The 229,165-nt window shown below is 59.0% G+C and carries 235 protein-coding genes, 1 tRNA gene, 1 pseudogene and 1 riboswitch (2 of these 238 only partly in view); of the genes and pseudogenes, 207 read left to right on the forward strand and 30 right to left on the reverse strand.

Annotated elements, in window-relative coordinates; all coding sequences use genetic code 11:
• From metG to KB449_RS10205, 3 genes are all read left to right on the forward strand, one after another.
• Window positions 1-366: the end of a methionine--tRNA ligase gene (gene metG, locus KB449_RS10195; RefSeq protein ID WP_282908275.1), read on the forward strand. Its footprint begins 1,659 nt before the window's first position; the window shows 366 of its 2,025 coding nt (coding positions 1,660-2,025); its start codon lies beyond the left edge, outside the window; it ends in the stop codon at window positions 364-366.
• Window positions 367-481: 115 nt separating this feature from the next.
• Window positions 482-3,085 carry a CHASE3 domain-containing protein gene (locus tag KB449_RS10200; protein ID WP_282908276.1) on the forward strand — a complete coding sequence of 868 codons (2,604 nt, stop codon included), beginning with the start codon at window positions 482-484 and terminating at the stop codon, window positions 3,083-3,085.
• A gap of 50 nt (window positions 3,086-3,135) precedes the next feature.
• Entirely contained in the window at window positions 3,136-3,846 is a 711-nt protein-coding gene (locus tag KB449_RS10205; RefSeq protein ID WP_282908277.1) for a cytochrome c biogenesis CcdA family protein, read from the forward strand.
• 19 nt (window positions 3,847-3,865) lie between these two features.
• On the opposite strand, the gene splB is transcribed toward KB449_RS10205, so the two are convergent.
• Entirely contained in the window at window positions 3,866-4,933 is a 1,068-nt protein-coding gene (gene splB, locus KB449_RS10210) for a spore photoproduct lyase (protein WP_282908278.1), read from the reverse strand.
• A 167-nt stretch (window positions 4,934-5,100) separates the two neighbouring features.
• Between splB and mntR the strand changes: the two genes are divergently transcribed.
• Complete coding sequence (gene mntR / locus KB449_RS10215) at window positions 5,101-5,523, forward strand: transcriptional regulator MntR (RefSeq protein ID WP_217592633.1); 423 nt, start codon at window positions 5,101-5,103, stop codon at window positions 5,521-5,523.
• 131 nt (window positions 5,524-5,654) lie between these two features.
• The gene (locus KB449_RS10220) at window positions 5,655-6,719 is read left to right on the forward strand and encodes a patatin-like phospholipase family protein (RefSeq protein WP_282908279.1); all 1,065 of its coding nucleotides are present in this window, start codon (window positions 5,655-5,657) and stop codon (window positions 6,717-6,719) included.
• A 39-nt stretch (window positions 6,720-6,758) separates the two neighbouring features.
• Here the strand turns inward: KB449_RS10220 and KB449_RS10225 are convergent, their stop codons facing one another.
• Together KB449_RS10225 and KB449_RS10230 are read right to left on the reverse strand one after the other, a co-directional pair.
• The gene (locus tag KB449_RS10225; protein ID WP_282908280.1) at window positions 6,759-7,085 is read right to left on the reverse strand and encodes a hypothetical protein; all 327 of its coding nucleotides are present in this window, start codon (window positions 7,083-7,085) and stop codon (window positions 6,759-6,761) included.
• A 25-nt stretch (window positions 7,086-7,110) separates the two neighbouring features.
• A complete protein-coding gene (locus KB449_RS10230) occupies window positions 7,111-8,070 on the reverse strand; it encodes a DUF1385 domain-containing protein (RefSeq protein ID WP_282908281.1) in 960 nt (319 codons plus the stop codon).
• 163 nt (window positions 8,071-8,233) lie between these two features.
• Here KB449_RS10230 and KB449_RS10235 point away from each other — a divergent pair, with 163 nt between their 5' ends.
• The 37 genes from KB449_RS10235 to KB449_RS10415 all read left to right on the forward strand — a co-directional run bounded on the left by KB449_RS10235 (window position 8,234) and on the right by KB449_RS10415 (window position 42,118).
• Window positions 8,234-8,773 carry a YqhR family membrane protein gene (locus KB449_RS10235; RefSeq protein WP_282908282.1) on the forward strand — a complete coding sequence of 180 codons (540 nt, stop codon included), beginning with the start codon at window positions 8,234-8,236 and terminating at the stop codon, window positions 8,771-8,773.
• A 99-nt stretch (window positions 8,774-8,872) separates the two neighbouring features.
• Window positions 8,873-9,307, forward strand: coding sequence for a type II 3-dehydroquinate dehydratase (aroQ, locus tag KB449_RS10240; protein WP_282908283.1), 435 nt, complete (start codon window positions 8,873-8,875; stop codon window positions 9,305-9,307).
• 47 nt (window positions 9,308-9,354) lie between these two features.
• Entirely contained in the window at window positions 9,355-10,434 is a 1,080-nt protein-coding gene (locus tag KB449_RS10245; protein WP_282908284.1) for a M24 family metallopeptidase, read from the forward strand.
• Between the two features lie 32 nt (window positions 10,435-10,466).
• Window positions 10,467-11,024: an elongation factor P gene (gene efp / locus KB449_RS10250; protein ID WP_277537007.1), complete on the forward strand. Its 558-nt coding sequence runs from the start codon at window positions 10,467-10,469 to the stop codon at window positions 11,022-11,024.
• Between the two features lie 124 nt (window positions 11,025-11,148).
• Window positions 11,149-12,402, forward strand: a complete 1,254-nt coding sequence (locus tag KB449_RS10255; RefSeq protein WP_282908285.1) for an aspartate kinase — start codon at window positions 11,149-11,151, stop codon at window positions 12,400-12,402.
• Window positions 12,403-12,574: 172 nt separating this feature from the next.
• Window positions 12,575-13,057: a hypothetical protein gene (locus tag KB449_RS10260; RefSeq protein WP_282908286.1), complete on the forward strand. Its 483-nt coding sequence runs from the start codon at window positions 12,575-12,577 to the stop codon at window positions 13,055-13,057.
• Window positions 13,058-13,282: 225 nt separating this feature from the next.
• A complete protein-coding gene (locus KB449_RS10265) occupies window positions 13,283-13,546 on the forward strand; it encodes a YqhV family protein (RefSeq protein ID WP_378119216.1) in 264 nt (87 codons plus the stop codon).
• 123 nt (window positions 13,547-13,669) lie between these two features.
• A complete protein-coding gene (gene spoIIIAA, locus KB449_RS10270; RefSeq protein ID WP_282908287.1) occupies window positions 13,670-14,704 on the forward strand; it encodes a stage III sporulation protein AA in 1,035 nt (344 codons plus the stop codon).
• Complete coding sequence (spoIIIAB, locus tag KB449_RS10275; RefSeq protein WP_282908288.1) at window positions 14,697-15,215, forward strand: stage III sporulation protein SpoIIIAB; 519 nt, start codon at window positions 14,697-14,699, stop codon at window positions 15,213-15,215. The genes spoIIIAA and spoIIIAB overlap by 8 nt, the downstream gene beginning before the upstream one ends.
• Before the next feature lie 15 nt (window positions 15,216-15,230).
• Entirely contained in the window at window positions 15,231-15,434 is a 204-nt protein-coding gene (gene spoIIIAC / locus KB449_RS10280; RefSeq protein WP_090113099.1) for a stage III sporulation protein AC, read from the forward strand.
• 10 nt (window positions 15,435-15,444) lie between these two features.
• Window positions 15,445-15,846 (forward strand): stage III sporulation protein AD, encoded by a 402-nt coding sequence (spoIIIAD, locus tag KB449_RS10285; protein ID WP_282908289.1) that lies wholly within the window; start codon window positions 15,445-15,447, stop codon window positions 15,844-15,846.
• Between the two features lie 2 nt (window positions 15,847-15,848).
• On the forward strand, window positions 15,849-17,186 hold the full coding sequence (gene spoIIIAE / locus KB449_RS10290) for a stage III sporulation protein AE (protein WP_282908290.1): 1,338 nt from the start codon (window positions 15,849-15,851) through the stop codon (window positions 17,184-17,186).
• 34 nt (window positions 17,187-17,220) lie between these two features.
• The gene (locus KB449_RS10295; RefSeq protein WP_282908291.1) at window positions 17,221-17,931 is read left to right on the forward strand and encodes a stage III sporulation protein AF; all 711 of its coding nucleotides are present in this window, start codon (window positions 17,221-17,223) and stop codon (window positions 17,929-17,931) included.
• 18 nt (window positions 17,932-17,949) lie between these two features.
• The gene (gene spoIIIAG / locus KB449_RS10300) at window positions 17,950-18,603 is read left to right on the forward strand and encodes a stage III sporulation protein AG (protein WP_282908292.1); all 654 of its coding nucleotides are present in this window, start codon (window positions 17,950-17,952) and stop codon (window positions 18,601-18,603) included.
• A gap of 49 nt (window positions 18,604-18,652) precedes the next feature.
• Complete coding sequence (locus KB449_RS10305) at window positions 18,653-19,459, forward strand: SpoIIIAH-like family protein (protein WP_282908293.1); 807 nt, start codon at window positions 18,653-18,655, stop codon at window positions 19,457-19,459.
• A 253-nt stretch (window positions 19,460-19,712) separates the two neighbouring features.
• The gene (gene accB, locus KB449_RS10310; RefSeq protein WP_282908294.1) at window positions 19,713-20,189 is read left to right on the forward strand and encodes an acetyl-CoA carboxylase biotin carboxyl carrier protein; all 477 of its coding nucleotides are present in this window, start codon (window positions 19,713-19,715) and stop codon (window positions 20,187-20,189) included.
• Between the two features lie 58 nt (window positions 20,190-20,247).
• Window positions 20,248-21,615 carry an acetyl-CoA carboxylase biotin carboxylase subunit gene (gene accC, locus KB449_RS10315; RefSeq protein ID WP_282908295.1) on the forward strand — a complete coding sequence of 456 codons (1,368 nt, stop codon included), beginning with the start codon at window positions 20,248-20,250 and terminating at the stop codon, window positions 21,613-21,615.
• A 147-nt stretch (window positions 21,616-21,762) separates the two neighbouring features.
• Window positions 21,763-22,170: an Asp23/Gls24 family envelope stress response protein gene (locus KB449_RS10320; RefSeq protein ID WP_217592648.1), complete on the forward strand. Its 408-nt coding sequence runs from the start codon at window positions 21,763-21,765 to the stop codon at window positions 22,168-22,170.
• Window positions 22,171-22,326: 156 nt separating this feature from the next.
• Window positions 22,327-22,890: an alkaline shock response membrane anchor protein AmaP gene (amaP, locus tag KB449_RS10325; protein WP_282908296.1), complete on the forward strand. Its 564-nt coding sequence runs from the start codon at window positions 22,327-22,329 to the stop codon at window positions 22,888-22,890.
• A 15-nt stretch (window positions 22,891-22,905) separates the two neighbouring features.
• Window positions 22,906-23,139, forward strand: a complete 234-nt coding sequence (locus KB449_RS10330; protein WP_282908297.1) for a DUF2273 domain-containing protein — start codon at window positions 22,906-22,908, stop codon at window positions 23,137-23,139.
• A gap of 20 nt (window positions 23,140-23,159) precedes the next feature.
• Complete coding sequence (gene nusB / locus KB449_RS10335; RefSeq protein WP_282908298.1) at window positions 23,160-23,663, forward strand: transcription antitermination factor NusB; 504 nt, start codon at window positions 23,160-23,162, stop codon at window positions 23,661-23,663.
• Window positions 23,660-24,517, forward strand: coding sequence for a bifunctional methylenetetrahydrofolate dehydrogenase/methenyltetrahydrofolate cyclohydrolase FolD (gene folD / locus KB449_RS10340; protein ID WP_282908299.1), 858 nt, complete (start codon window positions 23,660-23,662; stop codon window positions 24,515-24,517). Before nusB ends, folD begins: the two co-directional genes overlap by 4 nt.
• Window positions 24,518-24,535: 18 nt before the next feature.
• Window positions 24,536-25,903 carry an exodeoxyribonuclease VII large subunit gene (xseA, locus tag KB449_RS10345; RefSeq protein WP_282908300.1) on the forward strand — a complete coding sequence of 456 codons (1,368 nt, stop codon included), beginning with the start codon at window positions 24,536-24,538 and terminating at the stop codon, window positions 25,901-25,903.
• On the forward strand, window positions 25,893-26,156 hold the full coding sequence (xseB, locus tag KB449_RS10350) for an exodeoxyribonuclease VII small subunit (protein WP_282908301.1): 264 nt from the start codon (window positions 25,893-25,895) through the stop codon (window positions 26,154-26,156). The genes xseA and xseB overlap by 11 nt, the downstream gene beginning before the upstream one ends.
• An 8-nt stretch (window positions 26,157-26,164) precedes the next feature.
• The gene (locus KB449_RS10355) at window positions 26,165-27,073 is read left to right on the forward strand and encodes a polyprenyl synthetase family protein (protein WP_434082497.1); all 909 of its coding nucleotides are present in this window, start codon (window positions 26,165-26,167) and stop codon (window positions 27,071-27,073) included.
• A gap of 368 nt (window positions 27,074-27,441) precedes the next feature.
• Window positions 27,442-29,337, forward strand: a complete 1,896-nt coding sequence (dxs, locus tag KB449_RS10360) for a 1-deoxy-D-xylulose-5-phosphate synthase (RefSeq protein WP_282908302.1) — start codon at window positions 27,442-27,444, stop codon at window positions 29,335-29,337.
• A gap of 4 nt (window positions 29,338-29,341) precedes the next feature.
• Window positions 29,342-30,211: a TlyA family RNA methyltransferase gene (locus tag KB449_RS10365; RefSeq protein WP_282908303.1), complete on the forward strand. Its 870-nt coding sequence runs from the start codon at window positions 29,342-29,344 to the stop codon at window positions 30,209-30,211.
• Window positions 30,212-30,435: 224 nt separating this feature from the next.
• Window positions 30,436-30,906 carry a hypothetical protein gene (locus tag KB449_RS10370; RefSeq protein WP_282908304.1) on the forward strand — a complete coding sequence of 157 codons (471 nt, stop codon included), beginning with the start codon at window positions 30,436-30,438 and terminating at the stop codon, window positions 30,904-30,906.
• Window positions 30,903-31,352, forward strand: a complete 450-nt coding sequence (gene ahrC, locus KB449_RS10375) for a transcriptional regulator AhrC/ArgR (RefSeq protein WP_282908305.1) — start codon at window positions 30,903-30,905, stop codon at window positions 31,350-31,352. The genes KB449_RS10370 and ahrC overlap by 4 nt, the downstream gene beginning before the upstream one ends.
• Before the next feature lie 41 nt (window positions 31,353-31,393).
• Window positions 31,394-33,091 carry a DNA repair protein RecN gene (recN, locus tag KB449_RS10380; protein WP_282908306.1) on the forward strand — a complete coding sequence of 566 codons (1,698 nt, stop codon included), beginning with the start codon at window positions 31,394-31,396 and terminating at the stop codon, window positions 33,089-33,091.
• A 120-nt stretch (window positions 33,092-33,211) separates the two neighbouring features.
• Window positions 33,212-34,540 carry a SpoIVB peptidase gene (gene spoIVB / locus KB449_RS10385; protein ID WP_282908307.1) on the forward strand — a complete coding sequence of 443 codons (1,329 nt, stop codon included), beginning with the start codon at window positions 33,212-33,214 and terminating at the stop codon, window positions 34,538-34,540.
• Window positions 34,541-34,760: 220 nt separating this feature from the next.
• The gene (gene spo0A, locus KB449_RS10390; protein WP_282908308.1) at window positions 34,761-35,585 is read left to right on the forward strand and encodes a sporulation transcription factor Spo0A; all 825 of its coding nucleotides are present in this window, start codon (window positions 34,761-34,763) and stop codon (window positions 35,583-35,585) included.
• A 202-nt stretch (window positions 35,586-35,787) separates the two neighbouring features.
• The gene (locus KB449_RS10395) at window positions 35,788-36,747 is read left to right on the forward strand and encodes an acetylxylan esterase (protein WP_282908309.1); all 960 of its coding nucleotides are present in this window, start codon (window positions 35,788-35,790) and stop codon (window positions 36,745-36,747) included.
• Window positions 36,748-36,824: 77 nt separating this feature from the next.
• Complete coding sequence (locus KB449_RS10400; protein ID WP_282908310.1) at window positions 36,825-38,009, forward strand: peptidylprolyl isomerase; 1,185 nt, start codon at window positions 36,825-36,827, stop codon at window positions 38,007-38,009.
• Window positions 38,010-38,288: 279 nt separating this feature from the next.
• Complete coding sequence (locus KB449_RS10405; RefSeq protein ID WP_282908311.1) at window positions 38,289-40,010, forward strand: ABC transporter ATP-binding protein; 1,722 nt, start codon at window positions 38,289-38,291, stop codon at window positions 40,008-40,010.
• A gap of 36 nt (window positions 40,011-40,046) precedes the next feature.
• Window positions 40,047-41,096: a FecCD family ABC transporter permease gene (locus KB449_RS10410; protein WP_282908312.1), complete on the forward strand. Its 1,050-nt coding sequence runs from the start codon at window positions 40,047-40,049 to the stop codon at window positions 41,094-41,096.
• Window positions 41,096-42,118, forward strand: a complete 1,023-nt coding sequence (locus tag KB449_RS10415; protein WP_282908313.1) for a FecCD family ABC transporter permease — start codon at window positions 41,096-41,098, stop codon at window positions 42,116-42,118. The genes KB449_RS10410 and KB449_RS10415 overlap by 1 nt, the downstream gene beginning before the upstream one ends.
• A 156-nt stretch (window positions 42,119-42,274) precedes the next feature.
• On the opposite strand, the gene yicI is transcribed toward KB449_RS10415, so the two are convergent.
• A complete protein-coding gene (yicI, locus tag KB449_RS10420; RefSeq protein WP_282908314.1) occupies window positions 42,275-44,617 on the reverse strand; it encodes an alpha-xylosidase in 2,343 nt (780 codons plus the stop codon).
• Window positions 44,618-44,745: 128 nt separating this feature from the next.
• Between yicI and KB449_RS10425 the strand changes: the two genes are divergently transcribed.
• The gene (locus tag KB449_RS10425) at window positions 44,746-45,642 is read left to right on the forward strand and encodes an AraC family transcriptional regulator (RefSeq protein ID WP_282908315.1); all 897 of its coding nucleotides are present in this window, start codon (window positions 44,746-44,748) and stop codon (window positions 45,640-45,642) included.
• Between the two features lie 75 nt (window positions 45,643-45,717).
• Here the strand turns inward: KB449_RS10425 and KB449_RS10430 are convergent, their stop codons facing one another.
• Window positions 45,718-46,032, reverse strand: coding sequence for a DUF2627 domain-containing protein (locus tag KB449_RS10430; protein WP_282908316.1), 315 nt, complete (start codon window positions 46,030-46,032; stop codon window positions 45,718-45,720).
• A 697-nt stretch (window positions 46,033-46,729) separates the two neighbouring features.
• Between KB449_RS10430 and lpdA the strand changes: the two genes are divergently transcribed.
• From lpdA to lipB, 5 genes are all read left to right on the forward strand, one after another.
• Entirely contained in the window at window positions 46,730-48,169 is a 1,440-nt protein-coding gene (gene lpdA / locus KB449_RS10435) for a dihydrolipoyl dehydrogenase (RefSeq protein ID WP_282908317.1), read from the forward strand.
• 298 nt (window positions 48,170-48,467) lie between these two features.
• Entirely contained in the window at window positions 48,468-49,496 is a 1,029-nt protein-coding gene (locus KB449_RS10440) for a thiamine pyrophosphate-dependent dehydrogenase E1 component subunit alpha (protein WP_282908318.1), read from the forward strand.
• A 3-nt stretch (window positions 49,497-49,499) separates the two neighbouring features.
• A complete protein-coding gene (locus KB449_RS10445) occupies window positions 49,500-50,486 on the forward strand; it encodes an alpha-ketoacid dehydrogenase subunit beta (RefSeq protein WP_282908319.1) in 987 nt (328 codons plus the stop codon).
• A 55-nt stretch (window positions 50,487-50,541) separates the two neighbouring features.
• Window positions 50,542-51,966 (forward strand): dihydrolipoamide acetyltransferase family protein, encoded by a 1,425-nt coding sequence (locus KB449_RS10450; protein WP_282912784.1) that lies wholly within the window; start codon window positions 50,542-50,544, stop codon window positions 51,964-51,966.
• 154 nt (window positions 51,967-52,120) lie between these two features.
• Entirely contained in the window at window positions 52,121-52,831 is a 711-nt protein-coding gene (lipB, locus tag KB449_RS10455) for a lipoyl(octanoyl) transferase LipB (protein ID WP_282908320.1), read from the forward strand.
• On the opposite strand, the gene prli42 is transcribed toward lipB, so the two are convergent.
• Entirely contained in the window at window positions 52,794-52,892 is a 99-nt protein-coding gene (prli42, locus tag KB449_RS10460; RefSeq protein WP_090113023.1) for a stressosome-associated protein Prli42, read from the reverse strand. The two genes, lipB and prli42, sit on opposite strands and share 38 nt — an antisense overlap.
• A gap of 85 nt (window positions 52,893-52,977) precedes the next feature.
• Between prli42 and KB449_RS10465 the strand changes: the two genes are divergently transcribed.
• A complete protein-coding gene (locus KB449_RS10465; protein WP_282908321.1) occupies window positions 52,978-54,108 on the forward strand; it encodes a M20/M25/M40 family metallo-hydrolase in 1,131 nt (376 codons plus the stop codon).
• A 107-nt stretch (window positions 54,109-54,215) separates the two neighbouring features.
• Here the strand turns inward: KB449_RS10465 and KB449_RS10470 are convergent, their stop codons facing one another.
• Genes KB449_RS10470 through KB449_RS10480 form a run of 3 tightly spaced genes read right to left on the reverse strand, consistent with a single transcriptional unit; the run spans window position 54,216 to window position 57,362 of the window.
• Entirely contained in the window at window positions 54,216-55,175 is a 960-nt protein-coding gene (locus KB449_RS10470) for a serine hydrolase domain-containing protein (RefSeq protein WP_282912785.1), read from the reverse strand.
• Window positions 55,176-55,232: 57 nt separating this feature from the next.
• Window positions 55,233-56,777 carry a DHA2 family efflux MFS transporter permease subunit gene (locus KB449_RS10475; protein ID WP_282908322.1) on the reverse strand — a complete coding sequence of 515 codons (1,545 nt, stop codon included), beginning with the start codon at window positions 56,775-56,777 and terminating at the stop codon, window positions 55,233-55,235.
• A gap of 60 nt (window positions 56,778-56,837) precedes the next feature.
• A complete protein-coding gene (locus tag KB449_RS10480; RefSeq protein WP_282908323.1) occupies window positions 56,838-57,362 on the reverse strand; it encodes a PadR family transcriptional regulator in 525 nt (174 codons plus the stop codon).
• Between the two features lie 201 nt (window positions 57,363-57,563).
• Between KB449_RS10480 and KB449_RS10485 the strand changes: the two genes are divergently transcribed.
• The 5 genes from KB449_RS10485 (at window position 57,564) to KB449_RS10505 (ending at window position 63,477) form a co-directional block, all read left to right on the forward strand.
• Window positions 57,564-58,532: a LacI family DNA-binding transcriptional regulator gene (locus tag KB449_RS10485; RefSeq protein ID WP_282908324.1), complete on the forward strand. Its 969-nt coding sequence runs from the start codon at window positions 57,564-57,566 to the stop codon at window positions 58,530-58,532.
• 174 nt (window positions 58,533-58,706) lie between these two features.
• A complete protein-coding gene (locus KB449_RS10490) occupies window positions 58,707-59,954 on the forward strand; it encodes a sugar ABC transporter substrate-binding protein (RefSeq protein WP_282908325.1) in 1,248 nt (415 codons plus the stop codon).
• Between the two features lie 107 nt (window positions 59,955-60,061).
• Window positions 60,062-60,934 (forward strand): carbohydrate ABC transporter permease, encoded by an 873-nt coding sequence (locus KB449_RS10495; RefSeq protein ID WP_282908326.1) that lies wholly within the window; start codon window positions 60,062-60,064, stop codon window positions 60,932-60,934.
• A complete protein-coding gene (locus KB449_RS10500; protein WP_282908327.1) occupies window positions 60,934-61,770 on the forward strand; it encodes a carbohydrate ABC transporter permease in 837 nt (278 codons plus the stop codon). The genes KB449_RS10495 and KB449_RS10500 overlap by 1 nt, the downstream gene beginning before the upstream one ends.
• Window positions 61,771-61,833: 63 nt before the next feature.
• The gene (locus tag KB449_RS10505; protein WP_282912786.1) at window positions 61,834-63,477 is read left to right on the forward strand and encodes an alpha-glucosidase; all 1,644 of its coding nucleotides are present in this window, start codon (window positions 61,834-61,836) and stop codon (window positions 63,475-63,477) included.
• Window positions 63,478-63,632: 155 nt separating this feature from the next.
• Here the strand turns inward: KB449_RS10505 and KB449_RS10510 are convergent, their stop codons facing one another.
• Genes KB449_RS10510 through KB449_RS10520 form a run of 3 tightly spaced genes read right to left on the reverse strand, consistent with a single transcriptional unit; the run spans window position 63,633 to window position 66,819 of the window.
• Window positions 63,633-64,676 (reverse strand): ABC transporter permease, encoded by a 1,044-nt coding sequence (locus KB449_RS10510; RefSeq protein WP_282908328.1) that lies wholly within the window; start codon window positions 64,674-64,676, stop codon window positions 63,633-63,635.
• Window positions 64,660-65,655 (reverse strand): ABC transporter ATP-binding protein, encoded by a 996-nt coding sequence (locus tag KB449_RS10515; protein WP_282908329.1) that lies wholly within the window; start codon window positions 65,653-65,655, stop codon window positions 64,660-64,662. Before KB449_RS10515 ends, KB449_RS10510 begins: the two co-directional genes overlap by 17 nt.
• 3 nt (window positions 65,656-65,658) lie before the next feature.
• Entirely contained in the window at window positions 65,659-66,819 is a 1,161-nt protein-coding gene (locus tag KB449_RS10520) for a COG1470 family protein (RefSeq protein WP_282908330.1), read from the reverse strand.
• A gap of 209 nt (window positions 66,820-67,028) precedes the next feature.
• On the opposite strand from KB449_RS10520, the gene KB449_RS10525 reads away from it, so the two are divergent.
• Window positions 67,029-67,631 (forward strand): RNA polymerase sigma factor, encoded by a 603-nt coding sequence (locus KB449_RS10525; protein WP_282908331.1) that lies wholly within the window; start codon window positions 67,029-67,031, stop codon window positions 67,629-67,631.
• On the forward strand, window positions 67,624-68,457 hold the full coding sequence (locus tag KB449_RS10530) for an anti-sigma factor (protein WP_282908332.1): 834 nt from the start codon (window positions 67,624-67,626) through the stop codon (window positions 68,455-68,457). The genes KB449_RS10525 and KB449_RS10530 overlap by 8 nt, the downstream gene beginning before the upstream one ends.
• 42 nt (window positions 68,458-68,499) lie before the next feature.
• Here the strand turns inward: KB449_RS10530 and KB449_RS10535 are convergent, their stop codons facing one another.
• Complete coding sequence (locus tag KB449_RS10535; RefSeq protein WP_282908333.1) at window positions 68,500-69,681, reverse strand: MFS transporter; 1,182 nt, start codon at window positions 69,679-69,681, stop codon at window positions 68,500-68,502.
• 106 nt (window positions 69,682-69,787) lie between these two features.
• Here KB449_RS10535 and KB449_RS10540 point away from each other — a divergent pair, with 106 nt between their 5' ends.
• Window positions 69,788-70,732 (forward strand): helix-turn-helix transcriptional regulator, encoded by a 945-nt coding sequence (locus KB449_RS10540; RefSeq protein WP_282908334.1) that lies wholly within the window; start codon window positions 69,788-69,790, stop codon window positions 70,730-70,732.
• A gap of 31 nt (window positions 70,733-70,763) precedes the next feature.
• Here the strand turns inward: KB449_RS10540 and mciZ are convergent, their stop codons facing one another.
• Window positions 70,764-70,937 (reverse strand): Z-ring formation inhibitor MciZ, encoded by a 174-nt coding sequence (mciZ, locus tag KB449_RS10545; RefSeq protein ID WP_282908335.1) that lies wholly within the window; start codon window positions 70,935-70,937, stop codon window positions 70,764-70,766.
• A gap of 132 nt (window positions 70,938-71,069) precedes the next feature.
• Here mciZ and KB449_RS10550 point away from each other — a divergent pair, with 132 nt between their 5' ends.
• The 4 genes from KB449_RS10550 (at window position 71,070) to fur (ending at window position 74,184) form a co-directional block, all read left to right on the forward strand.
• Window positions 71,070-71,654, forward strand: a complete 585-nt coding sequence (locus KB449_RS10550) for an NUDIX hydrolase (protein ID WP_282908336.1) — start codon at window positions 71,070-71,072, stop codon at window positions 71,652-71,654.
• A complete protein-coding gene (locus KB449_RS10555) occupies window positions 71,615-72,877 on the forward strand; it encodes an endonuclease Q family protein (protein ID WP_434082498.1) in 1,263 nt (420 codons plus the stop codon). The genes KB449_RS10550 and KB449_RS10555 overlap by 40 nt, the downstream gene beginning before the upstream one ends.
• 65 nt (window positions 72,878-72,942) lie before the next feature.
• Window positions 72,943-73,563: a stage II sporulation protein M gene (gene spoIIM / locus KB449_RS10560; RefSeq protein ID WP_282908338.1), complete on the forward strand. Its 621-nt coding sequence runs from the start codon at window positions 72,943-72,945 to the stop codon at window positions 73,561-73,563.
• Window positions 73,564-73,695: 132 nt separating this feature from the next.
• Window positions 73,696-74,184, forward strand: coding sequence for a ferric iron uptake transcriptional regulator (gene fur, locus KB449_RS10565; protein ID WP_282908339.1), 489 nt, complete (start codon window positions 73,696-73,698; stop codon window positions 74,182-74,184).
• Between the two features lie 108 nt (window positions 74,185-74,292).
• Here fur and KB449_RS10570 read toward each other — a convergent pair whose 3' ends face one another.
• Window positions 74,293-74,769, reverse strand: coding sequence for a glutathione peroxidase (locus KB449_RS10570; RefSeq protein WP_282908340.1), 477 nt, complete (start codon window positions 74,767-74,769; stop codon window positions 74,293-74,295).
• 181 nt (window positions 74,770-74,950) lie between these two features.
• Between KB449_RS10570 and KB449_RS10575 the strand changes: the two genes are divergently transcribed.
• Both KB449_RS10575 and KB449_RS10580 read left to right on the forward strand, forming a co-directional pair.
• Window positions 74,951-75,412, forward strand: a complete 462-nt coding sequence (locus KB449_RS10575) for a MarR family winged helix-turn-helix transcriptional regulator (RefSeq protein WP_282908341.1) — start codon at window positions 74,951-74,953, stop codon at window positions 75,410-75,412.
• Between the two features lie 3 nt (window positions 75,413-75,415).
• Entirely contained in the window at window positions 75,416-75,880 is a 465-nt protein-coding gene (locus tag KB449_RS10580; protein WP_282908342.1) for a glutathione peroxidase, read from the forward strand.
• Between the two features lie 93 nt (window positions 75,881-75,973).
• Here KB449_RS10580 and KB449_RS10585 read toward each other — a convergent pair whose 3' ends face one another.
• Entirely contained in the window at window positions 75,974-77,200 is a 1,227-nt protein-coding gene (locus KB449_RS10585; RefSeq protein WP_282908343.1) for a S8 family peptidase, read from the reverse strand.
• 166 nt (window positions 77,201-77,366) lie between these two features.
• Here KB449_RS10585 and KB449_RS10590 point away from each other — a divergent pair, with 166 nt between their 5' ends.
• The 34 genes and pseudogenes from KB449_RS10590 to KB449_RS10750 all read left to right on the forward strand — a co-directional run bounded on the left by KB449_RS10590 (window position 77,367) and on the right by KB449_RS10750 (window position 109,202).
• Window positions 77,367-77,600, forward strand: a complete 234-nt coding sequence (locus KB449_RS10590; RefSeq protein WP_282908344.1) for a DUF4227 family protein — start codon at window positions 77,367-77,369, stop codon at window positions 77,598-77,600.
• A 71-nt stretch (window positions 77,601-77,671) separates the two neighbouring features.
• A complete protein-coding gene (gene xerD / locus KB449_RS10595) occupies window positions 77,672-78,592 on the forward strand; it encodes a site-specific tyrosine recombinase XerD (protein WP_282908345.1) in 921 nt (306 codons plus the stop codon).
• Between the two features lie 33 nt (window positions 78,593-78,625).
• Window positions 78,626-79,801 carry a phosphopentomutase gene (locus tag KB449_RS10600; RefSeq protein WP_282908346.1) on the forward strand — a complete coding sequence of 392 codons (1,176 nt, stop codon included), beginning with the start codon at window positions 78,626-78,628 and terminating at the stop codon, window positions 79,799-79,801.
• Between the two features lie 32 nt (window positions 79,802-79,833).
• Window positions 79,834-80,658 carry a purine-nucleoside phosphorylase gene (locus KB449_RS10605; protein ID WP_282908347.1) on the forward strand — a complete coding sequence of 275 codons (825 nt, stop codon included), beginning with the start codon at window positions 79,834-79,836 and terminating at the stop codon, window positions 80,656-80,658.
• Window positions 80,659-80,693: 35 nt separating this feature from the next.
• Window positions 80,694-82,001 carry a pyrimidine-nucleoside phosphorylase gene (locus KB449_RS10610; RefSeq protein WP_282908348.1) on the forward strand — a complete coding sequence of 436 codons (1,308 nt, stop codon included), beginning with the start codon at window positions 80,694-80,696 and terminating at the stop codon, window positions 81,999-82,001.
• A 198-nt stretch (window positions 82,002-82,199) separates the two neighbouring features.
• Window positions 82,200-82,385, forward strand: a pseudogene (locus KB449_RS36465) (transposase); the annotation flags it as partial.
• A 36-nt stretch (window positions 82,386-82,421) separates the two neighbouring features.
• Window positions 82,422-83,090, forward strand: a complete 669-nt coding sequence (locus KB449_RS10615) for a hypothetical protein (protein WP_282908349.1) — start codon at window positions 82,422-82,424, stop codon at window positions 83,088-83,090.
• A gap of 462 nt (window positions 83,091-83,552) precedes the next feature.
• A complete protein-coding gene (locus KB449_RS10620; RefSeq protein WP_434082551.1) occupies window positions 83,553-84,722 on the forward strand; it encodes a D-alanyl-D-alanine carboxypeptidase family protein in 1,170 nt (389 codons plus the stop codon).
• Window positions 84,723-84,887: 165 nt separating this feature from the next.
• Window positions 84,888-85,241 carry an anti-sigma F factor antagonist gene (gene spoIIAA, locus KB449_RS10625; protein ID WP_090112966.1) on the forward strand — a complete coding sequence of 118 codons (354 nt, stop codon included), beginning with the start codon at window positions 84,888-84,890 and terminating at the stop codon, window positions 85,239-85,241.
• Window positions 85,238-85,684: an anti-sigma F factor gene (gene spoIIAB / locus KB449_RS10630; protein WP_282908350.1), complete on the forward strand. Its 447-nt coding sequence runs from the start codon at window positions 85,238-85,240 to the stop codon at window positions 85,682-85,684. Before spoIIAA ends, spoIIAB begins: the two co-directional genes overlap by 4 nt.
• Window positions 85,685-85,706: 22 nt before the next feature.
• Window positions 85,707-86,465, forward strand: a complete 759-nt coding sequence (gene sigF, locus KB449_RS10635; protein WP_090112963.1) for an RNA polymerase sporulation sigma factor SigF — start codon at window positions 85,707-85,709, stop codon at window positions 86,463-86,465.
• Between the two features lie 106 nt (window positions 86,466-86,571).
• On the forward strand, window positions 86,572-87,246 hold the full coding sequence (locus KB449_RS10640; RefSeq protein ID WP_282908351.1) for a stage V sporulation protein AA: 675 nt from the start codon (window positions 86,572-86,574) through the stop codon (window positions 87,244-87,246).
• Window positions 87,239-87,673 carry a stage V sporulation protein AB gene (locus tag KB449_RS10645; protein WP_282908352.1) on the forward strand — a complete coding sequence of 145 codons (435 nt, stop codon included), beginning with the start codon at window positions 87,239-87,241 and terminating at the stop codon, window positions 87,671-87,673. Before KB449_RS10640 ends, KB449_RS10645 begins: the two co-directional genes overlap by 8 nt.
• Window positions 87,674-87,687: 14 nt before the next feature.
• A complete protein-coding gene (locus KB449_RS10650; protein WP_282908353.1) occupies window positions 87,688-89,403 on the forward strand; it encodes a spore germination protein in 1,716 nt (571 codons plus the stop codon).
• A gap of 169 nt (window positions 89,404-89,572) precedes the next feature.
• A complete protein-coding gene (gene lysA, locus KB449_RS10655) occupies window positions 89,573-90,904 on the forward strand; it encodes a diaminopimelate decarboxylase (protein WP_282908354.1) in 1,332 nt (443 codons plus the stop codon).
• Between the two features lie 143 nt (window positions 90,905-91,047).
• Complete coding sequence (locus KB449_RS10660; RefSeq protein WP_282908355.1) at window positions 91,048-91,476, forward strand: peptidylprolyl isomerase; 429 nt, start codon at window positions 91,048-91,050, stop codon at window positions 91,474-91,476.
• Window positions 91,477-91,643: 167 nt separating this feature from the next.
• Window positions 91,644-92,780 (forward strand): acyltransferase family protein, encoded by a 1,137-nt coding sequence (locus tag KB449_RS10665; RefSeq protein ID WP_282912788.1) that lies wholly within the window; start codon window positions 91,644-91,646, stop codon window positions 92,778-92,780.
• Window positions 92,781-92,928: 148 nt separating this feature from the next.
• A riboswitch (FMN riboswitch) is annotated at window positions 92,929-93,112 on the forward strand.
• A gap of 255 nt (window positions 93,113-93,367) precedes the next feature.
• Window positions 93,368-94,474, forward strand: coding sequence for a bifunctional diaminohydroxyphosphoribosylaminopyrimidine deaminase/5-amino-6-(5-phosphoribosylamino)uracil reductase RibD (ribD, locus tag KB449_RS10670; RefSeq protein WP_282908356.1), 1,107 nt, complete (start codon window positions 93,368-93,370; stop codon window positions 94,472-94,474).
• Between the two features lie 3 nt (window positions 94,475-94,477).
• Entirely contained in the window at window positions 94,478-95,155 is a 678-nt protein-coding gene (gene ribE, locus KB449_RS10675; RefSeq protein ID WP_282908357.1) for a riboflavin synthase, read from the forward strand.
• 28 nt (window positions 95,156-95,183) lie between these two features.
• Window positions 95,184-96,470: a bifunctional 3,4-dihydroxy-2-butanone-4-phosphate synthase/GTP cyclohydrolase II gene (locus tag KB449_RS10680; RefSeq protein WP_282908358.1), complete on the forward strand. Its 1,287-nt coding sequence runs from the start codon at window positions 95,184-95,186 to the stop codon at window positions 96,468-96,470.
• 6 nt (window positions 96,471-96,476) lie between these two features.
• The gene (ribH, locus tag KB449_RS10685; RefSeq protein WP_217592710.1) at window positions 96,477-96,947 is read left to right on the forward strand and encodes a 6,7-dimethyl-8-ribityllumazine synthase; all 471 of its coding nucleotides are present in this window, start codon (window positions 96,477-96,479) and stop codon (window positions 96,945-96,947) included.
• 96 nt (window positions 96,948-97,043) lie between these two features.
• Window positions 97,044-97,856: a segregation and condensation protein A gene (locus tag KB449_RS10690; protein ID WP_282908359.1), complete on the forward strand. Its 813-nt coding sequence runs from the start codon at window positions 97,044-97,046 to the stop codon at window positions 97,854-97,856.
• A complete protein-coding gene (scpB, locus tag KB449_RS10695) occupies window positions 97,825-98,577 on the forward strand; it encodes an SMC-Scp complex subunit ScpB (RefSeq protein ID WP_282908360.1) in 753 nt (250 codons plus the stop codon). The genes KB449_RS10690 and scpB overlap by 32 nt, the downstream gene beginning before the upstream one ends.
• Window positions 98,578-98,643: 66 nt before the next feature.
• Entirely contained in the window at window positions 98,644-99,345 is a 702-nt protein-coding gene (locus KB449_RS10700) for a DUF2953 domain-containing protein (RefSeq protein WP_282908361.1), read from the forward strand.
• 155 nt (window positions 99,346-99,500) lie between these two features.
• Window positions 99,501-99,992: a GerW family sporulation protein gene (ytfJ, locus tag KB449_RS10705; RefSeq protein ID WP_282908362.1), complete on the forward strand. Its 492-nt coding sequence runs from the start codon at window positions 99,501-99,503 to the stop codon at window positions 99,990-99,992.
• Window positions 99,993-100,305: 313 nt separating this feature from the next.
• Window positions 100,306-101,313, forward strand: coding sequence for a D-alanyl-D-alanine carboxypeptidase family protein (locus KB449_RS10710; protein ID WP_282912789.1), 1,008 nt, complete (start codon window positions 100,306-100,308; stop codon window positions 101,311-101,313).
• A 26-nt stretch (window positions 101,314-101,339) separates the two neighbouring features.
• On the forward strand, window positions 101,340-101,990 hold the full coding sequence (locus KB449_RS10715) for a nucleoside recognition domain-containing protein (RefSeq protein WP_282908363.1): 651 nt from the start codon (window positions 101,340-101,342) through the stop codon (window positions 101,988-101,990).
• Window positions 101,991-102,026: 36 nt separating this feature from the next.
• Window positions 102,027-102,557, forward strand: a complete 531-nt coding sequence (locus KB449_RS10720; RefSeq protein ID WP_282908364.1) for a spore maturation protein — start codon at window positions 102,027-102,029, stop codon at window positions 102,555-102,557.
• Between the two features lie 80 nt (window positions 102,558-102,637).
• Window positions 102,638-103,378, forward strand: coding sequence for a pseudouridine synthase (locus KB449_RS10725; RefSeq protein WP_282908365.1), 741 nt, complete (start codon window positions 102,638-102,640; stop codon window positions 103,376-103,378).
• A 132-nt stretch (window positions 103,379-103,510) separates the two neighbouring features.
• Window positions 103,511-104,041, forward strand: coding sequence for a redoxin domain-containing protein (locus KB449_RS10730; protein ID WP_282908366.1), 531 nt, complete (start codon window positions 103,511-103,513; stop codon window positions 104,039-104,041).
• A gap of 24 nt (window positions 104,042-104,065) precedes the next feature.
• A complete protein-coding gene (resB, locus tag KB449_RS10735) occupies window positions 104,066-105,745 on the forward strand; it encodes a cytochrome c biogenesis protein ResB (protein ID WP_282908367.1) in 1,680 nt (559 codons plus the stop codon).
• Window positions 105,742-107,001: a cytochrome c biogenesis protein CcsA gene (gene ccsA / locus KB449_RS10740; RefSeq protein WP_282908368.1), complete on the forward strand. Its 1,260-nt coding sequence runs from the start codon at window positions 105,742-105,744 to the stop codon at window positions 106,999-107,001. Before resB ends, ccsA begins: the two co-directional genes overlap by 4 nt.
• Before the next feature lie 50 nt (window positions 107,002-107,051).
• Window positions 107,052-107,768 (forward strand): response regulator transcription factor, encoded by a 717-nt coding sequence (locus KB449_RS10745; protein ID WP_282912790.1) that lies wholly within the window; start codon window positions 107,052-107,054, stop codon window positions 107,766-107,768.
• A gap of 3 nt (window positions 107,769-107,771) precedes the next feature.
• Window positions 107,772-109,202, forward strand: a complete 1,431-nt coding sequence (locus tag KB449_RS10750; protein WP_282908369.1) for a HAMP domain-containing sensor histidine kinase — start codon at window positions 107,772-107,774, stop codon at window positions 109,200-109,202.
• A gap of 88 nt (window positions 109,203-109,290) precedes the next feature.
• Here the strand turns inward: KB449_RS10750 and serA are convergent, their stop codons facing one another.
• Window positions 109,291-110,883: a phosphoglycerate dehydrogenase gene (gene serA, locus KB449_RS10755; protein WP_282908370.1), complete on the reverse strand. Its 1,593-nt coding sequence runs from the start codon at window positions 110,881-110,883 to the stop codon at window positions 109,291-109,293.
• A 182-nt stretch (window positions 110,884-111,065) separates the two neighbouring features.
• Entirely contained in the window at window positions 111,066-111,989 is a 924-nt protein-coding gene (locus KB449_RS10760) for a hypothetical protein (protein ID WP_282908371.1), read from the reverse strand.
• Between the two features lie 95 nt (window positions 111,990-112,084).
• On the opposite strand from KB449_RS10760, the gene KB449_RS10765 reads away from it, so the two are divergent.
• Both KB449_RS10765 and KB449_RS10770 read left to right on the forward strand, forming a co-directional pair.
• Window positions 112,085-112,684: a CPBP family intramembrane glutamic endopeptidase gene (locus KB449_RS10765; RefSeq protein ID WP_282908372.1), complete on the forward strand. Its 600-nt coding sequence runs from the start codon at window positions 112,085-112,087 to the stop codon at window positions 112,682-112,684.
• Complete coding sequence (locus tag KB449_RS10770) at window positions 112,681-112,986, forward strand: hypothetical protein (RefSeq protein ID WP_282908373.1); 306 nt, start codon at window positions 112,681-112,683, stop codon at window positions 112,984-112,986. The genes KB449_RS10765 and KB449_RS10770 overlap by 4 nt, the downstream gene beginning before the upstream one ends.
• Window positions 112,987-113,042: 56 nt before the next feature.
• On the opposite strand, the gene KB449_RS10775 is transcribed toward KB449_RS10770, so the two are convergent.
• Window positions 113,043-113,939 (reverse strand): polysaccharide deacetylase family protein, encoded by an 897-nt coding sequence (locus KB449_RS10775; protein ID WP_282908374.1) that lies wholly within the window; start codon window positions 113,937-113,939, stop codon window positions 113,043-113,045.
• 174 nt (window positions 113,940-114,113) lie between these two features.
• On the opposite strand from KB449_RS10775, the gene KB449_RS10780 reads away from it, so the two are divergent.
• The 65 genes from KB449_RS10780 (at window position 114,114) to KB449_RS11100 (ending at window position 168,123) form a co-directional block, all read left to right on the forward strand.
• A complete protein-coding gene (locus tag KB449_RS10780) occupies window positions 114,114-114,488 on the forward strand; it encodes a hypothetical protein (RefSeq protein ID WP_282908375.1) in 375 nt (124 codons plus the stop codon).
• Between the two features lie 234 nt (window positions 114,489-114,722).
• Window positions 114,723-115,325 carry a genetic competence negative regulator gene (locus tag KB449_RS10785; RefSeq protein WP_282908376.1) on the forward strand — a complete coding sequence of 201 codons (603 nt, stop codon included), beginning with the start codon at window positions 114,723-114,725 and terminating at the stop codon, window positions 115,323-115,325.
• 104 nt (window positions 115,326-115,429) lie between these two features.
• Window positions 115,430-116,119, forward strand: a complete 690-nt coding sequence (gene prsW / locus KB449_RS10790; RefSeq protein ID WP_282908377.1) for a glutamic-type intramembrane protease PrsW — start codon at window positions 115,430-115,432, stop codon at window positions 116,117-116,119.
• Window positions 116,120-116,397: 278 nt separating this feature from the next.
• A complete protein-coding gene (gene ypeB / locus KB449_RS10795) occupies window positions 116,398-117,777 on the forward strand; it encodes a germination protein YpeB (protein ID WP_282908378.1) in 1,380 nt (459 codons plus the stop codon).
• A gap of 173 nt (window positions 117,778-117,950) precedes the next feature.
• Window positions 117,951-118,607: a flagellar brake protein gene (locus KB449_RS10800; protein WP_282908379.1), complete on the forward strand. Its 657-nt coding sequence runs from the start codon at window positions 117,951-117,953 to the stop codon at window positions 118,605-118,607.
• 22 nt (window positions 118,608-118,629) lie between these two features.
• Window positions 118,630-118,824, forward strand: a complete 195-nt coding sequence (locus KB449_RS10805) for a hypothetical protein (protein ID WP_282908380.1) — start codon at window positions 118,630-118,632, stop codon at window positions 118,822-118,824.
• A gap of 211 nt (window positions 118,825-119,035) precedes the next feature.
• Window positions 119,036-119,740, forward strand: coding sequence for a (d)CMP kinase (gene cmk / locus KB449_RS10810; RefSeq protein ID WP_282908381.1), 705 nt, complete (start codon window positions 119,036-119,038; stop codon window positions 119,738-119,740).
• Window positions 119,741-119,743: 3 nt separating this feature from the next.
• Complete coding sequence (locus KB449_RS10815) at window positions 119,744-120,331, forward strand: lysophospholipid acyltransferase family protein (RefSeq protein ID WP_282908382.1); 588 nt, start codon at window positions 119,744-119,746, stop codon at window positions 120,329-120,331.
• A gap of 114 nt (window positions 120,332-120,445) precedes the next feature.
• Window positions 120,446-121,687 carry a 30S ribosomal protein S1 gene (gene rpsA / locus KB449_RS10820; protein ID WP_282908383.1) on the forward strand — a complete coding sequence of 414 codons (1,242 nt, stop codon included), beginning with the start codon at window positions 120,446-120,448 and terminating at the stop codon, window positions 121,685-121,687.
• Between the two features lie 139 nt (window positions 121,688-121,826).
• Window positions 121,827-122,747 carry a YIEGIA family protein gene (locus tag KB449_RS10825; RefSeq protein ID WP_282908384.1) on the forward strand — a complete coding sequence of 307 codons (921 nt, stop codon included), beginning with the start codon at window positions 121,827-121,829 and terminating at the stop codon, window positions 122,745-122,747.
• The gene (locus KB449_RS10830; protein ID WP_282908385.1) at window positions 122,740-122,919 is read left to right on the forward strand and encodes a capping complex subunit for YIEGIA; all 180 of its coding nucleotides are present in this window, start codon (window positions 122,740-122,742) and stop codon (window positions 122,917-122,919) included. Before KB449_RS10825 ends, KB449_RS10830 begins: the two co-directional genes overlap by 8 nt.
• A gap of 106 nt (window positions 122,920-123,025) precedes the next feature.
• Window positions 123,026-124,348: a ribosome biogenesis GTPase Der gene (der, locus tag KB449_RS10835; protein WP_282908386.1), complete on the forward strand. Its 1,323-nt coding sequence runs from the start codon at window positions 123,026-123,028 to the stop codon at window positions 124,346-124,348.
• 12 nt (window positions 124,349-124,360) lie between these two features.
• Window positions 124,361-124,981 (forward strand): glycerol-3-phosphate 1-O-acyltransferase PlsY, encoded by a 621-nt coding sequence (gene plsY, locus KB449_RS10840; protein WP_282908387.1) that lies wholly within the window; start codon window positions 124,361-124,363, stop codon window positions 124,979-124,981.
• Window positions 124,971-126,005: an NAD(P)H-dependent glycerol-3-phosphate dehydrogenase gene (locus tag KB449_RS10845; protein WP_282908388.1), complete on the forward strand. Its 1,035-nt coding sequence runs from the start codon at window positions 124,971-124,973 to the stop codon at window positions 126,003-126,005. Before plsY ends, KB449_RS10845 begins: the two co-directional genes overlap by 11 nt.
• Before the next feature lie 89 nt (window positions 126,006-126,094).
• Window positions 126,095-126,370, forward strand: coding sequence for a stage VI sporulation protein F (locus KB449_RS10850; RefSeq protein ID WP_282908389.1), 276 nt, complete (start codon window positions 126,095-126,097; stop codon window positions 126,368-126,370).
• A 181-nt stretch (window positions 126,371-126,551) separates the two neighbouring features.
• On the forward strand, window positions 126,552-127,172 hold the full coding sequence (locus tag KB449_RS10855) for a nitroreductase family protein (protein ID WP_434082499.1): 621 nt from the start codon (window positions 126,552-126,554) through the stop codon (window positions 127,170-127,172).
• A gap of 196 nt (window positions 127,173-127,368) precedes the next feature.
• Window positions 127,369-127,548 carry a DUF2768 family protein gene (locus KB449_RS10860; protein ID WP_282908390.1) on the forward strand — a complete coding sequence of 60 codons (180 nt, stop codon included), beginning with the start codon at window positions 127,369-127,371 and terminating at the stop codon, window positions 127,546-127,548.
• Between the two features lie 29 nt (window positions 127,549-127,577).
• A complete protein-coding gene (locus KB449_RS10865; protein WP_282908391.1) occupies window positions 127,578-127,871 on the forward strand; it encodes a 2Fe-2S iron-sulfur cluster-binding protein in 294 nt (97 codons plus the stop codon).
• Window positions 127,872-127,884: 13 nt separating this feature from the next.
• Window positions 127,885-128,508 carry a nucleotidyltransferase family protein gene (locus KB449_RS10870; RefSeq protein ID WP_282908392.1) on the forward strand — a complete coding sequence of 208 codons (624 nt, stop codon included), beginning with the start codon at window positions 127,885-127,887 and terminating at the stop codon, window positions 128,506-128,508.
• Entirely contained in the window at window positions 128,498-128,857 is a 360-nt protein-coding gene (locus KB449_RS10875) for a 2Fe-2S iron-sulfur cluster-binding protein (RefSeq protein WP_282908393.1), read from the forward strand. The genes KB449_RS10870 and KB449_RS10875 overlap by 11 nt, the downstream gene beginning before the upstream one ends.
• Before the next feature lie 44 nt (window positions 128,858-128,901).
• Complete coding sequence (locus tag KB449_RS10880; RefSeq protein WP_282908394.1) at window positions 128,902-129,654, forward strand: DUF3939 domain-containing protein; 753 nt, start codon at window positions 128,902-128,904, stop codon at window positions 129,652-129,654.
• A 258-nt stretch (window positions 129,655-129,912) separates the two neighbouring features.
• Window positions 129,913-131,391, forward strand: coding sequence for a stage IV sporulation protein A (gene spoIVA / locus KB449_RS10885; protein ID WP_090112865.1), 1,479 nt, complete (start codon window positions 129,913-129,915; stop codon window positions 131,389-131,391).
• A gap of 275 nt (window positions 131,392-131,666) precedes the next feature.
• On the forward strand, window positions 131,667-132,773 hold the full coding sequence (locus tag KB449_RS10890; RefSeq protein WP_286672374.1) for a sugar ABC transporter substrate-binding protein: 1,107 nt from the start codon (window positions 131,667-131,669) through the stop codon (window positions 132,771-132,773).
• 86 nt (window positions 132,774-132,859) lie between these two features.
• On the forward strand, window positions 132,860-134,377 hold the full coding sequence (locus tag KB449_RS10895; RefSeq protein WP_282908396.1) for a sugar ABC transporter ATP-binding protein: 1,518 nt from the start codon (window positions 132,860-132,862) through the stop codon (window positions 134,375-134,377).
• Window positions 134,374-135,360, forward strand: coding sequence for an ABC transporter permease (locus KB449_RS10900; protein WP_282908397.1), 987 nt, complete (start codon window positions 134,374-134,376; stop codon window positions 135,358-135,360). Before KB449_RS10895 ends, KB449_RS10900 begins: the two co-directional genes overlap by 4 nt.
• Before the next feature lie 113 nt (window positions 135,361-135,473).
• Window positions 135,474-135,746, forward strand: coding sequence for an HU family DNA-binding protein (locus tag KB449_RS10905; RefSeq protein ID WP_090112863.1), 273 nt, complete (start codon window positions 135,474-135,476; stop codon window positions 135,744-135,746).
• A gap of 805 nt (window positions 135,747-136,551) precedes the next feature.
• Window positions 136,552-137,835: a group II intron reverse transcriptase/maturase gene (gene ltrA / locus KB449_RS10910; RefSeq protein ID WP_282907093.1), complete on the forward strand. Its 1,284-nt coding sequence runs from the start codon at window positions 136,552-136,554 to the stop codon at window positions 137,833-137,835.
• A 261-nt stretch (window positions 137,836-138,096) separates the two neighbouring features.
• On the forward strand, window positions 138,097-138,765 hold the full coding sequence (locus tag KB449_RS10915; protein WP_282908398.1) for a hypothetical protein: 669 nt from the start codon (window positions 138,097-138,099) through the stop codon (window positions 138,763-138,765).
• Window positions 138,755-139,279, forward strand: coding sequence for an accessory gene regulator B family protein (locus tag KB449_RS10920; RefSeq protein ID WP_282908399.1), 525 nt, complete (start codon window positions 138,755-138,757; stop codon window positions 139,277-139,279). The genes KB449_RS10915 and KB449_RS10920 overlap by 11 nt, the downstream gene beginning before the upstream one ends.
• Window positions 139,276-139,398 (forward strand): cyclic lactone autoinducer peptide, encoded by a 123-nt coding sequence (locus tag KB449_RS10925; RefSeq protein ID WP_090112858.1) that lies wholly within the window; start codon window positions 139,276-139,278, stop codon window positions 139,396-139,398. Before KB449_RS10920 ends, KB449_RS10925 begins: the two co-directional genes overlap by 4 nt.
• Window positions 139,395-139,775 (forward strand): LytTR family DNA-binding domain-containing protein, encoded by a 381-nt coding sequence (locus KB449_RS10930; protein WP_282908400.1) that lies wholly within the window; start codon window positions 139,395-139,397, stop codon window positions 139,773-139,775. Before KB449_RS10925 ends, KB449_RS10930 begins: the two co-directional genes overlap by 4 nt.
• A 137-nt stretch (window positions 139,776-139,912) precedes the next feature.
• Window positions 139,913-139,989: transfer RNA gene (locus KB449_RS10935), tRNA-Pro, on the forward strand.
• Window positions 139,990-140,108: 119 nt separating this feature from the next.
• On the forward strand, window positions 140,109-140,333 hold the full coding sequence (gene mtrB / locus KB449_RS10940; RefSeq protein ID WP_282908401.1) for a trp RNA-binding attenuation protein MtrB: 225 nt from the start codon (window positions 140,109-140,111) through the stop codon (window positions 140,331-140,333).
• 90 nt (window positions 140,334-140,423) lie between these two features.
• Window positions 140,424-140,942 (forward strand): hypothetical protein, encoded by a 519-nt coding sequence (locus KB449_RS10945; RefSeq protein ID WP_282908402.1) that lies wholly within the window; start codon window positions 140,424-140,426, stop codon window positions 140,940-140,942.
• 100 nt (window positions 140,943-141,042) lie between these two features.
• A complete protein-coding gene (locus KB449_RS10950; protein WP_282908403.1) occupies window positions 141,043-141,921 on the forward strand; it encodes a heptaprenyl diphosphate synthase component 1 in 879 nt (292 codons plus the stop codon).
• A gap of 5 nt (window positions 141,922-141,926) precedes the next feature.
• Window positions 141,927-142,646: a demethylmenaquinone methyltransferase gene (locus KB449_RS10955; protein WP_434082552.1), complete on the forward strand. Its 720-nt coding sequence runs from the start codon at window positions 141,927-141,929 to the stop codon at window positions 142,644-142,646.
• Entirely contained in the window at window positions 142,643-143,518 is an 876-nt protein-coding gene (locus tag KB449_RS10960; protein ID WP_282908405.1) for a UbiA-like polyprenyltransferase, read from the forward strand. The genes KB449_RS10955 and KB449_RS10960 overlap by 4 nt, the downstream gene beginning before the upstream one ends.
• Window positions 143,512-144,135: a UbiX family flavin prenyltransferase gene (locus KB449_RS10965; RefSeq protein ID WP_282908406.1), complete on the forward strand. Its 624-nt coding sequence runs from the start codon at window positions 143,512-143,514 to the stop codon at window positions 144,133-144,135. Before KB449_RS10960 ends, KB449_RS10965 begins: the two co-directional genes overlap by 7 nt.
• Entirely contained in the window at window positions 144,125-145,006 is an 882-nt protein-coding gene (locus KB449_RS10970; RefSeq protein WP_282908407.1) for a menaquinone biosynthetic enzyme MqnA/MqnD family protein, read from the forward strand. The genes KB449_RS10965 and KB449_RS10970 overlap by 11 nt, the downstream gene beginning before the upstream one ends.
• A gap of 15 nt (window positions 145,007-145,021) precedes the next feature.
• Entirely contained in the window at window positions 145,022-145,996 is a 975-nt protein-coding gene (locus KB449_RS10975) for a polyprenyl synthetase family protein (protein WP_282908408.1), read from the forward strand.
• Window positions 145,997-146,096: 100 nt separating this feature from the next.
• Window positions 146,097-146,540, forward strand: coding sequence for a nucleoside-diphosphate kinase (gene ndk / locus KB449_RS10980; RefSeq protein WP_282908409.1), 444 nt, complete (start codon window positions 146,097-146,099; stop codon window positions 146,538-146,540).
• Between the two features lie 39 nt (window positions 146,541-146,579).
• A complete protein-coding gene (locus tag KB449_RS10985) occupies window positions 146,580-147,386 on the forward strand; it encodes a CheR family methyltransferase (protein WP_282908410.1) in 807 nt (268 codons plus the stop codon).
• 53 nt (window positions 147,387-147,439) lie between these two features.
• The gene (locus KB449_RS10990) at window positions 147,440-147,631 is read left to right on the forward strand and encodes a hypothetical protein (protein WP_282908411.1); all 192 of its coding nucleotides are present in this window, start codon (window positions 147,440-147,442) and stop codon (window positions 147,629-147,631) included.
• A gap of 134 nt (window positions 147,632-147,765) precedes the next feature.
• Window positions 147,766-148,941: a chorismate synthase gene (gene aroC / locus KB449_RS10995; RefSeq protein ID WP_282908412.1), complete on the forward strand. Its 1,176-nt coding sequence runs from the start codon at window positions 147,766-147,768 to the stop codon at window positions 148,939-148,941.
• 1 nt (window position 148,942) lies between these two features.
• Window positions 148,943-150,055 (forward strand): 3-dehydroquinate synthase, encoded by a 1,113-nt coding sequence (gene aroB, locus KB449_RS11000; protein WP_282908413.1) that lies wholly within the window; start codon window positions 148,943-148,945, stop codon window positions 150,053-150,055.
• Between the two features lie 5 nt (window positions 150,056-150,060).
• Window positions 150,061-150,432: a chorismate mutase gene (gene aroH / locus KB449_RS11005; protein ID WP_282908414.1), complete on the forward strand. Its 372-nt coding sequence runs from the start codon at window positions 150,061-150,063 to the stop codon at window positions 150,430-150,432.
• A gap of 339 nt (window positions 150,433-150,771) precedes the next feature.
• Window positions 150,772-152,355 (forward strand): anthranilate synthase component I, encoded by a 1,584-nt coding sequence (gene trpE, locus KB449_RS11010; RefSeq protein WP_282908415.1) that lies wholly within the window; start codon window positions 150,772-150,774, stop codon window positions 152,353-152,355.
• Between the two features lie 35 nt (window positions 152,356-152,390).
• Window positions 152,391-153,440 (forward strand): anthranilate phosphoribosyltransferase, encoded by a 1,050-nt coding sequence (gene trpD / locus KB449_RS11015; protein ID WP_282908416.1) that lies wholly within the window; start codon window positions 152,391-152,393, stop codon window positions 153,438-153,440.
• The gene (gene trpC / locus KB449_RS11020; protein ID WP_282908417.1) at window positions 153,430-154,242 is read left to right on the forward strand and encodes an indole-3-glycerol phosphate synthase TrpC; all 813 of its coding nucleotides are present in this window, start codon (window positions 153,430-153,432) and stop codon (window positions 154,240-154,242) included. The genes trpD and trpC overlap by 11 nt, the downstream gene beginning before the upstream one ends.
• Window positions 154,239-154,997, forward strand: coding sequence for a phosphoribosylanthranilate isomerase (locus KB449_RS11025; protein WP_434082500.1), 759 nt, complete (start codon window positions 154,239-154,241; stop codon window positions 154,995-154,997). The genes trpC and KB449_RS11025 overlap by 4 nt, the downstream gene beginning before the upstream one ends.
• On the forward strand, window positions 154,994-156,196 hold the full coding sequence (trpB, locus tag KB449_RS11030; RefSeq protein ID WP_282908418.1) for a tryptophan synthase subunit beta: 1,203 nt from the start codon (window positions 154,994-154,996) through the stop codon (window positions 156,194-156,196). Before KB449_RS11025 ends, trpB begins: the two co-directional genes overlap by 4 nt.
• On the forward strand, window positions 156,193-157,038 hold the full coding sequence (gene trpA / locus KB449_RS11035; RefSeq protein ID WP_282908419.1) for a tryptophan synthase subunit alpha: 846 nt from the start codon (window positions 156,193-156,195) through the stop codon (window positions 157,036-157,038). Before trpB ends, trpA begins: the two co-directional genes overlap by 4 nt.
• 205 nt (window positions 157,039-157,243) lie before the next feature.
• Window positions 157,244-158,341, forward strand: coding sequence for a histidinol-phosphate transaminase (gene hisC, locus KB449_RS11040; RefSeq protein ID WP_282908420.1), 1,098 nt, complete (start codon window positions 157,244-157,246; stop codon window positions 158,339-158,341).
• Between the two features lie 3 nt (window positions 158,342-158,344).
• Window positions 158,345-159,493, forward strand: a complete 1,149-nt coding sequence (locus tag KB449_RS11045; RefSeq protein ID WP_282908421.1) for a prephenate dehydrogenase — start codon at window positions 158,345-158,347, stop codon at window positions 159,491-159,493.
• Between the two features lie 449 nt (window positions 159,494-159,942).
• The gene (locus KB449_RS11050) at window positions 159,943-160,545 is read left to right on the forward strand and encodes an RNA polymerase sigma factor (protein WP_282912793.1); all 603 of its coding nucleotides are present in this window, start codon (window positions 159,943-159,945) and stop codon (window positions 160,543-160,545) included.
• A complete protein-coding gene (locus KB449_RS11055; protein ID WP_282908422.1) occupies window positions 160,542-161,141 on the forward strand; it encodes an anti-sigma factor family protein in 600 nt (199 codons plus the stop codon). The genes KB449_RS11050 and KB449_RS11055 overlap by 4 nt, the downstream gene beginning before the upstream one ends.
• Before the next feature lie 8 nt (window positions 161,142-161,149).
• The gene (locus tag KB449_RS11060; RefSeq protein WP_282908423.1) at window positions 161,150-161,722 is read left to right on the forward strand and encodes a histidine phosphatase family protein; all 573 of its coding nucleotides are present in this window, start codon (window positions 161,150-161,152) and stop codon (window positions 161,720-161,722) included.
• Between the two features lie 255 nt (window positions 161,723-161,977).
• The gene (locus KB449_RS11065; RefSeq protein ID WP_282908424.1) at window positions 161,978-163,234 is read left to right on the forward strand and encodes a hypothetical protein; all 1,257 of its coding nucleotides are present in this window, start codon (window positions 161,978-161,980) and stop codon (window positions 163,232-163,234) included.
• A gap of 137 nt (window positions 163,235-163,371) precedes the next feature.
• Window positions 163,372-163,551, forward strand: a complete 180-nt coding sequence (locus tag KB449_RS11070) for an IDEAL domain-containing protein (protein WP_090112787.1) — start codon at window positions 163,372-163,374, stop codon at window positions 163,549-163,551.
• Window positions 163,552-163,707: 156 nt separating this feature from the next.
• Window positions 163,708-164,130 carry a DUF2487 family protein gene (locus KB449_RS11075; protein WP_282908425.1) on the forward strand — a complete coding sequence of 141 codons (423 nt, stop codon included), beginning with the start codon at window positions 163,708-163,710 and terminating at the stop codon, window positions 164,128-164,130.
• Between the two features lie 243 nt (window positions 164,131-164,373).
• On the forward strand, window positions 164,374-164,907 hold the full coding sequence (locus KB449_RS11080; RefSeq protein ID WP_282908426.1) for a Rieske (2Fe-2S) protein: 534 nt from the start codon (window positions 164,374-164,376) through the stop codon (window positions 164,905-164,907).
• 18 nt (window positions 164,908-164,925) lie between these two features.
• Window positions 164,926-165,597, forward strand: a complete 672-nt coding sequence (gene qcrB, locus KB449_RS11085; RefSeq protein WP_090112781.1) for a menaquinol-cytochrome c reductase cytochrome b subunit — start codon at window positions 164,926-164,928, stop codon at window positions 165,595-165,597.
• A gap of 19 nt (window positions 165,598-165,616) precedes the next feature.
• Entirely contained in the window at window positions 165,617-166,486 is an 870-nt protein-coding gene (locus KB449_RS11090) for a menaquinol-cytochrome c reductase cytochrome b/c subunit (protein ID WP_282908427.1), read from the forward strand.
• Window positions 166,487-166,559: 73 nt separating this feature from the next.
• Window positions 166,560-167,228, forward strand: coding sequence for a DUF1405 domain-containing protein (locus KB449_RS11095; RefSeq protein ID WP_282908428.1), 669 nt, complete (start codon window positions 166,560-166,562; stop codon window positions 167,226-167,228).
• A gap of 40 nt (window positions 167,229-167,268) precedes the next feature.
• The gene (locus KB449_RS11100) at window positions 167,269-168,123 is read left to right on the forward strand and encodes a sporulation protein YpjB (protein ID WP_282908429.1); all 855 of its coding nucleotides are present in this window, start codon (window positions 167,269-167,271) and stop codon (window positions 168,121-168,123) included.
• A 14-nt stretch (window positions 168,124-168,137) separates the two neighbouring features.
• Here KB449_RS11100 and KB449_RS11105 read toward each other — a convergent pair whose 3' ends face one another.
• Window positions 168,138-169,007: a YitT family protein gene (locus KB449_RS11105; RefSeq protein WP_282908430.1), complete on the reverse strand. Its 870-nt coding sequence runs from the start codon at window positions 169,005-169,007 to the stop codon at window positions 168,138-168,140.
• A gap of 88 nt (window positions 169,008-169,095) precedes the next feature.
• On the opposite strand from KB449_RS11105, the gene KB449_RS11110 reads away from it, so the two are divergent.
• The 26 genes from KB449_RS11110 (at window position 169,096) to KB449_RS11235 (ending at window position 194,230) form a co-directional block, all read left to right on the forward strand.
• Window positions 169,096-169,464 carry a nucleotide pyrophosphohydrolase gene (locus tag KB449_RS11110; RefSeq protein ID WP_282908431.1) on the forward strand — a complete coding sequence of 123 codons (369 nt, stop codon included), beginning with the start codon at window positions 169,096-169,098 and terminating at the stop codon, window positions 169,462-169,464.
• Between the two features lie 42 nt (window positions 169,465-169,506).
• Window positions 169,507-170,058, forward strand: a complete 552-nt coding sequence (locus KB449_RS11115; RefSeq protein WP_282908432.1) for a tetratricopeptide repeat protein — start codon at window positions 169,507-169,509, stop codon at window positions 170,056-170,058.
• Window positions 170,059-170,064: 6 nt separating this feature from the next.
• A complete protein-coding gene (gene dapB / locus KB449_RS11120; protein WP_282908433.1) occupies window positions 170,065-170,868 on the forward strand; it encodes a 4-hydroxy-tetrahydrodipicolinate reductase in 804 nt (267 codons plus the stop codon).
• 59 nt (window positions 170,869-170,927) lie between these two features.
• Window positions 170,928-171,350, forward strand: a complete 423-nt coding sequence (locus tag KB449_RS11125) for a methylglyoxal synthase (RefSeq protein ID WP_282908434.1) — start codon at window positions 170,928-170,930, stop codon at window positions 171,348-171,350.
• Window positions 171,347-172,051 (forward strand): bacillithiol biosynthesis deacetylase BshB1, encoded by a 705-nt coding sequence (gene bshB1, locus KB449_RS11130; RefSeq protein WP_282908435.1) that lies wholly within the window; start codon window positions 171,347-171,349, stop codon window positions 172,049-172,051. Before KB449_RS11125 ends, bshB1 begins: the two co-directional genes overlap by 4 nt.
• Before the next feature lie 114 nt (window positions 172,052-172,165).
• Entirely contained in the window at window positions 172,166-173,332 is a 1,167-nt protein-coding gene (bshA, locus tag KB449_RS11135) for an N-acetyl-alpha-D-glucosaminyl L-malate synthase BshA (protein WP_282908436.1), read from the forward strand.
• A 51-nt stretch (window positions 173,333-173,383) separates the two neighbouring features.
• Window positions 173,384-174,709, forward strand: coding sequence for a CCA tRNA nucleotidyltransferase (locus tag KB449_RS11140; RefSeq protein ID WP_282908437.1), 1,326 nt, complete (start codon window positions 173,384-173,386; stop codon window positions 174,707-174,709).
• A 36-nt stretch (window positions 174,710-174,745) separates the two neighbouring features.
• Window positions 174,746-175,753, forward strand: coding sequence for a biotin--[acetyl-CoA-carboxylase] ligase (locus KB449_RS11145; RefSeq protein ID WP_282908438.1), 1,008 nt, complete (start codon window positions 174,746-174,748; stop codon window positions 175,751-175,753).
• A gap of 296 nt (window positions 175,754-176,049) precedes the next feature.
• Window positions 176,050-176,913 (forward strand): 3-methyl-2-oxobutanoate hydroxymethyltransferase, encoded by an 864-nt coding sequence (panB, locus tag KB449_RS11150; protein ID WP_282908439.1) that lies wholly within the window; start codon window positions 176,050-176,052, stop codon window positions 176,911-176,913.
• Window positions 176,914-176,921: 8 nt separating this feature from the next.
• Window positions 176,922-177,818, forward strand: coding sequence for a pantoate--beta-alanine ligase (gene panC, locus KB449_RS11155; RefSeq protein WP_282912794.1), 897 nt, complete (start codon window positions 176,922-176,924; stop codon window positions 177,816-177,818).
• Window positions 177,818-178,201 carry an aspartate 1-decarboxylase gene (panD, locus tag KB449_RS11160; RefSeq protein ID WP_282908440.1) on the forward strand — a complete coding sequence of 128 codons (384 nt, stop codon included), beginning with the start codon at window positions 177,818-177,820 and terminating at the stop codon, window positions 178,199-178,201. Before panC ends, panD begins: the two co-directional genes overlap by 1 nt.
• Window positions 178,202-178,271: 70 nt before the next feature.
• Entirely contained in the window at window positions 178,272-178,934 is a 663-nt protein-coding gene (locus tag KB449_RS11165) for a hypothetical protein (protein ID WP_282908441.1), read from the forward strand.
• A gap of 91 nt (window positions 178,935-179,025) precedes the next feature.
• Window positions 179,026-182,088 carry an ATP-dependent DNA helicase DinG gene (gene dinG, locus KB449_RS11170; protein WP_282908442.1) on the forward strand — a complete coding sequence of 1,021 codons (3,063 nt, stop codon included), beginning with the start codon at window positions 179,026-179,028 and terminating at the stop codon, window positions 182,086-182,088.
• Complete coding sequence (locus KB449_RS11175) at window positions 182,085-182,837, forward strand: redox-sensing transcriptional repressor Rex (RefSeq protein ID WP_434082501.1); 753 nt, start codon at window positions 182,085-182,087, stop codon at window positions 182,835-182,837. The genes dinG and KB449_RS11175 overlap by 4 nt, the downstream gene beginning before the upstream one ends.
• Window positions 182,834-184,138, forward strand: a complete 1,305-nt coding sequence (locus KB449_RS11180) for an amidohydrolase (protein WP_282908443.1) — start codon at window positions 182,834-182,836, stop codon at window positions 184,136-184,138. Before KB449_RS11175 ends, KB449_RS11180 begins: the two co-directional genes overlap by 4 nt.
• Window positions 184,135-184,659, forward strand: coding sequence for a cell wall elongation regulator TseB-like domain-containing protein (locus tag KB449_RS11185; protein ID WP_282908444.1), 525 nt, complete (start codon window positions 184,135-184,137; stop codon window positions 184,657-184,659). Before KB449_RS11180 ends, KB449_RS11185 begins: the two co-directional genes overlap by 4 nt.
• Window positions 184,660-184,901: 242 nt before the next feature.
• A complete protein-coding gene (locus KB449_RS11190) occupies window positions 184,902-185,435 on the forward strand; it encodes a hypothetical protein (RefSeq protein WP_282908445.1) in 534 nt (177 codons plus the stop codon).
• Window positions 185,428-186,927: an AAA family ATPase gene (locus KB449_RS11195; RefSeq protein WP_282908446.1), complete on the forward strand. Its 1,500-nt coding sequence runs from the start codon at window positions 185,428-185,430 to the stop codon at window positions 186,925-186,927. The genes KB449_RS11190 and KB449_RS11195 overlap by 8 nt, the downstream gene beginning before the upstream one ends.
• Window positions 186,928-187,153: 226 nt before the next feature.
• Window positions 187,154-187,678 carry an RNA polymerase sigma factor gene (locus tag KB449_RS11200; protein ID WP_282912795.1) on the forward strand — a complete coding sequence of 175 codons (525 nt, stop codon included), beginning with the start codon at window positions 187,154-187,156 and terminating at the stop codon, window positions 187,676-187,678.
• A complete protein-coding gene (locus KB449_RS11205; RefSeq protein ID WP_282908447.1) occupies window positions 187,665-188,927 on the forward strand; it encodes a hypothetical protein in 1,263 nt (420 codons plus the stop codon). The genes KB449_RS11200 and KB449_RS11205 overlap by 14 nt, the downstream gene beginning before the upstream one ends.
• Before the next feature lie 160 nt (window positions 188,928-189,087).
• Window positions 189,088-190,305, forward strand: coding sequence for a histidinol-phosphate transaminase (hisC, locus tag KB449_RS11210; protein ID WP_282908448.1), 1,218 nt, complete (start codon window positions 189,088-189,090; stop codon window positions 190,303-190,305).
• A gap of 169 nt (window positions 190,306-190,474) precedes the next feature.
• Window positions 190,475-191,347 (forward strand): 3-hydroxyacyl-CoA dehydrogenase family protein, encoded by an 873-nt coding sequence (locus tag KB449_RS11215; RefSeq protein WP_282908449.1) that lies wholly within the window; start codon window positions 190,475-190,477, stop codon window positions 191,345-191,347.
• Entirely contained in the window at window positions 191,344-192,567 is a 1,224-nt protein-coding gene (locus tag KB449_RS11220) for an acetate/propionate family kinase (protein ID WP_282908450.1), read from the forward strand. The genes KB449_RS11215 and KB449_RS11220 overlap by 4 nt, the downstream gene beginning before the upstream one ends.
• Window positions 192,560-193,285, forward strand: coding sequence for a DnaD domain protein (locus KB449_RS11225; RefSeq protein ID WP_282908451.1), 726 nt, complete (start codon window positions 192,560-192,562; stop codon window positions 193,283-193,285). Before KB449_RS11220 ends, KB449_RS11225 begins: the two co-directional genes overlap by 8 nt.
• A 46-nt stretch (window positions 193,286-193,331) precedes the next feature.
• Window positions 193,332-193,715 carry a hypothetical protein gene (locus KB449_RS11230; protein ID WP_282908452.1) on the forward strand — a complete coding sequence of 128 codons (384 nt, stop codon included), beginning with the start codon at window positions 193,332-193,334 and terminating at the stop codon, window positions 193,713-193,715.
• A 122-nt stretch (window positions 193,716-193,837) separates the two neighbouring features.
• Window positions 193,838-194,230 (forward strand): DUF2500 domain-containing protein, encoded by a 393-nt coding sequence (locus KB449_RS11235; RefSeq protein ID WP_282908453.1) that lies wholly within the window; start codon window positions 193,838-193,840, stop codon window positions 194,228-194,230.
• Window positions 194,231-194,307: 77 nt separating this feature from the next.
• Here KB449_RS11235 and mtnB read toward each other — a convergent pair whose 3' ends face one another.
• The 7 genes from mtnB to KB449_RS11270 form a co-directional block, all read right to left on the reverse strand.
• On the reverse strand, window positions 194,308-194,946 hold the full coding sequence (gene mtnB / locus KB449_RS11240; protein WP_282908454.1) for a methylthioribulose 1-phosphate dehydratase: 639 nt from the start codon (window positions 194,944-194,946) through the stop codon (window positions 194,308-194,310).
• Window positions 194,947-194,950: 4 nt separating this feature from the next.
• Window positions 194,951-195,625 (reverse strand): 2-hydroxy-3-keto-5-methylthiopentenyl-1-phosphate phosphatase, encoded by a 675-nt coding sequence (locus KB449_RS11245; protein ID WP_282908455.1) that lies wholly within the window; start codon window positions 195,623-195,625, stop codon window positions 194,951-194,953.
• The gene (locus KB449_RS11250) at window positions 195,622-196,860 is read right to left on the reverse strand and encodes a 2,3-diketo-5-methylthiopentyl-1-phosphate enolase (protein ID WP_282908456.1); all 1,239 of its coding nucleotides are present in this window, start codon (window positions 196,858-196,860) and stop codon (window positions 195,622-195,624) included. Before KB449_RS11250 ends, KB449_RS11245 begins: the two co-directional genes overlap by 4 nt.
• A 122-nt stretch (window positions 196,861-196,982) precedes the next feature.
• A complete protein-coding gene (gene proC / locus KB449_RS11255; protein ID WP_282908457.1) occupies window positions 196,983-197,852 on the reverse strand; it encodes a pyrroline-5-carboxylate reductase in 870 nt (289 codons plus the stop codon).
• 56 nt (window positions 197,853-197,908) lie between these two features.
• A complete protein-coding gene (locus tag KB449_RS11260) occupies window positions 197,909-199,156 on the reverse strand; it encodes a glutamate-5-semialdehyde dehydrogenase (protein ID WP_282908458.1) in 1,248 nt (415 codons plus the stop codon).
• Entirely contained in the window at window positions 199,153-200,271 is a 1,119-nt protein-coding gene (proB, locus tag KB449_RS11265) for a glutamate 5-kinase (protein WP_282908459.1), read from the reverse strand. Before proB ends, KB449_RS11260 begins: the two co-directional genes overlap by 4 nt.
• Before the next feature lie 437 nt (window positions 200,272-200,708).
• Window positions 200,709-201,887, reverse strand: a complete 1,179-nt coding sequence (locus KB449_RS11270) for a pyridoxal phosphate-dependent aminotransferase (RefSeq protein WP_282908460.1) — start codon at window positions 201,885-201,887, stop codon at window positions 200,709-200,711.
• 217 nt (window positions 201,888-202,104) lie between these two features.
• On the opposite strand from KB449_RS11270, the gene KB449_RS11275 reads away from it, so the two are divergent.
• Window positions 202,105-202,908, forward strand: coding sequence for a carbon-nitrogen family hydrolase (locus KB449_RS11275; RefSeq protein ID WP_282908461.1), 804 nt, complete (start codon window positions 202,105-202,107; stop codon window positions 202,906-202,908).
• 29 nt (window positions 202,909-202,937) lie between these two features.
• On the opposite strand, the gene KB449_RS11280 is transcribed toward KB449_RS11275, so the two are convergent.
• A complete protein-coding gene (locus KB449_RS11280; protein WP_282908462.1) occupies window positions 202,938-203,840 on the reverse strand; it encodes a LysR family transcriptional regulator in 903 nt (300 codons plus the stop codon).
• 123 nt (window positions 203,841-203,963) lie between these two features.
• Here KB449_RS11280 and leuC point away from each other — a divergent pair, with 123 nt between their 5' ends.
• The 4 genes from leuC (at window position 203,964) to KB449_RS11300 (ending at window position 210,527) form a co-directional block, all read left to right on the forward strand.
• The gene (leuC, locus tag KB449_RS11285) at window positions 203,964-205,385 is read left to right on the forward strand and encodes a 3-isopropylmalate dehydratase large subunit (protein WP_282908463.1); all 1,422 of its coding nucleotides are present in this window, start codon (window positions 203,964-203,966) and stop codon (window positions 205,383-205,385) included.
• Window positions 205,386-205,403: 18 nt separating this feature from the next.
• On the forward strand, window positions 205,404-206,012 hold the full coding sequence (leuD, locus tag KB449_RS11290) for a 3-isopropylmalate dehydratase small subunit (RefSeq protein WP_282908464.1): 609 nt from the start codon (window positions 205,404-205,406) through the stop codon (window positions 206,010-206,012).
• Between the two features lie 223 nt (window positions 206,013-206,235).
• The gene (locus tag KB449_RS11295) at window positions 206,236-207,774 is read left to right on the forward strand and encodes an N-acetylmuramoyl-L-alanine amidase (RefSeq protein WP_282908465.1); all 1,539 of its coding nucleotides are present in this window, start codon (window positions 206,236-206,238) and stop codon (window positions 207,772-207,774) included.
• A 44-nt stretch (window positions 207,775-207,818) separates the two neighbouring features.
• Window positions 207,819-210,527: an S-layer homology domain-containing protein gene (locus KB449_RS11300; RefSeq protein ID WP_282908466.1), complete on the forward strand. Its 2,709-nt coding sequence runs from the start codon at window positions 207,819-207,821 to the stop codon at window positions 210,525-210,527.
• 292 nt (window positions 210,528-210,819) lie between these two features.
• Here the strand turns inward: KB449_RS11300 and KB449_RS11305 are convergent, their stop codons facing one another.
• The gene (locus KB449_RS11305) at window positions 210,820-211,065 is read right to left on the reverse strand and encodes a hypothetical protein (protein WP_282908467.1); all 246 of its coding nucleotides are present in this window, start codon (window positions 211,063-211,065) and stop codon (window positions 210,820-210,822) included.
• Between the two features lie 157 nt (window positions 211,066-211,222).
• Here KB449_RS11305 and nth point away from each other — a divergent pair, with 157 nt between their 5' ends.
• From nth to gyrA, 10 genes are all read left to right on the forward strand, one after another.
• Window positions 211,223-211,897: an endonuclease III gene (gene nth / locus KB449_RS11310; protein ID WP_282908468.1), complete on the forward strand. Its 675-nt coding sequence runs from the start codon at window positions 211,223-211,225 to the stop codon at window positions 211,895-211,897.
• On the forward strand, window positions 211,894-215,595 hold the full coding sequence (locus tag KB449_RS11315) for a dynamin family protein (RefSeq protein WP_282908469.1): 3,702 nt from the start codon (window positions 211,894-211,896) through the stop codon (window positions 215,593-215,595). The genes nth and KB449_RS11315 overlap by 4 nt, the downstream gene beginning before the upstream one ends.
• A 284-nt stretch (window positions 215,596-215,879) precedes the next feature.
• Window positions 215,880-217,664 (forward strand): ABC transporter ATP-binding protein, encoded by a 1,785-nt coding sequence (locus KB449_RS11320; RefSeq protein WP_282908470.1) that lies wholly within the window; start codon window positions 215,880-215,882, stop codon window positions 217,662-217,664.
• A complete protein-coding gene (locus KB449_RS11325; protein WP_282908471.1) occupies window positions 217,661-219,460 on the forward strand; it encodes an ABC transporter ATP-binding protein in 1,800 nt (599 codons plus the stop codon). The genes KB449_RS11320 and KB449_RS11325 overlap by 4 nt, the downstream gene beginning before the upstream one ends.
• Window positions 219,461-219,637: 177 nt before the next feature.
• Window positions 219,638-220,462: a GDSL-type esterase/lipase family protein gene (locus KB449_RS11330; protein ID WP_282908472.1), complete on the forward strand. Its 825-nt coding sequence runs from the start codon at window positions 219,638-219,640 to the stop codon at window positions 220,460-220,462.
• A gap of 17 nt (window positions 220,463-220,479) precedes the next feature.
• Window positions 220,480-221,523, forward strand: coding sequence for an ABC transporter ATP-binding protein (locus tag KB449_RS11335; protein ID WP_282908473.1), 1,044 nt, complete (start codon window positions 220,480-220,482; stop codon window positions 221,521-221,523).
• The gene (locus KB449_RS11340; protein ID WP_282908474.1) at window positions 221,507-222,493 is read left to right on the forward strand and encodes an ABC transporter permease; all 987 of its coding nucleotides are present in this window, start codon (window positions 221,507-221,509) and stop codon (window positions 222,491-222,493) included. Before KB449_RS11335 ends, KB449_RS11340 begins: the two co-directional genes overlap by 17 nt.
• A gap of 105 nt (window positions 222,494-222,598) precedes the next feature.
• Window positions 222,599-222,931 (forward strand): hypothetical protein, encoded by a 333-nt coding sequence (locus KB449_RS11345; protein WP_282908475.1) that lies wholly within the window; start codon window positions 222,599-222,601, stop codon window positions 222,929-222,931.
• A 181-nt stretch (window positions 222,932-223,112) separates the two neighbouring features.
• Complete coding sequence (gene parE / locus KB449_RS11350) at window positions 223,113-225,086, forward strand: DNA topoisomerase IV subunit B (RefSeq protein WP_282908476.1); 1,974 nt, start codon at window positions 223,113-223,115, stop codon at window positions 225,084-225,086.
• 16 nt (window positions 225,087-225,102) lie between these two features.
• Window positions 225,103-227,580, forward strand: a complete 2,478-nt coding sequence (gene gyrA / locus KB449_RS11355) for a DNA gyrase subunit A (protein WP_282908477.1) — start codon at window positions 225,103-225,105, stop codon at window positions 227,578-227,580.
• A 156-nt stretch (window positions 227,581-227,736) separates the two neighbouring features.
• Here gyrA and KB449_RS11360 read toward each other — a convergent pair whose 3' ends face one another.
• Complete coding sequence (locus KB449_RS11360) at window positions 227,737-227,913, reverse strand: hypothetical protein (RefSeq protein WP_282908478.1); 177 nt, start codon at window positions 227,911-227,913, stop codon at window positions 227,737-227,739.
• Window positions 227,914-228,125: 212 nt separating this feature from the next.
• Between KB449_RS11360 and KB449_RS11365 the strand changes: the two genes are divergently transcribed.
• Both KB449_RS11365 and KB449_RS11370 read left to right on the forward strand, forming a co-directional pair.
• Entirely contained in the window at window positions 228,126-228,593 is a 468-nt protein-coding gene (locus KB449_RS11365; protein WP_350356217.1) for a MarR family winged helix-turn-helix transcriptional regulator, read from the forward strand.
• Window positions 228,594-228,829: 236 nt separating this feature from the next.
• Window positions 228,830-229,165, forward strand: partial view of an SWIM zinc finger family protein gene (locus KB449_RS11370; protein WP_282908479.1) — the 5' portion only. The gene runs 1,107 nt beyond the window's last position; the window shows 336 of its 1,443 coding nt (coding positions 1-336); the start codon lies at window positions 228,830-228,832; its stop codon lies off the right edge, out of view.

Consider the following 229,165-nt stretch of genomic DNA (forward strand, 5'->3'; position numbering starts at 1 on the left):
AGGGAAGGGACCGGGGATCAGAGCGCTAGACCGGACGCGAAGGAAGAAATCGCGATCGACGACTTCGCGAAGATCGAGCTGCGCGTCGCGCAGGTCACGGCCTGCGAGCCGATTCCCAAAGCCGACAAGCTGCTGAAGCTGCAGCTCGACCTCGGCGGCGAGTCGCGCCAGGTCGTCTCGGGCATCGCCCAATACTACAAACCGGAGGAACTCCTCGGCGCCAAGGTGATCTGCGTCGCCAATTTGAAGCCGGTCAAGCTGCGCGGCGAATGGTCCCACGGGATGATTTTGGCGGCGTCGGAGGGCGGCCAGCTGAAGCTGGCTACGGTTCCGGAGGGCATGCCCAACGGGGCGTTGGTCAAATAATGTTCGGTTTTGGAGCCTGCGAAATCCACAATTTCGCAGGTTTTTTAGTTCCATTGGCCTCTAAAGTCAGTTATGATAGTAACTATTATAGTACTGGAACGAGGAGGGCCAAGTCTTGCCTAGCCAAGCAAGTCGCAGGAAAAAAATATCGATTCGCACAAAAATATTATCCGGCAACATCATCGTTATGATCTGTCTGGGCATCGCGATCGGCGCGCTGTCCATGCGAATCTCTTCGTTGCAAGACGAGATCGAATACATCAGCTCGCATGATATTCAAGTGCACGAGACCGTGAACCAGATACAAAAAGACCTTTTGGATATGGAGACGGGCTTGCGCGGCTTCATTATCAGCGGCGACGAATCTTACCTGGAGCCCTACAATTCCGGCAAAGCCCGTTGGCAGACCGATACCAACAAGTTGAAATCGCTGGTTATCGACAATCCCGCCCAAGTGCGCAACACGGAGAGCATCGAATCCGGGCTGGTCGACTGGATGACCAACGCCAGCGAAAATGCGATTGCCTATAAACGGAGCGGAGATACTGAAAAATTGACCCGATTTTTCGCCGAAAAGACGGGCAAGGACCGAACGGACGCGCTCCGCATTCAGCTGCAAAGCTTTAAAGAAACCGAGTTCGGCTTGACCGAAGCGCGCGCCGCCTCGCTGAAGGATCGCAACGAATCGCTGATCGGCCTGCTTTACTTGTTGTGGATCGTCGTAGCCGCGATCTCGGTATCCACGGCATGGATCATCTCGAATACCGTGATCAAGACCATCAGAACGGTCAGTACGACGATTCGTCAGATCGCGCATCAAGGGGAGAGCCTGAAGCAGAGGATCGAAGTGAACACCCGGGACGAGATGATGGAGCTGGGGGATTCGACCAATGCTCTGCTTGACATGCTCGAACGGCAGAACAGGCGCAAGGACCAAGTTGCGCATATCGCCACGCTCCTCCAGGAGCAGAACGATATCGATGCGGTAGGCCGGCAGTTCCTGAGCCAGCTCGTGCAGGTGTTCAACCTCCCTTACGGCGTCGTCTACGTTCGCAGCCAATCCAATCAGCTTGTGAAGACCGCATCCTTCGCCCAATCGTCGGATAACTTCGGGCGCAAGGAGTTCCAGTTAGGCGAAGGACTCGTCGGCCAATGCGCAGCCGAAAATCGGACCATCGTCTTAAGAGACGTTCCGAGCGGCTACGCGGCGATTCAGTCCGGTATCGGCCAGGCGTCGCCGACGGTCGTTGCGCTCGTGCCGATTACGTTCGAGCGGCGCGTCGTCGGCGTCATCGAGATCGGCTCGTTCAGCGGACTCGCCAGAGACGACATCGAACTTCTTGAGCAGCTCGGGGGCATGCTTGGCGTGACGATCCAATCCGTCAAGAGTCGGATGGAGATGGAGCAGCTCTATACGGAGGCCCAAGCGGCGAACGAAGAGCTTCAGGTTCAGTCCGAGGAGCTCAACGCCCAGTCGCTCGAGCTGCTGACGATGAACGACGAGCTCAAGCGCAGCTCCAACTTCAAAAGCGAATTTCTTGCGAACATGTCGCACGAGCTTAGGACGCCGCTCAACAGCATGCTCATTTTGTCCCAGATGCTCGCCGAGAACCGGCAGGGGCATCTGAGCGAAGACGACATCAGTTATGTCAACACCATTTATAGCGCAGGCAACGATCTATTGAACCTCATTAACGATATTCTCGATTTGTCCAAGGTCGAGGCCGGCAAGCTGGACATCGAGATGGGCAACATTATCCTGGCCGACTTGCAGCTTACGGTTTTGAGCAACTTCCAGGAAGTCGCCGCCAAGAAAAAGCTTGACTTCGCCGTCACGATTGCGCCTGACACGCCGGCTTGGCTGGAGACGGACGGATTCCGCCTGCAGCAAATTTTGAAAAATCTGTTATCCAATGCGTTCAAATTCACCGAGGCCGGCAAGGTCGACCTGCTGATCGGCGTGCATGCGAACAATGCGTGGGGCCAGCAGGAAATTGCCTTCACCGTTGCGGATACGGGCAAAGGCATCGCAAACGACAAGCTCGAGCTAATCTTCGAAGCCTTCACTCAGGCCGACAGCGGCACCGCCCGCAAATTCGGAGGAACCGGTCTTGGACTGACGATCTCGTCTTCCCTCGCGAATATGCTTGGCGGCCGGATCGAGGTGCAGAGCGAAGAGGGCAAGGGCAGCGAATTCACCTTGTATTTGCCGGCACAGCGTTCGATCGGCCAATCGGACGAAGCGATGGCGTCTAAGCAGCTTGCGACGTCTTCGTCTTCGCTGGCGGCAGCGGACCCGGTGTCCATTGCCGTATCCGAGATGCCGCTCAGCACGGCGGAGCTGAGGGGACGCCATGTACTGCTGGTCGACGACGATGCCCGCAATCTGTATGCGTTGTCGCATGTGCTCGAGTCGCTCGAGATGACGTTCACGATTGCGCACGACGGTCTCGAAAGTATGGACCGGCTGCGCAACGGAGACACTTACGACTGTATACTGATGGATATCATGATGCCCGACATGGACGGATTCCAGGCGATCCACGAGATCCGCCATACGTTGCAGTTGAGCACGCCGATCATCGCGGTGACAGCCAAAGCAATGAAGGAAGACCGCGACAAATGCCTGGAGGCCGGAGCCAACGCATATATCAGCAAGCCGGTTCAAGTCCAGCAGCTCATCTCGATCATGGTCGCACAGATGAAGGTAGAAGTTTAACGCGTGGGGCCGGTTTACCGGCCCCATTTTCATATCGTAAGGAGGAGCTTATGAGTCAGCTTAATTTGGGAATCGCTTTTGCGGGAGGACTCGCTTCCTTTATTTCTCCGTGCTGCCTGCCTTTATATCCGTCTTATCTGTCATACATAACGGGAATCTCGGTGACTCGCCTTAAGTCCGAGTCCGGCAAGGAAATACGCGCCAAAACGATGACGCATACGTTCTTCTTTATATTGGGTTTCTCGGCCGTATTTTTTACGCTCAGTTATACGGCCAACACGTTTGCTTATACGTTTCGCGAATATCAGGATTTGATCCGTCAGATCTCGGCCATTCTCATCGTGCTCATGGGCTTGTTTTTGCTGGGCGTGTTCCAGCCGCAGCTGCTGCTCAAGGAACGCAAGATGAACGTGAGCTGGCGCCCAGCCGGCTACCTCGGCTCCTTTATATTCGGAATCGGCTTTTCGGCAGGCTGGTCCCCATGCGTGGGGCCGATCCTGACGGCGATTCTGGCTCTGGCCGCCAGCGAGCCCGGCACTTGGGCGGGAATGACCGCCGCTTATTCGCTGGGATTCGGCGTGCCGTTTTTCGTACTGGCATTTTTTATCGGATCGGCAAGATGGATCTTGAAGTATTCCGACAAGCTGATGAAAATCGGCGGCGCGTTGATGATTCTGATGGGTATTCTTCTGTTCACGGACCGGATGACGGCCATAACGATCTGGCTGAATCGGATTACGCCGGACTGGCTTTTATTTTAATCTGCAAAATTTAGTTATATTAGGTGAAATATTCGATTTTAGCGTTCGGGAAAGCTTCGAAGATACGTTCCGTAATAAACATTCGCAGCGCATCGGCTTGCTCGTCGGGATAAACGTATTTGTTTTGGCCCCAGCGGCCCCACTTTTTTTTACGTTTTGCCTCGTCCATCTCAAGCTTGGTTTTCGGATAACGCTTTTGGATAATCGTCTTTGCCGTCTTGGTGAAGCGATGCTGAATCAGCTCGAAGGTCAGGTCGCGTCCCGCCTCCGGAGGAAGCTCGGCTGCCAGACGTTTGAGGAGTTCGGCGTAGCCGTTTTCCCAGCCGTCGAACCAGATGATGGGAGCGATAATGAAGCCGAGCGGATATCCGGCTCTTGCAATCTTGCCGGCCGCTTCGATACGTTCGGCGAATCGCGACGTTGCAGGCTCGAAGCTGCGGATCACATAATCGGCATTGACGCTGAAGCGCACGCGCGTATGGCCGCCATGCGCGATGCCGAGCAGCGAGTCGACGTGGTGGAACTTGGAGACGAACCGCAATCTCCCAAGCGGCTGTTTCGCCATAAAAGCGATGGTCTCCGCCAGCGATCCGGTAATGTGCTCAAGGCCGAGCGGATCCGACGTACAGGCCGCTTCGAACCGGGTGATCTCGGGACTGCGTTCGTCGATGTAGTTTTTTGCCGCCCCAAGAATGTCGTCGATATTGACGTACACGCGAACATAGGGCTTCGCGCCGAGCGTCGTTTGGAGATAACAATAATGGCAATGTCCCATGCATCCCGTGGCCAGCGGGATCGCATACTCGGCGGAAGGTTTGGAAGTATCGAACTTCAGCGTCTTGCGCAGACCGACGACAAGCGTTCTTTTCGCAATTTTATACTGCTCGGTCTCCGTCTCTCCGGGCAAATTCGTAATACGGTTATGCGAAGTGGTCATTTTGTGCGGAATGCCTTCGCGAAGCGCCCAGTCGCGTATGCGAATGCCCATCGGATAATGAAGCGCTTCGGGCTCAAAATAGATGAGCTCAGGAACAAATGGCTTGGTCGCAATAGCTTTGCGAGGTTTTTCAGTCATACCGATACTCATGCGTGCGCTCGCCTCCTTTGAATCCGTAGTATGCTACGGCCGAAGGCCGCAGACACGGGTTAACTTCTGGATCGGATTCCGGCAGGGAATCGGCTGCGGCTTGCCCTTGCCGGTCGAGCGTTGTATGATACAAAGAGTTATTAACCGTCGGGAAAGGGGACAGTTCGGTGCCGACGCCAAGCATGGAAGATTATCTCGAACGCATCTACAGACTGATCGACGAGAAAGGATACGCCCGCGTATCCGACATCGCCGAAGGACTGGAAGTGCACCCCTCGTCCGTGACCAAGATGATTCAGAAGCTGGACAAGGATCAATATTTAATTTACGAGAAGTACCGGGGACTTATCCTCACGAGCAAAGGGAAAAAAATCGGAAAGCGGCTCGTCGACCGGCATCATTTGCTCGAATCGTTCTTGAGCGTGATCGGCGTGCAGCATGAAAATATTTACCGCGACGTAGAAGGAATCGAGCACCATCTGAGTTGGGACTCCATCACCTGCATCGAGACGCTGGTTGAATATTTTAACCGCGACGATGCGCGAAGAGCGGAATTGATGCGCATTCGCGCCGAATTGGATACGGAATGAACCTGAGAGGGCGCGGCGGCGTCCTCTTTTGTTTTGCGCGAAGGAGAAAGGAAGGGGGTTCCCTCGGTCTGCATTTTCGTAACCCCGCATAAGCTTGCTGTAGCGGGCTTATAGCGGACGGAGGCAGGCTCATGCACTTAAAAATGATCAATGCGGTATTCGAAGGCGGCGGAGTCAAAGGAATCTCGCTCGCCGGCGCGGTGAAGGCGGCCGAATTGAACGGCTACGGTTTTAACCAGGTGGCCGGGACCTCGGCGGGAAGCATCGTAGCGGCGCTGATCGCCGCGGGTTACAATGCGTCCGAGATGAAAATGATCATCGACGGTACGCCTTTCTCCGCTTTTTTGAAGAGGGCCCCGATCTTTAATGTCAAGCTGATCGGACCCGCGGCGCGTCTCTTGATGTTCAAGGGGCTGTACAGCGGAGACGCGCTCGAAGAATGGGCCGAAAAACTGCTGGCGGCTCGCGGAATCCGGACGTTCGCGGACTTGCCTCCGGGACGCTTGCGCATCGTCGCATCGGACATCACGAACGGTAAAATACTGGTTTTACCCGATGACATCGCAGATTACGGGGTGGATCCGCGCGATCTGGGCGTGGCGCAGGCGATACGCATGAGCGTCAGCATCCCTTACTTTTTTGATCCCGTCATCGTGCGCAGCGCCCACGCCTATCGTCCGTTCAAGCGCGCCAAGCGACACGGCAAACTTTTGATCGGTCACGGCTCCTATGTCGTTGACGGCGGGCTGCTCAGCAATTTTCCGCTCTGGCTGTTCGAGGAGCCGGAGGCGAAGGGGCCGTTGCTGCCCGTGGTCGGCTTTCAAATGGTGGGAAGACCGAATCCGAAGGGCCATCGGATCAGCGGACCGTTCACGATGTTTTACGCCATGTTCGAAACGATGCTAAGCGCTCACGACGAACGGTACATCGAGAAAAACAACCGCGTCCGTACGATCAAAATTCCTACGCTCGGCGTAAGAACGACGGATTTTCATTTGTCCGAGGCGCAAAGCGAAAGTTTGTATCAATCCGGGCTGCAGGCTGGAAGCGAGTTTTTTCATTTGTTCGACTATCGGACGGGAATGTGCCCGCCGGACCTGCCGACTACGCATCCGCATTCGCAGACCGGAACGGGCTCGCCCAAGATTAAGTTCGGCTATGTCAAGCCGGCCGAGCGGCCAAATAAAAAGGATTGAGGCGGAAGGCCTCAATCCTTTTTATTGTGAATCCGTTCGTTAGTGGTAGGTCGGCGGCTCGTCGTCGCGGCCTTTGCTGCCTTCGATGACGCGGAAGGGCGAGGGGCTGCGCCGCGTTTTGGCCGTGGTATCTCTGGCTTGCTGGCGCTTCTTGCTCTGCGCCGCCGCACGCTGGTAGTCCGAGCGGGCAGAACCGCCGCGGTTCCAGCGGGCCGGCGGAAATTTGTATAAAAGCCAGACGATCGCGATGAGCACAACGGGAACGATAAGCGTCTGTCCGCCGTTCAAGATGCTGGTCGCGATTCCGATGGCGACCAGCGCCAGGAACACGACAAACCAAGTTGGCATTCGATTGCGTTTGCGCATTGGTGTCCCTCCCGTTGAATTAGAATTATACGGGCCGAATCTCGCGGTCGAGCTCTCGCATGCGATTGAACGAAGCGATGGATACGGCTACCTGATCGTCGTTCGGTTCTTTGGTCGTGAGCAGTTGAAGCCAAAGGCCGGGATACCCGAGCACGCGCAGTCCCGGAATATCGCGCGCCGCGTTCGTCCAGCGAAGCACCTCGTACGAGATGCCGATGACGACGGGCAGCAGAGCGATCCGGATCCAGATGCGCTCCCAGATCGTATCCCAGTGGAAGATCGGGAACGAATAGAGAACAACGCCGACGATGACCGTGAAAACAAGGAAGCTGCTCCCGCAGCGGTAATGAAGGCGCGTAAAACGCTGCACGTTTTCGACCGTGAGATCGACGCCCGCTTCATAAGCGCTGATCACCTTGTGCTCGGCGCCGTGGTACTGGAACAGGCGCTTGATCAAAGGCGTCTTGGAGATGAACCAAAGGTAAAAGAGCAATAATGCGATCTTGATGACGCCTTCCAACAGGTTATGCAGGATCATGCTGCTAAATACGCTAGAGAACAGAAACTGTTCGAGCAGCGCGGGCACGGTCGTGAACACCAGCTTGCCGAAGACGAACGACAGGACGCCTACGACCGCCACGCCCAGCACCATGGAAAGGCTCCATTTTTCTTTTTCCTTCGGCTTCTCGGCCGCCTCCGGCTGCGTCTCGTCCTCGGCGTAGGCTTCGGCAGAGAAGTTCAAGTGCTGTGAGCCTTTGGCCGAAGATTCGACGATGCCGACGATGCCCCGGATAAAAGGTATCCGCTTCAGCACCGCGAGCGCCCGGCTCTGCTGCTGCTTGCGGGGAACTTCAAAAAAAGCGATCTCTTGATTCTTGCGCCGCACCGCGGTCACGTGGACATTCCGTCCGGCGAACATGACGCCTTCAATCACGGCTTGTCCTCCGTATATGGAGGTCGGTTGTTCTGCCAAACCATTCACCATCTCTCGCTGAATCCTTGAAGCGCCAGGCTTCGAGTATGTTCCTATTTTACAGGATAAGGGCTTGCAATGCCACATGATCCGGCTGTCCGAAAGACTAATGCGCTTGAAGGAAGCCCATACTATGCCGGACACGCGGAAGTCCCGAAAGGATGGTAGGAATATCATGGAACAATCGCAAAACAAGAGCAAGGGAACAGGCCGTACGAAGCATCCCGCCGTCTATTGCCTGACGCTTGGATTATTTGCCGGCTTGATCTGGGGGCTGCTGCGCTGGCTTACGGTCGCAATGAATTTGACCAAGGTGCCGCAGGCTTTTTTAGCCGACCCGTTCATCAAGCGGGAACGGCTGGATACGGTCGCATGGCATTGCGTCGGTCTGGCGCTGTTTGTCGTCATGTCCATATTGGCCGCTTATTTATACTGGTTGATCCTCGGCAAGCTTAAAGGGCCCTGGCCGGGATTATTATTCGGCGCTGCCTGGTGGGGGCTATTGTTTTTATGGATCGGGCCAATGACGGGCGCCGTGCCGGCATTCAAGGAGATCGGCCTGGGCAGCATCTTTACGGAATGCTCCATTTATTTGCTATGGGGACTTTTCATCGGCTATTCGTTTGCCTTCGAATTCCACAAGGAGTCCGCGCGCGAGCCGAAAAGCCCGAATGGCGATCAGGCCGGCCGCTCCGGCGATCCGCAGCCCGCTTGATCGGCGCTTGCAACGGGGCAGCATATAGCACCGCATCGGGCCGTTATGATACAATGACTGATGAATTTATCGCTGAAAATCAAGGAAGGAGTGCCGGACTTGCCCAGTATCTTGGTTCTGAACGGGCCGAACCTGAATATGCTCGGCGTGAGGGAGCCGGGGGTTTACGGCACCGCCACGCTCGCCGACATCGAGCGAAGCCTGAGGGAGACGGCCGATCGCGAAGGGGCTTCTCTTTCCTTTTACCAATCGAATCATGAGGGCGGATTGCTCGACGAGATGCACGCAGCCTACGGGCGGCACGACGGCATCCTGATCAATCCGGGCGCCTATACGCACACGAGCATCGCGCTTCGCGACGGCATCGCGTCCGTCGGACTTCCCGTCGTCGAGGTGCATTTGTCGAACATACATAAGCGCGAGTCTTTCAGGCACACGTCGATGCTTGCGCCGTTATGCGTGGGCCAGATCGCCGGCTTCGGCGCTTACGGCTACGAGCTCGGCCTGCTCGCGCTTTTGCGGCATCTGCGGTAGTCGGATCGTCCGTAATCCGTAAACGGTAAAGAAGGAGATGCGAGAGAATGAGCGAAGCTAGAATCGCAAAATTAAGAGGCGAGATGGCGTTGCTTGGCGTCGATGCCATTTTGGTGACCAGCGGACATAACCGGCGGTACCTGACGGGATTCACCGGCACAGCTGGCGTCGTGCTGATTACGGCGTCGGACGCAGTACTGCTCACGGACTTCCGCTATACCGAGCAAGCGAGCGCCCAAGCGGAGGGCGTCGAAGTCGCGGAGCATCCGCCGACAGGTTATTACGAACGGGTTGCGGAGCGACTGCGGAGCGCCGGCGCACTGCGCCTGTTATTCGAGGACAACACGGTCAGCTACGCGGCATACGCACAGCTCAAGGACCGGCTGGCGCCTGTAGAGCTTGTGCCCGCGGGCAAGGTGCTCGAGAAGCTTCGGGCAGTGAAGGACGCCGCTGAGCTTGCCGTCATCCGGGAAGCCGCCGACGTAGCGGACAGGACCTTCGCTCATATACTGAGCTTTCTAAAGCCGGGCGCCAAGGAATCCGACATCGCCTTGGAAATGGAGTTCTATATGAGGAAACTGGGCGCCTCGGGCACGTCGTTCGACACGATCGTCGCTTCGGGCGAGCGCTCTGCCATGCCGCACGGGGTGGCGAGCGACCGGATCATCGGCGCAGGCGAATTCGTCACGCTTGATTTTGGCGCATACTACAAAGGCTACTGCTCGGACTTGACCCGCACGGTCGTCGTCGGACCGGCGACGGATCGTCACCGGGAGATTTACGGCATCGTGCTCGAAGCCCAGCTGCACGCGCTCGCGCATCTGAAGCCGGGAATGACCGGCCGTGAAGGCGATGCCTTGACGAGAGATATCATCACGCGGTATGGTTATGGAGATCAATACGGCCATAGCACCGGTCACGGGATCGGGCTCGAGATTCACGAGGAGCCGCGGCTCAGCTATTCGGCGCCGGATACGATTTTACTCCCGGGTCATGTCGTCACGGTCGAACCGGGTATTTACGTACCGGGCTTCGGCGGCGTACGGATCGAAGACGACGTCGTTCTGACGGATGACGGGATTAAAATACTTACGCGTTCCCCGAAGGAACTGATCGTTCTGGAATAGGGAGCCACGTTCCTACAGGAGGGAATTTAGCAGTGATTTCCGTTAACGATTTTAAGACAGGCCTTACCATTGAAGTGGACAACGATCTGTGCACCGTTATCGACTTCCAGCACGTCAAGCCGGGCAAGGGAGCAGCGTTCGTTCGCTCCAAGCTCAAGAACCTGCGCAACGGCAACGTGATCGAGAAAACGTTCCGCGCCGGCGAGAACGTCGTCCGCGCCCATATCGAAAACCGCGCCGTACAGTATCTGTACAACTCCGGCAGCGAGTATACGTTCATGGACAACGAGACTTACGACCAGTTCAACCTTGACAAGAAGCAGCTCGAGTGGGAAGTCAATTTCCTGAAGGAAAACATGACGGTCAACATTACCAGCTACCAGGGCGAGATTCTCGGCATCAACCTGCCGAACAACGTCGACCTTAAGGTCGTCGAGACCGAGCCTGGCATCAAGGGTAATACGGCGACCGGCGCAACCAAGAACGCGAAGCTTGAGACGGGCCTTAACGTTCAAGTGCCGCTCTTTATTAACGAAGGCGACGTGCTGCTCATCAACACCACCGAAGGCAAGTACATCTCCCGCGCTTAAGCTTCGACAAAAATCCTCCTCGTCCTTATTAAGGACTGGAGGATTTTTTTTTCGTTTCTGGGCCGTCGGCCTTATGCTATAATATATTGCTGTATGCACAGTGTAGATGAGGAGTGGAACCGCTTTGTCCTTATTCGTGATGAAATTCGGCGGCAGTTCGGTCGGGACCACGGAGCGGATGCAGCGCGTGGCCCGGCGGATTATCGACAAAAAGCTGCAGGGCCATCGCGTCGTCGTCGTTGTGTCCGCCATGGGCGATACGACCGACGATCTGATCGACAAGTCCAAGGAATTAACCGACAATCCCCCGGCACGGGAGATGGATATGCTGCTCACGACCGGCGAGCAGATCTCGGTCGCGCTGCTCGCGATGACTATTCATAAGCTCGGCCATGAAGCCAGATCGTTTACAGGCTGGCAAGCCGGCATCGTAACTGAATCGGTGCACGGAAAAGCAAGGATATCCGAGATTACGCCGACTCGTCTGCATGCTGCGCTGGACGCAGGCGCGATCGCGATCGTCGCGGGCTTCCAGGGCATGACGGAAGACGGAGAGATCACGACGCTCGGTCGCGGCGGCTCCGATACGACGGCTGTGGCGCTTGCGGCAGCGATCCGAGCCGACGTGTGCGAGATTTATACCGACGTGGACGGCATCTATTCTACCGATCCTCGCGTCGTTGCGAACGCCCGCAAGCTTGACGTCATCTCGTACGACGAGATGCTTGAGCTTGCCCATCTCGGCGCGGCGGTGCTGCACCCTCGCGCGGTCGAATATGCGAAGCACTACAACGTTCATCTTGTGGTGCGTTCGAGCTTTAACCAGAATGAAGGAACGCTCGTGAGGGAGGAAGCGGCAATGGAACAAGGCGTCGTCGTCAGCGGCATCGCTTTTGATAAAAATGTAGCCCGTATCAGCATCGTAGGCGTGGCCGATATCCCTGGCGTATTGGCAAAAATTTTCGGCGCGCTGGCGGACGAGTCGATCGATGTCGACATCATCGTGCAAAGCGGCATTTCAAACGGCAAGGCGGACTTTTCGTTTACCGTATCCTTGGCTGACCGGGCACGTGCGCTCGGCGTCATCGAACGCGTGCGCGAGGAGGTTCCTTACGACGAAGCGACCTTCGAGGAAAACCTTGTCAAGGTATCCATCGTCGGCGCGGGCATGGTGTCGAATCCTGGCGTGGCCGCCAAGATGTTCGACGTTATTTCGAAAACGGGCGTCAGTATCAAAATGGTAAGCACGTCCGAGATCAAATGCTCTTGCGTCATCGCGGCCGAGCCGCTGAACGAAGTCGTGCGCGCGCTTCATACGGCGTACGGACTCGACACGGCGGACGCGGCGTTCGTTGGCGGCCCTCAGGACCGTCGCTGATCTGTCAAGATCTTTTTAGCAATTTAAGTTCGTATTGGATATTTCTAGCGTCTTTGCTAAGCTTGCTTTAGCAAAGGTCCCTGCCTCCTTCCGACCCTATGGAGGTTATACCTGTCGAATTACAAGCTGTATTTGTCGTCGGCGGTATTATCTATCCAAGGAGGAAGCAACAATGAGCGAACAAGTATTGGACGCAATTTTGGTAGAGTTGAAGGGAATGTCGCAACGGTTTGACGGCATCGACAGGCGTCTGGACGGGATGGATCGACGATTCGATGTCATCGACCAGCGTCTGGACGGGATGGATCGACGATTCGATGTCATCGACCAGCGTCTGGACGGGATGGATCGACGATTCGATGCCATCGACCAGCGTCTGGACGGGATGGATCGGCGTTTGGACGGTATGGACAGTCGTTTTGACGGGATCGACAGGCGCTTGGATGGCCTGGAGACGACGCTGAATCAAGTGGCTACCGCCGTCATGGATACGAACGAACGGTTAACGAAGGTGATGGACGTTCAGGAGGAGCACGCGATTGCGCTCGATTCGCTGCAGACCGAACAGTCCAGGCAAGGCAAAGCGATCGAAGCGCTCGCCTTCCGGGTGCTTGAGCACGATACGGAGATCAGAGCGTTGAAGCGAGCGAGATAGCGGCAAGACAGACAGGCCTGTCCGGTAACGGACGGGTCTTTTTTTGTTTTTCTGAAAGTAATAAACGTTACGGTAAAGGCGATCGGGAAAAAGCTTCCTTTCAAGGTTTTGTTTCGATTTCAAATGAATCTCTCATTTTTTGCATAGATAGGCAAGTTGTCCGAGTTCGCCGCATAGCGTATACCACGGACATGAATCGTAGTAGCGAAAGGAGGTGAGAGCGGCTTGGATAAATCCGTATTCAGCATGGCGCTGCTCCGGATTTTGTCCGGGAGCATCGAATTGACTGCCGCGCTGGTCATGCTGAAGCTGAACGACGTCACCAAGGCGCTAAGCGTGAACGCGATGCTGGCGCTTGTCGGACCGCTGATTCTAATCTCTACGACGACGATCGGCCTTGTCGGCATGTCGGACAAGCTTTCTCCCGTCAAGTTGGTCTGGATAGGCGCGGGAGTCGCCTGCCTGCTGATCGGTATTCTCAAAAAATAATCGCGGCGGGACACCCAATCTAGCAAGGGAAAAAGAGATTTCCCAAGCATAAAAGAGAAGTGTCCAAGCATATGAATGGAAGAGCGAAGGACAACTTGCTTGCGCCGAAAAGGGGGAGGACGCTTGTCGCTGCCGTTGCTGGAACTGTTCCCTGCCGGTCTGCGGGGGAGGTTGGAAAGGCTGCCGGAATCGGTGCTGCTGTCGCTTGAAGAAATTCGCGTCAGAGAGGGAAGACCGCTGGAGATCGGCTTTGGAGGCGGCTTCGCATTCATATGCCCGCAAGGGGAGACCACGTCGGACAGCGCCGCAGCCTACCGCCCGACCCGTGATGACTGCAGGGCTTTGCTGGAACGAGTGACCAATCATTCGTTATACGCAGTGGAAGAAGAGCTCAGGCGAGGCTATGTAACCGTCGCGGGCGGCCACCGCATCGGCCTGGCAGGCCGCACGGTGCTCGAGGGCGGACATGTGCGCCACCTGCGGGACGTGGCAAGCTTCAATATCCGGATCGCGAGAGCGCGAGCCGGCTGCGCGGCGAGCCTGCTCCCCGAGCTGCTGGATCCGGTCGCGCGCACCGTCAAGCACACGTTGATCGTCTCCGCGCCTCAGCAGGGCAAGACCACGCTGCTTCGGGATTTGGCCCGATCGATCAGCGCCGGGCAGTGGTATCACCCCCAGGCATTGCGCTGGGGAGGCCGCAAGGTCGGCGTCGTGGACGAGCGCTCGGAGATTGCGGCTTGCGACCGCGGCGTGCCCGCCTTCGACCTCGGTCCGCGAACCGACGTGCTCGATGCCTGTCCAAAGGCCGAGGGACTTATGATGCTCGTGCGCTCCATGTCGCCGGAAGTCGTCGTAGCCGACGAGATCGGCCGTCCGGAGGACGCGTACGCGCTCAAGGAAGCGCTGCATGCGGGCGTACGCGTCGTCGCAACGGCGCATGCGCTCGACCTGCGCGACGTATTCGCCAGACCCGTACTGGCCGAGCTTGCAGCCGAAGGCATGTTCGGCGCCTATGTCCTGCTCTCCCGCTCGGGCGGCACAGTCAGACATCGCGTCGTAGCCGCCGAAGAAGCCGAAGCGGAGGCGCGCAAGTCCGCCGGTTGCCGGTCCGTGCCGGTCATCCGGTCGCCGAACGGAGACGGGGTGCGCCATGCTTAAGCTGGCAGGCGCAGCGCTCATTCTGTTCGCGGGCACGATGATCGGCTTCATGCAGGCTGCAAAGTTCGCGCAGCGGCCCAGGCAGATCCGGCAGCTGCTCCATGCGCTCCAGCGGCTGGAGACGGAGATCGGATACGGCCAGACGCCGCTGCCGGAGGCGCTCGCCCGGATCGCGGCCGCGCTCGCGGCGCCCGTGTCGGCACTGTTTGCGGAGGCGTCCCTCCGGCTTGCCTCGGGAACCGGCGAGACGGTGTCGGAATGTTGGGAGCGGGCCTTCAAGGCAGGCTGGCCGGCCACATCAATGCGCCCGCCCGAGCGGGATACGATGCTCAGGCTCGGAGAGACGCTTGGCGCGAGCGGCGCGGAGGACCAGCTCAAGCACCTGAAGCTGGCGATGCATCAACTGCAGGCCGAAGAACAGGCGGCACGCGAAGACCAGCAGAGATACGAGAAGCTGTGCCGTAGTCTGGGAGTGCTCACGGCCGCCCTGGTCGTCATTCTCATGATGTAGTAGGGGGCCGTATTCATGAATATCGACGTGAGCACGATTTTCCAGATAGCGGGCATCGGAATCATCGTCGCGATGATTCATACCGTGCTCAAGCAAATGAACAAGGAAGACATGGCGCACTGGGTTACGGTAATCGGGTTCGTTGTCGTGCTGTTTATGGTCGTCCGGCTGCTGAACGATCTGTTCCAGGAGATCAAGACGATCTTCCTGTTCCAGTAGGCGGCCGCCTATGGACATCCTGCAGATCGTCGGCATCGGACTGCTGACCGCCATTTTGATTCTCGTCATCCGCGAACAGAAGCCGATGTTCGCATTTCTGCTGGCCACCTTTTTCGGGATCGCCATATTCCTCGCGCTCATCGGCAAGATCGGCGGCGTCGTCTCGATGATCGAGGAATTGGCCGACCGCTCCGGCATCCAGTCCGTTTACCTCAAGACGATGCTCAAGATCATCGGCATCGCCTACATTGCCGAGTTTGGCGCCCAGATCGTCCGCGACGCGGGACTCGACAGCATCGCCTCCAAGATCGAGTTCGCCGGGAAAATGCTGATTCTCGTCATGGCGGTGCCGATCATCAGCATCATCATCGAGACGGTGCTCGGACTGTTGCCGGCGGGGGGAGGGGCTTAAGAATGAGTCGTTCGGGTTTGCTCGAGCGCCGGACCGGCTGGGTCCCGTTCGTCCTGCTCATGTGCGCCATGCTGCTGTCGTTCTGGCCGCGGCCGGCCGCTGCCTCTGCCGCGCAGGACATCCGCCAAGCCGCCGCAGGAGCGCCACGCTTGGACGCCCTCGCAGCGCCGGACGAAGACGTCACATCCGGCACAGACGGCACAGACGGCACAAACGGCATAGGCGGAGCCGATCCCCGTGCGCTGTCCGACGAGCTCGCGGAGTCGCAGACCGAGGATCTTAGCTTGGGACAGATCGAGCAATTCTGGAACAAGCTAAAAAACGACTACGGCGGTTTTTTCCCGGAAGGCGAAGCGCCGACGCTGAGGGAGCTCATGTTTCCGAAGGAAGGCGAGGGCTGGAGCGTCAAGGATGTACTGCTCGCCCTGGCGCGGTTTTTCCTTCACGAGGTGCTGTACAGCGGCAAACTGATCGTCACGATTGTTTTGCTGGCCATTTTCACGATGCTCCTGGAGACGATGCAAAGCGCATTTGAACGCCAGGCCGTCAGCCAGGTTGCCTATGCCATCGCGTACATGGTGCTGCTCATCATCGCCGTGAACAGCTTCAGGACGGGAGCCGGCTACGCGGCGGACGCAATCGCGGGCATGGTGCAGTTCATGCTCGCGATGGTGCCGCTGCTGCTCACCTTGCTCGCGAGCACGGGAGGCGTGACGACAGTAGCCGTCCTGCATCCGGTTATCGTATTTATGGTCCACACGATCGGCACCGTCATTCATCTCGTCGTGTTTCCGCTTTTGTTTTTCTCGGCGGTCCTGCATCTGGCCAGCACGGTATCGGAGCGGTTCAAGGTCACGCAGCTCGCCAACCTGCTCCGAACGGCGGCCGTCGGTCTTCTCGGCGCGATGCTGACCTTGTTTCTCGGCGTGCTGTCCATCCAGGGCGCTACGGGCGCGATCGCGGACGGCGTCGCGCTTCGGACGGCGAAGTTCGTCACGGGAAACTTCGTGCCGGTCGTCGGCCGCATGTTCTCGGACGCGGCGGATACCGTACTGTCGGCTAGTCTCCTGGTGAAAAACGCGGTTGGTCTCGCCGGTGTAGTCATCCTGATTTTTCTGTGTGCCTTCCCGGCGGTCAAGATTCTGACGCTTGCTCTGATCTATCGATTGTCCGCGGCTGTGCTCCAGCCGCTCGGCGACACGCCGATCGTGCAGTGCCTCCAGGTCATCGGCAAAACGCTGGTCTACGTCTTCGCCGCGCTCGCTTCGGTAGGACTGATGTTTTTTCTGGCCGTAACGATCGTACTGACGGCGGGCAATGCATCCATTCTGATGAGATGAGCCGGACGGCGGTAACGGAGAGGGGGCGGCTATCGTGATTGAAGCGCTTGGCGGCTGGCTTCGCCAGGTCGTGGCTGCCGTGCTTCTGGCTGCGCTGATCGACCTGCTGCTTCCGAACCGGACGATGCAGCGGTACGTGCGTCTCGTGGCGGGACTGTTCATCCTGCTGACGCTTGCCGGACCGCTGCTCACCTGGATCCAGGGAGACATCGACGTCAAGCTGGCTGCGGGAATCGAATGGGCGGAGCAGGAGCCTGAAAGCGGCGATAACGGAAGCCAGCTCCAGGCCATCATGGCCGAAGCCAAACGGATCGGAGCCGGAAGAGACGAGCAGGCCGCCAAGCTGGCCGTTTTCGGACTTGAGTCGCAAATTAAGGCCGCCGTGGAGCAGGAAGAGAGCGTCGGAGTCGAGTCGGTGGAGGTGCGGTCCCAGCCGGCTCCGGACGGAACGATCGCCGTGGATTCGGTAAAGGTTCGCCTTGCGACGCAGGAAACGGAAATCACGGCGGAGAGCGGCGAGCCGATCGCGGAGGTGGAGCCCGTCTCTCCGGTCGTCGTCGACATCGCGGTCGGCTCGGACACGGACGACCGTCGGGAGATTGAAGGCGATAGGGCGGTACCAGCGGCCGCGCAGACGGAAGAGAAGGCGGCGGACACCGGACGCGACGGCAGGATTGCGGCGCTCATCGCCGGACGGTTCGGTATCGGGACATCCAAGGTCGAAGTTATCGTGCCGGGCGGATGACAGGAGGGAGCGAGGATTATGGCCAAGTGGCTGCACAAGCTGGAGACTTATATCGGAGGCGGGCCCGGCGGACCCAAGCGGGTGAAGACGTTTCGCTGGCTCATCTTGATCGGGCTTGTCGGCGCCGCTCTCATTTTGGCCTCCTCGTTCATCAAGATGAAGCCCGTGACGCCCCCGAGCGGGGACGGCGCCGTGCAGCCGGGCGACGGAGACAAGCCGGCCCAGCAGGAGACGTTTCTCGGCACGGGAGAAGGCAAGGACGATCCTTTTGCCGAGATCGAGACGCAGCTCGATATCCGGTTGAAGGAAATGCTTGAGAAAATCGCTGGCGTCGGCACGACCGACGTCATGGTGACGGTCGATTCGACGGAGGAGACGGTCGTGCAGCTGAACGAAAAGAAAACGCAGCAAATCACCGACGAAACGGACAAAAACGGAGCCAAACGGCATATTACGGATGTAACGCAGGACGGGCAGGTCGTACTATACGAGGTGTCCGGCGGCAAAGCGCCCATCGTCGTTAAGAAAATCAAGCCTAGGCTAAGAGGCGTGCTGATCGTAGCGAAAGGCGCGGAGAGTCCGACGGTTCGCCGGATGATCTCGGAGGCTGTCGCATCCGGATTGGACGTACCCATCCATCGCGTATCGGTCATGCCGCGAACGGCAGAGTAAAGAAGATCCAGTCAAGTCCATTTCCCATTATGCAGGAGGTCAAAAACAAATGAACAACAAACGGCAAACGATCTGGCTCGTCTCGATGCTCTCCCTCATGGTCATCCTGTCCGCTTACTACCTGTTCACCGAAGATGTCACGCAGCCCGACCGCACGGCGCAGGAGCAGAAGCTCGGCACGGACGCGACTGGCGTGACCGGCTCGGCGCAGGACGACGGCATCGAGATTACGTCCGTCGACGGCGCCGGCGGTCTGAGCGACGATGGCGCGGCAGCGGCAAGCGGCGGCGACAAGTCCGCTTCAGTCGACGGCGGAACGGCGACAGGCAAGGAAGCGGCTGCGTCGCCGGACGCTTTGGCGGCGCCGAGCAAAGAGACGGCCGCATCACCGGGCGCCTCGGCGGGAACCGACAAGGCGACGTCGGCGTCGCCGGATGCGGGGAAGGACGGACAATCCGCGGGATCGCCCGCCGATAAGGAAGTGCTGAAGGGCATGAACAATCTTTCCGCGCGCGAACAGTTCGATCAAATCCAGCTCGAGCGCGAGCAAGCCGCGTCCAAGGCATACGAGGATTTGGATAAGATCGTAGCGGACAGCTCCAAGTCGCAAGAGGAAGCCGCCTCCGCGGTCGAAGAGCAAGGCCGCATCACGGCCACAGAAGAACGCATCGCAAGCCTGCAGGACAAACTCGTGTCCGACTACGAGAACGCGGTCGTCAAGCAAGAGGGCGGCAAGTTCGAGATCATCGTGCAGGCGGACGCGCTCGATTCGAAGCAGGCGGTCAAGATCGTCAAGCTCGCCACCAAAGAGCTGAGCGTTACGCCGGACGCCGTGTCCGTGCAGTTTATCCAGTAATCCGAAATGCGTGCGCCGGGCATACCGGCCAAGAGCCGGCCCGTCGGGCCGGCTCTTTCCATTTCTTTCGATTATGTTATAATGAGTCCGTTATGGGTACGTACAGGCTTTGCTATTCATACGGAAGACATGATCGGGCCGTACACAGGTTCAGTATGAACGGCGGCTTGCTTTAATTGCCCTTTGAACGAGGGCGGCGAGGCCGCTTGGATTTCATACGGCAAATGAGACAGCCAAGGAGCGTAGGGCGAATATGTTCAAACTTAGCGAAATCAAGGAATTAATCAAACTCGTGGATCAAACCTCCGTGCAGGAGCTCGAGATCGAAAACGAAGGCGCGAGGATCTCCATCCGCAAACCCGGACGCACGGAGGTCGTGAACGTGCAGACGGCTGCTTCGGTTCCTCATACATACGTACAGGCGGCCCCGGCTCCCGCAGCCGCAGCGCCTGCCGAAGCGCCGCAGCCAGCCGGCCGCGACCTGTCGGGCCTGCACCAGATCGTGTCGCCGATGGTCGGCACGTTCTATCGCGCGCCGTCTCCGGATGCGCCGTCGTTCGTGAACGAAGGCGACAAGGTCCATGACAAGACGGTCGTCTGCATTCTCGAAGCGATGAAGCTGATGAACCCTCTCGAAGCCGAAGTGAAGGGCGAGATCGTCGAAGTTCTGGCGCAGAACGGCCAGCTCGTCGAATTCGGGCAGCCGCTGTTCCTCGTCAAACCGGAATAACGCGCGCTATTTCCGGCCCCGTTCCCGGCGGCCGGAATTACGAAGGGGGACTTGTGCTTTGAACATCCATAAGATTCTGGTGGCCAACCGCGGCGAGATCGCCGTCCGCATCATCCGCGCTTGCCGCGAGCTGGGCATCTCCACGGTTGCCGTATATTCCGAAGGGGACCGCGAGTCCCTTCACCTGAAGCTTGCGGACGAGGCCTATTGCATCGGACCGATCGCTTCCAAGGACAGCTATCTCAATCTGACGAATATCATGAGCGTCGCCACGCTTACCGAATGCGACGCGATTCACCCGGGCTACGGGTTTCTTTCGGAAAACGCCGATTTCGCGGATATCTGCGAGACGTGCAATATTGTATTCATCGGACCTTCCGCAGAGGCGATCAGCCGGATGGGGGACAAGTCGGTCGCCAAGCAGACGATGAAGGACGCGGACGTACCGGTCATTCCGGGCTCCGACGGGCTCGTCGAAGATATCGACGAAGCCATCCGCGTCGCGCGGGAGATCGGTTATCCGGTCATTATCAAGGCGACCGCCGGCGGCGGCGGACGGGGCATTCGCCTCGCCGACGACGAAGAGATGCTCGTACGCGAGATCTCGACCGCGCAGCAAGAGGCGCAAAAGGCTTTCGGCAATTCCGGCGTGTATCTGGAGAAATATTTGACGGGCATGAAGCATGTCGAAATTCAGATCATTGCGGACAAGCACGGCAACGTCTGCCATCTCGGCGAACGCGATTGCTCCGTGCAGCGCCGCCGCCAGAAGCTCGTCGAGGAAGCGCCTTGCCCGGTCATGACGCCCGAGCTGCGAGAGCGCATGGGCCAGGCCGCCGTGCGAGCGGCGCGCGCCGTCGACTATTCCGGCGCCGGGACGATCGAGTTCCTGCTCGGGCCGGACGGCAACTTCTACTTTATGGAGATGAACACCCGGATCCAGGTCGAGCATCCCGTCACCGAGCTCATCACCGGCATCGATCTGATCAAAGAAATGATCTCTATCGCCGAAGGCCGCCCGCTCAGCTTCACGCAGGAAGAAGTTCGCTTCGACGGCTGGAGCATCGAGTGCCGCATTAATGCCGAGGATCCGGATCGCAATTTCATGCCTTCTCCGGGCCGAATCGGCTTCTACCTGCCGCCGGGCGGTCCCGGCGTGCGCGTAGACAGCGGCGCTTATCCAGGTTACATGATCTCCCCTCATTACGATTCAATGATCGCGAAGCTTATCGTCTGGGGTCCGACGCGCGAGGAAGCAATCGCAAGAGCCCGCAGGGCGCTCGGCGAGTTCATGATCGAAGGCGTCAAGACGACGATTCCTTTCCATTTGAAGCTTCTTAATCATCCGATTTTCAACAAAGGGACGTTCGATATCAAGTTCCTCGAGGAGCATGATGTGGACGCGCCTTACGGCGAAGAAGCCTAAAGCTTTTCGGGCCGCCGAAGACCGGGCGGGCGCGCTGCGCCCTCCTTTCGACTGTGGCGGAGAGGTTTGTCATAATTCTTGGCCTTTGCTATAGTATTATTAATGAAGGCCTGGCCGACGACAAGACGCGAGGAGGTGGACCAGCGAATGGAAGCATTGGTGTCTGATTACGAGAAAACCGATATGGGGACCATCCAGATCGCGCCCGAAGTCATCGAGATCATCGCGGGGCTGGCAACGGTCGAAGTGGAAGGCGTCGCGGGAATGAGCGGCGGCATCTCCTCGGGCATCGCCGAGCTGCTGGGGCGCAAGAATTTGTCCAAAGGCGTCAAGGTTGAAGTAGGTCAAAGAGAAGCGGCGATCGACGTATCGATTATCGTGGAGTACGGCAGGCGGATTACGGAGATCGCTTCGGAGGTTCAACACGGCGTCAAGCGCTCGATCGAGACGATGACCGGTCTGAATGTCGTCGAAGTGAATGTTCATGTCCACGACGTACTGTTCAAGCCTGCGGAAAAGATCGAAGAGGAAGATGCGCAACTGCGCGTGAGATGACGCCAGCATTTTTGGACATGGCAGTCGTCTCTCTTGAATTGCGGGTGACGGCGCCTTGATGGCCTGACCTTACGAGGGAGGGCGCATCGGGCGCTTTTTCGACCATATAGGCTGTTCGGCGTTCAGGATAGGTTCATGACAGGAGGAGTCGGTTACGTGTTCAAAGTATGGGACAGGCTGCTGCTATTCATTTATTCCCTGGCGATCGTCGTCGCCTCGGCTTTTGTCGTCGCGGCAGCGCTCGGCGCTTTTTCGATGGAATGGCTGACCCAAGTCGTCGACCAGACAACCGGCGATTATCGTCCGCTGCAGATCGGCGTAATCGTAGTGGCGGCCGTATTGATTCTGATCAGCCTCCGTTTTCTCGTGCTGTCCGTCGGACGTTTGAACACAACGGCTCCGACGATCAACCAACGGACGGAGCACGGGGATATCCAGATCTCGATCGAGACGGTCGAGAATTTGGCGCTGAAGGCGGCGTCCCGTTCGAAGGGCGTCAAGGATCTTCGCGCGCGCGTACGCGTCGCGGAAGCCGGATTGCATATTACGATTCGCGCTTTCGTGGACGGAGAAGGCTCAATTCCGACGTTGTCGGAGGATATGCAGCGCACGGTGTCCCAGCAGATCGAGGAGACGACCGGCATTCCCGTTTCGGATGTGACCGTGTATATCGCTAACGTAACGCAGGCGCCGACGACGTTCAAAAGCCGCGTGGAATAGGGGGCCTAGCCATCCATGTGGAGAATATGGTGGGAAAATTACGGCGGCCGGACGCTCGGGGTCGCCGCCGGCATGCTTTGCGGCCTTATTTATTTAATCGTGGGATTCTGGGACATGCTGTTTTGCGCGCTGCTCGTCGGCATCGGATTTGCCGTCGGCAAGCATCGGGACGAGCGGCGGGGTCCGCTTTTCCAATGGAGCAGGCTGACGGAATGGCTGACGGACAGATGGCCGGGCGGACGTAGTTAAGACTTAATTCGGGAGGATTCATGAAGCGCAGATTGGCGAGAGAGATTGCGGTACAGAGCCTGTACCAGATGGAAATGAACGGCGTGTCGGCCCAGGAGGCCGTCGATGCCGTCATGGAAGAAGCGAAGGGCGACAACGAAATGGAGACGGAGGTCGCAGAGCTGGCGGCCGTCGACGGCTTTACGCGCGAGCTCGTTTTAGGCGTGAAGGCGAATCAGGATGCGCTTGATGCGCAGTTGGCGGGTTACTTGACCGGCTGGCAGGTCGATCGGCTCTCCCGGGTGGACAGGCAGATATTAAGATTGGCCGCCTACGAGATGAGTCATCGCAAGGACGTGCCTGCCAAGGTCGCGGTGAATGAGGCGATCGAGCTGGCCAAGCACTTCGGCACGGACGAATCCGGCAAGTTCGTCAACGGCGTGCTGGGACGGTTGATCCGTGAGAGCGGTCAAGCGAATGGCAAAGTCGTTGCAGGTGAAGATGCCGGATCGGATTCCGCTGTTGAAGGAGAGGAACAAGCATGAGCGCGCAGATTATTGACGGCAAGCGAATCGCGGGCGAGATCCGCGAAGAGATCAAGCGGGAGGCCGAATCCCTGTCGACCAAGGGCGTGCGGCCCGGTCTAGCCGTGGTGCTGGTCGGCGAAGATCCGGCTTCGCAAGTATACGTACGGAACAAGGCGAAGGCGTGCGAGGAGCTAGGGTTCTACTCCGAGGTGCATCGGCTGTCTGCCGAGACGACGCAGGAGGAGCTGCTGTCGTTGATCGCACGCCTTAATGCACAGGCGGACATTAACGGCATATTGGTGCAGCTGCCGCTGCCGAAGCATATCGAGGAAAAGGCCGTCATCGACGCGATCGCGGTGGAAAAGGATGTCGACGGCTTCCATCCCGTCAGCGTTGGCAACCTGCTGATCGGCGACGATGCGCTGCAGCCTTGTACGCCTTCCGGCGTCATCGAGCTGCTGAAGCGTACGGGCAACGAGCCGGCGGGCAAGCATGCGGTCGTCATCGGACGCAGCAATATCGTGGGCAAGCCGGTGTCGATCCTCCTTTTGCGGGAGCATGCGACCGTCACGATCTGTCATTCCCGCACGCCGGATCTGCCGGCGGTCGTGCGCGGCGCGGATATCGTCGTGGCTGCCGTAGGCGTACCGAAGCTCGTCAAGGGCGATTGGGTGAAGCCGGGCGCCGTCGTCATCGACGTCGGCGTCAATCGTCTGCCTGACGGCAAGCTGTGCGGCGACGTCGATTATGAAGACGTCGCGCCGGTTGCCGGCTGGATCACACCCGTGCCTGGCGGCGTCGGACCGATGACGATCACGATGCTGATGCTCAATACGCTGAAGTCGGCAAAGCGCGCGCACGGCATCGAATAGGACGGGGGCGAGTCCAGCATGGAACAACCGGCCCGCGTTCTCAGCATCAGGGACGTCAACCGCTACATCAAGATGAAGCTCGAAGGGGACCCCAAGCTTCAAGATATATGGCTGCGCGGCGAGATTTCCAATTTCACCCACCACTCCAGCGGCCATATGTACTTCACGCTCAAGGACGAGAGCGGGCGGCTCAAGAGCATCATGTTCGCGTCCCACAATCAGCGATTGCCTTTTCGGCCCAAGGACGGCATGAAGGTTATGGCGCGCGGCGGCGTATCCGTCTACGAGCGGGACGGACAATACCAGTTTTACGTGACGGCCATGCAGCCGGACGGCATCGGCAGCCTCTTTCTCGCTTACGAGCAGCTCAAGAAGAAGCTTCACGGCGAAGGGCTGTTCGATGAGGCGGTTAAACGGCCAATTCCTAAATATCCAAAGTCGATCGGCATCATTACATCCCCGACGGGAGCGGCCGTGCGGGATATCATCATTACGCTGCAGCGCAGGCATCCGACGGTAGCGATCCTGCTGTACCCGGTATCGGTACAAGGCACGGGCGCGGCGCCGTCGATCGTGAAGGCCATCCAGGCGATGAATCGGCTGGCGGAAACGGACGTGCTGATCGTCGGCCGCGGCGGGGGCTCGCTCGAGGAACTGTGGGCGTTTAACGAGGAGGCGGTCGCGCGCGCGATTCGCGCGTCGGCGATCCCTGTCATATCCGCTGTCGGGCACGAGACGGACTTCACGATCGCGGACTTCGCGGCCGATCTCAGGGCGGCCACGCCTACGGCTGCCGCAGAGCTGGCCGTGCCTCATGTCGCGGAGCTGCAGGAGCGGCTCGGGCATCTGGAGCAGCGGATGGCACGCTCGCTCGGCAGCCAGCTCGGTCGCGCCCGGGAGCGTTACCGTCATGCCGCCAGATCGCCGTATTTTACGCAGCCCAGACGTTCTCTGCTCGCATCGGCCGAGCGGCTCGATCGGTTGCGGGACAGGCTGGGCTACAGGGTGGGCGCGCTTGCCGACCGCAACCGGGAAAAGCTCGCGCGCCTGACCGGACGACTGGCCGGCGCAAGTCCGACCGAGCAGGCGGTATACGCGCGCAGGCGCAAGGAGGCCGCGGAGAAGGCGTTGACCGCGGCCATGCGCGGTGTCGTGCGGGATGGCCGGAGCGCATTCGGCTCCGCGATCCGTCAGCTCGATGCGCTCAGCCCGCTCAAGGTCATGGCGCGCGGATACAGTCTGGCTTATGACGAAGAAGAGAAAAAACTGCTGCGCTCCGTGAGGGAGACCAAAGCCGGCGACAGGCTTGTCGTAAGGCTGGCGGACGGCAAGCTGACTTGCAGCGTAGCGGCGGTGCATGGGGAGGCGAATTCGAATGACCAATGAATCGGAGACGGCGCTTTCCTTCGAACAGGCCATGGAAAGGCTTGAAGGCATCGTATCCAAGCTCGAGAGCGGAGACGTGCCGCTTGAAGCGGCGATCGAGCTTTATCAAGAAGGCATGGCTTTGTCGAGGCTGTGCGGGCAGAAGCTGGAACAGGTGGAGCGCCGTATCGAAATGCTGATGGAGGACGGAGACGGCTTGCAGCGCAAACCGTTCGCGCCGCAGCAGGGAGAGGCAAGCGTCAAAGGAGAGTAGTCGAACAAGTGCAGACGGAAGAACTATCGGTCTATCTGGCGTCGCGAAGGGCGTTGATCGAGCAGGCGCTCGAGAATGCGATACCCGGGGATTGGCGCGTGAACGGACGGCTCAAGGAAGCCGCGATGTATTCGCTTGCCGCAGGCGGCAAACGTCTTCGTCCGATTTTCGTGCTGGCTGCGGCAGAGGCCGTTCGGGGCGACGAGCAGGCTGTGAGAATGGCCATGCCGTTCGCGATCGCCGTGGAAATGGTGCATACGTATTCGCTTATCCATGACGATCTTCCCGCGATGGACGATGACGACTACAGGCGGGGCATTCCGACCAATCACAAAGTTTTCGGGGAAGCGACGGCGATATTGGCCGGCGACGGACTGCTGACGCACGCTTTTTATGTCGCTACCGAAGCGTTGTCTCTAGGCGTGCCTGCCGAACGTACGCTTGCCGTCGTCCGCGATCTGGCCAGGATGGCGGGCTTTCCGGGCATGGTCGGCGGGCAGGCCGACGATATGGAAGGCGAGCAGGGAATTACGGCTATCGGACAGCTCGAGCATATTCACCTGCACAAGACGAGCGATCTCATCGCTTTTTCCTTGAGGGCTGGCGGACATGCGGCCGGCGCTAGCGACCGGCAGCTGGACGCGCTCGGACGTTTCGGCACGAACGTCGGATTAGCCTTTCAAATCCAAGACGACATTCTCGATATTACAGGCGATCAGGACAAGCTCGGCAAGCCTGTGGGCAGCGACGAACGGCAGGGCAAGGTGACGTATCCTTATTTGATCGGCCTTGATGAGAGCCGCAGGCGCGTCGCAGAGCTGACGGAGCAGGCGATCCAAGCGGTCAGATCCGCGGGGCTTGCGGACGGCGGGCGATTGGAACAAATCGCCAATCGACTGATCTCGCGCGACAATTAAAAACTAAATCGGCACGATGATACGCGTCATGCGTTCAATGAAGCATCTTCGCAGCAGTCCCTGCTAATCCCGGACCGCTGCGAAGGTGTTTTTTTGTTTGTTTAACGGGACGCAAGCGTGGGTAAGGTTCGTTGATAGGTGTGTTCCGATTGTCGGCGCGCCGTCTTTTTATACATACGGAAGGCCAAATTTGAAGTCGATGACACCGTGCGGATTGCAGATTCGTATGCAAATGGGAGGGATTAGGGGGAGCGGGGGAGTTTTTAAACGGTCATTATGCTATAATACGGTTAGACTAAAATCGACGAATCGTGATACGTTGACTAAATTCAACATAGCAATCGTTTTTGGAAAGCGGGGAATTCCTATTGCTGCTCGACAGCATCCATAGTCCAACCGACCTGAAGCGGCTGTCCATGTCAGAGCTTCCTCAGTTGGCCCAAGAGATCAGACAATTCCTAATTGAAAAGCTGTCCGTGACGGGCGGGCATCTCGCGCCGAATCTTGGCGTCGTCGAACTGACGCTCGCGATGCATTACTTGTACGACAGCCCGACCGACAAATTTTTGTTCGACGTGGGTCATCAGGCTTATGTGCACAAAATGCTGACCGGACGCATGGACCGGTTCGACACGCTTCGGCAGAAGGACGGACTGTGCGGCTTCGTCAAGCGCACGGAGAGCGAGCACGACGTATGGGAGGCCGGCCACAGCAGCACCTCTCTGTCCGGCGCGATGGGTATGGCGCTGGCCCGGGATATGCAGGGCCGCTCCAACAAGGTCATCGCGGTCATCGGCGACGGGGCGCTCACCGGTGGTATGGCGCTCGAGGCGCTTAACCATATCGGCCATGAAAAGCGCAAGCTTACCGTTGTCTTGAACGATAACGAGATGTCCATTGCACCCAACGTGGGGGCGCTTCACAATTATTTGGGCAAGGTTCGCAGCGACAAGACGTACCGCAAAGCCAAGGACGAGTTCGAGTGGCTGCTGCGCAAGGTGCCGGCTATCGGAGGCAAGCTGGCGCGGACCGCCGAGCGGCTCAAAGACAGCCTGAAGTATCTGGTCGTACCCGGCATGTTGTTCGAGGAGTTCGGTCTCAAGTATCTCGGACCGGTCGACGGTCACGATACGGAGAAGCTGATCGAAGCGTTCCGCCAGGCGGACAATTGCGAAGGTCCCGTGCTTGTCCACATCCTCACCGTCAAGGGGAAGGGCTATTCCCCGGCCGAGGCGGATTCACACAAATGGCACGGGATTACCGGCTCCTATAAGATCGAATCCGGCCAGGTGCTCAAGCCCGTCGGCCCGCCGATGTACACCGAGGTATTCGGCAATACGCTGATCGAGCTGGCCGAGAAGGACAGTCGGATCATGGCGATTACGCCCGCGATGCCGGGCGGATCCGGCCTGCTTGGCTTTGCGCAGCGGTTTCCGGGACGGATGATCGATGTCGGGATTGCGGAGCAGCATGCAGCCACGATGTCCGCAGCGCTTGCGATGGAGGGCATGAAGCCGGTTTATGCGGTTTATTCGACCTTCCTGCAGCGTGCCTACGATCAGGTGGTGCACGATATTTGCCGCCACAATGCCAACGTAATCTTCGCCATCGACCGCGCCGGTTTCGTCGGGGGAGACGGCGAGACGCATCAGGGGGTTTACGATATCGCGTACCTCCGCCATATTCCGAATCTCGTCCTGATGATGCCCAAGGACGAGAACGAGCTGCGCCGCATGATGGCGACGGCTGTCGCATACGACGACGGTCCGATCGCGATCCGCTACCCGCGCGAGCAAGGCAGAGGCGTCGCGATGGACGAACAACCGTCGCCCATTCCGATCGGCTCTTGGGAAGTCGTGCGAGACGGAGACTACGCGGCGATTCTCGCGATAGGTCCGATGGTACACGTCGCCGAAGAAGCGGCGGAATTGTTGAAGCGCGAAGGACTCAGCGTGCGCGTCGTCAATGCACGCTTCGTCAAGCCGCTGGACGAGGCCATGCTTGCTCAGCTTGCCAAGGAACATCTGCCGATGCTTGTCCTTGAAGAGGCGGCGGTCGCCGGCGGACTTGGGAGCGCAATCCTCGAGCACTACGCGCAGCAAGGCCTCAAGCCGACCGTGCAGCTTGCCGGCATTCCGGACCGCTTCATCGAGCATGCGACGATCAAGGAGCAGCGCGCCGAAGTCGGCCTGACCGCCGAAGAGACGGCGAAGCAGGTTCGGGCGTTTGCGCTGTTGAAGCGTCAGCGGCAGACGGCGAACTGAGGCGATGACGACCGTTGCCAAAGAACGTCTCGACGTGCTGCTCGTGGAGCAAGGTTTTTTTGACAGCAGGGAAAAGGCCAAATCCGCGATAATGGCCGGTCTTGTCCTCGTCGGTACGGAGCAAGTGGATAAAGCGGGAACGAAAATTCCCCGCGACGCGGCTCTTACCGTTAAAGGCGCCGTCCATCCCTATGTGAGCCGGGGCGGGCTTAAGCTCGAAAAAGCCATTCGCGAATTCGGCATCGATCTGCAGAACGCGGTCATGATGGACATCGGCGCTTCGACCGGCGGGTTCACGGACTGCGCCCTGCAGCATGGCGCTTCGTTCGTCTACGCGATCGATGTCGGCTACAACCAGCTCGATTGGAGACTGCGCCAGGAGCCGCGCGTTTGCGTGATGGAGCGGTGCAATTTCAGGCATATGACGCCTGACCAGCTCACGGGCCCAACGCCCGCATTCGTATCGATCGACGTATCGTTTATATCGTTGAAGCTGATCCTGCCTGCATTGCGCCCGCTGCTTGGACCGGGTGCCGGCACCGTCGCGCTCATCAAGCCTCAATTCGAAGCCGGGCGCGAGCAGGTCGGCAAATCCGGCGTGGTGCGCGATCCCGGCGTTCATCTGAGCGTTCTGCGCGAAGTGCTGTCCGCGGCCCATACGCTTGGTTTTGAGCTGAGGGGTCTAACGTACTCCCCAATAACGGGCGGCGAAGGCAATATCGAGTTCCTCGCGTATTGGCGAATGCCGGTACAAGGATCCGAACAGTCCGTCGGAGAACAGGCCCAAGGCTTGCAGTCCGATCAATGGAGCAGCGACAGCCTGTTGCAAAGTGTCGTCGAAGAGGCCGGGGCTCAATTCAGGCATCGCGCCTAAAGGCAATCTTGAGGATATTTCCAGCCACGTGTCCAGTGAAAATCCGATATCGGCAATCGGTCCCGGCTGCGAGGTCGCCCGGGCACTTACGATTTCCGCGTCCGCCGAAGCACGGCCGGCCGGTAGGCGCGCAAGCGCCCTCCGCACCGGTTTTTTTGCTTGCCCCGATAGAGGAAACCCGGCCTTCCGCCGCGAATGAATGAGGATGCGGAGGAGGCGGGGCCATGGCTCGGTTCGGAGACGGTCTGATATTTGCTGCCGCGGTTGCGGCGATCATATGGTGGTTGTGGCGCAGATTCAGGCATTGGCTGCACGAGCCGCCAAGCTCTCGGCTGCGCAGACTGGCCCGGGACGGTGCGCCAGACGCCGAAGACGAGGGTGCGGCCCTGTTGCTCGAACACGGCTACGAAGCGCTATCCGGCAAGCATCGGATTCCTCTGGGCGTATCGGTCGATGACGGGCCGTACGAGGCGACGCGCTTGTATTTCGACTACGTGGCTGCCAAGGAAGAACGATATTATCTCGTGAAGCTCGAACGGCCGAGACAGCCGATGGACTGGACGGCCAGCGGGATCCGCGAGCGGCTGCTCGCGTATGCGCTTTTGTTTCCCGAATGCGAAGGCATTATCGTCGCCGATCTGCGCGGCAGAACGATTAGAACGGTAAAATTCAGAATCGAGGAGGGCAAAGAATGAAAGGTCAGCGGCAAAGGAAAATCCGCGAGCTCATCGGCTCGAGCGAGATCGAGACGCAGGAAGACCTGGTAGAAGCCCTCCGCGCTCAAAGCTTTAATGTGACGCAAGCGACCGTCTCGCGCGATATTAAGGAGCTGCAGCTCATCAAGGTGCCGCTTGGCGACGGCAGGTATAAATACGCAATGCCGCAGGATCAGCGCTTTAACCCTTCGATGAAGCTGAAAAGAGCGATGATGGACCACTTTATCCATGCCGAGGCAGCCGAGAATCTGGTTGTCGTCAAATGTCTGCCCGGAACGGCCGGCACGATCGCCGCTCTGCTCGACGGCATGGACTGGCCCGAGATCGTCGGTACGATCGGCGGGGACGACACGACATTGCTCATATGCCGTACGAAGGCGCAGGGCGAGGAGATCGTCAACCGTGTTTTGGACATTATTCGTTAGTAGCCAGGCGACCTGTGCCGGCTGGGGAGGATGAGCGTCATATGCTGCAAGAGCTGTCCATTCGCCACTTGGCGGTTATCGAGAATATCCGGGTTTCGTTTAAACGGGGCTTCGAGGTGCTGACAGGCGAAACGGGCGCAGGCAAGTCGATTATCATCGATGCGCTGGGCCTTATCGCCGGAGGACGCGGGTCCGCCGAGATGATCCGTCACGGCTGCGACAAAGCCGAGATCGAGGCGGTATTCGATCTCGATCCCGCTCATCCCGTATGGGGCGTGCTCGACCGGCACGGCGTCAACGCCGATCCGCAGGAGGCGCTGCTGGTGCGCCGGGAGCTGCAGGCGCAAGGCAAATCTTCAGCGCGCGTGAACGGGCAGCACGTTACGCTGACGATGCTGCGCGAGATCGGCGAGAACCTCGTCAACATACACGGACAGCATGAGCATCAGTCTTTGCTGCGCACCGACCGCCATTTGGAATGGCTTGATTCCTTTGCCGGGGACGCGATCGCCTCGCTCAAGTCAGAGTATCAGAACCGGTACAGGGAGTACGCAACGGTCAGCCGCGAGCGCAGGGAGCTCGATGAGCTCACCCGTCAACAAATGCAGATGCTCGACTTGTATCGGTACCAGCTCGAGGAGATCGCCGAAGCGCGTCTGAAGCCCGGAGAAGACGAATCGCTGGCCGAGGAACGGCGCAAGCTCTCGCACGCCGAGAAGCTGGCAGAATCGGCGACGGAGGCCTACGACCTGTTGTACGGCAACAAAGGGCTCAGCGTCTTGTCCAAAGCCATCGCAAAGCTCGAGGACATCGTCAAGGTCGATCCGGCAAAGCTCGGACCGCTTGTCGAGCAGCTGCAGTCGGCCTACTATGCGGCGGAGGACGTCGCTTACCAGCTGCGCGATTATAAAGAAAGCATCGAATTCAATCCCGAGCGATTATCCGAAATCGAGATGCGAATGGACCTTCTTTTCGGGCTTCGCCGCAAGTATGGAGAGAGCGTAGCGGATATCCTACAGTATTATGCCCGAATCCAGGAAGATACGCAGCGCCTCGAAAATCGCGACGAGCTTCTGAAGGAATTAAACGAACGCGAAGTGCGTCTGGAAGCGGAACTGCGTGCGCTGGCCGAACGTCTCGGTGCCATACGCAGGGAGACGGCAGCGTTGCTCGCTGCGGAGATCGAGCAGGAGCTCAAGGGATTGCAAATGGAGCGGGCGGTATTCGAAGTGCGGCTAGTAAGCACGGAGCATTTGAGTCCGACCGGCACCGATGCCGCCGAGTTCCTCCTGTCGACCAATCCAGGCGAGCCGCCGAAGCCGCTTGCCCGCATTGCGTCGGGCGGCGAGATGTCTCGGGTCATGCTGGCATTAAAGGCGATTTTCGCCCGGATCGATCAGATTCCCGTGCTCGTGTTCGACGAAGTCGATACGGGGGTGAGCGGACGCGCCGCTCAATCGGTTGCCGACAAGCTATCAAGGCTTGCATCTTGCTGTCAGGTGTTTTGCATCACGCATTTACCGCAGGTCGCTTGCATGGCAGACGATCAATTCGAGATCGCCAAGCGCGTCACCGACGACGGCCGCACCTCGACGCGGGTCCGGATGCTCAGTGCCGAAGAACGCGTGGAGGAGCTTGCCCGTATGCTGGGCGGCGTGGAAGTGACCGATCGGACTCGCCATCACGCGCAAGAAATGTTAACGCTGGCCGAAGCTCAAAAATCGCGCCAGGACGCGTAAATTCGTGATTCGAGGAAGGTTTTCGGCAACATAAAAGGGGGAGGCCGCGGTTACCTTATAGTTACGTCGCCGGGCAGTGTCACGGTTCGCCGGTGTAGTCTGTAGGGAAGTGGTGAGAACTTGAACGGGAAGACCTCTTGGCGTCGCGTTTTTGGTCTATTCCTAGCGATTATCCTAGGATTTGCCGTCTGTTCCGCGCCGATGCGTCATTATGCCGCATTCCCGAATGAGCTTCGGTTGTTCGAGGGACAAGACAAGCACCTTCATTATGCGATGCCCGTTCACGCGCAGGGCTCGCTGGATTCGACGGTCGCTGAAGTCAACGGCTCGGCAAGTGCGAACGTGCGGATCGATCTTAATCATCCGTTGTCGATTCATTCCAAGCGCAGCGGTCAAACCGAACTCAAGCTTAAGCTATTCGGCCGGATACCGTTCAAGACCGTGAAGCTGCAAGTCGTTCCGGATCTCAAGGTCATTCCCGGCGGCCAGACGATCGGCGTCAAAGTAAAATCAGCAGGCATTATGGTGGTCGGGCATCATCTCGTTCAGACAGGCGGGCAATCCCGCGTATCGCCTGGCGAAGAAGCCAAGCTTCGCATGGGAGATCTGATCGTATCCATCAATGGGGAACCGGTCAATGACGTGAAGCGCGTCGCTCCGTTCGCGAAGCAAGCCGGTACGACCGGGCAACCGCTGAGGCTCCTCGTGCAGCGTGGCAAAGTGCAATTTCGAACGACGCTCACGCCCGTATACGATCAGGAAGACAAAGCTTGGCGCATCGGTCTTTATATCCGCGATTCGGCGGCAGGCGTCGGCACGCTGACTTTTTATGCGCCTGATCAAGGCGTATACGGAGCGCTCGGCCATGTCATCACCGACATGGATACGCAGACGCCGATTACGGTGGGCAGCGGGCAAATTCTTCAATCAAACGTCACTTCCATCGCAAAAAGCGAAAATGGAGATCCGGGCGAAAAGCGGGCGGAGTTCGTACCGGGCAGCAAGACGCTGGGCAATGTGGAGCGCAATACGCCGTTCGGCATCTTCGGTCAAATGGGCGAACTTCCGGGGCATGCCTATCAGGCGGATCCCGTACCGGTCGCATTTGCCGAAGAAGTCAGAGAAGGTCCGGCCGAGATCTGGACGGTCGTCGGCGGCCAGAAGGTCGAGCGCTTCAAGATCGAGATCGTGCACGTATCCAGACAGTCGTCTCCTGCGACCAAAGGAATGGTCATCCGCGTCACCGACCCGGACCTCATCAAGCGCACGGGCGGCATCGTTCAAGGAATGAGCGGCAGCCCGATTCTCCAGAACGGCAAGCTGGTCGGCGCCGTCACGCACGTATTCGTCAACGATCCGGCGTCCGGGTACGGCTGCTACATCGAATGGATGCTTCAAGACGCCGGCATTATGCTGAAGCCGGGCCAAACGAAATCCAAGGCGGTATGACGCCTTGGATTTTCTCGTTAGATTTAACGACATCGCTTTGTCGAAAAAAACCGAAATAGATCGTCAAATGACGTAAATTCTTAATTATATGTTATGTAGATAAAAAAATAAAGAAAAAAATTCCGACAAGAAGGAATTACAAACGCTTTGTCGAATTCGGATAATCAGGGAACGGTGAGCGTTTCTAACATTACTTAAGCTTGTGAGGGAGGATACAACATTGCCGCGGATCGAAGTATTTCTTGCAGATGATAACCGAGAATTCACCAACCTGCTGTCCGAGTACATTGAAGAGCAGGAGGACATGACCGTCATCGGCGTGGCGTACAACGGAGAAGAGGTCATTCGTCAGCTGGAAGAAACCCGGAATATTCCGGATGTGATGATTCTGGATATTATTATGCCTCATCTGGACGGCCTCGGCGTATTGGAAAAGCTGAGGGACATGAACTTGTCCCCCATGCCCAAGATCATCATGCTCACCGCATTCGGCCAAGAGAACATCACCCAACGCGCGGTACAACTGGGCGCCTCCTATTATATTTTGAAGCCGTTCGACATGGACGTGCTTGCCAACCGGATTCGTCAGCTCGCGGGCACGCCGTCGCAGAGCCCGGTATCCGTCTCATCGTCGGTCTCTTCTTCCTTCAGCGGCGGATCGCGCTCGAATATCGTGCCGATCGGCAAACCAAAAAATCTGGACGCTAACATCACGAGCATCATCCACGAGATCGGCGTGCCGGCGCATATCAAAGGTTACCAATACCTGCGCGAAGCCATCACGATGGTATACAATAACATCGAGATTCTGGGCGCGATTACGAAAACGCTGTATCCGGCCATCGCCGAAAAATTCAAGACGACGCCTAGCCGCGTCGAACGCGCCATCCGCCATGCGATCGAAGTCGCCTGGACGCGCGGCAATATCGACAGCATCAGCCACCTTTTCGGCTATACGATCAACATCGCCAAGTCCAAGCCGACGAACTCCGAGTTCATCGCGATGGTGGCGGACAAGCTTCGCATCGAGCACAAGGTTAGCTAGGAAACGGGGCGAAATAAAGCGAATCGAACGTTCGCGCAAGTTTTTCTGATAAGCCGCTCTATCATCGGATGCTTGCAGCCGATGATGGAGCGGCTTTATTTATTGTCGACACCGCTGGTATGCGATGGTAAGATAAGCCTGTTGTGTCCAATTGGTGAACGCGAACGCGAGAAAAAGCAATAGAAACAAGGGGGAAAGCACGATGAATAACGCCATCCAGAGGCGCATCGCCGATCTCGAGCAGTACCGCCCGGCCTTGACCGCCGAGCCCGATCTCGAGTCCTTTTGGACGGACACGCTGACCGCTGTCGAGGCCAAGCCGCTTAATGGCACCCGTCAATTAACCGAGACGCCGCTCGGTGGCATGGAAGCGTACAAGGTGGAATTCGAAGGATTCGACAGCACCCGGATTCACGGCTGGTTCATTTTGCCGAAAAACCGGCCGGCCGACGCCAAGCTTCCTTGCGTCGTTCTCTATCACGGTTATACGGGCAGCAAGGGTTATCCCGAGGATTTTGCGCAGTATGCGATGATGGGCATCGCCGCATTCGCCGTAGACATTCGCGGGCAAGGCGGGGATACAGGGAATCTGCTCCCTCAGCGGCACGGAATGACGCGCGGCTGGCTGACGCAAAACATTTTGGACAAAGACGAATGTTATTATAAAGCGATCTCGATCGATGCGCTGAAGGCGCTGGAGTGGGCGGCGGCGCAGCCGGAAGTCGACACCGGGCGCATCTGCGCGAGCGGCGGCAGCCAGGGCGGCGGTCTCGCGCTGATTGCCGCGGCGTTGTCGGACGTTCCCTCGATCGCCGTCGCGCATATCCCCAACATGTGCCATATGGATTTCGGCATTTTAAACTCTACCAGCTCGCTGACGGAAGCCGCCGATTTTTTAAACCGTTTTCCGGACAAGCTCGATCACGTGCTGCGTACGCTCAGCTACTTCGACATGATGAACCTGGCCCATCGCATCCGCATCCCGCTGCTTGTCTCGGTCGGACTCAAGGATCCTGTCACGATGCCCGAAACGATATTTGCCGCCTACAATCGGATCGAAACGGATAAGCGGATCGAGGTTTACCCGTTCCAGGGACATGCGGTCAGCGGCGACCAGAATCGCAAAGCGCTGGAATTTATCAGATCGCGCTTCAATTTTTAGCTGGATTTAAGGTATCTTGTCCATAATTTGATATAGTGGATGAATGATTCGTTAACATTTGAGGAGGAAGAATAGAAATGAGCGATTTGGAAAAGGACCCGAACAACCCAGCCGGAAGGGATGGGGTATCGGACGAAAATAGGGAGCAAAATCGCGTAGAAGCGATCGAAGAAGCAACAGAATCGGCCGACTTGTACAAAGAAGATATCGCGCCTGAGGCTCATGTTGCGGCGGGGGAACCAGCTGCGAACACGCCGGCGGCTGCATCCAAAGCGTCGGTCGTCGTACCTTGGATCGTCGCCGTCATTGCCGTCATCGCGCTGGCTGTCGTATTGATTCGTCAGAACGATGACGGCAATACCCTCAAGGGCGCAGTCGGAACGTTAAACGGGAAAGACATTACCAAGGCGGACTTCTACACGGTCATGTACGATCAGGTCGGCAAGGACCAGGCGGGTTCCATGCTCGACAACTATATGACGCTCAAGCTGATCGAAGGCGAAGCGGAGAAAGCGGGCCTGACCGAAGCGGCTGCGCAAGAGGCGGTCAACCAGGAAGTCGTCAAGATCAAGGCGCAGTACAACTTCGCGACGGATGCCGACTTCGAAAACGCCTTGTCGTCGAGCAACACGACGCTTGAAGCGTACAAGAAAAATCAGATTTTGCCGCAAGTCGAGCTTCGCGCGATTTTCGAAAAGAAGGTTGCACCGAAGGAAGAGGACCTCAAAGCGTATTACGATAAGAACAAAGCCAACTTCGATACGGCCGAGCAGGTACGCGCCTCGCATATTTTGCTGGCAACCAAAGCGGAGGCAGAAGCTGTCCTGAAGGATCTCAAGGGCGGCGCCGACTTCGCGACGGTCGCCAAGGAGAAGTCCACCGACACCGGCTCCCAAGCGAGCGGCGGCGATCTCGGCTTCTTCGGCAAAGGCGCTATGAACGAGCAGTTCGAGACGGCGGCCTTTAAGCTTAAGAAGGGCGAAATGAGCGGTGTCGTCGAATCTCCGAACGGCTTTCATATCATTCTTTTGACGGACCGCAAGGATGCTGTCACCTCCACCTATGACTCGGTCAAGGACAAGGTCAAGTCCGCTTATCTCGACGAAAAGGTGAACGAAGGCGCATCCGAATGGATCGAGACGGCCAAAAAAGATGCAGGCTACGAAAACCTGCTGACGAAAACAGAAGAACCGGCCGCTTCCGCATCGCCGGAGTCTTCTCCGGCCGCATCCCCGTCGGCTTCCGCTAGCGCAAGCCAATAAAGCGAGGATTGCGTCTACTGTACGCAAGCGCGACAAGTCGAGCGCCGCTTTCTCTTTGGAGAAGGCGGCGTTTTTTATATGACGTTTAACCTTTCTTTTGTCGAAAATGATTGAAATCAATAATGATATTCATTATCATTGAAACATGCGCATTCGGCTCTTGTCTAACCCGGAACGGGCGGGGTATGCTGGTCACATCGCGTTCCGTAAGCAGGAATGCAGACGTACGCGGCGTAGCTAACGTTTTTACGGCTGCCGCCTCATGGGAGGAAAATGGAATTGATTCGCCGATTTATGTCTTATTACAAACCTTATAGAGGCCTGTTTTATCTCGATTTTTGCTGTGCGATATTGGCGGCGCTGCTGGAGCTTGGCTTTCCGCTTGCGCTTAATCAAGTCGTCGACAAACTGCTGCCGGGCAAGGACTGGGAACTTATCCTGTGGGCGTGCGGCGGCTTGCTCGCCGTCTATGTGCTTAACGCTTTCATGCAGTTCGTCGTCACCTACTGGGGACATATGCTGGGAATCAACATTGAGACCGATATGCGACGCAACCTTTTCGCGCACTTGCAGAAGCTATCCTTCAAGTTTTACGACAATACGAAGACCGGCCATCTGATGTCCCGCATGTCCACCGATTTAATGGATATCGGCGAAGTCGCCCACCACGGTCCGGAGGACGTATTCATAGCCGTCATGACGCTGGCCGGGGCGTTCGGCCTCATGCTGTACATCCACCCGGGGATGGCGATCATCACGTTCGCCACCGTGCCCGTGATGATCGTGCTGTCGATTTACTTTAACGGCAAAATGACGGGCGCCATGAACAAAATGTTCGGCAGCATGGGAGATTACAATGCCCGGGTCGAGGACAACATCGGCGGCATCCGCGTCGTGCAGGCGTTCGCCAACGAAGAGCACGAGATGTCGCTGTTCAAGGTCAACAACCAGCTGTTCCGCAAAGCGAAGCTGCTCGGCTACAAGATTCTGGCGCGCAGCTCCACGGCGAGCTATATGCTGATGCGTCTCGTATCGCTGGTCGTCATGGTCGCGGGGGCCTGGTACGTGATTCGGGGCGAGCTTAAGTACGGCGAATTTCTGGCATTTGTATTGCTGACCAACGTGCTGTTCAGGCCGATCGAGAAAATCAATGCGGTCATCGAGCTGTATCCGAGGGGCATCGCCGGATTCAAGCGCTACATCGAGCTTATGGATACCGAGCCCGATGTGTCCGACGCGAACGATGCGATTGAAGTCGGTAAGCTGACGGGCGAAATTCGTTACCGGAACGTATCGTTCGGCTACGAATCGCACACGCAGGCGCTAAGCGGCATCGATCTGTCCATCCGGGCGGGCGAGACGATCGCGTTCGTCGGTCCGTCGGGCGCGGGGAAGACGACACTGTGCAGCTTGCTTCCGCGATTCTACGAGGTGTCCGGCGGCTCGATCACCATCGACGGCATGGACATCCGCCGGATGAAGCTCGCTTCGCTGCGACGGCAGATCGGTGTCGTGCAGCAGGACGTCTTTCTTTTCTCGGGAACGGTACGGGAAAATATCGCTTACGGCAAGCTTGGCGCGACCGAAGAGGAGATTTGGACGGCCGCGCGCAGAGCGAAACTGGAAGATTTCATCCGCGCGCAGCCGTTAGGTCTCGATACGGTCATCGGGGAGCGGGGCGTGAAGCTGTCGGGCGGTCAGAAGCAAAGGCTCGCCATCGCCCGCATGTTCCTGAAGAACCCGCCGATCCTCATTTTGGACGAAGCGACCTCCGCGCTCGATACCGAGACCGAAGCGGCGATCCAGCAATCGTTGGCCGAGCTTTCCGAGGGCCGCACGACACTGGTCATTGCGCACCGTCTCGCCACGATCAAGGATGCCGATCGGATCGTCGTCGTGACAGAGGACGGCATCGCGGAGCAGGGAAGGCACGAAGAACTCGTACGAACTGGCGGTGTTTACAGCCGTCTTCATCAAGCTCAATTCAGCGCAGCACGGTAGACAACAAACGTTAGAGTCGAGGCAGGTATTGAATCTATGGCAACACACTCAAACGGGGAGGGCGCGGAGGCTTCCGCAAAGAAGCTTCGCACCCGGCCTCTGGCCGCGTCCGTCATCTTGCTCGGCGGCTTGGCGCTGCTCGCCTTTTCAATGGCGTTATCCATCTCGATCGGGGCCAAGGATATCGGTTTATCCGTCGTCTGGGAAGCGATCCGGCACTTTAATCCAGATCTGACGGATCATCAGATCATCCGGTCGCTGCGAATGCCTCGCACCCTCGCCTGCGCGCTCACAGGGGCCGCATTCGCGGTCGCGGGCTCCGTCATGCAAGGCATGACGCGCAACCCGCTGGCCGATCCCGGCTTGCTCGGGATTAACGCCGGCGCCGGCTTCATGCTGGCCATCAGCTTCGCTTTTATCCCGCATCTGCTGTTCAACCAATTGATCTGGCTTTCGTTTGCAGGCGCTGCCGGCGCAACGGCGCTGATCTACGGGCTGGGCAGCCTGTCGCGGGGCGGTCTTACGCCGGTCAGACTGGCGCTGGCCGGCTCCGCTATATCGGCGCTGCTGCTTGCGATCAGCGAAGGCATCGCCTTGAAGTATCGGATCGGCCAGAGTCTGGACTTCTGGCTGTTCGGCGGCGCCGCGGGCGTTCGCTGGGCGCAGGTGGACGTGATCCTTTGGTGGATCGGAGGCGGGTTGCTGGTGGCGATGGTGCTCGCTCGCTATATCACGCTGCTGAGCCTCGGCGACGAGACGGCGGCGGGGATCGGCGTGCGTGTCGGCTTAATCAAGTTTGTCGGAGCCATCGTCATCTTGATCCTTGCAGGCGCATCCGTAGCTGTCGTGGGCTTCGTCAGCTTCATTGGTCTGATGGTGCCGCATATTACCCGTTATCTCGTCGGCGTCAGCTACCGCTGGATCATTCCTTGCTCGGCCATTCTGGGGGCGTTGTTGTTCGTGCTCGCCGATCTGGGCGCCAGAATGGTGCGGCCCGGCTCGGAGACGCCTGTCGGCGCGCTTATCGCCATCATCGGCGTACCGTTCCTCCTGTATCTTGCCAGACGCGAAGGGAGGGAGCTGTAATGGCCGCGAAGTCGATTTATGCAGCTTCGGACACCAAACGAAGAGCGAAGGCATGGTCCACCGTCGTCGGCTTGGCGCTGCTCGTCGTCGTCGTATTCGTAATAAGCATGAACACCGGATACATAAGACTCAGCCCGCTTGACGTCGGCAGAACGTTGTTCGGCTTCGGCACGGACAAGCAAGAGCTCATATTGTTCCAATTCCGATTGCCCCGCATCGTCATCTCGGTGCTTGTCGGCGCCGGCTTCGCGCTCGCCGGCTGCATCCTGCAGGGCATCACGCGCAACCCGCTCGCGGATCCCGGCCTCATCGGCGTAAACTCGGGCGCGAGCCTGATGGTCATCCTGTTCGTCGCGCTTCGCCCGTCCATCAGCGCTTCGCCGCCTTACACGCTGCCGTTCCTCGCGTTTTTAGGCGCGGCCGGAGCAGGTGCGGCAGTCTACTTCCTCGCATACAAAAGGTCGGACGGCGTTTCCGTGCTTCGTCTCGTGCTCGTGGGCATCGCAGTGCAGGCGGGCATCAGCGCGGCGATCATCGTTCTGACGCAGCGCCTGAATCCGGAGCAATATCAGTTCGCCGCGACTTGGCTCGCCGGCAGCCTGTGGGGTGCCAATTGGAAGTTCGTGCTGACCTTGCTGCCCTGGATGGCGGTATTCGTCCCGTTCGTCCTATCCAAAGCCAGAACGCTGAATGTGCTCAGCCTTGGGGATCAATTGTCCGTGGGGCTGGGCGCCAGGCTGCAGCGGGAACGGCTGCTGCTGCTTCTGGCGGCGGTGGCGCTCGCGGGCAGCTGCGTCGCCGTCGGAGGCGCGATCAGCTTCATCGGGTTGATCGGGCCGCATCTCGCCAGAAGGCTCGTTGGCTCCAGGCACGAGATCTTGCTGGCCGCCTCGGCGCTGTCCGGCAGCGTGCTCCTGATTGCTGCGGACACGATCAGCCGCATCTCCGACACGCCGACCGGTATTATCGTAGCGATCATCGGTGCGCCGTATTTTATCTATTTGCTGGCGCGGGCCAAATAACGGGCGAGAGGCTTTCGGTCCTCGCGTCTGCGAAATACGAAATGAATGGATCTTTGGTCCGGCGGGTAACGTCATATGCGTTAAAAAACGAAGGAGCCGCCCGATTGTCATTTTCATGACGATCGGGCGACTCCTTCAGTGCGTTCATGCCGAATCTTAAAGCGCGATCGTCATGCGGCGCTCGCCGATTGCGCGGCGAACCTTCATGCCAAGCCCGTCGTTCGCGGACGCCTCGCCGCCGGATACGGCTCTAATCGCTTCGATTCCGCGCAGTTGGATCGACCAGTCTGCGTTATCGGCGGCTTCCCCTGAAGCCGTGACCGTGATCGTGCTGCCGCTGCGCTCCGCAGTGACGGAGAGGCGAACTGCGCCGTCTTCGTCTACGATATCGGCGGAAGCGGACGCGCCGTCGCCGAGCTCAAACAGGTGCAGCGTCACGGCGTCCGCGTAGTCGTAGTCCGGACGGTCTTCGGTCGCGCCGACCGCGATCAGCGAGCCTTCGCGGGCGTATAACGGCAGACTCATGTAGTCGTAAGTCTCGCGATGCCAGGACCCGCCTTCGACGACGTCGCCGGTTAGGAAGTGCGTCCATTTGCCCTTCGGCAAGTAATAAGCCGATTCGCCATCGCTATTGAATATGGGCGATACGAGCAGGGAGTCGCCGAGCATGTATTGGCGATCGAGATAATCGCAAGCCGGGTCTTCGCCGAACTCGAGCAGCATCGCCCGCATCATCGGCAGACCGATCCGACTGGAATCGGCCGCCTGGGCGAACAGGTACGGCATCAGGCTGGCCTTCAGCTTGGTGAAACGGCGAAGCACGTCGACCGCTTCCTCATCGAACAGCCACGGCACCCGGTATGAGGTGCTGCCGTGCAGGCGGCTGTGGCTGGACAGCAATCCGAAGGCAACCCAGCGCTTGTAAAGGTCGGGCGTAGCGCTCTGCTCGAAGCCGCCGATATCGTGGCTCCAGAAGCCGAAGCCGGAGAGACCGAGCGACAGGCCGCCGCGCAGGCTTTCCGCCATCGATTCGAACGTCGCCTCGCAATCGCCGCCCCAGTGTACCGGGAACTGCTGACCGCCGGCCGTCGCGGACCGGGCGAACAGCGCCGCTTCGCCGCGTCCCTTTTTCTCCTCGAGCACGTCGAAAACGACCTTGTTGTACAGCTGCGTGTAATAGTTATGCATTTGCTTCGGGTCCGATCCGTCGAAATAGACGACGTCTTCTGTAGGAATCCGCTCGCCGAAGTCGGTCTTGAAGCTATCGACACCCATGTCGACAAGCGCCCGCAGCTTGTCTCCGTACCAGCGGCAGGCGTCCGGATTCGTAAAGTCCACGATGCCCATGCCATACTGCCACAGGTCGGTCTGCCAGACGCTGCCGTCCTTCCGCTTGAGCAGGTAGCCGTGCGCCATGCCTTCGTCGAACAGCTTGGAGCGCTGGGCGATATACGAGTTGATCCAGACGCAGATCTTGAGCCCCTTCGCCTTCAGCCGATCGAGCATGCCCTTCGGATCCGGGAATACGCGCTCGTCCCATTCGAAGTCGCACCATTGGTATTCCTTCATCCAGAAGCAGTCGAAATGGAAGACGGAGAGCGGAAGATCGCGTTGCGCCATGCCGTCCACGAAGCTGTTCACGGTCTCCTCGTCGTAATTCGTCGTGAACGACGTCGTCAGCCACAGTCCGAACGTCCAGGACGGAGGAAGCGCCGGCTTGCCGGTAAGCGACGTGTAGTTGGCGAGCACGTCCTTCAGCGTTTGCCCGCCGACGATCATATACTCGAGCTGTTCGCCCTGCACGCTGAACTGCGTTTTCGATACTTTTTCCGAAGCGACTTCAAAAGAAACAAGCTCCGGATGGTTGACGAACACGCCGTAGCCGCGGTTCGTGACATAGAACGGCACGTTTTTGTAGGCTTGCTCGGAAGCGGTGCCGCCGTCTTCGTTCCAGATATCGACGCTTTGGCCGTTCTTGACGAAGGCGGAGAAGCGTTCGCCGAGTCCGTAAACGGTCTCTCCGACAGCCAGATCAAGCTGCTCCCGGAAATAATGCACGCCGTCCGCGCCTTTTACGAACCCGGTCTGGCGGAATCCGCTCCCGGTGAGCTTGCGGCCTTTATAAAAATAGGTGATGCGAAGCGGATGCGCTTTCGTTATCGAGACGCTTGTATCGCCGCTTGTCAGCGTAACCCGGTCCGGACCGTTCTCGATCGTTACGGGAGAACCCTCGTTGCCGCTTGTCAGCGGGAATGCGCCTGGCGACAGCCGTTTGCGCCCTTTGTGACGATAAAGATTCACGCGGATGACGTCGGGGATCGGGGAGTCGAATTCAATCGTCGTTAGCGCTTCGTTGAGCGTATTGCCGCGATGCTCGAGATGGCGATGCGGCGCGAACACCGTCAATTTGTTCGGCGCGACGTCGATGCTGTGCACCTCGTAGGGCGTCAGTACTTCAAAGCCTTCGCGGGTCAGCCAATAGCCGTTGCTGAATTTCATGGAATCGGACCTCCTGTTCGAGCGGGTTGGAAAACGCTCTCTTTAAGTAACATAATACCGATTGATTTATCGAATTTCTTGCAATATTATGCTTATTAATAACACGATTATGAGGATGTCGGTATCGTATGGACAATAAATTGTTAAAAGAGGACCGCCGGCACGGTACCCCGGGCTTCCCGGTCGGCTTCTACCAGCAAGCGCGTACGCCCTTGGAGGGCATCCTCGATTTTCATTGGCACGAGGAAATCGAATTTCTAAGGGTTACGTCCGGTCGCGCGATGTTCCAGATCGGATTGTCCGCCTACGAAGTGTCCGCAGGAGAAGCCTTGTTCATACCCGGCGGCCTGCTGCACGGCGGCTACCCGCTTGGCGCGTCCGACTGCGCGTACGAAGCGCTCGTCTTCGATCTCGGCTGGCTGGACGGCGGTCCGGACGACGCGATGTCCGCGCGTTATTTGCGGCCGCTGCAGCGCGGAAGATCGGGACCGCCTCTTCATTGGACGCCCCGGACACCGTGGGGCGAAGCGGCGGTCGCGGCGCTTGCGGCCGTTCAACGGCTCGAGCATGCGGCAGATCCCGCCCGCGAGCTGCGCGTGAAGGCGGGGCTGCTCAATCTGATCGCCGATCTCATCGGCGCGGGGCAATGGCAATCGCGGTCGTCGGCCGACGAGGGCGAGAGTCATGCGGCGGAGCGCCTCAAGCAGGCGTTGACCTATATGGAAACGAACTTCGCGCGCAAGCTCAGCCTGAGGGAGCTGGCGGACGTGGCCGGAATGAGCGAAGGTCACTTCAGCCGCATGTTCAAGGCTTATATGCGCAAGACGCCGGTCGAATACATGAACCGATACAGACTCCGCTATGCGGCCGGCAGGCTGGCAGGATCCGACCTGACGATCTCCGAGGTCGCGCTGGAAGCGGGCTTCGACAACTTCAGCTACTTTATCAAGCTATTCCGCGGCGTCTACGGCTGTACGCCGAGAACCTACCGTAGGGCCGGTTCCGCGGACGAAGGCTTTTCGTAACGCCGAGCGCGGCATGAACCGAACGCAAAAAAAGAAACAGCGCCGTAAAAGGCGCTATTTCTTTTTTGCAATAATTTATTGGCCGCCCGTCTTGCTGCCGTCCCGCGGCGGACGCGGAGGGCGTTTGGCGCGGAAGCGCGGCGACACGTAGTTGTGCTTGCGATCGCGGAAAAAGATCCAGCCGCCGATGAAGCCGACGCCGGCGAGAAACAACACGAAGCCGAGCAAAAAATGCCAAAGATCGAAATGGGGATCGGGCAGGCTAACATTCCCGAACTGCGCGAAATAATCGAACAAGGCGTCCTTCATCAGCAGGAAGCCGTATGCGGCGGCTAAGCCGGGTACGACGAGCAAGAGAATGGCGATCAAGCGCGAGATAACGAGCTTCAACGGTCATGTCCACCTTCCTGTTCTATGTTCCTATGATAGCGATTTATCGAGAATATGTCTATTGTAAATGAGAACGGAAACAACGAATTCGTACAGGATCGTTCGCTTTTAACAAAATTGGCGGGAACTGGGCCGTTGATCCGCTTTACCGATGAATTCGTTGGGCTTATTACTCGGCGTGCCGTAGTCTGCGTCGTTCTTTCGCGACAATGCCCGCAAAAATATATCAAAACTCGCTAAGCTCGCCGCTTTGGACAAGAAAGACGCAAAAGTACATTTAATTTCCTTCATCCGTTCGTTTTCATATATGCATGTTTTTCATCAGGTGCCTCGGGTCGCTAGAAAATACATGTACAAATGCATTTGTTTAATCAGCCGAACATTCGACAAAGCTCCTGCACTTCGAAAGCGCGCTTATTATTCCAACATTCGCCGCTGTCCGGGACAGGAAGGGAAGCAAGGCCTCCGTTGTTTTTCTTATTTTCGATCATCGGTTCATCGACAGGCCCGGCCTTGCGGATTCTTCGACCTCGCTTAGCCGCGTACGCGTCCAAGCGGCTCGGCTTTTTTGTTGAGGCGGGAGGCGCTATAATGGGAGGATCAGCGGGAATCGATCGTCGGCGCGCAGTAATGCGGCGCCAAGCCCTATATACATATCCATGCTGTTTCCAACGCCTAATTTTCCGGAGGTACCTTCATGCCATTCGAAGTCGATGTCGCCATCCTCGGCGGCGGTCCCGGCGGCTATACGGCCGCCGTCCGCGCCGCCCAGGCCGGACGAAGCGTCGCCATTATTGAAAAGGACAAGCTGGGCGGCACCTGCCTGCATCGCGGCTGCATTCCGAGCAAGACGCTGCTCCGCAGCGCCGAAGTCTACGCGACGGTTCGCAGCGCCGCGGCTTACGGCGTCCTTCTGTCCGCGGGCGACGATGTCACCGTGGATTGGAGCGCCGTCATGCGCCGCAAGGAGGACGTCGTCGGCCAGCTCCACAAAGGCGTAGAGGCGCTGATGAAGCAAAATCGCATTCAGGTGATCCGCGGCGCCGGCCGGCTGACCGGTCCGTCGATCTTCTCGCCGCGCGGCGGCGCGATCGCCGTAGCGCTTGAGGACGGAGAGTCGGAGACCGTCGTGCCGCGCCACCTTATTCTGGCGACGGGGTCGCGTCCGCGCAAGCTTGAAGGGCTGCCTTACGACGGCTTGAGCGTCGTGACGAGCGACGAAGCGTTGACATGGCCGTCGCGGCCGGCCAGCGCGATTATCGTCGGCGGCGGCGTCATCGGCGTCGAGTGGGCATCGCTGCTCGTCGACTTCGGCACCGCGGTGACGCTCGTCGAGACGGCCGATCGTCTGCTGCCCGGCGAAGACAAGGATATCTCGGCGGAGCTCGCCCGCCAGCTCGAGAAGCGCGGCGTGAAGCTGCTTCTGGGCGCCAAGCTGGACGCTTCGTCCTGCATTTCGGCAGAGGATGGCGTCTCCGTACGCATCGAGACCGCTGCCGGCAAGGCCGAGACGCTCGAAGCGGAGCGCATGCTTGTCTCCGTAGGACGAATCGGCAACGTCGAGAACCTCGGCTTTGAAAATACGGACGTCAAGGCAAGCGGCGGCTTCGTGACGGTCAATCCGGCGACGCTGCAGACCGGCGAGCCGCACATTTACGCCGTCGGAGACGTCATCGGCGGCGTGCAGCTGGCGCATGCGGCGATGCACGAGGCGGAGATCGCGGTTGCCCACATTCTCGGTCAGCCGATTGTCCGCACGTCCGACCGGGATGTGCCGCGGGCCATCTACAGCCGGCCGGAGGCCGCGGCTATCGGCTGGACCGAGGCGGCGGCGAAGGCGTACGGCATCGAGACGCGCGCCGTGAAGCTGCCGATGCGGATTTTCGGCAAAGCGCTTGTGCAGGGCGAGCCGGAGGGCTTCGCGAAGGCGGTCGTGGACCGCAAGACGGGCGATCTGCTGGGCGTGCATCTGGTCGGTCCTCATGCGACCGACCTGATTGCCGAAGCCTCGCTCGCGAAGCTGCTGGATGCCGTTCCCTGGGAGATCGGGCGCGCCATTCACCCGCATCCGACGCTGTCCGAGGCGATGCAGGAAGTCATGCAGGCCGTATCCGGCTCCGCCTCGCACGGATCATAAAGGAAGAAGCGCCCGGCCGTCGCCGCGGCGCTTCGCTTACGCGGTTTCGCCGGGCATGCAGGCGAGACCGTTTTGCGTTGCGGGAGCGGCATCCCACCGGGCGCTTTGTTTCGCGGACGCGAATTCCTCGCTCTCCAACTTCCGCAGCCGGTGCCAGACTTGATTTCGCTCGCGGTTTCTTTTTCGAACGTGCCGCTGTATAATAGGTTCTAGGTTCAAGTATTAAGACCAGGTTATAACACTAACGACAACTTCTAAAAATCCGAAGTCTAAAACGAAAAGCCGGGAGGGACGCTTCATGACCCAAAAGGGCAGCTTGGATCAACAAGCGCGGCATCAAGCGCTGGGATTGACGAACGAGCGGGCCGTCGCCATGTACGAGACGATGATGCTCGCGCGCAAGTTCGACGAACGCGGCCAGGTGCTGCAGCGCGCCGGGAAGGTGAACTTCCACATATCGGGCATCACGCAGGAGCCGTCGCAGGTGGCGATGGGGTTTGCCATGGATCTCGAAAAAGACTGGTTCCTTCCGTACTACCGCGATTACGGGCTTGTGTTGACGATCGGCATGACCGTCAAAGAATTGATGCTGGCGCTGTTCGGCAAAGGCGAGGATCCCAATAGCGCGGGACGCCAGATGTCCGCGCACTTCGGCTGCCGCCGCCTGCGCATCGCGACGGGCTCGAGCCCCGTGACGACGCAGGTGCCGCACGCGGTCGGCTTCGCGCTCGCTTCGAAGATCCGCGGCGAAAAGTCCGTCGCGATTGTCTCGTTCGGCGAAGGCTCGAGCAACCAGGGCGATTTCCACGAAGGCTGCAACTTCGCGGGCGTGCAGAAGCTGCCCGTCATTTTCGTTTGCGAAAACAACGGCTATGCCATCTCGGTGCCGCTGTCCAAGCAGACGGCCGGCCGCATCAGCGACCGCGCGCTCGGCTACGGCTTCCCCGGCATCCGGGTCGACGGCCACGATCCGCTCGAAGTTTACCGCGTGTTCCGCGAAGCGCACGAGCGCGCGCTTGCGGGCGAAGGGCCGACGCTGATCGAGATCATGACCTACCGCGTCACGCCGCACTCGACTTCCGACAACGACATGGCCTATCGTACGAAGGAAGAGGTCGACGCAAATCGCACCAAGGACGCGCTGCCGGCCTTCCGCGCGTATCTCGAGCAGCTGGGGCTTTGGTCCGAAGCGCAAGAGCAGGCGCTGCAGCAGCGCATCCGCAAAGAGCTTGACGAAGCGACGGCTTATGCCGAGCAGGCCCCGTACCAGTCGGCCGAGGACGCCTTCCGCTACGTGTACGCCGAAGATAACGGGGAGGTGCGCTAACGTATGCCGATAATCGAATATATCGACGCGATCCGCTTGGCCATGAAAGAAGAGATGGAGCGGGACGACAGCGTGTTCGTCCTGGGCGAAGACGTTGGCCTCAAGGGCGGCGTGTTCGGAACGACCAGGGGGCTGCAGCAGCAATTCGGCGAAGACCGGGCGATCGATACGCCGCTCGCGGAATCCGCGATCGCTGGCGTCGCGATCGGCGCCGCGATGGCGGGCATGAAGCCGATCGCCGAGATGCAGTACTCTGACTTCATGTTCCCGGCGGCCAACCAGATCATCAGCGAGGCGGCGAAGATCCGCTATCGCTCGAACAACGACTGGAGCTGCCCCGTCGTCATTCGCGCGCCGATCGGCGGCGGCGTTTTCGGCGGCTTGTACCATTCGCAGTGCACCGAGTCGGTGTTTTTCGGCACGCCGGGCCTCAAGATCGTCGCGCCTGCGACCGCTTACGATGCCAAGGGCCTTCTGATCTCGGCGATTCGCGATCCGGATCCCGTCATTTTCTTCGAAAATAAAAAATGCTACCGTCTCGTGAGCGACGAGGTGCCCGAAGGCGAGTATACGGTGCCGATCGGCAAAGCGAACGTATTGCGCGAAGGCAGCGACATTACGGTCATCAGCTACAGCATGCCGCTTCATTTCGCGATGCAGGCCGCCGAGGAGCTGTCCCGCGAGGAAGGCATCGAAGCGCACATCCTCGATCTGCGCACGATTCAGCCGCTCGACCGCGAGGGCATCCTTGAAGCGGCTGCGCGCACCGGCAAGGTGCTGATCGTCCACGAGGACAACAAGACCGGCGGGATCGGCGGCGAAGTAGCCGCGATCATCGCCGAGGAGATGCTCTATGACCTCGACGCGCCGATCCGCCGTCTGTGCGGCCCAGACGTTCCCGCCATGCCTTATAATCCGGTGGGCGAAAAGAAGTTCATGCTGAACAAGGAAAAACTGAAGGCCGCCATGCTGGAGCTGGCGCGATACTAGAATCGTCACGGGAAGGAGCTGAACGGATTTGAGCAAAAAGATTACGGAAATCATCATGCCGAAGCTGGCCGAATCGCTGGAGACTGCAACCGTCGACCGTTGGTTGAAAAAGCCCGGCGACTATGTAGAGATGTACGAGCCGCTTTGCGAGCTGATCACGGACAAGGTGAGCGCCGAGCTGCCGTCTACGGCCCGCGGCGTACTGGTCAAGGTGCTGGCGGGCGACGGCGAGACGGTGAACGTCGGCAGCGCGATCTGCCTGATCGAGACGGAGGAGGCCGACGCGTATGCGGAAATTCCGGGCGGCGCGCTCGCCGCAGGCCTTCAGCCGACCGAAGACGCGGTCCGCGCAGCCGTGCGCGAGGCCGGCGAGAGGCCGGCGGCGAGCGCATCTGCGCCGGCCGCAGCCGTCGCTGCGGGGCAGGAGATGCGTCAGCGCTACTCGCCAGCCGTGCTGAAGCTGGCTGCCGAGCACGGCATCGACCTTGCCCGCTTGGCGGGCACCGGCATGGGCGGACGCATCACGCGCGCCGACGTGCTGGCTGCCGCGTCGTCAGGCGCGGCTTCCGCTGCACAGCCGCAAGGAGCGTCTGCGGCAACGCCTGCAGCCGCGCCGCAAACGGCGCAGGCGCCAGTCTCGCCAGCTCCCACTGGCGCTGCCGGCTCCGCGAAGCCGATCGAGCCGATGGATCCGCGCGTGCAGGTCCGTTCGGGCGGACTACACTTGTCCGAGTCGCCGCGCATTCCGACGATCGAGATCGAAGGTCATGAAGTGCCGGGCCGCGGCGAATATTTCATCGACGTGACCCCGATCCGCAATACGATCGCGACGCGCATGCGCCAGAGCGTGACCGAGATTCCGCATGCCTGGACGATGATCGAGGTGGACGTGACCAACCTTGTCGTGCTTCGCAGCAAGCTCAAGGACGAATTCAAACGGACGGAAGGCATCAACCTGACGTATATGCCATTCCTCGTCAAAGCCGCCGTAGGCGCGATCAAGGATTACCCGATCATGAATTCGGTATGGGCGACGGACAAGATCATCGTCAAGCGCGACATCAATATGGCGCTGGCGGTCGGGACCGAGGATTCGGTCATCACGCCGGTCATCAAAAACGCCGACCAGAAAAACATCGCCGGCATCGCGCACGAGATCGACGATCTGGCCAACCGCGCGCGTCACGGCAAGCTTAAGCTCGAGCATTTGCAGGGCGGCACGTTCACGGTCAACAACACGGGCTCCTTCGGCTCGATTTTGTCGCAACCGATCATCAACTATCCGCAGGCCGCGATCTTGACGTTCGAATCGATCGTCAAGCGCCCCGTCGTCATCAACGACATGATCGGCGTACGTTCGATGGTCAATCTTTGCCTGTCTCTCGACCACCGTATTCTTGACGGCGTCATTTGCGGCCGGTTCCTGCAGCGGGTCAAAGAAAACCTCGAGAGCTACAGTCTCGACACCAAGCTTTACTAAGAAGTTCGCTTAAGCCTATCGGTTAGGGTCGCCCGCGCGCGTGCAAGGAGCCGCGGGCGGCCCTTTTAACATGATGCTCAAGCAGCCTCCGCATGTTTGCGAGTGCTTTCGGCTTGCGCTACAATAGGGAGGTTAAACGGGAGGCGAGAACGACATGAGCATGCTGGACACGGCCAAGCTGGGCCGTATCGAGTACGGAGAAGCGTGGGATCTTCAAAAGGCGCTGATCCGGGACATCGGCGCGGGGCAGCGCGAGGATACGCTGCTGCTGCTCGAGCATCCGCCGACCTATACGATCGGCACGGATCGCCATCCCGAGCATTTGCTGATGTCGCCGGACGAGCTCGCTTCGCGCGGCATCGCGGTATTCGAGATCGACCGCGGCGGCGACATTACCTATCACGGCCCCGGGCAGCTCGTCGGATATCCGCTGCTCTATTTGGACGCCGAGGGTCTGGATCTGCACAAGTATTTGCGGGATCTCGAAGAGGTATTGATCCGCCTGCTCGCGGAGTTCGGACTCGTCGGCGGCAGGAAGCCGGAATATACCGGGGTCTGGATCGGCGACCGAAAGGTGGCGGCGATCGGCGTCAAGTTCAACCGCGCGCGCGCAAGACGCGGCTTCGTGACGAGCCACGGCTTTGCTTTTAACGTGAAGCGTGGCGTAGAGCAAGAGGGGTTCGGAGGCATCGTTCCTTGCGGCATCCAGGAATACGGGGTCACCTCGCTCGAAGTCGAGACGGGCCTGACGCTCGAGGTCGAGGAGATTGCGGAGCGGGTGCTCCCGCACTTCCGGGACGTATTCGGTTACGGGAGCTTGCGGACCGTTACTGAAGCAGCGATCCGATCGACAGCAGCACGGTAGAGGCCAGCATGGCGATCAGCATGACGTAGACGACGATTTTAAACCAACGCGTGTTGTTCATCGGAACCATCCTTTGCGGCAATATGATTGAATGAGCATCATTCTTATTTTAACCGATTTGACGCACGCTTACGAGGAGGATCCCCATGGTCCAAAAAGAACGGCTGATCGAGGAATTTATGGAACTGGTGCAAATCGACAGCGAGACGAAGCACGAGCAAGCGATCCGCAAGGCGCTCATCGCGAAGTTCGAAGCATTCGGGCTCGAGGTGGAAGAGGACGACGTCGCGGAAAAAATCGGTCACGGCTCGGGCAACCTGTTCGCCTGGCTGCCGGCGACGCCGGGCGCCGAGTCGGTACCCGTGCTCCTGTTCACCTCGCATATGGATACGGTCGCGCCGGGCGTCGGCGTCAAGCCGAGACTGGACGACGACGGTTATATTCGTAGCGACGGCACCACGATTCTCGGCGCCGACGACAAGGCGGGCCTCGCAGCGATCTTCGAAGCGCTGCGCGTACTGAAGGAGACAGGCGCCTCGCATGGCGCCATCCAGTTCGTCATTACGGTCGGCGAAGAGTCCGGCCTGCTCGGATCCCGCGCGATGGACGGCTCGCGCCTCAAGGCGAAGTTCGGCTATGCGCTCGATTCCAACGGCAAGATCGGAGAGATTGCGGCCGCCGCGATTACCAACTCCCGCCAGTACATTACGATTCAAGGCAAGGCGGCGCATGCCGGCGTCAATCCCGAGGACGGCATCAGCGCGATCCAGGTGGCTTCCAAGGCCGTCTCCCGGATGAAGCTCGGACGGATCGACTCGGAGACGAGCGCCAACATCGGCCGTTTCGAAGGCGGCGGCGAAGTAAACGTCGTCGTCGACAAGATCAAGATTTACGCAGAAGTGCGCAGCCGCTCGAATGCGAAGCTCGACGCGCAAGCCGAGCTGATGCGTCAGGCAGTCGCAAGCGCCTGCGAAGAGACCGGAGCGACGTTCGAATTCGTCAGCGAAGTGATCTACCCCGCGTACAGCTACACGGAAGCGGACGAAGTCATTCAGATCGCGAGCGCGGCGATCCGCAGCGTAGGTCTCAGTCCGAGCCTGTTCGCCTCCGGCGGCGGCAGCGATGCCAACATGTTCAACGGCAACGGCGTGCCGACCGTCAACCTGGCCGTCGGCTACGAGGATATCCATACGACGAAGGAACGGATCAAAGCCGACGACATCGTAAAGGTGACGGAGCTCGTCTTGGCGATAATCGAAGAAGCCAAAAACCACTGATGGCCTTGCTTTGGCAAAAAGCGACAAGCCCTTTCGGCCTCGATAAAGAGGCGAAAGGGCTTTTAATGCACGCTGCTGCACGTCCTATGCCGCTGAAAACAGATCGATTAACTGCCGGCAACGATCGGACCGATCAGCTCCGCGAATAGCGTAGGCTGCTTGCGCTTGCGGCTGTCCTGGGTCACGACCGCGACCAGCTCGGCCTCCGGGACGACATAAACGAATTGCCCGCCGAATCCCTGCGCGTAAAAGTAGTCGACGGGTTTCCTGTCACGGCTGCTCGGTAAAGCGTCTTGTCCGCCGTTGACTTTCGTAAAGACGCGGCACCACCAGTGCCAGCCGTACTCGCCTTCGTACGGCGGACTTGCAGGGGCGAAGGGGCGAACGGCTAACGCGGCCAATTCCGCCGGAAACAGCCGCGTATCGTTCCATACCCCTTTTTGCAGCATGAGCTCGCCGAGCTTCAATAGGTCGGCTGGGCGCAGGCGCAGTCCGAAGCCGCCGGTATGGATCTTTTGCGGATCGGTCTCCCATTCGTATGCTTCAATGCCGAGCGCACGGAACAGCGTATCCTCGGCGAATCGTGCGACGCTCTTGCCTGCGGCTTCCGCCAGAATTGCCGATAGCAGCTGAGAGACGCCGGAGTTATAAGTCATCCGCGTTCCCGGCGGATCGGACAGCGGCTGGTCCAGCACGTGCGCGATCCAGTTCGCTTCGCGCGTCATGCGGGGGAAAGAATTCAGCCCGCCGAATTCGTCCCACCGGAAGCCCGCCGTCATCGTCAGCAAATGCTGCAGCGTCATGTCCCGTTTGCGAATATCGGCATCCGCCTTCAGTTGCGGGAAAAAATCGGTTACGGGGGTAACCGCCGGAACAGGCAGCAAGCCCTGGCCGATCGCGATACAGATCAAAGCGGACAATACGCTTTTCGTACAGGAATTGATAATGGCCGGCTCGGACGCGAGGAGCGGATCCCGGTAATGCTCGAACAGCAAGCGGCCTTGGCGTTTGACCAAAAAGCTCCGGGGATTCAGCGACGCGATCGCCGCAGGCAGATGGTTAATCATCGTGTGCAAAAAACATTCACCTCGGCGTTCGACGTAACCTTATTTTACCCGATTCGGTCAACCGAAGCGCGAGGGGGGAGCTTCAAGATCCGACGGATGCTTCAAATCGTTTTTTTTCTCGTGACGCGCGTTTCCCACCGAAAGCGCGACAAGCGCGCCGGCGATCATGACGAACAAAGACAGGATAAAGCCGTGGGAGATAGCGCCCCCGATTTCTCCGCGCATAAAGGTGAGCAAGTCCGCAGGGAGCTGAGAGGCTCCCTTAATGACCGTCTCCGGATTTGCCAGCGTGCCGGATTGGTCCGCGGGGATGCTGAACTTGGAGATGGCCTCTCTAGAACTGTCCTTCAGACTGGCATTGACGAGCACTGCCATCACGGAGGCGCCGATGACGCCGCCGATATTGCGCCAGAAGCCGACGACCGAGGAGGAGATGCCGATATATTTGGGATGCACGGACATCGCGACCGCCGTTTGACCGAGACTCATGAGCGGACCGAGGACGCCCAGACCGAGGAGGATCATAATCGCGATCACCCGCCAATAAGCCATATCGGCGGATAGATTCATGAGAAGGATGGCCGCGACGACGCCGAGCGCCATATTGACGAACAGGACCGTGCGGAAACGAAATCTTGCGGCTAAAAATCCGGAGACGATCGCGCCGGCAATCAACGAAGCCATCATCGGCGTCAGAATGCCGTTGGAATTGGCCTTGCCCAGGACGGCGGTCGCGTACAGCGGGAGATAGGCGATGGCGGAAAACATGATGACGCCCTGGCAGAAGCAGAGCAGGCTGATGCCGAGCACGAGCCGGTTTTTAAAAATGGTCAGCGGAAGCATTGGTTCCTCGGCCTTCAGCTCCACGGCGACGAACAACGCGCCGGCGACCGCGCCGATAAGGAACAATCCAAGGATCTGCCAAGAGCCCCAAGCGTAGCTTTTTCCGCCCAGCTCGAGCGCCATGAGCGCTGAAACGGTGGCGACGACGAGCAAGACCGCGCCCCAATAGTCGATGCGAGGTTTTTTCTCCGCCTTTGATTCGCGCAGCGAGAAAACGAGCACCAGCATCGAGGCGATGCCGATCGGCACGTTCACGTAGAAGCACCAGCGCCAGCTCATATGCTCGGAAATTAATGTTCCGAGCTGCGGCCCCGCCACGGAAGAGAGGCCGAATACGGCGCCCATCACGCCGGACAGCTTCGCCGCCTGCCGCGGATCCGCGAACAGCGTGAAGATGATCGAGAAGGAAATCGGGAACACCGAGCCGGAGCCGACGCCCTGGATGACGCGGAACCAGATCAGCTGGTCGATCGTCTGCGCCATGCCGCACAACGCTGAGCCGAGAAGGAACAGTCCGATGCCGATCAAATAAAATCGCTTGCGTCCGAACATATCGGACAACTTGCCGAATATAAGCATCGTACTGGTCGAAGCGAGCATGTAGGCGGTGAATACCCAGGACACTTTCTCGAAGCCGCCGATGTTTTCAATGACCTTGTTCATGCTGGCGGACACGATCGTATTGTCCAACGTTGCCATCAGCAGGCCGAGCGCCATGGACAATACGATGAGCCCCGTTTTTTTAGAAACCGCAGACATGATTAAAATCCCTCCCGATAAATGTGGCGAGAGCGTGCGCGCACGCAGAGTGGGGCAGGCTTAGGCATCAGAGCCTGTGAGCCGCTTGAACGCCTCGCGCAGCGTTTGGGCTTTGGAGGCATTCAGATCGATGCCGATATCGAGGCACAGCGTTTTCGACGCCGGCATGCCTTGCGCCCAATCCGCCTTCATCCGATCCAGCTGCGCAGCGGCCGTTTCCGCTTTGCGGATCTCGTCGCGAATCCAGTCGGCCAGCGTCTCGTCGTCCGAATATTCGCCGAAAAACATCCGCACAAGAAAGTCGGAACGGTAGCTGTCATTCTCGACGGGGGAATGCAAGTAATGCTCGAACTGCGCCCTGCCTTCCGAGGTGAGCGAGAATACGTTTTTATTCGGACGTCCCTCCTGCACGACGCTTTCCTTGACGATATAACCGAGCGCCTCCATCTTCGCGAGCGTCGGATAGATCGTTCCGAAGCTGGCATCGAAAAAAAACGATAGCGGCATCTCCAGCTTTTGCTTGATCTCATAGCCGGACAGCGGCGCGCGGTGCAGCAAACCTAGAATGACATCCTGGCTGTTCAAGAATTGATCCCCCTCAATTGCATGCGTATTTTCGTTTATCGATCCGGCCTTATTATATCGATACGATATATATCGAGTCAATACATGAAAGGGTAAAATGCAGCCCGGAAAATCGAAGGTAAAATGCTGAAAGTAAATTTTACAAAAAAAAACGTTTGATTTATGATAGGAATTAAAATCGTCCGGAAGGGAAGAACAACAATGATCGGCTTAAAGGAGATCGCCGAGATCGCGAACGTATCCATATCCACCGTGTCGAACGTGCTGAACGGCCGCAAGAACGTCGGCGAGGAGACCAGAGAACGCGTGCTGCGAATCTGCGAGGAGCACGGCTATGCGGTCGGCGGCGGGAAGAAGGCGCGAACCGAAAAAAATCGCACGGTGCTGTTCATCTTCAGCGATTTCGATCGCGACTTTTACTTGAAGATCATCCAGGGAATCAGTGACTGCCTGACGGAAAACGGGTTTAATCTCGTCATTTGCACGAATAAGTCGAGCGGAGAATTCATGCGGGGAAGCTTCGCCGGCGGCGCCATCTGCCTCGACGCCAGCATGTCCGACGAATTCCTGGCCGGCGTCGCGGCCAGGGAAATGCCCGTGGTCCTGATGGACCGGATCATGGAGAACGGGCAGGCGAACGCCAAGAGCGTCGTCGTTGACAATTATCCGGTCATGTGCCAATTGGTCCAGTCGCTGGCGGACCGCGGGATAAAGCGCTTCGGCTACGTAGGCGGTCTCGGCTTCACGCTCGACAACCAGGAGCGGTTCGCCGGCTTTTCAGACACGCTGGCGCGCAATGGCATCGTCTTCGACCAGCGGTATTACTACCACGGCAACTATCGCGAGGACAGCGGCTATCAAGCCGCCAAGCTGATGCTGCTGAGCAACGATCTGCCCGAGGTCGTCGTCTGCGCGAACGACAACATGGCGCTTGGCGCGGTCAAGGCGTTCGAAGAACACGGCGTCAAGGTGCCCGAGGATGTGTCGGTCACCGGGTTCGACGATTCTGCGATGGCGGCGATGGCGGGGCTGACCACGGTCGCGATCCCGAGGTACGAGAGCGGTTATCTGGCAGCCAAAAAATTACTGGAGCTGATGGGCGACGAGGAAGCGTCCGTTGAGCCGTTTAAGCTTAGCGCGACGATTCGCTGGCGGAGGACGGTAAAGTAGTGCTTCACTTATCTACCATGCATTTTACTTGATTTTACTTAATGATTTACTGACTGAAGCAAATAAAACAGTAAATATCACGTTGACAGCGATTTCAAAAGCTTATATATTGGGTATATAGAACGTAAGTTTATTAATTTTTACTCGTTTTCAAACGAGAAGGGGGAGTTTTAAGTGAAATTAGTAAAAAGAACTTCGGTTTTACTTACGACAACGGCGCTTGTCGGTCTGCTGGCCGCGTGCGGTGGCAATTCGAACGATAATCAACAAGCCGGCGCCGAGAAGTTAAAAAAGATTTCCCTTTTCCAATCCAAGGTCGAGATCGCCGAACCGCTCGAGGCGCTGGCCGAGACGTATAAAAAAGAAACGGGCAATGAAGTGGAAGTATGGGGCTCCGCCGGGGACGCCTACATGACGCAGCTGCAAGCCAAGCTCGCGGCCGGCGAAGGACCGACGATTTTCAGCGTGGGTACCGGCGCGGAGGCGAATAAATTCAAGTCGTATTACGCGGATCTCTCGAATGAGGCCTTCGCCAAGAACATCGCGCCGGACATGGCCCTGAAGGACGGAGACAAGATCGTCGGCGTGCCTTACGGCGTCGAGGGCTTCGGACTCGTCTACAACAAGAGCCTTGTCGATCCGAAGGACGTCAAGGATCTCGCTTCGTTCACGAAGACGCTCGAGAAATTCAAGGCCGAAGGCAAAAACGGGCTGAGCCTTTCTCAGGAAGCGTACTTCCTGATCGGACATATCATTAATACGCCGTTCGCCCTGCAGTCCGATCCCCAGGGCTACATTGAAAAGCTGAACAAGGGCGAGGTCAAGATGGCCGATACCAAGGAGTTCCAGGAGTTCGCCAAGTTCATGGAAGCGATCAAGACCAATACGGTCAATCCGATGGAAGTGAAATACGATACGCAAATGGGCGACTTCGCAACGGGCAAGACGGCGATGGTTCACCAGGGCAACTGGAGCTACGGGATGCTGAGCGACTATGGCGACCTGGGCTTCGAAGTCGGCATGATGGCGCTCCCGCTCGCCGGCAACGATAAGATCGCGGTTGGCGTGGCCAGCAACTGGGTCGTCAACAATAAGGCGGACGCCGATCAGATCAAGGCAGCCTCGGCGTTTCTCAACTGGATGTTCACGAGCGAAGCCGGCAAAAAAGCGATCGTGGACGAGTTCAAATTCATCCCGGCGATGACCAATATCGACGCCGCCAACCTGGATCCGCTGTCTCAAACCGTTTTCGAAGCGACGAAGGCGGGCCAGACGATTCCGTGGGCGAACAACTACTTCCCGCAAGGGGTTATCGTCAACGACCTTGCCCCGGCGACGCAGGAGTTCTTCCTCTCCAAGGACATGACGGGCGAGCAGTTCCTGAAAAATCTGGATGCCGCATGGGCGAAGGGCGCCAAGTAAAACGCCCGCCCGAAAGGCCAGCGAAAGCCTAACCCGAATATGGCGTTAGGCTTTCGCTTTACTGGCGGGGGGCGACCCGCTCATCAATCGAATCGAGGTGGTTTCCCTTGTCCAAGAGCAACAAAGGCTGGTTTGCCTTATTTACCGTACCGCTGCTGCTCGTCTTCACGACGGTGGTCATCATCCCTTTTATTATCGGGATTGGTTATTCCTTCGTCTCCTGGGACGGCATTCCCGCCAATCCCAAGGTGTTCGTCGGTTTTGACAATTACGCGACGCTGTTTCGGGACGACCGCTTTTTGACCTCGGCCTGGCATACGATCGAGTTTACCGTGCTCGCGTTAATTCTCGTCAACGTGCTCGGACTCGCTTTTTCGCTGCTCGTGACGATGAAGCTGCGCGTCAGCAACGCGGCGCGGACGATGTTTTTCATGCCGAATCTGATCGGCGGCCTGATTCTGGGTTATATTTGGCAGTTTATTTTCACGGACGTGTTCAAATATTTGGGAGACAAAACGGGCTTCGACTCCGTATTTTTCAATTGGCTCATCCACCCGCATTTCGCTTTGTATGCGATGGTTATCGTCTTCACGTGGCAGATGGCAGGCTACACGATGATCATCTACATTGCCGGCATCCAGGGCATTCCCGACGAGCTCGGCGAAGCGGCTAGAGTGGACGGCGCGAATCTGTGGCAGCGCCTGACGCGAATCGTGTTCCCGCTGCTGATGCCTTCGTTTACGATCTGTTTATTCCTTACGCTGTCCGGCGCGTTTAAAATTTTCGACGTCAACCTGTCCCTTACCAAAGGGGGGCCGAACAACGCCACCGAGCTGTTCGCCATGAATATTTTCAATGAAATATTCGGTTACGGCCACTACGGTCTCGGGCAAGCGAAGGCGATTATCTTTTTCGTGCTCGTGGCCGCCGTCACCCTGACGCAGGTCATCATCACGAAGAAAAAGGAGGTCCAGTACTGATGAACAGAACAAGCCGAACGTCCGTCAGTACGCTGCTCTTTCTTCTGGCGCTGGCCTTCCTGTCGCCGATCTACCTGATGCTGGTCAACTCCTTCAAGGATCGCGCCGAGCTGTACAGGAACGCCTTGGCGCTGCCTTCGTCCTTTAGCTTCCAATATTACGCGAAGGCTATGGACAAGATGAACTTCATGACCGCCTTCGGCAATTCGCTGTTCATCACGATCGTATCAGTCGTCTTCGTCGTCGTCCTCGCCTCAATGACGGCCTGGATGCTCGTGCGGACCGACAATCGCCTCAGCCGGATCATCTTTTTGGTGTTCGTCTCGACGATGCTCATTCCGTTCCAGACTTTGATGATGCCGCTCATGCAAGTCATGGATTGGATTCGCGTCAACCTTCACATTCCGATGCTGAACACGCGCGGCGGCCTCATCTATATGAACATAGGCTTTCATGCGAGCATGGCCGTGTTTTTGTTCCACGGATTCATCAAGTCGGTGCCGGTTGCGCTCGAAGAGGCCGCCACGCTCGACGGCTGCACCAAGTTCGGCGTGTTTTGGCGCATCGTCTTTCCGATGCTGAAGACGATCACGATCACGGTCGCCATTCTGGACGTTATCGCGATGTGGAACGACTATCTGCTGCCGTCGCTTACGCTGTCCGACAAAGGGCTGCGTACCATTCCGCTCTCGACGTTCTACTTTTTCGGCGAATTCACGATTCAATGGAACCTGGCGATGGCCGGCCTCACGCTGACGATCATACCGGTCGTTATCTTCTATATGTTCGCACAGAAGTACATCATCAAAGGCATCGCAGCCGGCGCTGTCAAGTAAGCCTCGCAATGCCGCAACGACAACAGGACAAGACGGATGCTTGGGGGTAGCGCTATGACTGCGATTAAAAAGATATGGTGGAAAGAGGCCGTCGTCTATCAGGTGTACTGGAGAAGCTTCTACGATTCGGACGGCGACGGCTTCGGCGATCTCGAGGGTGTCATTCAAAAGCTCGATCATATCCAGGGGCTCGGCGTCGATATCATCTGGCTGAATCCCGTTTACGAATCGCCGGACCTTGACAACGGCTACGATATATCCGATTACGAGGCGATCATGCCGAAGGCGGGCACGATAGAAACGTGGGATCGGCTGCTTGCCGAGGTGCATCGCCGTGGCATGAAGCTCATTATGGATCTGGTCGTGAACCATACTTCGGATCGGCATCCGTGGTTCGTCGAGTCCCGGTCCTCGCGTGACAATCCGAAGCGGGACTGGTATATATGGCAAGACGCCAAGGACGGCGGTCCGCCGAACAACTGGCGATCGTACTTCGCGCCATCGGCATGGGAGCTGGACGCTGCGACGGACCAGTATTACTTTCATTCGTTTGCCGTAGAGCAGCCGGACCTGAACTGGCGCAACCCCGAGGTGCGGGAGGCGGTCTACGGAATGATGAAGCGATGGCTGGACCGGGGCATCGACGGCTTCCGTCTGGACGCGATCGCGCTGTTGGCCAAGCCAGACGGTTATCCGGACGCCGAGAAGCCCGAGGATATCCGTTATCTGACCAACAACCCCGGACTGCACGATTATCTCCGCGAAATGAACGCCCGCGCATTTGCGGGCTACGATATCGTGACCGTCGGCGAAGCAGCCTATGTGACGCCGGAGGAAGGGCTTAAGTTCGTAGGCGAGGACCGCGGAGAGCTCGACATGCTGTTCCACTTCGAAGTTTGCGACGAGATGCCCGTATGGGACATGCTTCGTTACAAGCGCATTCAGCGGCGCTGGTACGAAGGCTTGTGGGGCAAGGGCTCGAACTCTCAATTTTTGAACAACCATGACCATACGCGCCAGGTGACGCGCTACGGCAACGACGGGACGTATCGCGTGCAGTCTGCCAAGCTGCTCGCGACGATGCTCCATACGCTGCCTGGCATTCCCTATATTTATCAGGGCGAAGAGATCGGGATGACGGGCGTGCGCTTTCCGTCCATCGAGGATTACAACGATATCGCGATGAAAAACCGATATGCGGAGGAGACGGGCATGGGACGCGATCCCGCTACGACGCTCGCGAGCCTGCAGCCCTTAAGCCGGGACAACTCGCGCACGCCGATGCAGTGGGACGATTCGCCGAACGCCGGCTTCACGGCAGGCGACCCGTGGATCAAGATCAACCACAACTATCGGGAGCTAAACGTCGCGCGGGATCTGGCGGATCCCGATTCGATCTATGCGTATTACCGTCGGTTGATCGCGCTTCGCAAGGAAAACGAGGTCATGACGTACGGCGAGTTCGAGGAATGTCCGGAGTGGGCGGAGGATGAGCATTTGTACGTCTATACGCGCACGCTGAACGACGTGAGTTGGCTGATCCTGCTCAACCATGGGGACAATGCGGCAGAGCTGCGGTGGCCGGAGCGGACAAAGGGCAGGAAGCTGCGCTTGTTGCTCGGCAATTACCCGGAGCAGGTAGCCGAAGACGGGGCAGAGGTCACCGTGCTGCGCCCGCACGAAGCGCGCATCTACGCGCTTGCCTAATATAATAGAAGGGACGATGCGGCCGTTATGGCGCATCGTCCCTTTTTTTGCGCCGGTGGGGGCTTATCCCGCTCACTCACTTCCGCACGAATGATGAGCGAAGGGGATAAGCCCTATCCGGCTGCTGCACGTCCCTATACCCCGCTCGGCGCCGGTCAGGATCTCGAACGGATCTCCTGACGCATAAACGCAACGTAGGCGGCCGCGAAGGATACTGTCGTCTCCGCGACGATCGCCACGACCTGCGGCCATACGAGCAGCAGACTCTGCCCGAACGATAGAGGCGCATTGATGGCCAGGTACGCTTGATCCTGGGTAATGAACGGGTTTAACGTCCGCGTATCCGGCAGCATGAGCGTCGAAGCGGCTTCCTGGAACAAATAGGCCGGCGACAGCCTGGAGAGCAGCATCATCCAATCCTGATGGCGAATGACTGCGCTCGCTGCGGCCGTCTCGGCGGGCGAGGTCGCATTGCCCACCAGACTGACGATCATGCCGTAGAATACGAGGAAAAAGATCCACAGCGCGATGCCGCACAGCGCCGAAGTGGCAGCTTGGCGAAACCGGACGGAAAACAGCAGCGACAGGTTCAGCCACAGGCCGACATACACGACGGTGATCAACAGCATGACGACGACGCGCCAAAACTCCTCGGGCGTCGGCGGGTAGCCGATCGTGAACAAGCCCATGCCCATGACCAGGAAGCCGAGCGAGAAGATGACGACCGCGATAAGCAAAAGGCCAGCGGCAAACTTGGCGTTCAGGAAGTCGTCCCTATACAACGGCTGGGACAGCAGACGACTCAGCGTTCCTTTGTTGCGCTCCGTGTTGACGGAGTCGAAGCCGAGCGCGATGCCGATCAGGGGCGCGAGAAAGGACAGGAATGTCAGGAAGCCCGGCAGCGAGCCGTCCGTTTCGGTGAACATTTTCAGAAACAGAAAGCTGGCACTGCCTTCGCCGGACGCGGCGCTCGCCGATTGCCCGTCCTTCAGGGCCGAGACGGACGCATACAGCGAGCCTGCGCAGGCGAGGACGACGATGGCGAGCAGGATGACGAACCGCCAGCTGCGGATATGATCGCCGAATTCCTTGCGCACCATGACCCAGAAGGGGGAAGGGCCTCGGAGCGCGGACGCCGCCGGACGCCGCTCTCCCGCCCCGGCGAGCGCGGGTCTCAGCTTTTCAATGAAGTTGGCCAACGGGATTCCCTCCTTCGAAGTAACGATGATAAATCTCGTCGAGCCCGTAGCGCAGCGGGCGCAAGCCGAGGAGCGAGGCGCCGCTGCCGACGACGGCCGCGGCCAGCTCTGCGGCGATGTCGTCCGTGCCGGTTACGCGTACGGTGACGAAGCCGTCCGACCGGTCCGCCGCGCTTAAGGCGTCCGTCTCTTGCAGGTCGACGGCTGTCACGCGCTCGAGTCCGCGCAGCGCGGATTCGACGCCTTCGGACCAGCCGCCGACGTCCAGCTCGACGGCATAAGACGAGCTGCCGTCGAGCAGCTGCGACAAGGCGGCAAGGTCGCCTGACGCGATGAGCCGGCCGCCGACGAACAAGCCGACACGGTCGCAAATCTGCTGCACCTGGTGTAGATGGTGCGAGGACAGCAGCACGGTCAGTCCCTCGTCGCGGCTGAGCTCCCGAATGAGCGCGAGCAGCTCGCGCACGCCCTCGGGGTCGATCCCGAGCGTCGGCTCGTCAAGAATGACGACTTCGGGCCGCTTGATGAGCACGTCGGCGAGGCCGAGGCGTTGGCGCATGCCTCTGGAGTAAGCGCCCGTTTTTTTGCCGGCCGCGGCGCCGAGCCCTACTTTATCCAGCAGCTCGGTCGCTCTTCGCCTGGCTTCTGCTTCGGGCACCCGATTCAGCATGGCTGTATACATCAGGTTGTCGAGACCGGTCCGATCCTCGTAGAAGCCGATGTCGTCGGGCATATATCCGACTCTGCGCTTCACCTCGATCGGATTGCGCGTGGCATCGATGCCGCATACGGTCGCCTGCCCGCTCGTCGGCTCGGCGAGCCCGAGCATCATGAGAATGGTCGTCGTCTTGCCTGCGCCGTTCGGCCCGAGCAGTCCGAATATCTCCCCTCTGCGAATGGACAGATCCAGCTCGGATACGGCGGTGAATTCGCCGTAACGCTTAGTCAGGCGGCTAAGTTCGATTACCGTTTCGTCCATGGCTTAACGCCTCCCGTACTTGCGGAACAGCCAATAGACGCCGGCCAGCACGACGAGGATGATGAGCACGCCGATCCAGCCCCACAGCACCGAGGTTTTGACCGTCACGCGGATGGCGGCGTCCGCCGATTTCTCGGCTGCCTGCGCGGTCAACCCGACGACATAGTCGCCGGAGAGCGATTTGTCCGAGCTGTGGATCGTGGCCGTGACCGGTACGGATTCGCCCGCTTTAATCGAGGGGATCGTCTTCGGCTCGAATGTGACTTCCCAATCGGTCGGCGCGGTATTCGTGAGGTTGACGTTCGTCAGCTCGGCCGTGCCCGTGTTTTTCACGGCAAGCTCCAGCGTCCGCTTCCCGCCGGCCGTGACGTTCGCGCTGAGCACCTGATTACTCGTCGACAGATCGATGCCGTAGGTGCCGGTAATGACAGCTTCCATCGTCACGCTGGCCGAAGTGCTGCTGTTGGCCGCATGGACGGGAATTTTGTACGTTTGGGCTTCGGCTTTTTCGGACGGCGTCAGCGTCAGCGTAATCGACGAGGTCGCGTTCGGCTCGATATCGACGGCCGTCACGTTGTTGCCTCCGGAGCTGAACCGCGCGTCCCAGCCGGCGGGCGGCTCCGCGGTGAGCGCGTACTGCTGCTTGCTGGCGGTCCGGTTCGCGAGCGTCAGGTTGTAGGTGAACGTGGAGTCGCTGTGGCCTTCCATGTTCGGCTGCTCGGCGCTAAGCTCCGTCTTGTAGGTGCCCTGCTCGGTGACGTTGATCTTGAGCGTCAGGCTGCCGAATGCGCCCGCGTTCAGCTGGAGCGCGTAGCTGCCCTTCGCGACTTCGAACGGCACGAGCACGCTTAACGATGCCGTCTGCGACTCGTGCGGCTTGACAGCGACCTCGGAGATCGGATGGCCGCCTGCGGTCAGATCGGTCTTCCAGTCCTTGGACGGAGGCGTAAAGCTGAGCGTCGCGGTCTGAATGCCGTCGCCGTCGTTGATCAGATCGACATCGTACGCGATCGATTCTCCCGGCGCGGCGGAGAGGCTGACATAAGGCGTGTACAGCTTGGCGGTTCCTGCGGCCGACACGGGCGCGGAGAGCCCGATTAAGCCGAGCGCCATCATCAGTATGGTCGCGCAGCTTGCCCATCTTCCGAATCTTGGTTTGAACATGACGATCAAGACCTCCCGGTAATATATTTTTCACCTGGAGTACGCGGGAAAAAGCGGCCCGGATTTAATATTAGGCCGATTTTTCACATAAAAAAACGCTTAAAGCAAGCTTAAAATCAGATAAAAATCGCGCTTGCACAGTACGCGAACCGACCAAGATCTGCTATGAATATAGTAAAAACGATGACCGACGGAGGGGAACGAGCGACATGAACGGGACTTCGGCGGAGGCTGTCCTGGAGATGGCCGAATGGCTGAAAAAAATGGAAGAGGGCGATCCGCGGGCGTTCGAGAAACTGTACGAACAGGCCGTGCCTCACCTGCTGCCCTTGGCTTGCCAGCTGCTCGCGGACCGGATGGAGGCGGAGGACGTCGTCCATGACGTGCTCCTTGGCGTCATTCGGGATCCCGGCCGCTACGACGCTTCCCGCGGATCCGCGCAAGCCTGGCTCGCGGTACAGGTGAAGAGCAGATGCCTCGATCGGCTTCGCAAGCGCAGCCGGACGGTGCTGCGCGGCGAGACCGAGGACGCGACCGCCATGTCCGCCCCGAGCGCGCAGCCGGAGACGGCGGTGCTGGCGCGCATGGAACGCGAGGCGGTGCGCAGCGCGCTCCGCCAGCTGCCGGGCGTGCAGCGCGAGGCGTTGGCGGCTGCGTATTATACGCCGCGCAGCCATAAGGAGCTGGCCGATGCCTGGCATGTGCCGCTAGGCACGGTCAAATCTCGCGTGCGCTATGGCTTGGGTCATCTGCGCAAGGCGCTCGACCGCATGGGCTGGGGCGCCGGGGCAGGAGGCGGCGGTCATGAGTGAACGCTCGTGCGGCGTTCCGGAGGAGCGCTGGATCGACCTGCTCGCCGGCAGACTGCACGCCCGGGACGCGGAGGCGCTTTTGGCGCATAAGCAGGAATGTCGCGCTTGCGGTGACATATTCGCGCAGTGGGCGGAGCTCATTGAAAGCCATCCCGGCTCTGCGCCTCGGCTTCGGGCAGCTGCGGTTGATTTCACCCGGCAGCCCGGCGATGAATGGGCGTTGTCGGCGGGACGGCGACGCAGCTTGCTGATGCGCGCAGGCGCTTACGCTTTTGCGAGACGCGCAACGCGCGCGATGCTTGCCGCAGCGAGACGGCCGGCGCTTGCTGCGGCTTGCGGACTCGGTGCGAGCGTCGCCGTCGCGCTTGTGCTGCTCTACTCGTTCGCGCGCGACAACGGTCAGAACGCAGGTCGCGAATTAAGCCCGGCAGGCTATGCGCGGCTGCACGAGCCTGATAGCGTAACGATGCTAAGCGAGCCGGATACGGTCAAATACGAAGCCGGGGATCGCCGTTCCGCTGGAAAAGAGGGTGGCCTGATTGCAGGAGCGAAGGAAACGCTGTGGCTGAATATGCGAACGCATGAGCTTTTTTTGCTGATGGAAGGACTTCTGCCCTCTGCTCGTACCGACGTCCAGGCATGGGCCAGCTCCGGCCCCGAGAGCTCGAATCTCGGATTGCTGAGCTTCCATGACAGCCGCGCGCATCTGTACGCAACGAACGTACGCCCGGAGGAATGGGAGTCCGTGCTGCTCACGATCGAGCCTAAAGGCGGCAGCCCGACCCCGACGAAGCCGGAAACCGCATCGATCCGGATTCGCGAATGACCGGAATGAGACTTCGAAAAAGGAACGGTTCGACAGGCGGCGTCATGCTTGATAGGGTCTGTCCGTCTGCGCCTGTCGGCGGCCGAAGACGCCGCTCGCCGCGAAGACGGCAAGCGAGAGCGCGAGACTGGCCGATGCGAACCATCCGAGCGGCATGTATCCGCCGAGCTCGACGTAGAGCAGACCGGCGACCCAAGCTCCGAGCGTGTTCGCGCCGTTCATGGTCGCGTTGGCGAGGCTCGAGATCGTGCCTCGAAGCGCAGGGTCGAGCGAAGTGAGCGCGCCCATCACGATCGGGAAAAGGACGCCGAGCACGGCGAAGATGATAAAGTAACAAAATGTTGCTTGGGGTAGCTGCGGGAATCGGGGAAGCACAGCATACAACACGATGAGCAGCGCCATGCCGGCGTAAACAGTGCCCGCCGCGCCGAATCGGCGGGATGCGGCCGCGCTGACCGTGCTGCCGAGCATATTGCCCAACCCCAGGAACAGCATCGCGATGCCGATCTGCCCGACGGTCAGTCCGAAGCGGTCGGACAGCCACTTGCCTGCGAAGGCGAACGCGGCGCCCCCGCCCAAATGGAGAAGCAGGTAGGCGAGAAAGCCGCCGCGGGCCTTGGCGCTGCGAACCAGAGGTTGATAGCGGCTAAATATCGCAATGCGACCGACCGCGGCCGCAGGCCTGATGTCCGGCAGCTGCCGGTAGGCGAGAACGGCAAGCGCGAGCGACGACGCGCCGATCGTCCAGAACGGTACCGGCCACCCACCGGTCGCAAGCCAGCTGCCGATCGGCACGCCGAACGCCTGGGAGGCGGCAAGCCCGGCATAGGCGACGCCCATCGTTTTGGCGATTCGGGCCGGGGGCATCACGGAGGGAATGGAGGCCCAAACTTGCGGCGCGGTGAATGCGGCACTGATGCCGGCAGCCAGGCGGAACAAGCACATCGTCCAAAAGCTGTCGGCGAAGCCGCAGAGGAAAGTCGACACAGAAAAAGCGAGGAGGCCGCAAGACAGGACGGTTCGCCTGTTCCAGCCGTCCGACAGCGGTCCGGCGATCAGGGCAAAGACGGCGGAGCCAAGCGTGTAGGCGCCTAGCATCCACCCGGCCAACGCGGTCCGGACGCCGAATTCGGCTTGCAGCTCGGGGAGCAGCGGTGAGATGAGGAACGTATCCGTTCCGATCATGAACATGACGAGGAAAAAAAGCAAAACATGCTTGAACATCGATGGATCACTCCCGTGGAAAGGTTGCTTGCGGTTCCCATCGTACGTCATAATGGTGACAACAATTGTCATGAACCCGACAAGCTTTTCAGGGGAGGAATGCCGAATGCCCAAATCCAAGCGGCTGATGGAGCTGATGATGACCGTAAACCGCAAGCGGCGGTTCAAGGTACAGGAGCTGGCCGACGAATTCGGCGTATCGAAGCGCACCATTCTGAGGGATCTGCAGGAGCTGAGCGAGCTTGGCGTGCCGCTCTATTCGGAGGTCGGCCCCCACGGCGGCTACCAGGTCGTGAGGGAACGCGTGCTGCCGCCGATCGCCTTTACCGAAGAAGAGGCGGTGGCGATGTTTTTCGCGGTGCATGCGCTTCGACACTACGCTTCGCTGCCGTTCGAAGCCGAATCGGCGTCGGCGCTGAACAAATTTTACCTTCATATGCCTGGCGACGTCAGAGATCGAATCGACAGCATGAAGCATCGGGTCGACTTTGTTACGCCGGCACGCCGAGGCGATGCGCCGTGCCTCGCCGTGCTGCTCGATGCGGCCGTTCGGCAGCAGGTGCTGTCGATCGTCTATATATCCGGGGAGGAAGGGGAGCACGACAGACGGATTCAACCTGTCTGCATTTACGCTAACAACGGTCTTTGGTACTGTACGGCTTATTGCTTTCTTCGTTCGGGATTCCGCGTCTTTCGCTGCGACCGGATTCGCGAGGCCGCGCCGGATCCGACAGGCACGCCGCCGCGCGATCTGGGAGACTTGGCGCTTAACCGGCGGGAAGCGGCAGAACCGATCGCGCCCGTCCGGCTTCGAGCCGAGCTCAGCCGCGCGGGCGTGCAGCGCTGCGAGGCCGAGCTGTGGCTCGCGCCGATGCTGAACGTGCGGGAGGACGGCAGCGGCTCGATCGATCGGGACGTCCCAGGGAGCGAGCTTCCTTTTTACGCCGACTTCTTTCTGGGTCTGGGCCGAGAGGCGAGCGTCCAAGGGCCGGAGGCGCTTCGGGAAGCGATCCGCTGCAAGCTATCGGATTTGCTCGAGCGGTACAAATAACGGGTCCTCCGACGAAGGACGCCTTGCTCCATCATCGGTTTCTCAGGCCATCGAGACGAGATGCATGGAGCGTCATCTCCGGCAGCAAATCCTTCAGGCGGGCGTTCCCGCCTTTTTGCCGTTGCAGGGCGCGCAGCGCGCTTTTGATTTCCCAGGCTTTGCCCGTCCACCGGATCCGATCCGGCTCAGCGTAACGCTTTAGCATAAGATCGCCCCCATCGAAATTCGCTGCCGGCGAAACGTGCCTTTCTTGCAATCGGCCGGACAAGCCTATATGGTTGATCTATGCGCCGGCAAGCCGGCAGATGACATCAAAATACGAGCAGGGGGTTAATAAATGAGTACCGAACGATCAAATACGAAGAACGACAAGCACCCTTTTTACGAAGAAACCGTGTCCACGGATAAAAAGTTCGAAGGGAAAATCATTTCATTGCAGGTGGATACCGTTCGCCTGCCGGGAGGGGGGACGGCTACGCGGGAGATCGTAAAGCATCCGGGCGCCGTAGCTGTCATCGCGGTGCACGAAGGCAAGCTGCTGGTCGTGGATCAATTTCGCAAGCCGCTAGAGCGCATGCAGGTGGAGATTCCGGCGGGCAAGCTGGATGCCGGCGAGGAACCGGAACAAGCGGCTATCCGCGAGCTTGAGGAAGAAACGGGATTTAAGGCGCGCAGCATCCGTTTCGTGCGGACGTTCGCAACCTCGCCCGGTTTTGCGGATGAGCTGATCCATCTGTACTTCACGGACGACCTTGAAGCCGGTGAGCTTAACCCGGACGATGACGAATTTTTAAACGGCGAGGCGCTGTCGCCCGAGCAGGCGGACGAATATATCGCCAGCGGCCGCATCTGCGACGCGAAAACGCTGCTCGCCGTGCTCGTATGGCGGCATTGGCGGCAGACCGGAGAATTCGGGGCGTGAGCGGACTTCGTCCGTGCTTCGCCGATATGCACGTGCACATCGGCAGCAGCGGGGACGGCAGGGCGGTGAAAATCAGCGCGAGCCGCAACCTGACCTTCCAGGCGATCGCCGAGGAAGCGTCCGAGCGCAAGGGGATCGGGCTGCTTGGCGTAATCGACTGCCATTCGCCTGCGGTGCAGGACGATATAGACCGCCTGCTGGAGACGGGCGAGATGACGGAGGTCTCCGGCGGCGGCATCCGCTACCGGGAGACGGTTATCGTGCCGGGCGCGGAAATCGAAGTCCGCGAGCCCGGCTGGGGCGGCGGCCCCTATCATTTGCTCGCTTATTTGCCGTCGCTGGCCGCCATGAAGGCATGGACGGCGTGGATGTCGCCGCGAATGAAAAACGTGACGTTAAGCTCGCAGCGGATCCGCGCGACGGGCCGCGAGCTTCAGCGGGAGCTGCTCGATCGGGGAGGCCTGCTCGCGCCCGCTCACGTATTCACGCCGCATCGCGGCTTGCTCGGCTGCTCGGCGGACCGTCTGTCCGACCGGCTAGATCCGGACGGCATCGCGGCGATCGAGCTCGGCCTCAGCGCGGACAGCGCGATGGCGGGCCGGCTGTCGCAGCTGGACAGATACCCGGTGCTGACGAACTCTGATGCGCATTCGACGGGGATGATCGGGCGCGAATGCAATGAGCTGCTGATCGCCGAGCCGTCCTTCGCCGAATTCGCCGCCGCGCTCAGGGGACAAGACGGCAGGCAGATTACCGCGAACCTGGGCCTGCATCCGAAGCTGGGCAAGTACCATGCCAGCTATTGTCCTTCCTGCCGCTCGCCGCTGCCGGCCGGCGCTGCCGACGAAGTTTGCCCTTCCTGCGGCAGTCCGCGTCTTGTGACAGGCGTCGACGTGCGAATCGCCAGGCTTGCGGACAGGGAATCGCCGGTCCAGCCGGCGGGCAGGCCGCCCTACAGGCATCAGGTTCCGCTCGGCTTCTTCCCGGGCGTTGGACCCAAGATGAGAGAGCGGCTGCTTCGGGAGGTCGGTACGGAGATGGACATTCTTCACCGGATTGACGGGGAGCGGATCGCGGCTGTGGCAGGTGAACGTATTGCCGAGGCTATCCTCGACGCGCGCGCAGGCCGATTGCAGTTGACCGCCGGAAGCGGCGGGACATACGGCCGCATCGGCGGACGGTCAGGTGCGCAAAACGGAGCGCGAACCGACGATCGCGAATAACAGGAGCGCGAGCGGCATACGTATAGGCGTTGATACAAGCTTATGCGGCGGGAGGCGAGCGACCGATGAAGCGCGGCGCGATGGAAATGCCGTTACGCGGCAAGCTGAACCTGTATTTGTTCGTCGGCGTGCTGATCGCCGTCGGGGCGGTGTTCGGGGCGCTCGTCGTGAACGCGCTGTCGCTCGAACAGCAGCAGAATCTGTCGGACGAGCTTGGCGCATATCTTGGCGGGACGTCGGCTGGAGCCGCAGCCCCGCTTGACGTTTTTAGGGACCGGCTGTTTTTTCATCTGAAATGGCTGGGTCTGATCTGGCTCCTCGGCATCTCGGTCGTCGGCAGCCCGTTCGTGCTCGCGCTGGATTTTTTAAAAGGGGTCCTGATCGGCTTCGCGGTCGGCTTGACCGTACGCCATCTGGCCTGGAAAGGCGTGGCCGTGTCGCTTGCCGTCGTGGCGCCGCAAAACCTGGTTGTCGTCCCCGCGCTAGCGATTGCCAGCGTGTCAGCGGTCCGGTTTGCCTATTATGTTGGACGCGAGCGTCTGTTTCTCGGCAGAGGAAGGCTGCTGCCGCCCCTTGCTTCGCACACAGGCACATCCGCCGCGCTTTTTCTCGTGCTCGGGATTGCAGCGATGTGGGAGGCGTTTGTCGTACCGCACATTTTATCCGGCCTGTCCGGCTGGCTGTGATATCGAGGCGACCGAGATTGCGACCGCGAATTTTGCAGGATCGCGACGCTTGACGGCGAAGCGGGTTTGACTTCCCCGAGAAGCTCCCCCTATAATGAAATCAAGTGTGTTTTGGGGCGGAGGGGGAAGGACATGGAGGCCCGTATTGACAAAGTGAAGCAGCAGCTGCAATCGCAGGGCTACAAGCTGACCCCGCAGCGGGAGGCGACGGTCCGGGTACTTTTGGAGAACGAAGAGGACCACCTGAGCGCCGAGGACGTATTTATGCTCGTGAAGGACAAGGCGCCGGAGATCGGTCTCGCCACGGTATACCGGACGCTTGAACTGCTCAGCGAGATGCATATCGTCGAGAAAATGAACTTTGGCGACGGCGTCGCGCGCTACGATCTGCGCACCGATTCGAACAAGCACCATCATCATCATTTGATATGCGTGCAGTGCGGGACGATGACCGAGATCATGGAGGATTGGCTGACGCCGCTCGAGGAGCGGCTGGAGCGCGAATACGGCTTCAATGTTCTTGACCATCGCCTGGACTTCCAGGGCATCTGCGCCAAGTGCCAAGCGAAGAACGAAGCTGCGGCGAAGAGCGCCGAGGAAGCGGCTGCCTCAGGCGTTTGACGAATAGCTTTTACAACGAAATTGCCATTAAGCGCTAAGCCCCGGCATGGTTCATGCCGGGGTTTGGCGCTTAATGGCGTGTATTGATAATGGCGTGTATGACGTGTATTAGAGGAGGTCTTTGATTCTGCCTTCGATTTTTTCGGGCGTATCGGTCGGCGCATAGCGTTTGATGACCTTGCCGTCCCGGCCGATGAGGAATTTGGTGAAGTTCCATTTGATCTTTCTTGTTCCAAGCAAACCGGGCGCTTCACGGGTCAGATGCTTGAATAGCGGATGAGCGTCCTTGCCTTTGACATCGATTTTCGCATACAGCGGGAAGTTCACGCCATGGTTCAGCTCGCATGCCTCCGCAATCGCCTCGCCCTCAAGCGGTTCTTGGTTCGCAAATTGATTGCTCGGGAAGCCGAGTACGGCAAAACCTTCATCCTTATACTTGTCGTACAGCTTCTGCAGCCCCTTGAACTGAGGCGCGAAGCCGCACTTGGTCGCCGTGTTCACGATCAGCAGCACTTGACCTTTGTAATCGGACAGCGGGCGTACGGTGCCCCGGGCGTCGGAGACTTCGATATCGTAAAGCGACATGATGATTCCTCCCTTTTAATCTCGTCAAATTAAATTGTATGCAATTAAAATAAAAAGTCAAGCGATTGACACCGGGATGCGTAAAATATAATATTGGATTTGATTCGATTGCAGGCAATTTAATTGTGCGTGCTGCAGCGTTGTGTCGTGACATGAGATCGTAGAAAGGAGAGGAGGTTCCATGTCTTCCGAAGAAGCGTTGAAGCTGGAAAATCAAACTTGCTTTGCCGTCTACGCCTGCGCCAAAGAGATCACGAGGCTGTATCAGCCCGTGCTCAGGGAGCTGGGCTTGACCTATACGCAGTATATCGCCATGCTGGCGCTTTGGGAGCGGGACTCCGTCAGCGTCAAGGAGCTCGGCGAGCGCTTGTACCTGGATTCGGGCACGCTGACGCCTCTGCTCAAGAAGCTAGAAGCGCAAGGCCTTCTTACCCGCTCGCGAGACGCGGGCGACGAGCGCCAGCTGTTGATCCGTCTATCGGCAGCGGGGAAGGCACTTAAAGAAAAAGCGCTGGAAGTGCCGGAAAAGGTATTTTGCCAGTCCGGCGTGAACGTGGAAATGCTGCTCAAAATCCGCAGTCAAATGGGCGAGCTGATGACGGCGCTTCAGCCTGTCGCGGCAGCCGATACGAGAGGGGAATAAACCATGTCCGTATACGAATTTAAAGCGCCGTCCATTCGAGGCGAGCAAGTCGATCTGTCCGAATACCAAGGCAAGGTGCTCGTCATCGCCAATACCGCCAGCAAATGCGGCCTTACGCCGCAATACGAAGGGCTGCAGGCGCTTTACGAGAAATACGGCGACCAAGGCCTGGTCGTGCTCGGGTTCCCTTGCAACCAGTTCGCGGAGCAAGAGCCCGGCACGGAAGCGGAAGTCGAGAGCTTCTGCAAGATCAATTACGGCGTGACGTTCCCGCTGTTCGCCAAGTCTGACGTGAACGGGGACGAAGCGCTCCCGCTGTTCAAATATTTGAAGGGCGAGACCGGCGGTGCCGATATCGCCTGGAACTTCACGAAGTTCGTTATCGACCGGGAAGGCCGCGTCGCCAAGCGTTTCGAGCCGAAGGAAACGCCCGAGACGATGGCCGGGGAGATCGAGTCGCTGCTCTAAGCGCGTTTGCGAATAGGAGAAAACGTGTTGAATTCCCCAAGCCGCTAAGGGCTCGGGGAATTTTTATTCTCGCTGTTTCCCGCGATTTTTATGCTATTCCCGCTTATTGTCGCGCTCGCTTTTTGCGGACCGCTGCGTACTGCCCTTGCGGGAATGGCGGCAGCGCCGGGGGCGGAGGGCCGCGGCGGCCGGCGCGACTTGCAGCAAGCCGGCGCCCACCGCCCGGCGACCGCCCGGCAGCGGCTTGGCGGCTGAGACGAGCTTGCGCGCGATGCATGAGGCGGAAGCGCCCGGCGCAAGAGAGCGGAGCAGCGCCGCTCCGCCTGCGGCGTGCGGCGACGACATCGAGGTGCCGCTCATGCGCACATAGCCGCGTCCCGGGGCGGTGGACAGGATGTTTACGCCCGGCGCGGACAGTGCGATCCCTCTTCCGCGGCTCGAAAACGAAGCGACGCGGTTGCGCCTTGTCGTGGCGGCGATACCAAGCACGCCGGGATATCTTGCAGGCGCGTCAATACGCTTGTTGTTCGGGCCGTCGTTGCCGACGGATGCAGTCATCACGATGCCCTTGCGCCTTGCCCGAGCGACGGCTTCTCGAAGAATCCGGCTTTCTCCCGGCAGGCCGAAGCTCATATTAATCACGTCCATGCGATTTTTGACGCACCAGTCGATGCCCTCGGCGATATCGGAGACAAAGCCGAAGCCGAATTCGTCGAGCGCCTTGACGGCGAATAGCCGGACCTTGGGCGCAGCGCCGAAAATACGTTTTTTGCCTGTGGCCGCGGCGATTCCCGCGACGTGCGTGCCGTGTCCGTTGTCGTCCTTGAAGGAACCGCCGTTAATCGTATTAACGCCTCCAGCTACGGACAAGTCGGGATTCGGTCCAACGCCGGTATCGACGACGGCTAGTTTCGCGCACCTGCCAAGCGTCCGCTTCCACACCGGGGGCGCTTGGATGCGCGCAATGTTCCACGGAATTTTAAGTGGATCGATTCGGCAATTGCCCTTGGCACGCTTGTCGCGGCTCGACAGGGATATGACGGGCGTGCCGTGCGCCTTCACGAGACGGTCCTTTTCGATATAGGCAACGCTTGGATGTTTTTTCAGAGCCGTCCAGTCGACGTTGCTCGGCGCCTCGCAGCCGATCAGACGGCTGCGCCGTGCGGCTTTCACAGGACTGATGCCTGCGGCTTTAAGATGCCGCAGACAAAGGTCGTAGCCTTTCTTGTTTTTGAGCACGATGACATTTCTCGTCTTTCGCCCAGCCGATTTGCGGCCCGCTTTAAACTGCCGGGCGAGCTTACGGATCGTCTCCTTCATGACACGTTCGCCCCCGTACGGCTGTTTGCCGTTAATCGTTTGCGAGCAGTTTACGGGCGTGAGCTCCTATTGGTGCGGCGACCAGGTCATTAGCCCGGCATGATCGTCCCGCATCGTACATACGGTGATTGTAGACGAGGACGAGCAAGCAGAAGGAGGACTGCATATGGATCGATCGATCGGAAAATGGTGGGATCGTCTGCAATTTACGCTTTTGTTTTTGTCGTTGACGGTAGCCGCCCATTACGCATACGGCTGGTTGCAGACCGCCTTGTCGCCGCTGGATCCGTACCGCGTACCCGAAGGACGGGCCGAAAAAGTGTTCGGCGCCGACGGCTCGGATAACGGTCCTTCGTCTCAGGCGGACAGACTCCGGTTGTTTTACTGGCTCGGAGAATAGCGTCCGGGCAGGATTCGCGGCGGCGGACGTGGAATTAAGCGGTATAGGCAAACGAGGAAGGAAACTGCCCCATGAACCAGGACATCAATCCGTTTCTGTCTTACTTGAAGGCGACGAGACATCTGGCCGCCAACTCGCTGGACGGATACCGTCGCGATCTTGAGGATCTTGCACGCGAGCTGCAGGCGCATCACGATATCGTTCGGACGGCGAACGTCAAGCCCTTTCACTTGTCCGCATATTTGAACCGGCTGAAAGAGCAGGGGAGAACGAACGCCACGATCTCCCGTAGGATTGTCTCCTTCAAGGCATTTTTTGAATACGCGCTCGAATCCGGCTTGACGGCGGCCAACCCCGCAGTGCGGCTGGCTGCGCCAAAAGCAGAGCGGAGATCCCCGCGTGCGCTTTCCTTATCCGACGTTGAACGGCTGCTTGAAGCGCCGGACCTGAGCGACGAGGCGGGCGTCCGGGACCGCGCGATGCTCGAAACACTGTATGCGACGGGAATGCGTGTGACCGAACTTACGAACCTGAACGTCGCGGACGTACGCACCGATCTGCGTCTCTTGGCCTGCCGCGGAACGGGCGGAAGGGAACGAATGATCCCGATCAGTTCCATGTGCCGCGATTGGATGATAAAATACATGCAGGAAGCCCGACCAAGGCTGCTGCGCGACGGCGCGGTCGAGAATGCCTTATTCGTCAGCCACCTGGGCAGTCGAATGACCAGGCAAGGCTTCTGGAAGCTGATCAAGAAGCATGCGGCCTCGGCCGGCGTCAGCACCGAAGTGACTCCGCATACGCTCAGGCACTCCTTTGCCTATCATCTCGTCGACAATGGCGCCGACTTGCGTTCGGTCCAGGAGATGCTCGGGCATGCGGATTTGACGGCAACCCAGGTGTATCAGCCTTCCAGCAAGGCTAAGCTTAGAGACGTGTACGACAGTTTTCACCCCCGCACCCGCGGCGGGCAGGAAGACGAGGGAAATTGAACGAACATCGGAGTACGAGGGAGGACATCAAGCATGCCGTTTAAAAGGATAGCCGTCATCGTGCTCGACAGCGTCGGCATCGGCGAGCTTCCCGACGCAGCCGACTACGGCGACGCGGGCGCGCACACCTTGGGGCATATCGCGGAGGGGCCGACCGGATTATCGCTCCCGAATCTAAGACGTCTAGGCCTCGGCAATATCGCTCCGCTGAGCGACTGGCAGCCGCAGGATACCCCAAGTGCCTACTTTGGCAAAATGGCGGAGGTGTCGGTCGGCAAGGATACGATGACCGGACATTGGGAGTTGATGGGGCTGAAAATCCAGAAGCCTTTTCGGACGTTCCCGAACGGATTTCCTAGAGGGCTGATCGAGGCCTTCGAGAAGGAAACCGGACGCAGCGTCATCGGCAACAAGCCTGCTTCGGGCACGGAGATTTTGGACGAGCTTGGCGCGGAGCAAATGCGCAGCGGTTCCTGGATCGTTTACACGTCGGCGGACAGCGTGTTTCAAATCGCGGCGCACGAGGAGATCATCCCGCTCGAGGAGCTCTACGAAGCCTGCCGTATTGCCCGCAGGCTGACCAACAAGGACGAATATTCCGTTGGCCGCGTCATCGCCAGACCTTTTATCGGCAAGCCGGGCAGCTTCCAGCGCACGTCCAACAGACATGACTATGCCGTGAAGCCACCGGAGCCGACCGTGTTAAATGCGCTCAAGAAAGCGGGCAAAGAAGTGATCGCGGTCGGCAAAATTAACGATATTTTTTGCGGGGAAGGCATCACGAAGGCGATTCCGACAAAAAGCAACCGAGACGGCATCGAGACGACGATTCGCCAATTGGAAAGTTCTTTCGAAGGTTTGCTGTTCACGAACCTCGTCGATTTCGATTCCCTCTACGGACATCGGCGCGACGTAGCCGGCTATGCCCGTGCGCTCGAAGCGTTCGACGAAGCGCTGCCCGCGCTGCTGGAGCAACTAGGGCCCGATGACCTGATTGTCATTACTGCCGATCATGGCAACGATCCGGTTCATCCTGGAACCGACCACACTCGGGAATATGTACCGATTCTCGCGTACGGACGCTCGCTGCGGCGGCCCGGCAATCTGGGCACGCTGGCCACCTACGCCGATCTTGCGGCGACGATCTCCGACAATTTCGGCGTTTCGAAGACAGCGCACGGCACCAGCTTTCTGGACAAGCTGATTTAACCTTTTAATTCAAGTCTAAGGAGCGGATTCCCTTGGTCTATCCAACCATCAACATCATTGAAGAAGCTGCGGCCTATATTTCCGAGCGCACGAATTTGCGTCCGGAAGTCGGTCTTATTCTCGGATCCGGGCTCGGTGTCATCGGCGACGATATGGAGCAGGCCGTGACGATTCCGTACGCCGATATTCCGCATTTCCCCATTTCGACGGTCGAAGGACACGCAGGCGAGCTCATCGTCGGGCGGCTGCAAGGGCGTCCTGTAGCGTTGATGCGCGGGCGCTTCCATATGTACGAGGGTTACGAGCCTGAGCGCACGGCATTGCCGGTACGCGTAATGAAGATGCTGGGCATCAAGACGCTGTTCGTGACAAACGCGGCTGGCGGGGTGAATTTGGACTACGAGCCGGGAAATCTGATGCTCATTTCCGATCACCTGAATCTGACGGGACGCAACCCGCTGGTCGGTCCGAACGACAACGCGCTCGGCGTCCGTTTTCCCGATATGTCCGATGCCTATACGCGCAGACTGCGTCAAATCGCCAAAGAGACGGCTGCCGAACTGGGAATACCCGTGCGTGAAGGCGTGTATGCCGGCCTGCTCGGACCGAATTACGAGACCCCGTCCGAGATACGGATGCTCAGGGTCATCGGAGCCGATGCCGTCGGCATGTCGACCGTTTCCGAGGTTCTGGTCGCCCGTCACTCGGGGCTCGAGGTAATCGGCATCTCCTGTATCAGCAATATGGCAGCCGGCATTCTCGATCAGCCGTTGTCCCACGAAGAAGTCATGGAGACGACGGAGCGCGTCAAGCAGCAATTTATCCGGCTCGTACTGGCTTTGCTTCCAAAGCTATAACCGAAGGCAACCCTGTTAAGGAGGACGCTGCGACCATGAGAGCCGTAGACATCATACGCAAAAAACGGTTTGGCGGCGAACTGACCGAGCAAGAGATCGGCTTTTTGATCAAGGGCCTTGTAGACGGCGCGATACCCGATTATCAAATCTCCGCTTGGGCCATGGCGGTATGCTATATGGGGATGACGGATAAAGAAACCGCCGCGTTGACACTTGCGATGGCAAACTCGGGAGATACCGTGGATCTGTCGTCGATCGCCGGCGTCAAAGTGGACAAGCACAGTACGGGTGGCGTGGGCGACAAGACGACTTTGATCGTAGCCCCTCTTGTCGCGGCTTGCGGCGTTCCTGTCGCAAAAATGAGCGGCAGAGGTCTCGGGCATACGGGCGGTACGATCGATAAGCTCGAATCGATCCCGGGTTTCCGAACGGAACTCAGCCGCGACGACTTTTTCGCGCAGGTGGAAGACATTGGCGTCGCCGTCATCGGACAAAGCGGCAACATCGCTCCCGCAGACAAGAAGCTGTACGCGCTTCGCGACGTTACTGCTACGGTCGAGTCTATCCCGCTTATCGCCAGCTCGGTCATGAGCAAAAAAATCGCAGCCGGCGCGGATGCGATATTGCTGGACGTCAAAACGGGCGATGGCGCGTTCATGAAAACGCCTGAAGATGCCGCAAAGCTTGCCGCCGCCATGGTCGCCATCGGCAATCAGGTCGGACGGCAAACCGTAGCGGTCATCAGCGACATGGACCAGCCGCTCGGCCGCACGATCGGCAACGCGCTTGAAGTTCGCGAGGCGATCGAGGTGCTGCGGGGCGAAGGTCCCGAAGACCTGCGTGAAGTCTCGCTCGTGTTAGCCAGCCACATGCTTGTCCTGGGCGGAATTGCAGGCGACACCGACGCAGCGCGCCGAATGCTGGAAACGGCCATCTCTTCCGGCGAAGCGCTGCGCAAGTTCGCTGCCTTTGTAACGGCGCAAGGCGGAGATCCCGCCGTCACCGAGGATTTATCGAGACTGCCCCAAGCGCCGCTACGTGTGCCCGTATCATCCGCTGAGGCAGGCTATGTGCTGGGCATTGAAGCCGAAGCGATCGGCCTGGCGGCCATGACGCTGGGCGCTGGTCGCGCGACCAAAGACGACGAGATCGATTACGCCGTCGGGATCGAACTCGCGGCCAAGCCGGGCGACTTCGTTCGCGAGGGGGACCTGCTAGCGACGCTCTACGTGCGCGCTGACGACATGCGGGCTGAGAGCGCCGTTCAATCCGTTCGAGCCGCCTACAGGCTTGGCGTGGAGCAAGGCGAGCCTAGGCCGTTGCTTCATGGGATCGTACAATGACGCTCCGTGTTCGCTAGCTCGAGAATACCTCTTCCGTTGGAAGGGGTATTTTTTATGGAAATAAATGGTTCGTCCATAGGGGGGATAGCGTCTCAAAATGCGTTTCAGGGCTTATTCCACTCGCTCAGCAAAGCTCTTTGGAAGCGGTTGACAGACACAATGCAAGTGATGTAAAATGGGAACATAAGTTCCCGTTTTATGCGAGGTGCTGATGTGCTAGTGACCATTTTTCCAGACGGCCCGTGGGAGTCGTGGACCGAAGAACAGTGTATGGAAGCCCTTCGCCAAGCGCGTTGGCCGAATGGATTTCGCTGTCCGATTTGTCGCTATCCGCACTGTTCCGTGATCAGAACCCGAAGGTATCCTTTATATGCTTGTTCCTCATGCCGTCATCAAACCTCGGTGACAGCCGGAACCGTCATGCACGGGACGCGCACGCCGTTGCGTCTTTGGTTCCGAGCCATGCAGTGGCTTGGAGAGGAAACGACTTCGGTCGAGCTGGCCGAGATTTTAGGCGTGACATACAAGACCGCCTGGTTGATCGGACACAAGCTGCGGGACGCATTGTCTCCAGAGGCCGATGAGCAAAAGTTGCGCGGATCTGTCGCGGTAACGGGCGGCATATATGGATGGCGTTGTTTCTCAAGCCTCGTCAATGAACCGACGGATCAACCCATTGTGATCGGAGCCGAGATAGACGGAGAGGACATTTTAGCCGTCAAGATGGTTCAAATGGATCTGCGTTTGGCAGGTCAATCGCGGTTGTTGACGCGGTATGTTTACGATGTTTTTTCAGAGCATCATGTAGAAGCCGATTTTAAAACGGTGAAAACTTTCGCCTACCGCGGGATGAAGAGCCATAAGCCATTATCTGCGGTCTTAATGCATGCCATGCGTTGGTTCGATCACACTCTCCAAGGTTTAGGGCCGAAGCACCTTCAGGCTTATTTAATTCACCAATCGTTTGTTTACAATTTCTCTGGCAGTAGACTGCTGATGATGAATCACCTATTGCTTGCATGCAGTTCGATAAAATGCGTTACATATCGTGAATTGACGCGACGAAAGCGTCTACACAGAGCGGCGTAGAGGCGATAACCTGTCGTGCCCAAATAAGTAAATTGCTGCTGGTTATTACTGAAGCATATCTTCGTTAGGAAATAATATGGCGATTAGAATGGCTCAAATTTGTCAACTATGCGTTCTTACTGAGCGAAGGGGATAAGCCCGGAAACGTAGCTTGTTGAGCGAAAGGGATGAGCCATAGCCCATAACGAGGATGAGCGAAGGGGATAAGCCCGGAAACGCGAAATAAGAGGTTATATAGTACAGGGCCCACCAATTAATACCATATTATCCGCTTTTGGTTGCTCTCCGCCTTCCCTAACGACCTTCAGAGAATCGCCCCACAACTTGGAATATGATGCAGATGCTGCGGGCACACTAGTTCTCAAGACGAATCCAGGACGGCAACTTGGCCGGCCGGCAGGAGGGACATCATTCTTGAGCCACCAGCAACATAAACATCACAGACGTCCTTGGGGACGTGCGTTGACGCTTAGCATCGCGGCTTCGCTGCTGCTTCCCGCATCGGCTTGGGCGAAGGAAAGCGCCGCACAGCGATCCGGCGGACCGCAGACGGATCTTGCAGCGAACGCACGTTCAGCCGTGTTGATGGACGCGGACAGCGGTACCGTCGTCTACGAGAAAAACAGCCACTCTGCGCTGCCTCCGGCGAGCATCACTAAAATTATGACGATGCTGCTTGTCATGGAGGCGATCGACGACGATCGTATCAAGTTGACGGACCAGGTGTCGACCAGCGAATACGCGGCGTCGATGGGCGGTTCGCAAATTTTTCTTGAGCCGGGCGAGCAAATGACGGTCAACGATATGCTGAAGGGCGTAGCGATGGCCTCCGGCAACGATGCTTCGGTGGCGCTGGCCGAGAAACTGGCCGGGAGCGAAGAAGAGTTTGTGAAAATGATGAACAAACGCGCGGAAGAGCTCGGCATGAAGGAAACGCGGTTCGCGAATTGCAACGGTCTGCCGGCAGCGGGCCATGTATCTTCCGCACACGATATCGCGGTGATGTCGAGAGAGCTGCTGAAGCATCCCGAGATTACCAAGTACACGGGCGCTTACCAGGACTACCTTCGTAAAGACAAGGAAAAGCCGTTTTGGCTCGTCAATACGAACAAGCTCGTGCGTTTTTATCCGGGGGCGGACGGTTTGAAAACCGGGTTTACGAGCGAAGCGAAGTTCTGCTTGTCGGCCACGGCGAAGCGGGACAATCTCCGGATGATCGTCGTCGTGATGGGAGAGCCCAACACGAAGACGCGCAACGCGGAGGTTTCGAAGCTGCTGGATTATGCTTTTTCGCAATATTCGAACGTTCAGATCTATAAGGCCGGCGATCCGATCGGCAAGCTAAAGATCGAAAAAGGCGAATCTGCCGAACTGCCGCTGACGGCCAAGCATTCGTACAGCGTGCTCGTGCGAAAGGGCGAGGGCGGCAAAGAAATCCGGCACGAGCTGGCGCTTCAGGATAAGGTTACGGCGCCTGTTACCGCTGGCCAGCAGGTCGGCAAGCTGATCGTGTACCGTGGTAACGAAGTGATCGCGGAGTTCCCGATCGAAGCGCCGCAGCATGTGGACAAGGCTGGATATTGGACGCTGCTCAAGCGTTCTACGGGCAAGCTGTTTTTAGGCGAGAAATGAGCTTACGCAAGGCGGCGGGACGAAAAATCGTCTCCGCTGCTTTGCGTATTTTGTCGTCTTTTTGCAGGCTTCTTCTAGTTTTGTCGGAGAGCAGGAATGAGGAAGCGGCTCGTAGAAAGATATGCATCTACCATAAACTTGAAGGCGCATGAGAGGAGAATCGAAATGAGTTTGCAGGTGGAACTGGAGCAGCAGCGCAATGTGCTCATCGTTCGCTTGAGAGGGGAATTGGACCATCATACGGCGGATATCGTTCGCTTCAAGATGGAGGATGCGATACTGCGCGGCAGGTGCGACCATGTAGTGCTCAGTCTGAGAGACCTGCAATTCATGGACAGCTCGGGACTCGGCGTCGTCCTTGGGCGCTACAAGCTTGTGAAAGGGCGTGGCGGCCGGATGGTCGTCTGCGATGCGCACGACAACGTCAAACGGCTGTTCGAGCTGTCAGGCTTATTCAAGATTCTATCGTTCTATGACAATGAACGCTCGGCGCTGGCCGGTCTGGAGGTCGTATCATGAGTATCGACAACCATATGAAACTCTCCTTTGCCGCAAGATCGGAAAACGAAGCTTTTGCGCGGGTTGCAGTCGCCGCCTTCGTGTCGCAGCTTGATCCTACGATGGATCAGATCAACGATATTAAAACGGTCGTATCCGAGGCGGTCACCAACTCGATTATCCACGGCTATGACAACGATCCTGCCGGAATCGTCCATCTTGAGGTAGAGATCGCCGGCGATACGATCTCGATTCTGATCAGAGACGAAGGCAGAGGCATTGAAGATCTCGATATCGCGCGTCAGCCGTTGTTCACCTCTAGGCCTGAGCTGGAACGCTCGGGCATGGGCTTCACGATCATGGAAAACTTCATGGATGAATTCGAGGCGACAAGCGCGCCTCGCCAAGGGACGAGCCTCAAAATGAAGAAGCGCATCGAGTCTAAAAAAGCATTGTTCAACTAATACCGCGGCAGGGGTTGGGGGCATGGATATCGAATGGAAACGATCTTCGCCGCCGGGTTATCTTGAAGATGCGGAGGTCAAAAGGCTCATTGCGCTAAGTCAATCGGGCGATTCTTCAGCTCGCGACACGTTGGTGTCGAGCAATATCAGACTCGTCTGGTCCGTTGTACAGCGCTTTGCAGGCCGCGGGTACGACCCGGACGATTTATTCCAGATCGGATGCATTGGGCTGCTGAAGTCGGTGGATAAGTTCGATCTCTCCTACGAGGTCAAGTTTTCTACTTATGCGGTGCCGATGATTATCGGCGAGATCCAGCGTTTCTTGCGGGATGACGGTACGCTGAAGGTCAGCCGATCGCTCAAGGAAATGGCGGGAAAGGTGCGGAAAACGAAGGACGAGCTGTCCAAGGTGCTCGGAAGACAGCCGACCATCGGCGAGGTCGCCGAACGCCTTGGCGTTACGCCCGAAGAAATCGTGTTTGCGCAAGAGGCGAACAAGCCGCCAACTTCGATTCACGAGACCGTCTTTGAAAACGACGGAGATCCCATAACGCTGATGGACCAAATTTCCGACGACGCGCAAGAGAAGTGGTTTGACAAGCTTGCCTTGACACAGGCCATTCAAGCGTTGTCGGAACGAGAGCGACTGATCGTGTACTTGCGATATTTCCGCGATCAGACGCAGTCCGAGGTCGCCGGCCGGCTTGGCATTTCACAAGTACAGGTCAGCCGGCTCGAGAAAAAAATATTGCAAAGCATCAAAGAACAAATTGCGCAATAAACGAGCGATTTAAAAATGCGTAAATGAAATTTCAAGCCAGGACCGTGTGCCCGTATTTTCGGGCGGCACGGTCTTTTTGCATGGGATGCGGATGGGATGCCTGGCGTTGCTTCATACTACATGGAAACGATCGCTGGAGGTGCGGCGGTTGAAGGCTGGTATCGTATATTTGCGCTTGCGAAGGCGAGTCGACGTGAAGCCCGGCGCGCTTATCAAGCTGGGAGACATCGCGTCTATCGAGACCGATATCCGTTACGAAGATCGGATTCGGGATTTGATCGTCTGGAAAATGCGCCCTGAAGACGGCAATTTGCTGATGATCGACATGCTTCAGATTGTGCGCTTGATTCGTCGCTTCGATCCCGACCTGACGGTCGAAACGTTCGGGGAACCCCATGTATTGCTTGAAACGACGCCGGAGGGCAAGGTCAAGCCGAGATATTCGCTGCTTGTCGGCGCTTGGCTGCTCCTGTTTTTCGGGTCGGGCATGGCCATTATGAACTTTCATGCGGACGTGGACATGCCGGTCGTCCAGCGGCGTATTATCGAGCTGCTGACGGGCCATCCCGACCGTCACGCATTGTTGTTCGAAGTTCCGTATTCGCTCGGCGTCGGGCTTGGCATGCTCATTTTTTTCAACCGCGTCTTCCGTAAACGGCTGAACGATGAACCGAATCCGCTGGAGGTCGAGATGTTCATGTATCAGGAAAACGTGAATCACTACGTCATCACGGAGGAGTACGCCAAAGCCAGGGAGCGGGAGGCGGGGCCGGATGCGTGAGCTTGTCGGCGAAGCGCTCGTCGCGATCGTAGGACTGTCGGGCGGATTTGCGGTGGGAAGCGCATTTGTAGCGCTGCTCATCGTGCTGGATCTCGTGCCAAGACTTGTGCAGCTGACCCGAGCGTACAGACGTTCGGCAGTATTTGAATCCGCGCTGCTCGCAGGGGTAATCGGCTTTAATTGCGCCGACCAGTTTGATTGGCGGTTGTCGCTTGGGGAAGGATGGCTGCTCGTTCCGGCTATTTTTCAGGGCGTATTCGTCGGCATGCTGGCCGCCGCGCTGACTGAGGTGCTGAATGTCATCCCGATCGTCGCCAAGCGGCTGAGGCTCGGGCCCTATTTGTTTGCGCTGCTGATCGCGATGGTGCTCGGGAAAGTGGCGGGTTCGCTGGCGGATTGGCTGTTGTTCCAACCGATGCATGAATGACAGGAGGGGCTAGCATGGATATGACGGAACACGGAAGCATGGAGCTGAATAAGGAAGCAGGCCCTCGCTTGAATACCGAGCCGAAAGAAGAGGACATTCCGCCGATTCGGCCGTTGATACCGAACGATCCGGATCGCAGAAAACGCACGGGCAAGGATAAGTTTGTCAGGCAAGACGAAGAGCATACCGAGAAGCGAAACGAGAAGCGAACCGAGAAGCATAACGAGAGAAATAACGAGCAGCAAAAGCGGCAGACCGACGACGAAAGAAAACCGGAGGATATCATGCCGGCCGAGATGGACGATTGGCTGGAAAAGGTCAAACAGACGCTCGGCATGGCGGCTTCCTTTGACGTGCAAGTCAGGGAAATGACGTTCAGCGGACGCCGTACGGGGCTTTTGTTTTTAAGCAGCTTCGCGAAAGATACCGCGCTTACGGAAGTATTAAAACGGCTCTCTTACCTGACTCCCGACAGTGTCGGCCATGACGCGCTGGAAAGCTTCTTGAAATACTACATGCCGTCGATTCAAATCCGCGAAGTCGACTCGTTTACCGCAATGGTGAACGACGTGCTCGTGGGGAATGCTGCGTTTTATGTGGACGGCGAGCCGCGGGTGCTGCTGATGGACGTCAGGCAGTATCCGGGACGGCAGCCGGAGCAGCCCGAGCTCGAAAAGGTGGTTCGCGGCAGTAAAGACGGCTTTACCGAAAGCTTGCTGACGAATGTGGGATTGATTCGTCGCAGGCTGCGCGATCCGAAGCTGCGTTTTGAGATTACGAAGGTCGGCGAGCGCACGCAAACGGACGTCGCAATCGTATATATCGACGATGTGGCGGACACCAAGCTCGTCGAATCGGTTCGGGACAAGATCAAATCGGTCAAAATCGACGGCATACCGCTTGCGGACAAGCAGCTCGAGGAGGTTACGGTCAAAACGGGCTGGAACCCTTTTCCGCTCGTGCGTTATTCCGAACGTCCCGACGTAGTCGCCTCTCATCTGCTCGACGGAAGCGTGACCGTGCTCGTCGATACTTCGCCAAGCGTCATGATGCTCCCGACCACCTACTTCGACTTGATCCAGCATGCGGAAGAGAACCGGCAAAGTCCGTTCATCGGAACGTATTTGCGCTGGATCCGGTTTTTCGGCTTGCTGGCTTCCATGTTCCTCATGCCCCTCTGGTACATGTACGCAGAGTCCCCGGAGCTTCGCCCTTCATGGCTATGGTTTCTCGGCGCGGATAAAACGGGCGATCTGCCGCTCGTCTTGCAGTTCCTGCTTGTCGAGATCGGCGTCGACCTTATGCGTCTGGCCGCTGTCCATACCCCGACGCCGCTCGTGACCGCCATGTCGCTGGTGTCGGCTATTTTAATCGGAGATATCGCCGTCAAAACGGGGCTATTTATCAACGAGGTCATTTTATATATGGCGGTGGCCGCGATCGGAACCTTTGCGACGCCAAGCTATGAACTCGGTCTCGCCAACCGGATCGTCCGGCTGGTGCTGCTTGTCGCCGTCTTTATGTTCCAGCTGCCCGGGTTCACCGCCTGCGCCACGCTCATGCTCATCGCGCTGGTCATGATCCGCTCGTACAATACGCCGTATATGTGGCCGTTCATCCCTTTTAACGGTCCGGCGATGCTTAACGTGCTGCTGCGCAGGCCGCTGCCGAAAAGCAGGATGCGGCCCTCGATCTACAGGCCGAAGCAGAGCGATAAGCAACCTGTATAAAGCGTCCGGCCGTCCCTTGCGCGAAGGAATGCAAAAGTTGCGCCAAATCCTCCATTTCCCCAAATCGCATACTGGGATATACTCAGATTATCGCGTATAGCGTCGCCTGTTGCGACCGGTCCATCCGTACGCCGCGATCGAATTCCAGTCCGAAAAGGGGAAATCATACATGTACTTTCACGGTACCAGCCGAATCAACGACAAGGGACATCTCGAGATCGGAGGCGTCGACACGCTTGATCTCGCAGCGAACTTCGGTACGCCGCTTTACGTCGTAGACGAGGCGCTCGTACGCCAGCGCGCCCGCGAGTACGTAGAAGCCTTTAAGGCGACGGGCCTCAAGTTCCAAGTCGCTTACGCATCCAAGGCTTTCTGCGTCATGGCGATGTGCCGCGTCGCCGAAGAAGAGGGCATGAGCCTAGACGTCGTTTCGGACGGCGAGCTGTATACGGCGCTGCAGGCCGGATTCCCGCCGGAGCGCATTCACTTCCACGGCAACAACAAGACGCCGGACGAGATCGAGATGGCGCTGAATGCCGGCATCGGCTGCTTTGTCGTCGACAACTTCATCGAGCTCGCGCTGCTTAACGCCATTGCCGCAGAGCGCGGCCAAAAGGTCAACATCCTGCTGCGCGTGACGCCGGGCGTCGAGGCGCATACGCACGACTACATTTCCACCGGCCAGCAAGATTCCAAGTTCGGCTTTGACATCGGCAACGGCACCGCGCTGCGCGCCGTCGAAGAGGCGCTCGGCCAGCCGCAGCTGAACCTGCTCGGCGTGCATTCGCATATCGGTTCGCAAATCTTTGAGGTCGAAGGCTTCCGCATGGCGGTCGAAAAGGTTGCGGCGTTCTCCCTCGAGGTGCGCGCCAAGCTGGACAAGACGTTTTCCGTTATCAACCTGGGCGGCGGCTTCGGCATCCGATACGTCGAAGGCGATACGCCGCTGCCGGTCGCGACCTATGTCGAGGCGATCACCGGCGCCATCATCTCTTCGTTCACGGCAGCCGACTATCCGCTGCCCGAGATCTGGATCGAGCCTGGCCGCAGCATCGTCGGCGACGCCGGCACGACGCTGTACACGGTCGGCACAAGCAAGGATATTCCGGGCGTCCGCAAGTACATTGCCGTCGACGGCGGCATGACGGACAATCCGCGTCCTGCGCTGTACGAATCCAAGTATGAAGCGGTGCTTGCGAACCGCCCCGAAGAAGAGGCAACCGAGCTCGTATCGGTCGCGGGCAAGTGCTGCGAGAGCGGCGATATGCTGATCTGGGACCTGAAGCTGCCTGCCGTGCAGTCCGGCGACCTGCTCGCGGTGTTCTGTACCGGCGCATACAACTATGCGATGGCAAGCAACTACAACCGGATTCGCCGTCCTGCGGTCGTATTCGTGAAGGATGGACAAGCCGATTTGGTCGTTGCGCGCGAATCGTTCGAGGATATCGCCCGGAACGACCTGCTTCCCGAGCGTCTCCAAAAGCAAACGGTGCGCGGATAAAGAAGCGAAGCTTTCGTATCGGCATCGAGAGCTTGTATAGGTCCGGAGGGCCGTCGCTTGCGGCGGCCTTTTTCCTTTTTTCTCAAAATGTAGTATGATGGGACAAGTCAAAAACAGCAAATAAGAAGGAGCGTTGATTTTTCATGTCCAAGCAAGCCACGATCAAACTGGCCAACGGCAACGAGGTCGTCATCGAACTGTTCGACAAGGACGCCCCGAATACGGTTGCCAACTTCGAGAAGCTGGCCAATACGGGCTTCTATAATAACCTGAGCTTCCACCGCGTCATCCCGGGCTTCGTCGCTCAAGGCGGCTGCCCGAACGGCAATGGCACCGGCGGTCCCGGCTATGAGATCGACTGCGAAATCAACCCGAACAAGCACGAGCGTGGCGCGCTCGCGATGGCTCACCGCGGCAAGAATACGGGCGGCAGCCAGTTCTACATCGTTTACTCGCCGCAGCCTCACCTGGACGGCGTTCACACCGTCTTCGGCAAGGTTGTCTCCGGCATGGAGCATGTCGACGCGCTGCACGGCGGCGACAAGTTCGAATCCATCTCGGTTACCGAGTAATCTTTTATTCATAGGTAGGCCGGCCCGCTCTCTGAGCGGGTCTTTTAGCGTGCGAATCGTTTTTGAAATGGATTTTCATGTTGATGATTGACAAATGATTCCTATGTGATACAAAATGTATCTAAAAGCTTTAGGAGTGTTCGGTCATCGACAAGCGTATACCGCAGCTGGATTCAATTCGGGGGTTGGCGTCTCTTTCGGTATTCTTTAGCCATATTTGGCCGCTCTTTACCGGACCTTTCGTTTCGTACTTGTACGTTAATACGCCTGTACGCATGGCCGTAAACGGGCATGGGGCGGTCATGCTCTTCTTTGTTCTGAGCGGCTTTGTGTTGTCTTTGCCTTTTATCGGCGGACAAAAAGCGAGCTATAAAAATTTCGTAATCAAGCGGTTCTTCCGGATCTATATTCCGTATCTGACGGCAATTGCCGTTGCGATGATCGCATTTCGTACAACGGAGCCCATCCAGGGCTTAGGCGGTTGGATCTCGGAATTATCGACGGGTAAATTCAACCTGAAAAGTATTGTCGAGCATTTGCTGCTGCTGGGCAATTTCGATACGAAGCGTTATAACACCGTAATCTGGACCTTGGTGCAGGAAATGAGAATATCGCTCGTTTTCCCCATTCTTGCTTTTGTGGTCGTAAGGGCGCGGTGGCCGTTCAGTCTCTTCATTTGTTTATTGCTGTCCTCAATAACGGCATTGAATCAGCTGTTCGAATGGGAACCGGCGTACGGATTTAAAAATAGCTTCTCGCACACTTTTCATTATTGCGCCATTTTTATCGTTGGCGGGCTGATTGCCAAGCACCGGATGGCTTTTGTTGCGGCGTACAGCCGGATGCCCAGGATGGCAAAATACGCAGCGTTAGCTTTTGCAATGGCCATGTATACGTACGGCATTAAAATGCAGGGGGCGGCCATCAGGCTGAAGCTGCCGTTTCTCGGCGAAATTGCGCAAGACTATACCATCGTGGCCGGCATCGTTATCTTTTTGATGATCGCGCTCGGCTCGAAAAAAATGATTGCCTTCCTGTCTTTGAAAATAATGAAGTTCTTCGGGGACATTTCATACAGCTTGTATTTGTGGCATATCATCGTTCTTGTCGGTTTTATCCACTTGCTTCAAGGCGTTCTGCCCCTCGCCCTTATCGTTCCGCTTGTTTTTTGCGTCACGATAACGGTCGCTTGGCTGTCGTATCGCTGTGTCGAACTGCCGGCTATTCGGATGGGGAAGAAGTTTACGAGGGGCCGGTCTATGGCGAAGCGGCGTCAGGAAATTCAGCCTGAGTTCAAAATGTGAAATGAAACTGCAGGGATGAAAATCCTTGCTTTTTTTCATTTATGATGCTAACATGCCTATAAATCGTTCATTCCGATTCTGGCAGTCGGATATAGGCTGTCCGGCGGACAACCGGTGAAGACACCGCGGAATACGAACGATTTTTGATGCTTACCTTCGGGGCGGGGTGCAATTCCCCACCGGCGGTGATCGGCATCCTTGCGGCAGGCTCGCGAGGACAGCCGTCAGTCCGTGACCCGCGTGAGTGCCTTTCATTCCGATGATGGCGCAAGGCGGTTGACCCGGTGAGAATCCGGGACCGACAGTGACAGTCTGGATGGGAGAAGGAAGCGCAGCACGGCCGAACGTGTAAATGAGGGCAGAAAGTGCGGTTACGAATATTGCGAGCATCATGAGGCGTCGATTGTGTTTGTGCTACATTTCACAATTGATGGATGATAATTCGCCGTTCGAACCGGACGACTTCTTCATACATGCAGCAGGTCTGTTTCATGCTGTGCGTCTAATCGACCCGGGGGATGGCACTCCGGGTTTTTTGCGTTATCAGGCAAGTTGCCAATCCAGCTATGGAAAAGGAGTGACGAGGCATGGAGCTGCTGAACGACGCGTTCTATATGCGCCTCGCGCTTCAAGCGGCGGCCGGGGCGGCCGGCCAGACGGGGATTAACCCGATGGTCGGCTGCGTCGTCGTCAAGGAAGGACGCATCGTCGGGCTGGGCGCGCATCTGAAGCGCGGCGAGGCGCATGCCGAGGTACATGCGCTTCAGATGGCGGGCGCCGAAGCGTTCGGCGCGACAGCGTATGTCACGCTCGAGCCCTGCAGCCATTACGGTCGCACGCCGCCTTGCTGCGATCGCTTGATTGCGGAAGGGGTCGGCCGCGTCGTTGTGGCGACCGAGGATCCCAACCCGCTCGTCGCAGGCAGCGGCATCGCGAAGCTTCGCGCGAGCGGCATTGCGGTCGAAGTCGGACTCTTGGGCGATGAGGCGCGATTGCTGAACGAAGCGTTTAATCACTTCATCGTCACGGGCATGCCCTTTGTGACGGTGAAGACCGCCCTCACGCTGGACGGAAGGATCGCAACGCGCACAGGGCACAGCCGCTGGATTACCGGCCCTTCTTCCCGCGAAGCCGTCCACACGCTTCGGCATCGACATCAAGCGATTATGGTCGGCGCCGGCACCGTGCTGGCGGACGATCCGGAGCTCACGACGCGGCTCGCGGTGCCTGGACTGCACCCGGTTCGGGTCGTCGTCGATTCCCGTCTTCGCACTCCGTTGGACGCGCGGGTGCTGAGCGCCGTCGCCCCGACCGTCGTCCTGACGACGGACGAAGCGGATGAGGGCGCCGCAAGCCGGCTCGCCGAGGCGGGCGCAGAGGTCGTTCGCTGCGGACCGGGGCCGCGCGTGGACCTTAAGGTCGGGCTCAAGGCGCTCGGCGAACGCGGCATCGGCTCGGTGCTGGCGGAGGGGGGCGGCATGCTGAACGGCTCGCTGCTCGAAGCGGGCCTCGTGGGCAAGATGATGCTGTTCTATGCGCCCAAGATCGTCGGCGACGGGGCGCCTTCGGGCTTCGCGTTCAGCGGTCCGGAACGGATGGGAGACGCGGCGAACGTCAAGATCGCGTCTATCGAACGCTACGGGGAAGACTGGTGCGTGACCGGCTACCCGGAGCGGCGAGGAGAAGGAGGTTAGCGGATGTTCACGGGACTCATTGAAGAGGTCGGCAAGCTGCAGCGGATCGAGAGCCGCGGCGAAGCGCTGCTGCTGACGGTATCCGCGCGCAAGGTGCTGGAGGATGTGAAACTGGGGGACAGCATCGCCGTCAACGGCGTTTGCCTGACGGTCGTCTCCTTCAACGGCGGCAGCTTCAGCGCAGACGTCATGCCGGAGACGTACAGACATACGAATCTCAAGCAGCTAAAGCCGGGCGAAGCCGTCAACTTGGAGCGCGCGATGCTCGCCGGCGGCCGCTTCGGCGGACACATCGTACAAGGACATGTGGACGGTACGGCCTTGATCGTCTCCCGCACGCCCGAAGCGAATGCCGTCGTGTTCAGGCTTCGGCCCGAGCAGTCCCATCTGCTGCGGCTTGTCGTGCCGCAGGGCTCGATTACGCTCGACGGCATCAGCTTGACCGTCATCGACGCGGACCTGACATCCGGAACGCTGGCGGTGTCGATCATCCCGCACACGCTGGCGGAGACGGCGCTCGTGCACAAGCAGCCGGGCGCCTCGGTTAACGTAGAAAACGACATTTTGGGCAAATATATCGATCATCTGCTGCATGAGAGACACGGGGGCCTGGCGGCCGCGCCGGCGGCTGCGACTGCATCCGGACTTACGGAGGCGAAGCTGAGAGAATTCGGCTTCTGACCTGGAAGGTACAAGGGGGAAATGAGCCATGGAAAATGGGACTTTCGATACGATCGAATCGGCGCTCGAAGATCTGAAGCGCGGCAAGATGGTTCTCGTCGTCGACGACGAAGATAGGGAAAACGAAGGCGACCTGATCGCGCTCGCCGAAATGGCGACGCCTGAAGTGATCAATTTCATGATCACCAAAGCGCGCGGGCTCGTCTGCGCGCCGATCACCCAAGAGCGGGCCGAGCAGCTTGAGCTTCCGCCGATGGTCAGCCACAACACGGATTATCACGGCACGGCGTTTACGGTATCCGTCGACCATATCTCTACGACGACGGGGATCTCCGCTTATGAGCGGGCCATGACCGTAAAAGGCCTGATCGATCCGGATGCAAAGCCGGGCGATTTCCGCAAGCCGGGGCATATATTCCCGCTCATCGCCAAAAAAGGCGGGGTGCTGCGTCGGTCCGGCCATACGGAAGCGGCGATCGATCTCGCGATTCTATGCGATTCTGCCCCGGCAGCCGTCATCTGCGAAGTCATCAAGGAAGACGGGACGATGGCCCGGCTGCCCGATTTGCAGCTGTTCGCCCAGGAGCACGACCTGAAGCTGATCTCGATTCAAGAGTTGATCCGCTATCGCAACGATAAGGAAAAGCTCGTGAAGCGGGAAGTCGCAGTCCGCATGCCGACCGACTTCGGCGATTTTGAAATGGTCGCCTACTCCAACGAGGTGGACAACAAGGAGCATGTCGCTCTTGTCAAAGGCGTCATAGACGACAGCGAGCCCGTTCTGCTGCGGGTGCACTCGGAATGCCTGACCGGCGATATCTTCCATTCGCATCGCTGCGATTGCGGTCCGCAGCTCGAAGCTGCCATGCGTCAGATCGCCCAAGAAGGCCGCGGCATTCTCCTCTACATGCGTCAGGAAGGGCGCGGCATCGGCTTGCTTAACAAACTTCGCGCCTATCAGCTGCAAGAAGAGGGTTTGGACACGGTCGAGGCGAATATTAAATTGGGATTCGCGCCGGACCTTCGCGATTATGGCATCGGCGCGCAGATCCTCAAAGATCTGGGCGTACGTCGAATCCGCCTTCTGACGAACAATCCGCGCAAGGTCCGCGGCCTTGAAGGCTACGGCCTCGAGATCGTGGAGCGCGTGCCGATTCAGATGAACGAAAACGAGGAAAACAAATCTTACCTCCGGACGAAGCGTTCCAAACTCGGACACCTGCTTTCTTTCGCGGAGGACCAAGAGCAGCCGCTCGCAACGCTGCAGACGATCGAACAAAACGAACAGACCGGCCTTGCGCCGAAGAGAGGATGAAACAAAATGGCATTTGTATATGAAGGCAATCTCATCTCCCAAGGGTTAAAATACGGCGTCGTCGTGGGGCGCTTCAACGAGTTCATCTCCTCCAAGCTGCTGAGCGGCGCACTCGACGCATTCAAGCGCCACGGCGCCGAGGATCACGAAGTGGAGGTTGCCTGGGTGCCGGGCGCGTTCGAGATTCCGTTGATCGCGCAGAAGATGGCGGAGAGCGGCAAGTACGACGCGGTCATCACGCTTGGCGCGGTCATCCGCGGCTCCACGCCGCATTTCGATTATGTCTGCAACGAAGCCGCCAAGGGCGTGGCGGCGGTCGGACTCAAGACCGGGGTGCCGACCGTGTTCGGGGTTCTGACCGTCGACAGCATCGAGCAGGCGATCGAGCGGGCGGGCACGAAGGCCGGCAACAAGGGCTGGGAAGCCGCTGCGACTGCGATCGAGATGGCTAACCTGACGCGTGCGCTGCAAGGTTGACCGAACCGGCCTACGGCCGGAAGCTTGATGAAGGCGGCGGGCGTTTGCGCCGCCTTCGACGCTGTCCGGGGGCGCTTGAACGCTGAGGAAGGGTGATTGATCATCGGCACGACCGTCTTATACAAACTGGAAACGTTCGAAGGCCCGCTCGATCTGCTACTCCACTTGATCGACAAGGCGGAGATCGCCATCGAGGACATCTCAATCAGCGATATTACCGACCAATATATGTCCTATCTGGAGGCGATGACGGAGCTCGAGCTGGACGTGACGAGCGAGTTTCTCGTCATGGCCGCCACGCTGCTGTCGATGAAGAGCAGGCAGCTGCTGCCCAAGCCGCCGATCACGGACGAGCCGTGGCTTACGGAAGCGGACGACTTCGGAGAGGATCCGCGAGAAGAGCTTATCCGCAAGCTGATCGAATACCGAAAATTCAAGGCGATCGCCGGCCAGCTTCGCGAGCACGAGCTGGAACGCAGCCTTGTGTTCACGCGCGAGCCTTACGACCTGTCGCCGTTCGAGCCTAGCGTAAAGCGCAATCCCGTCGAAGGGCTTCATGTCGACGACCTCGTTCGGGCTTTCCGCAAGGCGCTGAGACGAGCGGCGGGAAGAAACAGGATCTCCGCCATTCAGCGCGACGAGATCTCCGTCAAGGATCGGATCCGCGATATCATGTCTGTGCTCAAGACGCGCGGCGCCGCCGGAGAGGCGAAGGTGATGTTTTCCCAGCTCATCGGCGATTCGCCGGTGCGGGAGGAGATCGTCGCCACCTTTCTCGCCGTGCTGGAGCTCATGAAGCGGCGCTGGGTCAGCTGCCATCAGAGCGGGCTGTTCGACGAGATCGTGCTGACGTGGACGGGAAGGGAGGCCGACGACGATGGATTATTCGACCTTGAAATCGGTACTTGAAGGGCTGCTCTTCGTAGCTGGAGAAGACGGGTTGACGAAAAAGACGATCGCGGAAATCGTCGAGGTGGACGGCGATGTCGTCACCGACATCGTAAAGGATCTTCAAAAGGATCTCACACGGCGCAAGCGGGGCATTCGCATCGCGGAGATCGCAGGAACGTATCGGCTTACGACTGCGCCGGAGCACGCGGCCTATTTCGAAAAGCTCGCTTATTCTCCGGCGCGGACGCCGCTCTCGCAAGCTGCGCTCGAAACGCTGTCCATCGTCGCGTACCGGCAGCCCATCACCCGCGTAGAGATCGAAGAGATCCGCGGCGTCAAGGCCGAGCGGCCCCTCCAGACGCTGGTCGCGAAGGACTTGATCGAGGAGGTCGGCCGTGCCGAGCAGATCGGCCGTCCGATCCTGTACGGGACGACCAAAGCTTTTCTCGACTATTTCGGCTTGTCGGGCATCGAGGACCTGCCAGATCCCGTCGTCGCCGCAGATGCCGACGAAGACATGGAGGAGCGCACCCGGATGCTGTTCGAACGAATCGAGGGCAGACAGCTGTCGCTCGACGATCTGGATCGCGCGCTGCTCGAGGGACTGCCCGCCGAAGAGGATGACGAGGACGAAGAACGGCTTTCCGCAACCGAGTCGATCGGAGCGGATCGGGACGAGGAAGAAAGGGAAACGCGAGCCCCGGCCGCGCCGCCGAAATCGGACGATTGGGAATTCTAATCTGAATATGCGCATGAACCCATGTGACCAGGCCATACTATCCCCATGCGAAAGGCGGGGGAGCGTATGGTTTTTTGGTATTGGGCCGCAGCGGCATGCCTCCTGGCTGCCGTCGTCGCCGCGTGTCTATCCGATGTCCGTCTCCGGATCCGATATTCCCGCAGCGGCAAGCTCGACCAGCTCATCGTAATCGTGCACGCACTGTACGGACTGTACCGTTTCCATGTAGAAATTCCGACGATCCGGCTCTCCAAGACAGGCCTCTCCTATCATATGAAAGAACAGACGGAAGCGACCGCCGCAGGTGGGACATCTTCGAGCTCCAGGCGCATGCTCATCAACATGCGCAGCCTCAGGCGCCTGAAGGTCGCAGTCAGGGAAATGCTGGTATCGGTACGGGAATTAAAAGGCTGGCTGTTTGAAGGATTGCGCAAGATCGAATGTACCCGCTATCGGATGGATATACGAATCGGAACGGGCGACGCCGCGTCAACGGCCGTAGCGACAGGGCTTTGCTGGGCGATCATGGGGATCGCGACCGGTGCGCTGGACCGATTCGTAAAGCTTAATACGCATCCGCACGGCAAAGTGGAGCCAGTTTACGCCGGAATCGAACTGTCTGTCGTATGGGAAGCGGATTTCCGTATTCGCGCCGGCACCGCGCTCGCTCACGGACTAAAGGTGCTGCCGCGTTTGCGATACGGTTCCGCGCTCCGAAAAGCGTTCAAGGATTGGCGCTCGGTGCCTGGTCAGGCAACCAGGTCCTAACATTCGGCCAAACCTCCTGCGGGTATGCGAGCCAACAGGCTTTGCGGCTTCGCGGGTTACATATTCCGCGGGTACGACGGTTACCCTATAGCTGGCGGAAGGCTTCATTTATTCGAGTGCCGCGCAAGCATACAGCATAGGAGGCGAGCGAGAGCATGTCCGAACATCCGATTCAAGGCTTAATGCAGACGGCGATGGAAAACATTAAGGAAATGGTCGACGTCAACACGATCGTCGGCGAGCCCGTTCAAACGCCGGACGGGAGTGTCATCCTGCCGATCAGCAAAGTAGGCTTCGGATTCGCGGCCGGCGGATCCGAATTCCAGGGCGGGGAGGAGCAGATCAATCGCAAGCAAGGCCAAAACCAGCAAGACAGCGGCCATAACGCCAGCGTGCAAATGCCGTTCGGCGGCGGCAGCGGCGGCGGCGTATCGATCAGCCCGATCGCGTTCCTCGTCGTTGGCGCCCAAGGCGTGAAGGTCGTACCGCTCGACAATCAGACGCATTTGTTCGAACGGCTGATCGACGCGGCGCCGACCTGGGTCGACAAGCTGCAGCGCATGTTCCGCGGCGATAAAGACTCGATGATCGAGGACCGACGGACCGCCGCTTCGCTGCCGACGGATCCCGACTTGAACTCGCACTGAGCCTCTGCGCTCGCGCGAGCGGCGAAAAACGAGCGCAAGGCTTGCCCGATTCGGGTGTTCGCCTTGCGCTTGTTCATGTCTAGACGCGGACGGGCGACGGCCGCATAAGCGCGGACATGCCCGCATACAATGGATAGACGGTTGGCAGACAAGCAATTTCTCAGGGAGGAAACCGTTCATGCAAGCTCGAAAGAAATGCCGTCTTCGCCCGCACATCCTTGGGATCGCCGCGATCGGGGCGGCTGCGCTGTCGCTTTTTGTTTCACCTGACGTTTCTTTGGCTTTCGATTTGATGTCCGGCAAAGTTTCGAATATGCCTGCATCGACTTCGATAGCCGTGCAGACATCGCCCGCAAAGCCTTCCACCCACGCGAAGGCCGCTGCGCTCATCGACGTCGCCAGCGGCAGGCTGCTCTACAGCAGCCACGGCGACGAGCCGATGCTGATCGCGAGCACGACCAAGATCATGACGGCGATCATCGCGATCGAACAGCGCGATCTGAACAGCATTGTAACGGTTAGCAGCCGTGCCGCGGGCAAGGAAGGCTCTTCGATCTATTTGAAGGCCGGAGAGAAAATGAAGCTGAAGGACATGCTGTTCGGGCTGATGCTGCGCTCCGGCAACGATGCCGCCACGGCGATTGCCGAGCACGTCGGCGGTTCCCATGACGGCTTCGTCTATTTAATGAATGTCAAAGCCGAAGAAATCGGCATGACGCACAGCCATTTCGCCAATCCGAGCGGTCTTGACCAAAAAGGCCACTACGCCAGCGCGAACGATATGGCGAAGCTGGCGGCCTATGCGCTGCATAATCCGACTTTTCGGGAGATTGTCGGCACCAAGGTCAAAACCGCGCCGAATCCCGGCGAGGAATGGGATTACAAGTGGGTCAACAAAAATAAAATGCTCCATCTTTACGAGGGCGCCGACGGCGTCAAGACAGGGTACACGAAGCAGGCGTTGCGGACGCTCGTCAGCTCGGCGACAAGAGAGGGCAGGCAGCTGGCCGCCGTGACGCTGAACGACGGAAACGACTGGGTCGATCACGCGAAGCTGCTCGATTACGGATTTGCCGCGTATCGGACAGAGCAGGTGATCGCCAAAGGCGCTGCGGTGGAAGGTTATCCGTTCGTTGCCGCCTCCACGCTTTGCTATCCGTTCGCCGACGGCGAGCGGAGCGCGGTCGCAATCCGTCTTGAATTGTACGGCCCCGAGACGACGGATTACAAGCTAGGGTATAGAGGCAAACTTTCTTTTCGGTTGAAGGACGAGCCCATCGGCGCGGTTCAGCTGCTGCCTCAGCCGCCTGCATCCGACTGATATTCGATCATATAGGAGGCGGCCTCATGGTCAACTGGATCTGGCTTGGCATGATCGCGTTGAGCGTAATTGTAGGCGCTGCTAACGGGCGCGTCCAGCAGGTGACCGAGGCCGCGTTTACGGGCGCTCAAACGGGCGTCACCGTTTGCTTCGGCTTGATCAGCATTCTCGTGTTTTGGATGGGTCTTATGAAAATCGCCGAAGCGTCCGGCATCGTAAGGCGCCTATCGCTGCTGATGGCGCCTGTCGTCCGCTGGCTGTTCCCGGACGTGCCGAAGGACCATCCGGCGCTCGGCTATATTCTCTCCAACATGAGCGCAAACCTGCTCGGGCTCGGCAATGCCGCGACGCCGATGGGGATCCGCGCCATGCAGGAGCTTCAGAAGCTTAACCCGAATCCTGCTGTCGCGACGCCGGCCATGTGCACGCTACTCGCGCTCAATACCGCGAGCATCACGATCGTACCGACGACGCTGATCGCCATTCGAATGAACTTCGGCTCGGCGCATCCCGCCGATATTATCGGACCGACGCTGCTTGCGACAGCTATATCGACCGGTGCAGCCATCGCGGCGGATCGCTGGTACCGTCGTAGGCAACCAGGTTCGCCGCCGGTGCAGCCGCCGTCTCCTTCGTCTTCGGGACGGCAGGCCGCCGGGCCGCCGGCATCGTTCTAGGACACGCCTATTAAAAGGGAGAAAGGAGCGTTCGCCATGGTTGCCGCCTTGCACGCGCTCTCCGCTTGGGCGATCCCCATGTTTATCGTCCTGATCCCGTTGGTCGCCGCATTTCGCAAAGTCCCGGTCTACGAGACGTTCGTCGACGGAGCCAAGGACGGCTTTCAGACGGCGATCGGCATCATTCCCCATCTCGTCGGCATGATGACCGCCATCGCCATGTTCCGCGCATCCGGCGCGATGGACATGCTGATCGGCTGGATCGCCCCGCTGTTCAGCGCGCTCGGCATCCCCGCCGAGGTGCTCCCGCTCGGTCTGCTTCGCCCGATCACGGGCGCAGGCTCGCTCGCTTTTGCAACCGACCTCATCAAAACCTACGGACCCGACTCGCTGATCGGACGGATCGCCTCGGTCGTCCAGGGCAGCACCGACACGACGCTGTACGTCGTGACGGTTTACTTCGGCGCTGTCGGCATTCGCAATGCGCGTTACGCGCTCAAGGTCGGTCTCTTTTCCGACGCGGTCGGGTTTTTTGCGGCCATCTTCGCTTGCTGGCTGCTTTTTTAGCGCGCCCCTCTTCAGGATTCCCCGCCCAAGTTGTGCAAAACCCGCCATCGGAGTATGATGGGGGGTGAGGTGAACCATCAGTGGAGGAACGATTGCAGAAAATACTCGCGAATGCAGGCGTCGCTTCGAGGCGCAAGTGCGAGGAACTCATCGCGGCCGGCAAGGTGACGGTCAACGGCGAGGTGGTCAAGGAGCTCGGCGTGAAGGCCGATCCCGCCAAAGACGCCATCGCGGTGAACGGCAAGAAAATCAAATCCGAGAGCAAGCTTTATTTGTTGTTCAATAAGCCCAAGGGCGTAATCACGAGCATGCATGACGAAAAGGGCCGCACGGTCGTCACGGACTTTCTGAAGGGCGTTAAGGAACGCGTCTATCCTGTCGGCCGGCTTGATTACGACACCGAGGGGCTGCTGCTACTCACGAACGACGGCGAGCTCGCCAATCTGCTCACCCACCCGCGCCACCACGTGGCGAAGACTTATTTGGCGACGGTAGAGCGGGTACCGCACGGCGATGCGCTTGACAAGCTCCAGAAAGGGATCAAGCTTGATGACGGTATGACGGCGCCCGCAGAGATCGAGTACCACGACGTCGATCCCGAGGGCAAGCAGGCCACCATCTCGATCACGATCCGCGAGGGACGCAACCGTCAGGTCAGGCGGATGTTCGAAGCGATCCATCACCCGGTCATTCGGCTGAAGCGCGTCTCGTTCGGCGGACTCACGCTGGACAACCTGCAGCGCGGCAAATACCGCAAGCTGTCCGACGCCGAGGTCCAATCGCTGCGCGACGCGGCCAAGCAAGCGGAGCGGGGCGAATAAGACGGCTGCGCCGGCGCAAGACACAAGCCTATCGCGGCGTGTCACACAATGTTCAAAACCGGAGCTCCGGGCGCTTGCCTGCGAATCCGGTATTTTCGCTATAATGGAAGAAAAGACGCCGGTGGTGACAAAGTGAAGCGTTATCGCAAACCGATCCAATACATCATACTGGCCGTCGTGCTGCTTGTCGGGGGATACGCGATCGGCCAGTCCTTTTTGACGCCCAATAAAGCGCTTAAACCCGGAAGCGAGGCGCCGGCATTCGATTTGCTCGGACTTGACGGTAAGACGCACAGTCTCGAATCGTACCGCGGCAAGCCGCTGGTGGTCAACTTCTGGGGGACGTTCTGCCCGCCATGCCGCAACGAGATGCCCGCGCTTCAGGCGCAGTACGATAAATGGAAGGACCAGGGTGTCCAGCTGGTCGGCATCAATCTGAGCGAGGACCGCGTAAGCGTCGGCAGCTTCCTCCGATCCTACGATATTCATTTTCCCGTGCTGCTCGACAAAAACAAAAAAACGGAACGCAAATACGGCCTGAAGGAATATCCGACGACCTTCTTCATCACGGCCGACGGCAAGATTCAAGACATCGTAATCGGCGGCCCGATGAGCGAGGAAACGATCGAATCCCGCATCGCGCTGCTGCTCGGCAAGGATTAGGGCTCTGACAGGAGGCAGCAAGCGTTGATACACAATACCAAGTGCGAGTGCGGTCACCAGAATCCGACCGGTACCGTGCTCTGCGAATCCTGCGGCAAGCCGCTGGTGGACGACCTTCCGCTCGATTCCCCGCTGGAGATGCGATACGACGGTGCGGCCAGACGATCGCAGAAGCAAAATCCGGCGGTCATTGACCGCGTCTGGAACTTTTTTTCGTCGGTCAAGATCGCGATCTGGCTCATCATTCTGACGCTGGTCGGCGCCGCGCTCGGCACGATTTACCCGCAAGAGAGCACCTTTATCAACCTGGACGATCCGGCGGCTTTCTACAAAGAAACCTATGGCACGTGGGGAGCGGTGTATCAGGCGCTGGGCTTCTCCCGCACGTACCAGTCGTGGTGGTTCATCGGGCTGCTCGTCATGATCGGCACGTCGCTTGTCATTTGCAGCCTGGACCGCGTGCTCCCGCTATACAAAGCGCTGTCCAAGCAGCAGGTCCGCAAGCATCTGACGTTTCTGACCCGCCAGCAGACCGTGCTGGAGACGGAAATCGCGGGCGATGCGAATAAGTGGGTTGCGGACTTCGCCGCCCAGCTGAAGCGCAAGCGCTACCGCGTATGGACGGACGGCACCGCGCTGCTCGCCGAGAAAAACCGGTTCAGCCGATGGGGACCGTACATTAACCACATCGGACTTATCCTGTTTCTGCTGGCGGTGCTCGGACGCAGCGTACCCGCCTGGCACATGGACCAGTACGTGAGCATCGACGAGCATCAGGTCAAGCAGATTCCAGGGACGAACTACTACGTCGGCAACGACAAGTTCACCGTCGATTATTACAAGGACGAGGAGCTGCCGGACAAGCTAAAGGGCACGCTTCGCGCCAAGCTGTACCAGACGCAAGCGACGCTGTATGCATGCACGCAGTATTGCAGCGACGACCCGCTGCACGACCCGGTGCTCGAGAAGGTCGAATCTCACGACATCGAAGTGAATTCGCCGCTCGAATATAAGGGACTTAAGCTGTATCAGTACAACTTCGAGCAGAAAATTCGGCTTATCGAGGTTAAGCCGATGCTTCTGGATGCCAAGACAGGCGATTCGTACGGGCCGTTCGATCTTAAAATGAGCGATCCTGCAGAAAAGTCCGAGGCAGGCCCTTACACGCTGACGTTGAACGATGTCTATCCCGATTTCGGTCTCGATGAAGAAGGCCGGCCGATGACCAAGTCCCGGGACTTCAACAACCCGGCGTTCGTCTACCGGATCACGGGACCCGATCTGGACGAGAAGGGCGAACTTTACATCTACTTCCCGATGCCGAGCGCAGCCGACAAAGGCGTGCAGCAGCAGATTAACGACAGCTTCGAAAAGCTCGGGAGCAATACGGGACGCTTCAACTTTGAAGTCGGCAAAATGGAAAACGTGACGTTTTCGCAGTACACGACTTTCCTTAACGTTCGGGTCGACAGGGCGATGCCTTACGTATGGGTAGGCGCCGCGATCTCAATGATCGGCCTCGTGATGGGCTTCTATTGGCATCACCGGCGCATCTGGCTGCGCATTGACGGCAGCAAGCTTACGCTGGGCGCGCACACGAACAAAAATACGTACGGCATTCGCAACGAAACGGCTTCGGCGCTCGCCAAGTGCGGCATCGCCGTCGATCCGAAGGCGCTCGATAACAGGAGGAATTCACGTTGAACTGGCTAGATATCAGCAGCACCGCATTCCAGGCCGCCTTTTACCTATACTGCGCATCGTTCATTTGCTACGCGATCGCGGTGGCCGGCAAGCGCTGGAGCAACCGGAAGCCCGAGCTTCACAATCGCAGATGGGGCCGCTTCGGCTTTATTCTGGCAGTTGCCGGTTGGGCGTGCCATTTGACGTTCTTCTTCACACGCTGGAAGGGCGGCGGCCATATCCCGACAAGCAATATGTACGAGTTTATGACGTTTCTGGCGATGGCGATCGTTTTCGCCTTCATCATTGTACACCTGATCTACCGGAACAACTTGCTCGGCGCGTTCGCCATCCCGCTCGTCATCATCATCATTGCGTACGCTGCCGTGTTCCCGTCCGAGGTGCAGCCGCTTATCCCGGCGCTCAACAACTACTGGCTCAAGATACACGTCACGACGGCCGCTACGGGCGAGGCATTTTTCGCGGTCGGCTTTGCCGCGGCCCTCGTGCAGCTGCTGCGGGTCATCGATTTCTCTCGCAAAGACAAAGCCGGCCGCCGCGAGCAAAAGTGGGTCGAGTTCGTCCTGTTTTTCATGGTCGTCATCATCGGGTTCCTCGTGTCCGTGTTCGCCTTCCGCGGCGGCGGCTATGAAGCCAAGTTCCAGCAAGAGAAAGTGAGCATCGATCAGCAGGGCGTTCAGCAGAGCGTCACGCAGACGGTCGTATACGGCCTGCCGCCGATCGTGGCGCCATATAACAGCGATAAGCTGTCCATGCAGCCGTATCTTGGCATCAAGGATCCGCTGTTCGAAGCGCCATCCTGGATGAACGGCGTCAATGCGGGCCGCAAGCTGAACACCGTTATCTGGTCGCTGCTGTCCGGCGCGATTCTGTATGGTTTGCTGCGGTTGATCGCGCGCAAGCCGATCGCGGCCGTCATCCATCCGCATCTGACCGATATCGATCCGGAGGACCTCGACGAGATCAGCTACCGGGCCATCGCGATCGGATTTCCCATATTCACGCTAGGTGCCCTTATCTTCGCGATGATATGGGCGCAGATCGCCTGGTCGAGATTCTGGGGCTGGGATCCCAAGGAAGTGTGGGCGCTCATTACCTGGCTGTTCTACAGCGCCTATCTCCACCTGCGGCTGTCAAGAGGCTGGCAGGGGACCCGCTCCGCATGGCTTGCGGTCATCGGCTTCCTCGTGGTTCTGTTCACGCTGATCGGCGTCAATCTCGTTATCGCCGGGCTCCATTCCTACGCAGGCGTTTAACCGTTATAATTAGACAAGCGGATTTTTAGAGCAGAAAGGGGCCGAACCCTATAATGAGCGCCGGTAATCGCATATTGGTGGTAGACGACGAGGAGCGTATCCGTCGACTGCTGCGCATGTATTTGGAAAAGGAAGGCTATGTCATCGAGGAAGCCGAAGACGGGGAGACCGCGCTCAAGCTGGCGCTGCAGGAGGAGTACGATCTGATCGTGCTCGACCTGATGCTGCCCGGCATCGACGGTATGGAGGTATGCTCGCGCCTGCGTCAATCCAAGGCGACCCCCGTTATTATGCTGACGGCGAAGGGCGAGGAAGTGAACCGCGTCCAAGGCTTCGAAGCTGGCGCGGACGACTACGTCGTCAAGCCGTTCAGCCCGCGCGAAGTGATCTTCCGGATCAAGGCGATCTTGCGCAGATCGTCGGCGACCGCATTCCTGTCCAAGGAGCTCAATACGAGCAACAATATCGTATTCCCGCATCTGGTCATCGAGCACGATGCGCACCGCGTCACCGCCGGCGGCCAGGAAGTGAACCTTACGCCCAAGGAGTACGAGCTGCTGCATTATTTGGCAAGCTCCCCGGACAAGGTTTTTTCCCGCGAGGATTTGCTGAAGGACGTATGGAATTACGACTTCTTCGGAGATCTGCGTACAGTCGATACGCATGTCAAGCGGCTGCGCGAAAAGCTGAATCGCGTCTCGACCGAAGCCGCCGCGATGATCACGACCGTATGGGGCGTCGGCTACAAGCTCGAGGTCGCCAAGTAAGCCATGGCGATCTGGAGAACCGTAGTCGGCAAGCTGTGGTTGACGATCATCCTGCTGGTCGCCGTGGTCATCTCTACGGTCGGCTTGTTCCTACTGAAGATCGTCGACGTGACGGTCAGCGCGGACTCGCTTGCCGAGATCAAGCATCTATTCATTTATTCGGGCGCCGTAGGCTTCTTGCTTACGACGTTCTTCGCGTTTTTCCTGCTCACGAAAATCACGCAGCCGCTGCGGGAGATGAAGCAGGCTGCGAACCGGGTGGCGCAGGGCGAATATTCGACCCGTCTCGTCGTCCGTTCCTGGGACGAGATCGGAGAGCTGGCCAACAGCTTTAATCAGATGGCTTCCGAGCTGAACACGCTCATTCGCGACATCCAGCATGAGCGCGACCAGCTCGACGGCGTGCTGCGCAGCATGAGCGATGCCGTCCTGCTTTTTGACGCGAACGGGAGGGTCAAGCTGACCAATCCGGAGGGACAGCATCTGCTCGAGGTATGGCGCGGCCTGAAGTGGGAGGACGAGGGCGAGGCGGACGAGCGGGAGACCGTGCCGGATCCGCTCCGCGACATTTATAATACGCTGATCTCCAAGGGCACGACGCATACGGGCAAAATTCATGTGCAAAGCGGCGTTTGGTCGGTTGTCATGACGCCCGTCGCCTCGGGCGAGGGCAGCGCGGGCGGCGGCGCCGTCGCGGTGCTTCGCGACGTGACAGAGGAATTCAGAGTAGACAAGATGCGCAAGGACTTCGTCGCCAACGTGTCGCACGAGATTCGCACGCCAGTCGCGATGGTGCAGGGCTATAGCGAGGCGCTGCTGGACGATATCGCCCAGTCGCCGGAGGAACGGCACGAGCTGGTGCAGGTCATCCACGACGAGTCGCTGCGCATGGGGCGGCTCGTGAAGGATCTGCTCGATCTTGCCCGTCTTGAAGCCGGTTATCTGGACATGACGATGCAGGAAGTCGACGTGAACGCGCTGCTGCAACGCGTCCATCGCAAATTTTCTGCGCTCGCGAAGGAGCGGGGTATCGAGCTGATCCGTTCGGGCGAGGACAGCGGTCTGCTGCTGCGGCGCGCCGATCCCGATCGTCTGGAGCAGGTGCTTACCAACCTGCTCGACAATGCGCTGCGCCACACGGCCTCGGGCGCGTCCATCACCCTTGGCGCATGCATGAAGAATGGCGACAAGGGCGCCAGCCAGATCGAGATTGTCGTCAAAGACGAGGGAGAGGGCATTCCGACGGAGGATTTGCCTTACATTTTCGAGCGGTTCTACAAAGCGGACAAGGCGCGCAAACGCGACTCCAAGGTCGGTACCGGTCTTGGCCTTGCAATTGTACGCAACCTGGTCGAAGCGCACGAAGGGACCATTCGCGTATCCAGCGCGATTGGGGAAGGTACGGAGTTCAAGCTGCTGCTTCCGGCCGGATAACACGCACCAGCATGGGATGCGCAACGATCCATTTCAAAAAGAAAGACCGCCAGGCGATATTGCCCTGGCGGTCTTTCTTTTAAGGTCCTTATACGAGCTGAATTTCCTTTGCCGAGTTCAGATCCGGCAGCTCCTCAAGCTGCGACAGCACATCCTTCGGAACGGCTTTGTCGACGCCGAGCACCATGATGGCGGCTCCGCCTACGATCTTGCGTCCCACCTGCATCGTCGCGATATTGACGCCGTTCGTGCCGAGCAGAGTGCCGACGCGACCGATAATACCCGGCTTGTCGTGGTGAGAGATCAGAACCAGGTGGCCCTGCGACTCGACGTCGACCGGATACTTGTCGATTTGCGTGATGCGAGGTCCGAAGCCGTTAAGCAGCGCGCCAGCAGCCGAGCGTTCCTCGCGCCCCGTCTTGAGCGTGACCGTCACCAGGTTGGTGAAACCCTTGGCTGCCTGGGACTTCGTCGTGACAATGTTCACTTCGCGCATCTTGGCGAGGTGCATCGCGTTGACTGCGTTCACCTGGTCGGAGCCGAGGTGGTGCGCGAGCACCCCTTGAACGACCTGACGCGTCAAAGGCTGCGTGTCTACATCGGCCAGCTCGCCGGCGTAGGAGACACTGATCTCTTTGACCGGTCCGTCGGTGATTTGGGCTGCGAAGCTGCCGAGCTTGCGAGCGAGCGTAAAGTACGGCTCAAGCTTAGCGAGCAGGTCGCCGGGTACAGGGGGCATGTTGACGGCGTTCTTGTACGGCTCGTTTCTTAAAATATGCAGCAGCTGCTCGGAAACGTCGATCGCCACATTCTCCTGCGCTTCGACCGTAGAAGCGCCAAGATGGGGGGTAACGATTACCTTGGGGTGATTCAGGAAAGGGTGGTCGGCTGCTGGCGGCTCTTCCTCGAACACGTCAAAGGCTGCGCCGGCGACGCGTCCTGCGTCGATGGCTTCGATCAGCGCCTGCTCGTCGATAATTCCCCCGCGCGCGCAGTTAACGATGCGTACGCCGGGTTTGATGACTTCGAATTGCGCTCTGCCGATCATATGACGGGTCTCGGGCGTCAGCGGCGTATGGACGGTGATGAAGTCGGCTCCGCGCACGACGTCGTCGACGGTGGCAAGCGTCACGCCCAGCTTGTCCGCGCGTTCTTCGGTAAGGAACGGATCGTAGCCGAGCACCTTCATGCCGAACGCCTTGGCGCGAGCTGCAACTTCGCTGCCGATCCGGCCCATGCCGAGCACGCCCAGCGTTTTGTTGCGAAGCTCGACGCCGACGAACGATTTGCGGTCCCATACGCCGCCGATCGTCTTTGCGTAAGCTTGCGGGATGTGGCGAGCGAGCGCCATCATCATCGCGAACGTATGCTCGCAAGTCGTGATCGTGTTGCCGTCCGGCGCATTGATGACGACGATGCCGCGCTTCGTAGCGGCATCCAGGTCGATATTGTCGACGCCTACGCCGGCGCGTCCGATGACCTTGAGCGACTTGCCGGCAGTCATGATCCGCTCGGTGACGCGCGTCTGGCTGCGCACGAGCAGCGCGTCATACTCGCCGATGATGGCGACCAATTCGTCTTCGGAGAGACCGGTTTTCTTATCGATGGAAATGTCGCTTGCCTCGACGAGGAGCGAGATGCCGAGATCGCTGATCGGATCCGATACCAACACTTTAAACATAGTAATCCCCCTGTACTACGAAGTGATGAATATATAGAAAACACCCTAAAACCCCCGTTGCCCTACCGGACCAACAGCGTTTTGAGGGTGATCTCGTAAAAGCGGCGATTCTTATTGTAAAGCAACGCGACTTGAAAATGCAATGGAAAATGTGGAACAATCGGGGCGCATTCGACGTAATATTACGTGTCCGACGAGAAAAAGGGCAGCAGCGGCAATAGCTCTTTGGAGTAATATCTCGTCTTGAGGGACAAATAGTCCCCGCCGCGAATCGCGTCCGTGCTATTCAGCATGTCGACGATCGAACGAATCGTCTTTTGCTTCATCTTGGCCGCTTGGCCCGAATTGATGAAATAGTCGATTCTTGCGGTCAGATCTTGCGGCAAGTAATCGTATTCCGTACGATTCAGGAACATGTACTGCGCGGCAATCGTATTTTTGACCAGAAGCGGCAGCTTGGACCATTCTGCATTCGTCAGGACATTGGGGAGCGCATAGGCATCAGGCAAGGATAGATTCACCGTGGCTCCCCACTTGAGCATCGAGTCGTAATATTGGCTTTGCGCGAGCAAGCCGAGCCTTACCGCCTCGGTGAAGTAGGCATTTTTGGAGACGCGCGCCAGCGCTTCGGCCGCCGAACCTTCGTTGGCATGCGCAGCGAGCTGTCCGAAGCTGCTTTCGTAAAGCTTCAGACTTTTCAAATAGTTGTTCTGCGCATTCATGAGGCTCGGCGTAAGGCTGGACACGGTCGTCACTTTGGACTCGTTGTACTTGCTCGCCGCCAGCTTGGAAAGCTCCTTCAGCGAGGAGGCGCGATCGGCCGTGTCGTCGGACAGCCAGCGCGTGCGGGCCGACGACCATTCGGCCATCCATTCCCGATGGGACTGAAATACGTTATGATAGAAGGATACGAGATCCTGCTGGGAATACGCATTGGGAGATTCGACCGGTTTGGACGCCTGTGCGCCGGCCGGCTTGGCATAGAGCGCTTGCGTTCGATCCGTGCCGACTTTGACTCCGCTAAAAAAGGCGGCGATCGCAACGATCAGAAAAAACAAGAAGCCGAGCGCAAAAACCAGATCTGTTCTTGAGAGACGTTTTTCCATGTAATACTCCTCGTGTAGATCGACATGATTAGCTTTTAGTATAAGGAAATGATTAGCATACGTACATAACAAAAATTTACATCAGACGAGGTAACATGCCTAAATTCGACATTAAAAACGTTAAACTCAGAAAAGTGACCGTAGATGAGCTCAGCGACAAAATGCTGCTTATCAACTTGTACGCCACGCAGGCGCTTACTTTCATTATCGGATTGGCATGGGTGTTTTTTCAGGGGCAGAATATTTTGGAAATATTCCGAATTCAGGGGAGTGTTGCTTTTCTTTACTGGGCCGCTGGCCTGGCTGCGCTTGTCGTCGCGTTCGACATCGGCATATCCCGTTGGATTCCTGATGAAGCCAAGGACGACGGCGGCGTCAACGAGCGGATCTTCAGGAATCGTCCGTTGTGGCATATCGTCTTGCTGTGCGCGGTCGTCAGCATATGCGAGGAATTGTTGTTCCGCGGCGCGATTCAGCATTCGTTCGGACCTTATTGGACGAGCATTATATTTGCGGCGATACACGTCAGGTACCTGCGTCACTGGATTCCGACGGGCATGGTGTTCGCCATCAGTTACGGCCTCGGCTTGCTGCTTACGCATACAGGGACGATATGGGCGCCTGTTTTCACCCATTTTCTAGTCGATCTGACGATGGGGATTATTATTAAGTACAGGAGGGAAGAGGGGGAATGAACGAGGAGCGTCTTCCGACAGCATGGGATAAATACGTAGAGGCCAAGCGACATGCGCTGTCGCCGGACGAAAAGGAAGCCGCAGATCACGAACCGACAACGATTGAGCAGCTGGAGCGCGCGATCGCGGAAACGGCGGCCGCATCAGGTCTCCCGGAGACCGGCATGCCGCCGAGAGCGGTGGTGCATCCGTCCGCCCGCAAGAGTTACAGCAAATGGTTTTATCGCTTTCTGCTTCTCTTATTTTCGGCGCTTGTCGGCTTTCTGCTCTGGTGGGGCTACGAACATTATTCTACCGTTTAAAAAAACGACGCTTTCCGTTTCGCAGCGCGAAATCGGAGGCGTCGTTTCTTTTTAGCCTAAAAGCCGGTCTCGATCGTCGAAGGATCGACAAAAGAATATCCTTTGCTTTCGAGCGTCGTCAGGAGCTGATCCAAAGCGGCCGCCGTCCAGGACAGCTCGTGCATCAGGATATTGCTGCCTGCATGAAGCTGGTCCGTCACGTTGTCGATAATCGCTTTTGTCTTGTCCTTGGTCTTCGTTCCGGACATCGTCCAATCCAGGGAGCCGTTGGACCAGGTCATGAACAAAAGGCCGTTATCGGCAGCGATTTTGTGAACGTCATCGTTGGCGGACGCGTTGGGCGGCCGAAAAAAAACGGGGCGCTTGCCGATCGTCGCCTCTACGATATCCTGAACTTTACCGATCTGGGCCTTGATCGATTCCGCGCTTTCCTTACCGAGCTGGATATGCTCGTACGAGTGATTGCCGACCGTTTGGCCCCTTTGGTCGATTTCCTGGAGCAGCTCGGGGTGCGCCTTCACGCGATAGCCATTGACGAAAAAGATCGCTTTGGCATGATGCTTGTCCAGCGTATCCAGGATGGGTTTAAGCGTTTTTTCATCCTTCGGCCCGTCGTCGAACGTCAGCAGAACGACTTTGTCGCTGTTTGCCGTCTTGTCGATCGGCACGATGTCGTAATTTTTGTTCATCTTGTAAGTCTTCGCGTCGATAGGCGGCGTCGAAGACGCGCTTGGCGACGGAGATGGCGATTCAGAAGGCGCGGGTGACGGCGATTCGGACGGCGTGCTCGTCGCTGTCGGGGCGGCCGAGGTGGCTGCTGCGGCAGGGGAAGATGCCGAAGAAACCGTCGGAACGACGGTAGGAGAAGCGTTCTCGTCCCCGTTGCCGCCGCATGCAGCGAGCGCAAGGGCTAGCGCGCCGACAGCGGACCAGCCTGCAGCATTTTTCAGCATTTACATGACATCCTTTCGACTGAGCTAGCATCTAACGATTGTACCATACCCGTCGTCCGAGTCGTCCAATCTTCTTCCTGAATTTAAGCGGCATGAAGCGGCATGCGGAGGCCAAACTAAGCGTGGAACCTCAACAGGCTTGCCAGAATTTAAAATTGAACAGGAGGCGATAGCATGAAGATGGCTACATTCGTCATGGGTGGTATCGTTGGCGCTGCCTTGACCGTCGCGATTCGCCGCAGTCCGAAGTGGTCCGTTGCTGCTGGCATGCTCGGCCGGGAGCTTAAAAACCGTTCCTTCGGCATGAAGGATGGCGCAATCGGTAAATTGTTCGACATGCGTTCCGGATCGACCTCGGCGCACGCCGATCGCAGAAGCGCATCGGCGAGCGAAGGAAGCAAGAGGAATGCTTCCTATGCGCCTGACACGGATGCGTCCGACACGGGCAAAAGCGGTCTTGGCGAACTCGCAAGCATCGTATCCAAAGACCGCGGCGTCCGGGAGGACGTGAACGAGATTCTTGCGGAAAACGGACAGCATCGGATCTGATGCGGCCGGCGGCGTCGCTGCGTAGCCCCCAAGGGAGACGCCGGACGCCGTTTTTTTTATTTTTCATCCAATAAAGGCGATTCCCCGTTCATTCTCTACTTAAATTTGTGGGTTTTGGCTAGTGCATTTCAAGGGTAGAAGTGATAACATATGTTAAAGCACAAAATACACACGTATTGCCTGTTGCGTCATACGCTGTTATCACCCATCGTGTGCAGAAGGGAGGATCCTGTCATGAGGATGGAGCGGCTTAGCCAAGACAAGATTAGGATTTTCCTTACCTTTGACGACCTGTCGGAACGCGGGATCCAGAAGGAAGACATGTGGCGGGAAATTCCGAAGGTTCACGAGCTCTTCAGCGAAATGATGGATCAGGCTTACAGCGAGCTTGGTTTCGACGCTTCCGGACCACTGGCGGTCGAAGTATTCGCGATGCCTGCGCAGGGCATGGTCGTCATCGTCACGAGGGGCAAGATGGAGAGGGATTCCGAAGCGGGCGCCGAGGAAGAACTCGACGAAGAAGTGTACGAAATGGAAGTCACGCTTGAACAGAGCGAAGCCATCATATATCGGTTCCGTGACATCGAGGACGCCATTGGCGCGGCCAAGATGCTGAAGTCCCAGATCACGGACGAGGGCCGAATGTACAAATATCAGAACCACTGGATATTGTGTTTCGATCCGTCCTCCGGCGAGAATGCGAACGACAACGCGCTGATAGCGATTCTTGCGGAGTACGGCGACGCGACTTCCGTCACGCCTGCCGTGCTTGAGGAATACGGACAATTGATAATCCCGGCCCATGCCGTGCAAGTGCTGACGGAGCATTTCGCCTGAGTCGGCGCTCCTTGACGGACATGCTGCATAAAAACGGCGAACGTTTTTAAAGCAGCTGTCCTTTTTTGCGCTTATCATAGAAGAAGGAAGGGAGGGGATTCGCCTTGCCGATCATCTCCATGCTCGCTGCGGCTATCGCGCCGGGCCTCGCCTTGCTCGCCTATTTTTACTGGAAGGATCGGTACGATACCGAGCCGCTGTCGATGGTGTCCAAGATGTTTGTGACCGGCGCGCTGATCGTGCTGCCGATCATGATCGTACAGCGCGGACTCATGATCTGGCTCGGCGAATCGCCCTTCGCGTTTTCTTTTGTCATTTCCGCCGGCGTCGAAGAATTTTTCAAATGGTTCGTGCTCTATCACATCGTTTTTAACCATACCGAGTTCGACGAGCCTTACGACGGCATCGTTTACGCGACGGCAGTGTCGCTTGGGTTCGCAACGATCGAGAACGTGATGTACGCATTCGCCGAGCCTTCGACTTTCGGCTCTCTGCTCGTACGTGCGCTGCTGCCGGTATCCGGACATGCCTTGTTCGGCGTAGTAATGGGGTACTTTATGGGCAAAGCGAAGTTCTCCAAGGGCAAACAAGCCCGCTTGTTCCAGGCGATGGCGTTCGTGCTGCCGATTGCGTGGCACGGCATATACGATTTTCTGATGCAATCCCTGCCTAGAACGTGGATGTGGATCATCGTTCCGTTCATGCTCTTGCTCTGGTTTCGAAGCATCCGCTACGTCCAAAGCGCCAACGATGTCTCTCCATTCCGTCTTGTGCATCGCGAGGAAGGCGGTTAAAGCTCCCGGATTGTGGCGATAATGTTTTTAACAGTTGCGGGAGCGAGGGAGTCTTTTGGATAGCGTACGGGTCAAGGTCACGATCAGATGCAAGTCCTGCGGGGAAAAGTTTATTTTGCGGGGCAAGCGGGAACGCGGAAAAGTAGATACCGGGTTCAGGCAGTGCGTCTGCGGCAACGCGGATCGATTCGAAATTGAAGAAGCAAATGCATAAAGCCGGCTCCTCATACCCACACTAACGGCAATCCGTAGTCTGGGAATGAAAGGGGCCGTTTTTCATGTACAAACGATTAAGCGCAGTGATGTTTCCGCTTTGCGCGCTGCTGCTCGCGGGTGCTGTCTTTTGGGGATACCAGGAGCATCAGGAGAAAAACGCCGTGCTGATCAAGGCGGAAAACCAGTACCAACGCGCTTTCCACGACTTGACGAACCATATGGGCAGCCTTCAGGAGCAGCTCGGCAAGACGCTTGCGGTCAATAGCGCTTCCTATCGCATGCAGCGCAAAGGACTGGTGAACGTATGGCGGCTCACGAGCCAGGCGCAAAACGAAGTGAATCAGCTTCCGCTTACGCTTCTGCCGTTTAATCAAACGGAAAACTTTTTGACGCGTATTTCCGATTTTGCGTACCGGACGTCCGTGCGCGATCTCACGAAGGAGCCTTTGTCCGACAAGGAAACGCAAACGATGCAATCCTTGTATGCGAAAGCGGCCGACATCAACAAAGAGCTGGGCAAGGTTCAGGATGCCGTTCTTTCCGATCACTTAAGGTGGATGGATGTCGAAGTCGCCATTGCAAGCGCCGACCAGACAGTGGACAATTCGATTATTGACGGCTTTAAGACGGTCGACAAAAAGGTTTCGTCCTATCCGGAAAACGATTGGGGGCCATCATCGGCTTCCCAGCATCTTCAGCGCGCGCACGGCAACGCTTCCGGTCCTAGAATTTCACCGGAGGAGGCTCGGCGCAAAGCGCGTGAATTCCTCGGCGTTTCCGCGATGTCAACCGGCCGCGACATCATGATCGCCGAAAACGGCGCGAAAACCGACCATCCGACTTATACGGCAACGATAAACGCTGCAAACCATGCGTCCAAGGGGGACGGGAAGCCGCAGATCGTAATGGATTTTACTGCGAACGGCGGCAAGCTGCTTTGGTTCATGAATCCACGCGTCGTCAAGACCCGCAGCTTGAGCGTCGGCGCAGCCAAGCAGAAAGCCATCGAATTCCTGAAGGCCAAGGGTTATGACTCGATGACGCCGGTGACCTACGACGAATACGACCACGTTGCCGTATTCACGTTTGTAGCCGAGAAAAATGACGTGCTCGTATATCCGGACAAAGTAACGGTGAGGATCGCGCTCGACAACGGCGAGGCCGTCGGCCTTCAAGCGGCTGACCACGTCTATCATGAAGCCGGCCTTGCCGTCGGCAGGGCGAACGTCGACGAGGTGAAAGCCAAGTCGGTGCTTCATCCGAAGCTTCAAGTAACGGGGCATCATCTGGCCGTTATCGAGAACGACGAGGATAAAGAAGTGCTATGCCACGAGTATACCGGCAAGATCAACGGTGCGCAGTATCGCATTTACATTAATGCCGATACGGGCATCGAAGAGAAGGTCGAGCAAATTCCGGATTCGGCAAGAGCGATTTTGTAGCTTTTTCGCTTGAAACCGCCGGACTGAAAACCGGTTCGGCGGATTTCAATATTTTGACCACTTGCCATCTGCCGCAGGACAAGCGATCGTGCTATAATGCATAGGATAATACGAACTAGAAGACAATGTTCGCGTCATTCCGACATTATACAGCAGTCGCATGGAGGTGCAGCGTGCTTCCCAAGATAGGTCAAATGCTCTACATTCAGCCCCATGCGGCGACGAACGACGGCGGGGCGCCAAGCATGCTTCGGTCCCGCGTCACAGACGCCGACGATCGTTTTTTGTACGTGGACATCCCCATCGACGAACAGACGCGGAGGCTTCATCGAACCGAACCCGGAGACGAGCTTAAGCTTACATATTTTACGTCGGAAGGCGTCAAGCACCAGTTCGCCGCCCGCGTTCATTCGATACGAAGGGACAGCATCAGTCAGCTCGTCATTCCTAAGCCTGATCCGGATCAAATATCAAGAGAACAGCGCAGAAGCTTTTTACGCGTCGAGGCGCAGCTGGAGATTGCCGTCCGTCTCGGCGAGAAGATGCGTTTCACGGCGCTGACGGACGATGTCGGCGGCGGCGGCGTCTCGTTCAGATGCGACCGCAAGTGGCCGATTACGCCGAATATGAAGGCGAACTGCTGGCTCCTGCTGAACTATAAATCCGGCACGGTCTCGCATGCGCAATTCGAGGGCGAGATCGTACGGATCGTGCCGGTCGAGCCGCATCACAATTTGGTCATGATGCGGTTTCAGGACATCCAGGATACCGATCAGCAAAAAATCATTCGTTATTGCTTCGAGAAGCAGCTAGAACGAAGGAAGGACTAGACGAAGGAGGGGCATAAGCGGCATGGACGGCGAAGGAAATCGTCGGCGAGCGGACCGCGAGCGGACGGCGGAACGCGTCGACGGGTATCTGCGAGCGGCGGCATTGGCCGGCGCGATCTTGCTCATTTTGGCGCAGCTGCTGCTGCGCGTACCTGCGTTCAGGACGTTGATCGTTCCCGGCGAGCGCGCCGATGGAATCCGCTACGAAGCCGGATAGACACTTGTCTATTCGGCTTGCTTTTTTGCATCTGAATATTTGCTGTGGTATAATTTGTTCATTCGTGCGCAGGCGTCGGCCGGCTGGTTTTATGCTCATGCAGGCGTTGCCGAGCAGCTTCGTCTCCGCCTTGCCGCAGGCCGATGGACCTCCTGTCTTATCGACCGGATGCATCAATGTTTGTGCGCTCTAGGAGGCTTGTTGCTACTTCATGAATGAACGTTATCCGCACCGCATCAACATTGCGATCGACGGACCGGCCGGAGCGGGCAAGAGCACGGTCGCAAGGCTGGTCGCCAGCGAGCTTCATTACGTATACGTGGACACGGGCGCTATGTACCGTGCCGTCACCTTTGTCGCACAGTCTCGCGGGCTTCAACTGAATGACAGCGATAGTCTGGCGTCGCTGGCGTCGGGTCTGGACATCTCGTTACTTCCCGGCGAAGGGGGGCAGATCGTATTGGCTGACGGCAAGGACGTCACCGGTCTGATCCGCTCGCGCGAGGTTACCGCGGCCGTCTCGCTGGTATCCGCGAACGCCGCCGTGCGGTCGCGCATGTCCGAGCTGCAGCGCCGGATGGCTGCCGCCAAGGGCGTCGTCATGGACGGCCGCGACATCGGCACGCATGTGCTGCCCGATGCGGAGCTCAAGGTCTTCTTGACCGCGTCGCCGCGAGAGCGCGCGAGCCGCAGGTTTTTGGAGCTCGGGGATAAGCCGGCCGTCACCCTCGATCAGCTCGAAGGCGAGATCGCTTTGCGCGACAGAATGGACAGCGAGCGCGAGATCGCGCCGTTGCGCCAGGCCGCCGACGCCCTCCTGATCGATTCGACGGGGCGCTCGATCGCCGAGATCGTGGACGAGATCGTATCGCTAGGCCGTACGGCCGCGCAAGCGATCGCTGCAAGGGAGAATTGACCGATGCTTTACCGATTCGCGAGATTGCTGCTCAGAGTCCTGTTCAAGCTGCTTTACCGTTTTGAGGCTGTCGGCGCCGGGCGAATTCCCGCCCAGGGCGGCGTGATCCTCGCCAGCAACCATACGAGCCTGCTCGATCCGATCGCGCTAGGGATCGGCGTCGACCGCAAGGTTCACTATATGGCCAAGGCGGAGTTGTTCAAGGTTCCCGGATTCGGCGCATTGATTGCGAACCTGGGCGCTTTTCCGGTTAAGCGCGGCGGCGTCAGCAAAGAGGCGATCCGCACGGCGATCGGCATCTTGCGCGAAGGCAAAGTGATGGGCATTTTCCCGGAGGGAACGCGCAAGGACGTCGGTCTCATGGGCAAGCGCGGTGCGATGAGCATGGCGTTCCGTGCCGGCTCGGCCGTCGTGCCGGTGGCTCTGGTCGGCAGCTATCGTCCATTTACGAAGATGAAGGCCGTATACGGCGCGCCGCTCGATATGCAGGCGCTTGCAGGCGACGGTTCGCCGGAGGCGCAAGAAGCCGCTACCGAACTGCTGATGTCCAGGATCAAAGAAATGCTGAATACGGGCAGGCCCGCGCAATAATTTAATTCTTCCGGCGCATACTACGGTCATTCGTCCTAATTTTATACTTAAGTGATTTAAACCCCGCGTTGCGGGTTTAAATAAAGTTGTGGTAGAACTGAGGAGGTTATTTCCATGTCTGAAGAAATCAATGTCCAGGAATCCGCCGCGCAGGAGCCTGTCGCTGCCGACAATGCCGCAGAGACGGTAACGCAAGACGAGCTGGAGAACGTCGTATCGCTGAAAAAGGGCGATACCGTGAAGGGAACCATCGTTAAAATCGAAGACAACCAAGCTTATGTAAGCCTTGGATATAAATACGACGGTGTCATCCCGCTTCGCGAGCTCTCCAACGTCAACCTGGAGAATGCTTCCGACGCCGTACAGATCGGCCAGGAAGTCGAAGCGAAGGTCGTCAGCATCAACGACGAGAAGGCTAGCCTTGTCCTCTCCAAGCGTCAGATCGACGGCGCGAAGGCATGGGATGATCTCCAGAGCAAATTCGACAACGGCGAAGCGTTCGAAGTTACGGTAGCTGACGTCGTCAAGGGCGGCCTGGTCGCCGACGTTGGCGTGCGCGGCTTTATTCCCGCTTCCATGGTCGCGCGCACGTTTGTCGAAGACTTCTCCGACTACAAGGGTCGTACCCTTCGCGTCAAGGTCAAAGAAATCGACCGTGAAAACAATAAAGTGATCCTGTCGGCCAAAGAAGTGCTCGAAGCCGAATACGAAGCGCAAAAGCAATCGGTTATGGAATCCTTGCAGCCGGGCCAAGTGCTCGAAGGCACGGTTCAGCGCCTTACGCCGTTTGGCGCATTCGTCGACATCGGCGGCGTAGACGGACTGGTCCACGTTTCCGAGATCGCTTGGAACCATGTGGCGCATCCGGCCGACGTCGTTTCCGAAGGCCAAAAGGTCAACGTGAAGGTGCTGAGCGTCGACACATCGATCGGCAAGATCAAGCTGAGCATCAAAGCCGCCCAACCGGGTCCTTGGGAATCGGTTAACGGCAAATTCAACAGCGGCGATGTCGTGACCGGCGTCGTGAAGCGTCTCGTGAGCTTCGGCGCATTCGTCGAGATCGCGCCCGGCGTCGAAGGCCTTGTGCACATCTCCCAGATCGCGCACCGCCACGTCGCTACGCCGCACGAAGTATTGAAGGAAGGCCAGGAAGTGCAAGCGAAGATTTTGGACTTCAACCCGGCCGAGAAGCGCGTATCGCTCTCCATCAAGGAGACCGAAGAAGCGCCCGCTCAACCTGAACGTGCGCCGCGCGAACCGCGAGGCAGACGCGAAGAGTCGAACATTCCCGCTCCTGAGAGCATGAGCTTCACGCTTGCCGAGAAGTTCGGCGACAAGCTGAGCAAGTTTAAGTAAGCTACATCCATAGCTATGACGGGCGCTGCAGAAGCCTTTCTGCAGCGCTTTTTTTGCGTCTTGCAAATTGTTTTTTTGACGACGTCCTTGCTGCGCATACTAAGGAATGGAAAGGAATCCGGCAAGAGGGGGACAAGGTATGATAACGGCAAAGTGGCTAGCCGGACATCATGAATTGATCGGCGTGACGCTCGGCACGTTATTCGGTTTTTTGGCACGGGTAGTCATGCTGCGCAGCGACTACAGGCAGTATCCCGCTTATCCGCACGGCAAAATCATTCATCTGGCGCTCGGGCTGATCGCAGGCGCGCTGGGCGCCGTGGCCGTCCCGGCGCTGATGAGCAAGGATTATACGGCGATCACGTTTTTGTCGCTCGCAGCGCAGCAGTTCAGGGAAGTGCGCAATATGGAGAGGGGGACGTTGACCGCAATCGATCACCAGGAGCTCGTCCCGCGCGGCGCGACCTATATTGAAGGCATTGCCGTCGTTTTCGAAGGGCGAAACTATTTGTCGATAGCGACGGCTTTGATTGTCAGCTTTGCGGCAACGATAATCGGGTGGATCTGGGGCGTGCTGCTCGGTATCGTATGTATCGCGATCGTCCTGCGGTTTATGAAGGGAAAGACGATTAAGGACATCGCGGAAGTGGCGTTCGCGCCTGTTAAAGCGGAAAACGCAAGCGTAACGGTTGGACCGGTCTATATGATGAATGTCGGGCTCGAATCGAATCTCGACATCATCCGCAAACAAGCGATCGGCTTCATCCTGACGCCGGTTAGCGATGATGCGAAAGTAACGCTTTCCAACCTGGGTCTTCGGCAGGCAATTTTGCACGATCTGTCGACAAGACTCGGCGTATATCGGGATGACGGAGAACCGGCGCTATTGCCGATCGCGAAGCTCGATCTGGCGACGGGGGCGCTCGGCGTGCTGCTGCTGCCGCGGGAACACGGGATGGAGAAGGCGCTCAAAGCGATGCAAGACGTTCCCCTTCTTGAATCGGCCGTCCGCAGACCGACGAAGGCCAACAAAACGAAAGGAGAGCCAGCTCATGGCTAAAATAGTCATGTTTCTGACGACCGATTCGACCAATGTATCGGAAGGCTCGTCCGCTCTGATCGCGAAGTCGGAGGAGGAACTGCAAAACTTGACGAATCTAATGGAAAAAATACTGGACTGCGCCGCTCATAAACTCAAAGACGGATTGTATATGCTCGTCGATCGGCATTAACGATGCGCAGGCGAGCGGGGAACTTTAGGAACCGTTAGCCAAGGCGGGGTATTTTTGTTATGATACTCTTTGTATGATTCAGAGGAATCCCTTAAGGAGTGAAAGCATGGCAAGACCTGTCATTGCCATCGTAGGACGTCCCAACGTAGGGAAGTCGACGATTTTTAATCGCATAATCGGTGACCGCCTGGCCATCGTCGAAGATAAGCCGGGCATTACGCGCGACCGTATTTACGGCACCGGCGAATGGAGCGGCCGCAGCTTTAGCGTGATCGATACCGGCGGTATCGAGATCGACGGCGAAGACGGCATGCTTCGCCTTGTCCGAATGCAAGCGGAGCTCGCCATCGAAGAAGCGGACCTCATCGTTTTCATGGCCGACGCCAAGTCAGGCGTCACGAACGCCGACGAAGAAGTCGCCCAGATCTTGTTCCGCTCGGGCAAACCGGTCGTCGTCGCCGTGAACAAGGTGGACAATCTTCAGCGCATGGACGATATTTACGAATTTTACAGCCTGGGTTTCGGCGATCCCATCGCGCTCTCGGGCTCGCACGGCATCGGCATCGGAGACCTGCTCGAGGCCTGCATAGAGCGTCTGCCGGTCGGCGAAGATCAGGAGTACGACGACGATGTAATCAAGGTGGCCTTGATCGGGCGTCCGAATGTCGGGAAGTCCTCGCTCGTCAATGCCATACTGGGCGAAGAGCGCGTCATCGTCAGCGAGATCGCGGGTACGACGCGCGATGCCATCGATACGCCCTTCGTTAAGGACGATCAACGATACGTGCTGATCGACACCGCGGGCATGCGCAAGCGGGGCAAGGTGTACGAGACGACCGAGAAGTACAGTGTCATGCGGTCGATGAAGGCCATCGAGCGCGCGGACGTCGTGCTTGTCGTCATTAACGGCGAAGAAGGCATCATCGAGCAGGACAAGCATATTGCCGGATACGCGCACGAGATGGGCAAGGCGTCCGTATTCGTCGTCAACAAGTGGGACATCGTCGAGAAGGACGACAAGACGATGCAGCACTTCACCAATTCGATCCGCGACCACTTCCTGTTCATGTCGTATGCGCCGATCGTGTTTCTGTCCGCGCTCACGAAGTCCAGGCTGCACCGTCTGCTGCCCGTTATCGATCGCGTCGCCGAGCAGCATGCGATGCGCGTGCCGACGCATCTGCTCAACGATGTCGTCGCGGACGCAGTGGCGATAACGCCGCCCCCGACGGATAAAGGCCGCAGGCTGCGCGTCAATTATGCAACGCAGGTATCCGTCAAGCCGCCGACGATACTTATTTTCGTGAACGATCCCGAATTGATGCACTTCTCGTACGAGCGTTATTTGGAAAACAAGATTCGGGCCGCGTTCGATTTCGAGGGAACGCCGCTGCGCCTCTTTACGCGCCGCAAGTCCGATCAGGAATAGGAGAGAACCGTTTTGCTGCCAGCCGTCATCGCCGTAGTCGTCAGTTATTTGCTCGGCTCCGTTTCCTTCAGCATCCTTTTTGCCCGTTGGCTCCGCAAGATCGATATTCGCCAGCATGGAAGCGGCAATGCCGGCGCGACAAATACGCTTCGCGTGCTCGGCAAGGGACCGGCGATCGCCGTCTTCCTGCTCGACATCGCCAAAGGCCTCGCTGCCGTCGCCCTCGGTCAAGCGATCGCCGGGGAGCAAGGCTCCTGGCTTGCGGTCGCTTGCGGTCTGGCTTCGATCGCCGGGCACAATTGGCCGCTTTATTTCCGCTTCAAGGGCGGGAAGGGCATTGCGACAACCGTCGGCGCACTCATTTACATGGCGCCGCTGCCTGTCGTCGCCGCGGGCATCGTAGCTATTGTCCTAATCGTTATTACGCGTTATGTTTCGCTCGGATCGATGGTGTTCGCCTCGCTGGTGCCTATTGTTCTCGGCTTGGCCGGCGAGATCGGCCCGGTTTTTTGGGGAGCGCTCGTACTGGCGCTGCTGGCGATTGTCCGGCATCGCAAAAATATCGTCAAGCTGATGAACGGTACCGAGAACAAAATCGGCGCCAAGAAGAAGGAGGATTCGCATGGCATCTAGCCAAGTTACGGTCCTGGTAGCCGGCAGCTGGGGCACGGCGCTGGCTTGCGTGCTCGCGGACAACGGTCACGAGGTAACAGTATGGACGCGCGGTGCCGCCCAAGCGGAAGAGATCAACGAATCTCATACGAATCGCAAATATTTGGAGGATACGGAGCTGCCCCAATCGCTTCGTGCGACGACGGATATGGCCGAGGCGCTCCGCGATGCGGACGCCGTCGTGTTCGTGGCGCCGTCTTCGGCCATGCGAGAGGTTGCGCAAGCGGCCGCGGCACATCTCAAGCCGGAATCGCTCATCGTTCATGCGACCAAAGGCTTTGAGACGGGCAGTTTAAAACGAATGTCCCAAGTGCTCTCCGAAGAGTTGAAACGCCCTGAAGGCTCCATCGTCGTCCTATCCGGACCAAGCCATGCCGAAGAAGTCGTGCTGCGGCTGCCCACGACTGTCGTCGTGGCTGCCAGCGAGCTTAAGCAAGCGGAAGCTGCTCAGGATTTGTTTATTAACGATGCCTACTTCCGCGTCTATACGAATCCCGATTACATCGGCGCAGAGACGGCCGGCGCCATCAAAAACATTATCGGTCTCGGCGCAGGGCTTTCTGACGGTCTTGGCTTCGGAATCAACGCCAAGTCCGCGCTTGTGACGCGCGGGCTTGCCGAGATCGGACGTCTGGGATCCGCGATGGGCGCGCATATGCTCACTTTTGCCGGCCTCGCTGGCGTCGGAGACTTGATCGCCACTTGTACGAGCAGACACAGCCGCAACTATCGCGCCGGGGAGCTGCTCGCGCAGGGGCTTGGTTATGAAGAGGTTCAAGAACGAATCGGGATGGTCGTCGAAGGCGTGCGTACGACGCTGGCAGCCTCGAAGCTCGCCGTTCAGTACGGTGTCGAGATGCCGATCACGGCGCAGCTTCATGCCGTTCTGTTCGAAGGCAAGCCGCCGCTGCAAGCGGTAGAAGCGCTCATGGGAAGAGTGCGCACGCATGAGATCGAGGAGACCGTTCTTTTTAACCGTACATAGCGATAGCCGCCTCAGTCTTCAAACCCGCCCACACCGCCGCACCTCGTGCCTCATAGGATACAAGGCATGATTTGCGGAGGAGGGGAAGCATGGACAAGAAGATCTCCAAGGATGTTATTAATTCGGTAAGCAAAAAGACGGGGAAGCCCGTATCGGAAGCGTCGCTCAAAAAAATCGCGCAAAAGGTGTCCCCGGACATCATGCAAAGCGAAGCGCAACTCCGCCAGCTGATCAAGCAGGTATCGAGCACAGCGGGCGTGCCCGTGTCGGAGGAGACGATCAAGGAGATCGTCGGCGCAGTCAAAAAGAGCGGTTTTAACATCGGCAATCTTGAAGGACTTATGAAAATGATGCTTAAAAAATAAAGGCCGCTGCCGCAAAAGCCTCCTTCCCTTGTCGGGGAGCGGGGCTTTTTTGCATATCAGGCGCAGTCGACCGTCCATGAATAAACGTTGGTCAAGCATGCCATTCATTGATTTACGGGCAATTGGGCAACCTGAAGCGGTAATCGTCCAACTCGAATACAGAAAGGGGAGACATGCTGCCATGACGATGGATGCGATCGTCCGCGATCACTTTCTGAGTGCCGTCAGACACCGCCGCAGCTTTTACGGCATCAGCGACGAAGCCATCGTTCCGGACGAACGGATCGAAGAGATCATCAAGGAAGCGGTCAAGTATACGCCGTCTTCGTTTAACTCTCAAAGCGCCAGAATCGTACTGCTGCTCAAGCAGGAACACAAGAAATTTTGGAACATAACGACAGAGACGCTTCGCAAAGTCGTCGCCGATCCCGAGCAATTCAAAGCGACGCAAGAGAAGATGAGCGCTTTCGCTGCAGGGTACGGCACGGTGCTGTTTTTTGAGGACCAGACCGTTATCGAAAGCCTGCAGCAGCAGTTCGCGTCCTACAAGGACAACTTCCCGAAGTGGTCGGCGCATTCCTCCGGCATGCATCAGTTTGTCATCTGGACGGCGCTCGAGACCGAGGGCTTCGGCGCATCCCTGCAGCATTACAATCCGCTCGTCGACGAAGAGGTCAAACGGACCTGGAGGTTGCCCGACAGCTGGTCCTTGATCGCTCAAATGCCGTTCGGCAAACCGATCGCGCAGCCGGGGGAGAAGACGTTCAAACCGCTGGAAGAAAGAATCAAGATTTTTAAATAAAGAACGGGTCGGCCGCCGATGCGCCATGCAACGGCGGTTTTCGTCATTTTTGCCCGCGAATGACGAATGTGATTGAAGAATGTGGTATAATATGTTCCGTTTTATAGGATTGATTTTCCGATCGTCGGTGCTTTGACGTGCGACGGTCATTGCCATACATAAGGCTGCGGTTTGAGGAAGGGACTGTTATTTAGCAATGGATCCGATGATGAAAATGTGGGTGTCGTTCGTCGGCATCGGACTGATGGTTCTGTCGGCGGTGCTGATCATGCTCGCCAGGGCGAAGACCAAGGGCGCGCTGCGCTTCGGGCTTTCCTTCGTCGCCTTCGTTATGCTGCTTGTCGGTATGGCATGCGGACTTATATCGATTATTTGACAACTAGAACCGGGCCGGAGGATTTGAATATGCTTACGCTTAAAGGTAGAACGATCGAAGCGCGCACGGAACCGCGAATCGGCGCTACGCTGCTGGAGCTCGCGCTCGGCGCCGGCGTCGATTGGCAGTTCAATTGCTCGAGGGGCACATGCGCGCGCTGCCGCTGCCTCGTCACGGAAGGCGGCGAGCTTCTCGAGGCGTCTACAGACGCCGAATGGGACCGGCTTGGACCGGACGAGCTGGATGCGGGTTATCGCCTCGGCTGTCAGGCGCGCGTCGAGACGGCGGGCACGATCGCGGCCGTCAACCGGACGTACTTCTAAGGAGCTGAAGGACATGCCTATAGAAGGCAACGGCGAAGACATCCTGCGCGCGCTGACCGCGATCGCGGGGCTGACCGTGGACTGCAAGGCGCGTTGGTTGGTCGGGGGCAGCGCCGGACTTGCGCTTCGCGGGGCGCGGCTGGCTTCGGCGCCGAGAGACCTGGATATTTATGCGGACGCTGACGCCGCGACGGCTCTTCATAAGCGGCTTGCCGAATGGGCGACCGACATTCAGGCATGGGACGAAACGGGGCGCTACCGTTCGTTGTTGTCTCATTACCGGTATGGCGGCGTTACGATCGAGCTTGTAGGGAACTTCGAGATTCATATTCCCGGTTCCCGGTATCTGACTGAGGTCGACGCCTTTTTATATGCGCACGGCGACGACTGGTTTCCACAGGATCGCACGCCTTCCATTCGTCTTATGCCGCTGGGGCACGAGCTCATTTTTAATGTGCTGCGCGAGCGGGAAGACCGCGCGCTCGAGGCGGCCCGGCTTATCCGGGCCGATCCGCAGGCGCATTTGCGCACCCTTGAGCTTCTCGCCGCACGTCAATCGCTGTCCGAGGGCATCAAAAGCGAGCTTCGGCGACTGACAGCTGCGGCACCGGAGGAGGGAGCGGACGATGGGCGATAAAGGCGGCTGCGAGGTCGAATTCGGGCCGGAGGGGCAGACTGTGAACGTAAGAGCCGGCACGACGCTGCTCGAAGCGGCCAGGCGGGCCAAGGCGCCCGTACGCACGCGGTGCGGGGGCGTCGCCGGCTGCTTGATGTGCAAGGTCGATGTGCCGCTTGCCCACAGGGAAGCGCTCTCTCCCCCGACGGAGGCGGAGCGTCGCAAGCTTGGACCGCTGCTCGAGCAGGGCGTAAGGCTGTCTTGCCAGTCCCGGATCCGGCGTTCCCTTCGGGTCGAGGTTCCGGAAGATCCGCTAAAGGCGGCCGTCCGCCGGCAGCTTGAGCGACAGCAATCGGACGATTTATGGTAAACGACAAGCCGGAATTGACGGCTTTATACAGGGGGCTTTTGGATTTGAAAAGATCGCTATGGATGAAAAAAGGCCGGTTGGCGGCCAAGCGCGCAGCCATGCTCGTATGTGCGCTTGCGCTGCTGCCGCTGGCAGGCTGCTTGTATCCGGACGAGTACACGCCATCAAACCAGGTGTCGGCCAAAGAAGCGGTGAGCGCCGTTCAGGCTGCCGTCGACAGCTACCGCAAGGACACGGGACTATTGCCGATCGAGAACGCATCCGAGGGGACCCCGCTATACGAGAAATTCCGTCTCGATTTCGCCAAGCTGAAGCGGATGGGGTATGTGACCGATATTCCCAAGGAAGCGTTCGAAAGCGGCGGCTCCGGCCAATTTCTCATCATCGACGAAGAAAGCGATCCTAAGGTGAAGCTGCTCGATCTTGCGGTCTATCAGGCGATCGGCACGGTACAGTCCAAGGTGAACGCTTACGTTCTGAAGCATAAAGGGAAGCAGCCGGTTGCGGACGAGATCTACCCCGACTTCCGCAGGGTCGATTACAAGGCGCTCGGCATCGACGATCCTGCTATTCGCAGCATGTACACCGGACGGGTGCTAGAGCTCATGATCGATCCCGGCAGCTCGGTTTACGCGGATTACGGCATCGATATCGTTAAGGCGCTGGAAAAATCGGAAGCGAAGCCCGGCGAAGGGAGCGACCTGCGGGCGCTGCTGGCGGACGAATCGTTTTACGTGCCGGTCAAATCGCCGGTTTATCGTTTAGTCCAAGGAGAGCCGCGGGCATTTCTCAAATAAGACCAAGCCCTTTCCCTACCAAGCCGAACCGTTCCGTCACCGGAACGGTTTTTTTTGTTGCTTCTTCGGACATAGGCATCCATTTTCCGTCATAGGATCATTTGGATGAGCGAACGGCGCGCGGGGGCTTCAAAAAATATGAACCGTCGTCATATTCGCCGGCATGGCACATACAATGATACTAGTCCAAGTTCATGTACGAGTCCGTCGCGCTGGCGGAACCGCAGGCTTCGCGATTACGAAGGGGAGGGAATCTCAGTGGAAAAAGTGGATATTTTCAAAGATATCGCCGAACGTACGGGCGGCGACATCTACCTCGGGGTCGTCGGCGCCGTCCGGACAGGCAAATCGACCTTTATCAAGCGATTCGTGGAAACGGTCGTGCTGCCGAACATCGCACATGAAGCCGATCGCGTCAGGGCGGTCGACGAGCTGCCGCAAAGCGCGGCGGGCCGTACGATCATGACGACGGAGCCCAAGTTCGTACCGAACAACGCCGTTCAGATCAAGGTCGGCGAAGGCCTCGAGGTCAATGTGCGGCTAGTCGATTGCGTCGGCTACGCGGTCGAGGGCGCCAAAGGCTACGAGGACGAAAACGGTCCTCGCATGATTACGACGCCCTGGTTCGAGGAAGCGATTCCGTTCCAGGAAGCGGCGGAAATCGGCACGCGGAAGGTGATCCAGGAGCATTCGACCCTGGGCGTCGTCGTGACGACCGACGGTACGATCGCGGAAATTCCGCGCAGCTCCTATGTCGAGGCGGAGGAACGCGTCATTGCGGAGCTTAAGGAGGTCGGCAAGCCGTTCGTGCTGATCGTCAACTCGACGAGGCCGAAAAGCGAAGAAGCGCTGGCGCTTCGCGCAGAGCTTGCCGCCAAATACGATATTCCGGCGATCACGCTGAGCGTGGCGTCGATGGGCGAGGATGAAGTGCTGGGCGTGCTCCGCGAGGTGCTCTACGAGTTCCCCGTTCACGAAGTCAACGTCAACCTGCCGAGCTGGGTCATGGTTCTGCAGGAGCAGCACTGGCTGCGGTCGAGCTACGAAAATTCGGTCCGCGACACCGTCCGCGACATTCGACGTCTGCGCGACGTGGACCGCGTCGTTTCGCAGTTCCTCGAATACGACTTCGTCGACCGCGCCGGTCTCAGCGGTCTCAACATGGGCCAGGGCGTCGCCGAGATCGACTTGTACGCGCCGGACGAATTGTACGACCGCATTCTGCAGGAGGTCGTCGGCACGGAGATCCGGGGCAAAGACCATTTGCTGCAGTTGATGCAGGAGTTCTCCCACGCTAAGCGGGAGTACGATCGCTTCGCCGAGGCGCTCGAGATGGTGAAGACGACCGGCTACGGCATCGCGGCGCCGACGCTCGCGGAGATGCAGCTCGACGAGCCGGAGCTCATCCGGCAGGGCTCGCGCTTCGGCGTCCGGCTCAAGGCGACCGCGCCTTCGATCCATCTGATCCGCGTCGACGTCGAATCGGAGTTCGCGCCGATCATCGGTACGGAAAAGCAGAGCGAGGAGCTCGTCCGCTACCTGATGCAGGACTTCGAGAAGGATCCGATCAAGATCTGGGATTCCGACATTTTCGGTCGCTCGCTGCACTCCATCGTACGGGAAGGCATCCAGGGCAAGATTGCGATGATGCCCGACAACGCCCGCTACAAGCTGCAGGAAACGCTGGGCCGCATCATCAACGAAGGCTCGGGCGGACTCATCGCCATTATCCTATAAATGACCAAAGACCGCGCGCCGGATAAGGCGTGCGGTTTTATTTGCGTTACGGAGCCGAAGGAGGGCGACAGGTTTTTATTTTATTCTTGTTATATCGACATCGTTCGCCTAAAATAGATTCTTGTGTATGCCCGCTGAAAGTTTTATAAACACAAAAACCAATTGACATACTTGGAAATAATGATTATATTATTTTTACAGAATGATTTAATAGATTAGGGAGGCCATTTCTAGTGAAAAAGCAATTTCGTTTTGGGACCTGGCTCGCGCTGACCATGGCGCTTGTTCTGCTCCTGGCCGCTTGCGGCAACAAAAATAATAACAATGGCGCATCCAGCGGCTCGGCATCGGCATCGCCGTCCGCTTCGGCTTCCGAGCCTGCATCGCCTTCCGCGTCCGACGCCGGCGGAGACGCAGAAGCGCTTAAGGGCAAGAAGATCGCGCTCATCATGCGCTTGAACACGGGAACGTTCTCCGCGCAGTACGTCGACGGCGTTAAGAAGCAAGTCGAGAAATTCGGCGGACAGTTGACCGTCATTCCTTCCGACAACAAGCTGGACGTTATGGCGACCAACCTTGACGCAGCCGTCACCCAGAAGTACGACGGCATCCTGCTCGACCACGGGGACGCCGGCGCATTGACGGCAGGCGTCGACAAGGCGATTGCAGCCGGCATCCCTGTCGTGGCGTTCGACTCCGGTCTGACCAATGCAGGCGTCACGAGCATCGCGCAGAACGACCAGAAGATGGCCGAGCAAACCCTCGAAGCGCTCTCCAAGGATTCGGGCGGCAAAGGCACCATCGTTAAAATCTGGGTCGCAGGCTTCCCGCCGATGGAGTCCCGCCAGATTGCCTACAAGGCATTTTTGGACGCCAACCCGGACATCAAGGAACTTGCCGCATTCGGCACCGCTGACGGCGCTCAGCTCGACGCGCAGACGCGGACCGAAGCGATCCTCAAGCAATATCCGGAAAAGGGCAGCATCACCGCCATCTGGGCGGCTTGGGACGAGTTCGCCAAGGGCGCAGCCAACGCAGTCAAGCAAGCTGGTCGCGACGAGATCAAGATTTACGGCATCGACCTGAGCGACGAAGACCTCGCGCTGATTCAAGATCCGACGAGCCCGTGGGTGGCTTCCGCGGCCGTCGATCCGGCATCGATCGGTCAAGTCCAAGTCCGTTACCTGTACCAAAAGCTGCATGGCGACGAAACGCCTCCGACGGTTCAGCTCGACTCCGTGTACGTGAGCCGCGACGCGCTGCCGACGGATAAGAAAGTAACGACCGCCGATCTATCCCAATACGTGGACGGATGGGGCGCGAGCGACACCGGCAACACGGATTACCTCAAGGCGCTTGAGCAATCCGTCGGCGCCAAGTAAAATAAGGTAGGCACGAGGACGGCGCGGGATTCTGACCGCGCCGTCCTGTATTGCGATCGGAAGCAAATGCGAAAGGAGGGGCGGCTATGAACGTCTTCGGCGAGCTTGCGATGACGAACATCACGAAGTCGTTCGCCGGCGTCAGCGCGCTCGGCGGCGTAGATTTTACGCTGCGCCCGGGAGAAGTGCACGCCCTGCTCGGCGCGAACGGCGCCGGCAAAAGCACGCTGATGAAAATATTGTCCGGCGCTTATGCCGCGGACGGCGGCACGATCCAGATCGGAGATCGGAAGCTGTCGATCGCTTCGCCGGCCGACGCCAAGGCGGAAGGCATTCACTGCGTTTACCAGGAAGTCGATACGTCGCTCGTGCCTCACCTCACCGTGGCGGAAAATATGATGCTCGACCGCATCGCGACAGGCAAGGGCTCCATCTGGATGAACTGGTCCGCCCTCAGCCGGGAGGCGGAAGCGGTGCTCGAACGGATCGGCTCGCGAATCCCGGTCAAGCGCAGGGCGGACGAGCTTACGCTGGCGGAGAAGCAGATCGTGCTGATCGCCAGGCTCCTCGTGCAGGAGGCCAAATTCGTTATACTTGACGAGCCTACGGCGCCGCTTAGCCTAGAAGAGGCGGACCGGCTCTTCGGCATTATGGACGAGCTGAAAAAACAGGGCATCGGCATCGTTTTTATCTCGCATCGGCTGCCCGAAGTCAAACAGGTCAGCGACCGGATCACCGTCATGCGCGACGGCAAGGTCGTGCTGACCGAGCCGGCAACCAAGGTTGAGACCGGAGATATTGTCAGGGCGATGCTCGGCCGCAGCTTCGAGGAGGAATATCCGAAGTCGACGGTTCCGATCGGAGAGACTTTATTCGAGGTCGAGGACATCGCGGCGGGACACCGAGTCAGGGGAGTGAGCTTAAGCGTCAGGCGAGGCGAGATCGTAGCGGTCGTCGGCCTCGTAGGCGCGGGCAAGACGGAGCTCTCGCGGCTGCTGTTCGGCGCGGACGCCGCCGATCGAGGCCGGGTTAAAATTGCCGGCAAGACGGTAAAGTCAGCGTCGCCGGCGGACGCCGTCCGAGCGGGCATAGCTCTCGTGCCGGAAGAGCGTCGCAAGGAGGGCATCCTGGTCGGCTCGTCGGTCCTTCACAACCTGAGCTTGCCGATTTTGAAGCAGCTCAGCGGCGCTCTTGGCTTTCTCTCCCGTCTTTCGGAGCGGCGGCATGCGGAAGGCATGATCGGGCAGCTGGGCATCCGCACGGCCTCGAGCGGCCAGCTCGTCGGCTATTTAAGCGGGGGCAATCAGCAGAAGGTCGCGATCGGCAAATGGATGGCGACCGATGCCGAAGTGTTTATGTTCGACGAGCCGACCAAAGGCGTGGACGTCGGCGCGAAGCGCGACATCTTCCGCATCATCGGGGAGCTGGCCGCTGCGGGCAAGGGCGTTCTTTATCTGACCTGCGAATTCGCCGAGGCGCTGGGGCTCGCGGACCGAATTCTCGTGATGTGCGACGGCGCGATCGTCAAGCATTTCGACCGTGACGGCGTCACGATGGAAGAGCTTCTTTATTACGCGAGCGCAGGCAAGGAGGATCTGGCGTGAACAACCGGCTGTTGCAATTTTCGTACAAATACGGCGCTCTTATTTTCATCGGGCTCGTCATCTTGTTTTTTTCGCTGCGCAACGAATACTTTTTCACGTATTCGAATCTTGTGGACATTTTGCGCTCGATCTCGATTCTTACTTTCGTGGCGATCGGCGTGACGATTTCGCTAACGGTGGACGGCTTCGACTTGTCCGTCGGCTCGACCGTATCGTTGACGACGGTCGCAACCGCCACGATGATGATCTGGTACGAACTGCCGCTGGCGGTCGTGCTGATCGTGCCCCTGCTCATCGGAGCCGTCGTAGGCCTGCTTAACGCCTTTCTGATCGTCAAGGTCCGGATTCCCGACCTGTTGGCTACCTTGGCGGTCATGTACATCGTCAGCGGCATTCACAAGACGTATACGAAGGGTTATTCGATTTACAACAACATGCAGTTCCAGGACGGCACCAAGGCGCCTGGCGTCATGAACCCCGACTTTCTTTGGATCGGCCAAGGCAAGCTGTTCGGCGTTCCCTTCCCGGTCATTTTAATGATTCTGGCGGTTATCGGCGCGCATGTGTTTCTTAAATACACGCGCTTCGGCCGACAGACGACGATGACCGGCGGCAACGAGGAGGCTGCGCGTCTGTCCGGCGTCCGGGTTCGCCGCGTCCGCGCATGGGCTTACGTCGCTTCGGGCGTCTTCGCGGCCATCGGCGGCATATTGTACACCGCACGCGTCGGATCCGGACAGATCGACGCCGGAGCGCCGATGCTAATGGATGCCGTCGCGGCCGTGTTCGTCGGCTATTCCGTTTTCGGAGCGGGCCGTCCGAATATCATCGGGACTTTCGTAGGGGCCGTCCTGACGGGCATTTTGATTAACGGTCTGACGATGCTGCACGTTCAATACTACACCACGGATATCATCAAAGGGGCCGTTCTCGTTCTCGCGCTGACCGTCACTTTCGTGCATTTAAGCCGCCGCAAGGCGTAAATAAAGGGTTTGCGCGGCTTTACGCTTGCGGCGCCGCCGTTTTCATGTGTATAATTTTCGTTGAAACGGATAAACAGATACTACGCCAGTTGTCCGTATGGGAGGTGAATGCATTGAACAAGACCGAACTGATCGCGAAGGTTTCCGAGCTTGCCGACCTTTCCAAGAAGGACGCGACATCCGCGGTGGACGCCGTATTCGACGTCATCTCCGAGGCGCTCCAATCCGGCGATAAGGTACAGCTCGTCGGCTTCGGCAATTTCGAAGTCCGCGAACGCTCCGCCCGCAAGGGACGGAACCCGCAGACCGGCGACGAGATCGAGATTCCGGCAGGCAAGATCCCCGCGTTCAAGCCGGGGAAGGCGCTCAAGGACGGAATTAAATAATAAGACCTAAGCGTTGGCGCGAGCGATACATATCTTATGCCGCGTACGCTGCGCAAGGGAAGCCATCTTTGCCCCGTTTGACGGGCGAAGATGGCTTTTTGTGCGCTTGGCAGCGCAACCGACTAACGGGTGAAAGTCCCGCGTACGCCGCGAGGTGGCGGAAGTACATAGCAGAGGCGTAGTGCCGGGGCCCGCAAGGGACGGTGCGGAGGATGCCAAGGCAAAACCCGGAACAGGCGGCATACACCAAGTTGGCTGACGGAGCCGGATAACCCTGCAAAAGAAGGGTAGTCCTATACCATCCATAGGCTCCGTAAGTTAAGAGGACTGGATTCGGGGGAAAGCCGGTTGACGTGACCCAAGGAGAGCCCATCGTCTCCGCGCAGAAAGTTTTTTTTTTTTTTGTAGCGGTATCAGAGTTCAAGATCGTGAGGATCAAGAAGGAAGGTACGGACGGTGGGCAGTCAGAAGAAGGGATAGTAGCGAGAAAGCCTGCCGGAAAGGCCGCAAAGGTAGGTGAATCGGCGTCAGGTCGCCGATGCGTGCCCCGACTCAAAAGGCGGGGACACGTGTGAAGCCCGGAACCGTGAAAGAAGCGTGAATGAGGGAAACCATGCGCCAGGCAGGAGCCGGGGAGCTAAGATGTGCGTAGATCCGGGGAATGAACAAAAGGAGAAGCCGTCTGGGGCGAGTACCGACCGGGACACGGAGATTGCCGCAAGGCTACGAGCCGAGGAACGGGAAGGGAAGGAGAACGAGCATGGAGGGACCAAGGCAAGACAAACACGCACACGTAGGAGCTGAAGTGCCAAGCAAACGCAAATGGTACAGCCTCATCGACAAGATTTGGGCGAAGCCAAACCTGGAGGAAGCGTTCCGGGAGGTCAAGCGAAACCGCGGAGCGGCAGGGATCGATCGCGTGACCGTAAAGGCATACGAATCGAAGCTGGAGCCTAATCTAGAGGGGCTTCAGCTGGCGCTGCGAAACAAGACTTACCGGTCTAAGCCGGTAAAACGCGTGTATATCCCGAAAGCTGACGGGACGCAAAGACCGCTGGGCATTCCTACCGTGGAAGACCGAGTCGTGCAAGCGGCGGCAAGGCGTATCATAGAACCCCTATTCGAAGCGCAGTTCAAGGACTGCAGCTATGGATTCCGGCCGGGAAGAAGCGCGCATATGGCGCTGGCCAACATCCGCAAGGATCTGGAAGCAGGCTACCGGTACGTGATCGACGCCGACCTGAAGTCATACTTTGACACCATCCCGCATGAGAAGCTCATTGAAAAGGTGAGAGAGACCATCGTGGACGGCAGTGTACTGCGGTTGCTGGAGAGCTTCCTGAAGGCCGGGATCATGGAAGGCGGCAGCTTCCACCTGAACGAGACGGGGACGCCGCAGGGCGGGGTGATTAGTCCGCTTTTAGCGAACATCTATCTGCATCCGCTGGACGAAGCGATGACGGCGCGCGGACACCGAATGACGCGATATGCAGACGACTTCGTCATCTGTTGCAAAACGGCAAAAGGCGCTGAGCGTGTACTGAATTCGGTCGTGGGACTGCTGGAACGCGAGATGGGACTTATCATACACCCGGAGAAAACGAAAATCGTAAACAGCTACAAGGAAACATTCGTATTCCTGGGTCATGCGTTCAAGCCGGGAAAACGGATGGTGCCGTCGGAAAAAGCGATGAAGCGATTCAAAGAACGGGTGAAGGAGATCACGCGAAGAAACCAGACGGTGAAGGTCGAGCAGATCGTGAAGAAGCGACTAAACCCATACTTGCGGGGATGGGGGAACTACTTTGGGACGGGAGATGTGTTGAGCCGATTCCGAGGACTGGATGCCTGGATTCGAAGACGAATACGGGCCGTGCAACTAAGGAGTTGGAAGAAAATTCGCAAACTCCACCGGGAAATGAGGAGACGGGGATGGGACAATAAAGATATGCCCGGACTCCGAATGACGGCCTGGCGGAGCTCGCATTCCACCTATGCCCAATACGCAATGCCAAACGAATGGTTTGCCGAAATCGGACTATGCAGTTTGCTTGAGCGAAGCCAAGAACTGCGTCCCCAACGGGGATAAGCACGGAGGAGCCGGATGCGTCGACCCGCATGTCCGGATCTGTGAGAGGCCCATGCAATTGCGCATGGGCCTACTCGATTATTCGTTCGCGCTCCTCGCGAAGCGGCTTCATATTTTGCGATAAAGCGATTTACACGCATCGACACGAATGTTAGTATTTTATCAGACTAGGTATTCCGGTGGATTTTGTAAAATAATTTCTTCCAGCAGTGGATGATTTTATCGTTTTATAGTATTTTAGATAAAAGGGGCTCAAAGCCAATGCATTATGTACCATTCATAGTAGGAGCCGCCATCGAATGTTTCGGCGTCTTTCTGGTCATGTTTTCCCTTTTCCGATTCCGGCTCAACAGGAGGGCCTTCATCACCGTATCGATCGTTGCGTTCATGATGAGTCAGGTTTCCTACTTTACGAGATTGAATCCGGAGACCGTGAACCTTTCGACTTATATACAATTTTTTCTGTATGTCATCATTTTGTGGATTTTGTTTCGGGTCCCGATTTTCTATTCTATCATCATGAATTTTGCAGGCCTTTCTTTGCTAATCGTCGTTCAGGGCGTTACCATCCTCGCTTTGGGACAATACAACTCGATTTCCGTCGAGACGATCAAGGACGACGAAGCGATCAGCGTATCGGCACAGCTGCTTACATTTATACTCATGTTCGTCGTTGCGAGAATCATCAAGCGGTTTAACTGGGGTTTCGATTTCGTGCCGACCTCCCGGAGACACGATTTGGAGTTCAAAGGGACCAACGCGACATTGATTGCCGTCATCATCTCGGCGATCGTCGCATTTATGGTACTGGCTTACGTATTCAGAAACGAATTCAAAGATTATGTCGTGTATGCGAGTCTTGTATTCATTTTGACATTGCCGCCGTTTCTCTATATCGCGTTAAGGAAGGACAATGAGGATGCTGCGTAAATACTCCGAAGGCCTTAACTTCAGGATGACGGAAGCCGGCGTTCAAGCGCCATCCGCCGACGTCATCGAATACGCGCTCAAGATTATCGTCAACACGGTGCTTATCGCGACGGTTACGATTCTGCTCGGCATCGTAACCGGCGAGCCTGCGGCTACATTGGCCGTCATCGTTTCCTTTGCGATCCTTCGTCTCGCGACAGGCGGGTATCACCTGCACTCGAATGTCGGCTGCATCGTCGGCTCTACGATCGTGTTGACATTAATTCCGCACATCCATCTTACGAACGCTTGGTCGCTCGGACTTACCCTTTTCGCTTTCGCCATGGTCGCGATTTTCGCGCCTTCCAACTTCGACAAATACGCTTGGATCAAGCCTAGACATTATCCGATTCTCAAGGTCATCGGGCTTGCGATCGTCGCTTCGAATCTATGGATCCGATCCGACCTGCTCGCATTGACCTTTGCGGTTCAGACGCTCCTGCTGCCATTTAAGGAAGGAGGTGAAGAAAAATGAAAAAACGCGCATACAGTGTCGTAGGTTCCCTGCTCGTAGCTGTCGCTTCTTTGTTCGCATTCACGGGCTGCTACGTATTCCTGAACAAACCTACAATGCCGAAGGAGCTCCGCAGATGAGCAAATTGATTCCGGTTTCCATTCGCCGCGGCAAAGAGGTTGAAGTGATCGAGATTCCGCTTGAAGATGTGCTGTTCCAGTTCATCGAGAACGGAATTATCAAGTTTCAGACATCTTATGGCGTCTTCAGCCATCTTAGCTCCCTTGAAGAGTTCGACCGCTATTTGTCCGGCGAAGGCTTCCGAAAAGTCGAACGCGGCTATTTGGTGCAGACGGAAAAAATCCAGCGTTACGACGGCGATCTCGGGCGCGTGTTTTTCGAAGGCGGCATCAGTGCGCCGGTATCCAGGGCCCATCACAAGGACTTGGTCGCCTTCCTGCGGGAAGGCTCCGAAGCGCCTGCTTACAAACTGAATCTCAAGCCTTCCAAAGCTTAAGATTAATGGCCGGCGGCACGCGATTTAGCCGCCGGCTGTCCGAGCTTGGCAGCCGCAAAAATATTCATAGATCGATGGCGACAAGCTTGCAAGCGTAACGTAGAGCGTGATATAATCACATACGTTCGCTATTATTCCGGGACGTAGCACAGTCTGGTAGCGCGCACCCTTGGGGTGGGTGAGGTCGTGGGTTCGAATCCCGCCGTTCCGACCATTACATACGTGAACATGACTGCTTCCCGCGGCTTTGACCCGGGAAGCCGTTTTTATTGATAGGGACGCGAATGATGCGTTGCAGGAAGTCGCCAGGCATACGACAAGGAGGCAGTCGATATGGACTTACCGATTCAAGCGGATTACATCGTCATCAAGGCCAAAGAGAGCGGCGTGAACGTGATCGGATTGACGCGCGGACAGGATACCCGCTTCCATCACACGGAGAAGCTGGACAAAGGCGAAGTGCTGATCGCCCAATTCACCGATCATACGTCCGCCATTAAGATCCGAGGCAAAGCCACGGTGCTGACGAAGTACGGAACTGTCGAGACGGACAACTAAAAGCATGTCTCGGAGAGCAGGCATAGCCTGCCCTTTTTGTTTATACAATGAAAGGAGCGAAGGCCGGGAGCGGACAAGGGAGGGATAGCGATGCGTCACTGGTGGAGCGGAATCGCGCTGCTTGCGGCGGGCGTGTGCGTCATCGTGCTGCTTAGTTTGATCCAGCCGGCGCGTACGGAGCATCCCCGATCGGACGCGGGAGGCTTGTTCGCCCCGATTCGCAGCGAGCGGCTTGTGGATGAAGGCGTCGTAGACCTCATCGATCCTCTGCCGCTTGCGAATGCGCTGAGCCGCGTCAGATGGGAACCCGGCATCCTAAGCGTGGATCTGGCGGTCGCGCCGGGCGCAGGAGGCACTGAAGCGCTGCTGGGGGACATATACGAATTGTCCAGGGCGTCGTTCGAACGCGTGAATAATGTCAGACAGCTGCTGGTCCGAATCTATATGCCGGAGGACGGACGCAGCGTGCTGCTCGCTTCCGCAGACGTCAGAGCCTCGGATTGGGCGGCATTGAATGAATCCGTGCAATTCGAAGGGGCGCAGACTTCCCGATTTCACTTGAACTGGACGGCAGCAGGCCGGGCTTGGCTCGCAAATTTAGCATTTTAATGAACGTTGGCGCGTCTCATGCGGCACGCAAACGGTTATGTTATAATTAATAAATTGAAAAAGCGACGACACCCGCGTTTTGCAATTCCGGAGGCTGAACATGACACGTAAACCGATCGCGCAATTGGCCCGCAAATATACTGAATACGATATGATCGCTAGGCATACGGACCTGCCCGCGTTCCCCGAAGGGCGTGTCCGTCTGCTTCAAGCCGTGCTGGCGGACCTACAGGATTTGGGCGGGCAGGCGGAGCTATATCCGCTCGCGACCTCCCTGGTCCAGTTGGGGCTCGACACGCACGACCTGGTCGAAAACGAAGTGAGCGGCGCCAAAACGCCAACGAAGCAAATGCGGGCCCGACAAATGAAGGTGCTGGCGGGCGACTATTTTAGCGGCCGTTTTTATCATTTACTGTCACAGGCCGGACAGATCGAGACGGTCAAACGGCTGAGCGAAGCGGTATGCGAAGTGAATCGGATCAAGATGTCCTTGTACGGCAAAATGAAGCAGATGCGCATGAACGCCGAAGAATACGTCAGCTACGGTTCAGCGATCCGGGGCGGTCTTTTTATGTCTTTCGGGCATTTGATGAGCGGGATGTACGCCAAGCTGTGGCCCGAGCTCGTCGAACGCTTTTCAAGATGCGAGTTGCTGCTTCAGGAGCTGCTCCGTCTTCAGCGTCCGGACGAGCTGAGCGGGAGCTGGGGCGTTTGGCATGTGATGGGCGAAGGCAGCGCGGAGGATCGAAGAGCGCTTGAAGAGCGGGCTGACGATCATGGCTTGCTGCGGCAGCTCATGGACAAGTACGGCGTTGCGGACAAACTCGTCGCGTTGCTCAGGCAGTCTGCCGGTCAGCTTCAAGCGATGCTGCCCAAGCTTCCGTCAGACAAGCTCGCTGCGGAGCTGGCAAGTTTAATCGAGCCGTTTCTTAACGGACCGACGTGGGTGCCGGCCGCGGCAATCAAGGAGTTGGGATGACCAGAATGGATGCGAAGTCCAAGCAGAATCACGTTCATTCCGTCTTCGAGAGCATTGCGCCGAAGTACGATATGATGAACGACATTATCAGCTTCCGCCGCCACAAGGCGTGGCGGAAGTTCACCATGCGCAAGATGAACGTTAAAAGAGGCGAGACATCGCTCGATCTATGCTGCGGTACATGCGATTGGACCATCGCGTTAGCCGAAGCGAGCGGCACGGGAAGGACCGTGGGGCTCGATTTTAGCGCCGGCATGCTGGCTGTCGGCCGGGAAAAGGTCAAGCAAAAGGGATTGGACAAGCAGATCGAGCTCGTGCAAGGCAATGCGATGGAGCTTCCGTTCGCCGACGGTACCTTCGATTACGTCACGATCGGCTTCGGTCTGCGCAACGTGCCCGACTACGCCAAGGTGCTCTCCGAGATGCATCGCGTCGTCAAGCCCGGCGGGCAGGTCGTTTGTCTGGAGATGTCCAAACCGGGCTGGCAGCCGTTCAAAGCGATTTATTATTTTTATTTCAAGAAGCTGATGCCCCTGCTCGGCAAGCTCGTGGCGCGCAAGTACGACCAGTATCGCTGGCTGCCCGAGTCGTTGGCCGATTTTCCCGACCTGCCGAGGCTTGCCGAGATGTTCCGGGAAGCGGGCTTGCAGGAAGTGCGCGCGTATCCGCTGGCCGGCGGCGTCGCGGCGTTGCATATGGGGAAGAAAGGGAATGAACGGGCATGATTCGGAAGTTGAAGATTTTTCTTGAAATGATAAAGTTCGAACATACGATTTTTGCCCTGCCGTTCGCTTATGTCGGAACGATCCTCGGATCCGTCACCGTCAACCGCGAGCTGCCCTCCTGGGCGCAATGCGGCTGGATTCTGCTTGCGATGATCGGCGCGCGGACGGCCGCAATGAGCTTGAACCGCATCATCGACAAGGCCATCGACGCTCGCAACCCGCGAACGGCCGGAAGAGCGATTCCGGCGGGCCTCCTGAAGTCCTCCGAAGCGGTGCTGTTCGTCGTCATATCGTTCGCGCTCCTGTTTTGGGCGGCTTCGCAGCTGAACCCGCTGGCGCTCAAGCTGATGCCGATTGCTGTATTCATGACGGTCATCTATTCCTACACCAAACGTTTTACCTGGGCTTGCCATCTTGTACTGGGACTTACGCTCGGGCTCGCTCCGCTGGGCGGGTGGGTCGCCGTTACCGGTACGATCACCTGGCCGGCGGTCGTGCTGTTCGCCGCAGTCGCGTTATGGTCGACCGGCTTCGATATCATATACGCCTGTCAGGATGTCGACTTTGACCGCAAGGAAGGCTTATATTCGTACCCGGCGCGCTTCGGCATCGCCACGGCGTTAACGACCGCAAGAGTCATGCACGTCGTCACGCTCGCCGGCTTTATTTTGCTGCTCGCGATGACCGACCTTAGCTGGTGGTATCTGGCCGGCACGATCGTGGCGGCCGTGCTGCTCTATTATGAGCACCAGCTTGTGAAGCCGAACGATTTGAGCAAGCTGAACGCCGCCTTCTTTACGATGAACGGCGTGCTTAGCACCGTATTGTTTGTCTTTACGTTCATTGATCTCGTATTGGTGCGCGCATGGTAAGGCAGGCGGAGCGTCCTCGTCGTTGGGCGGTCGGCATTACCGGAGCGAGCGGCGCGGTATATGGCATCAGCTTGTGCAGGGAGCTGCTCAAGGCCGGCATCGACGTACATCTGGTGATCTCCGAAGCGGGATGGCGCGTGCTCAAAGAGGAGCTCGGCTGGAATGCGACGAGGCGCGCCGATGCCGTATCGGAAGCCTTCGGCGGCATCGAGGGCGGCGAGCTGGTCTACTACCCGCCTGGCGACATCGGCGCCGCGATCGCAAGCGGCTCCTTCAGATGCGAAGGGATGGTCGTGGTCCCATGCTCGATGGGGACGCTCTCGGCCATCGCCCACGGCAGCTCGGACAATCTGATGACGCGGGCGGCAGACGTCGCGATGAAGGAGGGGCGTCCGCTGCTGCTGGTACCGCGGGAGACGCCACTGAACGCCGTGCATTTGGAAAACATGCTGAAGCTCGCGCGGATCGGCGTGCGCATTATTCCGGCGATGCCCGCATTTTACCAGGGGCCGCAGTCGCTGGAAGACGTCGTCAGGTTCATGACCGGCAAGATTATGGACGTCATGGGTCTGGATCATCATTTATACAGCAGATGGGGCGAGAGCAATGAATCATGACCGGACGGAGCCGATCCGGATCGGCAGAATCGACTATACGAACGTATGGCCGGTATTCCATCATTTCGAACCGGAGCTGCTCCGGTGCGCGCCTCGGCTGGTGCGCGCGATGCCTGCAGAGCTTAACCGGCGGCTGCGCGAAGGCGCGATCGACATGGCGGCCATCTCCTCGTTCGCTTACGGACTTAACAGCGAAGACTACGTGCTGCTTCCGAATCTGTCGGTAAGCGCCAGAGGTCCCGTACAGTCGATTCTGCTGTTCCTGAAGTCGCCGCTCGAGACCGTACTGGACGGCGGCCGGATCGCCATGACGACCACGTCGGCCACCTCGGTGAATTTGCTGAAAATTTTAATGGAAAAGTTTCATGGCGGTCAACCGGTCTACGAATCGGCCGAGCCGGACCTCGACTCGATGTTGACGCATGCGGATGCGGCGCTGTTGATCGGCGACCATGCCATCCGAGCTTCCTGGCACCATCACGGCTATGAAGTCATCGATTTGTCGGAAAGCTGGTACCGGTTTACGGGCATGTGGATGACCTTCGCCGTCTGGGCGGTCAGACGGGAGGCCGCCGCCGCGATGTCTGCGGACATCGCAGAAATCTACGAAGCGCTGGTCGATTCCAAGCGACGCTCATACGGCGACATGCGGCCGGTGATCGATCATGCGCTGCGCACCGTCGGCGGGACCGAGGCCTATTGGAAAGGCTATTTTGAAGGCTTGAACCATGATTTCGGTTCAGGACAGCGCGAAGGCTTGTCCTTGTTCTTCAAATATGCGCGCGAGCTCGGTTATCTGGAAAAGGATGTCGCGATCGAGGAATGGAGCTTGGCCGGACCGGTCGCGACGCCAGCGGCCCCACCACAATGAACCGAAGGTGACTATATGAAGTTGATGCAGCTTTACACTTCACTCAAATCCGATCTGCAGGCGATCGAGGACGCATTGGCGGGCAGCGTCGCCAGCGACCTGCCGCTCCTGAACGAATCGGCGCTTCACCTGCTCAAGGCGGGCGGCAAGCGCCTGCGTCCGGTGTTTGTGCTGCTGTCGGGCAAGTTTGGCCAATATTCGCTCGACCAGCTCAAGCGCGTCGCCGTGCCGCTCGAGCTCATCCATATGGCATCGCTTGTGCACGACGACGTGATCGACGACGCCGACACCCGTCGCGGACAGCCGACGGTCAAGGCCAAGTGGGATAACCGTATCGCGATGTTCACAGGCGATTATTTGCACGGCAAGTCGCTCGTCATCGCGACGGAGCTTGCGCATCCGCGCATTCATCAGATCCTGTCCGGGGCGATCGTACAGATGTGCATCGGAGAAATGGAGCAGATTCGCGATTTTTTCAATACGGAGCAGAGCGTCCGCAACTACTTGCTGCGCATCCGCCGCAAGACGGCGCTGCTCATCGCCATCAGCTGCCAGTTGGGCGCGATGGCGGCAGGCGCGCCCAAAAAACAATGCGACATTTTGTACCGGTACGGCTACAACGTCGGCATGCTTTTTCAGATCACGGACGACCTGCTCGATTTGTGCGGCACGGAAAAGGCGATCGGCAAGCCGCCGGGCAGCGACCTGAGACAGGGCAATATTACGCTGCCCGTGCTTTACGCTTTGCAGGAGCCGGCGCTTAGGGACAAGCTGCTTGGCGAGATCGCCCGCATTCAGGCGGCGGGCGGGACGGCGGACTCCAGCGCCGCGGTCAAGCTCGTACGGGGCAGCACGGGCATCCGGCAGGCCGAGACGCTCGCCGAGCGTTATATGGCAAAGGCGCTCAAGCTGCTTGAAGGCTTGCCCTCCATTCCAGCGCGCAAAAATTTGGCCGATATTGCGAGATTTGTTGCGCAAAGAAGCTATTAATGGACATGATTGTGGTAAAATGATGGAAATGCCTGTGGTAAAATGATGGAAATGCCGCGGATGCGCCGGACAGGCCTTTCGTAATATAGGAGGTTGAATGATGGAACGCACGTATCTCATGGTAAAGCCTGACGGCGTCGAACGAGGGCTGATCGGAGAGATCGTCGGACGCTTCGAGCGCAAGGGACTGAAGCTGATCGCCGCCAAGCTGATGCAGGTAACGCCCGAACTGGCCGAACGGCATTATGCGGAACATAAGGGCAAAGTCTTTTACGACCGTCTCATCACGTTCATTACTTCCGGTCCCGTATTCGCCATGGTATGGGAGGGCGACGAGGCTGTTGCCGCCGCTCGGCAACTGATTGGCAAGACGAGCGGTATCGAGGCGGCGCCCGGCACGATTCGCGGAGATTACGCGATACATACGAATTACAATTTGATTCACGGCTCGGACTCCCACGACAACGCGCTTCGCGAGATCGGCATCTTTTTTGCCGAGGACGAGCTTCTGGACTACGAAAAAGTCATTCAAGTTTGGATCTGAGCACGCAGCAAGCGTTACGAACCGACGGGGAGCATGGGCATGAGCGAAAATTCAGCGCGGGCTATGACGGAGGACGAGGATTTCGCCAATTTTATCGCGAACGTCCGCAAGGCGACATCGATCGACCTTTCGCAATACAAAGAAACGCAGATGCGCAGACGGCTGACGACGCTGCGCGTCAAAAACGGTTTTTCCGATTTTTCGTCCTACTTTAAAGCGATTATGGACGAGCCGCGCCTCCGCAACGAATTTTTGGACCGCATGACGATCAACGTTTCCGAGTTCTGGCGCAATCCGAACCGGTGGAGCATGCTGATGGAGCGATTCTTGCCCGACATGATCAAGCGGAACCCTAGACTTAAAGTTTGGAGCGCCGCTTGCTCGACGGGCGAAGAGCCTTATACGATCGCGATGATTCTCGATCGGTTAGGCGCTCTCGGACAAGCGACGCTGCTTGCGACCGACATCGACGATGGCGTGCTCGCCAAAGCCAAAAACGGCGTTTATCCCGAGCGTTCGATCCGCGAGGTGCCGAAGGACATGGCGGAAGCTTATCTTAAAGGAGGCGGCGACGCCTTTCAGGTGGACGACCGGCTTAAGCATGCCGTTCGGTTTCAGAAGCAGAACTTGTTGTTCGATTCGTTCCAGGACGGCTTCGACTTGATCGTCTGCCGCAATGTCATGATTTATTTCACCGAAGAGGCGAAGCAGCAGTTGTACGAAAAGTTCGCCAAGGCGCTTAAGCCCGGCGGCATCCTTTTCGTCGGCAGTACCGAGCAGATTTTCTCGCCCGGACAGTACGGGCTGGAGACGGCCGATACTTTTTTCTATCGCCGCATCGTATGAAGCTGGCTCCGCTGCGCGATACTAGGAGCAACTTTGAGGCAGCGGAGGGTGTCATGGACAAGCGCAAAGCGATCGAAGCTTATCGGAGCGGACTCGTGACGGCGCAGGAATGTGCGCAAATACTGGGGCTCGAGCATCCGTCGCTCCTCGGTCTGGTGCCGGAAGCGGTACAGGTTCGTCTTGCTTCGAAGGACAAAGTCCGCTCAGGAGAAGGCGGGCGAGGTATGGCCGGCTCTCGCGACTGAAGCGCGGCGAAGGCGCCGCGCCGATTATTCGGTCCGTCCGTATGGGCGGGCTCTTTTCTTGTCAAAAGCTTTAACGCTGTACTATAATAAACAAAAGTATTCGAGGTTGCCGCAAGACTCAGGGAGGAACTCACTTGACACTACGCTACTTAACCGCGGGCGAGACGCACGGCCCGCAGCTTACCGCAATTATCGAAGGTTTGCCGAGCAACCTGGAGCTGGATTTTGAGGCGCTCAACTTCCAGCTTCAGCGCAGACAGAAGGGACACGGCCGCGGCCGTCGTATGCAGATCGAACAGGATACGGCGCAGATCGTAGGCGGCGTACGCCATGGCCGTACGACCGGCGCGCCGGTTGCCCTTATCGTCGCCAACAACGACTGGAAGCACTGGACTTCGGTCATGAACGTCGAGCCGATCGAAGGCGGAGACGAAGCCAAGCGGCGCGTACATCGTCCGCGTCCGGGCCATGCCGATCTGAACGGGGGCATCAAGTACGAACAGAAGGATCTTCGCAACATATTGGAGCGCTCGAGCGCGCGCGAGACCGCTGCGAGAGTGGCCGTAGGCGCCGTCGCCAGACAGCTGCTCGCCGAATTCGGCATTCGCGTCGCCGGACACGTCGTCTCGATCGGCGGGATCAAGGCGCCTCCGCTGCCGGCGGATATCGGCGTGGACGAGCTTGTCGAGCGTACCGAAGCGTCTTCCGTGCGCGTTATCGATGCCGAGACGGAGCAGCGGATGATCGAGCTGATCGACAAGACCAAGGCCGACGGCGACTCCATCGGCGGCGTCGTCGAATGCATCGTGACGGGCCTCCCGATCGGTCTCGGCAGCCATGTGCAATGGGACCGCAAGCTCGACGGCCGCATCGCCCAAGCGGTCGTATCGATCAATGCCTTCAAAGGCGTCGAGATCGGCATCGGCTTCGAGGCCGCCGATCGGCCCGGATCGCAAGTTCATGACGAGATTTTGTACACCGAAGAGAAGGGCTATCACCGGGCGAGCAATCGTCTCGGCGGCTTCGAGGGCGGCATGACGAACGGCGAGCCGATTGTCGTGCGGGGGGTCATGAAGCCGATTCCTACGCTGTACAAGCCGCTGAAGAGCGTCGACATCGACACCCGCGAGCCTTTTACCGCGCAGGTCGAGCGGTCGGATGCCTGCGCCGTACCGGCCGCGAGCGTCGTGATGGAGAATGTGGTCGTCTGGGAAGTCGCCAAGGCGTTTCTTGAAAAGTTCGGCGGGGACTCGATGGAAGAGATCCGTGCGAATTACGAGAATTATATGAAGCAGACGAGGGCCTATTAAAATGGCTGCCACAGGAGAAATCCGGGAACTTACGGTCGAGCTTGGCGAGCGTTCGTATCCGATTTACATCGGCCGGGGTCTTCACACAAATTCCGGCGAATACTTCAAGCGACTGGGTCTGCCGGCCGGTTCGCCGCTGCTGCTCGTCACCGATGCTTCCGTCCATGGCTTGTACGCGGACACGATCAAGGATTCGCTGCAAAACGCAGGTTACCGAGTGAGCTTGTCCGTCGTGCCGTCTGGCGAGTCTTCCAAGTCGCTTGCGCAGCTTGACGCGCTCGTCGCCGATGCGCTCACGGGCGGCCTCGACCGTAAATCGACGGTCATCGCGCTTGGCGGCGGCGTCGTAGGCGACCTGGCCGGCTTCCTTGCGGCGGTCTACATGCGCGGCGTCCGCTTCGTGCAGATGCCGACGACGATACTGGCGCACGACAGCAGCGTCGGCGGCAAGACGGCGGTCAACCACAGCCTCGCCAAAAACATCATCGGCGCCTTCCACCAGCCCGAGGCGGTGCTGTACGATCTGGACGCGCTAGTCAGCCTGCCTCTGCGAGAGGTGCGTTCGGGCCTGTCCGAGGTGATCAAGCACGGCTTGATCTGGGACGCCGTATTCGTCGATTGGTGCGAGGAAAACGCGGAGCGGCTGCTTGCGCTTGACCCCGATGCGCTCGGCTACGCGCTGTACGAAGGCTGCAAGGTCAAGTCGATCGTCGTCTCCAGGGATGAGCGGGAGAACGATCTGCGCGCCATACTCAATCTCGGCCATACGATCGGGCATGCGCTCGAGGCGGCGGCCGGGTACGGGGAGCTGCTGCACGGCGAAGCGATCGCGATCGGAATGGTCGGCTCGGCCAGGCTCGCCGCGCGGTTCGGCTACGGCGACGAGATCGCGAGCCGCACGGAAGCGATTTTCCGTAAATTCGGCTTGCCCGTTCGCATTCCGGCGCATCTCGATACGGACGAGATTATGAAGGCGATGCAGCACGACAAGAAGTTCAGCGAAGGCAGCATGGTGTTCGTCGTGCCGACCTCGATCGGCAGCGTCGAGATCAGGCGCGACGTGAGCGCGGCATGGGTAAGAGAGATCGTCGAAGGGTTGACAGAGGAGGCTTGAAGCGCATGAGCATGAGAGGCATAAGAGGCGCCATTACGGTGGACGCCAATGAAGCGACGCCTATATTGGAAGCGACGATCGAGCTGCTTGACGCGATCGTAGAAGAAAACGGGACGCGTCCCGAGGATATCTGCAGCGTGTTCATCACAGTCACGCCGGATTTGGACGCGACATTCCCCGCGAGCGCGATTCGCAGAATGGCCGGCTGGGAACTCGTGCCGCTGATGTGCTCCGTGGAGATTCCCGTCAAAGGCGGACTCGAGCGCTGCATTCGGCTGATGGTGCACGTGAATACGGACGCGACGCAGGCCGAGATTCGCCACGTCTATCTCGGCGAAGCGGTCAAGCTTCGGCCGGATCTGTCGTCCGCCCGTTGACGCCCGACCTCCGGCGATGCTATAGTAGACACATTACTTGGCGCAGAACCGTCGGCCGGAGGGACGATGACTTACGCGCGGGTGAGACGAGCAGAGAGAAGATGAGCGGAGCGGTCGATTGCGTTTCCATGCGGAGCGCGAAGTCGGCATAGGCGGCAAGCGGACCAGGTCGTTGGACCGGCTGTTGCATGTCTACATATCCCTTATCTATGATGTCACCTCTGCAATCGCAGAGGTGATTTTTGCGTTTTCGAGGCTCGTGCTTCAATCGTCGGCATCAGATCCGGCGAATCGGCGGGCCCGCACCGGTTGTGGGCCCGGAGAGGGGAGATAAATAAGATGGAACAGCAGCGCGGGAAAGAGCTTCAGGAGGTCATTCGGCTGTCCGCCGCCTACAATGTGATTCCCGTCGTCAGAAGGTTGATGGCGGATACGGAGACGCCGATTCGCGTCTTCCAGCAGCTCGGCCAGGGGGGCCGCGCCTTTTTGCTCGAGAGCGTGGAGGGCGGTATCAAGTGGGCGAGGTATTCGTTTATCGGCACGGATCCATTCATGGTGCTGCGGCTGAAAAAAAGCAAGGTGACGATCGAGCAGGGAGGACGCGAGGAAACTTTCGAGACGACGGATCCGCTGAAGCTCCTGCGCGAGCGACTCCGGGGCTATCGCAGTCCCGCGCTGCCCGAGCTTCCGCCGTTTACGGGCGGCGCGATCGGATTTTTCGGATACGACCTGCTGCAATACTACGAGCGTCGGCTGCCCCCGCATCGCGAGGACGATCTGGGCATGGACGACATGCACTTCATGTTCTGCGACCGCATCGTCGTTTTCGACCACTTCAAGCAGCAAGTACTCGTTATCGGCAACGTGCATGTGACGGACGGCGCAACAGAAGAAGAGATCGAACGCGAATACGATAAGGTTGCCGCAAGCATGGACGATACGATCTCGCGCATGCGTCAGCCGTTGCCGCCATCGGCTCCTGCGGTAGGTACGCCGCCCGTCGATCCCCATCTCGGGGACGTCCGTTCGAACCTGACCAAAGCGCAGTTCATCGCCAACGTGAACGAGGCCAAGGAATATATCAGGGCAGGCGACATTTTCCAGGTCGTCCTCTCTCAGCGTTTTCACATCGAGACCGAGGTCGATCCGCTTCAAGTATACCGGATGCTGCGGACGATGAACCCGTCGCCGTACATGTACATGCTGAAGCTTGGCGACGAAGTGATCGTGGGCGCCTCGCCCGAACTGCTCGTCAAGGTCGACGGCGACCGCGTCGAGACCCGGCCGATCGCAGGCACGCGCCCGCGCGGTCGCACGCCGGAGGAGGACGCAGCGCTCGCCAAGGAGCTGCTTGCGGACGAGAAGGAACGCGCGGAGCATGTGATGCTGGTCGATTTGGGCCGCAACGACCTGGGGCGCGTTTCCGAATTCGGTTCGGTGCGCTGCGACTCGTATATGGAAATCGAGCGGTACTCGCATGTCATGCACATCGTGTCCAACGTGACGGGCAAGCTCGCGCCGGACAAAACGTTTTTCGACGCGTTTTTATCCTGCCTGCCGGCAGGCACCGTGTCCGGGGCGCCGAAGCTGCGGGCGATGGAGATCATCTCCGAGCTCGAGCGGGAAGCGCGCGGCGCGTATGCGGGTGCGATCGGCTACTTCGGCTTCTCCGGCAACATGGATACGTGCATTACGATCCGCACGATCGTGTTCAAGGGCGGCAAGGCATACGTGCAAGCCGGCGCCGGCATCGTTTGGGATTCCGTACCCGAGAGCGAATACGAGGAGACGGTCAACAAAGCCAAAGGCTGCCTGAAGGCGATCCGCGCCGCGGAAGCGATGTTCCCTCCTGCGGCCAAGCCGAAGCAAGGCAGACTGATCGTCATGGCGGGCGACCGCAGCACGAATCTGGACTACGATTGATCGGCACCATACTTGAAGCTCGGGAGGGTCTGACAATGACGGTAATTGATGCGAATATTACGATGCCGCAAGCGATGTCGAAGCTGATGGCCGGTCACGATCTGCTTAAGGAAGAAGCGCACGGCGTCATGAGCCTTATCATGCGGGGCGAAGCGACCCCCGCCCAGATCGGCGCGGCGATGGTCGCGCTTCGGCTCAAGGGCGAGTCCATAGAAGAAATTACCGGCTTCGCGGAGGCGCTGCGCGACTATGGTAGTAAAGTAGCGACCCCTCACGAGGATCTGCTGGATACTTGCGGCACGGGCGGCTCGGGCATTCATAAATTCAACATTTCCACCTCGTCGGCGATCGTCGCCGCGGCGGCGGGCGCGCGAGTCGCGAAGCACGGCAACCGCGCGATGAGCGGCAAAGCAGGCAGCGCGGACGTGCTCGAGGCGCTAGGGGTGAATATTCAGCTCTCGGCCGAGCAAGCCGCGGCGTGCCTTCGCGATACGGGCATTACGTTCATGTTCGCTCAGCTGTACCACCCGGCGCTGAAGCATGCTGCCGGCCCCCGCCGGGAGATCGGCGTCCGCACGATCTTCAATATGCTCGGGCCGCTCGCGAATCCGGCCGGCGCGGATCGTCAGCTGATGGGCTTGTACGACAGAACCAAGACCGACGTGGTCGCTGCCGTTCTCGGCCGGCTCGGGCTAAAGCGCGCGATGGTCGTCGGCAGCCACGACGGACTCGACGAGATCAGCTTGTCGGCGCCGACGCAAGTGTCGGAGCTGAAGGACGGCGTCGTCACGACTTACGACATAACGCCGGAAGACCTGGGACTTGCGACGCTGCCGCTCGGAGAACTGATCGGCGGGGACGCGACCGAGAACGCCGACATCGTGCGCCGCATTCTGGCCGGCGAGCGCGGCGCCTATCGCGACGTCGTTCTGGCCAATGCCGGCGCCTGCATTTATGTAGCCGGACGGGCGGACAGCCTCGCGGCCGGCGTCAAGCGCGCCGCGGAGACGATCGACTCGGGCGAAGCAGCCGCAAAGCTGGCGGAGTGGATCAAGCGGACGGAGGAACTCGGACATGTTTCTTGATCGAATCGTAGCGACGAAAAAAGAAGAAGCGGAGGCGCTGAAGGCGTCCATGAATTTGGGCGCCGCCGAGCGCGAGATCGCGAGCCTTCCCGCTTGCCTGGGCTTCGAGGCGGCGCTACGGGAAGGTCGTCGGCAGCGGCTGGTCGGCTTGATCGCGGAAGTGAAGAAGGCGAGCCCGTCCAAAGGGCTGATCCGGCCGGATTTTCATCCGGTCCAGCTCGCCAAAGCCTATGAAGCGGCCGGCACGGATTGCATCTCGGTACTGACGGACGTTCAATATTTTCAAGGCAGCAACGATTATTTGCGCGGCGTCCGCGAGGGCGTGAACGTCCCGCTGCTGCGCAAGGACTTTACGATCGACGAACGTCAAATTTACGAAGCGCGCCTCATCGGCGCCGACGCGATCCTGCTCATCGCGGCCATTTTGGACAAGCGACAGCTGGACGCCTACCATCGGCTGGCGCGGGACATCGGGCTGGACGTGCTTGTCGAGGTTCACAACCGTCCCGAGCTTGAGACGGTGCTCGAAGTGGGACTGGCTACGCTCATCGGCGTTAACAACCGCAACCTGCATACGTTCGAAACCGATCTGTCGGTTACGCAGCAGCTCATCGCGCTTATGCCGCAGGGCGTCACCGCCGTCAGCGAGAGCGCGATCGCCTCGCCGGAAGATATCGCTTTTGTCGGCAAGGCAGGCGCGCAAGCGGTGCTCGTCGGCGAGCACTTCATGCGGCAGCCGGACGTTGGCGCCGCCATCGAAGGCCTGCTCGGTCCCATCGTTAAGACGGGAGCGGCAGGATGAGCGGCGCCGGCGAGACGGAACGGTCCGCACATCGAACGGCTCCGTCGAATGCGAGACCGGCGGTGAAAATCTGCGGCATCATGCAAGCCGAGACGCTGCAATCGATGGACGGCCTGCCCGTCGATTACATCGGCTTCATCTTCGCGCCGAAAAGCCGGCGCTATGTGACGCCGGAGCTTGCGGGCGAGCTGATCCGCGCATCGCGCGAATCCAGGATGGCCGGAGGCCGGCCGCCGCTTGCGGTCGGCGTGTTCGTCGACCCGTCGCTGGAGACCCTCGAAGCCGCGCTAGCCGCCGCGCCGCTCGATGTCGTGCAGCTGCACGGCAAAGGGGAGACGCCGGAATTTTGCCGCGAGGTCGGCCGTCGCTTTAATGTAGAAGTATGGCGCGCACTGTCAGCGGACGGCGAAGACGAAGCGTCCGGCGCATTTGGGGCCGAAGGCGGGACGACAGAACGCGGACCCGCGCGGCTGGCGGTATACGCCGGGACCGTATCCGCCGTATTGATCGATACGGCCGGCGGCGGCACGGGAAGGGCTTTTCCGTGGGAGGTTATTCCGGCCTACGAACGGGCAGCGCAAGCTGCAGGCATTCGTTTATTCGTTGCAGGCGGCCTGGATCCCGATAACGTAGAACAATTGCTGTCGGCCTACAGGCCGGACGGCGTAGATATTTCAAGCGGCGTCGAGACGAACGGCGTCAAGGACACGACTAAAATCGCGGCATTCGCGGAAAGGGTGAAGCAGCAATCATGACGACGACACAAGTGCCGGATACTTACGGCAGATTCGGCAGCTTTGGAGGGCGATACGTCCCGGAGACGCTGATGAACGCACTGTACGAGCTGGAGGAAGCTTACAACCGTTACAAGGACGACCCCGACTTTTTGGCGGAAGTCCGATATTTGCTCAAGCAGTATTCGGGACGCCCGACGCCGCTGTATTATGCGGAGCGCCTTACCGAGCATCTCGGTGGCGCGAAGATTTACCTGAAGCGCGAGGATCTGAACCACACCGGCGCCCACAAGATCAACAATACGATCGGGCAGGCGGTGCTGGCGAAGCGGATGGGGAAAAAGAAGATTATCGCGGAGACTGGCGCAGGCCAGCATGGCGTCGCTTCCGCGACGGTCGCCGCGCTGCTCGGCCTCGAATGCAAGGTGTTCATGGGCGAGGAGGACACGAAGCGCCAGGCGCTGAACGTTTTCCGGATGAAGCTGCTCGGCGCCGAGGTCGTGCCCGTTACTTCGGGCACCCGCACGCTGAAGGATGCCTGCAACGAGACGCTGCGCTATTGGGTCAGCCATGTCGACGACACCTATTATATTCTCGGATCGGTCACGGGGCCGCATCCTTACCCGATGATGGTCCGGGATTTCCAGCGCGTCATCGGCCTCGAGACGAAGGATCAGATTCTCGAGTCCGAGGGCAGATTGCCCGACGTCATCGTTGCGGCTGTCGGTGGCGGCAGCAATGCGATGGGCATCTTCCATCCGTTCGTGGAGGATACGTCCGTGCGCCTGATCGGCGTCGAGGCTGCCGGACGCGGCGTCGATACGGATAAGCATGCGGCGACGATGACCAAGGGCACGCCCGGCGTGTTCCAAGGATCGATGAGCTATGTGCTCCAGGACGAAGGCGGGCAGGTCCAAGAGGCGCATTCGATCTCCGCGGGGCTCGACTACCCGGGCATCGGGCCGGAGCATGCGTACCTGAAGGATATCAAACGCGCCGAATACGTGCCGATCACGGATGCGGAGGCGCTCGACGCGCTCCAGCTGCTGTCCCGCAAGGAAGGCATCATCCCGGCGCTCGAATCGGCGCATGCCGTGGCGCATACGCTGAAGCTGGCGCCGACGCTGCCTAAGGACCAGATCATCGTCATCAATCTGTCCGGACGCGGGGATAAAGACGTCGAGTCGATCATCGGATATTTGGGAGGGGATCTGCCATGAGCACGACCACGGCGAACGCTATCGATACCGTATTCGCGGAGCTGGCAGCAAAGGGAGAAACGGCGCTCATTCCGTTTCTGACGATGGGCGATCCCGATCTCGAAACTTCGGTCAAGCTGATCGTCGCCGCAGAAGCGGCGGGCGCCCATATGATCGAGCTCGGTGTGCCCTATTCCGACCCGCTGGCCGACGGACCCGTTATCCAGCGCGCCTCCGAGCGGGCGCTCCGCCATCGGATCTCGCTGACCGACTGCATCGGCGTCGCCTCCAAGGCGCGCGCGGCGGGCGTACGGATGCCGTTCATTCTGTTTACGTACTTCAACCCGGCTCTTCAGCTCGGACTCGAGCGTTTTTTCGCCCTGCTCCAGGAGCACGGCTTTAGCGGCGTCATCATCCCCGACCTGCCGCTCGAAGAGGACGCAGAGGTGCGTGGCATTGCGGAACGGACTGGCGTCCACCTCATCCCGCTCGTCGCGCCGACATCCGATGCGCGCGTCGAACGGATCGCTTCCAAGGCGAAGGGATTCGTATACTGCGTATCATCGCTCGGCGTAACGGGCGTGCGGTCCGATTTCCATGCGGACATCGACCGTTTTCTGGCGACGGTCCGCCGCGCGTCCGGCGTGCCGATCTGCGTCGGCTTCGGCATCTCCTCGCGCGAGCAGGCGGAGCGGTTCGCAGGCGTCGCCGACGGCGTCATCGTCGGGAGCGCGATCGTGCGTCAGGTCGAAGCCTCGCTGCCGCCGGAAGCGCTCGGCGATGCCGGCCTGACGAAGGCGGGACTTGCCGAGGTTCAGGCGTTCATCGCCGATTTGAAGCCGCGCAAGGCAGGAGAAGTCTAGCCGGGCGGCGAGCGGCCGCTAGTTCTCGTCAGGCGGCTGCGGGCGAGCCGATTTTCCGATCGGACGGAGAGGCGCGCTTGCTTGTTTGAAAGCTTTGCATCTGTACAGCGACATAGAGATATGTCACAATAGAGGCATGTTGTTCTAGGGACGGAGCGGACAATCGCTCCGTCCTTTATGATGAAGCCAGGGAGGAAACCATCCTATGCAGCCCAAACCGAATATCGTCGATTTGCCCGTCTACCAGCCAGGCAAGCCGATCGAAGAAGTAAAGCGGGAGCTTGGCCTCGACGAGGTCATCAAGCTGGCTTCCAACGAAAATCCGTTCGGTAGCTCTCCCAAGGCGGCCGACGCGATTCGACGCGAGATTGAGCAAATCAGCATTTATCCGGACGGCGCGGCCGTCGAGCTGACGAACGCAATCGCCAAGCGCACGGGCGTGGGTGCCGACCAGATTATTTTCGGCGCCGGCTCCGACGAGATTATATTGATGATCGCGCGCGCATACCTGCAGCCGGGCGACGAGACGGTGATGGCCGTCGAGACGTTTCCGCAGTACAAGCATAATGTTACGATCGAAAACGGCGTCAGCATCGAAGTGCCGCTCGCGGACGGCAAGCACGATCTGCCGGCGATGCTGGATAAAATTAACGAAAAGACCAAAATCGTTTGGGTTTGCAATCCGAACAACCCGACGGGCACGATCGTCAGCGACGAAGAACTGACGGCGTTCCTCGATCAAGTGCCCGACCGCGTCCTCGTCGTATTGGACGAGGCCTATTGCGAATACGTGGAGGATCCGTCCTATTCGGACGGCCTGGCGCTGCTGAAGCGCTACCCGAACCTGATTCTGCTGCGCACTTTCTCGAAAATTTACGGCCTTGCCTCGCTGCGCATCGGCTACGGCATCGGGGCGCCGGGTTTGATCCGCTCGATCAACCAGGTGCGCGAGCCGTTCAATACGTCGAGATTCGGCCAGGCGGCAGCGCTCGCCTCGCTTAACGACGACGAATTCCTCGAGCGGTGCCGCACGGCAAACCGCGAAGGACTGGCGTTTCTGCGCGGCGAGTTCGACAGACTGGGGCTCGACTACTTCCCTGCACACGGCAACTTCATCATGGTCGACGTGAAGCGTCCTTCCCTGGAAGTTTTCGATGCCCTGCTTCGCAAGGGCGTTATCATCCGTGCGGGCCAGCGCGGTTACCCGACTCGCATTCGCATCACGGTCGGCAGCGCGGAGCAGAACGCAAAGGTCGCGGAAGCGCTTGAAGCCGTTCTGCAGGAAATCGGGGTGCAAGCGTAGGGTATGATCGAAGGCAAAGCCGTTCACGAAACGTTGCATACGACTCCAAACGGAACAGCTCCGCTGCGGATCGCCATCTTCGGCGTCGGGCTGATCGGCGGCTCGCTGGCGCTGTGCTGGAAGGGCAAGCCGGGGCTCACTATCGTCGGTCATTCGGTGAACGCGGCGTCGGTCGACAAATATTTGGCGCTGGGCGTCGTGGACGAGGCGACGACTTCGATCGAAGTGGCGGCGGCCGGCGCCGACGTCATCGTGCTGTGCGTCCCGGTCGGCATGCTGGACGACTATCTGAAGCGACTGTCCGAGCTGCCGCTGAAGCCCGGCTGCATCATCACGGACGTCGGCAGCACGAAAGCGTCCGTCGTAAGCTGCGCGGAGCGGCTTAAGCTAAGCGGCGCCGTCTTCATCGGCGGTCATCCGATGGCCGGTTCGGAGCGCTCCGGCGTCGAAGCCGCCACGCCGGACTTGTACGAGAATGCGTTCTATGTGCTGACGCCCTCGCCTGGCACGCCGCCCGAGGCGATCGAGCGGCTCGAGGAGCTGCTCCGCTGGACGCGGGCCAATATCGTCAAGATCGAAGCGGGCCTTCACGACGACATCGTAGGCGCGATCAGCCATCTGCCTCATATTATCGCGGTCGCGCTGGTCAATCAGATTGCGGGCTACAATGAATCGAACGACTTGTACCGGCGTCTGGCCGCGGGTGGATTTCGCGATATCACGCGAATCGCATCCAGCGATCCGTACATATGGCGCGATATTTTGCTCGGCAACCGAGACGTGCTGCTCAAGCTGCTGGCCGATTGGCGTGGCGAGATCGCTTCGTTCGAACGGCTGCTCGAGGAGCGGGAAGGCGCCGGCATCGTCGAGCGGTTCGGCAGCGCAGGCCGGTTCCGCGACAATCTGCCCGAGCGTCGCAAGGGCATGATCACTTCGCTGCACGAATGCTATGTCGACGTGCCGGATCAGCCGGGCATCGTGGGCCGGATCGCGACGGAGCTCGGGCAGGCTCGCATCAATCTCAGCAATTTGCACATCATCGAGAGCAGGGAGGACGTGCCAGGCGTGCTGCGCTTGTCCTTCCGCCACGGCGACGATCTCGAGCGCGCTGTCGAGCTTCTCCGGTCCCTTCAGTACTCGGTCTATTTTTAACGTTGAAATCCGCAGGGTCAAACGACCCTGCATTTTTTATTTATAAAAAATGAAAACGCTTATTGACAATATGAAAACGGATACATATAATAAAAGTACAGTATGGTTTCTCTCCACTCCTATCCTAATCCTGAATGCTTCGTGCATTCGGCACCGCCCCTCGTGGCGGTGTTTTTTTTGCCGTTTAAACGGTATAAAAAACGAGAATTGGACATGTTATTCATTTCGTTTGACGCCAATTCGCCGCTTACAAGCGTAATATTGAGAAATTTTTAAGGCTAATTTAATTCTTTACCTAGACGTACTATGATACAATGACGATATCTTATGTAAAAAACTGGGGAAGCCGTGATTCTTTTGGCTGCAATCGCAACTTTATGTCCGAGCGCCGGTATAATGTTATGCCAGGCCGAAGACGTCCCCCGGAAGGTGGAGGTCGCGTTAAAATGATGACCGATTCTCAACTGATTCGGGAAATCAAGGAAGGCAACGCGGAATTGTATTCCGAGTTGATGGCCAAATATCAGAAGAAGATTTTATCTTTTATTTATCATATGCTGCGCGGCGCCAAGCTCGAGATGCTGGCAGAGGACCTGTGCTCGGAGACCTTTTACAAGGCCTACCGGAGCCTGCATTCCTTCCGCGAGGTAGACGCTTCGTTTTCCACCTGGCTTTATACGATTTCCCGCAATACTGTGCTGAGCGAGCTGCGCAAGCAAAAGGCGGCCCATCTGTCGCTTGACGATACGACTTATGTGCCGCTCGCGCCTTATGAAGCGGCGCCTGAGCAGACGCTGCTCCGCAACGAAAAAGTCGCGCTGGTGCGGGAGGCGATCAACAACCTGCCCGAGAAGCAGCGTTCCGCGCTCGTGCTAAGAGAGTACGAAGGGCTAGATTACCAGGAGATCGCGGGCATCCTTGGACAGACGGTAAGCGCGGTCAAGTCGCTATTGTTCCGCGCCAGAGCCAGTGTGAAGATTCAATTGGAAAAGTACTTTCACGAGCCGGAGCCGGCCCTGATGAAGGTTTACGAGGAGTTGAAGTCAAGATGACCCTGACGTGCGGACACGTTCAGCAGCAGATGGAATCGTACTGGGATCTCGAGGAGGGCGATCCGCAGCGGCGGGAGATCGATGCGCATGTGGCGGGCTGCCCGTCTTGCGCAGCCGAATTCCATTGGTGGGAGGAGAGCACGGCGCTTATTCGGGAGGTTGCGCTCGAAGAGTCCTATTCGGTGCCTTCACAGTCCGCCCAGGCGGTCAACGTCAGCGTGATGAGCCGAATTTATGCGGAGGACGGTTGGCTGCTGCCGCCGGCGCGCAGAGCCTACTCCTTTACCGGTCCGTTCCGCCGAAGGGTCGTCACGATCGTCGCGTGTCTGCTGGCGCTTTGCTGCAGCGGCATCCTGCTCACGCTCTATGACCGCATGCACGCAGGCCGTACGCAATCGGCGGGCATTATGGAAGCTGCGGGTACGGGCGAAATGCGGGGCGCGCTCCAGATCGACATGCCCGTTTCCCGCATGAGCGATCCGTTTGTGCTGAATTCGTCGCCTGCGATGCCCGGCTATTGGATTATGCTGTCGGTACTCGGCGTACTGGCGGCCTTTCTTATCGTAAACTGGTATTCGAGGTTAAAAAAAGGATGAGCGGCAAAATGAAACTCGGCTTGGTTCGGCATGGCGTCACTTCCTGGAATATAGCCGGCCGGATTCAGGGCGCGACGGATATCCCGCTTAGCGCGGAGGGCGAACGGCAAGCCCTTCTGCTGGCGGACAGGCTTCGTAGGGAGCCTGCGACGTGGGACGGCATCGTATGCAGCGACCTGATGCGCGCCAGACGCACGGGCGAACTGATCGCGGAGCGATTGGAACTGCCGCTCGTAAGCGACGTCCTCCTGCGCGAACGCAGCTTCGGAGAAGCGGAGGGCACGACGGAGGACGAGCGCGTAGCGCGTTGGGGCGCGGATTGGCGCGGACGGGTTCCCGGCCAGGAGTCCGATGCGCAAGTGAGGACCAGAGGCTTGGCTTTCGTAGAGGCGTTCACTGCGAGGCATCCCGGCGAGAGCTGGCTTGTCGTGACGCACGGCAGCTTTTTGGCTCAACTGCTTCAGGCGCTTGACAGCGGCGTGGACGACAGCCGGATCGCGAACCTGTCGTTGACGATCGTGGAGCGCGAGGACGCCGGTTGGGTGCCTACGCTCCATAATTGCACGGCGCACCTGAGATGACGTGATCTGGATTCGCGTATTGCTTATGGCCGCCTTTTTCAGCCTTTTTCATGCTAGTTTCGGAGGGAAGACTTTGAAGGACTGCATTTGAAGGACTGTTATCGGCGCGACACGCGAATGGCACGATGCATAATCCCGAACCGACCCGCTTACGCCGGTCGGTTTTTTTGCGCGCGCCGCCTGCGCGGCGGTTACGTTTAAATGCGCGGCATCGCGACGATACTGCTCCTATCAGCGGTTTTAGGAGGGATTCCGATGAATCTGGCGGACATGCTCAGCTATGCGGACATCGCGCAGTTGTCCGGCATCGCGGAAGTCTATCAATGCGAGTGCAGCAGCCATTCCAAAAACGAGCTGATCCAATCGATCCTGAGCGCCGTGCAACGGCGCGATGTGCTGGCTCGGCGCGTCGAAGAAATGAGTATCGGCGATCTTCGGTTTCTAAACTCCCTACTTTTCGAGAAGCGGGAAGCTTACAGTCTGGAGGACTTGACCGCAAGAGCCGCGCTTGCGGCAGACGCCGCACCTTCTCATGCAGGCGGACAGCAGCCGACGGCGCAGACGGCCATGGCCAAACCCAGCGCCGCCGGCGAGAACGGCAGCTCAAAAAAAGCGTCGGCAGGCACACGAAAAAAAGCCAAAAAGCCGGAGGAGCCGAAGAGTCCCGCTGACGAAAGAAGAAGCGCGATCGCCAGGTTCAAGCGCTATGGCTGGCTGTTCGGAGGCATTACACAGCAGACGCGGTATTTGTACCATGTTCCGGAGGACGTGAAAAAAAAGCTGTGCGGCGCCATTGAAGATCAATTTCGACTAACAGTCGAACTTCGCGACGAACCGCAAGCCTATCGCGACGAGCGAGGCATGATGGCCGGGGACCTCGTCCGGATGCTCAAGTATGTCAGAGATTACGATACGCCGCTGACAACCGAAGGCTACCTTTACAAGAGGCAGCTGCAGCAGCTGCTCGACACGTTCTCGGTGATGGAGCAGGCGCCCGCCAAGACGGCTTTCCGCTTCGGATACGGGCGGCGGTTCAAGGAATATCCGGAACGGTTTTCGCTGCTCTACGACTATGCCTACTATTCCGGCTTGCTCCTTGAAGAAGAAAGCGAACTGCGGCTCTCGGAGCGGGGAAGGGAGATGGCAGACGGCAGTGCCGCATGCGATCCCGCGGATTTGTATCGGTTCTGGCTGCGTCTTTACAAGCTTCCGGTGCCGAATCTGCAGGCGCTGGCCCAGTGGGTCATGCGGCTGTCGAGGCATTCTTGGGTAACCGTCTCGTCGCTTGAAACAACGCTGCTTCCGCTCGTGAAGCCTTACTATTACGACTCGGAAAAAAGCGTATTCGAACAACGCACGCTGGCGATGATGCTTCATCTGGGTTTGCTAAGGCTCGGGGAATCGGCAATGGGAGAGGCGGTCGTCACGATGACGCCGCAAGGCGTCGTGCTCGTGGCGGGGAGCGAGGTCGGATTCGAGGATGCGCTGCCCTGGTCGTACGGCGCCATTTGAAAGAGAACCGGCGCTTGCCGGCATCCTTATCGACATATGGATCCAAACAATAAAATTGACGTTGCGGCAGAGACCGCTAAATACGCGCGGGGCATACATAGAAGAAGGATGCCTTGCGAAGATCAGGAGGGCAACCCATGGACATTAGAATCGCATACGAGACGATGCTCGGCCTCGCGGCCGAAATGACGCTTGACGAGGCGCTGCGTAAATACCGCAAGGAGCAGTTGTACGGCGAGATCGACCACGCGCTCGAAGAAGGAGATTCCGAATCGTTCCTGCGGTTGACCGAAGAGCTCAAAGCCATTCTTCATTAGGACAGCCGCCGGCTAATCAGGCAGGCTCGCTCCCGCGACGGGACGAGTCTGTTTTTGCTGGACGGGGGCCAGGACAAAAAATGGCTTGCATGCGCGCCCAAATCGGTTAGGATAGAGGAAGCATGCGGAAGGAAGCAAGGAAGGAAGGTAGTAGCGATGAGATTCAGCGAGTTCGACGAAAACAATTGGAGCGACCTGCAGCCGTATCTGGACACCGCGGTGATTCCCGTGACGGGACTGCAAGGCGGGGAGCGGCCTCCGGACGCGGCCGAGCTCGTCGGCGCGGCGGGAGATTGGCTTGCGCCGATCGAATCGGCTTTCAAGGGCAGGACGGTCACCTATCCGGCCCACCATTATGTCGGCCCGGGCGATGAAGCGCCGCTCGACGCAGTTTGTGCCCGGCTCAAGTCCGGCGGCTTTAAATTCGTGATCGTCGTGTCGGGCAAGTCCGGCTGGGACAAGACGGGCGTGCCGTCGGCGGACCTTTTCGCCTGCCCGACGGAAGAAGTGAGCGAGCCTGATGCAGAAACGCTGCGACGAAGCGTGTCGGAAATGTGGAAGCGGGCGGCGCAGGCTTGAACCGGTCCGGAACCGCGGGCTGAATAGGATCGATGGAACGGGGCATAACAAATGCATGTTCAGCCTCGGTTAAATGTGACAAAATGACAACATTTTAGTTCGTGCAATTCCGAGATGTGTCCAAATCGGGAACTGGAATTCTTGACGCTCTTTGACACGTGGGATATTATAGGTATGTCCTTGTGAACAAAAGGTGAAAGTCCGTATCGGACGCGATTTTGGTGGGCAAAGGGGGTAGAAAAAATGGACCACAATCAGCAGCACGAAACCTCGCATAAGCCGATCAAGCGCAATGAAATGACAAGACGTCAATTTCTATCTTATACGCTCGGCGGAGCTACTGCATTCATGGCGGGCGGCGCGATCATCCCGATGCTGCGCTTCGCTGTAGACCCGCTTTTGCAGAAGAAGGCTGAGACCGCTTTCGTCAAGGCGATCGAGGAGAAAGACGTGACCAAGGAGCCGAAGAGCATCGACTTCAAGGTTCACCAGGTCGACGGGTGGTACGAGAGCGACCCGAAGCTCCAAGCTTTCGTAGCGAAGGGCGACGACGGCAAGATTTTCGCGCTGTCCCCGGTGTGCAAGCACTTGGGCTGCACGATCAGCTGGAGCGGCGAAGAAGCGCCGGATCTGTATCACTGCCCTTGCCACGGTGCAAGATATACAAAAGACGGCAAAAATCTCAAGGTGGCGCCGAAGCCGCTTGACGAATACCAAGTCAAGGTAGAGAACGGCTGGGTATATCTCGGACCGCTTGAATCGAACACACGGGTATAGAAGGAGGGCGTCTCGTCCATGTTTAAAGGCATGTATAACTGGATTGACGAACGTCTCGATGTTACGCCGATGTGGAGAGATATCGCGGACCACGAGGTGCCTGAGCATGTTAACCCGGCTCACCATTTCTCCGCGTTCGTATATTGCTTCGGCGGACTGACGTTCTTTATTACCGTCATCCAGATCCTTTCGGGGATGTTTCTTACGATGTACTACGTGCCGGATATCATCAACGCGTATTACAGCGTCGACTATCTGCAGCACCAGGTCGCCTTCGGCGTTATCGTCCGGGGCATGCACCACTGGGGCGCAAGCCTCGTTATCGTTATGATGTTCCTACATACGCTTCGGGTCTTCTTTACCGGCTCCTACAAGGCGCCGCGCGAGATGAACTGGGTCGTTGGGATGCTCATTTTCTTCGTCATGCTGGGACTGGGCTTCACCGGTTACCTGCTTCCGTGGGACAACAAAGCATACTTTGCAACCAAGGTAGGCATGGAGATTGCGGGTTCGGTCCCGTGGATCGGCGGATATATCAAGGAGTTGCTGGCCGGCGGCACGATCGTCGGCGCGCAGACGCTGACTCGATTCTTCGCGATTCACGTGTTCTTCCTGCCCGGCGTGCTGCTCACGCTGCTTGCCGCACACTTCTTCATGATTCGCAAACAGGGCATTTCCGGGCCGCTGTAAGAGAGAGGAGTGGCAAGCATTGGCACATGGTAAAGGCAATTCTAACGAGAAGATCGTATACGTAGGCGACTCGCGCATTCGCAAGCCGCACCCGGACAAGCCGGCTCCGCCGGACTACACGGCGTTTCCCGGCAAGTCCGAAGCGTTTATCCCGAACTTCCTGCTGAAGGAATGGATGGCGGGCGTCGTCGTGCTCGTAGGCTTCCTGACGCTGACGATCGCGGAGCCCGCTCCGCTCGGCTATCCGGCGAACCCGCTTAACGGCGCGTTCATTCCGATGCCGGACTGGTACTTCCTTTTCATTTATCAGCTGCTGAAGTATCCGTACACGTCCGAGAACTACATCGTGCTCGGCACGATTGGACTTCCGGCGATCTTGTTCGGCGCGCTATTCCTCGCTCCGTTCCTCGATACGGGCAAGGAGCGCAGATTCTATCGCCGTCCGATCGCAAGCTCGCTCATGTTCGTGACGTTGATCGCCAGCGTATACCTGACTTGGGTATCGTGGCATCACTACACCAAGGAGCTTGAAGCGAACGGCACCATCCCCGAGCATATCGAGCGGGAGATGAAATCCGAAGAGCAGATCGCCGAGGGTAAAGGCCGTTACATCTACGGCAAGGAAAAGGTGCCTGCGTTGGTCGCGCCTGAGGACGAAGCGTTCTCCGTCACGATGAAGGCGCAGTGTATCGCTTGCCACGGCACCGAGCTGCAAGGTCAAGTCGGTCCGATGCTGGCGGGAATCGGCGACACGCTGAATCACGATCAGATCAAAGAGATCGTCACCAACGGTAAAGACGGGATGCCTGCCTTCAAGGGTACGCTTTCCGACGAAGAGATCGACAAGGTCGCGACTTGGCTGGCGAAGCAGAAGGCCGCAACCGAATAAGACTTGCGATCAAAGGGCCTGACCGGCATGGTCAGGCCCTTTTCCAGATTTTTGAGATGGCCGAGGTGCTTGAATGGATCTGAATGTATTGCTGTCGCGCCGCTTTTTGACGCAAAATTGGGTAATGACGCTGCTCATGGTCTTTTATGTGTTCGGTACGATATACGGCTATTACTGGTACAAAAACCAGCTGGTAGACACGATGCAGACGCATCCTGCCTGGCAGCTGCCCTTCGTGCCGGACAGTCCGACGGCTTCGGCGTTCTTTACGATTGCGGCGTTATGGCTCTGGCTGTCGCCTTTAGGCACGGGGGCAAGCAAGCTGACGTCAGGCGTGCGGGGCGTCATCGAGGCACTCGCAGTCGTCACTTCTATTAAATACGGAATCTGGGCGACAATCATCATTTTCGCGAGTGCAGCCTATGGCAGCCCGATCGTTTGGCAGGACTGGATGCTCATCGTCTCGCATATGTCCATGGCGGTATGCGCTGTCGTTTACGGCCGTTTTTTCCTGTACGGGACCGTTGCGCTCGGCATCGCAGCCGCGTGGACGCTGCTCAACGATACCGTCGATTACAGCTTCGGTGTGTATCCGAGCCTGCCGCAGTCCCTCGACGACCGGCTGCTTGGCGTGGCGATATTCACCTTTGCACTGACGATCTTCAGTATCGGCATAGCAGCCGTCGTATCGTTTGCCAATCAACGCGTCAGACGAACTGCCTCGGTCCGGGGCGAGGTCTAAAGATGGACATCCCTTCATAGTTTTTAGAGGAGGGATGTCCATGTCGATGAACGGTGTACGCATACGCATACGCATACGCATGTCGCGCCGCGCACTCGCGGCAGCCTTATTGATTTTATGGCTTGAGGCCTTGCTCGGCGGACAGGCCGCTGCTGCAGACGGCGAGAAGCTCCTGCGAGATCCGGTCGACCGTTTCCGCTTGGCGGCGGAGAGCCTTTACAGATCCGTGAGCGACGGCGATCCGCTTGTCGTGCTGCGCAATGTTACGCAGGCGGAAGAAGCGCTGCTCTCGGTCCCTTCCAAAAGCTTGCCTGCGCCCGAGGCAACTGCTGCGCTAGCTGCCGCCATGGAACGGATGCGGCGAGCTGTATCCGCGCTGTCTCCGGACGCGGAAGAGGTGTACGGGGCATCTGCATCGCTGAGACTGGCTGCGGACGCGGTATCTCCGAACGGGCAGGGGTTATGGCTGGATTATCGCAGATTGATGCGCGAAGATACGGAAGCGCTTCGTACGGCCATCACAAGCGCCGGGGACAGGCCGAGTCCCGAAGCGAAGGAGCGGCTGACTTCCTTAAGCGGCCATTACGGACTGATAAGGACGGCGGTCGTCGCGACCGGAAGAGGGGAGCAGGCGGAACGCGCGGATGCCGTCATTCGCTATGCGGAACGGATCCTTTCCGCGGACGCGCCGGATCCGTCTCTGGCGGCCGAGCTCGCGCCCCGGATCGGGGCTGCGATCGAGGGACTGTACCCGCCGGCTGCGGAGGCGCCGACTTCGGGCTCTCTTGCCGCTGCGCCGCCTGCCGGATTTTTCTCGGCGATCGGCGCTTTTATCCTCACGGTGCTGACTTATTCGGGATGGCGCAAGTACCGGGGAGAGCGGCGCAATAAATAAGCGCGGCAATATGCTTATTCTTCTCTAAAGCCTTCGCCAAGCACGTCGTGGACGTCGGCGATCACGATAAAAGCCTGTCTGTCGTGCTGACGGACAAGGCTTTTTAATTTGCGCACCTCAAACCGGCTGACCACGCAGTAAACGGCCATCCTGCTCTCGCCCGAATACGCGCCGACCGCGTTCATGAGGGTGACGCCGCGCTCGAGTTCGCTCGTAATTTGTTTGGCCAGTTTCTCGGGCTCCCGGCACAATATCGTGAAGGCCTTGGCTGCATAAGCGCCTTCCTGTACGAAATCGATGACGCGCGAGGAGATAAAAACGCTCACGAGTGTATAAAGGACTTTTTCCTTTGGAATAAAAATGAGCGAGGTGCCGAGGATAACGACATCCATGAGCAAGATGAATTGGCCCATGCTGACCCCGCCGCGGCGGTTGGCGATGCGCGCGACGATATCCACGCCGCCCGTCGTCCCGCCGGCGTAGAAGACGAGTCCCAGCCCGGCGCCCAGCGTCACCCCGGCATAGAGCACGACAAGAATGAAGTCCTGCTGCGTCGTAAAGGGCGTAAGCCATCCATGATCGACCATCGTCTGCCAGAGCCATAAAAATACGGATAAAGACACCGTTCCGCCGAAGGTGTAAACCATGGCCCGGAAGCCGAGCTTCCGCCAGCCGAGCCAGAACAGAGGCAGATTGAGTACGAGCGTCGTGATCGAAGCCGGCAGGCCCGCCGCATAGAGCAGAAGGATGCCTACGCCCGTCACGCCGCCCTCCATCAGCCGGTTCGGCACGATAAAATATACGATTCCGAATCCGTAAAGGGCGGTGCCGAGCAGCAAAATGCTCCATGTTCGTACCGAAGCCCATAGCTTTTGCCGAGTCATGCGCAAAACCTCCATGCTGAAATTCATTTGATTTTTGCGGACCTCTTAAGCTAACATAAGAAGAAACCGATGGAAAGGACCGTCACAAGTGGCTGAATCCCAAATCGCGGACCTTGTTCTCGCCGAACGGCACCTGTCTGACATACAGCGAGACGTCGACGCCTATATTTCGCAATTCAAGGAAGGTTATTTCTCTCCGCTCGCGATGCTGGCCAGATTAACCGAAGAAGCGGGCGAGCTGGCGCGCGAAGTCAATCACAAATACGGCGAGAAGCCGAAGAAGGCGGACGAAGCCGACAATTCCATCGAGATGGAGCTTGGCGACGTTCTGTTCATCGTCCTGTGCTTCGCCAACCGGGAAGGGATCGACCTCACCCGGGCCATCGAGCGCGTCTTGCACAAGTTCGGTACGCGCGATGCGGACAGATGGACGAAGAAGCACACGGATACCCCGTAGATACATATGCTGTATCATCCCCAATCGAGGAGGATGGTACATGTGAAGGACGGGGAAACTTGCTTGCGCCGCGCCTACGAAGCCATCCTGGCCTCGGACTTCGAAGCCGCGGTCGATTGGTTCCGCCATGCGGTCGAGGCGGAGCCGGACAATGCTTCCTACTATTATAAAGGCTCCATCAGCCTCGCGCGAAGCGGGAAGCTCGACCTTGCGCTCGACTATGCGCGCAATGCCGTGCGCCTTGCTCCGCGGGAAGCCGACTACCGGCTGCATCTTCGGCTGGTCGAAGGGCGGCAGCTCGCAAGACAGGCCAAGGCGCTGCTGGTGAAGCCGCAGCCCGAGCCGGATACGGCGATCGAGCTGCTGCAGGAGGCGGTCGAGCTCGATCCGCTCGATGCGGGCGCGTATTTGCTGCTCGGCATCGCTTGCCGGCTCGCGGGCGAATACGACCGGGCGATCGAAGCGCTGAGCGCCGCCAAGGAGATGAATCCGATGATGCTTGAAGCGGGCAGGCTGCTCCGGGAGGCGAAGATGGAGCGCGCGAGGCGCTGGCGGCTCATTTATACTCATTATACTAGAAGAAGGAACAGGTGATCGCGGATGTCGCAGCAAATCAAAGTCGCCGTAGCCGGCGCAGCGGGAAGAATGGGACGCGAAGTGGTCAAAATGGTGCTGGAGGATCCGTCGCTCACGCTTGTGGCCGCAATCGGCCGATCCGCATCCGGCGAGGATGCGGGTCGGCTCGTCGGTCTGCCCGAAGCGGGCGTCGCGATGACAGACGATCTGGAGCGGGCGCTTCGGGACAGCCGTCCGGACGTGCTCGTCGACTTCACGAACCCCAAGTCCGCCATGCCCAATACGATGACGGCGGTCAAGCTTGGCGTCAGGCCCGTCGTTGGCACGACAGGGTTCACGCAGGAGCAGATGGACGAGATCGACCGGGCGTGCCGCGAACGCGGAATCGGCTGCCTGATCGCGCCGAACTTCTCGATCGGCGCCCTGCTCATGATGAAGTTCGCCGCCGAAGCGGCCAAGTATATGCCTCATGTCGAGATTATCGAGTACCACGGCGACCAGAAACTGGACGCGCCGTCCGGCACCTCGATCAAGACCGCGGAGCGAATCGAGGAGACGCGGCGCGAGCTGCGTCAAGGAAACCCTAACGAGGAAGAAGTAATCGAGGGGGCGCGCGGCGGTTATTTCGGGGGCTTCCGGATACATAGCGTGCGGCTTCCGGGGGTTTTCGCCCAGCAGGAAGTCATCTTCGGCGGGCACGGCCAGACGCTCAAGATTCGGCACGACAGCTACGACCGTGCGGGCTACATGCCGGGCGTAGCCACGGCCGTCAAGAAGATCGTCGACGTGACCGGGCTCGTTTACGGCTTCGAGCATCTGCTCGACTGAATCAACCTTTTTAACCAATATAAATATCCCGCTCCCGGGAGAGGAGACGCGGTTCAACGATGCTGAATATCGCACTGATTGCGCACGATCGCAAAAAAGAAGAGATGGTGAACTTCGCGATCGCCTACGAGCAAGTGTTCAAGCCTCACAAGCTTTATGCGACCGGCACGACCGGTTCGCGCATCATGGAAAATACGTCGCTGCAGGTGCACCGCTTCGCATCGGGACCGCTAGGCGGCGACCAGCAGATCGGCGCGATGGTTGCGACCAACGAAATGGATTTCATTATTTTTCTTAGAGATCCGCTCATGGCCCAGCCGCACGAACCGGATATCATCGCGCTCCTTCGTCTGTCCGATGTGCAAGGTATTCCCGTCGCGACCAATGTCGCAACGGCGGAACTGCTGGTGAAATGCCTCGAGCGCGGCGATTTCGCGTGGCGCGAGCTCGTGCACAAGTACAAGCCCGGTATCGACGAATGAGCGACGCTGTGCAGCTTGACCTGCTCGTATTCGCTGCACATCCGGACGACGCCGAGATCGGCATGGGCGGCACGATCGCCAAGGCTTCGCGCGAGGGGCGCCGCGTCGGCATGTACGACTTAACCTTTGCCGAAATGTCGTCCAACGGCGACCCGAAGACGCGCCAGCGGGAAGCGGCCAAGGCGAGCGAATTATTAGGCTTGGCGGTACGCGGCAATCTCGGTCTGCCCGACCGGGGACTGAAGGCAGGCTCCGAACAGGTGGACAAGCTGGTCGAAGTCATTCGCAGGCATCGTCCGCGCATCGTATTCGCGCCTTATTACGAAGACCGGCATCCCGACCATACGGCATGCAGCCGGCTCGCCGAGGAAGCGGTATTTAATGCCAAGCTGCGCCGCTACCGTCCCGAATGGGAAGCCTGGTCGCCGGACGCTTTTTGCTACTACTTCATTAACGATATGCATACGCCCCAGCTGGTCGTCGATATTACGGAATACCAGTCGATCAAGATGGACGCGCTGTCGGCTTACCGGTCCCAGTTCGCCCCGATGGAGGAGACGCCGGACTGGGTGCCGACGCCGCTCACCGCCGGCTATCTGGACAACGTTGCCGCGCGCGACCGCCTGTTCGGGGCGCCTCACCGCGTCGCCTATGCCGAAGGCTTTATTGCCAAAGGCTCGCTGAAGCTGGATGGATTCTAACACCGGACTTCCGGTAATTTACATTGCATCGCCGGCGGTACCCTTGCATGGTCTCCTGCCTGGATTCCCTGCATGTCAGACCGCCGCTCACGCTCGGGAAGAAGGGATTCGCAAATGTTCAGACCGCTTAAGATCGGCATTACTTGCTATCCTTCGCTGGGCGGCTCGGGCGTCGTGGCTACCGAGCTCGGCAAGCTGCTTGCCGAGAAGGGACACGAGATTCATTTCATCACGCAGAGCATGCCTTTTCGGCTTGGCAAGTTTCAGCGCAATATTTATTATCACGAGGTAGAAGTATCGGATTATTACGTATTCCGATACCCCCCGTACGATTTGTCGCTAGCGAGCAAAATGCATCAGGTCTCTAAGCTGCAGGAGCTCGATCTGCTGCATGTCCACTATGCAGTGCCGCATGCGATTTGCGCGCTGCTGGCCAAGCAGATGTCCGGCGGCAAGCTCAAGATCGTCACGACGCTGCACGGTACGGACATTACGGTGCTGGCGCAGGACGAAACGCTCAAGGACATCATCAGGCTCGGCATCGGGGCGAGCGATGCGGTAACCGCTGTCAGTCAGGATCTGATCCGCGAGACGCAGGAACTGCTCGATATCCGGACGCCGATCGAGTTGACCTACAATTTCGTGGACAAACGCGTGTATTACCCGCGCGAAGTGTCGGACATGCGCAAGGATTTTGCGGAGCCGCACGAAAAAGTGTTGATGCACATCTCCAACTTCCGGCCCGTCAAGCGGACGTCCGACGTTGTAGACATTTTCGCGAAGGTTCATGCGGAACTGCCCGCCAAGCTGTTGCTAGTGGGCGAAGGTCCGGATCTGCCGAAGATTCAGTCCAAGATCCGTTCGATGGGTCTCGAGCATCGCGTGCACTATTTGGGCAAGCAAGACGATGTGGCCGAGGTGCTGTCGCTGGCCGATCTCGTGCTCCTGCCTTCGGAAAAGGAGAGCTTCGGACTCGTAGCCCTCGAGGCGATGGCCTGCGGCGTGCCGACGATCGGTTCCACCGCCGGCGGCATTCCGGAGCTGGTCGTCAGCGGGGAGACGGGTTTTCTCGCTCCGATCGGCCACACATCCGAAATGGCCGCCCACGCCGTGCGTCTGCTCTCGGACGAAGTTCTTTACGCGCAGTTCAGGGAAGCCTGCCTGATGCGCTCGCGCACGCAATTTTGCAACGATCTGATTACCGCCCAATATGAAAAAATTTATTACAACGTGCTTGGCATTTCGGCTCCGATCACAGAACCGGCCTGCGAACCCCGCTGACCGGTGACGGAGGCTCGCCGGATTCCGGCCGTTCAGGAGGCGATGGCCGTGATGAGCTACGAAGGCCCGCAATGGGAAGCGGGCCTTGAAGTGCTGCAAGCCTTGAGCCGATCGGGCAGCGAGGCCTACTTCGTCGGCGGCTGCGTCCGCGACGCCCTGCTCGGGATCGAAGCCAGCGACATCGATATCGCGACGTCGGCCGATCCCGGCGAAGTGCTGCGATTGTTTCCGGATGCGCTGCCTACGGGCCTGAAGCACGGCACCGTGACGGTTCGCCGTTCGGGCTTTTTTTTTGAAGTGACGACGTTTCGCCAGGAAGCCGGCTACAGCGACGGGAGACGGCCCGACGACGTCATTTTTGTGCGGGACGTCAGGGAGGATCTGGCGCGACGCGATTTTACCATCAATGCGATGGCGGCCGGTTCCGACGGCGCGATCGTCGATCCGTTCGGCGGCATGGCGGATCTGCGCGCGCGCATCATGCGCGCAGTCGGAGAGCCGGCGCAGCGGTTCGGCGAGGATGCGCTGCGGATCGTCCGCTGCGTGCGCTTCGCGGCCCGGTACGGCCTCACAGTCGACGAGCGGACCTGGGCGGGCGTGCTGGCCTGCCGGGACAAGCTTCCGCTTGTCGCGATGGAGCGCATCGGCGCGGAGCTCGACAAGATGATGGCCGGCGGCGATCCGGGCCGCGCATTCGCGCTGCTGCTGGCGGCTTCGCTGCCCGAGCGGTTCAAGCGGCCGCTGCCGGCAGCCTGGCTGGCGCGCCTGCGAGAGATCGTAGGAAATGACAGGGAGTGCGCGGAGCCCACTCGGGCGGATACGCGGGCAGCAAGTGCCGAACGGCCGGGGCTCGCTCGTTATATGCCCTCGAGCGCCGATGCCGATCTGCGCTGGGCGGCGTTATTCCTCGCCGGCGAGGCCTCGCCTGAAGCGGCTGAGGATACGATGAAGCGGCTTCACTTTGCGGGCAAAAGAATCAGGCGGATCATCGACATCGTCCGCTTGCACTTAAGCTTGCCGGCGCGATTCGATCCTGCGAATTGGCATCGGAGCTGGGCGATCGGCGTGCTCGATCGGGGGACCGAGGCCGCCGTGGACTGGCATGCGCTGTTCGAGGCCGAACGCGTCCGGGCGGCATTCGGCGTGCCCGGCGAGCTGCATTCTGCCGTGCCCTTATGGACTGCGGCGCTGCCCGCGGTCAGGGTAGCCGACCTTGCGCTGCGGGGGGACGAGCTGGCGGCCGCAGCGGGCAGGGCGCCGGGGCCCTGGATCGCCGTCGCGCTTCGGGAGCTGCTCGAGCAAGTCGCCTTGGGCGAGCTTAACAACGATGCGGATGCGCTGCGGACAGCATTCTTAAATAAGCATCGAGAGGGTTAAACGGGTCGACGCGCCCGGATAGAGAGGTGTGCATTCATGGAACAATCGCAGCTGTTGACGCTGCTTGAAGACAAACGGGGCGCGTTCGTGTCCGGCGAAGAGATCAGCCGGCTGCTTGGCGTCAGCAGAACCGCCGTCTGGAAGCAAATCCGCAGACTCGAAGCGGCAGGTTTCGAGATCGAAGCCGTGCCCCGCAAAGGCTATCGGTTGACCGGCAGGCCTTCCCGATTGAACGCGACCGAGCTTCAGAGCAGGCTAGAAACGTTTGCCTTCGGCAGGCACTTGCATATCCGCGAAGTCGTCACATCTACGCAGGACGTGCTGCGCGAGCTCGCCGAGGAGGGCGCGCCCGAGGGGACGCTTGTCATCGCCGAGCGTCAGGACAACGGACGGGGACGCATGGGCCGCTCCTGGGTGTCGCCGCCCGGTCGCGGCGTGTCGATGAGCCTGCTGCTGCGGCCGGACGTACCGTTGCAGCTGGCGCCCCAACTGACGCTGCTCGCGGCAGTGGCGCTGTGCCGGAGCCTGAGCCGCGAGACCGGCCTGCCGATCGGGATCAAGTGGCCCAACGACTTGCTCGTGGATGGCCGCAAGATCAGCGGCATATTGCTCGAATCCGCCACCGAGGACGAGCGCCTGCGATACGTGGCGGTCGGTCTCGGCATCGCGGTCAATCTGGATGCCGAAGATTACCCGGAGGAGCTGCTCGCGCGCGCAGCGTCCCTGAAGATGGCGGCGGGACGCGCCTTTGACCGCGCAACGCTAATCGCTTCCGTGCTGCTCGAATTCGAACAGCTGTATGCCGTCTATAAGCATCAAGGCTTCGAGCCGATCCGCATTCTTTGGGAAACCTACTCGGTGACGCTGAATCGCACCTTCTCTTTGAACGCCGGAAAAGGATTTTTCGACGGCGTTCCAAGAGGGCTGGACGAGAACGGGGGATTGCGCGTCGAGCTGCCGGACGGCCGCGTCCGCACGATCTATTCGGCGGAGATCGGCGATGCGGCGCCGCTGCGTGACCCCAAGGAGCAAGATAGCCGCTAGCGGCGCGACATCGGGGAATCGGACCGTTTACGACAAGTATCCGGTCTGCTATAATATAGCTCTCGGGCGGTATCATGACGAACCGCACTGAGACACATACTAACCAATGACGAGCTATGCCGAAAAGAACCGAATAACCGTGATGATTCGCGGCGGATTCTGCTCTGAGCCCAAGGGACCGAGACAGAAGGACGTGAAGCGTTCCTGCTGATAGGACACCTTCTTTGCTCATGGGCAAACGAAGGTTTTTTTGCGCGCTCGGATGGCTGGCCGCCCACAGAAGGGAGCCCTAAGATATGAGTCAACCGTTAACGCCGCCAAAAATGAAATCGATGAAAGCCCAGGGTTCGCCGATCGCCATGGTCACCGCTTACGATTATCCGTCCGCCAGGCTGGCCGAGGAAGCCGGCGTGGACGTCCTTCTCGTCGGAGACTCGCTCGGCAACGTCGTGCTCGGCTACGAAACGACCGTGCCGGTCACGCTCGAGGATATGATCTATCATACGAGAGCCGTCGTTCGGGGCGCTCCGCGGACGATGATCGTGACGGACATGCCGTTCGCCACCTACCGCGGGAGCAAGGAGCAGACCCTGCGCAACGCCGCGCGCCTGATGCAGGAGGGCGGCGCTCACGCGGTGAAGCTCGAAGGCGGAGCCGAGCTCGGAGACGAGATCGCGCTTCTTGTATCCGCCGGGATTCCCGTAATCGGCCATCTTGGACTGACGCCCCAGTCGGTGCTGCAGATCGGCGGCTACAAAGTGCAGGGCCGCGACGAAGCCGAGGCCGCGCGGCTGCTCGCCGACGCGAAGGCGCTAGAGCAAGCCGGCGCCGTAGCCGTCGTGCTTGAGCTGGTCGTCGAGCCTGCGGCGGCCGCCGTGTCGCGCGCGCTGTCGATCCCGACGATCGGCATCGGCGCCGGACGGGGCTGCGACGGTCAGGTGCTGGTCTACCATGACCTGATCCGGTACGGCTCCGGCATTCGCGACAAACGATTCGTGAAGCCGTATGCGGATGTCGGCGAGACGATCCGATCCGCCGTGTCGCAGTACGTAAGCGAAGTGAAAAACGGAAGATTTCCGGAAGAAAGCCACGCGTTCCAGACACAGGCACAGCCGCAAGAAAAGCCAACGACCAAATTGTACGGAGGCGATCCTAAGTGACGGCTACGATGACATCTGCTCCTGCGGTCATTCGCACGATTGCGGAGATTCGCGCTGCGCTACGCGCCTACCGGGCGGAGGCCGGCGCAACCGCATCCGTCGGCTTCGTGCCGACGATGGGATTTTTGCATGACGGCCACGCCAGCCTGATCGGCAGATCGGCTCGGGAAAACGGACTGACGGTGCTCAGCATCTTCGTTAATCCGCTTCAATTCGGCCCGAACGAAGACTTCGAACGCTACCCGCGCGACGAAGCCAGGGACTTGGACGTCGCCGCCCGCGCCGGCGCAAATATCGTCTTTATGCCGAGCGTCGCCGAGATGTACCCGACGCCGGCGGCCACGCAGATTACCGTCTCGGGCGTTACGGAGCGCCTGTGCGGCGCGAGCCGTCCAGGACACTTCGACGGCGTAGGCATCGTCGTGACCAAGCTGCTGAACGTCGTTCAGCCCGACCGCGCGTACTTTGGCCTGAAGGACGCTCAGCAGGTCGCCGTCGTCGAACGCATGGTCGCCGATCTCAATCAGCCGGTCGAGATTGTGCCGTGCCCGATCGTACGGGAAGCGGACGGACTCGCCATGAGCTCGCGCAACGTGTATTTGTCGGCCGACGAACGGCGCGAAGCGCTGGCGATCTCCCGGACGCTCGCCCAGGTGCCCGCCTGGATCGGATCGGGCATGAGCGCAGCGCAATTGACGGCGGCCGTGCGGGAAGGCATCTCAGCTTCGCCTCTGGCCGATATCGACTACGTCGAGGTATTGACTTACCCCGGCCTGCAGCCGCCCGCTTCGGACGCTGCGCTGGCGGGCTCCCGCGAACGAATCATCGTCGCGGCTGCGGTCCGCTTCGGACGCACGCGCCTCATCGACAACATTCTGATTTCTTTTCCGGAGGCGCATATCTGATGATGAGACAAATGATGAAGTCCAAACTCCATAGAGCGACGGTGACCGAAGCGAATTTGAATTATGTCGGCAGCATCACGATCGACGAGGATCTGCTGGAGCTGGTAGACATTTTGCCGGACGAAAAAGTGCAGATCGTGAACAACAACAACGGCGCCCGCTTTGAGACGTACACGATTCCGGGTCCGCGCGGCTCTGGCGTTATCTGCCTGAACGGCGCCGCGGCGCGGCTCGTACAGCCGGGAGACAAGGTAATCATTATCGCTTATGGTTATATGGAAAACGAAGAAGCGAAGCGGCACAAGCCGAAGGTCGCCATACTGGACGAAGCCAACCGCGTCGTTCAAATGATGGCGCAGGAGCCTCATTCGACCGTCGTCTGAAGCGTATGAAAGGCCTCCGGCAAACGCAGAATGAGCATTACAAATCGTCTGCGACTGGGGGCCTTATTCCGTGATTCAACCCTTTTTTTCCGCCATGAACGACGTGCTGGACCGGATGATCGAACGCTATCCGAATTCGACGCCGGACGAAAAGTTGGCGCTTGAAGAGCAATGGAACGTGTTAAAATCGATGAGTGATGATATCATTGAGTCATGGCTTGCGCTTGAGGAAAAGATGGGCGATTACAGGCGGCGGCGTCAAGCGGTCGATATCGACGGCCTGAACGCCGAGTCCGCCGTCCTTGCGGCGCCGACAGAATGGCCCGTTCCGTTCGTGAAGGGGCAGGGATATTTTAAGCTGCGCATGTTCCGCGAATGCGCCAGCCAGTTCGAACAGCTGCTTGACCAGTATGCGGAATGGTCGCTTGCCCGCTTGTATCTGGCGATGAGCCGGATGCATCTCGGCGAGTTCGCGGAAGCGCACCGCCACTTTCAATTCGTAGCCGGAACGGCCGACGAGCCCAAGCTCCAGGCGATCGCTTTCAACGCGATGGGCTGCGTTCAGGCGGTTCAAGCGAATATGGCGCAGGCGCAGCATTTTTTTCGCAAGGCGCTGGAGCTCGATCCCGGTTTCGCCGACGCGAAGCACAACCTGGACGCCTGTGTCGGCGATGCCGGCAGCGTTCAGCTCTCCTTCGGCAGCGCAGAGCTGACGGCGCTCGCGCCCGGCTGAGCCGCTCCAGGCAGCGTGACCGCAGAGGGCTTGCCCGAAGTTCCATGCCCGAAGGCGCGACGAAGGCGAAGTGCAGGAAAGGAAGTCATTCATGAAATTTGCGGTACTCGACTTCGAGACGACGGGAACGTCGTCCCAGCAAGATGAAATCATACAAATCGGCATCGCGGTCGTGGACGACACGGGCGCGCTGTCTTCCGTATATCAATCGCTCGTGAAGCCGTCGCGTCCGATTCCCGCTTTTATTACGACCTTGACGGGAATCGGCGATGCCGATGTCGCTGACGCACCGGCGATCGAGGACGCGGTGGCCGAGATGGTGCCGCTGCTTCAAGATGCCGTCCTCGTCGCTCACAACGCCGGCTTCGACGCCGCGTTTTTGCAGGCCGCTCTAGACAAGAGCGGTTATTTGCCGTTTTCGGGTCGCGTACTGGACACCGTAGACTTGGCAAGGCTGGTCTTTCCGTTTTTGCCGTCGTACCGGCTGACGGCGATTACGCATGGCCTTGGCATCGCGCACGACAGGCCACACCAGGCGGATAGCGACGCGCTGGCGACGGCCGAGGTGCTTGCGGCATGCATCGGACGGCTCAGAGCGCTGCCTACGCTCACGCTCGAGCGGCTGTGCGAGCTGACCGACGGCGAGCGAAGCGACCTCGGCTGGCTGCTCGCATCGCTGCGAGCGGAACGGGATACGACCTGGTTCGAAGAACCCGAAGGCTATCAGTACTATCGCCAGTTCGCCATGCGCATCGCCGACTGGACGGACGACGACGAAGGGCGCGAAGCCCAGCGGCTCCAGGCGGAGCGCGAGCTGTCGGACATGCCGTTCGAGACGTATCTGGACTCCGTCGCCGATCGCATGAAGGAGCTGTTCCCGGGCTACGAGCCGAGGGAAGGACAACGCATCATGTACGACGAGGTGCACCAGGCGCTGGCGGAAGATGCCCATCTGCTCGTCGAAGCGGGCACGGGAACGGGCAAGTCGCTCGGCTACTTGCTGCCCTCCCTTTATTATGGATTAAAAGAAAATAAAAAAATCGTCGTGACGACGCATACGATTCAGCTGCAGGAGCAGTTGCGCCAGCGCGATCTTCCGCTGCTGCAGGACGTGCTGCCCGTACCGTTCAAGGCAGCGGTGTTCAAAGGGCGAAGCAACTATATGTGCCTGCGCAAGTTCGAGCAGCAGATGCAGACGCCCGCTTTTGCGTTGTCGAGGGAGGAAGCCGTCGCGCGTGGCCAGCTCGCCGTCTGGCTGTCGGAGACCGAGCGGGGCGAAGCCGAGGAGCTTAATCTCGGGAGCCGCTCCAAGGAAGAGTGGAATGCCGTAGCAAGCGATGCGGACTCTTGCCTGAACAGACAGTGTCCCTGGTTCCGCAAATGCTTTTACCACCGCGCCCGTCAGGACGCCCTCAAGGCGGATCTTGTCATTACGAACCACGCGATGGTATTCACGGACATGCGCGCGGAGCACCGGCTGCTTCCCGCTTACGACAGGCTGATCGTCGACGAGGCCCATCATATGGAAGAGGTAGCGAGCAACCATCTCGGACGCCGGATCGGCTACGGCGCGCTGCCTGCCGCGCTCGCAAGGCTAGCGAAGGACGCAAGGACAGGCCAACTGCCGAACCTGATCTCACAGCTGACTGGCACGGCCGAGAGCGCGAGCGGCACGTGGGCGGAGAAGCTGGAGGAGCTGCTGCCGCGCGTGCAGGAGCTTCGGGAATCTTGGGAACAATGGACGGACAGGCTTTACGCGCTGCTTGCCTCAGGCGCCGCTGCCGACGAGACGGGTGGGCTTAGCTACCGGCTGAAGTCGGATGCGCTGCCGAGGGACTGGGATTCGATCCGCGTTGACGGGGATAATGTCGTGCTGCGGCTCTCGGATCTCGTGCGTCCGCTGGAGAAGCTGCTCGCGGAGATCCGCGACCGCAGCGAGGAGCTTGCCCTGCAGAGCCTGCTGACCGACATGAACGGCACGGTCAAGGAGCTGTCTTCCGTCCGCGGCGATCTGCAGTCGTTCGTCTCGATGGCGGAGGCGGAGTGCGTCTATTGGATCGAGGGACACAGCCAGTACAAGAACCGTTCGTTATGGATGTACATCGTGCCCGCAGACGTGAGCGGCCTGCTGAAGGAAGGCTTGTTTGGTCAAAAGGAAAGCATCGTGCTCACGTCCGCAACGCTGACGGTAGACAAGTCGTTCCAGTACGTCAAGGAGCAGCTCGGCCTTGACGAGGCGGAGCAGCAGGGAAGACTGCGTACCGCTCAGCTCCCTTCGCCGTTTAACTACCGACAGCAGGCGCTGCTGCTCATCCCCCGCGACTTTCCGTCAATCAAGGGAAGAGACGGCGAAGCCGCGTTCTTACAGGCGCTGACGACATCGATCGCCGAGGTGGCGACCGAAACCCGCGGCCGTATGCTTGTGCTGTTCACCTCGCACAAGATGCTGAAGACCGTTTACGAGCCGCTCAAGTCCGCGCTCGCGCCGGCCGATATTCAAGTGCTCGGTCAGGGAATGGACGGCAGCAGCCGAAGCCGGCTGACGAGCCAGTTCATGGAGCAGCCGCGCTCGGTGCTGCTCGGCACGAGCAGCTTCTGGGAGGGCGTCGACCTTCCGGGGGATGCCCTGACTTGTCTCGCGATCGTCCGGCTGCCGTTCCAGCCGCCGAACCATCCGGTGACGGAGGCCAAGAGCGAGCGTCTGACGGCGCAGCGCAAAAATCCGTTCATGAAGCTGTCGCTGCCGCAGGCGGTCATCAAGTTCAAGCAGGGCTTCGGCAGACTCGTGCGAACTGCCTCGGACAAGGGGATCGTCATCTTGTACGATACGCGCGTCATCGATACGAGCTACGGCAAATATTTTTTGTACTCGCTGCCCGGACCCAAAATGGAGCATCTGCCGCTCGCTGGCCTGGTGCCGCGCGTGAGAGAATGGCTGCAGCCGGCGAATGCAGCCGCGACCGCCGAAGCTGCGGCCGACGCAGAAGCCGGCTCCGATACCGGCTCCAATATCCGCTCCGATACTGGCTCCGATACCGGCTCCGATACCGGCGAGCAGGAGGACAAGACTCGGGAGAAGACCAAGCCCAAACGAACCAGAACGAAGAAACCGAAGCAGGAAAGCGATGCGACGGAAGGAGAAGTCACCAGTTGAAGCAAATCAAAATATCTGAAGCGGTCGTCCGGCGCCTTCCGATTTACCTGCGTTATCTGAATGAACTCAGCATCAGCGACGTCCAGACGGTGTCCTCGCAGGATCTCGGAGACAAGCTCGATCTCAATCCTGCCCAGATCCGCAAGGATCTTGCCTACTTCGGCGAGTTCGGGCGTAAGGGCGTCGGCTACAATGTCGGATACTTGATCGAGAAGATCCGTCATATTCTCAATCTCGACCGTCCGATCCATGTGGCGCTCGTGGGCGCCGGCAACCTTGGCCGGGCCCTTTGCAACTACAATATGTACCTGAAGGACAATATGAAGATCGTATCGGTGTTCGACGACGATCCGGCCAAAAAGGGCGTGGCGATCGGCCATTTGACCGTTAACCCGATTCAGATGCTTCCGCACGAAGTAAAGGACAAGGACATCTCGATCGGAATCATCACCGTGCCGGCGAGCGAAGCGCAGAAGGTCGCGGACCGCTTCGTCGAAGCGGGGATCCGGGCGATCCTGAACTTTGCGCCGACGGTGCTGAAAATACCGGCAGGCATCCGCATTCACCACGCTGATTTTACGAGCGACCTGCTAAGCCTGGCTTATTATATGGATCACGATCTGGATTCGGACGGGGCGAAGGAGCGCGGCTTATCCGAAGACGCAGTAGAAGTAGAAGTAGAAGTAGAAGTAGAAGTAGAAGTAGAAGTAGAAGTAGAAGTAGTAGAAGGAGAAGGAGCGGGAAAATGAAACGTTGGCTAATCGAGAACGGCATTTTTGCGGAGCTGTCCGCGGAGCGGCAAATTTTCGAGGGGTGGCTATTCGTTGAGGGCGGTTATATCACCGCCTCCGGCGAAGGCGACGCCCCGGCGGAGCTTCGCGATCAGGCGGAGGAGGTCGTGAACGGCAAAGGACTGCTGTTCCTGCCCGGTCTGATCAATACGCACGGACATGCGGCGATGTCGCTGCTGCGCGGACTGGCGGACGATCTCGTGCTGCAGGATTGGCTTGAGAATCATATGTGGCCGATGGAAGCGAAATTTACGGGCGAGGACGTCTATTGGGGCACATCCCTTGCCGCCGCCGAAATGATACTGAGCGGAACGACGACCTTCGTCGATATGTACGATCATATGGACAAAGTCGCCGAGGTGGCGGTCCAGGCGGGTCTGCGGGCTACGCTTACTCGCGGCGTTATCGGACTTTGTCCGCCGGACGTCCAGACGGCGAAGCTAAACGATGCCGTGCAGTTCGCGAAGGACTGGCAGGGCGCGGCAGACGGCCGCATCCAAGTGATGATGTCGCCGCATTCGCCGTATACTTGCCCGCCCGACTATATCGAACGCATCGTGGCCGCGGCACATGAGCTCGATCTGCCGCTGCATACGCACATGTCCGAGACCGCTGCCGAAGTAGCGCTCAACGTCAAGCAATACGGCGCGCGTCCGGTCGAGCATCTGGACAAGCTCGGGCTCTTTTCCCGTCCGTCGCTCGTTGCCCACGCCGTTCATCTGAACGACGACGAGATCGCGCTGCTCGCGGAGCGCCGCGTCGCCGTCTCGCATAATCCGGTCAGCAATCTGAAGCTGGCCAGCGGCGTAGCGAGAGTGCCGGATTTGCTAACCGCCGGCGTGACCGTCTCGCTGGGAACGGATAGTGCGGCCAGCAACAACAATCTCGACCTGTTCGAAGAGATTCGGCTTGCGGCGCTGCTCCATAAGGGCGTAACGGGCGATCCGACGGCGGTTCCCGCTGTAGAGGCGCTGCGCATGGGCACGCTGTACGGGGCCCGTTCGATCGGTCTCGGCGACGTGACCGGCAGCCTGCGTCCGGGCTTTAAGGCCGACATCACCGCCGTTTCGATCGACAAACCGCATTTTATGCCGCGCACCGATTATATTTCCCATCTCGTCTATTCGGCCAGCGGCGCGGACGTTGCCCATGTGTGGGTGGACGGCAAGCGCATCTTGCGCGATCGCGAGCTGCTGACGCTTGACGTCGAACGGATTCGCTTCGAAGCGCAGCGCTGCTTCGAGAGGCTGCGGGGATGACGCCGAGCCGCATCGCGGAGCGGAGACGGCAGTCGCCTTGGACAGGTTGGCGGCTGAGCTTGATCGTCCTTGGCTTTCTCGTCTTCGTTGCGGTCGTATTCGTCGTCTATATCCGGAGCGCGGATGCCGAATACCGGGTCGAGGAACGCGCTGCGATCGCCAAGGCCAAGCAGGAAGCGGGGCTTAAGAAGATCGACAGCGTCTCCAAGCATGTATGGGACGATTCGGTCTGGGTCGTCGAGGGCAAGGACGCCTCGAATACGGCCTGGTTCGTATGGGAGCGTCAGGACGGTTCGGTCAAGGAGAAGGTTGCCGACGGCTTGAGCGAAGACGGCATCAGGGACCGCTTTAAAGCGGATCGTCCCGGCAAAAAAATCGTGCGTCTGCTGCCGGGCTGGTTTTCGGAACAACCAGCTTGGGAGATTCGTTATATCGACAATCCCGATTCCAAGCGGCAAGCGATCGTCTTTTATTCCTTCAAGGATGGAACCGCGCTTAAAACGTACAATTTGGTCTCATAAAATAAAAAAAGCTTTAAGTAGATCGCTTTAAAATTCGAATATTTACGGCCTGCGCTCCTTATGGCGCGGGTCTTTTTTTTTGTGCGACCTATCTTTTACCCCGTTCGCAAATATTTGACACAACTTTTTAAGCGTTGATATATATTTAGTCTATCAATATATGATATACTATCTGATGTATTGTTGAAGCAGAGGGCGTAATGACAACATTTTATATCAGACTAAAGGAGGCCAATGCCTAAATGAAATTGCGAATCCTTCCTATAGCGACGACGGCCGTGGTATCGGTGGCGCTGTTGTTCGGCGGATGGTTTGCTTATCGTCATTATGGCGTGGAGCAGCCGCTAGACCGTGCTGCGGCGAAAGTGCCAGGCGTCGAATCGGCCAGCTCGAACATGAATGCGGACAACGTTACGATCAAGGTGAAGCTTAGCGATTCCGCGGATTTGGCGGATGTATATAGAACGGTCAAGGAAGAAGGCGCACGTGCGATCGGCTCGAAGAGCTTGAAGCTGATCGCGGAGAATTCGGACAATGAAGCGCTCGAGAAAATCTGGCGTTCGGCATTGTTCGACGTCGCGCAGGCGATGGACCGCAAGGAATATACCGCTATCCGCGATGCGATGGCCAAGCTGCAGGAACAAACGCCGGGGCTCACCGCTTCGACCGAGATCGACGAGGAAAACGTGTATATCAGCCTTCGGCTTTCCGGCAGCGCCAAGTTCGTGATTCTGCCTCGCCAGGGCGAGCAATTGGAGGTGTGGCCGAATGCGTAATTGGAGATCCTACGGCAAAGAGATCGCGATCGGCTTCGTGCCGGTATTCATCGTCTTTATGATCTTCATCGGCGTGCCCGCGCTCCCGCTGCTGCTCGGCGCTGGGCTTGTTACAGGCCTGCTGTTCATGGCCAAGTCGCGCAGCGGCATGGCGTTCGGCGGCGCCGTGCGCAAGGGGCCGTCGCGTCCGCCGGCCTACTTGACCTTCGAGGATATCGGCGGGCAGGAACAGGCCAAGCGCGAACTCGTTGAAGCGCTCGACTTTCTCGTCCAGCGCGAGCGCATCGCCAAGCTCGGCATCCGTCCGCTGAAGGGCATCCTGCTCACGGGCCCTCCCGGAACGGGCAAGACGCTGCTCGCCAAGGCCGCGGCCAAGCATACTAACTCGGCGTTCGTGGCGGCGTCCGGCAGCGAATTCGTCGAAATGTACGTCGGCGTCGGCGCCGGCCGCATTCGCGACATCTTCCGCCAGGCGCGCACGTTGGCTGCCAAACAGAAGCGCGACAGCGCGATTATTTTCATCGACGAGATCGACGCGATCGGCGGCAAGCGCGACGGCAGTCAGAACAAAGAATACGACCAGACGCTGAACCAGCTGTTGACCGAGATGGACGGCATTCAGGGAGACGAGTCGGTTCGCGTGCTGATCATCGCGGCCACGAACCGCAAGGAGCTGCTCGACAACGCCCTCACGCGTCCCGGACGCTTCGACCGGCACATCCAGGTCGACATGCCGGACCGGCACGGACGCGAGCACATTCTTCGCCTGCATGCGAGAAACAAGCCGCTGGCCGAAGAGGTTTCTTTGGACAAGGTTGCCGAGGAGACGTTCGGCTTCTCCGGCGCGCAGCTTGAGAGCGTCATGAACGAAGCCGCGATCTACGCCATGCGCGAGGAGAGCGAAGTGCTCAGACCTGCGCATCTGGCGCAGGCGATCGATAAGGTCATGATGGGAGAACGAATGGATCGCGAGACGACGAGCGAGGAGCGGGAGCGCGTGGCGCTTCACGAGCTCGGCCATGCGATCGTCGCCGAGCGCGTGCGGCCGGGCAGCGTCGCGCAAGTGTCGCTTACGCCGCGGGGCCAAGCGCTCGGTTATGTGCGCCATCATCCGCGCAAGGATAGCTATCTGTATACGAAGACCTACCTCGAGGCGCAGATTCAGATCGCGCTCGGCGGCGCCGTCGCGGAAGAGCTGCATTACGGCGGCCGGAGCACCGGCTCGCGCGGTGACTTCGATCAGGCGACCAATATCGTCAAGACGCTGATCGAGTCTGGCATGACGGAGCTCGGCATCATTCATCCCGAGGCGCTGACCGCAGAGCAATGGTCCAAGGAAAACGGACGGATCCTGGACGCCTTGACGGACAGCACCAGAAAGCTGCTGTCGAGTCATATGGAGACGTTCGCGAATTTGCTCGCCATTTTGATTCGCGAAGAGACGCTGTCGGGCGACGAGCTCCGCGCGCATCTGAGCGCTGCGGCTGCCTGACCGGCTGCAACGAGGCTGTCCCGCTTAGCCGAGCAAGGCTGCGGGGCGGCTTTTTTTCATTCTTCTTCCTGCCAACGGGCGCCTGATTCGGTCGGGGGCGACAGGAAATGACCGATCCAAATAATTGTGGTAACATAATATTTTGAACCGGAAGTCATTTGTCTTCGTCCAATAATGAGGTGGTTGTTTGCAGAACTCTGACGCCAATTTCGAATACTTAAAATATATGAGCGATTCCGACGACAAAAAAACGGTGCTCCACGAGCTCATGACCGCTTACGGCAAAGAGGTGTGGAATTTCGCCTACAGCCTGACGCGCAAATGGGACGTGGCGGACGATATTACGCAGGACGTCTTCGTCAAGGTGTTCAAGAACCTGGACACGTTCCGCAGCGACTCGTCCATTCGCACCTGGCTCCTGACGATCACGCGCAATACGGTGATCGACCATCAGCGCTCCGCCTTTATCCGGCGCGTGTCGCTGACGGACTGGAGCCTGGACACCGGACAGCGGCGCTCCGTCGAGGACGACGTCATCGAACAGTACGCGGTGAACGACCTGTGGAAGCAAGTGCTCAAGCTGCCGGTCAAGTCGCGCGAGGTGCTGATCCTGTACGCGCACCATCAGCTGTCGCTGAAGGAGATCGCAGATGTGCTGGGCGTGACCGAAGGGACCGTCAAGTCGCGGATGTTTCACGCTCGTCGCAAAATCGCGAAAATGAAGGAGCGCAACGGCCATGGAACCGAATGACAAAGACCTCAAACAGCAGCTATCGCGGGGCCCGCTCATCAAACACGGTTTTGACGCGCGGCTCGTCGCCCGCATCGAAGAAGCGATCGAACGACCCGAGGGGCGCCGGCATCCGCTGCTTCGGTTCGGCTGGCACGGCGCGGGACTCGCGGCGATGGCCACGCTGCTTCTGTTCGCTGGCTTGTGGCATTGGTCGTTCGGCTCCGGCGGACCGGGAGGCACGATCAACCTGCAGGGAGCCGGACAGACCGCCGGCACGGAAGCCCCGTTGTTCGCCGATGCCAATGCAGAGCTCCATTCCGCGCTGCTGCTCGGCCTTCGCGCGGATCCGAAGAGCGAGGACGGCAGCGTCGCCAGCAGCTATCGCACGCTCTTTATCGCGCCGACGGACGGGCAATTCGAGCTGGAGGCGCAGGGAGACGGCATCGTGATGCCTTACGGCCAAAACTTCTGGAAGATTGAGTCCGTAGCTTCTGAAGCGGACAGCGCGGCTGCCGCTCAGAAGCTGATCGCCTATCCCGTGACGGGCAAGGATGCCGGCAAGACCGACCTGACGGCGCTCCGCGAATCGTCCGCGTCGCCACTGGCCGAACGGCTGCTGTTCGTCGGCAACAAATACGTATCGGTGGAGCAGAATCCTTCGGATGCCCCCAATCGTGTCTATCGGTGGGTGAAGGACATGGACCAATTGGTTGCAAGCGCGCAGCGCACGACTTTCGAGCCGGCATCGGAGCCGCATATCTCGCTGGAAGAAGCGATGGAAACCGCGGAGGCCACGGAGACGCCGGTCGCCCAGAAGGATGCAGCGCCTTCCCGCAATACGGAGCAATGGTCGATCATCCGCCGTACGGGCAGCTGGGTGGCGGCGGCGGCGGACACGGCCGGGCAGCCGTACGCCCCTCTCGCGAACAAGACGCTGACGGAGCTGTCGACGCCGCTGCCCGATTCGATTAACAAATTCGACACCCTTTATCCGACCTGGTCCCAGGTTCTCCAGATCGAACCGGGCGCCAAGGACGCGTATTCCTCGCCCAATGAGGACATGCTGGTCATCGTACTCGACGATGAGCTTGTCGTTTACCCTTACCATATGCTGGGCGGCGATCAAGATCCGCTCCGCATTCCGCTTCAATCCAACGAGTCGCTGATCATGGCCCAATGGGCGAAGGAAGACAAATACTTGGAAAGCTGGAAAAAACAGCTCGCTACAGTGCTTGTTGACGATGCGGACGCTCGCAGCGTGAAGTGACAGAATAAAGGCATAAGGAACACATTTCCAAGAAATACGATTTTGAAACAGCTGCAATTCGTTTGACGGCGAATTGCAGTTTTATTTTACATTAACGCTTTACTAAGTTAATGCGTTAATGTAATATACAATCATTAAATGCTCAGGAGATGATCGATGTATGAATCCATTTAACCATTCTAAAAGGGATAACGTTCCGGCAGATACTGTGCAGGATAGGCGGGGGCCGTCTCCACGCTCGGCGCTCGCGGGCATGCAGCCGTATGTACCCGGACGGTCGATCTCCGATATTAAGGCCGAATACGGACTTGAACGGGTCGTCAAACTGGCATCCAACGAGAATCCGCTCGGCCCGTCTCCGCTCGCGATGCAGGCCGTACGCGGGCTGCTGTCCGATATGCACCGCTATCCCGACGATCGTGCCGGGCAGCTGAGAAGCAAGCTGGCGGCGAAGCTGTCTCTGCCCGCGTCCGGGATCATCGTCGCGAACGGCGCGGACGAGCTTATCACGCTCATTTGCGAAGCTTATCTCGAGCCGGGCGATCGAATCGTAACGTATGCGCCGACGTTCAGCGAATACGCTTTTGGCGGGCGGTTGATGAACGCGGATACGATCGCGGTGCCGCTAGTCGATTCGTTCGCGCTGCGAGCCGAAGACCTGCTGTCCGAAGCGGACGCGCGCACGAAGCTGGTCTTCGTTTGTTCGCCCAACAATCCGACCGGCACTTACATGCCAAAGACGGAGCTTGAGCATTTGCGATCCCGTCTTCCGGACGGCTGCCTGCTCGTGCTGGATGCCGCTTACTCGCACTTTGCGGATGCCGCGGATTATACCGACGGATTCGAGCTGCTGCGCAGCGGGGCCCGGCTTGTCGTCTTGCAGACCTTTTCAAAAGCCTATGGACTTGCGGGCATACGGGCGGGATTCGCCGCGGGTCCGGCTGACGTCATCGCCCACTTGCTCGCCGTCAAGGAGCCTTTCAACGTCAACGCGCTCGCCCAGGCTGCCGCGGCGGCCGCGTTGGACGACGAGGCGCACCTTGAAGCGACGCTGCGGACAAATGCAGAAGGCCGCATTCGCCTGCGCAACGGTCTGGGCAGCCTCGGCATTCGCTCCGTACCGTCGCAGTCTAATTTCGTGCTCGCGAACTTCGCCGACGGAGCGGCACATGTATACGGCGAATTGCTGAGACGTGGCATTATCGTCCGTAGCGGGGCCGGATGGGGGCTGCCCGACTGTCTGCGCATCTCGGTAGGTACGGCGGAGGAAATCGACCTGCTTCTCGCCAGTCTGTCGGACATTTTGCAAGTCGCACCTGTAACGCCCTGTGAATCGGATGCGCGCCGACAGGCAGACCCGTCGAAGCGACAAGTTTAATCGAACCGCCAAGTATTCGAATCGGCAGTTGTCACATTCCCGCCGCAAAACCGTCGCAAACCATTCCCGGATTCCGCAAGCCACGTCGGTTTATGTCGGGGAGCGGGTATGTTAATATGGGAAAGTCAGGTTGGATGCAGAACGTGCAATCGGGGAAGGAGAACGGCGGATGTTTCGGACGATCGGCGTTGTAGGAGCGGGGACGATGGGCCAGAGCATCGCGGAGATGCTGGCCGGCAAAGGGCTGGACGTGCATATGACCGACAGCTCCGGCGCGCGCCTGAAGCAGGCGCAGCTCGCGCTCGAGAAAAACCTCGACCGTCAGATCGAGCGCTGGGCCATTACGCAAGCGGAGAAAAAACTCATATTGAACCGGATTCATGCCGAACCGTCGCTTGAACATCTGGCGCAATGCGATTTGATTATCGAGACGATCAGCGAAGATCTGGAAAGCAAAAAGTCGGTTTTCCAGCAGCTGGACGATATCATACCCGAGGGTCGCGTGCTGGCGAGCAATACGTCGACGCTCAGTCTCACCGAGCTGGCCAGCGTGACCAAGCATCCCGAGCGGGTGATCGGCATGCACTTCGTCTATCCCGCATTCCGGATCGACGTCGTGGAGATCGTACGGGGCTTGCAGACGTCGGACGAGACATTCGAGCGGACGAAGGAATTCATCGAGCGGGATTTGAACAAAAAAGGCGTCATGGTGTTCGAATCGCCCGGCTTCGTCACGACGCGGCTGATCTGCCTGCTTATCAACGAGTCGCTGAGCGTGCTTCAGGAAGGCGTGGCCTCGGCGGAGGATATCGACGCGGCGATGCGCATCGGCTACCAGTTTCACTACGGACCGCTCGAGATGGCGGACCGGTTCGGTCTGGACTCCGTGTGGGCGGCGCTCGACCGGATGTTCAGGGACTACGGCGAGCTCAAATACAGACCTTCGATTCTGCTCAAGAAGAAGGTCCGCGCCGGCCAGCTCGGCGTGAAGGCCGGACAAGGCTTCTTCCAGTATACGAAGGACGGTGAGCGCAAGTCATGAACGTACTCGTCATTAACGCGGGGAGCTCCTCGCTGAAGTACCAGCTGTACGACATGAAGACGGAGAACGTGCTCGCCAAAGGCCGCGTGGAACGGATCGGCATGGAATCGTCGATCTTGACGCACGAGGTCGAGGGGCAGCCGGAAGTGCGCGAGGTCAGCGAGATTCTCGAGCATACGACGGCTGTGCGCAAGGTGTTGGATATGCTGACGCACCGCCGCTTCGGCGTGCTGCGCAATATCGACGAGGTGCAAGCCGTCGGCCACCGTATCGTCCATGGGGGCGAGACGTTCAGCGAATCGGTGCTGATCGACGCGGACGTGAAGCTGGAGGTTCGCAAGCTGTTCGACCTGGCGCCGCTTCACAATCCTGCGCATATGATGGGCATCCTCGCCGTCGAGGCGAACTTGCCGGACGTTCCGCAGGCGGTCGTATTCGATACGGCTTTTCATCAGACGATGCCCAAGACCTCGTATTTGTACGCCATTCCGATGGTGCTCTACCGCAAGCACCAGATCCGGCGCTACGGATTCCACGGGACTTCGCACGATTATGTAAGCAAGAGGGCTTCCGAGTACTTGGAGAAGCCGCTCGAGAAGCTGAAGATCGTCAGCTGCCATATCGGAAACGGCGCGAGCTGTACGGCCATACTGGGCGGCAAGTCGTTCGACACGAGCATGGGCATGACGCCCCTTGAGGGGCTTATGATGGGCACGCGCAGCGGCGATCTCGACCCCGCGATCGTACCGTACGCGATGAACAAGGAGGAGCTGACGCTGTCGGAGGTCAACTCGATGCTGAACAAGCATAGCGGACTGATCGCGATCTCCGGCATCAGCAGCGATATGCGCGAGGTCGTGCAGGCGATGAACGAAGGCAGCGAGCCCGCTAAGACCGCGTTCGAGATGTATGTTTACCGCATTCGCAAATACGTGGGCGCCTATGCGGCCGCGATGAACGGCATCGACGTGCTCCTGTTCACGGCAGGTGTCGGCGAAAACTCGGACGTGCTGCGCAAGGCGGTCTGCGAGGGGCTGACGTTCCTCGGCATCGAGCTCGACGAAGCGCGCAACGGCGTCCGCTCCGGGGATCCGCGGCGAATTTCCACGGAGAATTCCAGGGTGGAGGTGCTTGTCGTGCCGACGAACGAAGAGCTTCTCATCGCGAGGGACACCTACAGGCTCGTCATGACGGCCAAGGAGGCGGCATTCGATGAATGACGCCGGCGGCATGGCGGCAAGTCTGGCCGAAGCCTATTTGGATGGCGCGGCCAGCATTCCCTACGCGCTTTTGCGCGTCTACCGGATGCTTGGACTGACCGACACGGATTGCATGCTGCTGATCCAGGTGATCGCCTTCAGACAGCTGGAGCAAAACGATTTTCCGACGATGGAGCAGCTGCAGCAGCGGCTCGGGGCGACGGGCGACGTTATCGGAGAGTCGCTGCAGAAGCTCATCCGTCGCGGCTTGATCGCCATCGACGAGATGAGCGACCCCGTATCGGGCATCAGGGCCGAGCGTTACAACTTGGCCGGCCTGTTTCAGGCGGTCGCGCAGCTCCTCGTATCGGGCGAGGCTCCTGTCCGGGCTGCGGTCGCGCAAGGGGCGTCCGACGCGCAGCTCGCCGCAGTCTCGGCAGCCGGGGCCCGCTCCGCTCTGGAGGACGGTCCAAATGCCGAATCGGTCAGCCTATTCGCCGTATTCGAACGGGAGTTCGGACGTCCGATCTCGCCGATGGAAGCGGAGACGATCGCCGGCTGGCTCGACCAGGACAAGTACGCGGAGGAATTGATTTTGTTCGCGCTCAAGGAATCGGTGTTCGCGGGCAAGCTTTCGTTTCGATACATGGATAGAATATTGCTTGAATGGAGCCGCAATCGGGTCCGGAGCGTAGAGGACGCCAGGGCGCACGCCCAGCGCTTCCGTACCGGACGCTGACCGAGGGGCCGGCTGCCGATCAGATGACAAGAAGGAGTATGCGACGATGGAAAAGCCGCTTTATCAAAAACTGTATTACAAGACGGGGAGAGCGCTCGTATATGGAGCGCCGGAAGGCTTCGACCTCGGCGTCGACGTCGAGACGGAGGCGGAGGGCAGATTCGATTTCGTGCTCGTGTTCGTCAAAAACACCGAAGACGTGCTGAAAACGCTGCCGAAAATCATTCCGCTGCTGCAGCCGGACGCCGTTTGCTGGATCTCTTATCCTAAGCAATCCGCCAAGGTTCAGACCGATCTGAATCGCGATCTCCTGTGGCGTATCATGGAGACCCGTACCGATTACCGCGTCGTTAGCAACGTGGCCATCGATGCCGTATGGTCCGCGCTTCGCTTCCGCCATATCAGCAAGGTGAAGTCGACCAAGCCTTAAAAACCGCGTTTACGAAGCGCCCGTACGATTCCGTTTTTTTCAGTTAAGTTTTCGGACCGAGCCGCGTACATATAGGTATAAGCGGCTAGGCCGGCGACAGGAACTGAGAGGAGCGGATCGATTTGGACATTTTGGGCGAACTGCAGGTCATTCTTCCGGTTCTGTTCTGCGTGGTACTCGGCATCATCGCGATCTTCGGCGTCCGTAGCATCGGAGAGTGGAGCCACAACAACAAGCAGCCGCTGTTGTCCGTCGTCTCCCGCGTCGTCTCCAAGCGCTCGCTCGTCCATTATCGCCATCATCACGACGACGGCATTTCCCATCACCAGTCGGATACTTATTATTATGCGACGTTCGAGCTCGCGGACGGCGAGCGCATCGAATTCAAGCTGAGCGGCGGCGAGTACGGACTGCTGGCCGAGCAGGATGCCGGCATGCTCACGTACCAGGGCACGCGTTTTTACGGCTTCGAACGGGAAAAAGACAGGGGCTTGCGCCTCGTCGGCAGGTCGTGAGCCGCTTCATACCATAGAAAAAGCCCGCGCTTCCGTATCGGAAGGCGGGCTCTTTGCGCGTGTGCGAAAAGTCGGGATCAGCGCTTCAGCAGCGCCATCCGATACACGTATTCGAACAGAAACTCGAACGCTTCCAGGTGCTTGCGCGCCTCGAACGCGTCGCGGCCCCAGGCATAAATGCCGTGCTTGCGCAGCAGAATGCCGGGGATCCGTTTATCCAGGCGTTCCTTGACCTCCGGCACGATGCGCGGAATGTCGGCAAAGTTGGAAACGATCGGCACGTCGATAACGGCTTCCTCATCCCAGATGTTAAACGCTTTGATCAGTTCGACGCCTTCGACAGGGACGGCGCGCCGCTCCCAGAACAGCTCGGAGACGATGCTGTTAAATACGGAGTGAATGTGGAAAATGGCGCCGCAGCCCGTCTGGCGGTAGATCTCGCAATGAATCAGCGTTTCCGCGGAAGGCTTGAGCCGCGTAGCCTCGATCGGCGCGCCCGACTGATCGACGAGCAAAAAGTCCTCCGGCGTCGACGCAGCCTTGTCCTTGCCGCTCGCCGTGACCGCGAATGCGAAGCTTTCCGGCTCGAAGCCGCCTACCCGCATCGACAGATTGCCGCTCGTCCCGGGGAACCAGCCCCGGGCGGCGAAGTCCGATTTGACCGCGTCCAGTTCGCGGTATACCCGCTGCTTGTCTTCAAGTAAAATGTCGCTCATCGAATTACCAATCTCCTTCATCCAAATGTCTGACGACGTCGTGGAACGTCTCGAACGGTATATGCGGAAGTCCCAGCTCGGCGCAGCGCTCGGTCAGGTGGGAGCGGGAGAACACAAGATCGACCAGCTTCGCTCCCGCAAAATCCGTTACGCTGTCTCCGATGAGAATTCGCGTATACCTTTCCTTCGGGAAGCGGCGGATGACCGTTGTTTTGCACATGCCGCAATCGTTGTCGCACGCGTCGTCGCAGGCATGCGGCCACAAAATCTCGATGCGCTCGCCCTCGAAGCTGCTGCCGTTGCAATAAATATGATCGAGCGGAATGTCGAACGGCGCCAGCATCGGGTAGACGAAAAAGTCGATGCCGCCGCTCGTCACGTAAAACTCGACGCCGTTGTATTTGCACCAGTCGAGCAGCGATTGAAAGCCGGGACGGATGCCGGCCGTGGACAGGATGTAATCCGTGATCTCCTGCCTCTGGGCGGAGGGGATCAAGGCGAACATCTCGCCGACGCCCTGGCGCACGGACTTCCGCAGCGCGACGATGTCATCGACGATCGGCCGCCAGCCGGGCGGATCGAACTGCTTCATGACGGCGACGATGTTGTCGCTGAGCGTGATGGTGCCGTCGAAGTCGCAGAACAGGACGGGCGGCTTGTTAAAGGTTCGCTTGCTCAAGGGCGGCGCACCCCCCAGCGCTCGACCGCGAGCTTCAAAGGCTCGCGGTCGCCGCCGGCAGACGCATAGGCTTCAAGGTCCTCTCCGGCGAGCACGGCGTCGATCGCCTGGCGGAAGGCTTGTCCGCCGGCGGCCGCACCCAGCGGGTGGCCATGGACGCCGCCGCCGGCGTTGACGACGACGTCGCGTCCGAAATCGTGCACGATCAGCGGCACGAGGCCGGGGTGGATGCCCGCGGACGGCACCGGCAGGACGGCCTTCTGGGGCAGCTCGGCGTTCACGAGCGCGTCCTGGACCGCCAGGTTCTCGGCCTTCGGCATAACGACGGAGCCGTAAGGCGAAGGGAAGAGGGACAGGTCCGCACCGGCGATCCGGATGAGCGTGCCTAGCAGGACGGAGGCCGAGATTCCGTGATGCGGCGACGGGTAGTAAGCGCCGGCCATCGCCGGATGCGCCGCGATCGGAACGCTGATCGCAGGATCGGCGGCCAGCTCGGCCAGCGCGTCGAAGCCATAGGCCAGCACGTTGAACAGCAGGCCGTTGACGCCGGCATCGATGGCGCGCAGCGCGTTTTCGCGCAGCTTGGACGTCGGTCCCGTCAGATTGGCGAAGTAAATCAGCTTCTGTCCGGTGATGTTTTCCGCTTCGCGGGCGGCGGACATGCAGGCTTCGACGCGGCGCTCGAGCGGCGTTAGCGGATTTTCGAACAGAATCTCGTCGTCCTTGATCAGATCGACGCCGCCGAGCGCCTGCTGTAAAAATTGCTCGCGCAGGCCATTCAGGTCATAGCCGATGACGGATTTGAAAATGCTCATGAGCAGCGGGCGATCCTGAACGCCCAGATAATCCCGCACGCCGGCCAGTCCAAGCTTGGGACCCGGGAAGGCGGACAGAAATTCGGCGGACGGCTTCAGGCCGGTCAGCTTGATGCGGCCGTCCATCGACAGCTTGCCGAACACGGTCACGAGCAGCGCGGGAATGTCCCTGCTGAAGTTGACGTCGGGATACTCGACCGTAATGTCGGCGTAGCGCTCGCCAGGTGCGGCGCCCTCGGGTTCATGGGCTTCGACGGAGACGACGCGTCCGAGATGCTTTTCCATTTTTTGCTTGGCGACTTCGGGCAGCTCGGTCCAGCTTCCGACCGTCAGGCCGACGGCGATGCCTTCGGCTTTTTTGGCGAAATCCGCCTTGTCGTCGAATAGGCGATAGGTAGCCTGGCTTTTGTTGGCGCTCATCTTGCAGTACCTTCTTTCTGTTAAAAATCGCTGTAAAATCCGCTTTTAAAATCCGCTGTCAAAAATGGAATCGCAATCGCGTGTCTCGTGCAGATTGCGAATACGTTATAGGGGGAGGGCGTTTAGCCTCGCAGCGCCTCTTCGGCAATCGCGCTGCCCAGCTCTCCGGCGCGCTCCGCGCAGCGGTCCATCGCAGCCGAGAACGCTTCGTCGACGCCAAGCCGCTGCAGCGTCTCAATGGCCGCTTGGGTCGTGCCGTTTGGCGAAGTGACTTTGCGGCGCAGCTCGGATGGCTGCTCGCCGGTCAGCCGAACCATATCCGCCGCGCCGCGAACCGTCTGCACGGTCAGCTCACGCGCCGCTTCGGGCGTCAGCCCCTGCGCGACGCCGGCGGCGATCATCGCCTCCATCACGAAGTAGATGTAGGCGGGGCCGCTGCCCGAGACGGCCGTGACCGCCTCAAGCAGGCGCTCTTCGACGACCTGCGCGATGCCGACCGCACCGAACATGTCGAGGGCCAGGCGCTGCGTATCGTCGGCCAAGCCTTCGGAGAAGGCGATGCCGGTCGCGCCGAGGCCGATGCTGCTCGATGTATTGGGCATCGTGCGAACGACGGGCTGGCTTGCGCCCGTCAGCTTGCGGATCGTCTCGATCGACAATCCTGCGATGAGGGAGACAATCAATTGCTCCGCGCGTAGCGTTGGCGCGAGCGCCCTCAGCGCGGCAGCGGCATCCTTCGGCTTCATCGCCAGCACGATAACGTCCGAGGTAAGCAGCGCGTCTTGTCTTGCAGCCTCGCTGTCCGCGGTCAGGACGCCGTAGCGTCCGCGCAGTTCTGCGAGCCGATCGGCGTTCGAACGGTTGAAAACCGTGATGTTGCCGGCCGGCGCAGTGCCCGTGTCCACGAGTCCGCGGATGATGGCTTCCGCCATCGAGCCTGCGCCGTAAAAACAAATTTTAGAATGAGCAAGTTTGTCTTGCGTTGCAGTCATCGACTTTCGACCCCCGTTTTTTATTTAACGTCTTTAATAATTAATGGAACAAAAGATTATCCTCGCGTTTGTCCGTTGCCCCGAATGCGATATTTTGTCGAGGTCAGGGCAGGCAAGCCCATAGGTCCGCGCGCGTGAAGCTTCTGGGTGCTGATGCCGATCTCGGCGCCGAAGCCGAACTCGAAGCCGTCCGTAAACCGGGTCGAAGCATTGTGATAGACGGCGGCGGCATCGACCTCCTGCAGGAAGCGGTCGGCATTCGCCTGGAGTTCGGTCACGATGCATTCGGAATGCTTCGTACCGAAGCGTGCGATGTGCGCCAGCGCCTCGTCGAGATCGCCGACGACGCGTACGTTCAATATATAGTCGTTGTATTCGGTCGCGTAATCTTCGTCCGTCGCTTCGCTTGCCCATCCGACGCGGGCTCTTGCGGCGGCATCGGCACGCAGCTCGACGCTTGCCTGGCGGAAGCGCTCGGCGAGGCGCTCGAGATGCTTGCCTGCGAAGTCCGCGTGAATGAGCAGCGTCTCCATCGAATTGCAGACGGAAGGACGTTGTACCTTGGCGTTCAGCGCGATCGCCTCGGCCATGTCATAGTCGGCCGTCGCGTCGACATAAGTGTGACAGATGCCGGCGCCGGTCTCGATAACGGGCACGGTGGCGTTTTCTACGACGTTGCGGATGAGCGCGGCGCCGCCGCGAGGGATGATGACATCAAGCAAGCCGTTGAGCTTCAGCATCTCGTTGGCCGAAGCCCGGCTCGCATCCTCGACGAGCTGCAGCGCGTCCTCGGGGATGGCGCTCTTGCGCAGCGCGCCGCGAAGGGCCGCGACGATGCGCTTGTTCGACTCGATCGCCGCGGATCCGCCGCGAAGCACGACCGCGTTGCCGGTCTTCAGGCACAGGCCGGCAGCATCCACTGTCACGTTCGGCCGCGCTTCGTAAATGATGCCCACGACGCCGATCGGTACGCGCAGCTGCTCGATCTTAAGACCGTTGGGACGCTCGAACTCGGCGATCTTCTCGCCGACCGGATCGGGCAGGGCGATGACCTCGCGCAGACCCTGCGCGATCGCATCGATCCGTTTGTAATCGAGCCGCAGCCGGTCGAGAAGGGATTCCGAGGTGCCGGCTGCGCGGCCGCGCTCGATATCGACGCCGTTGCCGGCGATGATATCGTCCCGGCTCGCGACGAGCGCGTCCGCCATCAGGGCGAGCGCCTCGTTCTTTTGAGCCGTCGTCAAATTGTTCAGGGCAGCCGTCGCCGTACCGGCTGCGATCGCTTTGTTTCTCGCTTCGCTCATGATCCCTTCGCCTCCTTGGGTACGTAAGTCGTGACCCATTCGTCTCTGTGTATGATCTCGATGCGCCCGACTTCTACGCGTCGCGCGGCTTCTTCGCTCGACAGCCCGGCCACCGCGGTGACCTGCCAGGCGTCGTAGTTCGATACGCCTCGTCCAAGCGTCCGTCCGCCGCTTACGACCTCAACCACGTCTCCGGGGTGGAACTCGCCCTCGACATGGGTGACGCCCGCGGGCAGCAGGCTGCGTCCGCCGTTCAGGAGCGCCGCTTCGGCGCCGGGGTCGACGAAGACGCGTCCCTGGGGCACCGACAAAAAGCCGATCCACTGCTTCTTCGCAGGCAGGGAGTGGAGGGAGGCCGCGAAGTAGGTGCCCTTGCCTTGGCCTTCGACCGCAGCCAGCAGATCGCCGGGCTCGGTCGAGCGTCCGACGAACGTCGGCACGCCGCCGCCCATGGCGATGCGCGCCGCCTCGATCTTGGACCGCATGCCGCCCGTGCCGACCGACGAGCCGGCGCCGCCAGCGATCCGGTACAGGTCCTCGGAGATGACCTCTACGCGGTCGATGCGGACGGCCGAGGCGTCCTTGCGCGGATCCGCCGTAAACAACCCTTCGATGTCGGTTAAAATATACAGGCCTGTCGCCTTGACGAGGTTCGCGACGAGCGCAGACAAGGAATCGTTCTCCCCGAATTTGATCTCGTCGACGGCCACCGTGTCGTTTTCGTTAATGATCGGCACGACGCCCTGCCGCAGCAGCTCCTCGATCGTCCGCTGCGCATTTTGCGCGCGCAGACGCTGGCTGAAGTCCGGCCGCGTGAGCAGGATCTGCGCGGCTGCGATGCCGTATGCCGCGAACGCCTCCTGATAGGCTTGCATGAGCAGCGCCTGGCCGACTGCGGCTGCCGCCTGCTTTTCGTGCACGAGCTTGGGCCTCGTCTCGTATCCGACCGCCCGGAAGCCGGCCGCGATCGCGCCCGAGCTGACGAGCAAGGTCTGCACGCCCTGACGGTGCAGTGCGGCGATCTCGGCGGCGAAGTAGGCGAAGCTGTCCCGGTTAAGACCGCCGGACTCGCCTGCGAGCGAGCTGCTGCCGATTTTGACGACGATGCGACGCATCCTTACCGCTTCCTTTCCGTGGCAATATCTCTTTGAGCAAAATCCGACATCTGAGCTTAAGGCGCGAAAACGCAAGCAAAAAGGCTCCCGTCCTGTTCAAAGGACGAGAGCCTGCTCCCGCGGTACCACCTTCGTTGACGTTCCCCGCCGCGAGGGCGCAAAACGTCCGCTTGAACGCCCGGTAACAGCGGGCCCTGTCCGGCTCTTCGCCGGCCGCTCGGGGATGGGGGAAGGAGGGCGACCGCGCAAATTCTCCCAGCCAACGGAATTTGCTCTCTGTTCGGCGCGAATTTCCTTCGTTTCCCGTCATAGCGTTTAAATGAGGACGGAGGCAACGTCCTTGCTGGCGCTGCCGGTTGGTTTAAGAATAGCACGGCCCCAACCCCTTGTAAAGGAAGCGAACGTCCGCTAGACGTCGGCTTGGCTGAAACGTCGGCTCAACCGAACAATCCGAGCCGCCCGATGCGGGCGGCGGCTTCGCGAAGCCTTTCCTCGGGCGCGAGCAGGCCGAGTCGAACGTAGCCTTCGCCGTGCGTGCCGAAGCCGATCCCCGGCGCGACCACGATGTCCGCTTCTTCAAGCAGCAGGTTGGCGAAGGACGAGGAATCGTGCCCTTTCGGCACCGGCAGCCAGCAGAAAAACGAGCCGTCCGGCTTCGGCGCATGCCAGCCGTGCGAAGCCAAGGCGTCGTAAAGCGCGTCGCGCCGTCTTTCGTAGACGGCGACCAGATCCGCAACCGCCTGCTGCGGACCGGTAAGCGCGAGCGCGGCCGCTTCCTGAATGCCGCCGAACAGGCTGCAATAATAGTGGTCCTGAATCAGGTTGAGCAGCTCGATGATCTTGCTGTTGCCAAGCGCAAAGCCGACGCGCCAGCCGGCCATGTTGTACGTTTTGGACAACGTATAAAACTCGATGCCGACATCTTTGGCGCCGGGCGTCTCGAGAAAGCTAACGGGACGGCAGCCGTCGAAGCCGATCGCGCCGTAAGCGAAGTCGCTCGCCACGACGACGCCGTGCTTCTCGGCGAAGCGTACGGTGTCCGCGTAGAATTCAGGCGTCGCGACGGCAGAGGTCGGATTGTTCGGATAATTGAGGAACATCAGCTTCGCCCGCGCCAGATCATCGGCCGGAATCGCCTCGTAGTCGGGCAGGAAGCCGTTCTGCGCAAGCAGCGGCATCTGGCTCATTCTCCCGCCGGCAAGCGCCACGCCGGACCAGTAATCGGGATAGCCGGGATCGGGCACGAGACATACGTCGCCTGGATTGAGCAGGCACTGGCTGATCTCCACGAGGCCGGTCTTGCCGCCGAACAGAACCGCGACCTCGGTCGCGGGATCGAGCTCGACGCCGTAGTCTTCTTTATATCGCTTCGCTACGGCTTCCTTAAGAAAGGGAAAGCCGCGGAACGGCGGATATTTGTGGTAGAGCGGGTTTTCGGCCGCCTCCTTCAGTCTGTCGACGATATGCGATGGGGTGGGCAGATCGGGATTGCCCTGGCCGAGGTTGATGACGTCGCGCCCGGTCGCGGCGCGGGCGTTGGCTCTGCCGACAAGCGCCGCGAAAAATTGCTCCGGCAATCCGGACATGCGGTCCGCAGGTTGAATGGAGATGGACATGAGACAGCTTCACGCTCCGTTGCTTTCATAAAGTGCTTTTCATAAGATCATAAAGTTGACTATACAATCTACGTAGACAATAGCACAAGGAACTGACTAGGACAATCGGAAAAGAGGGATATATCGATTGTTGTCCGGTTGAAGGGAATCGGTTACGATGAGGCTACTTGCAGGTCCGCACGAATAGGGGCCTTTCATAGCAAAGGGGCGAAGGGAAATGAATAATAGAATGAAGCTGGCTCTTATCCAAATGGACATACATGCCGGGCACCCGGACGATAATTTCGAGCGAATGGCGCCGCTGCTGGAGCGGGCTGTAAACGAGGGAGACAAGCCCGACGTCATCGTCGTGCCCGAAATGTGGAACACCGGCTACGATCTCGCGCGCATTCGCGAGATCGCTGATCCCGAAGGGGCGCGCACCATCGAATTCGTATCTTCGTTCAGCCGCAAGCACGGCGTCAACGTCGTGGCGGGCTCCGTCGCGGCCAGCCGCGCCGCGCTCGGCGGCGGGGTGACCAACACGGCATACGCATTCGACCGCGCGGGCGGCCGGATCGCCGAGTATGCCAAGATCCATCTGTTTAAGCTGATGGACGAGCATCTTCATCTCGAAGCAGGCGAACGGCCGGGACGGTTCGAGCTCGAAGGCGTGCCGGCCGGCGCGATGATCTGCTACGATATCCGCTTTCCGGAGCTTGCGCGCAAGCTCGCGCTGGACGGCGCGAAGGTGCTGTTCGTGCCGGCGGAATGGCCGCATCCGCGCCTGCACCACTGGCGGACGCTGCTTCAGGCCCGAGCCATCGAAAATCAGATGTACGTCGTCGCCTGCAATCGCTGCGGCGCCAGCGGAGATACGCAATTTTTCGGCCATTCGATGGTCGTCGATCCGTGGGGGGAGATCGTCGCCGAAGCGGGCGAGGAAGAGACGATCCTGCGCGCGGAGATCGATCTGGCGCTGACGGACGAGGTTCGCGGGAGGATCCCCGTATTTGCGGACCGCAGGCCGACGCTGTATTAAGCTGTATTAAATGGAGGCTTCCGTGCGACTCAGTTTGATTCGAGCTTGCGCATCGTATCCCGAAACGTCGAAATGAACGCCTCGGCCGCATTGGACAAATATCTGCCCTTGCGGTAGGCGATGACCAGGGTGCGCGTCGGCCGTCCCTTCAGCGGCAAGTAAACCGGCTGCAGGCCGTCGTGCTCCCTGCGGGTGATCATCTGGGGAACGAAGGCGATGCCCATGCCGGCCGCAACCAATGACTGCACCGTCTCGATATTGGTGCTCTCGACGGAGACGCGCGGATCGAAGCCTGCTTTGCGGCAGAGGCCGACCGCGATCGCACGGAAGCCCTGCCCTTTTTTCAGCATGACGAACGCTTCGTCCTTGAGAGCGCCGACGTCCGCTTCGGCCGCTCCTGCCGCCGCCAATGGGTGGTCGCGGGGCACCGCAAGGCAAATCTCCTCCTCGAGGATCGGGTCGTAGGCAAGGGCCGGCTCGATCAAAGGCAGCGTGAGCAGGCTGACGTCCGTGCCGCCGCTTGCGGTCAGCTGCTCAAGCGTCGCGGACGCTTCCTCGACGAGGGCGATCTCGATGTCGGGGTAGGCCGCGCGGAACGCGGGCAGCACGTGCGGCAAAATATGCGAACCCGTTATCGGCAGGGTGCCGACCACGATCCGTCCTTTGCGAAGGTCGGCAATATCCTCCATTTCGCGCCGCAGCTGCTCGGTCATGTCGACGATCCGCTGCGCCTTTTCGACGAATACCGTTCCGGCGTGAGTCAGCTCGACGCTGTTGGTCGTACGCTTGAACAGCAGCACGCCCAGCTCCTTCTCGAGCTTGGACAGCTGCTGGCTAAGCGACGGCTGCGCAATATGAAGCTTCTCGGCGGCGCGCGAGAAATTCCGCTCGGCGGCGATCTGGATGACATAATGAAGCAATCTGAATTCCATGGAAGATTCTCCTTATATGATTGAACTATCAACTTTATAGATATTATATCTTGGAACAATGATAGAACCAATGTTATTATAGAATCATTCTAGACGAGGATATCTACACGGGGTGAATGTAAAATGAGCAAACAAACGATGTTCGAGAAAATTTGGAACAATCACGTGATTCATTCGGAAGCGGGCAAGCCTAGCATTTTGTATATCGACCTGCACCTCGTTCACGAGGTTACGTCCCCGCAGGCGTTCGAAGGCCTGCGCATGACCGGCCGCAAGGTTCGCCGTCCCGACCTGACGTTCGCGACGATGGACCACAACGTACCGACCAAGGATCGCTTCAACATTTCCGATCCGATCTCCAAGCAGCAGATCGATACGCTCACGACCAACGCGGCCGAGTTCGGCGTCAAGCTGTACGACCTCAACACGATCGACCAGGGCGTCGTTCACGTTATGGGTCCCGAGCTCGGTCTGACGCATCCGGGCAAGACGATCGTGTGCGGCGACAGCCACACCTCGACGCACGGCGCGTTCGGCGCGCTGGCGTTCGGCATCGGCACGAGCGAGGTCGAGCACGTGCTCGCGACGCAGTGTCTGCAGCAATCGAAGGCCAAGACGATGAAGGTCAACTTCATCGGCAAGCGTCCGGCCGGCATCACGGCAAAGGACCTCATTCTCGGTCTGATCGCCAAGTACGGCACCGACTTCGCGACCGGCTACGTCATCGAGTACACAGGCGAAGCGATCACGGGGCTGACGATGGAAGAGCGCATGACCGTCTGCAACATGTCCATCGAAGGCGGCGCGCGCGCCGGCCTGATCGCGCCGGACGAGACGACGTTTAACTACCTGCGCGGACGCGAATACGCGCCGCAGGGCGACGACTTCGACCGCGCCGTCGAGCAGTGGAAGGCACTTGCGACGGACGAAGGCGCCGAGTACGACGCCGAAGTCGACCTTGACGTGGCATCGCTCGTGCCGCAAGTAACCTGGGGTACGAGCCCTGGTATGGGCACCGGCATCACGTCGATCGTGCCTTATCCGGAGCAGCTGCCGACCGAGAACGAACGCAAAGCCGCCGAAAAGGCGCTCGAATATATGGACCTGGCGCCGGGAACCCCGATGTCCGAGATTCCGATCGATTATGTGTTCATCGGCTCTTGCACCAACGGCCGGATCGAGGATCTTCGCGCAGCGGCGTCGGTAGCCAAGGGCCACAGCGTGAGCCCGAACGTCACCGCGATCGTCGTCCCGGGCTCGGGACGCGTCAAGATCCAGGCGGAAAAAGAAGGCCTGGACAAGATTTTCACCGCCGCCGGATTCGAATGGCGCGAAGCGGGCTGCTCGATGTGCCTTGCGATGAACCCAGACGTCCTGCAGCCCGGCCAGCGCTGCGCTTCGACGTCCAACCGCAACTTCGAGGGCCGTCAGGGCCGCGGCGGACGCACGCACCTCGTATCGCCGGAGATGGCTGCAGCGGCAGCGATCAAGGGCAAGTTCACCGACGTCCGCAACTGGGAATTCAAGTCCGAAGTGACGGCTTAAGAGGGGAGACATACGCAAATGCAACCATTTACCAAATCCACGGGTCTCGTCGCGCCTGTCGACCGCGTGAACGTCGATACCGACGCCATTATCCCTAAGCAATTCCTGAAGCGCATCGAGCGCAGCGGGTTCGGCCAGTTCCTGTTCTTCGAATGGAGATTCGACGAGCAAGGCGCCGTCATCCCGGAGTTCAACCTGAACAAGCCGCGCTACCAAGGCTCCACGGTCTTGCTGTCGCGCGCCAACTTCGGCTGCGGCTCCTCCCGCGAGCACGCGCCTTGGGCGATTCTCGACTACGGCTTCAACGTCATCATTGCGCCGTCCTACGCGGACATTTTCTATAACAACTGCTTCAAAAACAGCATCCTGCCGATTAAGCTGAGCGAGGAGCAGGTCGACGACCTGTTCAAGCGGACCGAGGCGAACGAGGGCTACAAGCTGACCGTCGACCTGGAGAACAAGGTCATCACCGACGATCAAGGGCTGCGCATTCCGTTCGAACTCGACGAGCACCGTCGCCAATTCCTGCTTCAGGGACTGGACGATATCGGCCTCACGCTGCAGCATGCGGACGAGATCGCAGCATACGAGTCCAAGAACGAAAAGAGACTGGCGAACGTATTTTAATTACTGATTTCTAACGCTATATGGGTCTTCTTTCCCGGGTCGACACTTTTCGGGAAAGAAGGCCTTTTTTTCCGCTTTAACTCGCAACTTTTGACATTGCCCGGCGTCTAAATTAGGGTGGACAAGCCAAAAAGCGCCCCTTCCGATAAAAAGGTCTGCGTAGGACTTTTTTAACGGAAGCGCCGCTTTTGGAACGGCCCAATCATTGACACCGAGGTGAAGCATGAGGTACTGGATTTCCCTGCTGTTTGTCGTATCGATGCTGTTAACGGCCGCAGGTCTCGCTTCCGCGGCGACCGTCACGCCACAGTTGATTTTGGATGGCGTCGCCTTAACGCCGAAGGAGCCGCCTGCTCTGATCGACAGCCGCGTCATGCTGCCGGTTCGCACCGTTACGGAGAGCTTGGGCTATACCGTCAAGTTCGACAATGCGACCAAAACATTAACGGTTTCGAACGGAAATTCGGTCATCGTCATGACCGTCGGCAGCAAGAAGGCGACCATTAACGGCATCGAGAGCGAGCTCGAGGCGGCGCCGATCATCAAGCAGACGACGCCGGCCACCGCTACCACGATGGTTCCGCTCATTTTCGTGAAGGACAACTTCGGCGCGGATATCGTTTGGGATAACAAGACAAAGTCCGCGTTCATCTACACGTCGAAGCCCGGCTCCGGTGGATCGTCCGGCGGGACGAGCGAGGGCGGCGGAAACGGCGACAGCGCTTCCGGCGGTGGCATGATCGGAGTCGTCGACGAAGATCCGCCCGCGACGGACGGTTCTACCGATGCTGGAAACGGCACGACGGTCACCGACCCCTATACGAGTCTGGCGTATATTCACGGCATCCGTTTCGAGAACGAGACCGTCATCCTCAGCTACGAGGGAACGGTTCAACCGGTCGTCACGTCGCTGACGGGTCCGGACCGCATTGTCGTTGACGTGCCCAAGTCCGACTTCGCTTCGGACTTCGCGCAGAATCTCGTCGTGAACGGTACGACGGCGAAGAGCGGCGCGTATCCGATAGCCAGCCACCCCGTGCTTACGCAGGTTCGCTATTCGCTGTTCCAGACCAATCCCAATGCCCTGCGTTTCGTGCTGGATCTGAGCAGCGCTTACGGCTACGAGGTCCAGAACGACACGTCGGCCGGAGAGCTCAGAATCAAGCTTAGCGCCGACGCGGTGCCGCCCGTGACGCCGCCGCCAACCGACACGCCTCAAAACAAGGTGTACACGGTCGTGCTGGACGCCGGACACGGCGGCTCGGACTCCGGCGCGATCGGCGTCAGCGGCAAGTACGAGAAAAACTTTAACCTGGCCATCATTCTGAAAGTGCAGGCGCTGCTCGCGACCGATCCACGAATCAAGATCGTGATGACGCGTTCGGGGGACACGTTCCCGTCGCTTAGCGACCGATACAATCTGGCCAACTCGATCAAAGCGGATCTGTTCCTGTCGGTCCACGCGAACAGCAATACTAAAAATACAGTAAGCGGCACAGAGGTTTACTATACGCGTGCGGACAGCCTCGCCTTCGCCAACGTCGTGAAGCAGTATGCGACGCCGGCGACGGGCTTGACGGATCGCGGCGTCATCCAGAAGAGTCTTGCCGTCACGCGAGAGACCAAGATGCCTGCCGTGCTTTTCGAAGCCGGATACTTGTCGAACGCGACGGAAGAAAAGAAGCTGTTCACCGAGGACTTCCAGAACCGCACGGCGGCCGGCCTTGCCGCCGCGGTCAAAGCTTATCTTAAATTAGCGTGACGGCCGGCGAGTCCGGTCTGCCGCAAGATCGGGGAGATTACAAAATGTCGTTCAAACCACGCAATCTGCTATTATCCATTCTCCTTCTGGCGCTGCTTTGGTCCGGGGCTGCGGCCGTAGGGCCGGCGCCGACCGCCTCCGCGGCCTCCAAGACGCCGTTCACCGACGTTGTGGCCGGCCATTGGGCGGAAAAGCATATCGCCAAGCTTGCGCTCCAGGGATTGATCGCTGGCAAGGGCGCTAATCTGTTCGCGCCGAACGACAGCGTCAAGCGACAGGACGCTGTCATCATCGCGATTCGTTTCCTCGGGTTAGAGCAAAAGGCGCTTGATTCCGGCGTCGCCGCTTTCCCGAGCACTTTTAACGTCAGCGCCTACGCCAACCTTTACGTCAGCTTTGCGCTGAAGGAAGGTCTGCTTAGCCGTAACGAGGAGTTCGCGCTCGCCGAAGCCGAGCCCAAGCTCAAGTGGGGCGAAGCGCCGGCCACGCGCGAGTGGATCGCGCGCCTGCTCGTCCGTACGATCGGCAAGACGGCGTCCACGGGCACGACCGCCTTCGCGGACAACGCCTCGATCGACAAGGATCTGGTCGGCTTCGTCAAGGCCGCCGTGGACCTGAATCTTGTGAAGGGGCTGAGCGGCAATACTTTCGCGCCCAAGGGCGTCGTGACCCGCGCGACGGCGGCGACGCTGTTCAGCCGCGCGGAAACGGCGAAGCAGGTCGCCTATCCGAAGCAAACGACCGGCATGCTGCTCGGCGCCGACGCGACTGCCGTCACCGTCCTGCAAGCGAACGGCACCGCAACCGCTTATTCCCTCGGGACAGGCACGCTGTATTCGCGTCTTGACAGCGAAGCGCTGACGGCGCAGGATGCGCTCAAGTTATACGGCACAGTCAATGTCATCGCAGCCGCGGACGGCTCTGCGGCTTACGTAGAGCAGGCGAGCGACACCCCGCAGGTCAAGACGGTGCAGGGCAAACTTGTTGTCGTCAGCGCATCCAAGTCTACGATCACGCTGCTGAGCGGAGAAGACGTGCAGTCGTATTCGTACGATGCGGCCAGGCTGCCGTCCGTGACGGACGCCGAGAACAACAAGGCGGCGCTGGCGGATCTGCCTGAAAACGCGGATCTCACGCTTACGATCGATACGTATACGCAATCCGGCAAAGTCATCGCGGTCAAAACCGGACAGTCGGCGGTCGCCAAGACCGGCGCGGGAACGGTGCTCGGCGTAGATACGGCCAATCGCAAGCTTGAGGTCAAGGACAACACGACTTCGATCGCCGAGACGCGGGCGCTCGACGCCAATGCGGTGCTGCGCACGGTCAGCGGCGTGCCGGCGGCCATCGGCGATATCAAGGTCGGCGATACGGTGTCATATGAAATAAAAGGCGGACTCTACACGAAGGTGACGGTCACCAAGAGCGCCGTTGCAGCCAACGCGACGGGCACGCTGTTCAAGATCGATACGTCCGCGCAGACGATCCAATACCGGATCGCCGGGGCGAGCGACATCATCGGCAAAGAGTACGTCGCCGGCGTCACGGTCAAAATCTCGGGACTGAGCGGCGCTACGCTCGCAGATCTGTATCCGGGCGATGCCGTCACGCTGACATTAAACGCGGAAGGCAAGGTTACGGCTGTCGAAGCGACGGGCCGGAGCGTTCAGCTCCAGAACGGGCTGATCGTATCTTCCTATGATTTCGATGCAAAGGTTCTTATCCTTAAGGATGCCGCAGGAAGCGTCAAGACCTTCACGCTCGGATCGGGCGTACGCTTCGACCTGAACGGTACGACAATTACGGCGGACGCGGGCACGAGCATGCTTTACAAAGGCCGCAAGGTCGATATCGGCTACTCGGGCAGTAACATCGTATCCATTTCGTTCGTCGCCCAATACAAGGGAACGGTATCGGTCAACAACACGACAACGAAGACGCTGCAGATCTTGCTGGATAACAACTCGACCGTGACGGTACCTTACACTTCGCCGACTGTCGAGATTTACGGCCAGACGAACCGCACCTATGCGGATATCAAGGCAGGCGACAAGATCGTCGCGCTGCTCGACGGCGGGCAAAACTATGCGGTCGGGCTGCAGGTCGTGAAGACCGTTCAGTTCGAAGTCACTTCCGTCGACACGGCAACAGCCAAGTTTAAGGCCAAGGCTTCCGACGGCTCGGTCGCCGAGTGGACGGTCGGCACCGGCTTCTCGCTGCAGGACGCGAGCGGCAATGCCGTACAGCTGTCGGGCCTTGGCGCAGGGACGCTGCTTAACGTAACGCTGCAGGGCGCGACGCCGACGCTGGCGAAGATCGTGCCATCGACGTTCGGACGCGTCGTTGCGATCGATACGGCCGCAGGCACGATCGACCTTCGCACCGGCACCGGCGCCGCGGTGAAGCAGACGGTCGGCGCGACGCCGCTTGTCGTGCGGGGCGGCGTCTCCTCCAATTCGCTGTCGGCGATCCAACTCGACGACCGCGTCGAGCTGCGCAAGGACGAGAACGACCGCACCATCCTGAACGTCGTGACCCCGGTCAGCAAGACTTACTGGCGCACGGACAAGACGACGAACACGTTTTATTACCAGAAGGAATCGCTGAGCGACGACAATTACTCGGTTGCGCTGTCTCCGCAAGTATTCATCCATCAAGGCGATACGCTGATCACGACCGACAGCCTGAACTTCGGCGATCCGATTAACGTATACGTGCTGCGCGGCAAGGCGATCGAGATCGTGAAGCCCTGACGCTCGACTTTCACGCGTAATATCCGCTTGACCAGACGACGGCTCCGCTTATCGGCGGGGCCGTTATTCTTGTTTTCGCAAGTTTGCTTTTCGTGTTTTCGCAAGTTTGATTGATGGCCGATGAAGTCCGCGGGATCGGTCCGGTCGATGAACTTAAGAAAGGATCGGAATAAAGGATCGGAATAAAGGCGTCGTTCTGTTTCCGTACTCGGCGACGAAGGTAGTTGGAGAGGTAGCGCGAAACGGCGCAAGGGAGCTATCCGGATGTGCGACAGGGGGAGAAAACCTGCATTTATACATGTATTTTCTGCCCTTCGGCAGCAGTTGATGAAATAACTGCAAATACGCAGGTAAATTCAAGGCAAATGCCGGAAAGCAGCCTGACGGAGGAAAATACCTGCATTTTCGCATCTTTTTTGTCCGATGGGGGCGATAATTTCAATAAAAGATGTATTTTTGCAGGCTTTGGCGGCGAGTGGACGACGCGGGCGAAGATCGGCGAATCTACAAAAAATGGCTGTTTAATTAAGCTGTCCACAAGCGCTCACCACTCCTCAAATTTCAAATGCGCCAAATTTACAGGGACCATCAGGTGCCATTCCCGGGCCGTTTTTCTTGTCGAATCGCCGAACTTCCGCTACACTGAAAGTTAATGCTTAAACAGGGAAACAAGGCATGGGAGATGGAAGCAAGCGATGAACAAAACGAAGATGCGATATATTTTGGACGAGATCGCCAAAATGTTCCCGGACGCGCACTGCGAGCTGAACCACCGCAACCCGTTCGAGCTGACGATCGCCGTGCTGCTGTCGGCGCAGTGCACGGACGAGACGGTGAATCGCGTCACCGCCACGCTGTTCGAGAAATATACTAAGCCGCAGGATTACTTGAACGTTCCGCTCGAAGAGCTGGAAAACGATATTCGGCGCATCGGCTTGTTCCGCAACAAGGCGGCCAACATCCAGAAGCTGAGCCGAATTTTGATCGACAAATACGACGGCGAAGTGCCAGCCAGCCACGAGGGGCTGACAGAGCTGCCGGGCGTCGGAAGGAAGACGGCCAACGTGGTCATGTCCAACGCCTTCGACGTGCCCGCCATTGCGGTCGATACGCATGTGGAGCGGGTGTCCAAGCGGCTCTCCGTCGCGAAGCCGGACGACTCGGTGCTCGAGGTGGAGAAGAAATTGATGAAGCTCGTGCCGCGGGAGGAATGGACGCTCACGCATCACCGTCTCATCTTTTTCGGGCGCTATCATTGCAAGGCGCAGAGTCCGAAATGCGAGATATGCCCGCTGCTGGACATTTGTCCGGAGGGCAAGCGAAGAATGAAGCCGATGGCGGCTGGCAAGCGGGGAGGAGCAGTATCATGACGGCGGGGAAAATGGAAACCGTGACGGAAAGGCCCGTCGCGGCGGATGGCAGCTTGAAAGGGTACAGCGAAGCGCTGCAAAGGATGGCACAAGCCGCCTTAGAAGCCGGAGACGCCTCGACCAGCGGCAAGCTGACGGAACTTGCGGGGAAGCTGTCGCTGGACATCGCCACGCTGGCTTTCTGCGGACACTTCTCCGCAGGCAAATCGACGCTCGTGAACGCCCTGTGCGGCGCGCAGCTGCTCCCGTCGTCGCCGATTCCGACGAGCGCCAACGTCGTCACGATCGCTAACGGCGAACCGGCGGTCAAGGTCGAGTTCGTCGGCAAGGACGGCTCGGTCAAGGAGATCCCTGGCGTATCCGTCGAACGTCTCGGCGATCTTGCCGTAGACGGGGAAGGCGTGTCGTCGATCGACGTCCGCTATCCGATCCCGCTGCTCGGACAATCGCTGGCGCTCGTCGATACGCCCGGAGTCGACTCCACGGACGGCGCGCATCGCGCAGCTACGGAGTCCGCGCTGCATCTGGCCGACGTCGTTTTTTACGTGACGGACTACAACCACGTATTGTCGGACGTGAACTTCCGCTTTCTCCGCATGCTGCATCAATGGGGGAAGCCGACATATTTGATCGTGAACCAGATCGACAAGCACCGCGAGAGCGAAGTGCGCTTCGAAGCGTTCCGTGAGGGACTCGCCAGCGCGCTGGAGGCATGGCGGATCGAATTGGCGGGCCTTTTGTTCCTGTCGATGCGGCGGCCCGATCACCCGCTCTCGCAGATGAGCGAGCTGCTTCGCGTTATCGAGGCGCTGAAGGGCGAAAAAGAGAAGCTGCTCCTCCATAGCGCGGACCGCTCGGCGGTGCATCTGGCCGGCGAATTCAAGGAAGGGATCTTGCAGCGTCAGGCGCAGCTGCGGGAAACGCTGCTCGCGCAGGCGGGCGGAGAGAGCGGGCTTGCCGAGCTTGTGCAGCGGCGCGGCGCGCTGGCCGCGGAGCTGGAAGCGGCGAAGACGGCGGGCGAGCGGCAGCTGGACGGGTTGAAGCGCGAGCTCGACCAGCTGCTCGGGAACGCCGGGCTCACGCCGGCGGAGACGCGCGAAAAAGCGCGTGCCGTGCTGGAGAGCCGGCAGGCGGGCTTTAAGGTCGGCTGGCTCGGCAGCGGCGCCAAGACCGAAGCGGAGCGGGAGCGCAGGCTTCAGGAGCTCGCCTTGGATTTCTCGGCGCAGGCTGAGGCGAACCTGCATGTTCATGTGCGAGCGATGCTGCGCCGCGAAGCGAGAAGCGCCGGAATCGGCGATCCGGCATGGGAAGCGTCGCTGGAGGCGACCTTTCCTGCGCCGGACGCCTCGTGGATGGCGTCTCTCGTCAAGCCGGGTGCGGGAGCCGGCGGCGACGCGACGCTTCAGTACGCGTCCGAGCTGAGCGCGGAATGGAAAAGAAAGGTGCGGAAAACGTCGCTTGAGCGCTTCGAGGACATCGTCGCCAGTCGACAGCCGGAGCGAGAAGCGGCGGCTGCAGAGCTCGCAGGTGCGGTGAACGAGCTGGATGAAAGGCAACAGGCCGCCGACGGTCTGCGGGCGCTCGATGCGGAGGCGGACGCAGCCGAACGCAAGCTGGTCGAAATGCTGCCGATCGAAGGCGTGGCCGATCTGGCGGAGCTGAAGCTGCCGGCGCCGGCGACCCTCGGGGAGCAAATAGGGTCGCAGCCGGTGCCAATGGACGCCGCGCCGTCGCTGAATCTGTCGATGGCCGGCGGCGAAGCAGCTGCGGAAGAGGCGGCGGAAGCGGGAGAGAGCGCCTCGTACGGCGCCTCCGCAGGCGCCGCAGCGATTCTTGAGCGCGGGGCCGCGATGCTCGCGCCATTCCCCGAGCTCGCGCGGCAGCGCGACGCGCTGTCGGCCAAGGCCGCGCAGCTGCGGGACAGCCGCTTCACGATCGCATTGTTCGGCGCCTTCAGCGCCGGCAAGTCGTCTTTCGCCAATGCGCTCGTCGGACAGCCGGCGCTGCCCGTATCGCCCAATCCGACGACGGCGACGATCAACCGGATCGTGGCGCCTGCTGAAGACGCGCCTCACGGCACGGCCCGCATCTATATGAAGGAAGCGGACGATATGCGGAGCGACCTGGCGCATTCGCTCTCGCGCCTCGGCGTCCGTGAGCGCGACATCGAGGCCGCGTCTGGCCCCGCGGAGCTGTTTGCCCTGGCGTCGCGCATGTCGCCCGACGACATCCATCCGCGCGGTCGGCCGCATCTGGCCTTTTTGCGGGCCGCCGCACGCGGCTGGGAGCGCTACGGGCCGCTGCTCGGCACTTCGTTTACGGCGGAAGGCGCAGATTACCGCCGCTACGTGGCGGACGAGGAGGCATCCTGCTTCGTCGCCTCGGCCGACCTGCACGTCGACTCGCCGCTGACCCGCAGCGGAGCTGTGCTGGTAGACACGCCCGGGGCGGACTCGATCAACGCGCGGCATACGGGCGTCGCCTTCGAGTATATCAAAAACGCGGATGCCGTCCTGTTCGTCACGTATTACAATCACGCCTTTACCGAAGCGGACCGGAGCTTCCTGCACCAGCTCGGCAGCGTCAAGGACGCCTTCGAGCTCGACAAGATGTTTTTCGTGCTGAACGCCGCGGATCTCGCCACCTCGGCGGAGGAGCTGGCCGGCGTCGCCGCGCACGTCGAGTCGCAGCTGCTGAAGCACGGCATTCGGCAGCCCCGCATCTATCCCGTCTCAAGCCTCCTCGGCCTCGAAGCCAAGCTGGCGGGCGACGCGGCCGGACGCCGGAATTCAGGTCTTGCCGACTTCGAGGCCGCATTCAGGCGCTTTGCCGACGAGGAGCTGGGCAGCCTGGCGCTCGCATCGGCGCGCAAGCAGCTGGATCGCATCGGCGCCCGCATCGACGGGCTGCTCGGCACCGCGAGCGAGGATGCGGCGAGCCGTCAGGCTTCCGCCGCCGTCATGCTGCAGGCCGCAGAGACGCTGCGGGAAGCCTGGACGGCGGGAACGCCGGGCGCGGCGATCCAGCCGCTCGTCGAGGAACTGGGCGAGCAGCTGTATCATTTGCGCCGCAGAGTACAGTACCGTTTTGGCGAGCACTTCATGACGGCCTTCCATCCGTCCGTGCTTCAGGACGACGGCCGCGACCTGCGCAAGCTGATCGTATCTTGCTGGCTGGACTTGAAGCGTGGCGTGGGCGAGGACCTGCAGCAGGAGCTGCGGTCCGCCAGCCTGCGCATGGAGACCGCACTCGGCCGTGTCATCGGCCGGCAGGTGGAGGACGGGATCGCCAGGGCCGGCCTCGGCAGCTTCGAGACCGAGGCGCCTGCCGCGCCGTCGCTCGCTCTTCCTGTGCCGGAGCCCTTCGGTGCCGGCCCGGATTGGGAAACGCGCAAGCTTTGGCAGGCGTTCCGCAGTCCGAAGCACTTTTTCGAGCGCGAGGGCAGCGCAGCGCTCAGAAACGAGTCCGAGGCCGCATTGTTCCAGGCAGCCGACGCCTGGATCGCCGGCATTCGGGAAGCCTGGACAGCCAGGCTTGCGGCCGCCTTCGAAGAGGAGCTCCAAGCCGTCGCGTTCCGGCTTTCGGCGGAGCTGACCGCTTACGCCGACGGCGTAAGGCACGCGCTTGAGACACCGGGGCTCGAGGACGCGCTCAGGCGCCTGCAAAGCGAATGGCAAACGCTAAAATCAGGCGTTTAAGCCGATTTTTTAACCGTTCCGTATCGTCGCATATCGGCCCTTCTCGCATCGTCACGCGATGCTAGAGGGGCTTTTGCTTGTTTTTCCTCCCGATTGCCTCATTTTGCTAATACATATACGGGTGTAAGGGCTTAAATAGGATGATTTAAGAGATATCGGTCTCATTTCCATGCTTAATCGCTCTCCTACTTACTCAGCGTTTCTCCTTGCGGCATACGGCGTTTGAACGGTTGTGACAATCCTGTTACACTTCCGTGGGGATGCTCACAGGGGAGGACTGTCGCTTGGATATTTTCAAAGGCCTCAAGCAATTTTTCTGGCCGGACAAAGGTTTTTTGACGGGCTCGGTGCTCGGACTCGCCATCGCTACGGCGATCGGTCTCGTGTATCCGCTGCTCCTCAGGGCGCTGATCGACGACGTGATCGCGCCCAAGAAATTCGACGGCATTATGGAGCTCGCACTGCTTGCGGTCTCGCTTATCGTCGTCAAGGCAGCTTTTCAGTACGTGCACGGCTTTTGCGGCGGACGTCTCGGCAACAAGCTCGCCTACCGCATGCGCAACGCCAGCTACGACAAGCTTCAGAAATTATCGTTTTCGTTTTACGACCAAGCGCGGACAGGGGACCTGATGTCACGTCTGACGGCCGACATCGAAGGCATCCGAAACTTTATCGGCTTCGGCTTCGCCCAACTGCTGAACACGTTGTTCCTGGTCTTGTTCGGCTTCGGCATGATGTTCTACGTCGACTGGACGATGGGCCTCATGACGCTTGCGATCATCCCGATTATCGGCTACTTCGCCATCCGCTTCGAGCTGCAGATCCATCCGATTTTTCGTTCGATCCGGATCGCGATCAGCCGTTTGACGACCAGCGTCCAGGAGAACATTATGGGCGTTCGCACCGTCAAGTCGTACGACAGCGCGAGCCACGAGTACGGCAAATTCGACGAAGGCAACAGCCAGTACAAAGAAAACAATCTTTCGCTCGCCGGGGTATGGGCTACATACTTCCCGATCATCGAATTCGTCGCCAGCTTCAGCATCGCCCTGCTTCTGCTCGTCGGCGGCTGGCGCGTCATCCATCATCATATGACCCTCGGCGACCTTGTATCCTTGAACGGCATGCTCGGCATGATCGTCGCGCCGCTGTGGACGCTCGGCTTTCAAATCAACAACTATACGCAATCGAAGGCGGCGGGCGAACGATTGCTCGAACTCCTCAACCGGCATGTGGACGTGCAGCCGCCGGCGCATCCGATCCGGACCCAACCTGAAGGAATCGGACTCATTCGCTATCGCGACGTGGACTTCCGCTATCCGAACCATGAGCATCAGCCGTCCGCGCTGACAGGCTTCAATCTGACCGCCGGACCCGGCTCGGTCATCGGCCTTCTGGGCGGCACGGGCTCGGGCAAGTCTACCGTCGTACAGCTGCTGCTTCGCGCATACGACGTGACGAGCGGCGCGATCACGCTTGACGATACCGACATCCGCCAGCTCGATTTGGACGAATTGCGGAGCAGGACCGCAATCGTGTTCCAGGAATCGTTCCTTTTCTCGACGACGATCCGGGAAAATATCAGCTACGGCAGCGCCGACGCAACGCAGGAGCAGATCGAGCAAGCCGCGAGACTGGCCGACGCGCACGGCTTTATCATGGAGCTCCCCGGCGGCTACGATACCATCGTCGGAGAACGCGGCATGGGGCTGTCCGGCGGACAGAAGCAGCGGATCGCGCTTGCCCGCGCTTTCCTGATCCGTCCGCAGGTGCTGATTCTCGACGATTCCACGAGCGCGCTCGACATGGAGACGGAGCATCGCATCCAGCTGGCGCTGCGGCAGGTGATGGCGGGACGCACCGTGTTCATCATCGCCCACCGCATTTCCTCGCTTCGGCACGCCGACGAGATTCTCGTTTTGGATAAGGGGCATGTCGTTCAGCGCGGCAGACACGAGGAGCTGGTACGGCTGCCGGGACTGTATCGGGAGACGTACCGCACGCAATATGCGGACCGGCCGGACGAACTCGGCGAAGACGCCGCAGGCGGCAGGAGGGTGAGCGGATGAGCAGGCAGTTTCAATACCAGGACGACGTCCTGATCGAAAAGTCTTTCAACTGGAAGCAGATGGCCCGGCTGTTCGACTATTTGAAGCCTTACAAGCGTTCGGTAACGCGGGTCGTATTCGTCATGATGGTGTTCGGCATGCTGACACGGCTCGCGGTTCCGTATCTGATCAGTCTGGCGATCGACAAGGTCATCGATCCGGACGGAGGCAGCGGGAGCATGGGGTACCTGTCGATCGTGTTCGGCGTCATGGTCGCCATGTACGGCCTGCGCTGGTGGGCGCAGAACTATACGATCCGGCATACGAACGATATCGGGCAAAACGTCATATTCGACCTGCGCTCGGCGCTGTTCAAGCATGTGCAGACGTTGTCCTTCCGCTTTTTCGACAAACGGCCTGCGGGCTCCGTACTCGTGCGGATCACCAACGACGTCAACGCGCTGCAGGATCTGCTGTCCAACGGCGTCGTCAACTCGGCGATCGATATCGCCCAGCTCGCGGGCATCGTCGTCATCCTGCTCGTGCTGCAGCCGAAGCTGGCGCTGGCGGTCATGATCACCGTACCGCTGCTCATTATCGTGTCCTCCTCGCTGCGCAAGCGCACGCGGATGGCCTGGCAGACCGTGCGCATCAAGCAGTCCCGCATCAACTCGCATCTGAACGAGGCGATCCAGGGCATGCGGGTGACGCAGGCGTTCGCGCAGGAGAAGGAGAACATGCGCTTCTTCGATAACCTGAACGGCAGCAGCATCCGCTCTTGGAACACCGCTTCCTCGCTCAATCAGCTGTTCGGGCCCGTCATCGAGGTCACCTCGGCGATCGGCACGCTCATCCTGCTGCTGTACGGCACGCACCTGATCAAGCAGGACGAATTGACCGTCGGGGTGCTCGTCGCTTTTATCACCTACGTCAGCAACTTCTGGGAGCCGATCAACCGGCTCGGACAAATGTACTCCCAGCTGCTCATCTCGATGTCTTCGGCAGAGCGGATATTCGAATACATGGACGAGAAGCCGATCGTGGCCGAGAAGGAAGACGCGAAGCCGATGCCGGATGTCCGCGGACGCGTGCAGTTCGACCATGTCGTTTTCGGCTACGATCCGGACCGTCTGGCGCTGAAGGACGTCAGCTTCGACATCAAGCCCGGCATGACGGTCGCGCTCGTCGGCCATACCGGCTCGGGCAAGAGCACGATCGTAAATCTGCTCTGCCGCTTCTACGACGTGACCTCGGGGAGCGTGCTCATCGACGGCATGGACGTGCGCGACGCGACGCTTAATAGTCTGCGCCGGCAGATCGGGATCGTCATGCAGGATACGTTCATCTTTTCCGGAACGATTCGAGACAATATCCGTTACGGCCGGCCGGACGCCACCAATGCAGAGGTCGAGGCGGCCGCGCGGTCGGTGCGCGCGCACGACTTTATCGTCAAGCTTCCGGACGGCTACGATACGCAGGTACAGGAGCGCGGAACCGCGCTGTCGATGGGACAGCGCCAGCTGCTGTCCTTCGCCCGCGCGCTCCTGGCCGATCCTCGCATCCTCATCATGGACGAGGCGACCGCCAGCATCGACACCGAGACAGAGGTCCGCATTCAGGAGGCGCTCGGCACGCTGCTCGAGCACCGCACCTCGTTTATCGTCGCCCACCGGCTGTCCACGATTCGCCATGCGGATCTTATCCTCGTGCTCGACCACGGCGTCATCGTCGATCGGGGCAATCACGACGAGCTCATGCGCAGACCGGGACATTATCGCAACCTGATTGAAGCGCAGTACCGGTTTTTATCGGCTTAATCGTTATGGGGCAGCGCTCCCGTCCGGGAATCGGGCGGGAGCTTTTCGGCTTTTCGATTGGATTTGAAAAAGCGGATCCGATTCGGTAAATTGAGGGAAACGGAATACGCCGCTCTAAACCGCTGCTCAGAAAGCCGCGGATAGGCTGGAGCGATGCGGTCAGGAGGAGGGGGAGGCTTGAGAAGGAGAAAAGATCGGCTATGGCCGGTATTGGGTACGGTATGCCTGCTGTGCACGGCGCTGCTGCTGCTCGGATTCGGCTGGGCGCTCAAGGATACGTGGGCGCCGGCGAAGGGACTGACGCTGCCTGCGCCGACGCAAGCTGCCCCGCAGACGGGCGGCGAATGGACGAGCCTGCCGGAGATCAAGGCAATCGCCATCGGCGATTCGCTCACGCGAGGCGTAGGCGACGTCGCTGGCAAAGGCTATGTCGAGGACAGTCTCTCGCAGCTCTCCAAGTCTCTCGGCAAGCCGGTCAGATTAAACGGCAATCTCGCGGTCAGCGGCCTCGAAGCCGCCGGACTGGACGAATTGCTGGACGGCAAAGCGATGCAGGATGCGGTGGCGGATGCGGATCTTGTCCTGCTCACGATCGGCGGCAATGATTTGTTCCGTTCTTCGCAGCAAACGGGCGGGTCGATCGCGGAGGGCGGCGGCATCGATCCCGAGCTGGCGAAGCAGCGGCTGCCGAAAACCGAGGAGCGGCTCAAGGCCGTATTTACGAAGCTCCGCGCATTGAATCCGTCCGTTCGAATCGTCTATGTCGCGCTATACAATCCGTTTTACGAGCTTGCGCAGCTGCGGGCGCCGATCGCGTCCATCCTTGCGGATTGGAACGGCTATGCCGTCAGAACAGCCGGGGACGACGGCAACATCGTCGTCGTTCCGACGGCCGATATGTTCCAGGAGCAGTCGGCGCGCTATTTGTCCTCGGATCACTTCCACCCGAACGGAGCGGGCTACGCCCGCATTGCGGTTCGCGTGGCGCAGGCGCTTAATTGATAAAGGGGGCAGCAGGGATGCGGACGGATGTAAAAGCGGAAGACAAAAGCGCCGATGTCTCGGCTTCGTCGGGGACGGCGAACGCCGATCGCGCCAGGCATGGGACGCCCGTGCTCTCGGTCGAAGGGCTATCGAAGACGATTAAGGGTCGCAAGATCATCGACAATATGACCTTCGACGTCCGCGCCGGGGAAATCTACGGCTTCCTGGGTCCCAACGGCTCGGGCAAGACGACGACGATCCGCATGCTGGTCGATCTGATCAAGCCGACCACGGGCCGGGTGCTCGTCTGCGGCGAGGACGTGAACAAGCATCCGGAAAGGGCGCTGCGTCATGTCGGGTGCATTGTCGAGAATCCGGAGATGTACGGCTATATGACCGGCTGGGAAAATCTCGATTTGTTCGCGCGCATGCAGGAAGGCATCGGCGACGCGCGCATCGAAGAGGTGGCGCGAATCGTACGGCTGGACGCGCGCATCCACGACAAGGTCAAGACGTATTCGCTCGGCATGCGGCAGCGGCTCGGCATCGCGCAGGCGCTGCTCGGCGCGCCCAAGCTGCTCATTCTGGACGAGCCGACCAACGGGCTCGATCCCAAGGGCATCAAGGAGCTGCGCGCCTTTATCGCCGAGCTGGCCGCGCAAGGGATGAGCGTGTTCGTGTCCAGCCACCTGCTGAGCGAGATCCAGCTCCTGTGCGACCGCGTCGCCATCATCGACGGCGGACGCGTGATCGCGGTCGGCGACGTGCACGAGATGATCGCCCAGGCGGAGGCGCACACGCTGTGGCTGTTCGAGGATCCCGAAGCGGGACGCCGGCTGTTGGCGGCCGATCCGCGCGTCGACGTCGCGGACCTGGACCGCGCGCTGCTGGACGAGTCCGTCCTGCTCGCGCTGCCCGGCGCCGTGCCGACGCGGGTGCGCCAGGAAGATATTCCGGACGTCGTCGCCCGCTGCGCGTCGGCCGGCGTCGGCGTGCTCGCTGTGCAGCGCGTCGTGCCGACGCTCGAGTCATTATTTCTCTCGCTGACGGGGGGCGAACGCGATGCGGCGGGATCTTGAACTGATCCGCAACGAAACGGTCAAAGTGTGGAAGAAAAAGCGGTTTGTCGTCATCGTTCTTATTTTGCTCGCGCTCGTACCGGTATTCGTGTACGCGCAAATGAAAATCGCGCAGAGCGGCCAGGGCAAATATACGGACTGGCGGGCGGAGCTGCGTCAGCGCATCGCCGACAACAACAACGCGCTCACGAGCGACCGGATTCCCGAGGAATGGAAAAAGTGGCGGGTCGCGCTCGTGCAGCAGCTGCAATATTATCTCGACCGGGACGTTAATCCGAACACGCCGAACGCGGTGCGTTTCACCAACACGTTTTTGCAAAACGCCGTCGGCTTGTTTATCCCCCTCATGGTGCTGGCCATAGCATCGGATATCGTTTCCTCCGAACGCTCGGGCGGGACGATCAAGATGCTGTTGACCCGGCCCGTACGCCGGTGGCGCATTCTGGCGTCCAAGCTGGTCACGCTTACGATGTATGTCTCGCTGATTCTCGTGACGACGGCCGTCGTCAGCTATCTAGTGTCGGGTCTCGTCTTCGGTTACGGCGGCTGGCGCGAACCCGTGTTCGTCGGCTTCAGGTTGCAAGGCTCGAACATGGATACGACGGGCGTTCATGCGATAACGCAGGGGGCTTATATGCTCATGCAGCTCGGACTCGTATGGTTTTCCGCCATGACGGTGGCGGTGATCGCCTTCATGGTATCGGTGCTTGTCCGCAGCACGGCCGCGAGCCTCGTTACGATGATGGCCGCGGTCATCTCCGGCTCGATCCTCGCGAACATGGCCTCGTCATGGCACAGCGCCAAATATTTGTTTAACGTCAACCTCGACCTGTCCGTTTATTTGCAGGGCTCGCCGCCGCCGATCGAAGGCATGACGCTCGGATTCTCTCTTATCGTGCTGGGCGTCTGGTCGCTGGCCGCGATCGCTGTATCGTTTGCCGTGTTCACGAAACAGGACATTTTGGCTTAACGTATGGATGGAGATTCCATTTGTCAACGGCAATTGGAAGTTTTAAACGTGGGTTCGACACCGTTCTCGTCCATGCTATAATTAAAACCAGGACGGTGAGACACGATGAACGACGAGTTGTTAAGGCAGATTGCGGAGACGCTTGGAGACGTAGTGGGACGGTTGGATCGGATGGAAAGCAAACAGGACCATTTTGAGCAGAAAATGGACCGGTTCGAGCAAAAGATGGACCAGTTCGAGCAAAGGATGGACCGGTTCGACCTGCGATTGGCACGCGTAGAGCAGAAGGTTGACCGGATCGAGACCAAGCTTGACGCTACCTTCGAGCAAGTCGCAAAAAACACCGAGCACGCGGTTGCATTTAACGATCTTGCCTCCACGGTAGCGGATCATACGACCGATATTCGGCTGCTCAAAAAAATCGTCGTTGCCAGCTAGCGCGAGTCCGGTTACACTCTTAACGACAGAATACATGACCGTTTCTGCATACGCAGGCGGTTATTTTTGTTTGCGGGGCATCATTACTTTACGGACGCCTTGTGCATTTTCTGCCTTTTAGCTTAAAATGAACGGAAGGCGCGTCCTTGACGGACGCTAGAAGCAGCAAGGGGGATCATTCGTGACCGAACAAACAGACCTGTATGCGGAGAGCGCGGCGCAGGCGGGTACGACATACGGAGCGGACGACATACAGGTGCTTGAAGGGCTGACCGCCGTCCGCAAGCGGCCCGGCATGTACATCGGCAGCACCACCTCTTCGGGCTTGCACCATCTCGTCTGGGAGATCGTGGACAACGCAGTCGACGAGCATCTGGCCAAGCATTGCTCGCGGATCGACGTGACCATCCATGGCGACAACTCCGTCACCGTGCAGGACAACGGGCGCGGCATTCCGACCGGACTTCACAAGACCGGCGTGCCGACGCCACAGGTCGTCTTTACGATTTTACATGCCGGCGGCAAGTTCGGCGGCGGCGGCTACAAGAAGTCGGGCGGCCTGCACGGCGTCGGCGCCTCCGTCACGAACGCCTTGTCGCAGTGGCTCGAGGTCGAGATCTATCGCGAAGGCAAGACGCACCGTATGCGTTTCGAGACCTGGGTCGACAAAGACGGCAGGGAGCATGTCGGCGAGCCAGTAACGGGTCTCGAGGTGCTAGGCAATACGAACAAGAACGGCACGAAGGTGACGTTTAAGCCGGATCCCAAGGTCTTTCACGGTAATGTCTCGATCAATTACGATACGCTGTCCGAGCGCCTGCAGGAGATCGCGTTCCTGAATTCCGGCCTGAAGGTGACGGTCAAGGACCAGCGCTCCGGCAAGGAAGACGTATTCCACTACGAGGGCGGCGCCAAGCAGTTCGTCCAGTTTCTGAACGAGGAAAAGACGGTGCTGCACGATGTCGTCCACTTCACCGCGGAGCGCGACGATATCGAGGTCGAGGTGGCGCTGCAATACAACGACGGCTACACCGAGACGATCGCTTCGTTCGTCAACGCCATCCCGACGCGGGGCGGCGGCACGCATGAGACGGGCTTCAAGACGGCGTATACGCGCGTCATGAACGAATACGCCCGCAAGATCGGCCAGCTCAAGGAAAAGGAAAAGAATCTCGAGGGCAGCGATCTGCGCGAAGGCATGATGGCCGTCATCAACATCAAGATGTCGGACGTCGAATTCGTCGGACAGACCAAGGACCAGCTCGGCAGCGCCTCGGCGCGCAGCGCGGTCGACGCCGTCGTGGCGGAGAAGATGGCCGTGTTCCTCGAGGAGAATCCGCAGGTCGGCCAGCAGCTCGTCCGCAAGTCGGTGCAGGCTTCCAAGGCTCGCGAAGCGGCCCGGAAGGCGCGCGAGGAGATTCGCAGCGGCAAGAAGCGGAGCGAGAGCGCCAGTCTCGGAGGCAAGCTGTCGCCGGCGCAGTCCAAGGACTACACGCGCAATGAGCTGTTTATCGTCGAGGGCGACTCCGCCGGCGGCTCGGCCAAGCAGGGACGGGATTCCAAGTACCAGGCGATCCTGCCGCTCAAGGGCAAGCCGATGAACCCGGAGAAGGCCAAGCTGATCGACATCCTGAAGAACGAGGAATACAAGGCGATCATTGCGGCGACTGGCGCCGGCGTCGGCCCCGAATTCGACGTCGAGGAATGCAACTATTCCAAGATCATCATCATGACCGACGCCGATACGGACGGCGCGCACATTCAAGTGCTGCTCCTGACGTTTTTCTACCGGTACATGAAGCCGCTGATCGACGCCGGCAAGGTATTCATCGCCCAGCCGCCGCTCTACAAGCTCACGCGCAAATCCGGCAAGCTTGAGACCGTGCGTTATGCCTGGACCGACGAACAGCTGCAGAACTATCTCAAGGAAATCGGCAAAGGCGCCGAACTGCAGCGGTATAAGGGACTCGGAGAGATGAACCCCGAGCAGCTGTGGGAGACGACGATGAATCCCGAATCGCGCACGCTGCTGCAGGTACAGATCGAGGACGCCGCGAAGGCGGAACGCCGCGTGTCAACGCTGATGGGCGACAAGGTCGATCCGCGCAAGCGCTGGATCATCGACAACGTCGACTTCACGGAATACGAGGAATAAGAACGGAGAGACTTTTATGAGCTTGCTCGAGAACTTCTTGCCGGCGTTTCTGGAGGAGGTCGTTGGCGACCGCTTCGGACGCTATTCCAAATATATTATTCAGGACCGGGCGATTCCCGACGTCCGCGACGGCCTGAAGCCGGTCCAGCGCCGAATATTGTACGCCATGTTCGATTCCGGCAACACGCCTGACAAACCGTACCGCAAATCGGCGAAAACGGTCGGCGACGTCATGGGCAACTATCATCCGCACGGCGACTCGTCGATTTACGACGGCATGGTGCGCATGGCGCAGCCGTGGAAGATGGGGCATACGCTCGTCGACGGTCACGGCAACTGGGGATCCATGGACGACGATCCGCCGGCGGCCATGCGATATACCGAAGCGCGTCTGTCGGCGATCGCAATGGAGCTGCTCCGGGACATCGACAAGCGCACAGTCCTGTTCAAGGACAACTTCGACAACACGACCAAGGAACCGGTCGTGCTGCCGGCGCGCTATCCGAACCTGCTCGTCAACGGCGTCAGCGGCATCTCCTCCGGCTTCGCCACCGAGATTCCGCCGCACAACCTGCGCGAGGTCATCGACGCTTGTACGGCACTTATCGACAATCCCGACATGACGGTGGCCGATCTGATGAAAATCATGCGCGGACCGGACTTCCCGACCGGGGGCCGGATCATGGGCGAGGACGGCATCCGCGAAGCGTACGAGACCGGCAAAGGTCGCATTTACGTACGGTCCAAGACGGCGATCGAGGATATGCGCGGCGGCAAGCAGCAGATCGTCGTGACCGAGATTCCTTACCAGGTCGTCAAGTCCAAGCTCGTCAACAGCATCGATCAGCTTCGGCTCGAAAAGAAGGTCGAAGGCATCGCCGAGGTTCGCGACGAGAGCGGACGAGCCGGCATGCGCATCGTGATCGAACTGAAGAAGGACGCGGACGCCGAGGGCATTCTCGCCTATTTGCTCAAAAAAACCGACCTGCAGGTCGCCTACAATTTCAACATGGTCGCCATCGTCAACAAGGCGCCGCGCCAGCTCGGCGTCAAGGCGATGCTGGACGCTTATGTCGCGCACCAGCGCGAGGTCGTCACGCACCGGACGCAGTACGATCTCGAAAAGGCGGAAGACCGCGCCCACGTGCTCGAAGGACTCGTCAAGGCATTGAACCTGCTCGACGCCGTCATCGAGACGATCAAGGCATCCAAAAACCGCCAGGACGCGCAAAACAATCTGGTCGCGAAATTCGAGTTTTCCGAACGTCAGGCCGATGCGATTTTGACGCTGCAATTATACCGGCTGACGAATCTGGAGATCAACTCGCTCCAGAAGGAACACGCCGAAACGATGAAAAAAATCAATCAGCTGCGCGGCATTTTGAACAATCCAAAGAAGCTGATGGGCGTCATCAAGGACGAGCTCGGCGAGATTCGCGGCAAGTTCGGCATCGATCGGCGTTCCGTCATTCAGGGCGAGGTCGAAGAGCTCAAGGTCAATCTCGAAGTGACCGTGCCTGCCGAGGAAGTGCTGGTAACTTTGTCGCGCCACGGCTATGTGAAGCGCACGAGCATGCTGTCGTTTACGCGATCCGGCGGCGATCTTGGCAGCACCGGACTTCGGGAGGGCGACCAGCTGCGCTGGAGCCTGCAGCTCAATACGCTGGATTCGCTGCTGCTGTTCACGCAGAAGGGGATGTACTACCAGTTGCCCGTGCATCAGATCTCCGAGTTCAAGTGGAAGGAAAATGGGACGGCGATCGTCAACCTGATCGGCCTGCCTAAGGAAGACCGGATTATGGCCGTCATTCCTGTCAAGGCCGGCGAATGGAAGGCGCTGGCCGAACAGGGCGAGCAAGGGCCGGCGCTCGTATTCGTGACCAAGCGCGGCCAGGTCAAGCGTACATTGATGGCCGAATATGCGACCAACCGGAGCGCGGCGATCGCGGCCGTGAAGGTCGCGGACGGAGACGAGGTCCGCTCGGCTTTCCGCAGCGATACGCCGCAGGAGATCTTGCTTGTTACGGAGCAAGGGCTCAGCATTCGTATCCAGGAATCCGACGTGAGCCTGCAGGGCCGCGTAGCGGGCGGGGTTCGGGGCATCCAGCTGCGCGAGGGCGACGCCGTCACCGACGGCCTGCACGTATCGGGCGACGAAGGCGAGATTCTCGTCATTTCCGACTACGGCTACGCCAAGCGCTCGCTGCTCCTCGACTATCCGCCGCAAGGCCGCGGCGGCAAGGGGATCCAGACGTTCGAGATCAAAGAAGGCAAGCGCGTACGTCCGAACGGCACCCGACTCGTCGCCGCGTATTACGTCAAGGACGATGTCGGTATCGTGACAGTGACGGCCGGCGGCGCATACGGCGAGTTCCGGTCCGACAGCACGCCGCTCGAGGACCGCAGAGGCACCGGCCGAACGATAGGCGCGATCGAGCGGACCGATCCGCTGTCCGAGACGTTCCTCAAGCCGCTGCCGCCGCAGACGCATTGATCTGATGGCCGGCAGATAGCCGCATGGTGAGGCGAGATAGCCGGAAAAACCGTGTAACCGTGGCAGAAAGCAGCTGCGAGAGGCGAGATAGCCGGAAAAACACAGTAGAAACAGCCCCGGCCGCATCGCGACCGGGGCTGTATCCGTCCGCATGCCTCAATCGTACGGACCGTCCTGCGGATCGTAACGGTCGATCCACTTCAGCATCATTTCCAACACGACCCACAGAGGGACCGGCTCCGTCAGCCGGCTCAGCCACCCCGGATCATCTATAATACCGGCTTCGCGCGCCATGATGCCGATCATCCTTATGCGTTCGTCCTCTACAGCCATGAAGACCTCTCCTTCTTTTCAACCGCACGCATGGCGGCCGCTACCGCCAGCTGTCAGCATTATATGTCATAGGCTGTCGTCCCGTACCACACCTTGCGGATTTATGACGTAAATCATTAATGCGCTTAATCTATCTTTCGACATCGGGTTTGAATATAATTAAAGAAGTAGAGCGTATCGGCTTCATTCCGAAGAGGAGAGGTGATCCAGAGGTGGAACCGGCTGCAGAGTTCGTGAAGAGCTGGATGAAGCTTTCGAAGGATTGGCAATCGCAGATGGAAGCGGAAATGTCCCCGCAGTTGACCGGAGGGCAGCTTCAAGTGTTGGAGCTGCTGCAGGCGAATGAGCCGATGAAGCCCTCCGAGCTGCTGCCGCATCTGGAGACGACGCCGGCGGCGGTCACGACGCTGCTCGACCGCATGGAGCGCAACGGCCTCGTCAAGCGTACGCGCGACGAGAACGATCGCCGCATCGTGTGGATCAGCACGACCGACTTCGGCCATACCGAGCGCGAACGCGGGCTGCGCATCCGCAGCGATATCGTGAACCGCTCGCTCGACCGTCTGTCCGCCCATAACCGCCAGCTGCTCGTGTATCTGATCGGCAAGGTGTCGGGCACGAGAGACAAGAAGCTCGCCGCATCCGGCGAAGCGGCACCCGCCATTCAGGCGACGTCCTGAAGGCAAAGAAGTCCGGGCTTCATGGATCCAACCGAGAATGCTGCAACCTCCAAGCCGAGCAATCGGCTATTTTTTTTGCGCAGCGTTCTTATGATCTGCTAGACTTGAACGAACGTGCCCTGATTATTTTTCCAATTAAAAGGGTAATAGAAGTAGTTAAAGCGTGAGTCAGCCATGTTTTGCATATAGCATAATAGTGAAAAGAACGGCCATCAATCCGAATTGCGAGGTCAACCATGCCCACGATCACGGAAGCTTACGTCGACAGCTTGGCGCCGAACGCCGGCGCAATTAAAAACGGCCGGGACCTGGTCAAGAAAAACAGCTTTCCGGTCCTGAACGAAAGTCCGGACGGTACCTTGCTCTTTGGAGAATGCAAGGGCAGCGGCAAGGAACCGTACAGATGCTCCGTCGACTTCGCCAACGAGGCGAATCCGGTTTTTAGGTGCTCGTGTCCGAGCCGGCAATTCCCGTGCAAGCATGCGCTCGGATTGCTCTATGCGCGCGCGATGGGCAACCCCTTTACGCAAGCGGAAGTTCCGCAAGACATTGCCGATAAGCGAGACAAGGCC

Origin of the sequence: Cohnella hashimotonis (genome assembly GCF_030014955.1) — a bacterium.
Classification (GTDB): Bacteria; Bacillota; Bacilli; order Paenibacillales; family Paenibacillaceae; genus Cohnella; species Cohnella hashimotonis.

Excerpts from the sequence above, each read along its gene's own strand:
- KB449_RS10205 (WP_282908277.1), top strand. The coding sequence starts at position 3,136 with ATGAGTCAGCTTAATTTGGGAATCGCTTTTGCGGGAGGACTCGCTTCC.
- splB (WP_282908278.1), bottom strand. The coding sequence starts at position 4,933 with ATGAGTATCGGTATGACTGAAAAACCTCGCAAAGCTATTGCGACCAAG.
- KB449_RS10220 (WP_282908279.1), top strand. The coding sequence starts at position 5,655 with ATGCACTTAAAAATGATCAATGCGGTATTCGAAGGCGGCGGAGTCAAA.
- KB449_RS10225 (WP_282908280.1), bottom strand. The coding sequence starts at position 7,085 with ATGCGCAAACGCAATCGAATGCCAACTTGGTTTGTCGTGTTCCTGGCG.
- KB449_RS10230 (WP_282908281.1), bottom strand. The coding sequence starts at position 8,070 with ATGGTGAATGGTTTGGCAGAACAACCGACCTCCATATACGGAGGACAA.
- KB449_RS10235 (WP_282908282.1), top strand. The coding sequence starts at position 8,234 with ATGGAACAATCGCAAAACAAGAGCAAGGGAACAGGCCGTACGAAGCAT.
- KB449_RS10245 (WP_282908284.1), top strand. The coding sequence starts at position 9,355 with ATGAGCGAAGCTAGAATCGCAAAATTAAGAGGCGAGATGGCGTTGCTT.
- KB449_RS10260 (WP_282908286.1), top strand. The coding sequence starts at position 12,575 with ATGAGCGAACAAGTATTGGACGCAATTTTGGTAGAGTTGAAGGGAATG.
- spoIIIAB (WP_282908288.1), top strand. The coding sequence starts at position 14,697 with ATGCTTAAGCTGGCAGGCGCAGCGCTCATTCTGTTCGCGGGCACGATG.
- spoIIIAC (WP_090113099.1), top strand. The coding sequence starts at position 15,231 with ATGAATATCGACGTGAGCACGATTTTCCAGATAGCGGGCATCGGAATC.
- spoIIIAD (WP_282908289.1), top strand. The coding sequence starts at position 15,445 with ATGGACATCCTGCAGATCGTCGGCATCGGACTGCTGACCGCCATTTTG.
- spoIIIAE (WP_282908290.1), top strand. The coding sequence starts at position 15,849 with ATGAGTCGTTCGGGTTTGCTCGAGCGCCGGACCGGCTGGGTCCCGTTC.
- spoIIIAG (WP_282908292.1), top strand. The coding sequence starts at position 17,950 with ATGGCCAAGTGGCTGCACAAGCTGGAGACTTATATCGGAGGCGGGCCC.
- KB449_RS10305 (WP_282908293.1), top strand. The coding sequence starts at position 18,653 with ATGAACAACAAACGGCAAACGATCTGGCTCGTCTCGATGCTCTCCCTC.
- accB (WP_282908294.1), top strand. The coding sequence starts at position 19,713 with ATGTTCAAACTTAGCGAAATCAAGGAATTAATCAAACTCGTGGATCAA.
- KB449_RS10320 (WP_217592648.1), top strand. The coding sequence starts at position 21,763 with ATGGAAGCATTGGTGTCTGATTACGAGAAAACCGATATGGGGACCATC.
- KB449_RS10330 (WP_282908297.1), top strand. The coding sequence starts at position 22,906 with ATGTGGAGAATATGGTGGGAAAATTACGGCGGCCGGACGCTCGGGGTC.
- nusB (WP_282908298.1), top strand. The coding sequence starts at position 23,160 with ATGAAGCGCAGATTGGCGAGAGAGATTGCGGTACAGAGCCTGTACCAG.
- folD (WP_282908299.1), top strand. The coding sequence starts at position 23,660 with ATGAGCGCGCAGATTATTGACGGCAAGCGAATCGCGGGCGAGATCCGC.
- xseA (WP_282908300.1), top strand. The coding sequence starts at position 24,536 with ATGGAACAACCGGCCCGCGTTCTCAGCATCAGGGACGTCAACCGCTAC.
- xseB (WP_282908301.1), top strand. The coding sequence starts at position 25,893 with ATGACCAATGAATCGGAGACGGCGCTTTCCTTCGAACAGGCCATGGAA.
- KB449_RS10365 (WP_282908303.1), top strand. The coding sequence starts at position 29,342 with ATGACGACCGTTGCCAAAGAACGTCTCGACGTGCTGCTCGTGGAGCAA.
- KB449_RS10370 (WP_282908304.1), top strand. The coding sequence starts at position 30,436 with ATGGCTCGGTTCGGAGACGGTCTGATATTTGCTGCCGCGGTTGCGGCG.
- ahrC (WP_282908305.1), top strand. The coding sequence starts at position 30,903 with ATGAAAGGTCAGCGGCAAAGGAAAATCCGCGAGCTCATCGGCTCGAGC.
- recN (WP_282908306.1), top strand. The coding sequence starts at position 31,394 with ATGCTGCAAGAGCTGTCCATTCGCCACTTGGCGGTTATCGAGAATATC.
- KB449_RS10395 (WP_282908309.1), top strand. The coding sequence starts at position 35,788 with ATGAATAACGCCATCCAGAGGCGCATCGCCGATCTCGAGCAGTACCGC.
- KB449_RS10400 (WP_282908310.1), top strand. The coding sequence starts at position 36,825 with ATGAGCGATTTGGAAAAGGACCCGAACAACCCAGCCGGAAGGGATGGG.
- KB449_RS10410 (WP_282908312.1), top strand. The coding sequence starts at position 40,047 with ATGGCAACACACTCAAACGGGGAGGGCGCGGAGGCTTCCGCAAAGAAG.
- KB449_RS10415 (WP_282908313.1), top strand. The coding sequence starts at position 41,096 with ATGGCCGCGAAGTCGATTTATGCAGCTTCGGACACCAAACGAAGAGCG.
- yicI (WP_282908314.1), bottom strand. The coding sequence starts at position 44,617 with ATGAAATTCAGCAACGGCTATTGGCTGACCCGCGAAGGCTTTGAAGTA.
- KB449_RS10425 (WP_282908315.1), top strand. The coding sequence starts at position 44,746 with ATGGACAATAAATTGTTAAAAGAGGACCGCCGGCACGGTACCCCGGGC.
- lpdA (WP_282908317.1), top strand. The coding sequence starts at position 46,730 with ATGCCATTCGAAGTCGATGTCGCCATCCTCGGCGGCGGTCCCGGCGGC.
- KB449_RS10440 (WP_282908318.1), top strand. The coding sequence starts at position 48,468 with ATGACCCAAAAGGGCAGCTTGGATCAACAAGCGCGGCATCAAGCGCTG.
- KB449_RS10445 (WP_282908319.1), top strand. The coding sequence starts at position 49,500 with ATGCCGATAATCGAATATATCGACGCGATCCGCTTGGCCATGAAAGAA.
- KB449_RS10450 (WP_282912784.1), top strand. The coding sequence starts at position 50,542 with ATGCCGAAGCTGGCCGAATCGCTGGAGACTGCAACCGTCGACCGTTGG.
- lipB (WP_282908320.1), top strand. The coding sequence starts at position 52,121 with ATGAGCATGCTGGACACGGCCAAGCTGGGCCGTATCGAGTACGGAGAA.
- prli42 (WP_090113023.1), bottom strand. The coding sequence starts at position 52,892 with ATGAACAACACGCGTTGGTTTAAAATCGTCGTCTACGTCATGCTGATC.
- KB449_RS10465 (WP_282908321.1), top strand. The coding sequence starts at position 52,978 with ATGGTCCAAAAAGAACGGCTGATCGAGGAATTTATGGAACTGGTGCAA.
- KB449_RS10470 (WP_282912785.1), bottom strand. The coding sequence starts at position 55,175 with ATGATTAACCATCTGCCTGCGGCGATCGCGTCGCTGAATCCCCGGAGC.
- KB449_RS10475 (WP_282908322.1), bottom strand. The coding sequence starts at position 56,777 with ATGTCTGCGGTTTCTAAAAAAACGGGGCTCATCGTATTGTCCATGGCG.
- KB449_RS10485 (WP_282908324.1), top strand. The coding sequence starts at position 57,564 with ATGATCGGCTTAAAGGAGATCGCCGAGATCGCGAACGTATCCATATCC.
- KB449_RS10500 (WP_282908327.1), top strand. The coding sequence starts at position 60,934 with ATGAACAGAACAAGCCGAACGTCCGTCAGTACGCTGCTCTTTCTTCTG.
- KB449_RS10515 (WP_282908329.1), bottom strand. The coding sequence starts at position 65,655 with ATGGACGAAACGGTAATCGAACTTAGCCGCCTGACTAAGCGTTACGGC.
- KB449_RS10520 (WP_282908330.1), bottom strand. The coding sequence starts at position 66,819 with ATGTTCAAACCAAGATTCGGAAGATGGGCAAGCTGCGCGACCATACTG.
- KB449_RS10525 (WP_282908331.1), top strand. The coding sequence starts at position 67,029 with ATGAACGGGACTTCGGCGGAGGCTGTCCTGGAGATGGCCGAATGGCTG.
- KB449_RS10530 (WP_282908332.1), top strand. The coding sequence starts at position 67,624 with ATGAGTGAACGCTCGTGCGGCGTTCCGGAGGAGCGCTGGATCGACCTG.
- KB449_RS10535 (WP_282908333.1), bottom strand. The coding sequence starts at position 69,681 with ATGTTCAAGCATGTTTTGCTTTTTTTCCTCGTCATGTTCATGATCGGA.
- KB449_RS10540 (WP_282908334.1), top strand. The coding sequence starts at position 69,788 with ATGCCCAAATCCAAGCGGCTGATGGAGCTGATGATGACCGTAAACCGC.
- mciZ (WP_282908335.1), bottom strand. The coding sequence starts at position 70,937 with ATGCTAAAGCGTTACGCTGAGCCGGATCGGATCCGGTGGACGGGCAAA.
- KB449_RS10550 (WP_282908336.1), top strand. The coding sequence starts at position 71,070 with ATGAGTACCGAACGATCAAATACGAAGAACGACAAGCACCCTTTTTAC.
- KB449_RS10555 (WP_434082498.1), top strand. The coding sequence starts at position 71,615 with ATGGCGGCATTGGCGGCAGACCGGAGAATTCGGGGCGTGAGCGGACTT.
- spoIIM (WP_282908338.1), top strand. The coding sequence starts at position 72,943 with ATGAAGCGCGGCGCGATGGAAATGCCGTTACGCGGCAAGCTGAACCTG.
- fur (WP_282908339.1), top strand. The coding sequence starts at position 73,696 with ATGGAGGCCCGTATTGACAAAGTGAAGCAGCAGCTGCAATCGCAGGGC.
- KB449_RS10570 (WP_282908340.1), bottom strand. The coding sequence starts at position 74,769 with ATGTCGCTTTACGATATCGAAGTCTCCGACGCCCGGGGCACCGTACGC.
- KB449_RS10575 (WP_282908341.1), top strand. The coding sequence starts at position 74,951 with ATGTCTTCCGAAGAAGCGTTGAAGCTGGAAAATCAAACTTGCTTTGCC.
- KB449_RS10580 (WP_282908342.1), top strand. The coding sequence starts at position 75,416 with ATGTCCGTATACGAATTTAAAGCGCCGTCCATTCGAGGCGAGCAAGTC.
- KB449_RS10585 (WP_282908343.1), bottom strand. The coding sequence starts at position 77,200 with ATGAAGGAGACGATCCGTAAGCTCGCCCGGCAGTTTAAAGCGGGCCGC.
- KB449_RS10590 (WP_282908344.1), top strand. The coding sequence starts at position 77,367 with ATGGATCGATCGATCGGAAAATGGTGGGATCGTCTGCAATTTACGCTT.
- xerD (WP_282908345.1), top strand. The coding sequence starts at position 77,672 with ATGAACCAGGACATCAATCCGTTTCTGTCTTACTTGAAGGCGACGAGA.
- KB449_RS10600 (WP_282908346.1), top strand. The coding sequence starts at position 78,626 with ATGCCGTTTAAAAGGATAGCCGTCATCGTGCTCGACAGCGTCGGCATC.
- KB449_RS10610 (WP_282908348.1), top strand. The coding sequence starts at position 80,694 with ATGAGAGCCGTAGACATCATACGCAAAAAACGGTTTGGCGGCGAACTG.
- KB449_RS10615 (WP_282908349.1), top strand. The coding sequence starts at position 82,422 with ATGCACGGGACGCGCACGCCGTTGCGTCTTTGGTTCCGAGCCATGCAG.
- spoIIAA (WP_090112966.1), top strand. The coding sequence starts at position 84,888 with ATGAGTTTGCAGGTGGAACTGGAGCAGCAGCGCAATGTGCTCATCGTT.
- spoIIAB (WP_282908350.1), top strand. The coding sequence starts at position 85,238 with ATGAGTATCGACAACCATATGAAACTCTCCTTTGCCGCAAGATCGGAA.
- sigF (WP_090112963.1), top strand. The coding sequence starts at position 85,707 with ATGGATATCGAATGGAAACGATCTTCGCCGCCGGGTTATCTTGAAGAT.
- KB449_RS10645 (WP_282908352.1), top strand. The coding sequence starts at position 87,239 with ATGCGTGAGCTTGTCGGCGAAGCGCTCGTCGCGATCGTAGGACTGTCG.
- KB449_RS10650 (WP_282908353.1), top strand. The coding sequence starts at position 87,688 with ATGGATATGACGGAACACGGAAGCATGGAGCTGAATAAGGAAGCAGGC.
- lysA (WP_282908354.1), top strand. The coding sequence starts at position 89,573 with ATGTACTTTCACGGTACCAGCCGAATCAACGACAAGGGACATCTCGAG.
- KB449_RS10660 (WP_282908355.1), top strand. The coding sequence starts at position 91,048 with ATGTCCAAGCAAGCCACGATCAAACTGGCCAACGGCAACGAGGTCGTC.
- ribD (WP_282908356.1), top strand. The coding sequence starts at position 93,368 with ATGGAGCTGCTGAACGACGCGTTCTATATGCGCCTCGCGCTTCAAGCG.
- ribE (WP_282908357.1), top strand. The coding sequence starts at position 94,478 with ATGTTCACGGGACTCATTGAAGAGGTCGGCAAGCTGCAGCGGATCGAG.
- KB449_RS10680 (WP_282908358.1), top strand. The coding sequence starts at position 95,184 with ATGGAAAATGGGACTTTCGATACGATCGAATCGGCGCTCGAAGATCTG.
- ribH (WP_217592710.1), top strand. The coding sequence starts at position 96,477 with ATGGCATTTGTATATGAAGGCAATCTCATCTCCCAAGGGTTAAAATAC.
- scpB (WP_282908360.1), top strand. The coding sequence starts at position 97,825 with ATGGATTATTCGACCTTGAAATCGGTACTTGAAGGGCTGCTCTTCGTA.
- KB449_RS10700 (WP_282908361.1), top strand. The coding sequence starts at position 98,644 with ATGGTTTTTTGGTATTGGGCCGCAGCGGCATGCCTCCTGGCTGCCGTC.
- ytfJ (WP_282908362.1), top strand. The coding sequence starts at position 99,501 with ATGTCCGAACATCCGATTCAAGGCTTAATGCAGACGGCGATGGAAAAC.
- KB449_RS10710 (WP_282912789.1), top strand. The coding sequence starts at position 100,306 with ATGCCTGCATCGACTTCGATAGCCGTGCAGACATCGCCCGCAAAGCCT.
- KB449_RS10715 (WP_282908363.1), top strand. The coding sequence starts at position 101,340 with ATGGTCAACTGGATCTGGCTTGGCATGATCGCGTTGAGCGTAATTGTA.
- KB449_RS10720 (WP_282908364.1), top strand. The coding sequence starts at position 102,027 with ATGGTTGCCGCCTTGCACGCGCTCTCCGCTTGGGCGATCCCCATGTTT.
- KB449_RS10750 (WP_282908369.1), top strand. The coding sequence starts at position 107,772 with ATGGCGATCTGGAGAACCGTAGTCGGCAAGCTGTGGTTGACGATCATC.
- serA (WP_282908370.1), bottom strand. The coding sequence starts at position 110,883 with ATGTTTAAAGTGTTGGTATCGGATCCGATCAGCGATCTCGGCATCTCG.
- KB449_RS10760 (WP_282908371.1), bottom strand. The coding sequence starts at position 111,989 with ATGGAAAAACGTCTCTCAAGAACAGATCTGGTTTTTGCGCTCGGCTTC.
- KB449_RS10765 (WP_282908372.1), top strand. The coding sequence starts at position 112,085 with ATGCCTAAATTCGACATTAAAAACGTTAAACTCAGAAAAGTGACCGTA.
- KB449_RS10770 (WP_282908373.1), top strand. The coding sequence starts at position 112,681 with ATGAACGAGGAGCGTCTTCCGACAGCATGGGATAAATACGTAGAGGCC.
- KB449_RS10775 (WP_282908374.1), bottom strand. The coding sequence starts at position 113,939 with ATGCTGAAAAATGCTGCAGGCTGGTCCGCTGTCGGCGCGCTAGCCCTT.
- KB449_RS10780 (WP_282908375.1), top strand. The coding sequence starts at position 114,114 with ATGAAGATGGCTACATTCGTCATGGGTGGTATCGTTGGCGCTGCCTTG.
- KB449_RS10785 (WP_282908376.1), top strand. The coding sequence starts at position 114,723 with ATGAGGATGGAGCGGCTTAGCCAAGACAAGATTAGGATTTTCCTTACC.
- ypeB (WP_282908378.1), top strand. The coding sequence starts at position 116,398 with ATGTACAAACGATTAAGCGCAGTGATGTTTCCGCTTTGCGCGCTGCTG.
- KB449_RS10805 (WP_282908380.1), top strand. The coding sequence starts at position 118,630 with ATGGACGGCGAAGGAAATCGTCGGCGAGCGGACCGCGAGCGGACGGCG.
- cmk (WP_282908381.1), top strand. The coding sequence starts at position 119,036 with ATGAATGAACGTTATCCGCACCGCATCAACATTGCGATCGACGGACCG.
- KB449_RS10815 (WP_282908382.1), top strand. The coding sequence starts at position 119,744 with ATGCTTTACCGATTCGCGAGATTGCTGCTCAGAGTCCTGTTCAAGCTG.
- rpsA (WP_282908383.1), top strand. The coding sequence starts at position 120,446 with ATGTCTGAAGAAATCAATGTCCAGGAATCCGCCGCGCAGGAGCCTGTC.
- KB449_RS10825 (WP_282908384.1), top strand. The coding sequence starts at position 121,827 with ATGATAACGGCAAAGTGGCTAGCCGGACATCATGAATTGATCGGCGTG.
- KB449_RS10830 (WP_282908385.1), top strand. The coding sequence starts at position 122,740 with ATGGCTAAAATAGTCATGTTTCTGACGACCGATTCGACCAATGTATCG.
- der (WP_282908386.1), top strand. The coding sequence starts at position 123,026 with ATGGCAAGACCTGTCATTGCCATCGTAGGACGTCCCAACGTAGGGAAG.
- KB449_RS10845 (WP_282908388.1), top strand. The coding sequence starts at position 124,971 with ATGGCATCTAGCCAAGTTACGGTCCTGGTAGCCGGCAGCTGGGGCACG.
- KB449_RS10850 (WP_282908389.1), top strand. The coding sequence starts at position 126,095 with ATGGACAAGAAGATCTCCAAGGATGTTATTAATTCGGTAAGCAAAAAG.
- KB449_RS10855 (WP_434082499.1), top strand. The coding sequence starts at position 126,552 with ATGACGATGGATGCGATCGTCCGCGATCACTTTCTGAGTGCCGTCAGA.
- KB449_RS10860 (WP_282908390.1), top strand. The coding sequence starts at position 127,369 with ATGGATCCGATGATGAAAATGTGGGTGTCGTTCGTCGGCATCGGACTG.
- KB449_RS10865 (WP_282908391.1), top strand. The coding sequence starts at position 127,578 with ATGCTTACGCTTAAAGGTAGAACGATCGAAGCGCGCACGGAACCGCGA.
- KB449_RS10870 (WP_282908392.1), top strand. The coding sequence starts at position 127,885 with ATGCCTATAGAAGGCAACGGCGAAGACATCCTGCGCGCGCTGACCGCG.
- KB449_RS10875 (WP_282908393.1), top strand. The coding sequence starts at position 128,498 with ATGGGCGATAAAGGCGGCTGCGAGGTCGAATTCGGGCCGGAGGGGCAG.
- KB449_RS10890 (WP_286672374.1), top strand. The coding sequence starts at position 131,667 with ATGGCGCTTGTTCTGCTCCTGGCCGCTTGCGGCAACAAAAATAATAAC.
- KB449_RS10895 (WP_282908396.1), top strand. The coding sequence starts at position 132,860 with ATGAACGTCTTCGGCGAGCTTGCGATGACGAACATCACGAAGTCGTTC.
- KB449_RS10915 (WP_282908398.1), top strand. The coding sequence starts at position 138,097 with ATGCATTATGTACCATTCATAGTAGGAGCCGCCATCGAATGTTTCGGC.
- KB449_RS10920 (WP_282908399.1), top strand. The coding sequence starts at position 138,755 with ATGCTGCGTAAATACTCCGAAGGCCTTAACTTCAGGATGACGGAAGCC.
- KB449_RS10925 (WP_090112858.1), top strand. The coding sequence starts at position 139,276 with ATGAAAAAACGCGCATACAGTGTCGTAGGTTCCCTGCTCGTAGCTGTC.
- KB449_RS10930 (WP_282908400.1), top strand. The coding sequence starts at position 139,395 with ATGAGCAAATTGATTCCGGTTTCCATTCGCCGCGGCAAAGAGGTTGAA.
- mtrB (WP_282908401.1), top strand. The coding sequence starts at position 140,109 with ATGGACTTACCGATTCAAGCGGATTACATCGTCATCAAGGCCAAAGAG.
- KB449_RS10945 (WP_282908402.1), top strand. The coding sequence starts at position 140,424 with ATGCGTCACTGGTGGAGCGGAATCGCGCTGCTTGCGGCGGGCGTGTGC.
- KB449_RS10950 (WP_282908403.1), top strand. The coding sequence starts at position 141,043 with ATGACACGTAAACCGATCGCGCAATTGGCCCGCAAATATACTGAATAC.
- KB449_RS10955 (WP_434082552.1), top strand. The coding sequence starts at position 141,927 with ATGGATGCGAAGTCCAAGCAGAATCACGTTCATTCCGTCTTCGAGAGC.
- KB449_RS10960 (WP_282908405.1), top strand. The coding sequence starts at position 142,643 with ATGATTCGGAAGTTGAAGATTTTTCTTGAAATGATAAAGTTCGAACAT.
- KB449_RS10965 (WP_282908406.1), top strand. The coding sequence starts at position 143,512 with ATGGTAAGGCAGGCGGAGCGTCCTCGTCGTTGGGCGGTCGGCATTACC.
- KB449_RS10970 (WP_282908407.1), top strand. The coding sequence starts at position 144,125 with ATGAATCATGACCGGACGGAGCCGATCCGGATCGGCAGAATCGACTAT.
- KB449_RS10975 (WP_282908408.1), top strand. The coding sequence starts at position 145,022 with ATGAAGTTGATGCAGCTTTACACTTCACTCAAATCCGATCTGCAGGCG.
- ndk (WP_282908409.1), top strand. The coding sequence starts at position 146,097 with ATGGAACGCACGTATCTCATGGTAAAGCCTGACGGCGTCGAACGAGGG.
- KB449_RS10985 (WP_282908410.1), top strand. The coding sequence starts at position 146,580 with ATGAGCGAAAATTCAGCGCGGGCTATGACGGAGGACGAGGATTTCGCC.
- KB449_RS10990 (WP_282908411.1), top strand. The coding sequence starts at position 147,440 with ATGGACAAGCGCAAAGCGATCGAAGCTTATCGGAGCGGACTCGTGACG.
- aroB (WP_282908413.1), top strand. The coding sequence starts at position 148,943 with ATGGCTGCCACAGGAGAAATCCGGGAACTTACGGTCGAGCTTGGCGAG.
- aroH (WP_282908414.1), top strand. The coding sequence starts at position 150,061 with ATGAGCATGAGAGGCATAAGAGGCGCCATTACGGTGGACGCCAATGAA.
- trpE (WP_282908415.1), top strand. The coding sequence starts at position 150,772 with ATGGAACAGCAGCGCGGGAAAGAGCTTCAGGAGGTCATTCGGCTGTCC.
- trpD (WP_282908416.1), top strand. The coding sequence starts at position 152,391 with ATGACGGTAATTGATGCGAATATTACGATGCCGCAAGCGATGTCGAAG.
- trpC (WP_282908417.1), top strand. The coding sequence starts at position 153,430 with ATGTTTCTTGATCGAATCGTAGCGACGAAAAAAGAAGAAGCGGAGGCG.
- KB449_RS11025 (WP_434082500.1), top strand. The coding sequence starts at position 154,239 with ATGAGCGGCGCCGGCGAGACGGAACGGTCCGCACATCGAACGGCTCCG.
- trpB (WP_282908418.1), top strand. The coding sequence starts at position 154,994 with ATGACGACGACACAAGTGCCGGATACTTACGGCAGATTCGGCAGCTTT.
- trpA (WP_282908419.1), top strand. The coding sequence starts at position 156,193 with ATGAGCACGACCACGGCGAACGCTATCGATACCGTATTCGCGGAGCTG.
- hisC (WP_282908420.1), top strand. The coding sequence starts at position 157,244 with ATGCAGCCCAAACCGAATATCGTCGATTTGCCCGTCTACCAGCCAGGC.
- KB449_RS11045 (WP_282908421.1), top strand. The coding sequence starts at position 158,345 with ATGATCGAAGGCAAAGCCGTTCACGAAACGTTGCATACGACTCCAAAC.
- KB449_RS11050 (WP_282912793.1), top strand. The coding sequence starts at position 159,943 with ATGACCGATTCTCAACTGATTCGGGAAATCAAGGAAGGCAACGCGGAA.
- KB449_RS11055 (WP_282908422.1), top strand. The coding sequence starts at position 160,542 with ATGACCCTGACGTGCGGACACGTTCAGCAGCAGATGGAATCGTACTGG.
- KB449_RS11060 (WP_282908423.1), top strand. The coding sequence starts at position 161,150 with ATGAAACTCGGCTTGGTTCGGCATGGCGTCACTTCCTGGAATATAGCC.
- KB449_RS11065 (WP_282908424.1), top strand. The coding sequence starts at position 161,978 with ATGAATCTGGCGGACATGCTCAGCTATGCGGACATCGCGCAGTTGTCC.
- KB449_RS11070 (WP_090112787.1), top strand. The coding sequence starts at position 163,372 with ATGGACATTAGAATCGCATACGAGACGATGCTCGGCCTCGCGGCCGAA.
- KB449_RS11075 (WP_282908425.1), top strand. The coding sequence starts at position 163,708 with ATGAGATTCAGCGAGTTCGACGAAAACAATTGGAGCGACCTGCAGCCG.
- KB449_RS11080 (WP_282908426.1), top strand. The coding sequence starts at position 164,374 with ATGGACCACAATCAGCAGCACGAAACCTCGCATAAGCCGATCAAGCGC.
- qcrB (WP_090112781.1), top strand. The coding sequence starts at position 164,926 with ATGTTTAAAGGCATGTATAACTGGATTGACGAACGTCTCGATGTTACG.
- KB449_RS11095 (WP_282908428.1), top strand. The coding sequence starts at position 166,560 with ATGGATCTGAATGTATTGCTGTCGCGCCGCTTTTTGACGCAAAATTGG.
- KB449_RS11100 (WP_282908429.1), top strand. The coding sequence starts at position 167,269 with ATGTCGATGAACGGTGTACGCATACGCATACGCATACGCATGTCGCGC.
- KB449_RS11105 (WP_282908430.1), bottom strand. The coding sequence starts at position 169,007 with ATGACTCGGCAAAAGCTATGGGCTTCGGTACGAACATGGAGCATTTTG.
- dapB (WP_282908433.1), top strand. The coding sequence starts at position 170,065 with ATGTCGCAGCAAATCAAAGTCGCCGTAGCCGGCGCAGCGGGAAGAATG.
- KB449_RS11125 (WP_282908434.1), top strand. The coding sequence starts at position 170,928 with ATGCTGAATATCGCACTGATTGCGCACGATCGCAAAAAAGAAGAGATG.
- bshB1 (WP_282908435.1), top strand. The coding sequence starts at position 171,347 with ATGAGCGACGCTGTGCAGCTTGACCTGCTCGTATTCGCTGCACATCCG.
- bshA (WP_282908436.1), top strand. The coding sequence starts at position 172,166 with ATGTTCAGACCGCTTAAGATCGGCATTACTTGCTATCCTTCGCTGGGC.
- KB449_RS11140 (WP_282908437.1), top strand. The coding sequence starts at position 173,384 with ATGAGCTACGAAGGCCCGCAATGGGAAGCGGGCCTTGAAGTGCTGCAA.
- KB449_RS11145 (WP_282908438.1), top strand. The coding sequence starts at position 174,746 with ATGGAACAATCGCAGCTGTTGACGCTGCTTGAAGACAAACGGGGCGCG.
- panB (WP_282908439.1), top strand. The coding sequence starts at position 176,050 with ATGAGTCAACCGTTAACGCCGCCAAAAATGAAATCGATGAAAGCCCAG.
- panC (WP_282912794.1), top strand. The coding sequence starts at position 176,922 with ATGACATCTGCTCCTGCGGTCATTCGCACGATTGCGGAGATTCGCGCT.
- panD (WP_282908440.1), top strand. The coding sequence starts at position 177,818 with ATGATGAGACAAATGATGAAGTCCAAACTCCATAGAGCGACGGTGACC.
- dinG (WP_282908442.1), top strand. The coding sequence starts at position 179,026 with ATGAAATTTGCGGTACTCGACTTCGAGACGACGGGAACGTCGTCCCAG.
- KB449_RS11180 (WP_282908443.1), top strand. The coding sequence starts at position 182,834 with ATGAAACGTTGGCTAATCGAGAACGGCATTTTTGCGGAGCTGTCCGCG.
- KB449_RS11185 (WP_282908444.1), top strand. The coding sequence starts at position 184,135 with ATGACGCCGAGCCGCATCGCGGAGCGGAGACGGCAGTCGCCTTGGACA.
- KB449_RS11190 (WP_282908445.1), top strand. The coding sequence starts at position 184,902 with ATGAAATTGCGAATCCTTCCTATAGCGACGACGGCCGTGGTATCGGTG.
- KB449_RS11195 (WP_282908446.1), top strand. The coding sequence starts at position 185,428 with ATGCGTAATTGGAGATCCTACGGCAAAGAGATCGCGATCGGCTTCGTG.
- KB449_RS11200 (WP_282912795.1), top strand. The coding sequence starts at position 187,154 with ATGAGCGATTCCGACGACAAAAAAACGGTGCTCCACGAGCTCATGACC.
- KB449_RS11205 (WP_282908447.1), top strand. The coding sequence starts at position 187,665 with ATGGAACCGAATGACAAAGACCTCAAACAGCAGCTATCGCGGGGCCCG.
- hisC (WP_282908448.1), top strand. The coding sequence starts at position 189,088 with ATGAATCCATTTAACCATTCTAAAAGGGATAACGTTCCGGCAGATACT.
- KB449_RS11215 (WP_282908449.1), top strand. The coding sequence starts at position 190,475 with ATGTTTCGGACGATCGGCGTTGTAGGAGCGGGGACGATGGGCCAGAGC.
- KB449_RS11220 (WP_282908450.1), top strand. The coding sequence starts at position 191,344 with ATGAACGTACTCGTCATTAACGCGGGGAGCTCCTCGCTGAAGTACCAG.
- KB449_RS11225 (WP_282908451.1), top strand. The coding sequence starts at position 192,560 with ATGAATGACGCCGGCGGCATGGCGGCAAGTCTGGCCGAAGCCTATTTG.
- KB449_RS11230 (WP_282908452.1), top strand. The coding sequence starts at position 193,332 with ATGGAAAAGCCGCTTTATCAAAAACTGTATTACAAGACGGGGAGAGCG.
- mtnB (WP_282908454.1), bottom strand. The coding sequence starts at position 194,946 with ATGAGCGACATTTTACTTGAAGACAAGCAGCGGGTATACCGCGAACTG.
- KB449_RS11250 (WP_282908456.1), bottom strand. The coding sequence starts at position 196,860 with ATGAGCGCCAACAAAAGCCAGGCTACCTATCGCCTATTCGACGACAAG.
- proC (WP_282908457.1), bottom strand. The coding sequence starts at position 197,852 with ATGACTGCAACGCAAGACAAACTTGCTCATTCTAAAATTTGTTTTTAC.
- KB449_RS11260 (WP_282908458.1), bottom strand. The coding sequence starts at position 199,156 with ATGAGCGAAGCGAGAAACAAAGCGATCGCAGCCGGTACGGCGACGGCT.
- proB (WP_282908459.1), bottom strand. The coding sequence starts at position 200,271 with ATGCGTCGCATCGTCGTCAAAATCGGCAGCAGCTCGCTCGCAGGCGAG.
- KB449_RS11270 (WP_282908460.1), bottom strand. The coding sequence starts at position 201,887 with ATGTCCATCTCCATTCAACCTGCGGACCGCATGTCCGGATTGCCGGAG.
- KB449_RS11275 (WP_282908461.1), top strand. The coding sequence starts at position 202,105 with ATGAATAATAGAATGAAGCTGGCTCTTATCCAAATGGACATACATGCC.
- KB449_RS11280 (WP_282908462.1), bottom strand. The coding sequence starts at position 203,840 with ATGGAATTCAGATTGCTTCATTATGTCATCCAGATCGCCGCCGAGCGG.
- leuC (WP_282908463.1), top strand. The coding sequence starts at position 203,964 with ATGAGCAAACAAACGATGTTCGAGAAAATTTGGAACAATCACGTGATT.
- leuD (WP_282908464.1), top strand. The coding sequence starts at position 205,404 with ATGCAACCATTTACCAAATCCACGGGTCTCGTCGCGCCTGTCGACCGC.
- KB449_RS11295 (WP_282908465.1), top strand. The coding sequence starts at position 206,236 with ATGAGGTACTGGATTTCCCTGCTGTTTGTCGTATCGATGCTGTTAACG.
- KB449_RS11300 (WP_282908466.1), top strand. The coding sequence starts at position 207,819 with ATGTCGTTCAAACCACGCAATCTGCTATTATCCATTCTCCTTCTGGCG.
- nth (WP_282908468.1), top strand. The coding sequence starts at position 211,223 with ATGAACAAAACGAAGATGCGATATATTTTGGACGAGATCGCCAAAATG.
- KB449_RS11315 (WP_282908469.1), top strand. The coding sequence starts at position 211,894 with ATGACGGCGGGGAAAATGGAAACCGTGACGGAAAGGCCCGTCGCGGCG.
- KB449_RS11325 (WP_282908471.1), top strand. The coding sequence starts at position 217,661 with ATGAGCAGGCAGTTTCAATACCAGGACGACGTCCTGATCGAAAAGTCT.
- KB449_RS11335 (WP_282908473.1), top strand. The coding sequence starts at position 220,480 with ATGCGGACGGATGTAAAAGCGGAAGACAAAAGCGCCGATGTCTCGGCT.
- KB449_RS11340 (WP_282908474.1), top strand. The coding sequence starts at position 221,507 with ATGCGGCGGGATCTTGAACTGATCCGCAACGAAACGGTCAAAGTGTGG.
- KB449_RS11345 (WP_282908475.1), top strand. The coding sequence starts at position 222,599 with ATGAACGACGAGTTGTTAAGGCAGATTGCGGAGACGCTTGGAGACGTA.
- gyrA (WP_282908477.1), top strand. The coding sequence starts at position 225,103 with ATGAGCTTGCTCGAGAACTTCTTGCCGGCGTTTCTGGAGGAGGTCGTT.
- KB449_RS11360 (WP_282908478.1), bottom strand. The coding sequence starts at position 227,913 with ATGGCTGTAGAGGACGAACGCATAAGGATGATCGGCATCATGGCGCGC.